The sequence below is a fragment of the Maricaulis sp. B-26 genome (assembly GCF_056857855.1).
This window is the reverse complement of sequence record NZ_JBSXNX010000020.1, coordinates 1-226,947: the sequence shown is the minus strand read 5'-3', so window position 1 is coordinate 226,947 and position 226,947 is coordinate 1. Positions and strand designations below refer to the sequence as shown.

Sequence of the window (226,947 nt, the reverse complement as noted above, 5' to 3'; positions counted from 1 at the left end):
CGCTTGACCTGGAATTCGGTCCCCGGTCCGAAAATTCCGTCCGCGAACTTGGCGGGATCGAGGTCGGGAAGCTTCTTCGCCAGGTGCCGCTGCATGCGGGTGACGGCTTCGCCGCTTGCGCCTCGGCGCAGCGTCGGATGGCGGTTCTTGGCGTAGGTGACGGTCATGGCGTTTCCTCCGGCTATGTCCTCCTCGCGCGTCCGCGGCCATGTCCGGGCTGTGGCGTAAAGTCCTCCAGCTCCGCCTTGAGGCCGTCTTCCACTTGGTCCAGCTCCGAAAGGTGTCGCCGGAGGGCGTCAAGCGTGTCGGCGGGTTTCTCCCGGTCGAGGGTGAGTTTCAGGTCGCAGCCGCCAGACAGGGCTGGTTTGCCGGCGAGCGGCACGGGCACCTCGAAGGTCCGGCTCGACTTTACCCAGAACGCAGTTGGCGAGAGTCAACTCATCCTCCCGGAGCGATTTCGCGGGAATATACCATTTAAGGTTAGTTTCATCCACAGCTCGCCTTCGAGGGGAAGGGCGAGCGTGGTGAATCGCGACCGCCCGTGCGGGTCCGGGCCTGTCCTGACAACTTGCCTGACCGGCGCGGACAGCAAACCCGGTTCCGGTCAGCGGGGACTCGTCCGTTTGAACCTGTCGGGTAGTTTTGAGCCGTCAGCCCTAGTTCGAGACGGTGTAGTTCATCGCCAGGCGGCCGCCATCGGCATAGATGGTCGTGCCGGTGATGTAGCTGGCATCCCTCGAGGCGAGGAAGGAAGCGACGGCGGCGATCTCGTCCGGATCGCCGATGCGCTGGAGCGGTGTGCGGGACATGATCTTGTCCATCGCCGCCTTGTCGTCGTTCACGGCCTTGAGCACGTCCGTATTGATACTGCCCGGCCCGATTGCATTGACGCGGATGCCGTAGCGCGCGAGTGAAAGCGACATGGACTTGGTGAGCTGGTTGATGGCGCCCTTCGTGGTGCAGTAGGCGAGCTGGTCGGGGATCGCCATGACACCGTTGACCGAGGACATGTTGATGATGGCGTAGCGGCGCCGGGCGTCCTCGATGCGTTCGCCGTTTTCCTCGATCTGGTCGACCATCTGCCGGGCGGCTTCGCGGGCGACCAGGAAAGCCCCTTTCAGATTGACGCCGACCACCTTGTCGAAATCGCTCTCGGAAAGATCGAGAATATCGCCCTTGGCGACGATACCGGCATTGTTGACGAGAATATCGAGCCGGTCGAAGGCGGAGCGCGTTTCGGCGAGGAGATTGTTTACCGAGAGCCGGTCGGAAACATTGCAGGAGACGAACAGTGCCTTGCCTTTTTCCGCGCCCAGCTCGTCGGCGAGCAGCTGGCCCGCCTCGCTGTCGATATCGGCGATGACGACATAGCATCCGTCTTCGCTCAGCCGGCGTGCACAGGCCTTGCCGATACCGTTGGCGCCGCCGGTGATGATCGCGACCCGATCGCCCATGATCTCACTATCCCTTGCAGGGCCACTCGACTGTGCGGCCGGTCATTCCCCTCGCACAGCTGCCGGCGGCTGGCAATGGCGCGTCGAAGACGGACCCGGATCAGGGGCGGTGGGTGCGCTCGTAATCGTCTGCGATTTCAGGATCGTCCGGGGAGAGTTCCCAGGCGCGTTCATAGAGCGGCAGGGCCTCGTCCAGTCGGCCCAGCGCCTCCAGTGCTGCAGCGTGGGAATGCACGATGGCACCGATTTCCGGCTCCGCGGCGACGGCCTGTTCGCACAGCGGAAGGGCGGTTTCGGGACGTCCGTCCTGGATCAGCGTCCAGCACAGCATGTTCAGCGTGGACCCGTTGTCCGGATCGAGTTCGACGGCGCGGCGTGCGTCCTCGACGGCAGCGGACGTCATGCCGGAGTCCAGCAGGGCGCTCGACCGGTTGATCCAGGCACCCATCCAGTCCGGCTCCAGACGCACCACGCGGTCATAGGCGACGACGGCGTCGACCGGCCGGTCCAGGTCCTGGTAGACGATCCCCATGGTCAGATGGGTCAGCGTGTCGTCGGGCATGCGCAGGGCCGCCTCGGTCAGATCCTCGAGGGCACCCTCGAGCTGGCCGAGCTCGGCCCGGGCCACGCCGCGATTGCGCCAGAGCGTCGGTTCGATCAGGCGCGCATCCTGGGTCTCCACGATGGCGAAGGCGAAATTATAGGCACCGAGGGCCTCCTCATAGCGCTCCTCGGTCATGTAGGCGCCGCCCAGTCCGGCATAGACCATGATCTCCTCTTCCGGGGTCAGGTCTTCCGTGTCGAGGCAGGCGGAAAGGTTTTCGATCGCGGCCGCGGAATCACCGGCCTCGAGATCGGCCCGCCCCTGGGCGCAGTCGGTGATATCCTTCTGCGCCAGCGAAGGCGGCGCAGCGAAGATGAACAGGGCGAGAAGGCAGGCGGAAAGGGAACGCATCGAAGTCTCCGGTCGGGATCGGGCCGGCGAGCCATCGCATGGCCCGCTATCCAACCATTCTAACAAGCAAAAAGGGCGGCCCGGAAGCCGCCCCTCGTATTCTTGATCGAGATTGGCCGGCTAACCGGCCAGCACCTCGTCTGTCATAGATCGAAGGTTCTCGATCTCCTCCTTGAGTTTTAGCTTTTCCTTCTTCAGTCGAGCCAGTTCGAGAGAGTCCGCCGACGGGTGCTTCTTGACCTCGTCGATTTCGGTATCCAGACGCGTATGGCGGGCGTCGAGCTCACGAATGCGGGCTTCGATGGACATGGATCGGTCTCCCATTTGCTGAAGTGGAATAGGTGATTCAAACAGGAATCCGCCCTATGTCTACTCACGAAACGTTTCGAGGTTAGAAGATGATGAAGTCCGGGCAGGGTTCAAACCGCCTGATCGTCGGCGTGTCGGGCGCATCGGGGATCGTCTATGGCATGCGAGCCCTGCAAGCCTTGCGGGAACTCGGGCTGGAGAGTCACCTCGTCGCCTCCAAGGCGGCGGAGATGACGCTGGGCTACGAGACGGACATCTCGATCCGCGATTTCCGCGCCATGGCCGATCATGTTTACAGGATGCCCGATGTCGGCGCGCCCATCGCCTCGGGCTCCTTCCGGACCCGTGGCATGCTGATCGCGCCCTGCTCGGTCCGCACCATGTCCGAGATCGCCAGCGGCGTGACGTCGAGCCTGCTTACGCGGGCCGCCGATGTGGTGCTCAAGGAGCGCGGGCGGCTGGTCCTGATGGTTCGCGAGACGCCTTTCCATCTCGGCCATCTGCGCACCATGGAGTCGCTGACCGAAATGGGTGCGGTGATTTGTCCACCGCTGCCGGCCTTCTATGCGAAGCCGAAGACGATCGACGATCTGGTCGACCAGTCGGTCGGGCGCGCCCTCGACCTTTTCGGCCTGGACTGGGATCCGACGCGCCGCTGGGGCGAGGATATCGAAGGCGGTCGCCGCTGAGCGAGGTAACGCCGGTTTCATTTGCCTTGGACCAGCGCGTGGGCTAAATCGACGCCGCGCCTTGATGCGTCCACCGGAAACCGAATGGCAACCAGTTTCGCCGAAGTGTGCCGGTCTGGCCGGGGTTTCCGGATAGTGTATTTCACAAGTCTGACGGATAGGGCAGCTCAGGTATGGACGGCGAATCCCTGGACCAAACCCAACTCCTGGAGCGCATCGAGACGCTTCGCGCCGAGCATGAGGCGCTCAATCATGAAGTCGATGCGCTGACCGAGAACGGCGTTGTCGACCAGCTCAAATATGCCCGTCTGAAAAAGAAGAAGCTCGCCATCAAGGACGAGATTTCGAATCTGGAAGACCAGATCACGCCCGACATCATCGCTTAGGGTAAGCCGCGCGCCAGGCTCAGGCCTGATGGCGGTCGTTCGCCGATTGCTGCATGCGCTGCGTCTGTTTGCGGGCATACATTGCTGCGTCGGCCTGTGCCATGGCGTGTTCCGGGTCGGTGCCGGCAACCAGTTCGTGACACCCCCAGGCCGCACCGATCTCGAGCGACTGGCCCTCATGCAGGAAGGGTGTGGTTTCCAGCAATCGAACGAGTTCCTGCGCTTTTGTCTCGGCCCCTTCGGCCGCGGTCAGCGTCAATACGATGCCGAATTCGTCGCCACCGAGGCGGCCGACCGCATCGGTTTCGCGCACATGGGCGGCGAGCAGGGTGGAGACGTGGTGCAGGGCGGCATCGCCGGCGGCGTGGCCGTGCGTGTCGTTGATCGCCTTGAACCCGTTGAGGTCGAGGAAGACCAGGGAGGACGGCGCCTTGTGGCGCTCGGCCAGGGCCAGCGCCTTGGACACTTCGCGCAGGAAGGCGCGGCGATTGAGCACCGGCAGGAGCGCATCGTGATCGGCCAGGGTCTCGAGCTCGCGAATCCGCCCGCGCAGCATTTCGGTCTCCCGGCGCAGCTGGTCGACTTCCCCCATCAGGGAGAGCAGGGCTCGTTGTACGTTCGGGGTCAGTTCCGCTTCGGGCACGCCCATGATCGAGGCGGCGTCCTGCGGTGCGGACGCAGGAGCGGAGGCCGAACCGGGCTTTGCCGTTTCCGTCCGTTTCGTGCGTGCAATCCCGCCCGAATTGTTCAGGGGTCCGATGCGCATGCTGGATCCAATCCGAATCTCTTCACTGTCAGGCTCGCCGCCGGTGGTTAAGAAAATCTCAAATCCGAAAAGAATCCCTTGTGATTGCTGGCCGATCTTGACCTCGCCCCGTTGAAAGGTAAGGTCCCGCGCTTCCTTTTCCCGCGCAGGAAGCGTCATGAGCGATCTTTCGCCGAATTCTCCCGACACTGCCGTCGATGTCGCCATCGTTATGGGGTCGCGTTCCGATTGGCCGACGATGAAGCACGCAGCCGATGCTCTGGACGCGCTTGGTGTCAGCTATGAGGCCCAGGTCGTTTCCGCGCACCGCACGCCGGATCGTCTGGTCGAGTTCTCCAAGGCGGCGCGCGGTCGCGGTATCAAGGTGATCATCGCCGGTGCCGGCGGTGCGGCGCATCTGCCGGGCATGGTGGCCTCCATGACTTCGCTTCCCGTACTCGGCGTACCGGTGAAATCCAAGGCCCTGAGCGGCCAGGACAGCCTGCTTTCCATCGTGCAGATGCCCGGCGGGGTGCCGGTCGGCACGCTGGCCATCGGCGATGCCGGCGCCAAGAATGCCGGCTTGCTGGCGGCGTCCATCCTGTCCGTGACGGATGCGGCCCTTGCCGAACGCCTCGATGCCTGGCGGCAGGCGCAGACGGACAGCGTCCCGGTCACGGTCGAGGACTGAGACATGAGCGGCAGCGCGCTTTCGCCCGGTTCGGTCATCGGCATTCTCGGCGGCGGCCAGCTCGGCCGCATGCTCGCCACGGCGGGCGCCCAGCTCGGTTTCGACGTCCACATCTTCGAGCCCCAGGCCGATTGTCCGGCTTCGCGCGTGGCGGCGCAGTCCTGGTCGGCCCCCTGGGACGATCTCGACGCTGTTCGCGCCTTCGCGCAAAGCTGCGATGCCGTCACCTATGAATTCGAGAATGTGCCGGTCGAGACCGTCGAGGCGGTCGCCGCCCTGGTGCCGCTGCGGCCGGGCGCACGCTCGCTCGAGCTGACCCAGGACCGGATGGTCGAGAAGACATTCATCAACGAGTCCGGGGCCCGCACGGTGCCCTTCGCGGCCGTCGACGACCTGACCTCGCTGCAAGAGGCCATCGAGGCGATCGGCCTGCCGGCCGTACTGAAGACCCGGCGTTTCGGCTATGACGGCAAGGGCCAGGCCTGGATCCGTACGCCGGACGACGCCGCGGGCGCCTGGGATGCGATCGGGCGCAAGCCGGCCATCCTCGAGGGCGCGGCCAACTTCACGCGTGAGCTGTCCGTCGTCGCGGCCCGTTCGCTCGCCGGCGAAGTGCGCGCCTGGCCGTTGAGCGAGAACGTGCATGGCGACGGTATCCTGAAGACCACCACGGCGCCGGCGCCCGGCATCGATACGGCGACACAGGCCAGTGCGCTCAAGATCGCACGGGCACTGGGCGACGGGCTGGATCATGTCGGCGTGTTCGCGGTGGAACTGTTCGACCTCGGTGCAGACGGCCTCGTGGTCAACGAGATCGCCCCGCGCGTCCACAATACCGGTCACTGGACCATGGATGCCTGCGGCTGCGGCCAGTTCGAACAGCATATGCGCGCTGTCGCCGGCTGGACGCTGGGCGATCCGGCACCGCATTCATCCTGCGTGATGACCAACCTCATCGGCCATGACGCCGACGACTGGGCGGCGCTCTCCGCCGATCCGCAAGTGCGTCTGCATCTTTACGGCAAGCACGAGACCCGTCCGGGCCGCAAGATGGGCCATGTGAACCGTCTGAAGCCTTGTTGAGGTGCCTGACGGTTCAGGGGAAGCCGGCCTTGCGAAACTTCGCCAGGGACGCGGTATGATAACAGCCGACGATTTCGAGATTTTCCTGACCGTCCCGCCGGGACTCGAGCCCGTGCTATGTGCCGAGCTCGCCGAGACGGGTTTCCGCGACCCGAAACCGGGTCCGGGCGGAGTGAGCATTCAGGGCGGCTGGCCGGATGTCTGGCGCGCCAATCTGGACGTCCGGGGCGCCGCGCGGGTGCTGGCCCGTATCGACAGTTTCCGCGTCGTGCACCTCTCCCAGCTCGACAAGCGGTCCCGCCGGGTGGACTGGGCCTCCGTGCTGCGGTCCGACGTGCCGGTGAAGGTCGATGCCAGCTGCCGCAAGTCGAAAATCTACCATGCCGGCGCCGCGACCGAGCGCGTGGCACGGGCCATCCACGAAAGCATCGGCGCGCCGCTTGCCGAAGGCGATGAGGACGCTGTCACCATCAAGGTCCGCATCGAGGACAATCTCTGCACGATCAGCGTCGACACCTCCGGCGAGCTGCTGCACCGGCGCGGTTTCAAGGAAGCCGTCGCCAAGGCGCCGATGCGCGAAAACCTGGCCGCGCTCTTTCTGCGGCAATGCGGCTATGACGGGCATGAGCCGGTTCTGGATCCGATGTGCGGCTCGGGCACTTTCGTGATCGAGGCAGCGGAAATGGCGGCGGGCCTGGCACCCGGGCGGGCGCGGTCATTTGCCTTCGAAAAACTGGCGACCTTTGATGCCGGGGCCTGGCAGGCCATGCGACCCGATACGCCTGAGCTGCCTTCGGACCCGCTGGGCTACGGGTCCGATCGTAATACCGGCGCGATCGAGGCCAGCGAAGCCAATGCAGCGCGGGCCGGCGTGGAGACGCTGACCCGCTTCCAGGTCTGCGACGTCGCCGATCTCCGTCCGCCGGAGGGCCCGCCTGGCCTGGTTATCGTCAATCCGCCCTATGGCGCCCGGATCGGCAACAAGAAGGCGCTCTATGCGCTTTACGGCACGCTCGGCGCGACGCTCCGGACGCATTTTACCGGCTGGCGCGTCGGCCTCGTCACGACGGATGCCGCCCTGGCACGCGGCACCCGCCTGCCCTTTGCCGCGCCCGGCCGGCCCGTCGATCATGGCGGGCTGAAAATCCGCCTGTTCCAGACGCAGGCCCTGCGCTGAGGACTGCTTGACACGGCGCGCGAGCTGGATTGCCATCTCGCCGCCAAACCCCGGGGAGCGCTTGCATGTCCGAAACCGTCGAACAGGTCTTCCGCGACCGGGTCGAGATCGTCCTGGCCGGCCATGTCGCCCAGGTCTTCCTGGCTCGTCCGGACAAGCTCAACGCGATCGATCCGGACATGTTCGACGCCATTATCGAGGCGGGTGAATGGCTCGCGGCGCGGACGGATGTCCGGGCGGTGGTCCTGGCGGGACGCGGCCGCATGTTCTGTGCGGGCCTCGACTTCGCGAGCTTCGCCGCGATGGCGTCCGGCGAGGACGCGGCCTCGGACCTGCCGCCGCTGGAAGAGCGCACGCACGGGCTGGCCAACCGTCCGCAGCATGCCTGCCTTCTCTGGCGCGACCTCCCCGTGCCGGTGATCGCGGCGATCGAGGGCGGGGCCCTGGGCGGCGGATTGCAGATCGCGCTCGGCGCCGATCTGCGCATCCTTCACCCGGACGCCCAGATGGCGATCGCGGAAATCCGCTGGGGGCTGGTGCCCGATATGGGCGGTATCGATCTCCTGCGAGGGCTCGTGCGCGACGATCATCTGCGTTCGCTGACCTATACCGGGCGATCCGTCGTCGGCGAGGACGCCGTGGCGCTCGGCCTGGCGACCGAAACCGCCGGCGATCCGCTGGCGCGGGCGCTCGAGCTGGCGCACGAGATCGCGGGCAGCAGCCCCACGGCCATGCGCGGTGCCAAGCGGCTCCTGAACCTGGCCGCGGACAGCGATCGGGCCCATATCCTGATGCAGGAATCAATCGAGCAGGCGCGCCTCATGGGCAGCGCCGACCAGGTCGAGGCCGTCATGGCCCGCATGGAAAAACGAGCGCCGGTCTTTTCCGGCTGAGAAAGGAAACAGCATGTCCAATCGAACCCTTGTGATCACCGGCGGCGGCGGCATTCTCGGCCAGGCCGTGGCGAAAGCCGCGAAAGCCTCCGGCGCGACCGTCGTGCTGGTGGACGTGGCCGATCTGGCCGGGCGCGACGACCTCCACGGCGACATCCTCAAGGGCGGCGTCGACCTGACCGATGCCGAGGCGACCCGGACCGCCTTCCAGGCGATCGCGGGCGAGACGGGCGGTATCGACGTCCTGCTCAATATCGCCGGCGGCTTCTGCTGGCAGACCGTCGAAGAGGGCGATCTGGACGAGTGGGATCGCATGTACAAGATGAATACCCGCACCGCCGCCACGGCGTGCAAGGCGGCACTCCCCTTCCTCAAGGCGAGCGCCAACGGGCGCATCGTCAATGTCGGCGCCGCCGGCGCGGTGAAAGCCGATGGCGGGATGGGCGCCTATGCCGCGTCCAAGGCGGGCGTGATGCGCCTGACCGAAAGCCTCGCCGAAGAGCTCAAGGACGGCACGGTCACCGTGAATGCCGTCCTCCCTTCCATCATCGACACGCCCACCAACCGCGAGGACATGCCCGACGCCGATTTCGACGCCTGGGTCTCCCCGGACGACCTCGCCGCCGTCATGCTCTTCCTCGCCAGCCCGGAAGCCCGCGCCGTAACCGGCGCGCTGGTCCCGGTAACCGGGAAGGTGTGAGGGAAGGTTTTTTGATCTCACGGCAGTCCGCTTTGCGGACGCGCTAGAGGGACCGGTGGTCCTGGGTGCCAGTGCGACTTTCGTCTTCCCCCGCCGGGGGAAGTGGGCCGATGCGCAGCATCGGGTCGATGGGGGTATTCGGCGCTTCATCCTGCACCAGCCCCCTCCGTCCCTTCGGGACACCTCCCCCGGCGGGGGAGGACGAAACACCGATAGCGCCACGGCGATTCCGCGTGGCGGTATGAGGGGTGCAGGATGCCGGCTGATGCCGGAGTGTTGCTGTAGGTGTGAGTGACATCAGGGACATCCTGCACACGGAGATTTGTCGGGCCCCTCGCGGCGCCCCTCTCGAAACCGGTCTGGACAGACAGTCAGCGCTTTTGCTGCCTCTCCTTACCGATGGCCTCACCGGATCCGGTCGTGGTCAACCCGACCGGAGCGGGCAAGCTCCGTCCTCCTCGCACCCCCGGCGAACCAGACCGGGCCTCGAGCGGTGCGAGAACGGGGAGGAGTCTAGGGGAGATTTCGAGGGTGGGGATAAGTCGCAAGCAAAACCCAGACCCAACACCCCCTCTCCCCTCCCGGGGAGAGGGATAAAGGGTGAGGGGCGCGCCGCCAAAGCGGCGCGAAGAGGACTCTTTCCGCAAATCCCGAAGGTTTTTCCCTGGCCCTTCGGGCCGCCCCTCATCCGGCCTTCGGCCACCTTCTCCCCGGCGGGGGAGAAGGGGTTTGCACTATCAGGTCAGGCCCATCCTCCCCCTGATGAGCCCCGGGGAAACGGGATCTGAGCGGCGCGCTCCGCGCCCGTTTCACCATTCATCTCCTGCCCGGATGTCGCCGCACGGGTCCAGCGCCGTCAAGGCGCATGCCCGCTGTGCGGCGCCGCAGCGAGGCCCGAAAAGTGGGAACCACTTTTTGGATAAAGCCGAGCGTCCAAGGCGGCGGCCTTGACGGCGCTGGACCCGTGCGGCCCGCTGGCTGACATGAGATGTATGGGAGGATTTGCGCGCAGCGCTTAATGGGCAGGACTGGCGTTCGGACGGTTGAGGCAATGGGAGGCGTGTTTTCAGTCCCTTAATTTCATCTGTTCCCATTCATCTCGCGGGAAATAGGTGCCTGTCACCATTTATTCTGTCGTTTTTCGAAATCACCATTTATTTCGGAGCTGATCGCTTACCTCCAAATAGAAAATCTCCGCCCGCCCCAAAAATACCCGCAAAAAAACCTGCCACAAATGCTAAATAATCAAGCTCGGTGTTGAAGTACGCCACAGCAATACCGAAGCTAAGAAGCCCGCAAAACCTCGAAATGAATTTTATTCTGCGTCTCGTCATATCCTGAAACCCATTTGGATTGATATATGTTCGACTATGATCTCTGCCTGACGGTGTACTAACATTACCACCGCCCCCCAGCGCCTACACCTATCTCAAACGCGGTAGGAAAAACGAAGCCACACACCATTTTCCGCACGCGCGGCTCCGTCAATCCGCCGCATCTTTCCTTGGCCGCCGCGTGCCGGGGTCAGGCGTCGCGCCGTTTTGGTTCCAAGTCCCTCAGCCCGCCCCGCTCCCCTGCGGCGCGCTGACCTATTCTGACATTCCGTGAGGGATGCTATTCCATAACCCGGTTGTGGAGGAAGCGGCTTGAGCGGACAGGTGGAGCGCCCGGCGCGGGGAGTGCCGTGTTTCGAGACGCGCGGGCTGACCAAGGTCTATGGCAGCGGGACTTCCGCCGTGCATGCGCTGCGGGGCGTTGATCTGTCCATTGCGGACGGGGAGATGGCGGTCCTGCTGGGGCCGTCCGGGTCGGGCAAGTCGACCCTGCTCAATATTCTCGGCGGGCTGGACCGCGGGAGCGAGGGTGACTTCCTGTTTCGCGGCGAGAGCCTGATGCATGCGAAGACGCGCCGGCTGACCCAGTACCGGCGCAAGCATGTCGGCTTCGTCTTCCAGTTCTACAATCTCATGCCCAGTCTGACCGCGCGCGAGAATGTCGAGCTCGTTACCGAGATTGCCGACGATCCGCTGGAGGCTGCCGAGGCGCTGGAAATGGTGGGACTGGGCGAACGGGCGGATCATTTTCCGGCCGAGATGTCCGGCGGCGAGCAGCAGCGCGTCGCCATCGCACGGGCCATCGCCAAACGGCCCGACGTCCTGCTCTGCGACGAGCCGACCGGGGCGCTGGACAGCGCAACCGGTATTCGCGTGCTCGAGGCGCTCAAACACGTCAACGACACGCTGGGCTCGACCACGCTGATCATCACGCACAATGCCGGCGTGGCCGGCATGGCGCACCAGGTGATTACCTTCTCCGACGGCCGCGTGGGCAGCGTGAAGACCAATACCGAGCGTATCGAGCCGGGATCGCTGACATGGTAGGCGGCTGGCATTTCCCCGATCTCGCGAAGCTTCTTCCGCGCATGCTCGACCGAAAGCTGGTGCGCGATCTGGGCGGGATGTGGGTTCAGGCCGTCGCCATCGCCCTGGTCATCGCCGGCGGCATTTCCGTGCATCTCGTCTCCGCCGGCATGCTCGATTCCCTGCAGGTGACGCGGCAGGCCTATTACGACCGCTACAAGTTCGCCGATGTCTGGGCGCCGGTCGTGCGGGCGCCGGAGACCCTGCTGGCCGATATTCGCGAACTGCCCGGCGTCGAGGCGGCGGAAAGCCGTATCCGGGCGGCGGCCGTGCTCGACATTCCGGGCATGGATGCGCCCGCGAGCGGTGAAATCCTGTCCCTGCCGGACGGGCGCGAGCCGCGGGTGAACCGCATCCATCTGACGGACGGGCGCATTCCGCGCACGGGCCATCGCAACGAGGCCGTGGTGCTGGAAAGCTTCGCCACGGCGCACGATCTGCAGGTCGGCGAGACGCTCAGCGCGACCATTCATGGCGGGCGGGCGGACCTTCGGATCGTAGGGCTCGCCCTCTCACCTGAGCATGTCTACTCCATCGCGCCGGGCCAGATCGTGCCCGATCCTCGCCTCTACGGCGTGATCTGGATGGGGCGGGACGCGCTCGGCCAGGCGGTGGAGCGGGACGGGGCCTTCAACGAGGCGGTGATCCTGTTGCGGCGCGGCGAGAGCGAGGACGCGCTGATCGACCGGCTCGACCGCCTGCTCGAACCCTATGGCGCGCCGGGTGCCTACGGGCGCGACAGCCAGATATCCGATGCCTTCGTCTCCAGCGAGATCGACCAGCTGGACATGATGGCCAAGCTCCTGCCGCCGATCTTCCTGGCGGTCGCCGCCTTCCTGGTGAATGTCGTGCTCTCGCGTCTCGTGGCCATGGAGCGCGAGGAGATCGGCCTGCTCAAGGCCTTCGGCTATTCCAACCGCGAGGTGATCTCTCACTACGTCAAACTGGCCGTGGTGATCGGCGCGCTGGGACTCGTGATCGGGATGGGGCTGGGCGTGTGGCTCGGACGGGCGCTGGCGCAGATGTACCAGGAATACTACCACTTCCCCTTCCTCGTTTTCCGTTTCGATCCGCGCGTCTTCGCCACAGAGCTGGTGGTGACGGTGGCGGCTGTCGGGGGCGGTGCCATTCTCGCCGCCTGGCGGGTGGCGGGGCTCGATCCGGCCCTGGCCATGCGCCCGCCGCCGCCGCCGGACTACTCCAAGGCCTTCGGCATCGGCCTGACGCGCTGGCGCGTGCTCGACCAGCAGACGCGCATGATCATCCGGCAGATCTTCCGCTGGCCGGCGCGGTCCGGCTTCACGCTGGGCGGGGTGGCCGTGTCCGGCGGGCTGCTGGTCGGGACGATGTTCTTCCTCGATTCCATGGACCGGATGATCGACGTCTATTTCAACATCTCGAACCGGCAGGACGTGGCGGTTTCCTTCGTCGAGCCGCGCTCCCACGCTGCCCTGCATTCGGTCGAGCGCCTGCCCGGCGTGCTGCGGGCGGAACCCGTTCGCACGGTCGCGGTTCGGTTGCGCCATGGGGCGGCGGAGGAGCGTGCGGCGATCACCGGCTATCCGCGCGACCCCGAGTTGGCCCGGCTCGTCGGCGAGGACGGGCTGGCGGTGGAGTCGCCGCCGGGCTCGCTCGTCCTCTCCCGCGATCTGGCCGACAAGCTGGGCGCCGAAGCGGGGCAGGTTCTGACCGTGGAGGTGACGGAAGGCGAGCGACCTGTGCTGGCTCTGCCCGTCGCGGCCGTCACCACGACGCTGATCGGTTCGGGCGTGCAGATGGAGATCCACGATCTCAACGCGCTCCTCGGAGAGGGGGCGGTGGTCTCCGGCGCATCCCTCCTGGTCGACAGCGACGCCGTCGCACAGCTCTATGCCCGCCTCAAATCATCCCCGGGCATTGCCGGCGTCTCGCTGCAGAGCGAGGCGGAGCGGACCTTCATCGAGTTGATGGATGAGGGGATCGGGGCCTCGATCGTGATCTATACGACCTTCGCCGGGCTGATCGCGATCGGCGTGGTGTACAACAGTGTCCGTATCTCCTTCTCCGAACGCCAGCACGAGCTGGCCGTGCTGCGCGTGCTCGGCTTCACGCGGGGCGAGGTCGCCTATGTCCTGCTCGGCGAAATCGCGCTGATCACCCTGCTGGCCCTGCCGGTCGGCGCGGCGCTGGGAGCGGCGCTCGCCTGGTTCTTCGCGACCTCGATGAGTTCGGACCTGTTCCGCCTGCCCTACGTGATCGAGGCGGGCACTTTCGGTTTTGCGGCTGTGCTGGTGCTGGCCACTTCGCTAATCTCGGCGCTCATGATCCGCTCCCGGCTGGACAAGCTGGACATGGTTGCCGTGCTCAAGACAGGTGAATAGGAGACAGGCATGACCCTGCGTTTCAGGACGGTCTTCTGGGCGGCGGCGGCGCTTCTGGTGCTGGTGCTGCTGGTCTTCGCATTCCGGCCGCAGGCGCGGCCGGTCGATCTCGATACGGTCGCGCGCGGCGACATGGCCGTCATGGTCAGCGACGAGGGCTATACCCGCGTGCGCGACGTCTATGCGGTTTCCGCGCCGGTCGGCGGCCGCATCCTGCGCGTCGATCCGGAACCGGGCGACCGCGTCGCCGCGGGCGATGTCATCGCGCGCCTCCTGCCCAGCGATCCGGCCTTCCTCGACGTGCGGGCGCAGGGCGAGGCGGAGGCCGCCGTTTCACTTGCCGAGGCGGGCCTGTCGGCCTCGCGGGCCGAGCATGGCCAGGCCGAGGCTGCCCTGGCCTTTGCCCGCAGCGAATACGAGCGGGTCCATTCCCTGTTCGAGCGGGACATCGCCTCGCAGGCGGCCATGGACACGGCCCAGCTGCAGCTGCGCGCTGCGGAGGCAGCCGAGAACAGCGCGCGGGCGGCGGTCCGCATGCGCACCGCCGAACTGGCCGTCGCGCGTAGCCGGCTGTTGACGCCGGGCAGTGCGGAAGAGGCGGGCGAGCAGGCCGTGCTGGATATTCGCGCACCGGCGGACGGTGTGGTGCTGCGCATCCTGCAGGAAAGCGAGACGCCCTTGCCGGCCGGGACCGTGATCATGGAAATCGGCGATACCGCCCAGCTGGAAGTCGTGGCGGAACTTCTGTCGACCGACGCCGTCCAGGTCGAGCCGGGCGCCGTAGCGGCCATCATCGACTGGGGCGACAGCGCGCCGGCGCTGCGCGGCCGCGTCCGCCGGGTCGAGCCCTACGGCTTCCTCAAGGTCTCCGCGCTGGGGGTCGAGGAGCAGCGGGTCAATGTGATCGTCGATATCGTCGAGCCGCACGAGCTCTGGCAACAGCTCGGCCATGGCTACCGCGTCGAGACCGAGATCACGGTCTGGTCGGAAACCGATGTGCTGCAGGTGCCTGTCGCGGCGCTGTTCCGTGAAGAGGGCGAATGGGCCGTGTTTCGCGCGGTCGAGGGCCGGGCCCGTCTGACGCCGGTGGAGATCGGCCGCGACAATGGCGAGACCGCCCAGGTCCTGAACGGTCTCGAGGCCGGTATGGACATCATTCTCTACCCGGGCGGCCAGATCGAGGACGGGGCGCGTATCATGCCCCGTAGCTGACGGGCGGCCCGGGTCGCTATTCCAGCTCGTCGGCGGCCGTGCAGAATTGCGCTTTGAGATGCTCCAGGATGCCGAAGCATCGCGTGTCCGCGATCGAGTAATAGACTTGCAGGCCGTCCTTGCGGCCCTGGACCAGCCCGTCGCTCCGCATTTTCGCGAGATGCTGGGACATGGCCGATTGCGACAGGTCTGCGACCTCGCACAGCTCGCTCACCGTCGCTTCGCCCATGGCGAGGCGGCAGAGGATGAGCAGGCGCTTCTCGTTCGCCAGCTGCTTCAGAAACCCGGCGGCTTCGCCCGCCTGGGACTGCAGTTCCGCGAAGGGCGGTGTGGCGCTCATCGACACTTTCACTCCATATTAGTTGACACTAAAATATAAAATGCTAAATTAGATGTCAATTATCTTATTGGCATTTCCTAAGAGGGTGAAATGAACATTCAGGAACTTGATCCGAAAGAGGTTTTCGACGCCGTGAAAGCGGGTGAGGCCATTCTGGTCGATGTGCGAGAGCCGCGTGAATTCGCGACAGAGCGCCTGCATGGCGCCAGCCTGCACCCGCTTTCGACCTTTGACGCCAAGGCCTTGCCGGTCGATGTGTCGCGCCGCATCGTCTTGCATTGCGGATCCGGAAAGCGCTCCATGGATGCGCTCCAGCGCTGCGCCGCCGCCGGCATTCCCATCAACGCGCACGTCAAGGGCGGACTGATGGCCTGGAAGGCTGCTGGCCTGCCGACCATCGCGATCGACCCGGCCACCGGTGCCGTAATCGATCCGCAGTGAGTGTGAGTCTGTAGAACCGAATTTGTGGAAACGAGGCAGGCCATGTCCTTTATCGCACTTATGACCGCAGCCATTGCCGCCGGCAGCGTCGCGGCACAGTCGCCGGAGACGTACGAGCTCCGCGAGCAGATGATCGCGGACGAAACTGCCGTATTCGGCACCGTCGAGAGCATCGATGTGGTCAATGCGCGGGCGCGCATCGGCGGCACGATCGGCGAATTGCGGGTCGATGAAGGCGACGCCGTCGAGGCCGGTGCGGTCCTGGCCGTGGTCGTGAACGCGCAGCTCGCGCCCCAGATCGGTGCGATCAATGCGCGCGCTGCGGCGCTGTCCGCCCAGCTCGACCAGGCGCGGATCGATCTGGAGCGCGCCCAGGACCTGTTCGATCGCGGCATTTTCCCGCAAGCCCGGCTCGACCAGGCGCAGACAGCGGTGGATGTGCTGGAAGGCCAGCTCGCCTCGGCCCGCCAGGAGCGGGCGGTCGTGGTCCAGCGGGCCCGCGAGGGCGATGTCCTCGCTCCGTCCGCCGGGCGGGTGCTGCAGGTTCCGGTGACCTCGGGCACGGTCGTCCTGCCGGGCGAACCGATCGCCGTTATCGCTTCCGAGCTCTACCTGCTTCGCCTGCGTCTGCCGGAACGGCATGCGCGCTCGATCGAGGTCGGCGATCCGGTGCGGCTCGGCGACTCCCTCGTTTCGGACGATGTCGCCCAGACCGGCCGGATCCGCCAAGTCTATCCGGAAATCCAGGACGGGCGCGTGGTGGCCGATGCGGTGGTCGAAGGCCTCGGCGATTATTTCGTGGGTGAGCGCGTCCGCGTCGTGGTCGCGGTCGACGAACGCCCCGGCATCGTCGTGCCCGACGATTATCTCGTGACCCGGTACGGCGTCGACTATGCGCGCGTCCGCCGGGACGACGGTTCGGTCATGGACGTGGTCGTGCAACGCGGCCGCGAGACCGATGCCGGTGTTGAAATCCTGGGCGGCCTCGCCGCCGGTGACGAATTGGTGCAGCCGTGAAACTGGGTATCTCCGGACATCTGACGAAGGCGTTCATCCGCTCGCCGCTGACGCCGCTCATCCTGCTGGCGTCGCTCGCCGTGGGCCTTCTGGCCCTGATGGTCATCCCGCGCGAGGAAGAGCCCCAGATCTCCGTACCCATGGTCGATGTCATGGTGCGAGCGGACGGTCTTCGCGCGCCGGATGCGGTCGAACTGGTCACCGAACCGCTGGAAACCATCATCCGCTCCATCGAGGCGGTCGAGCACGTCTATTCCCAGACGGAAGACGACCAGGTCATGGTCACGGCGCGCTTCGAAGTGGGCACGGATCCGGATGACGCGATCCTGCGCATCCATGAGCGTATCGCGGCCAATATGGATCGGATCCCGCACGGGATTTCCCAGCCGCTCATCGTGGGGCGCGGCATCGACGATGTGGCGATCGTCGCCATCACCCTCTCGCCGCAGCACGATGTGGCCGAGCGCTGGGACGACAACGCGCTCTACAATATCGCCGAAGAACTGCGCGCATCGCTGATGTCGGTCGATGATGTCGGCCTGACCTATATCGTCGGCGGCCGCGCCGACCAGATCCGCGTCGAGCCCGACCCGGAACGCCTGGCCCAGTACGGCGTCACCCTGCAGCAGCTGGCAGGCCGTCTCGCCGAGGCCAATCGCTCTTTCCCGACCGGTGCCGTGAGCGCGAACGACCGCACGCTGAATGTGGCCGCCGGCCAGACGCTGCAGGGCATCCCGGATATCGGCCTGCTGCTGCTGACAACGCGCGACGGGCGTCCGGTCTATGTGCGCGATGTGGCGGATGTCGTGTTCGGCGCCGAACCGTCCGATGCACGCGCCTGGACGCTCACCCGGGAGCATCATGACGAGGCCTGGACACGTGTCCCGGCCGTCACCCTGGCGGTGGCCAAGCGCGAAGGCGCGAATGCGGTCGTGGTATCCGAGCACATCCTGGAACGCCTGGAATTGCTCCGCGGAACGCTCATCCCGGACGGCCTGGACGTCGATATCACGCGGAATTACGGCGAGACCGCGAACGAGAAGGCCAATGAGCTTCTCTTCCACCTCGCCCTGGCGACCGTCTCCATCGTGCTGCTCGTCACTTTCGTGATCGGCTGGCGCGAGGGCGTGGTGGTCTTCGTCGTCATCCCGACGACCATCCTGCTCACCCTCTTCGCGTCCAATCTGATGGGTTACACGATCAACCGGGTCTCGCTGTTCGCGCTGATCTTCTCGATCGGCATCCTCGTCGACGACGCGATCGTGGTGATCGAGAACATCGCCCGGCACTGGGCCATGAATGACGGCCGAGACCGGATACGCGCCGCGATAGAGGCCGTGGCCGAAGTCGGCAATCCGACCATCGTCGCCACCCTGACCGTGGTTGCGGCGCTGCTGCCCATGCTCTTCGTCTCCGGCCTGATGGGGCCCTACATGGCGCCGATCCCGGTCAATGCCTCTGCCGCCATGATCTTCTCCTTCTTCGTCGCCATGGTGCTGACGCCCTGGCTGATGAAAATCATCGCCGGCCGCAAGGCGTCGCAGGGCGCCGATGGCGAGAGCCATGGCATCGCCCATGATCACGGGCATGGCGAAGGCATTCTCGGCAAGCTCTACCGCAAGGTCGCGGCACCCGTCGTCGCCAACCGCAAATCGGCCTGGACGCTGCTGTTGACGGTCGGCGTTCTGACGCTCGGTTCGATGATGCTCTTCTTCACCAAGACGGTGACGGTCAAGCTCCTGCCCTTCGACAACAAGTCCGAATTCCAGGTCGTGGTCGACCTGCCCGAGGGCGCGACGCTGGAGCGGACCGAGCGGGTCCTGATGGATGCTGCCGACCGTCTGGCGGCTTTGCCCGAGGCGACGTCGATCCAGCTCTATGGCGGTACGGCCGCGCCGTTCAACTTCAACGGCCTGGTGCGCCACTACTATCTGCGCAACCGCCCGGAACTGGGCGATCTCCAGGTCAATCTGGAAGCCAAGCACCATCGCGACCGCTCCTCCCACGAGATCGCCCTGGAGGCGCGTGCGCTTCTGGCGGATATCGACATGCCCGAGGGGACGGCTGTGCGCGTGGCCGAGATTCCGCCGGGTCCGCCCGTGCTGGCGACCCTGCTGGCCGAAATCTACGGTCCGGACGCCGAGACGCGCCGAGCTGTGGCGCGGGAAGTGCGCGCGGCCTTCGAGAGCGTCCCTTACATCGTCGATACCGACGACAGTTTCGGCACGCCGCGGCCGCGTCTCCGGATCTCGATCGACCAGGAGAGCCTGCAATATTTCCGGGTCCGGCAATCGGATGTCTATGACACGATCCATGCGCTGATAGGCGGCATGCCGGTGGGCTATTCCCATCGCGGCGAGGGCCGGAATCCGGTCGAGATCGCCGTCGCCCTGCCGCGCGCCGACCGCAGCTGGAGCGAGCGCCTGGCCTCGACGCCGGTGCCGGCCAATTCCCTGCCGGGCGATCGCGGCGTGGTCGAACTCGGCGATGTCATCACCGTGACCGAGGAGCCGGGCTCCTATCCGATCTTCCGCCGTGACGGCCGCTATGCCGAAATGGTAATGGCGGAACTCGCCGGCGAATACGAAGCGCCGATCTACGGCATGTTCGCCGTGGAGGAAGCCCTCGCCGAACGGCCCTGGAGCGAGGCGGTGCCGCAGCCGGTGATCCGGATGTACGGCCAGCCGCCGGGCGATGACGCGGTCACCCTGCTCTGGGACGGCGAATGGGAGATCACCTATGTGACCTTCCGCGACATGGGGGCCGCTTTCATGGTCGCCCTGCTCGGCATCTACGTTCTGGTCGTGGCCCAGTTCGGCTCCTTCCGGGTACCGCTGATCATCCTGACGCCGATCCCGCTGACCTTTATCGGCATCATTTTCGGCCACTGGCTGTTCGGCGCCGCCTTCACGGCGACCTCGATGATCGGCTTCATCGCCCTGGCCGGCATCATCGTGCGCAACTCGATCCTGCTGGTCGACTTCATCCGCCACGGGGCCAGTGCCGACGAGACCCTGCGCGAGACCCTGCTGCGGGCCGGAGCGATCCGCTTCAAGCCGATCCTGCTGACCGCCATCGCGGCGATGATCGGGGCCTCGGTGATCCTGGGCGACCCGATCTTCCAGGGCCTGGCCATTTCGCTCCTGTTCGGTCTGGCGTCCTCGACGCTGCTGACCGTGCTGGTGATCCCGGCCATCTACATCGTCTTCAAGGACCCGGACGCGGCCTATGTGCCGAGCGGATCGGTGGGCCTTGAGACAGAAACCCCGCAATCCGAGACGTAAAGGAGAACACCATGACGATCGGACGCGCAGTCATGCTTCTGGCAGGCACCATGGTCCTGCTGTCGGTTCTGTTGGCCTGGCAGGTTCATCCGATGTGGATCCTGCTGGCCGTGTTTGTCGGACTGAATCTGGTCCAGTCCTCTTTCACCGGCTTCTGTCCTGCCGCGAAGATCTTCAAGGCCATCGGGCTCGATCAGGGGCCGTCCTTCCGCTAGGGCCATCCGGACCCGTCCCTCTGCGCGGCCCTGTCCCCTCGCAGCCGCGCAGAAGAAAGGGCGACCCGGCCGGGTCGCCCTTTCGCTTTTCAGGCATGGCCCGCCCTGTCGGCGGGCGATGGCCCCGGTCAGGCGCTGCCGCGCTTGTGCGCGTCCAGCTGTTCCATCATGGCGTCGAAGTATTCCTTCGCCGGCCCTTCCGGGCTCGTGGTGATGCGGCTCACCAGCCAGGCCGTCACGAGGCAGGCCAGGAAGCCCGGGATCATCGCGTAGAGATGACCGTTCCAGCCCAGGCCGTAGACCCAGATCAGCACGGTCGCCGCACCGGCGATCATGCCGGCGCCGGCACCGGCACGGGTCATGTTGCGCCAGAACAGGCTGAGCAGAATGATCGGACCGAAGGCCGAGCCGAAGCCGGCCCAGGCGTTCGAGACCAGGCCGAGAATATTGCTGTCCGGGTCGAAGGCCAGTCCGATGGCGATCAAGGCCACGGCGAAGACCGAAATCCGGCCGACCAGGACCAGCTCCTTCTGGCTCGCGCTGCGCCGAAGGAAGATCTTGTAAAAGTCCTCCGTCAGCGAGGAAGACGAGACCAGGAGCTGCGACGAGATCGTACTCATGATCGCGGCCAGGATGGCGGCGAGCAGGAAGCCGGCGATATAGGGGTGGAAGATGACCTGCGAGAGCAGGATGAAGATGGTCTCCTCATCGCCCAGAACCGGGACGTCGCCATTGATCACATCGCCCTCGATGGTGTCGAGATCGGCCATCGTCGTGGCATCGGCCGCGACGTCGACGGCCTGCGCGACCTGGACGTTGTCGGCCACTTCGATGTTCTGGCTCTTCACATAGGCGAGGCCGGCCGCGCCCGTCAGGACGGCGCCGATCACCGTGATCAGCATCCAGCTCATGCCGATGCGGCGCATGATCCGGACGTCCTTGAGCGATTTGACCGCCATGAAACGCACGATGATGTGCGGCTGGCCGAAATAGCCCAGACCCCAGGCCATGGTCGAGATGATGCCGACCACGGCGAGCCCCAGGCTCTCCTGCGGGATCATGGACAGATAATCCTTGTCCCATCCTCCGACATCGACGCTCAGCGTGCCCAGCGCCTCGGTCGTCGGGCCGAAGCCGCCGAGCTGGATGATGGTCACGACCGGCACGAGGACGAGCGCCACGAACATGATCACGCCCTGCACGAAGTCGGTCAGACTGACGGCGAGAAAGCCGCCGAACAGGGTGTAGGCGACCACCACGCCCGCCGTCAGGAAGAGGCCGACCTGGTAGTTGAGGCCGAAGGAGGCCTCGAACAGCTTGCCGCCCGAGACGACGCCGGCCGAGGTGTAGATGGTGAAGAAGACCACGATCACCACGGCGGAGAGAACGCGCAGCAGGCGCGTCGTGTCGCCGAAGCGCTTCTCGAAGAAGTCCGGGATGGTGATCGCATCGTCCGCGACCTCCGTGTAGACCCGCAGGCGCGGCGCAACCAGCTTGTAGTTGAAATAGGCGCCGATCATCAGGCCGATCGCGATCCAGGCCTCGGAGAGGCCGGTCAGGAAGATCGCCCCGGGCAGGCCCATGAGCATCCAGCCGGACATGTCCGACGCGCCGGCGGAAAGCGCGGCGACGGCGGGGTTCAGCTGGCGGCCGCCAAGCATGTATCCGGACACGTCATCCGTGGATTTGCGATAGGCGTAATAGCCGATCGCCATCATCAGGATGAAGTAGAGCGCAAGGGAAATCAGCGCTTCGACATCGATAGCTGTACTTGTCATGAACTCGCCTTGGGTCAGGTTTCACGAAGAGATTGGGATTAGGCCCCGTCAGGTACGGGTCTGACCGGTACCATGCACCAGGTATTTGAAGGAAGTGAGCTGTTCGAGGCCGACCGGGCCGCGCGCGTGCATCTTGCCCGTCGCGATACCGATCTCCGCGCCCATGCCGAACTCGCCGCCATCGGAGAATTGCGTCGAGGCATTATGCATGACCACGGCGCTGTCGATGACGTTGAGGAAGCAGGCTGCCGCATCGGCGTCCTCGGTCACGATGGCATCGGTATGGCCGGAGGAATGGGCGGTCACCCAGTCGAGGGCCTCTTCCAGCGAGTCGAGAATCTTCACCGACAGGATGGCATCGAGATATTCGGTATCCCAGTCATCGTCCGAGGCCGGCTTGATGCGGTCGTCGATGGCCACGGCATCATTATCGCCGCGGAACTCGCAGTCCTGCATGCGTTCGAGCAGCTTGGGCAGGAAATCGGTGGCCACGGACCGGTCGACGACCAGGCTTTCCGTGGCACCGCAGATACCGGTGCGGCGAAGCTTGGCGTTGTAGACGATGTCCACGGCCTTCTCGATGTCGGCGCCGGAGTGAACGTAGACATGGCAATTGCCGTCCAGGTGCAGCAGCGTCGGTACGCGCGCCTGGTCGCGCACCAGCGTCACCAGGCCCTTGCCGCCGCGCGGAATGACGAGGTCGACGTATTCGGTGCACTGGAGCAGGTGCTGTACGGCCGCACGATTGGTCGTGTCGACCATCTGGATCGCATTTTCCGGAAGATCGGCTTCGCGCAGGCCTTCCTTCATGCAATCGACGATGATGCGGGTGGAGTTCAGGCTTTCCGAGCCGCCGCGCAGGATCACGGCATTACCCGATTTCAGGCAGAGCGCGCCGGCGTCCGCGCCGACATTCGGGCGCGACTCGTAGATCATGCCGATCACGCCCAGGGGCACGGCGACGCGTTCGATGTTCAGACCGTTCGGGCGCTGGAAATCAGCCAGCACGCGACCGACGGGGTCGGGCAGGGCGGCGATTTCCTCGACCGCTTTCGCGATCGCCTCGATACGGTCGCTGTCGAGCATCAGGCGATCGACGAAGGCATCCGGCTTGCCGGCTTCGCGAACGCTGTCGACGTCCTGGCGATTGGCTTCGAGCAGATCGTTGGCCCGCATCCGCAGGGCGGCTGCCGCCGCGACCAGCGCGGCGTTCTTGCGTTCGGTCGAGGCCGTGGCGAGTTCGCGGGCGGCGTCCTGTGCCTGGCGTCCGAGTTGTTCGATATAGGCTTGCATACGATCTGACATGTCGCTTTCTGAGTTGAATTGTTGGAAGAAAAAGCGGCGCGCGGCAACTAGCGAAGTTCGCAGGCCCGCGCGTACGCGGCTTCAGTGGTCTCGCGCAACAGCTGATCGAGCAGTCCGTCACGGCGAAGCGCGGCGATGCCGGCCTCCGTCGTGCCTTTCTTGCTCATGACCGAATTGCGCAGGTCTTCGAGCGAGAGTTCGGACTGCGCGGCCATGTCGATGGCGCCGCCCATCGTTTCCAGAACGAGGGTGCGCGCCGTTTCTCGGTCGAAGCCCATGGCTTCGGCTGCTGCAACGTAGCTGCGGGCAATTTCAAACACATAACCGGTTCCGCTGCCCGCGATGGCGGTGATCCGGTCAATCTGGTCTTCGGCCTCGACCCAGATGGCGGAGCCCGTGGCCCGCGCCAGCCGTTCGGCGATATCGCGGTGCTTCTCGGTGCAGCGCGCATTGGCAAAGAGGCCGTTCACGCTGCGGCCGATCAGGGCCGGCAGGTTCGGCATGAGGCGCAGGATCGGGCTGTCGCCCAGAACCCCGGCCAGGGAGTCGGTCGAGTAGCCGGCGGCGATCGAGAGCCAGCAGCCGTCCGCGGCCAGGTGCTCGATATAGGCCGGCATCGCGGTGTCGATCTGTTGCGGCTTGCAGGCGATGATAATGGCATCGAAGGTGCGGTCGCCCAGCGCGTCCACGCTCTCCGCATGGCCGGCGCCTTCGGGAACTTTCGACGCGTCGCGCGTCACCGCCGTGAAACGTGCAGCCGGCATGTCCGTGAGCCAGCGCCGTAACATGGCACCGCCCATTTTTCCGCATCCGACGAGCAAAATTTCCATAACCCACCTTGTCCCGCGGCCCGACCGTTCCCGGAAGAAGCCATTCACGCATACAACATGCTCGACGCACCCGGAGGGGCGCATCGAGCTCAGTTCGAGGGGGTACATAGCAAAAAATATTTCGAGTTCAAATGATATTTTCTGCAGTTTCCGGATCGGCCAGCGGCCACAATGGCTTGCTGGATTTCATAAAAAATAAAGGTGATATGGTGAGTTTGCGGGGGCTGGTTTGCAAATTTGGGGGTTGAAAAAATTTGAACCCGAAATAGTTTGCGCAGGAATTATTGCGCTGCGGCAATCCGCGGTGCGTCACTCTGGAGAGTATTAGTGAGCGTCCGCAAACGCATCGTCGTGAAGATCGGTTCGAGCCTTCTGGCCAATGACAGCCGTCTGACCCTGAAATACGCTTTCATGCACGGCTTGCTGGCCGATATCGCCCAGCTGCGCACGGAAGGCTATGACGTCGTGCTGGCGTCTTCCGGGGCAGTCGCGCTCGGTCTCAACGCGATCAACGCCTCTCCTGAGGAGGCGGGCGTGCTCGACAAGCAGGCCGCCGCCGCCTGCGGTCAGCCGCTTCTGCTGAATGCCTATAAACAGGTCGCGCACGAGCACGGTTTCGATATCGCGCAGATCCTCGTCACGCTCGAGGATCTTGAGGAGCGCCGTCGCTTCCTGAATACCAAGAACACGATCCAGCGCCTGTTCGAGCGCGACGTCATGCCGATCGTGAACGAGAACGACACGATCACCACCGAGGAAATCCGCGTGGGCGACAATGACCGCCTGGCGGCGTCGGTGGCGCAGATGATCCAGGCGGATCACCTGATCCTGCTGACCAGTATCGACGGTCTCTACGATCGCGATCCGTCGGACCCGGAGGCCGAATTCGTCGAGACGCTCGAGGATGTCAGCGAGTATCTCGAAGTGACGACCGGTACGAGTTCGCTGGGCAGCGGCGGCATGCTCACCAAGATGCATGCCGCGTCCCTGGCCCAGAATGCCGGGTGCACGACGCTGATCGGCGAAGGCATTATCGAACGCCCGGTCTCGACCCTGCTGAAGAATGAGCGCCGGCATACGACCTGCGTGGCCAAGGGTACGCCGGACTCTTCCTGGGCCGTCTGGCTCGCCAACCGCCTTCACCAGGCCGGTGGTCTGGTGCTCAAGCAGGAAGCAGCCTCCGCCCTGCGTGCGAGCGCGGTCGGCGTCCGCCACGAGGACATCGTCAAGATCCACGGCAGCTTCCAGAAGGGCGACGTGCTTCACGTCTATGGCGAGGATGGCGAGGAGGTCGCGCGCGGCCTGACCAATTTCTCCTCCGACGAGACCATGATCCTGGCGCGTCATGCCGATCAGAGCGTCAAGGAGCTGCTCGGCTACAATGCGCGTCCGGAGATCATCAATCGGGACAATATGGTGATGCTCGAAGACTATCACCTGCCCTGGGATGCCCCGACGCAGGAGCTCCGCCTCGTCGCCTCCTGATGCGATGGACGGCTGCGAACAAGGCCCGGCCGCTTCGGCGCGCCGGGCTTTTTCGTGCGCGCTGCATCGCGCCGTACCGGATGCTGGAATTTTGCCCGCAGCCGGGTCACAATTGGCGCAGTGCAGCAAAACGAAACGGGGCAGGCCGCGATGAGTGGGTCGGAAGGCGCTGAAAGCGCGACGGAAAAGAACCGGCGTCCTACGCCGGAAGAGCTGGCCGAAGGGCTGGTGAAACTGCTCGAGGTCGAGGAGCTCGATACCGATCTTTATCGCGGTCCGCGCAATCCGGGCGGCCGCGGCCGCGTCTTCGGAGGCCAGGTCATCGCCCAGGCCCTGATGTCGGCGATCGGCTCGACGGACCCGGACCGCACCGTGCATTCCCTGCATGCCTATTTCATGCGGCCGGGCGATGAGGATTTTCCGATCATCTACCGTGTCGAGCGCGACTATGACGGCGGCAGTTTCTCGAACCGCCGCATCATCGCCATGCAGCGCGGCAAGCCGATCCTCAACATGACGGCGTCTTTCCAGCGGCCGGAGAAGGGCTTCGAGCACCAGTGCGAAATGCCGGACGTGCCGGAACCGGAGGCGCTGCTCTCCGAGACCGATCTTGTCCGCCAGAACAAGGACAAGATGCCCGAGCGAATCTATCGCTGGATGACCCGTCCGCGCCCGATCGAGCTGCGCCCGGTCGAGCGCTGGTCGCCCTTCGATCCGGTCAAGCGCGACCCGGTCCGGCATATGTGGATCCGCACATCCGGACCGATCGGGGAAGATCCGGTCATGCATCGCGCCGTCCTCGCCTATGCGTCGGACATGGCGCTCCTGTCGACGGCCATGCAGCCGCACGGTGTGACCTGGATGACCGCCAATATGCAGACGGCCAGTCTCGACCATGCCGTCTGGTTCCACGACGATTTGCGCATGGACGACTGGCTGCTCTACGTCACTGACAGTCCCTGGTCGGGCGGCGGCCGGGGCTTTAACCGTGGCCAGCTGTTCACGCGGGACGGGCGCCTCGTGGCGAGCACGGCGCAGGAAGGCCTGATCCGGCTGCGCAAGGACTGAGGGCGGCTCGCCGCCGAACGGAAAAGGGCCGCGCAGATGATCTGCGCGCCCCTTTCTTGCCGGTGATGCCGGGAGGCTAGAGGACCTCGAACAGGCCGGCGGCACCCATGCCGCCGCCGACGCACATCGTGATGACGACGTATTTGGCACCGCGGCGCTTGCCCTCGATGAGGGCGTGGCCGACCATGCGGGCGCCGGACATGCCATAGGGGTGGCCGATCGAGATCGCGCCGCCATTGACGTTCAGCTTGTCGCCGTCGATGCCGAGCGTGTCCTGGCAGTAGAGAACCTGCACGGCGAAGGCCTCGTTCAGTTCCCACAGGCCGATATCGTCGACCGTCAGGCCGAAGCGCTTGAGCAGTTTCGGCACCGCGAAGACCGGTCCGATACCCATCTCGTCCGGCTCGGTGCCGGCGACGGCCATGCCCATATAGCGGCCCAGCGGTGCAAGGCCGCGCTTGGCTGCGAGCTCGGCTTCCATGACCACGACCGAGGAGGCGCCGTCGGACAGCTGGCTGGCATTGCCGGCCGTGATGCAGCCGCCTTCGATGACAGGGTTCAGGCCCTGCAGGCCGTCCAGCGTCGTGGACGGGCGGTTGCCTTCGTCCTTGGCCAGGGTGACCTCTTCCTTCGAGGTCTCGCCGGTTTCCTTGTTGACCACGATCTTGGTGGCGGTCACCGGGACGATCTCGTCGTCGAACTTGCCGGCTTCCTGCGCGGCGGCGGTGCGCATCTGCGACTGGTAGCCGTACGCGTCCTGGCGGTCGCGGCCGATATCGTACCGCTTGGCGACGACTTCGGCCGTCTGCAGCATCGGCATGTAGATATTCTTGTGCATGGCGACCAGGTCGGGGTCGGGCTGCACGCGCATCTCCTTGGTCTGCACCGTCGAGATCGACTCCACGCCGCCTGCGACGACGACGTCCATACGGTCGACGATGACCTGTTTGGCAGCGGTCGCGATCGACATCAGGCCGGAAGAGCACTGGCGGTCCATGGACATGCCGGCGACGGTGACCGGCAGTCCGGCACGCAGCGCCGCGGTGCGGCCGATCGTGTGCTGTCCGCCCTGCAGCAGCGCCGCGCCATAGACGACGTCGTCGACTTCGGCCGGATCGATTTTCGCGCGCTCCACGGCGGCGCGGATCGAATGGGCCGCCAGGGTCGGCGACAGGGTGGCATTGAAGGCGCCGCGATAGGCCTTGCCGATCGGGGTGCGGGCGGTGGAGACGATGACTGCGTCACGCATGATGTTTCTCTCGCTTCTGGGCTTTGACGGCTCTTGCCGGGTGTTTCTATCACGCTCGGCGGATCGCGCGATCCGGCCCGGCATTTCATTATCGAAAAACCGGTATTCGAATATTTGGATTGTTTTTCCCGCGACCTTCAAAAGGCGGGCCTGGGAGTGGGGTTTCGGGTCTCTTGCGGTTTTCTGAGATCGCAGTTTTAGTCGCCCCGGGCCATGCGGTGCAAGAGGGCGGCGAACCGAAACCTCGAAAAATGACGCTCAGCGCTGCTATTCCTGCGAATTTTTTGCCACGATATCCGAATCCGGCAGATCCTGGAGGTGCACTCGGGAGTGGTTCCGCTTCGACGGTGATTCCGGCGACCGATGTTTGCCGGCCGTGATCATTGTGCCCGGGCAGACGCGCCAGCCGCCGCTTGCCGCTTTTCCAAAAATAGGTATGCTTTCTCGGGTCGTTGAAAAAGATGTGCCGGAGCATGAAGCATGGCCTTTGATTTGGAGGCGGGTCCCGAGTTCGACGCAATGCCTGGCTCGCTGGCTGTTATCGGTCGCGATGCGGCTGACCCGCTTGCGCATCCCGGATTCCACCGGTCTGCCACGCAACATTCGACACGCGATGTGCGGGGGCGCCCGATGCGAGGCGCGGTGAAAGCAAAGGGCCTGTGGAGGGCAAATGACTGACACATCATCGCCGACGGCCGCGCCGCCGCTGAAATTCCGGACCAAGTTTATCTACGGGTTCGGTTCGATGGCGTACGGCATCAAGGACGTCGCCTTCCGGGTCTTTCTTCTCTGGTATTACAATTACGTGGTCGGGGCCCCGGCGGCGCTGGTCTCCGCCGCGATCATGGTGGCGCTGGTCATCGATGCGATCTCCGACCCGGTCGTCGGCCAGATATCTGACAGTCTGCGGACGAAATGGGGGCGCCGCCATCCGCTGATGTATCTGTCGGCGATCCCGGCCTCAGTCTCCTTCCTGTTTCTCTGGTTTCCGCCGCCGGGCCTCGAGGGGGCGGGCCTCTTCATCTATCTCGTCCTGCTCGCATCTGCGGTGCGGACTTTCATCACGCTCTACGAGATCCCGAGCTCAGCGCTCGCGCCCGAGCTGGCCACCGATTACGACGAGCGGACAACGATCGCGAGCTACCGGTACTTTTTCGGCTATATCGGCGGGATCGGACTCTATTTCATCGCTCTGCGCTATCTCCTGCCCCCGACCGAAGCGCATCCCTACGGCATCACCAATCCGGACGGCTACGTCGCGTTCGGCCTGATCGGTGCGCTGATCATGATCGGCTCCGTGCTGATCTCGACCATCGGCACCCATCACCGGATCAAATACCTCCGCCAGCTTCCGGCCCCGGAGGTCCGTAACCCGCTCCAGACGCTCATGCTGATGGGCCGGACCTTCTCCCATCGCGGATTTCTCGCCATCCTCTCATTCGGCGTGCTGAAATACACCGCGATCGGGATGAGCTCCGCGCTGACGCTCTATTTCGGATCGCTCTTCTGGGAACTCGACAGCCGCCAGCTTTCCATCCTCGCCCTCGATGCGGCCCTGGCCGCGACCCTGGCGCTGATGGTCGCGCCGCGCGTGTCGAAGATTCTGGGCAAGCGGACGGCGGCCTTCGTGCTGGCGGTCACGGCCATCCTGTTCGCGATCGCGCCGTATGTGCTGCGTCTTGTGGGCAGCTTCGTGCCCAATGGCAGCCCCTGGCTGCTGCCGATCCTGTTTGTGCTGGCCGCGATCTACGCCATGTGCGGGATTTCCTCGGCGATCCTGGTCCACGCCATGATCGGCGATGTGATCGACGACAGTTCGCTGAAGACCGGGCGCAGGGCCGAGGGGCTTTTCTATGCGGCCAATTCCTTCATGCAGAAATGCTCCTCGGGGCTGGGTGTTTTCGCGGCCGGCCTGCTGCTGACGGCGGTGGGGATGCCGGAAGGCGCGCGGACCGCGGGCGTGGAGCCGGAGGTGATCCGGAATCTCGTCTTCGCCTATATCCCGACCATTATCGTGCTTTATCTCGGTGGCGCCTGCTTCCTCTATTTCTACCGGATCGACCGGGCCAGCCACGAAGCCAATCTCGCATCCATCAAGGCGCGGGAAACCGCCCAGGTCACGGAAACCACAACATGATCCGACGTCTCGTCTCACTACGGAGTCCCCATGTCCCTGCGTAATGCCGCCTATATCGCCGGCGCTTTCGAACACCCCACGCGGCTGGCGCCGGACAAGTCGACGCCTCAGCTGCATGCCGAGTGCGCGGCGGGAGCCCTGGCCGATGCCGGGCTGAGCATCGAGGATGTCGACGGCTATTTCTGTGCCACCGATGCGCCCGGCTTCGGTCCGATCTCGATGATCGACTATCTCGGCCTCAAGGTGCGCCATGCCGACAGCACCGAGATGGGCGGCTGCACCTATATCCAGCATGTCGGTCATGCCGCCCAGGCGATCGCCATGGGCAAGTGCAAGGTGGCGCTGATCACGCTGGCCGGGCGGCCGCGCTCGGAGACTGTGATGCGCTTCCGGCCCGGCGCGCCGGAGGGGCAGTTCGAGAACTTCGTCGGCCTGACCAATCACACCAGCTACGGCATGTGCGCGACGCGCCATATGCACGAATACGGCACGACGTCGGAACAGCTGGCCTGGATCAAGGTCGCGGCGTCCCATCATGCCCAGCACAATCCGAACGCCATGCTGCCGAAGGTGGTGACCGTCGAGGAGGTGCTGGAAAGCCCGATGATCGCCGATCCGCTGCACCGGCTCGATTGCTGCGTGACGACGGATGGCGGCGGGGCGCTGGTCGTGGTGGCGCCGGAAATCGCAAAATCGCTGGACCGGCCGCTGGTTGCGGTCCGGGGCGCCGGCGAGGCGACGAAAGGGCCGTCCGGCGGCAAGGGTCTGGACCTGACCGCCTCGGCTGCCGCCCGCTCGGGTCCGGCCGCCTTCGAGGAGGCCGGCGTGACGCCGGCGGACATCAAATACGCCTCGATCTATGACAGCTTCACCATCACCGTCCTGATGCAGCTGGAAGATCTGGGCTTCTGCACCAAGGGCGAGGGCGGGAAATTCGTCGCCGACGGCAATCTCATCTCCGGCACCGGCAAGCTGCCCTTCAATACGGATGGCGGCGGTTTGTGCAGCAATCACCCCATGTTCCGGGGCGGCATCACCAAGGTCATCGAAGCCGTCCGGCAGTTGCGCGGCGAGGCGCATCCGGCCGTCCAGGTCCCCGATTGCGATCTGGCGGTCGCGACCGGGATCGGCGGTTCGCTGGGGGCTCGTCACGGCGCCGCCACGGTCATTCTGGAGCGACAGTCATGAGTCAGCAGAGCGAACGCAAACTCGCCGCGCCGGAGCCGAATCCGGAGACGGCGCCTTTCTGGGAAGCGGCTGCGGACGGGCGGCTCCTCCTGCGCAGCTGCAAGAGCTGCGGGGATGCGCACTATTATCCGCGAACGATCTGCCCCTATTGCGGATCGTCCGACACGGACTGGCTGGAGGCATCCGGCAAGGGCGAGATCTACAGCGTCTCGGTCATGCGGCGCGGTGCCGGGGCGCCTTATGCCGTGGCCTGGGTCGTCCTCGATGAAGGGCCGGCCATGCTGACCAATATCACCGATTGCGATCTCGACGGCCTGGCTATCGGCCAGCGCGTCGAGCTGGTTTTCAAGCCGACGGGCGAGGACAGCCCGCCGGTCCCGATGTTCACGCGAGGAGGGCAGTGAGATGGCAACCATAGACGCACCCGCACCGGCGGACGCGCTCGAGGCGTTCCGGGAAGAGGCGGCCGCCTGGCTGGCGGCGAATTTCCCGCAATCGCTCGTCGGCAAGGAGAATGTCCTGGCGACCGTCGAGGGCGAAAGCCGGGCCTCGCCGGAGGCCATGGCCTGGAAGAAGGCCATGGGCGAGAAGGGCTGGGGTACGCCGACCTGGCCGAAAGCCTATGGCGGCGGCGGGCTCTCCTTCCAGGAAGCGCGTGTCCTGCAGGAAGAAATGGGCAAGGCCGGGGCCTGGAACCCGATCGGCGGCCTGGGCGTGATGATGCTCGGGCCGACCCTGCTGGAATTCGCGTCCGAAGAGCAGAAGAAGCGCCACATCCCGCCCATCTGCCGGGGCGAGATCCGCTGGTGCCAGGGCTATTCCGAGCCGGGGGCCGGATCGGATCTGGCCAGCCTTCAGACCAGATGCGAGGACAAGGGCGATCACTGGCTGATCAACGGTCAGAAGACCTGGACCTCGGGCGGGCAATGGGCCGACTGGTGCTTTGCGCTCGTGCGCACGGACACGACGAAGAAGCATGAAGGCATTTCCTTCATCCTGCTCGACATGAAGTCGCCGGGCGTCGAGGTGAAGCCGATCCGGATGATTTCCGGTACCTCGCCTTTCTGCGAAACCTTTTTCACGGATGTGAAGGTTCCCAAGGAAAACCTGGTCGGCGAGCTCAACAACGGCTGGACGATCGGCAAGCGCCTGCTTCAGCACGAACGGACCAATCTGTCCGGCGGCGGCCGTATGTCCCGCCAGATGGGACCCTCCCTGTCCGACCTCGCCAAGCAATATGTCGGCGTCGACGAGCAGGGCCGGATTGCGGACAGCGATCTGCGCATGCGCATCGTGCGTCACGAGATGGAAGCGAAGAGCTTCCAGGCCACGGCGCGGCGGGTGATGCTGGAATCCAAGAGCGGGAACATCTCCCTAGGCAGTTCAATCCTGAAGAATGTCGGGGCGCGGATCACCCAGGAGCGGGCGGAGCTGACGCTCGAGATCATGGGGATGGCCGGCCTCGGCTGGGAGGGTGAGGGCTTCTCGCAGGCCGAGCTCGGCGCCACGCGCGGCTGGCTCTGGGGCAAGGCCGTCTCGATCTATGGCGGCACGACCGAGATCCAGAACAATGTCATCGCCAAGCGCATCCTCGGGATGCTGGACCACCAATAGGACCGGGAGAAAGACAATGGCTGTCCTCAATGAAGAGCAGACCATGCTGCGCGACATGGCGCGCGAATGGTCCCGCAACGAGTCTCCCGTCCCGGCCTTCCGCAAGGTCCGCGATGCGGGAGACGCCATCGGCTTCGATCCGAAGGCTTTCGCCGCGATGGCGGAGATGGGCTGGACGGGAGTCGTCATTCCGGAAGAATACGGCGGATCGGACTTCGGCTATCTCAGCCTTGGTCTCGTGCTCGAGGAGACCGGCCGTACGCTGACGGCCAGCCCTCTGGCGACCTCGTCCCTGGCCGCGACGAGCGCGCTCCTGCTGGGCGGGAGCGAAGACCAGAAATCGGCCTGGCTGCCGAAGATCGCCAGCGGAGAGCTGATCGCTGCCCTCGCCGTCGACGAGGGGCCGCGTCATGACCCGGCAAAAATCGAGGCGCGAGCGGAGGTGTCCGGCGATGGCTGGGCGCTGAGCGGAACGAAAGCCTTCGTCGCCGAAGGCGATGCGGCCGGCCTCTTCATCGTGGCCGCCCGCACCGAAGCCGGGATCGGCCTCTTTCTGGTGCCGGCCGATGCGAAGGGCGTGTCGCGCGCTTCCCGGAACATGGTCGATGCGCGCAGTCATGCGGAGGTGGGCTTCGATGCGGTCGAACTGCCAGGAGACGCCCTGCTGGGCGATGCGGACGGTGCGGCCCTGCTCGACCAGGTCCTCGATCGCGCCCGTGCCGGCGCGGCCGCCGAAATGTTGGGCCTCGCTGTCCAGGCCTTCGAGGACACGCTGGAATATCTGAAAACGCGCGAGCAGTTCGGCGAAATCCTGTCCCGCTTCCAGGCGCTTCAGCACCGCATGGCCCACCAGTTCACGCAGATCGAACTGATGCGCTCGGTCGTCGAAGGCGCGCTCGAGGCCATCGATGCGGGCCGGGACGACATCGCGGAAAAGGTCGCGCTCGCCAAGGCGGTCGCCGGCGATACGGTTCACCTGGTGAGCCGCGAGATGATCCAGCTGCATGGCGGGATCGGCATGACCGACGAGCATCATGCCGGCTTCTACATCAAGCGGGCCCGCATCCTCGAGACTGCCTGGGGCAATGCGGCCTTCCACCGGGAGCGTTTCGCGCAAATGGGCGGCTATTGAGCGAGCTGTCGGATAGGCCCGAACCGGCGGTTCCGACAGCGGAACCGCCGGTGACGGAGGCTGAGGGCGAAGCGGCCTACGAGGCCTTCGTCGAGGGCAATCTGCGGCGCAATTACATCGCCAATTTCGCCCACGGCATGCTGGGCATGACCGGGTTCCGCCTGATCATGGCGCCGACCTTCGTGCCGGCCTATCTCTATCTCCTGACCGGATCGCCCTTTCTGGTCGGGCTCGGACAGGCGCTCATGCAGGTCGGTGCGATCGCCTCTCCCGTACTTGGCGCGTCCCAGATCGAGCACCGGCGGCGGGTCATGCCGGCGGCTGTGAGCATCGGCACGATGATGCGTATCCAGATGCTCGGCATCGCGCTCGGAGGCTGGTTCCTGAACGGAACGCCGCTGGTCGTGGCGACCTTCTTCTTCCTCTTCATGCTGGGCTTCTTCCTGGGGTCCCAGCGGGTGGCCTTCCAGGTGCTCATGGCCAAGGTCATCCCGATCCGCATGCGCGGCCGGCTGCAGGCCTGGCGGAACCTGGCCGGCGGCGCGATCGCTGCGGCGCTGTCCTTCTGGGCGGGCATTCACCTGATCGAGAACAATGCCCTCGGAAACGGCTATGCCACCACCTTCATGGTGGCCTTCGTGCTGACCAGTCTCGGCCTGACCGCGCTCTACATCTTCATGCGCGAGCCGGAGAGCCCGACGGTGAAGATGCGAATGCGGGTCTTCGACCGGATCCGGCAGTTCCCGGAACTGCTGAGCGATCGCGACTACCGGAATTTCCTGATCGCCCAGCTTCTGGCCACGATGGGCCGTATCGCGATCCCCTTCTGCATCATCCACGCGGGCTCCGTGATGGAGGTCGGCGGTGCGGCGATCGGCTGGTTCTCGCTGGCCTTTCTCGGGGCGGACACGGTCACCAATCTGGTCTGGGGCACGCTGGGGGACCGATACGGTTTCCGGCTCACCTTCATCGGCACGCTGGCCGTCTGGGCCGCATCCATGGTGGTGCTCATCCTCGCCACCGAGCCCTGGCAATTCTTCATCGTCTTCATCGGACTGGGCACGGCAATGTCCGGATACATGCTTTCCGTGACGACACTCGTGCTCGAGTTCGGGCATCGCGACGATATTCCGATGCGTCTCGCGCTTTCGACGACGGCCGAGACCTCGATGGCGGCCCTTGGCCCGCTACTCGGCGGTCTCATCGCGCTCTTCTTCGGACTGGTGCCGGTATTCTGGCTCGCTCTTGTGAGTCTGCTCGCCGGTCTGGCTGTCATCCTGTTCGCAGTACGCGAACCGCGCCATCTGAATTGAGCGGCTTGCCCTCTAGGGAAAGCGAATAATTCTCAATAATAGTGTCTGAAAAGCCTTCAAGTTTCTTGACTTGATTTCAGGGCATTGTTCTAATCGAAGGTGCGGTATGGAAAAATATACGAAACAGCCGCGCCAGTCTGGGAGGAGATTATGACTGTTAAGGGTTTACTGTGCGCCTCAAGCGCGCTGACTGCCCTCGCATTGACTGCGGCGGGCGGTTCCGCTGCATGGGGGCAAGACGACGATGTGATCATCGTCACCGGCTCGGTGATTCGCGGCACGCCGGAAGATGCGGCGCTGCCGGTCGACGTGCTGTCGGGCGAAGAACTCGCCCGCCTCGGCAATCCGTCGCCGGTCGAATTGATCAAGGCGCTTCCGGTGTCGAGCGGTGTCATCGGCGACACCAACCAGTTCGACAGCCGGTCGCAAGCGACCGAGGGCATGTCCTCGGTGAACCTGCGGGGTCTGAGCCCGCAGCGCACGCTTGTCCTGCTGAACAATCGCCGTCTCGTGCAGGCCGGTACGGGGGTTCCCTTCGTGGACCTCAACCTGCTGCCGCAGGCCGCGATCGGACGCATCGAGGTGCTGAAGGACGGCGCGGCCGCCATTTACGGCTCCGACGCCATCGGCGGCGTGGTGAACTTCATCACCCGGTCCGACCAGGAAGGTTTCCGCTTCAGCGGCGACTACACCTTCGTCGACGGTAGCGACGGCGACTACAATCTGAACGGCAGCTGGGGCCATCAGGGCGACAATTTCAGCGTCATGCTGGCCGCCGGCTATCAGCACCGTTCCGAGCTTCTGGCGATCGACCGCGACTTCGCGGTCCAGCCTTTCGAGAACAATCCTGAAGGTGGCTGGACGGGCGGCGGCAACCCCGCGACCTTCCTGCCGCTCGGCATCATTCCGGGCTTCGGCTTCGGACCGATCGGCGGTCTGCGCGCCGACCCGGATTGTGACGTGCTCGGGGGCTATGTCACCTCGATCAACTGGTGCCGCACGCAGTACACGAGCTTCGACGCGCTCGTCGAGGAAGAGGACCGCTACCAGCTCTGGGGCGATTTCTCCCTCGATCTGACGGACAATATCGAGTGGCGCACCACCCTTCTGCTCGGCAATGACGAGGTTCCGCACTATCGCACCTCGCCGACCTATCTGCTGACCCAGTCGCCCTCGGCCATTGTGGGCGGGTCGCCGAGCGGCTTCATCGTTCCGGCGACGAATCCGGGCTTCCAGCAGCTGGTGACGGAAAATCCGGGCGCCGTGCCGGCCGGCACGCTTGCCGTTCTGTTCCCGACCCTGCTCTTCCGGCCCACGCTTGCGGGCGGCAATCCGGCCTTCGCCGGCAATCCGGACGATCTGGGATCGGCCGTGAGCCAGCGCGAGAATGACACCTTCCGTATCTCGACGGGGCTGAGCGGCGATCTCTCGGACACGATGCAGTTCGATCTGAACGTCACCTATCACCGGTTCGAGCGTTTCTTTAACGGCTATGATTCCTTCGGCGACCGGGTGCAGCTGGCACTGCACGGTCTGGGCGGCCCGAACTGCGACTTCATCACGGGGACGCCGGGTGCCGGGGGCTGTCTCTGGCTGAACCCGTTCGGCAATGCCGTGGCGGGCAATCCGTCGACCGGCGATGTTCGTCCGGGCGGCGCGGCCGTGCCGAACGCGGTCGAGCTGTACAACTGGTTCTTCGTGGAATCGACGACCAATCTCGATACCGAGCTGCTCGCGATCGAAGGCACGATCAGCGGCGAGACCGGCTGGGAGCTGGCCGGTGGTCCGGTCCTCTTCGGTGCCGGTGCGCAATACCGCGAAAACACGTTCGAGGCCCGCTACGGTCCGAACAATAATATCGCGGTCAATCCGTGCCGTGACACGCCGGTGACCGGCAATACCACGTGTAGCCCGCAGACCGGCGCCCTGGCCTTCCTCGGCTCCAATGCCGACGTGGACGCCACGAATGACGTCTACGCCATCTTCGGCGAACTCCAGCTGCCGGTGACCGAGGACTTCAATGTCCAGCTCGCAGCACGCTTCGAGGATTATGGCGGCCAGACCGGCTCGACCTTCGACCCGAAGGTCACGGCGCGCTGGCAGCTCAACGACACCTTCGCGCTCCGGGGTTCCGTGGCGACGACCTTCCGCGGGCCGCCGGCCCAGCAGCTGGTCGATCGCAATGTGACCTCGCTGCAGGTGATCGCCTCGAGCTTCCGTCCGGTGGACGTGTTCGGCAATCCGGCGCTCGAGCCGGAATCGGCCACGAACTACTCGGTCGGTCTGCTGGTCGATACGGGCCGTTTCTCGGCCAGCGTCGACTATTTCCGCTACGAGATCGAGGACACCATCACGGTGGAGCCGCTCTCCGGCATGGTCGCCACGCTGTTCGCCGATCCGGCGAACTGTACCGACCCGGCCTTCGACGGCCTGCGCGAGCGCTTCCAGTTCAATGATGGTGGCGGGGTCCCGGGTGCGGGTACCTGTGCCGCGGCGAACATTGCGCGCGTGCGGACGGAGACCGTCAATGGCGGTGATCTGACCAGTTCGGGTATCGACTTCATCATGAACTACGAGTTCGGCGAGTTCATGGGTGGCGAGCTCAATGGCGGCATCACCGCGACCTACATGATCGGCAATGAGCTCGGCGACGAAATCGTCGAGGGCGTGGTCGTTCAGGAAGGTTTCGACGGCGTCGGTTTCATGAACTTCCAGACCACCGCCTATCCGGTGCCGGAATGGAAGGGGCGCGGCTTCTTCGAATGGAACCGTGCCAATTTCGATGCCCGCGTCACCTTCAACTACATCGACAGCTATCGGGACCAGCGTGCTCTGGCGGGTACGGGGCCGTTTGCGCCGAGTGCCTACATCCCGGGCAATCCGGTCCTGACTCAAGGTTCGACCATCGACTCGCAATTCACGACCGATGTGAACCTTCGCTATCACGTCAACGACACGACGAGCCTGTCCTTCACGGCGATCAATATCACCGATGAGGATCCGAGCTTTGCGCGTCTGGACTACAACTACGATCCCTTCACGGGTAACCCGCTGGGACGTCTGATCCGGATCGGGTTCAACAGCGAATTCTGATCGGCGGAAGTAGTGCCAAAAATTAGGGCCCCGGTCGGAAGACCGGGGCCCTTATTCTTGTGGCGTCATCCGACAGCTCCGCCTGACATGCGGTCGTGATGTCAGCCGGCGCGGAAACGGGCCGGGTCGGCGAACAGGCCATAGGCGATGGTCGAGCCGTAATAGGCGAAGGCGGTCTGCGGCGAGACGCCCTGGATCCAGTCGCGCAGGTCATAGGCCGAGTTGAGCGTACCCATGAGCATCTGGCTGGCCACCAGGGGGTCGATGGCCTTGACCGATCCTTCGGTGATGCCGTCGATCATCATGCCGGCGAAGCGGCGGGCCATGCGGTTGGACCGGTCGAGCACGTCGTCGCGCAACTCGTTCGGCAGGGCCTGAAGGGCCGTCGTCCGCAGAAGCGGGAATTCGGAAAACATCTGCACGTTCAACAGGGTCGCGATCGAGGAGCAGAGCTGTTGCCAGTGATCGCCGCCGGCGTTTGTGGCGGCTCGCTGTACCAGGGAGACGCGCCCATAGCTTCGGCGGAAGCACTCCAGTACCAGCTCGTCCTTGGCCTCGAGGTGGTGATAGAAACTGCCCTTGGTGACATTCAGTTCCGAGGCGATCTGTTCGACCGAGGCGCCGCGATAGCCGCGCTCATTGATGAGGAAGGTCGCGGCGCGTGCGAAATTGCCCGGCATGCCTTCGATGCCGACCTTCAGCTCGGCCTCGTCGATCTCCAGCAGGTCCGGATGCCAGCGCGCCTTCTCCGGCGCGATACCGTTTTCGAAGATCTCGATGAGGCGATGGGAGACGCGGTCGTAATCCCCGGTCGAATACTGCGTCAGCCAGGCCGGCAGCCAGAACATGTTCTGGACCAGGACATGGGCGCGGATCGTGGCGAGAATCTTCTCTTCTGCCGTGCGCGGGACGTCGAAAAAGGTGCGCAGCTTGCGGAAGACGGAAATATAGCGCTGCGTCAGATCGGTATTATAGGGCTCGTTCAGGGCCCGGATGTCGGACAGGATCGCGATCGGACGTTCCTCGTCCGCATTGATGCGGGCCTGCAGGGCGAAATTCTCGCGGATATAATGGGAAACGCGCGCCTGCGGCGTGGGCTTCGCGGCGGACTCGGCGACCAGCGCCTCGATCCGCTCGAGCGAACGTTCGAGGACCGCCGCGGCCAGCAATTCCTTGCGCTTGAAGTAATAGGTAATGCTGGTTGTGTTGAGATCGACGAGCTGCGCGACGTCGACGAAGGTCATCCCCCGCACGCCGTGCCTGTTGATCAGGGTCGCGGCGGCGTCGAGGATCATTTCGCGTTTCTGTTCGAAACGTCGTGTTTTTGCGCTCACAGCGCTGTTTTCGGTGCCATTCATTCCATTCGCTTAGCAGAGTTCGTCAGAATCGTCACCTGACGTCATCGCTAGACTTTCTTTCTTTGCGCCTTTGCATCATAGCAGAAGCGGTATGTATTTTCTCGGGAAAAATGGCCTTCCCGTTTTCCTGTTATATAGCTTTACGTGCGCGTCAAAATTGGGAGTCGTGCAGGTCTCCGGGTTTGCAATTCCAGAACATCAGGTATGCTCGTTTTTCCGATGTATCGCGGGCAGGGACATGCAGGTCCGGCAGACGGTTGCGGGATCGCGGGACGGGTGGAGGAAATCCGGTTGCAGGACGATATCGATCTTCAGCGCCTGGAGGCGTGGCTTGCCTCCCGGATCGAGGGGTTTTCGGGTCCCGTTTCGCTCGAGAAATTTCCCGGCGGGCAGTCCAATCCGACCTATCGTGTCGAGGCGGGCGGGCAATCCTGGGTTTTGCGCCGCAAGCCCTTCGGTCCGACCCTGCCCTCCGCGCATGCCGTGGATCGCGAATACCGCCTGATCGCCGCGCTGCATCCCACCGGATTTCCCGTCGCGCGGCCTTGTGCGCTGTGCACGGACGAGAAGGTGATCGGCTCGATCTTCTACGTCATGGAGCTCGTGAACGGTCGCAGCCTGGCCGACGGCGCGCTGCCGGACGAGACCCCGGAGGCGCGCAATGCCATGTACCGGGAACTCGTCTCGACCCTGGCCCGTCTGCACAGCCTCGATCCGGAGGCGGTTGGTCTGGGCGATTACGGCAAGCCGGGCAATTATTTCGAGCGCCAGGTGGGGCGCTGGACCAAGCAGTACCGGGCGTCGCAGACCGACGACGTGCCCGAGGTGGAAAACCTGATCGCCTTCCTCGGCGAGACCGTGCCCGAACAGACACGCACATCGATCATCCATGGCGATTACCGCATCGACAATGCGCTGTTCGAGCCGGACGGAACCCGCATTCTTGCCGTGCTGGACTGGGAATTGTCGACGCTCGGCGATCCGCTGGCCGATTTCACCTATCTCGCCATGCAATGGGCCCTGCCGTCGGGCGAGGGCGGGGCGGGATTGCTGGGCGTTGATTTCGAGGCCACGGGCATACCGCCGCTAGAAGACATGGTCGGGCTTTATTGCGAGCTGACCGGCCGGAGCGGCCTGCCGGATATGGACTGGTACTTCGCCTATAACCTCTTCCGCCTGGTCGGCATCGTCCAGGGCATCAAGAAGCGCATCATCGACGGCAATGCCTCCAGCGACCGCGCCGAGGCCACGGCGGCGCGCCTGGTGCCGCTCGCCGAAGCGGCCTGGGATTTTGCGCGCAAGGCCGGTGCTCGTCCCGTCGTCTGACCCGTACCCATAGCGCCGGTGCGGCCGGCCCAGCCATGAAGGAAAACGCCCATGTCCCTGTTCAGCCTGGAAGGCAAGACCGCGATCATCACCGGTTCGTCGCGCGGGATCGGCAAGGCGATCGCCGAGGAAATGGCCGAACAGGGCGCCAGGGTGGTAATCTCCAGTCGCAAGGGGCCAGCCTGCGAGGCGGTCGCCGACGAGATCGATGCGAAACACCCCGGCGCGGCGATCGCCATTCCCGCAAGCATCTCCGAAAAGGCCGAGCTGGAAAATCTGGTCGCAAGGACCCGAGACGCTTTCGGCCAGATCGACATCGTCGTCTGCAATGCGGCGACGAACCCCTATTACGGGCCGATCGGCGGTATCTCGGACGAGCAGTTTCGCAAGATCCTCGACAACAACATCCTGTCCAATCACTGGCTGATGCAGATGGTCCTGCCGGAAATGAAGGCGCGCAAATCCGGCGCGCTGATCGTGGTCTCCTCGATCGGCGGGCTTCGCGGGTCGCCGTCCATCGGTGCCTACAACATTTCCAAGGCGGCCGACTTCCAGCTGGCGCGCAATTACGCCGTCGAATACGGCCAGTACAATATCCGCACGAACTGTATCGCGCCGGGCCTCATCCGCACCGATTTCGCCCGTGCCCTCTGGGAAAATCCGGAGGCCGAGAAGGCTTTCAATACCAGCCACCCCATGCGCCGCATGGGGGAGCCGAAGGATCTCGCCGGCGCCGCGGTCTTCCTGGCCTCGGAGGCAGGCGGCTACGTCAACGGCCAGATGATCGTCGTCGACGGCGGATCGACGATATGAGCCGCGATCTACTCTGTCTGGCCTCCGACGCGGTCAGCCATGTCACGGGTCAGGCGCTCGCCGTCGATGGCGGCCTGTCCTCTTCCCGCCCCGTCGCGCCGGCTGCCGTGCGCGCCGTTGAAACACCCCTGAACGAGGTTCGCTAGCCATGACCGTCTATGTTATCGCCCAGCTCGAATTCACCGACGAGGCGCGTTATCGCACCTACCAGGCGGCGGCGACCAAGCTCTTCATCGAGCGCGGCATCCGCGTGCTGGCCGCCGATGAAGCGCCGGTCGTCCTGGAAGGGACATGGCCGGGCGACAAGGTCGTCGTCATGGCCTTCGAGGACGAGGCCGCAGCCCGCGATTTTCTCGAAAGCCCGGAATACCAGGCCATTTCGGAAAACCGGCGGGCCGGCGCCAGATCCGTCGCACTGATGATAAAGGGGTTCTAGATCATGAAATACCGTCAACTCGGCAGCAGCGATCTCGAAGTCTCCGAGATCTCCCTGGGGACCTGGCTGACCTTCGGGGTCGGCATCGAGCACGACAAGGCCCGGGCCAGTCTCGACCGGGCCTTCGATCTCGGCATCAATTTCATCGACACGGCCAATGTCTACGGGCGCGGTGCGGCGGAAAGCGTGCTGGGCGAGATGCTCAAGGATCGCCAGCGCGACAGCTATATCCTCGGCACCAAGGTGTTCGGCGAGATGAGCGAGACCGACAAGGGGCTCTCCCGCGTCCAGATCGAGAAACAGCTCGATGCCTCGCTGAAACGTCTCGGCACCGATTATGTCGATCTCTACCAGTGTCACCGCTATGACGCGGACACCCCGCTCGAGGAGACGATGGAGGCGCTGAGCCGGGCGGTCGAGGCGGGCAAGGTCCGCTATATCGGCTTCTCTGAATGGTCGCCGAAGAATATCGAGGACGCGCTCGCGCTGAAGGGCGTGGAGAAATTCGTCTCCAGCCAGCCGCAATACTCCATCCTCTGGCGCCGCCCGGAAAAGGCGGTGATCCCGCTTTGCGCTGCCAATGGCATCTCCCAGATCGTCTGGTCGCCGCTGGCCCAGGGTGTGCTCTCGGGCAAGTACAAGGCGGGCGAAGCACCGCCGGCGGGTACGCGCGCGACCTCGGACGAGATGAGCGGCTTTATCGGCGGCTGGCTGCGGCCGGAAGTGATCGAGGCCGTCGACCGGATGAAGCCGCTCGCCGAGGAGGCCGGCTGCTCCATGGCGCAGTTCGCGCTTGCCTGGGTATTGCGCGAGCCGAATGTGGCGTCCGCCATCGTCGGTGTGAGCCGGCCGGAGCAGCTGGAAGCCAATGCGGCCGCGTCTGGTCTCGAGATTGACCCCGCGCTATTCGCGAAGGCCGAAGCCATTGCTGCGGAGATTCCCCGACCGTGACGCTCAACGACATCCTGACCGCGGCGCAGGCGAACGAAACCGGCCTGGCGCTCGCAATTCCGCCGACCTGGATGCAGGGCCGCACGGCCTATGGCGGGCTGACGGCCGCGATCGCGCTCGATGCCGCCCTGCGCAGCGAGGACGACCTGCCGCCGCTTCGCTCCGCCCAGATCGCCTTCGTCGGTCCGGTCGCGGGCGAGGTGACGGTCGAGACCCGTCTCCTGCGCCGCGGCCGTACGGCGGCCTTCATCGAGGCGAGCGTCTATTGCGACGGCAAGCTGGGGACGCGCGGACTTTTCGTCTTCATGACCAATCTGAAGTCCGGCATCGACATGGTCGATACCCTGCCGGCCACGTCGATCGCTCTGGACGAGGCGATCCCGGTCAGGCCGCACCCCGATCCAAGCTTCTTCACCAATAATTTCGAGTTCCGCTACGCCGCCCCGAAGCAGGACGAGCCGGCGCCGGAATTCCTGCGCTGGGCGAAGCTGGGCGACCGGACCGGCCTGCATCCGGCGGTCGAGCTGATGGCGATCGGCGATGCCATGCCGCCCGCCGCGATGATGCTGGCCAAGGAGTTCGGCCCGATCAGCTCCATGACATGGATGGTCAATGTCCTGTCCGACGCACCGGCCAGTGCGGACGGCTGGTGGCTGACGCGCTCGGTCGCGGACTATGCCCGCAACGGCTCGTCCAACCAGACCATGCAGGTCTGGAATTCCTCCGGCGATCTCATCCTTTCGGGAATGCAGAGCGTCGCGATCTTCGTCTGACGGCACGAAAAAGGGCGAGCCCGGAGGCTCGCCCTTCGGTCTTTACGAAGCCGGCAGGTTCAGTGCGCAGCCGCCTGGGTCTCGACCAGATCGATAAGGTCGCCCTGGACGATCCCGACATCGATCAGGTGCAGGCCCCAATCGGCGAGAACCTGGCCGTTGGCGACGACGTCGCCGACGATCTCGTCGGTGCGCGGATCGGCCGGGTCGCCATTCACGGTCACGGCGAAATAGCTGCCATGCCCGTTATCGACGCACTGACCGGTAAGCAGGCCGGGAACGCGCACGAAGCCGGTCTCGACCGGCGCGCCGCCCTCTACCCAGGGGCCGGCATCGGCCGATGAGGTGAAGGCGGCACCGGCATTGAGATAGGCGTCCAGTTCCACCGCCTGATTGCCGGAGAGGTCCGCCGGATTGGTGCAGGCGGCCTGATGGCCCTCGGCCTCGACGCGTCCGAAGCGGGAAGTCGGCGGCGGCGGGGCGTCGGCGCGGAAGCTGACATAGCTGACCACGCAGCCGGTCTGGTCCGCCGCGCGGCAGAGCGGCACGGACTGGAAGACACCGCCGCGATCCGCGCCCTCGGGCACTTCGACATTGAAGCCGATCAGAAGGGCGGAAATCATCTGCTCCTGGACGGGCTGGCCGTCGATGCGCCGCGCGATCAGCTGGGTCAGCATACGCGTCCCCTGCGAGTGCCCGATGAGCACGAAGGGGCGCCCGTCATTGTCGTGCTCGAGATAATGTTCGAAGGCGGCGGCTACGTCGCGATAGGCCATGACGCCGTCCGCGCCCATTGTCCCTTCGCCCGTCATCATGGAGCGCAGGGCCGCCAGCGTGACCTGGCGATACATGGGCGCAAAGGGGCGGCAGACCGAATTGAAGCGGGCGAACTGGGCCGCAATGACGCGGTGCTCGGCCGGGTCGGCGACCAGATCGCTGTTCGCCGTCATGTCGGTCGAGACCGTCGGATAGACGTAGAAGCAGTCATAGCCGGGATCCTCGGCCGCGACGTGCGGTTCGACAGTCATCGTGCCGTCGGCCGCGACGACGGTCGTATCGAGATCGATCGCGCAGGCGTCTTCGCGTCCGGGCCGGCACAGCCAGTTGCTGGCCTCGTCATAGTCCGGCGCCTCATAGGCCGGCTGGGTCAGCAGAGCCGTTCCGGCCACTGCAAGTGTCGTCAAAAGCATTGCATGTCTCCCCTAGGCCGCGCCGGCCGCGGCGTCCGCTTCGAAAAGCGGGCGCAGTTCGGCTTTCATGATCTTCCCGTTGGCATTGCGCGGCAGTGTGTCTTTTGCAAACAGGATGCGGACCGGAACCTTGAAGCCGGCGAGGTGCTGGCGCACCCAGTCCTGCAGCTCGGCCTCGGATACGATTAGCCCCGGCGCCAGATGGACCACCGCTGCCGGCTCTTCCCCGAGCGTGCGGTGCGGGATGCCGATCAGGGCGGCATCGGTCACGGCGGGATGATCGTAGAGAATGTTCTCGACCTCGGTCGAATAGATGTTCTCGCCGCCGCGAATGACGATGTCCTTGGCCCGGTCGACGATGTAGCAGAAGCCTTCCTCGTCGAGGCGGGCGAGATCGCCGGTGCGAACCCAGCCATCGGTGAAGGTCTCGGCCGAGGCTTCCGGATTGTTCCAGTATTCCTTCACGATCATCGGACCCTTGGCCCAAAGCTCGCCGACTGCGCCGACGGGCAGTTCGCGGCTGCCGTCCTCGCTCATGATCTTCAGCTCGGCGACCGGGACCGGCGGCCCGCAACTATCCGGCCGGTTGAGATAGTCCTCGGAGGAATGGCTGGTCACCGTGGCCGAGGTCTCCGTCATGCCCCAGCCGTTTCCGGGCAGGGCGCCGAATTCGCTCTTGATGCGGCGGACGAGATCGGGCGCCGCCGGCGCGCCGCCATAGGCGATCGCTTCCAGCGAGGACAGGTCGTACTTGTCCCGGTCGGGATGTTCGAGCAATTGCCAGGCAATGGTCGGCACGCCGCCGGTCACATTGACCTTCTCGCGCTCGATGATCCGGAAGGCCTTCACCGTGTCCCATTTATGCATGAAGACCATGGTATTTCCGGCGAAAATGGCGCCCATCATGCCGGCATTGCAGGCGGTGACGTGGAAGAGCGGGATCACCGTCAGCGTCACCTTGGGCGCCGGTTCCGGCGGGGCTTCGCCGCGTCTCAGGAAGGAGCGCGCCGCCGCATAGCCGGAGGACAGGATATTGGTGGTGATATTACGGTGGGTTCCGAGCGCGCCCTTGGGGTTTCCCGTCGTGCCGCTGGTATAGAAGATCGTCGCATTGTCTTCGGGATCGATCGCCACGCCGGGCAGGTCCTGATCGGGAAGGGACATCCAGCTCCCGGGCGCGCCGATCACCTCTTCCAGCCGGGCCGCGCCGCCTTCCGGATCGCCGTCGCAGCGGCTGACCAGGACGTGTTCCAGCGCGTCGAGACCGGTGGTCTCGGGGCCGATACGGTCCCAGCGTTCCATGTCGCAGACGAGCGCGCGGGCGCCCGAATGCCTCAGCCCGTAGGCGAGTTCGGCGCCGGTCCACCAGGCATTGAGCGGAACGACCACGGCACCGATCGCGGTAATGGCGAAAAAGGCGGCCGGCCATTCCGGCAGATTGCGCATGGCCAGAGCGACCCGGTCGCCCTTGCGGATGCCGAGGGATTGCAGGTGATGGGCAAGCGCGGCCGTCGCCCGGAACCAGGCTTCGTAACTGACCCGCTCGTCCTCATAGACCGTGAACAGCGCATCGCCGTGCATGCGACCGTGACGCGCGAGTGCGGCGAGGCTGGGCAGGGCATTCTTCCAGACGCGGGTCTCGACGCCGCGAATGGTCGCGGTCTCCATCTCGAAGCGCATGTCCGGCGCGCAGAGCATGGCCTGCGCCTGTTCCAGGCTGAGTGCGGGCCAGCCCTCCGGCAGTTCCGGCGCAGCGTCCGGCCCACTGCCTTCAGTGTCGTAATTCATCCCCGTAATCCTGTTTTCGGTTTGTTGTCTCGATTATCGATTAAAGAGGCATCTCGATCAATATGCACGAAAATGAAGGGGCGGCCAGACAGGGCAGTGATAGCTGTTGCATTCACTATCGAATGCAGGGTATGCGTCTTCCCGAAATTGAATGTGGCCGGCAAAACGGGCTCAATCAAGAGCTTCACGGCGTGCGCCGGCGCGCTACCCTGACGTCAGAACTGGGACGCCGGACCTTTGCGGCGTGACCCCGCCCATAGGAGGAATTCGCGATGTCCGTAATCACGACCCGCAAGGATGGCGAGGTGCTCGTCGTCACGTCCGACAATCCGCCCGTCAACGCCCTCGGCCAGGCCGTGCGCGCCGGTCTCGCCGATGCGATCGCGGAAGCGGCGGCGGACGATGCGATCAAGGCGGTCGTGATTACCTGCGAGGGCCGGACCTTCTTCGCAGGTGCCGACATCACCGAGTTCGGCAAGCCGCCGGTCGGCCCCTCCCTGCCAGACGTCATCGATGCCATCGAGGCGAGCGCCAAGCCCGTCGTCGCCGCCATTCACGGCACGGCGCTGGGCGGCGGTCTGGAAGTCGCGCTGGGCTGCCATTACCGCATCGCCGTGGCCTCGGCAAAACTCGGCCTGCCGGAAGTGAAGCTGGGTCTCCTTCCGGGGGCCGGCGGCACGCAGCGCCTGCCGCGCGTGGTCGGCGTGAAGGATGCCCTGCCGATGGTCGTCAAGGGCGATCCGATCAGCGCCGCCAAAGCCGAGGCGATCGGTCTGGTCGACAAGCTGGTAGCCGAGGACGGGCTCGCCGGGAGCGGTGTCGCCTTTGCCAGGTCCGTGATCGGCAAGGACAGCCATCCCGTGTCCAGCGCACGCACCGACAAGATCGGCGAGATCGCATCGGACGACGCCTTCTTCGACGAATTCCGCAAGACCCAGATGCGCCGTCTCAAAGGGTTCGAGGCGCCCGAGGCCTGTCTCGAGGCGGTCAAGGCGGCGATCGATCTACCCTTTGCGGAGGGTACGAAGAAAGAGCGCGAGCTTTTCGGCAAGCTGATGACGGGCACCCAGTCGAAAGCGCTGCGCCATGTCTTCTTCGCCGAGCGCGCGGCGGCCAAGATCGACGACATTCCGGCCGACACCCCGCTGATCGACGTCAAGAAGGTCGGCATTCTCGGCGCCGGCACGATGGGCGGCGGTATCGCCATGAACTTCCTGACCGCCGGCTATCCGGTCACGATTCTCGAGCGCGAGCAGGACGCGCTGGATCGCGGCGTCGGAATCATCCGCAAGAATTACGAGCGCTCGGCGGCCAGGGGCCGCTTCACGGACGCGCAGGTGAACAAGGCGATGGGGCTTCTCACGCCGACCCTCGAGATGACCGATCTCGCCGATTGCGATCTCGTCATCGAGGCGGTGTTCGAGAATATGGACGTGAAGAAGGACGTCTTCCGCAAGCTCGACGGTATCGTGAAGGAGGGTGCGATCCTGGCGTCCAATACCAGCTATCTCGATGTCGACGAGATGGCGGCAGAGACGAAACGTCCCGGTTCGGTGCTGGGGCTGCACTTCTTCTCGCCGGCCAATGTCATGCGCCTGCTGGAGATCGTCCGGGCGGCGAAGACCGAGCCGTCCGTGCTCAAGACCGCGATGGCGCTGTCCAGGAAGATCGGCAAGGTCGCCGTCGTTGCCGGCGTGTGCCACGGCTTTATCGGCAATCGCATGCTCAGCCCGCGCCAGCAGGCCGCCAACCAGCTCCTTCTGCAGGGTGCCAAGCCCTGGGACATCGACAAGGCGCTGACCGATTTCGGCATGCCGATGGGTCCCTTCCAGATGTCGGATCTCGCCGGTCTGGATCTGGGCTGGGACAAGGAAAAATCCTCCGGTTCGACCATCCGCGAAGTGCTCTGCGAGCGCGACCGCCGCGGCCAGAAGACCGGCAAGGGCTTCTATGATTACGACGAGAACCGCCGTTCGAGCCCGTCGAAGGAGGTCGAGGAGATCATTGCCGGCTTCGCCGAGAAGTCGGGTCTGCCGCAGCAGGACTTCACCGCGGACGAAATCCGCGCCCGCCTGCTCTTCCCGATGATCAATGAGGGCGCGAAAATCCTCGAGGAGGGCATGGCCCAGCGCGCCTCGGACATCGATACGGTCTGGATCAACGGCTATGGCTGGCCGGCCTATACCGGCGGTCCGATGTTCTGGGCCGACACGATCGGTCTGGAAGCGGTGGTCGAGGGGCTCAAGGCCGCCGGCAAGGGCGACGAGATCTGCAAGCTCCTCGCCGACAAGGCCGCGAAGGGAGAAACCTTCAACTGATCCTTGGAGAGAAGTGTCGACCCAGGGGGCTGGGGCGATATCGGAAGGGCGGGCCCGTCTAGCCGGGTTCGCCCTTTTTCGTGCCCGTTTCCGAAAGGCGGGCCGCCAGCTCGGCCCGGATTTCCTCGGAATGCTCGCCGATGCCCGGGGCGCGGCGGTCGTCGCCGATATCGGCACCGGACATGCGGATGGGTGTAGTCACGCCTGGAATACCGTCGCGCTCGACCTGCAGCCCGCGATGGACGGCCTGGGGGTCGGCAAAGGCTTCGGCGACCGAATTGATCGGACCGGCGGGAATCCCGTCGGCCTCGAATGCGGCGAGCCAGTGGGCGCGCGGCTGCGTACGGGTCGTCTCGGCAATTCGGGCGCACAGGGCATCGCGATTGCCGACGCGCTCGGCATTGGTCCGGTTGGCTTCGAAAACCGCCGACTCCAGATCGAGAATGGCGGCGAGCCGTTCGAACTGGGCATCATTCCCGCATGCGATGATGATGTGGCCGTCTGCGCACTCGAAATCGCCGTAGGGGACGATCGAGGGATGGGCATTGCCGATCCGCTTCGGCGATTTTCCGGTCGCCAGATAGTTGAGTGCCTGGTTGCCGAGCACGCCCATCATCGAGTCGAGCAGAGCGAGATCGATCCATTGCCCCTCGCCGGTGCGGTCCCGGTGAGCCAGCGCCGCCTGCACGGCGATCACGCCGTAAAGCCCGGTGAAGACGTCGGCGAAGGCGACGCCGAGGCGCTGGGGCGGGCCATCGGGCTCGCCGGTGATGTCCATCACGCCGCTCATGCCCTGTATGGCGAGGTCGTAACCGGCGCGATGTGCGTAGGGCCCGGTCTGGCCGAAGCCGGTAATGGAGCAGTAGACGAGTCGAGGGTTGCGGACTTTCACGCTCTCCCAGTCGAGCCCGAACTTCTTCAGTCCGTCGACCTTGAAGTTCTCGATCACGACGTCCGCCGTATCGACCAGCTGACGGGCGGTCTCCAGATCGTCCGGATCGCGGAAGTCCAGAGCGATCGAGCGTTTGCCGCGATTGCAGGAATGATAATAGGCCGCCGCGCGCCCGCTTTCATGCTCGATCCAGGGCGGACCCCAGGTGCGGGTGTCGTCGCCGGCCGGGCTCTCCACCTTGATCACGTCCGCGCCGAGATCGGCCAGGGTCTGCCCGACCCAGGGGCCGGCGAGGATGCGGGCGAGCTCGACCACCCGCAAACCGGCCAGCGGCTTGCCCGCGGTCCCGCGAGGCGAGTCGCTCACCGTGCGATCTCGCCCGTATCGAGGAAGGGCGAGGCGTCGAGATCCTCGGCGTCCATCAGTTCGGCGATGCGCTGCAGCGAGGCGATCAGCATGTTCTGTTCCCAGGGTTGCAGCTGCCGGAAGGAGCGCATGAAACCGGCCTGGAGCAGTTCCGGCGATTTTTCGCTCGCCGCTTCCCCCTTGGCGGTGAGGCGTGCCAGCACGACGCGCTTGTCCTTGTCGCTGCGTATGCGCTCAACGAGGCCGGCCTGGGTGAGCCGGTCGAGTATCGAGGTGATCGTGGCCTGGCTGAGCGAGACTTTCCGGGCGATCGCGCTGGGCGACATCTCACCGCCCTTGTGCAGCGTGTCGATGACCACGAGCTGAGGCGCGGTCAGACCGGTCGCCTTCACCAGGCGTTTGGACTGGAGGTCGATCGCGCGCGTGATGCGGCGCAACGCGACAAGGATTTCGTCGTGATCACTCATTCGGTGGACCGTTGTTGTCGTGCGGATCGGTGTACCCAAGAAGTTCGGGCTTTCCAATACGCCTTGCGCCGCAGCGTGCCTGGAAACTGCTTAGAGATCGAAAGAAAAAACTTCGAAAACGTAGAAACTCGCTGCACCGCAATGAATTTGCGCCGGTTTCGAGAAATCGCGTCGGGGTGTTGTTCCTATGTAACGCAGTCAGCAAAATTCTTTATGAACAACAAGTTGCGCCACGTGTCCTTCGTCGTACCGGGATTTTCGGCGGTCCGGTATGTGCTTTCAACTCAAAGAAGCTGTGGCCAATAATCCCGCAAGGCTCTAGACCCTTTAACCAATCTCGAAATTTCGGTCACTGGTTTACAAAAAAGGGGCTTTACCGCGTCATGCTGAAGCAACGTGCACTAACCACGACGATCCTTTCCGCAGCTGCCATTTCGGTCGCCGCCGCGGGTTCCGCTGCTGCGCAGGTCGATGTCATCACCGTCACCGCCAGCAAGCGTGAAACGACGACGCAGACCGTTCCGATCGCGGTCAACGCGATGAATGAAGAGACGCTCGAGGAACTCGGCGTCGACGTCTTTACCGATTACCTGCAGCAGCTCCCCGGCGTGACCGCGGGCGGTAGCGGCCCGGGTCAGTCCACCATCTATATCCGCGGCCTTGCCTCGACGACGCCGAACCTGACCACGGCGGGCGTGGCCGGCCTCGCACCGAACGTCGCCTTCTATCTCGACGAACAGCCGCTCGCACAGCCGGGCCGCAATCTGGACGTCTACGCTGCCGATATGGAGCGTATCGAGGTTCTCGCCGGTCCGCAGGGCACGCTCTACGGCGCCAGCTCGCAGGCCGGTACGGTCCGCATGATCACGAACAAGCCGGTGATCGGCGAGTTCCTGGCCAGCGCCCAGTTCGGCACCTCCTTCACCGAAGGCGGCGAGATGAGCAATAATGCCGAGGTGATGGTCAACTTCCCGGTCGCCGACAATTTCGCCCTGCGCGGCGTGGTCTATGTCGACAACCAGGGTGGCTATATCGACAATGTCGCGGGTACGCGCGATGCGTCCGAATCGGCCCGCTTCCGTCCGGTCGGCACGATGCGCTCCAATGGCGTCCCGGTTTCCGCCCAGCGCGCCGGCTTCCAGTCGACCGCCGACCTGACCGGTGTGACCTTCATCGAGGCGAACAATACCGGCCTCGTCGAAGAAGATTTCAACGACACGACCTATTCCGGTTTCCGCGTCAGCGGCCTGTGGGACATCAACGCCGACTGGAGCCTGACGGTCGCCCACGCCCAGCAGCAGCTGGACAGCGAAGGCGTCTTCTTCATGGACCCGGAGCTGGACGATCTGCAGATCCAGCGTTTCGAGGAAGACGATCTGGAAGACCGCTTCCATAACACCAGCTGGACCCTGGAAGGCCGCGTGGGCATGCTCGACATGGTCTATACCGGTGCCTTCACGGACCGCGAGACCAATCAGCGCGTCGACTATTCCGACTATCTCTTCGTCGGCCAGTATCTGCCCTATTACATCTGCGACGGCTCTGTGACCTATCCGGGCGCTCTGGACCCGGCCGGCACCTGCCAGGCCCCCAATCTGTTCGTGGATTCGCGTACGGAAACGGAAGTCTTCACGCAGGAGATTCGCTTCAATACGCCGGAAGAGCATCGCATCCGCGCGACTTTCGGCGCTTTCTATTCCGATCTGGAACTGCGTGAGCTGAACGACTTCACCTATCCGGGTTCGACCCAGGCCATCGCCTTCAACAGCGAAACCGGCTTCGGTCCGAACTACCCGCTGACCAATACGGCGGTAACGGGCGAGATCGGCAATGCCTCTCCGGGCTATTTCTCCGATCCGGGGCCTTTCCCGGAAGGCGTAATCTTCCGCAACGATATCCTGCGCACGGACGAGCAGCTCGGCGTCTTCGGTGAAGCGACCTTCGACATCACCGATCAGCTGGCCTTCACGCTGGGCGCGCGCTGGTACGATATCGAAGTCGACATGGAAGGCAGTGCTAACTCCTCCTTCTTCAACTTCGGCCAGACGACCGATGCGCAAGCTTTCGGTACCAATATCTCGGCGCTCTATGCGCCGGACAATCCGTTCGGAAATCCGGATGCGGCGGCGACCAGCGGCACCATCTTCAAGGGTACGCTCACCTGGACGCCGAACGACGATCTGCTCTTCTACGTCACGGCGTCGGAAGGCTTCCGTCCGGGTCTGCTCAACCGTCCCGGCGGCGCGGCCGGACCGGGCGGGTACACGGTGCCCTTCGCGCTCGATACGGACGAGGTGACCAATTACGAACTCGGCTGGAAAACGACGCTGTTCGACAACCAGCTGCGCTTCAACGGTAATGCCTTCATGGTCGATATCGAGCGTCTCCAGACGACGATCTTCGACCCGAGCATCACCAACCTCTTCTTCTCGGACAACGCGGCCAATGCCGAAATCCGCGGCCTCGAGGGTGACATCACCTGGGCGCCGGCGAGCATTGAAGGTCTCACCGTTTCCGGTGCCTTCTCGCTGCTCGACACCGAGATCACCGAGGTTCTGACGCCGACCAACGACGTCATCGTCGGTTCCGAGCTGGCCTTCGCGCCGAGCTACCAGGCCAATCTCCGGGCCCGCTACGAGTGGTTCCTGGAATCCGGTCTGACCGCTCACGTGATGCCGCAAATGGTCGTCTCGGACGGATCCGTCAGCGACGTGATCGAGATCAACAAGGTCGAGCTGGACAGCTATGCGACCTTCGCCCTCACGGCCGGCGTCAGCGACGAGCGCTGGTCCGTCGAGTTCTTCGCGAACAACCTGACCGACGAGCGTGCCGAGATCGCGAACAATTTCGTTTTCGACCGCGAGCGCGTCACGGTGGTCCGTCCGCGTACGCTCGGCGTGCGGGTCGCGATCGACTACTGATCCCGGTTGTCACGCGACAATCGACCACAATAATGGAAGCGCCCCGGACCCCCGGGGCGCTTTCTATCGTTGCCGAGCGGAGTCCTGCTTGTCCCAAGCCGCGGAAAGCCATGCCGACATGCTCAAACGCGCCCAGGCGCTGATGTATGAGGGCCAGTTCGACCAGGCCCTGGAAACGGTCTTGCCCGCTCTGGAAGCCGATCCGGACTATGTGGACGGCCTCTATATGGCCGCCGTCTGCGAGCGTTACCGCAAGCGGCCGGAGGCGGCGAAAGCCTATCTCGACCGGTTGCACCGGACCGCGCCGGAATTCGGGCGCGCCTACCAGGAAGAGGGACATCTGCTCAAGGCTATCGGCGACCGGGCCGGCGCGATCCAGGCCTATCGCCGCGCCTGCCAGTTCAATCCCGCGCTGGAAGCCAGCTGGCGGGCCCAGGCCGATTTGCTGGAAGACGCCGGATCGCCGGGCGAGGCCGCCCAGGCCCGGGCCCAGGCGGACCGGCTCGCCGCGCTTCCGCGCGAGCTGATGGCGGTGAGCCATCTCCTGCACGAAGGCAAGCTCCTCAAGGCGGAACAGCTCTGCCGCGCCTATCTCCAGAAGAACAAGCAGGACACGGAGGGCATGCGCCTTCTGGCGGAGATCGGCACTCGTTTCGGCGTGCTCGAGGATGCCGAATTCCTGCTCGAGAGTGCGATCGAGTTCGAGCCCGACAATACCCAGCTGCGCCTCGACTATATCCAGGTCCTGCGCAAGCGGCAGAAATTCGAGGACGCGCTGCGCGAGGCGAAACGTCTTTATGACGGCGATCCCCGCAACCCGATATTCCAGTCGCACTTTGCGATCGAGTCGATGCAGACCGGCGATTACGAAACCGCGCTCGGCATCTTCGACGACATTCTGGCGAAACTCCCGAACGACCCCGCGACGCTCACTTCGCGCGGACACGCGCTGAAGACCTTCGGCAAGACCGACGCGGCGATCGAGTCCTACCGGGCGGCCATCGCGGCCAAGCCCGATCACGGCGATGCCTGGTATGCGCTCGCCAATCTGAAGACCTATCGCTTCACCGACGACGAAATGGCCGAGATGACGGCGCTGGAGCGCCGTCCCGCACTCGGTTTCCAGGACCGCATCCACCTTTGTTTCGCGCTCGGCAAGGCGCATGAGGACCGGGCGGAATACGACCCGTCATTCGCCTTCTACGAGCGCGGCAACGACCTCAAGCGGGTCCAGACACGCTACACGTCCGACCAGATGGACGAGGAGCTGGAAGCCCAGGCGAGCGTCTGCACGCCCGAGCTATTCGAAATGCAGGGCGGCAAGGGCTGTCCCGATCCGGATCCGATCTTCATCGTCGGCCTGCCGCGCGCCGGTTCCACCCTGCTCGAACAGATCCTCGCCTCGCACAGTCAGGTCGACGGCACCCTGGAATTGCCCAATATTCTCGCCCTGTCGCACCGCCTGCGCGGGCGCAAGCGGGTCAGCGACCGCACGCGCTATCCGCGTATCCTGCACGAGCTGAGCGCCGAACAGCTCGAAGAGCTGGGCCGCGACTATATCGAGAACACCCGCATTCACCGGCAGGGCGCGCCCTTCTTCACCGACAAGATGCCGAACAATTTCCGGCATATCGGTCTGATCAAGCTGATCCTGCCCAATGCGAAGATCATCGATGCGCGCCGCCATCCGATGGCGTGCTGCTTCTCCGGCTTCAAGCAATTATTCGCCGAGGGCCAGGAATTCACCTACGGGCTCGAGGAAGTCGGCCGCTATTATCGCGGCTATGTCGAGCTGATGGCGCACTGGGACACGGTCCTGCCGGGCCAGATCCTGCGCGTCCAGTATGAGGATGTGGTGGCCGATCTGGAGACCCAGGTGCGGCGTATCCTCGATTTCTGCGGCCTGCCGTTCGAGCAGGCCTGCCTCGACTTTCACACCACGGACCGCGCCGTACGCACGGCGAGTTCCGAACAGGTCCGCCAGCCGATCTACGACACCGGCGTCGAACAATGGCGCCATTTCGAAGAGCATCTCCAGCCGCTGCGCGATGCGCTCGGCCCGGCGCTGGAAAACTACGCCGACTGAGCCCGAACACACGCGAGGACTGATCCCATGAAAAAGATCGAACCCGCCGTCTTCTTCCCTGCCGCGATACTGGTTTTTGTCGGTGTCGCCTATGCCATCCTGGCCGGGGACAGCGCGGAACAGCTTTTCACCCAGCTCCGCGTGGCGATCACCGAATCCACCGGCTGGCTCTATTCCGTCGGTGTCGGCGCCTTTCTGGTCGGCGCCCTGATCGTGGCCTTCTCCGACTGGGGGCGGATCAAGCTGGGGCCGGACGACAGCGAGCCGGAATACGGCTTCGCGCCCTGGTTCGCCATGCTCTTTTCGGCGGGCATGGGGATCGGCCTCATGTTCTTCGGCGTCGCCGAGCCGATCACGCACTATCTCTATCCGCCCGAGGGCGATCCGGCGACCGTCGAGGCGGCTCGCGAGGCGATCATACTGACCTATTTCCACTGGGGCATTCATGCCTGGGGGATTTATGTCGTGGTCGGACTGAGCCTGGCCTATTTCACCTATCGCCACGGCCTGCCGCTGACCATCCGATCGGCACTCTATCCGCTGATCGGCGACCGTATCTACGGCCCGATCGGCCATGCGGTCGACACGATCGCCGTGCTGGGAACCCTGTTCGGCGTCGCCACTTCGCTCGGTTTCGGCGTCACGCAGATCAATGCCGGCCTGAATACGCTGTTCGATATTCCGATCTCGACCGATATCCAGCTCATCCTCATCGCCGTCATCACGGCCATGGCGACGTTGTCGGTCGTGGCCGGCCTGGATGCCGGCATCCGCCGCCTGAGCGAATGGAATCTCTATCTTGCCATCGCGCTTCTGATCTTCGTCGTGCTCGCAGGGCCGACCCTCTTCCTGATCAGCGCCTTCGTTCAGAATATCGGCGATTATCTCGATCAGCTCGCGACCCTGACCTTCAATGTGGACGCCTATGGCGACGGAGTCTGGGTCAATGACTGGACGCTCTTCTACTGGGGCTGGTGGATTTCCTGGTCGCCCTTCGTCGGCATGTTCATCGCGCGCATCTCGCGCGGCCGCACGATCCGCGAATTCATTTTCGGCGTCTTGCTCGGCCCGACGCTTTTCACCTTCTTCTGGATGACAGTCTATGGCGACAGCGCCCTGCGTCTTGCTCTTGAAGGCACGGGCCAGGCCATCGTCGATGCGGTTTCGAACGGGCAGAGCGAGCTCGCGCTCTTCGCCTTCCTCGATACGCTCCCGCTGAGCTCCATCACTTCGGTGGCGGCCATCATCCTGGTCGCGACCTTCTTCGTGACCTCGTCGGACTCAGGCTCGCTGGTCAAATCGACGCTCGCATCCGGCGGGTCTCTCAATCCGCCGATTTTCCAGCGCCTGTTCTGGGCTATCCTGGAAGGTGTGGTTGCCGCGGTGCTGCTCGTCACCGGTGGCCTGGCTGCCCTGCAATCGGCGACGATCGCGGCGGCGTTGCCCTTCACGCTCGTGATCATCCTCGCCGGCGCCGGCCTTTTCCGCGCCTGGTCGAAGGAAACCGCGCGCCGGGCCGGGGTCAAGACGGCCGCCCAATTGCCGGTCGAGGGGTCTGCCGTGCCGTGGCGGACGCGGCTTGCGCTGATGTATACGCAACCGATCGGCAAGGACGTCGATGCCTTTATCGAAGAAAAGGTCGGGGAAGCCTTTGCGGAACTGAAAGCCGAATTCTCGGAACAGGGTTTCGAGGCTGAGATTTCCGCCGAAAAGGGTCGCGCCGTACTGACCGTGCCGCAGGGCGAGGGACCCGATTTCGTCTATGGCGTCGTGCGCAAGCTCTATGAGGAACCGCACTGGGAAGTGCCGGCGGCCGTCGACGAGAAGGAAGGCGAAGATGACAGCGAGCAGTATGCGCGCGCTGAGGTCTTCATTACCGCGGGCGGTCAGCACTATTGCATCTACGGCTATTCCAAGGTCCAGATCATCCGCGACGTGCTGCGCCACTACGAGCGGCACCTGCAATGGATGCATCATCTGGCCAGGAATATTTGACGTCCGGCCGGGGCCTCTTCAGCAAATATAAAGCTTGCCCAGCTAGATATTTCCCCAGTCGCCCTATGTCTTTCGGGGTGAGCGCATAGCGACTGGGGAAATCATGACATCGAAAACGACTGGCGCTGCGGCTCTGATCGGGTTCGCCGCCCTGTGCGCATCGCCTGCTTCGGCGCTGGATAACGAGATCGGCGGCAAACTCCTCCTCACGCGCGGCATCAGCACGATCGAGGGGAGCGGAGGCGGCGGTCTTGCCAGCTGGGCCCTGATCACCGGCAACGAGACCGATCGCGGCATTGGCGGCACGGCGCACGCGACGCTGGTCGATCTGCCTGATTTCCGGTTCGAGGCCTTCGGGATCGCGGCCGGCTTCTACGATCGCTTCGAGCTGTCCTATACGCGCCAGCGCTTCGACACGCAGGACGCCGGAGCCGCGCTCGGCCTGGGTGCGGGCTTCGCTTTCGAGCAGGATGTCTTCGGCGCGAAGCTGCGTCTGATGGGCGATGCGGTCTACGACCAGGACAGCTGGATGCCGCAGATCGCCGTCGGTGCCAACTACCGACGCAACGACCAGGGCGCGGTCATCGCGGCGGTCGGCGGCGAGGATGACGAAGGCTTCGATGTCTATCTCGCGGCGACGAAGCTTTTCCTCGAACACTCCCTGCTGGTGAATACGACCCTCCGCGCCACGCAAGCCAACCAGGCCGGCCTGCTGGGTTTTGGCGGCGATCGCGAAGACGGTCATACGCTGCAGGCGGAAGTCTCGGCGGGCGTCCTCGTCACGCGCCGCCTGCTTGTTGGCGGCGAATACCGCTTCAAACCCGACAATCTCGGTTTCGCGCGCGAGGACGACTGGTGGGATGTGTTCGCGGCCTATGCCGTGGGCGAGAACCTGACCTTGACGGCGGCCTGGACCGATCTCGGCTCGATCGCGAGCTTCGAGGACCAGCGCGGCTTCTATCTCTCCATCCAGGCCGGTTTCTAGGAGGCCGATCATGACGACCACACGCATTCTGGCCGCAGCTTTCGCGGCCGTCAGCCTGACCGCGGCGGGTCTGGCGCAGCCGGCGCATCAGCAGCCGGGCGAGCTGCCCGTAGACCCCTATACGGTCAGCAATGAAAATGCCGGCGCCGAACCCATCACCGATCCGGCTGTTCTGGCGGCTTTCAACGGAGAGGACGGGATCGCGCGGATCGTCGACCACCTGATCGCGGGTATCCAGGCAGACGAGCGTATCGAGGGTATCTTCCGCGCCAGCGACTGGCCGCGTCTGCGACGCACGCTGATCGAGCAGTTCTGCTACATCCTCGGCGGTCCCTGCGACTATACTGGGCGCTCCATGGCCGCGGTGCACGAGGATCACGGCATCACCACGCGCGAGTTCAATGCGCTGGTCGAGAACCTCCAGGACGCGATGGATGTCGAGGGCGTGCCTTTCCGCATGCAGAACCGTCTCCTGGCGCGGCTCGCCCCCATGCATGACGAGGTGGTGACGCGCTAGTGGGGCGGCTTCATCTCATCCTAACCAGATCGGGCCATGATGGCGGCATGTGGAGAGCCTGTCTCATCCTGCTCGCCGGCGCGATCCTGTCGGCACCGGCGCTGGCCGGCGATCTGACGGTCACCGTCCGCGCGGCGGACGGATCGCCCGTGGCCAACGCCGTGGTCACCGTGCCCGGGAGTTTTGACGGCGCGCCGCCAGCCCCAACGGACCTCGCCATGGCGCAGGAAAATCTCCAGTTCAATCCGTTCGTGCTGGTCGTGCCGGAAGGCGCCGACGTTACCTTCCCCAACCGGGACCGCGTGCGCCATCACGTCTATTCCTTCGCCCGCGGCAATCGCTTCGAGCTGGAACTCTACGGGCGCGAGGAGGAGCGCTCCGTGCGCTTCGAACGCACCGGCATCGTCCCGCTCGGCTGCAATATCCACGACGACATGCTGGCCTTCATCCGCGTCGTCGATACGCCGTATGCGGTGCGGACCGATGCCGACGGCCTGGCCGTGCTCGAGGGGCTACCGGACGGTGCCACCGAGCTGACCGTCTGGCACCCCTTCGGCGATGCACCGGACAACCAGATCACCCTTCCCGTGACCCTCGATGGCGCGGATGCGCCGCAAGTCGAGGTCACTCTGGATCTCGTAAACCGGCACTAGGGCGGTTCCACCATGATCCAGTTCCGGTCCCTGCGCACAAAGTTCGCAATCATCTATGCGACCCTCTTCGGCCTCGTCCTGGCCGCGGTGGCGGCGACGGCTTTCTTCACGGTCCAGCGGGCCGCGACCGGGATCGTGCGCGACGAGATGGCGACGACGGGTCTCGTCTTCGACCGCATTCTGGGCCTCTATTCGCAAAGGCTGGAAGACGCCACCGACCTGCTCGCGCGGGACTTCGGCTTCCGCGCGGCCGTGGCGACCAATGATGCGCCGACGGTCGAGTCCGCGCTCGCCAATCTCCAGGAACGCTATGAATTCGACCTGGCTTTCGTGCTCGACGAGCGGGCCGGCATCGTCGGCCTCGGCTCGGGCGATGTGCCGGTCGGGGTGCAGGGTTTCGACGCGGTTCTGGGCGACCGCGACAGCGCAGGCGGCATGATGCTGGTCGGCGGCGAGCCCTATTTCGCCGTCGTCCGCCCGGTCCGGGCTCCCATGCGGGTCGGCCGGGTGGTCTTCGCCTACCGGCTGGGCGCGCCCGCCTTGCGGGGCATGACGGAGCTGTCGGCCATCCCCCTGTCGACACAGCTCGCCTGGCATGAAGACGCCGAGGGCTGGCGCGGCGCACAGGGGACGATCGAACGCTATGAAGCCCTCTTGGGTGAGGACGGCATGGCGGACGGGCCCGCCGCGAACGGCACCAGCGCGGACGGTGAGGCGCTGATCAGCGTCATCCCCCTGCAGGCCTTGTCGGAGGGAGAGCGCTGGGCGCTCCTGCTCGAATATCCGCTCGCGCTCGCCATGGCACCCTATCGCGCCATCCTGGCTGCGATCGCGGTTGCCGGCGCGATCGGCATGCTGGTTCTCGTCGCGGGCACCTGGCTGCTTGCGCGCAGCCTGACGCGTCCGATCAAGGCGCTGGAAGAAGCTGCCGGGCGACTGGCCGAGGGCGGCACGACGGAAGTTGTGGTCGAAGGGCGGGACGAGATCGCGCGGCTGGCCGAAAGCTTCAACCTGATGGGCCAGCAGATTTCGGCGCGCGAACGCCGCATCACCCATCTTGCGCGACACGATGTCGAGACGGGCATTCCCAATCTGCATGCGCTCGAGCACACGCTCGAGGCGGTCGAAGCAGCGCGCGGCGAGGCCCATGTCGCGGCGATCGGGATCGATCGCTTCCACCAGGTGCGCGGCGCGATCGGTTACAGCGCTTCGGCCCGGATGATCGCCCAGCTCGCCGAGCGTCTTCGCGACGGCGTGCCCGGCGTCTTCGTGGGCCGGATTTCAACCGATACGCTGGGTGCGGTCTTCACGGCTCAGGACGAGCGCGAGGCGCAGCGTGTGACGGGACAACTGGGCGAGCTGGCCGAACAGCCGGTCCTGCTCGGCGCCGAGCGCGTGGATGTACATGCCACGATCGGGCTGGCTGAACGGCATGACGGCGACGGGACGGATCTGACCCTGATCGAATGCGCGGGCGTTGCGGTCGACCAGGCCCGCGAAGCCGGAACCCGGCTGGCGCGGTTCGATCGGGCCGCCTATGGCGACCCGACCGCCGGCCTCTCGCTGATGGGCGACCTCGTTGCCGCGCTCGAAACCGGCGAAATCTTCCTCGCCTACCAGCCCAAATTCGATATCGCCGCCGGTCGCGTCGCCGGTGCGGAAGCGCTGATACGCTGGCAGAGCGAGAGCCGCGGCTTCATCGGTCCGGACGATTTCATCCCGATGGCCGAGGAAACCGGCCATATCGCGCCGCTCACCGTCTGGGTGCTCGACCGGGCCATCCGCGACCAGGCGGCGCTGGCGAAGGTTGGCCATGACTGGCCGGTCGCCATCAATGTCTCCGGTCGGCTGATCTCGGACGCCGGCTTCATTCGCGACGCCGTCCGGCGGGTCCAGGCAGCGGGCGCGAAACTCGTCTTCGAGATCACCGAGACGGCGGTCATCGGAAATGCGGAGGCGGCTCTGGAAAACATCGCGATCCTGCGCGATGCGGGTATCGCGATCGCCATCGACGATTACGGCTCCGGACTGTCCTCGCTGGCATATCTGCAGGCAATCCCGGCGCAGGAGCTCAAGATCGACAAGGCTTTCGTGCTCGAACTCGACGCATCGGGGGACGACCGTCTCCTTGTGAAATCGACCATCGATCTGGCGCACAGCCTCGGCATGAAGGTGACCGCGGAGGGCGTGGAGAATGCGGCCGCTCTTGCGACGCTCGCGACGATGGGCGCGGATATCGCACAGGGCTACCACATCGCCCGACCGATGCCGCTCGCCGATCTTGCGGAGTTTCTGGCGTCAGGCTCGGGCGGTCTCGCCGACAGCGCCTAGATCCATTTCAGCCAGCGGAAGACGAGCGCCTGACCCACGCCGATACCGGCCATCAGGGCGACGACGATGGTGAAAGCCATGCCGGAATCCGTGCCGGGAATACCGCCGACATTGATCCCCAGCAGGCCCGTCAGGAAGCCCAGCGGCAGGAAGAGGGCCGCGATGACCGAGAGCACGTAGAGGTTCCGGTTCATCCGGTCGGCGAGGCCCGAGGCGAGTTCGTCCTTGATGATCTGACCCCGCTCGCGGATCGCGTCGAGGTCTTCGAGATAGCGTGTGATCCGGTCTAGATTTTCCTGCAATCGCCGCCGCGCCGGCGTTTCGAGCCAGGCAAACTCCGTGCTCCTCAGATAGCCGATCACATCCCGCTGGGGCGCGAGATAGCGCCGCAGGATGATGGCGCGCTTGCGAAGGCCGTTGATCGCTTGCCGCTCATTGACGGACGGATTGTCCATGACCGCTTCTTCCAGATCGTCCATCTGTTCGCCCAGCGCGGTCATGACGGGCTCCATGCGCTCGAAGAGACGGCCTGTCAGTGCCGCGACGAACTCGCCGGAATTGCGCGGCCCGGTGCCGTTGGCGAGCCGGTCCTGGATATCGCGGACCGCCTTCAGGCTGCGCAGCTGGACGCTGACGATGCGCGAGCGGTCCACCCAGAGGCGGACCGAGACCATGTCTTCGGGATCGGCGTCGGCATTGAGATTGACGCCGCGCAGGATGAGCAGTGCCCCCTGGTCGAACTCGACGATGCGGGGGCGTGTCTCCTCGGCGAGGAGGGCTTCGATGATGAGGGGGTCGAGATAGCTGATCTCGGTCTCGATCCAGTGCCGGGCTTCCGGATGCCGGCCGTCCAGGTGGACCCAGGCCAGCGTATCGGCCGCGATCGAATGCGTCGCTTCGTCCGAGGTCAGAAGCGCGCCGTGACCATCGCCGCGGACCTCCGCAGCGTAGAGAATGCCGTTCTGCTCAGACATCGGCATCTCCGGTCTGCGCGGCGCCGGAGCGGATATGCAGGTCGCGTTGCGGGAAGGGGATTTCGATGCCGTTTTCGCGGAATTTGCGCCAGATCGCGAACATCACATCGCTTTGCGGGGCCCAGCGTCCCTGCGCCACGTCCGCGACCCAGAACAGCAGGAGGAAATCGACCGAGCTGTCGCCGAAATTGCGCAGGAAGCATTGCGGCGCCGGGTCCTCGATACACATCGGATGTTCGCGCGCGGCCTCGAGGATCAGCGCATGCGCCCTGTCCAGGTCCGAGCCGTAGGAGACGCCGACCGGGATTTCCACCCGCCCGCGTGTATTCGACAGCGTCCAATTGGTCACCCGATTGGTGATGAAATCCTCGTTCGGGATCAGGATTTCCTTCCCGTCGAGCGTTTCGATCAGCGTGTAGCGCGCGCTCGCCCTGCGCACGAAGCCCGACGTGCCGTCCGGCAGCTCGACGAGATCGCCAGTCTCCATCGAGCGCTCGAAGAGCAGGATGAGGCCAGAGACGAAGTTCGAGGCGATCTTCTGCAGACCGAAGCCCAGACCGATACCGAGGGCGCCGCCGAGCACGGTCAACGTGGTCAGGTCGATCCCCATCAGTTCGAAGGCGATGAGAAAGGCGACGATATAGAGGGCGATCTGCACGATCTTGGTGACGAGCGTGCGCGTGGCAACCTGGACCTTGGACAGTTTCGCCACCCGGTTCTCGACGATGCTCGAGAGGATCGCCGTGCTCCAGAAGATCAGCGCCATGACGAGAAGGGCTCGCAGAACGGTGTAGGCACTGATGCGGGTATTGCCGACCTCGAAGGTGAGAAGCTCGGTGTCGAGATACTGGCGCAGGGTCTCGAACTGGCCGGTCACGCCTGCTGCGACGATGGCGGCGAGCAGGATGAAAACGAGCCAGCTGGCCCAGATCCCCTTGGGTTTCAGTATGGAAAGAAAGAGTTTTTTCATCCGGAATCCAAGTCTTCCAGGTCCTTGCGCCGTCTTTCAGTGCTACTCTGCGCCCTGAAGCGAGGCAAGGAATTGTGGGGCGTCGCGCATTCAGTAATCGCGTCGCCATCGCAGGGAGACGGACGCGTCCGTATCGGCCCGCAGTCGCGAGAGCAGGCTGAGATCCGGGGTCAGGGACCACTCCACCAGGGCTTCGTCGATCGCTGCCGTGCCCGCGGATCCGACCTCGACATAAATATCGTCGCCGATGCGGCGTCCGCCCGTCACCGACAGGCTGCCATCATCATTGGAGGACAGGTCCAGCCGGTCGATCCCGGTGAAATCGCGCAGCTGGCCGGCCACGTCGAGCACGTCCTGTCCGGAGAGCTGCGCGGCCAGTTGTGCGGCCTCCAGAGCTCCCAGCTGGCTGACGGACTGGTCGAAGAGGAGCCGCGACAGGATCTCGTCCTCCGGCAGAGACGGGTCGCTCGACAGGGTGACGGTCGGCGCATTGGCGCGTCCGGTCAGGCGGGCCGTAGCGGCAAATCCGGTTCGCCGGTGGACAGCCGTGAGATCAAGGCGGGCATCGTCGGGCGCGCCATCGAAAGTGACGCTGCCATCTTCCATCGTGAAGCGACGGGAGAAGACGAAGGCCGACCCGTTGAGCAGGTCGGCGGAACCATGAAGAGAGGGCTTCCCGGACGGCCCCGTGACCTGCAGGTCCAGGCCCCACTCGGTGGCAAAGGCACGCGAATTGACATGAATGCCGTCATCCGCGCGAACCCGGTAATCGAGCCGGATCGGCAGGGTTTCGCGGCGTTCGCTCTGCCGACCCTTGGGCAGGTTGATCTCTTCGACATCGAGATCCGGGATCGAGCTGGCGCCATTCAGGGCCGGGCGGATGCGCAATTGCACGAGATCGGTTTCTCCGCTGATGCCAAGGCCCTCCGCATCCAGGCGCAGATCGGCATGGCCGGTCGCCTGAAGGGTCAGGTCAGGGCGGTGGGCTGCGACGAAGCGGTCGAATTCCAGTCGCCCGCGGCCGTCGCGGCCGTTGCCGTCCAGCCGCCATTCGCCTTCGCCGCTGATCCGGCCGTCGCGATCATCCGTCGCTTCGAAACGCACCACGCTCAGGCTCTCTTCGTCCAGCTCGGCATCGATGGCGAGGCCGGCGATCACGCTGCCGGAGGTTTCCGCGACGACATGCCCGTCCCGGACGGAGAGATGACCCTCGATACTCGGCGATGCGCGTGTGCCGCCCACTAGAATACGGGACTCGACACGACCCGATTCCATGCGCGTTTCCACCGGCAGCAGGAGGCTGCCGAGCGAGGTGGCGTCTCCGTTCGCTGTGAAACGGCCTTCGATCGCGGCGCCTTCGGGACCGGCGATGGCAGTGAGGCTGCCGGTCGGTCCTGCGCGCCGGATATGGCCCTCCGCTTCGAGTCCGCCGCCGCTCGCGACAAGAGCGGCGACGGCCGCATCCGCATCGAGATCCAGCGTCAGGCCGAGCGTCAGCGTTTCCATATCCGGCCGGTCGATATCGGCCAGCCCGGTGCCGTCCATGCGTGCGCGTCCGGTCCAGTTTCCATCGGCCAGCTCGAAGCGGCCCTCGCCCGTCAGCGCGCCGCGCAGGAGGGGCAGACGGGCGATATCGGAGGCCAGGCTCGCCGGCAGGGCGCTGACCCGGAATTCGGCGCGGGGCGTTTCCGCGACGCTGTCGTACAGGACGTAAAACTCGCCGCCATCCATCGTCAGCGCGCCGGAGGCATGCACGCCGTCCGAACCGGCGCTGATTTCGACCGGCTCGCTCGAGCGCCAGTCGTGAATGCTCCACTTTCCCGCCGGGCTGAAGCGTGCCTCGACCCCGTCCCGCGCGACGGAGACATGGCCGCTACCCACCAGATCGACGCGGCTGGACAGGCGGCCCGCGGCCGATGCGTGCAGGGTCATGCCGGACAGGGGACCGTCCAGGTCCAGGCGGGCATTTTCCAGATAGGCATTGCCGCGCAGGCGGTCGGCGAGGCGAAGACGGGCGGTCAGCTCGCCGGCCATCAGGTCGGAGCGGGGCGCAGTAAAGCTGGCATCGAGGACCGGCCTGTCTCCGTCGGCAATGCCGATTTCGACATTCAGCGATCTGTCGTCCCGGACGAGACGGGCGTCGAGGCCGGAACGGCCGATACGGCCCTCGGGAACGGAGATTTCGAGCCTGCCGCCGCGGTGGTCGAGGCGTCCGTTGAGCCGGACGGCATCGCCCTCATGGAAGGCCTCGAGCGTCCAGTCGCTGCGGATTGCGCCCTCGTTGATCCGAGTGTCGGCATTGAGACGGGGGCGTGCGAGACCCACCGGACCGGCACCAAGGCGGTCCGTGGAGGTGGTTGTGCGCAGGCTGATGCCCTCGTCTCCGGCCTCGCTTTCGAAGGCGGTCGCCACGCCGCCGCCGATTTCCAGCGCGGTGACCGGCAGTGCGCCGAGCAGTGCGAGATTGCCGTTCAGCCGCCAGTCCGACGCGGTGACGAATTCGCCGTTCGCCTCGAGCCGGAGCCCCGTGGCGTCGGCGGCGAGCTCGCGGGCCCGCCAATGACCCTCGCCCCGCTCCAGGCTGGCCGTTGCGCTCAGTCCGGAGAGTGTCGAACCGAGCGGGCCGGACCAGACAGTCTCCTGCGCATCGAGACGGGCCTCGATACGGTCAGGGCCGTCGGTGCGGGCGGTCAGGCGGGCCGGTCCCTGCGCCATGTCGGTGACGAGCGCCAGATCCTGCAGTGCGAGCTCGCCGGTCAGAAGCGGAATGCCTGTGCGCATATCCCATTGCCCGCTGGCGTTCAGCGTGACGGCGTCCGCCTGCAGGTCCAGCCCGTCAATGCGCAGGGTCCGGGCCGCGGAAAGCCAGGCGAGGCGCGTGGTGAGCCGGGCCGTATCGCCGAGCAGGAGGTCCGTGTCCGCCTGTCCGGTCTGCGGAGCGGTGATGTCCAGTTCCGTCTCGACCGAATAACCGCCGGTGATGCGGGAGAGGGCGAAGGGGCCGGCAAGGCGCGGACTGGTCACTCCGCCCGCGGCCATATCCTCCAGCACGAGTGCGCCGGTCAGATCCAGTCCGGCATCGCGCCGGATCGTTCCGGACCAGCGGGCGGCGCCGAGCGCGATGAGTGCGCCGCTCAATTCCTCCAGGACGGCCGGATCGAGCTCAAGCTCGGCCTGCCAGCCGGGGGCGTTCTGCGCGCGCATTTCCAGGCGCCCGCCGCGGCTTTCGACCGAAAGCCGGGTCAGCTGCAGGCCTGTCCCGGTTCTTGTCCCTGACATCGCCCCGGTCTCGCCCCGGGCGTCGAGATGCCCAGCTTCCGCGAGGGGTTGCAGCGCGTCCGGCAGGAGGCGCCAGTGATTGATGTCCGCATCGGCGCGAAGCTGCCACTGGCCGTTCGACCATTCTCCCTCGCCGGCCGCCCGTTCCTGGCCCCCGCTGCGAAGCATGAACTGCCCGTTGCCCTCTGCGGGCGTGCCGGCAAGACCAGCTTCGATCTCCACGTCTTCATCAGGCAGCCGGACAAGACTGGCGAGCAGGCCCTGTGCGTCTCCGCTCGCAGTTATCCGGCCCGCCAGCTGACCGTCGCCATCGCTGAAGCGGGCGTCCAGGCGGTCGGAATCGCTGTCGGTGGAGACCAGGGTCATGGCGAGCGTGTTCCGGCCCGGAGCGAGCCAGCTGAGATGTCCCTCGAGGGCATATGTGCCGGCCGGGCCGATCACGCCTTCCGACACATCGATCGCGGCGATGGCGACATGCTCGATCGCCAGACCCGGAAGCCCGACGGCTTCGTCGCGAGCGCTTGACGGCGTGGTGTCCGGAACGTCCGTTCCGCCCGGCCGGCGCAGGATGGCGAGGCGTGCCGCCTGTGCGCGGTCGATCCTGAGGGGGCCGAAGAGCAATGTGCGGCCATGCCAGTCCAGCTCGACGTCGTCCGCCTCGAGCCAGAGCCCCTGAGCGTCGACGAGACGGAGCCGTTCGATTTGGAGGCCTGAGAGAAGATCGCCCCGCAGGCCCTCGATCTCGGCCTGACCGGCATTGCCGAATGTGCGCCCTTCCAGGATCGTGCGTGCCAGCCAGTGCCCGGGCGGGGTCATGGCGGCCAGGCGCGCGAAGAGCAGCAGGACGAGAAGTCCCGCGAATGCAAATCCCGCCCGGCGTGCCCAGCGCAGTATGTGCGTCCGCGCGATCATGGTCAGAAAGCCTGTCCGATACTGACATAGACCTGGACGGGGGCTTCGCCGTCGCGACGGTCCAGCGGCGTGGCGAGATCGATACGGACCGGTGCGAAGTCGAAATAATAGCGGGCCCCGAGGCCGAAGGCCGAGCGCATCTCCGACCAGTCGGGCGTACGTTCCGCCGAGGCCGTCGCGGAATCGACGAAGGCGACGGCGCCCCACCGACGGTTCACGCGCCAGCGCAGTTCCGTACTGATCTCCGCCACCGAAAGGCCGCCCAGCGGCGCACCGCTGGGGCCGAGCGGTCCGATGGACTGATATTCGAAACCCCGGGCCGATCCGCCGCCGCCCGCGAAGAAGCGTTCGTCGGCGGGCAGGTCGATGGCCGAGGCGCCGACGAGCGAGCCGGCGCGCACGCGCATGGCTGCGACCAGGTCGTCGCCAAGCGGCTGATAGGCGCTCGCGCTCACTTCGGCGCGGAGATACTGGCCGCTCTCATCGCCGAAAACGGCGGTCGGGCTCACCGTGGCCGAGGCGCGAATCCCGTCGGACGGGTCGAGCGGCGTGGTGCGGGAATCATAACTCGCGACGAGATCGAGCGCGGACGTCAGGAAGTCGCGTTCGCCACTGGCATCGCGCAACCGGGAAGCGTCGAGGCGCGTGCCGGCGCCATAGCGCCGCCGCTCGCCGACGCGGCGATTGATCTCGGCGGAGACGGCGATCTCGTCCTGCTCATAGGCGTCCGTATTCTCCTGGGCGATACCCGCCTGGACGAAAAGCGTCTGGTCGAAGCGGCGCCAGTGCGGCCGCGAGATCTGCGCGGACAGCGAGGTGTTCAGCGTGGCGAGGCGGGCATCGACGATGAGGGTCTCGTCGCTGCCGAAAAGATTGCGGCGCGTCCAGCTGATATCGGCGCCCGGGCCCTCGCTGGTCGAATAGTTCAGGCCTGTCTCGATGGTATGGCGCGCGGCGGGCTCCAGCTCCACCTCGACCGGCCGCTGACCGTCATCGCCGGGATCGCCGAGCGTCACGCGTGCGGTGCGCACGCTTTCCAGTGCATCCAGGCGGCGCTGGTATTCCAGCATGTCTTCCCGGCTGGCAGGTGTCCCGGTTTCCAGCGGCGAGATGCGGGCGATGAAGGGGGGATGCCAGTCCCCTGCCGCGACCCGGACCTGACCATAGGTCGTGAATGCGCCGGGCGCATAGCGGAACCGGACCGAGCCGGTGGTCGAGGCGTGATCGACAATGACGCGCCGCTCGCCGAGCGCGGCATCGGGCCAGCCGGAGGTCTGCAGGGCGTCGAGCCCCCGCGCCTCGGCATCGATGACGGCCTGGGCACGCAGGGGCGCACCGGGTGCGAGCGCAAGCGCGCTGCGTGCCGTCTCCAGCGAGTCCGCATCGGTCCCTGTATCGACGGCGATCTCCCCGATGGTGAAAACAGGTCCGGGCGATACCCGGATGATGGCGCCGGTGGCCGGATCGAGCAGCGGGTCGACCCGCAATCCGTAATAGCCGCGCGATCGCAAAAGGCGGCGCGCCCGGCTGGCGGCGGTCCGGGCGTCGCGCAGATCGCTGGAGGCGCCATTTCCCTCCGATGCCCGCTCGCCGATCACGGCTTCGATGGCGGCGCGCAATTCGGGGTCGTTCACCCCTTCCACGCGCGCCAGCGGCTGCGCCGCCACCGGTCCCGCGACCAGGCCGGAAGCGGCTAGCAGGCAAAGCCAAACTGGAAAAAGGACGGGTCTCACGCTGGTGCACCGATGCTCTGCAACCCCTTATAGGCGGGGCGGCGAGAGCTGTCCCGCACTATTATGGCCGTCCGATGGCGTTCAGACGGCCCGGCTGTGGCGCTGGGCAGCCGGTTCGAAAGCCGGGTCGATACGCGCGGCGATATTGCGCACATAGGGTTTTCCGGCATCGGTCACGATCAGACGGTCGCCCTCGATCCGCGCCAGGCCAGCCGCGATCACGTCCGCGAGCGGTCCGGCATGGCGGGCGGGGTCGATCTGGACGGCGAAGCGGCAGAGAAGGGCGTCGATCTGCGCACCGTCCGCCCGCGTTTCTGCGTCACGGCCGACGCCCCTGACCAGCGCTGTGTCCCCGGTCTCGATCGCCTCGGCATACCGGGCGGGGTCGGTGATGTTCTGGACGTAACCCTGGGCGCATTCCGAGATGGAGGAGGCGCCGAGACCGATGAGTACATCATAGGGGTCGTTGGTATAGCCCTGGAAATTGCGCCGGATCGTCCCGTCGCGCGCGGCTTGCGCCAGCGGGTCGTCGGGGCGGGCGAAATGGTCGAACCCGATACCCTCATAACCCAGCTCCGTCAGCAGGCGGGCCGCGGCGAGCATCTGCTCGAAGCGTTCCTGCGCGCCCGGCAACCGGTTCTCGGGAATGGCTTTCTGATGTTTCTTGAACCAGGGGACGTGGGCATAGCCGAAGACCGAGATGCGGTCGGCACCCATGTCCGCGACGGCGCGGGCCGTCGCCTCGACGCGCTCGATGGTCTGGGCGGGCAGGCCGTACATGATGTCCATATTGATCGCCGCGATCCCGGCCGCACGCAGTTCGGCCGCGGCGGCGGCGACCTGGTCGGCGGGCTGGATGCGGTGGATGAGCGTCTGCACCTCCTCGGACACGTCCTGCACGCCGAGGCTGACGCGGTTCACGCCGTTCGCGGACAGCGCAGCGGCCAGCTCCGGGGTGACGCCGCGCGGATCGAGTTCGACGGCGATCTCCGCGTCCTCTGCGAAGGGGAACCGCTTGCGCAGCTGGTCCATAATGGCGCCGAAACGGGCAGGGCTGAGCATGTCCGGCGAGCCGCCGCCGAAATGGACATGACGCACACCTCCGTCCGCAGGTGCTTCGGCCGCGCGTGCCTCGATCTCGCGGGCGAGGCCGTCGAGATAGCGCGCCACCCGGCTGTCGCGATTGGGGATGGTCGTGTTGCAGCCGCAATACCAGCACATCACGCGGCAGAAGGGGATATGGACATAGAGCGACAGGGCGGGGTTTGCGGGCTGCTGCGTCATCCAGCTCGCCCAGTCGGACCCGTCGACGGTATCGCTGAATGCGGTCGCGGGCGGATAGGAGGTGTATCGCGGCACCGCCTCTAGGGCGAAGCGGGAGAGAAAGCGGGGCTGGGCGGCAGCGTCTGGCATGGTCGGGGCAGTCCGGATTTCGAAGGTCTTCTGTCCCTAACGCGCCGTAGGCGGAAGGGCGATGCGCCGAAAGCGCGCAGGTCCCGGATTGCCATGGCGGACAGCCGGTCGCATGCTTTCCGCCAGCCAAGAGGTCTTCATGCGTTTCCGTTCGTTTGCCGTCATCCTGTGTTGCCTTCCGGTGCTGGCCGTGCTGCCGGCCCGGTCTGCGCAGGCGGATGAGGCCCCGCTCGATGCGGAACCTCGTGCGGGCGTCGAAGTGGAGGCGCGCTATGCGAGCTCCGTGCTGATCTTCCGCGTCGGAGAGATCGAGCTGGAGGCAGTCTTCGGGGCCGAGCGCTACGCAGCGCAGAGCCGCGTGACGGCGGTGGGGCTGGCGGCGCTCTTTACCGATTTCGATATCCGCTCTGAGGTGCGCGGCCGGCCCGGGGAGGGGCCGCTGCGCTACGCCCATGTCGAGCGTACCGGCGACAAGGTCCGCTCCGTATCGGTGGATTTCGGGACCGGCGTGGCGCAGGCTGTGGCGGAGCCGCCCTTCGGCTCCCTCGGTCAGCCGCCGGCGAGCGCGGAAGAACGCACCGGCGTGATCGACCCGATGACAGCCTTCTTCGAGCTCTCCCGCCTGGTCGCCGCCAATGGCGAGGCCGGATGCGTTGGCCGGTTATCGGTTTTCGACGGCAAGCAGCGATATGATCTGCGCCTGGAGGACGGAGGCGCCGAGCGTATACGCACGCGCGCCTGGCGCGGAGAGGCGCGGTTATGCCGGGCCTGGTACGAGCCCGTTTCCGGCTATGATCCGGAGGATTATCCGAGCGAAAGCGAGCTGCGTCATCCGCTCGAGGTCTGGCTGGCCGAATTCCCGGAGGCGGGCGTACACCTGCCCGTGCGGATTTTCACCCGCGCCGGCTTTGGCGGGATCACGATCGAGGCGTCGGAACTGGCTATTCGTTCGGCGCCGCCGGCTGTGGATCCTGATGGCGCCGATTAATCGCGGCCGGTGTGATCGCTGTCACGGTCTGTCCCGATCAGCTCTGATATCCCGGACTCACCATCCGATGGATGGCCCCAAACTCCTCCCGGATACCGGTCCCTCCGGCCCGGGGGCTCGGCGGGATGTGATGACTTGCCCAAGGTGGAGCCCCAACTCTACTTTCACATCCCGCCACTATTCTCTCCCAGACATTGCCCCGTCCTCGTCTCACGTTTTCGTCGCACGTCCTCGTCTCTGGCAGGCAATGCCGTATTAGCCGTTTGCGATCCCGTTGATTGGTTAGGGATATTCCGGGCGCTGCCTTGCGCCTTGCCGGCAATCGCCTGAAGATGCCGTCAAGGTGTGGGGAGGGAAGGATGGCGGCCAGTACTCGGTATCGCGCATTTATCAGCTACAGCCATGACGATGCGCGCGATGCGCACTGGCTGCATCGCGCCCTGGAAACCTATCGCCTGCCCGGGCGCCTGGTCGGCAAGGAGACGGCGAAGGGGCCGGTGCCCCGGCGCCTGACGCCGATTTTCCGCGACCGGGACGATCTGCCCGCATCGGGCGATCTGTCACAATCCGTCCGTACGGCGCTCGGCCAGAGCGATACGCTGATCGTGGTCTGTTCGCCCGCCGCCGCAGCTTCGCGCTGGGTCAACGAGGAAATCCGGGTCTTCCGCGAGGTCAATCCGGATGGCGATATCCTCGCTGCGATCGTGGACGGCGAGCCCGAAGCGGAAACAACCGGCTTGCCCCCGGAACAGGAATGCTTCCCGCCCGCCCTGCTCGAGCCGGGCGAAAGCGGTGCGGCGGTCGAGCCGGTGGCTGCGGACATGCGCCGTTCCGGAGACGGGCGCCGCATGGCTCTGCTCAAGCTGGTCGCGGGACTGCTCGGGCTGAGCCTGGACCAGCTCATCCAGCGCGATCTTCAAAGACGTCAGCGGCGCGTGACTGCCGTCACAGTCGTTTCGGTTCTGATCTCTGTATTCATGGCAGGACTGACGCTGTTCGCAGTTTCGGCGCAATCCGAAGCCGAACGGCGCAAGGCCGAGGCAGAGGATCTGATTGAATTCATGTTGAACGATCTGCGCACGCGACTTGAACCCGTTGGCCGCCTGGATGTGCTCGATGCCGTCGGCGAAAAGGTCATCGAATACTATGACAGCCAGAACCGCTCCCAGATGTCGGACGACGATCTGGGGCGCCGTGCCACGGCGTTTCATCTGCTCGGCGAGATCGATTCCGCGAGCGGCGATCTGGACGGGGCCTATCGGCACTTCACCACCGCCTATGAGGCGACCAGCCGGATTCTGGCGGTCGATCCGCAATCGCCGGCGCGCATCTACGAGCATTCGCAGAGCGCCTATTGGGTCGGCTATTTCGCCCTGACCCGCGAGGACCTCGACCTCGCCGAAGCGCGTTTCATCGAATATCGCGACCTGTCGCAGCGGCTCGTCGAGCTGGAACCCGACAATGTCGAATACCGGACCGAAGCCGCCTATGCGATGTCCAATCTGGGTACGCTTTATGCCGGTCAGCGCCGCTGGCAGGAAGCGCACGACTCCAAGAGCCGCTCCGTCGAGATGTTTCAGGCGCTGGCCGAGCGTGACGGCGCGCCGCCGCAGGCCTGGATCGATCTGGCGACCGGCTGGGCCTGGATGGTTCGCATCAATGAGTATATCGGCGACCGGGACGCCGCGATCGCGGCGGTGCGCGAGCAGATCCGGATTTATGATCTCGGGCTTGCCGGAGAAAACAACTGGCATGTCCGCCGCAGCGCCATGGCGGCCGAATACGCCCTCGCGCGTCTGCTCATTTCCGAAGGCGCGGACAGTTCCGCCGGGGACCTCCGCTCCGCGCTGGAAATCCTCGAAGTCGCATCCTACGAGGCCGATGCCCTGATCCAGCACGACGAGACCAATCTGAACTGGCGCGTCGTTGCGGTTCGTCAGCGGCTCTGGCTGGCGCAGGCGCAATTGCTTGCCGGAAATACGCAAGCGGCCCGTCAGGCTTATTTCGACGCAACGGCCTTCATGACGCACGAGTCCTGGCAGCGCGCGGAGGGGGCACGCTATGACGAGACCCGCATTCACGCCCTGCTGATCGAAGCTAGGCTCTTCGTCGCCATGGGCGATCTCGACTCGGCTCACACCGCGCTGGATCATCTGTTCGGCGCGCTGAACAATGTCGGGAACTGGCAGGACGACCTTGTGCGGGGACCCTATCTCTACGCCGCCGGGAGCACGACGCTGGCCGCCATCTATGACGAGCAGGGGGATGCCGCTGCGGCGGCCGAGGCCCGGCGCATGCTGGTCGAGACGCTGACGCCGATCGCCGACCGGCTGAGCGCCGGTGCGACGAGCGAGTACCTGCGGGCCCGGTCGCAAATTCAACAGGAAATGGCGGTGGCGGAATGATGCATCGTTAGGGTAGGGTGGAAGTCGGTCACGCGGCCGAGTTCGGGGCCGCCTTGTTCATCAAAATCCAAGGGGGGCAGCCATGCCTGGCGTAGATCGTGATTCCTTCGACGGTACGCTTGTACAGTCGGAGCTGACCAATCCGTGTGGTTTCGAGTATTCCTGTACGCAAGTCAGCCTGATCGCGGATGCGAGCGACGGGTTCGTCGTCGCCACCGGCAGCGATCTCGGGCGTGATCCGTTCACCGACGAGGACCTCTCCGACATTTTCGTGACGTTTGCGAGCGTCGTCGCCCAGTTTGCCGGCGAGGATGCCGCCACGATCCGGACGGCCGTGATGTCGGCATTGTCCGGATCCTGGACCGCCGCAGGCGACGTCATGCCGTCGCCCTTCGATCAGAAGGTCACCAAGCCGACCCGCATGGTCTTTCATGTTCACTCGCCGGGCTGGGGCTTTGAAGAGGCGCGTGTCAAGTTCAAGTCCAGCTTCCCGCCCGGGGCTTTCTGCGGCCTGCAATGGCTGACCCTCGACGGCGTGAGCAAGCAGCCCTACAGCTTCCAGCTTCTCGCCCAGGCGACGCCGGCCGTGAAGGGTGTCTATGACTTCGCGCTCTTTATCCGGGTTTCCCAGGAAGCCGGCCTGCAATCCACCCGGCTGATCATCGACCCCCAGGTGGATATCGATCCCTGATCGACGTCGTCCCGAGTGACACCTGCCTTGCCCCCCGGTTCCAGCGGGGGGCAAGCTGCGTACGGCCTGATCCGGAGTGCGTTGCGGTCTGCTGCTCTTTTCGGCTGCGAACAGGGATGCGCCCCGGCGGGCATTGTGGCAACACTTCTGAATGACCGCACGTGATGTCATTCTGGACCGCTTCAACCGTGGCGATCTCGCTCGTGCCTACGATCTTTGCCAGGTCGAGCTGTCACGGCGGCCGGACGATCTCTGGCTGCGCCACCGCTCCGTCCTCTGCCTGATCCGCTCGGGGGCCCTGGAGCGGGCCGAGCAGGAATACCGTGCTTTCCGCCTCGGCGAGGCCCGGCACGACGAGGATTGCCTCGCACTCGGCGCGCGCCTGCTCAAGGCGTTCGCGATGGAAGCCTCGCCGTCCGAATTCGCCGGCAAGGCCCGGAATGCGGCAAGCTGTTATGGCGAGGTCTTCGCTCAGACGCGCGGCCATTATACCGGAATCAATGCCGCCAGCATGTATCTGCTGGCCGGCGACGCGGCGCTCGCGGCCGATTATGCGCGCCAGGTCCTCGCCATCAGCGAGGCCGCGCCGCCGGAGGACGCAGAAGCGGCCTATTACCAGCTGGCTTCACGGGCGGAAGCCTACCTCCTGCTGGGAAATTCCGGTGCGGCGAACATGGCGTTGCGTGCGGCGATGGAGCGCGATCCGCAAAATCACCTCGCCCATGCGACCACGCTGCGCCAGCTGCGACTCGTGGCGTCTGCAAGAGGAGTCTCCGCGCCCTGGCTGGAAACGCGCGCCCCGCCGCGGCCGGCGCATTTCGCCGGTCATATCTTCCCTCTCGGCGACGGACCGGGCGCGCTCGACCCCGCGGCCGAAGCCTCCCTGGCGGACATGCTCGACCGCGTGATCGCCGAGGACAGGATCGGCTCGGTCTATGGTGCGGTCGCGGCCGGCGCGGATATCATGATCGCCGAGGCGGCCTTGCGGGCGGGCTGCGATCTCGCCGTCGTCCTGCCCGTTCCCGCGCAGGCTTTCATCGATACGTCGGTCCGGCCCTATGGCGACGACTGGCTGAGGCGCTGCGAGGCCTGTCTCGACGCGGCTTCGGACATCAAGGAAGCGACGACCGAGCGGCGGATCGTGTCGGAGCTCAATCTCAATCATGCGAGCGCTGTCGCCATGGGGCTGGCGCGGATGCGGGCCGAAGTCCTGGTAACCTCTCCGCGGCAGATACTTCTCTATGACGGGCAGGGCGATACGGCGACGTCGGGGACCGGTCATGACGCCCGGGCCTGGGCGGCCGCCGGGCTGGAACAGCGGATCATTCCCTTCTCCCGTCCCGACGCGACCGGACCGGCTGACACGCCGCCGCGCCCGGACGGGGACGGTTTCGAACCGGCCATGCGGGCCATGCTGTTTCTCGATGTTCGCGGGTCGTCCCGTGTGCCCGACGACCGGATCGCCAGCTTCGTGAACCATGTGCTCGGGGCGCTCGCCGCCTGCTGCGAGGCCCTTGAGGTCCCGGCGCTATATTCCGACAGCTGGGGGGACGGCATGTTCCTCGTTTTCGATCGCGTCGAGGCGGCGGCCGATGCGGCGACGGAATTGCGCAAGGTGTTCGAGGAGGTCGACATGGAAGCCCTGGCCCTGCCGGACACGCTGGGACTTCGGATCGCCGGTCATTACGGCCCGGTCCACATCGGCACCGACCCGCTCCAGAAGCGCCGCGCGCCTTTCGGCGGACAGGTTGCCATCGCGGCACGGATCGAGCAGGCCTCCCTGCCCGGTGCCGTCTGCGTCAGCGAGCCGTTCGCCGCGGTTCTCGCCATGTCGTCGGAAAGCCGTTTCCGGTGTGAGTATCTCGGCCGGATGGAGGTGGACCCGTTGATCCCCGAACTGCCGCTCTATGCCCTGCGCGCCGTGGCGCCGGGCTCGCAGATGGATAGTACGCCGGGCTCAGCTTGAGACCGCCATCCTTTGCAGCAGTTCGGGATCGACCAGTTCGAGCGCGCTTTCGCTTCGCCGCAACAGTCCCTGCCGTTCCAGGGCATTGACCGTCCGGGACGCGGTTTCCCGCGTCGTGTTCACGCGGCGGGCCAGCTCGATCATGGACGGGGCGGGGCGGACCTGCCGGGCGGGACCCAGCGAGCCGGCCGGAGCCGACATGCGCAGCAGCTCGGCATAGACGCGGCCGGTGGCCGACATGGCAGACAGTTCGAACATGCGCTGGGTGGTGTGATTGATGCGCCGGGCCAGGAGCCGGGCGACGGACAGGGCGATCGGTCCGTGCATATTCATCAGGGCCGTGAAGGTGGTCCCGTTATAGCAGGCGAGACGGCACTCGGTTTCGGCAATGATCTCGGTCGTGCGAGGCTGGCCCGTCAGCGTGGCGAGTTCGCCGAAGACGGCCCCGGCACCGAAAGCGTCGATCCAGATTTCCTGCCCGCTTTCCGAGAGAAGCACGACGCGCGCCGACCCTTCCAGCAGGAGGTAGACGAAATCGTCATTGTCATCCTGCGCGATGATCGTCGTATTCGGATCGAACAGGCGGACATCGGCGCTGGCGATCAGCCCGCGGCGGGACGCATCGTCGGGAATGTCCAGTTCGAGAAATGCGTGATTCCACGCTTCATCGAGGACCATGGCCGCTCCTGTCGGCAACACATTCGGGTCGCGATTGTCGGACATGGCGCGGGCGAAGGCCAGTGATATTGCATTGACAATGCAGGCCGGGCCGGTTGGGGCCTCTGCATGCTCGACCGGGCGGTCGTCAGCAGCTAGCGTGAAGTGAACGCTGTTCATGGGGGTCCTGATGCCGTTCGCCAGACTCGTCTTCATTCTGTCCGTTTCGCTGGTGTTTTATCTGGGGGCATGCGGAGAACAGCCGGAAACGGTCGCGCCGCCAGCTGTCGACGACGATGTCGACGCCAATGGCTTTCATGCGGCGACGCCCGGCACCGCCGCTGCCAATCGGGACATCGCGACCCGGCTCGACCTGGAGCAGAATTCCGGTGACCCGCTGGCGCGCCGCGGCTTCATCGCAACCACGCCCGGTCTGGATCTGCGCAACCGGGACGGCAGCCTGATCTGGCGCCCTTCGGATTACGCCTTTCTGGAGCGGGAGACGGCGCCGGACACAGTCAATCCGAGTCTGTGGCGTCAGGCGCAACTCAATGCGCAACACGGCCTGTTCGAGGTCCGGGAGGGCATCTACCAGGTGCGCGGCTTCGATCTGGCGAACATGTCGGTCATCGAGGGCGAAACGGGCCGGATCATCATCGATCCTCTGACGTCCGTGGAGACGGCGCAGGCCGCCATGGCACTGGTCGATCGCGAGCTGGGCGAGCGCCCGGTCTCCGCCATCATCCTCACCCACAGTCATATCGACCATTTCGGCGGTGTGGCGGCGATCGCGGGCGAGGATATTCCCGTCATCGCCCCGGCCGGCTTCCTCGAAGCTGCCGTCAGCGAGAACGTCATGGCCGGGATCGTGATGGGCCGCCGGGCCGGCTATATGTACGGCACCCGCCTGCCGCGCTCGGAACGCGGCCATGTCGGCTCGGGACTGGGCAAGCATCCCGCGCTCGGCGAGCACACGTTCGCGATCCCGGACATCGTCATCGACCGCTCGGGCCAGACGCTCGAGATCGACGGCGTCAGCATGGAATTCCAGTACGCGCCCGGCACGGAGGCGCCAGCCGAGCTGACGGTCTTTTTTCCCGAGCTGAACGCCTGGTGCGGCGCCGAGCTGGTCTCGCGCAATATGCACAATCTCTACACGCTGCGCGGAGCGCAGGTGCGCAACCCACTGGCCTGGTCCGCGGCGATCGACGACGCCATGCTGCGTTTCGGCGACCGCACCGAGGTGATCTTCAATTCGCATCACTGGCCGGTCTGGGGACGCGAGGAGTCCCGGGACTTCCTCACCGCACAGCGCGATACCTACAAATACATCCACGACCAGACCCTGCGCCTGGCCGCTTCCGGGATGACACCCGACGAGATCGCGGAGGCGATCGAACTGCCGGACCGGCTCGCCTCTCGGTTTGCCGTGCGCGGTTATTACGGCACGCTGAAGCATAACTCCCGGGCCGTCTATCAACGCTATTTCGGCTGGTATGACGCTGTCCCGGCCCACCTCGATCCGCTACCCCGGACCGAGGCGGCGCAGCGCTATGTCGAAGCCTTCGGCGGGCTGGAGACGACGCTCGGTCTGGTGGATGCGGCGCTCGCGGCGGACGAAATGCGCTGGGCGGCGGAACTCGCCCAGCATGCGGTCTTCGCCCGGCCGGACTCCGAGGCGGCACGCGACCGCCTTGCCCGCGCCTACGAGCAATTGGGATATCGGGCCGAATCCGCCCCCTGGCGGGATGTCTATCTGTCGGCCGCCTGGGAGCTTCGACATGGCGTGGATGCCGTCGATGCGACCCGGGCAGGTTCAGCCATTCTCGAGGCCATCCCGCTGGACATGTTCTTTTCGGCCATGGCGACCCGCCTGGACGGGCCTGCCGCAGCGGAGGCCGACCGCGTGTTCAACTTCCACTTCACCGATGTGGACGAGCGCTATGTCGTGGAGATCAGCAATGGCGTCATGCATCATCGCGCCGGGCCGCCGGCCGATAACGCCGATGCGACGGTGACGCTGACGCGTGCTTTCTGGATGCGTCTGCTGCAGCAGGAGGCGGGCCTGTTCGACATGGTCGCCTCGCGGGATTTTGCTGTCACGGGCGACCGCCGGGCCCTGCTCGGCTTCTTCGCCCTGCTGGAACAGCCGGAACCGGCCTTCGCTATCGTGACGCCGTAAGCATGCAGCGGAATGTGCCTTTTTGCGTGTGCGACAAAACCTGATTAAGTGCGATCCACACTTTTCGCCGAGGAAGACATGATCCGATCCATCCTGACCGCCGCTGCGCTTTTCACAGCCGCTTCTGCGTCCGGACTTGCCCAGACCGGGCCGTTCGACGCGACCTACGACACGCAGATCCCGTCCATGCGAGACGAGAAGGGCTACGGGTTCGGCGAGGAAATCACTCCGCCGGTCGAGGCGGTCGACTATCTCTATACGCTGGCGGAAGCCGCACCGGAGCGGATGCGCGTGTTCGAATATGCGCGCAGCTGGGAAGGCCGGCCGCTCGTCTATGCGGTGATCGGATCGCCGGAGAATATCGCCCGTCTCGATGCCATCCAGGCCAATCTGCGCCAGCTGGCCAATCCGTCCGGGCTCGACGAAGCTTCGCGCGAGGCGCTTATTGCCGATACGCCGGCCGTGGTCTGGTTGTCCTATGGCGTTCACGGTGACGAGATTTCCTCGACCGATGCGGGTTTGCGCACCGCCTATCATCTATTGGCCTCGCAGGACGATCCGGTCGTCGACACGATTTTCGAAAATACGCTCGTCATGGTCGATCCGACCCAGAATCCGGACGGACGCAATCGCTTCATCCAGAGCTTCACCGCGGCGCGCGGGCTGGAGCCGAGCGATGACCGCTATACGGCCGAGCACGACCAGCCCTGGCCGGGCGGTCGCTACAACCACTATCTGTTCGACCTCAATCGCGACTGGTTCGCCCGGACCCAGCCGGAAACGCGCGGCCGCGTGGACGCCATTCTCGACTGGCGGCCCGTCGTGGTCGTCGACGCCCACGAGATGGGCGGGGACAGCAGCTATTTCTTCGCGCCGTCGGCCGAGCCCTTCAATCCGAACATTTCGGCCAGCCAGCGCGAGGCGCAATCCCTTATCGGCCGCAATAATGGCCGCTGGTTCGACCGGTTCGGCTACGACTTCTACACGCGCGAAATTTTCGACGCGTTCTATCCGGGCTATGGCGATATGTGGCCGACCATGCAGGGCGCCGTCGCCATGACTTATGAGCAGGCGTCGGCGCGGGGCCTCGAATGGCGCCGCCGCGATGGCAGCCTCCTGACCTATGGCCTCGGCGTGGAGCAGCATTTCGTGGCCAGCGTTTCGACGGCGCAGGCCGTGGCCGAGAACCGCGAGCGTTTCCTGCGCGACTTCGTGGCCTTCAGGGCCGGAGGCGGCGGCGACGGCGATCAGGCCGTACTACTGGATCTGGCGTTCAATCGCTGGGGTGCCGAGCGCACCGCCCGCAATCTCGCGGCCCAGGACATCACCGTCACGCGCGTGGCGCCGGGCACCTCCGCCTGCGGTGCACGCTTCCCGGACGGGGCATTCCTGGTTCGCTTCGACCAGCCGTCGGGCCGGCTCGCGCGGACCCTGCTGGAAGCGACGACCGATCTGCCTGCGGATTTCATGCGCCAACAGGAACAGCGCCGGGCTGCAGGCCTCGGTCATGAACTCTACGACGTCACCGCCTGGTCCCTGCCGCTGATGAACAATGTCGCGGCGACCTATTGCCGCCGGGCGCCCTCGCTCGACGGGGAAGCGGTCAATGCGGACATGCCGATCGCTCGCGTAGCCGGCACCGGTTCGGCAGAGTGGGGCTATGCGATTCCGTGGACCGATGCGGGGCAGGCCCGCCTGGTTGCGGCTCTGGCCGCCGAGGGGGTTCCGCTGCGCACGAGCGACCTGTCCTTCCGGATCGGCGATCGGGAATTCCCGCGCGGCAGCGTCGTGGTGCCGCGGCACAGCGCGCCGGCCAGTCTGGACAGCCTGATCACGCGCCTCGCGGCCGAGATCGGTGCCCATTACGAGGGCATGGCCACGAGCTGGGTGGATGAAGGTCCGAACCCCGGCTCGGACAATTTCAGCCCGGTGCGTGCGCCGCGCGTGGCCATGCTCTGGGATGAGGGCACCTCGCCTCTGTCCGCCGGCGCGACGCGCTATGTCCTCGAACGCCGCTACGGCATCCCGGTCGCGGTGATCCGTACCGGCACGGTCAGCCGGGCCGATCTGACCCGCTATGACGTGATGATCATGCCCGAGGCCAGCTGGTCCGGTTACGGCGACGCACTCGGTGCGGGCGGTCGGTCTTCGTTACAGGAATTCGTCCGCGAGGGCGGCGTTCTGGTCGGACTGGGTTCGGCGACGCGCTGGCTGGCGGATGAAGAGGTCGGCCTCCTACCGGCACAGCGGGAACGCGCTGCCGACACGCCCCGTGAAGGCGGCGAGGACGGCGCTGTCGTCGACGGCAGCGTGCTGACCACGGTCGCCGAAGCCCGCGCGGCGGAAGCGGAAACCGGCGCCATGCCGGATTCCTCTCCGGGTGCGCTTGTGGCGGTCGATGCCAATCCCAATGCCTGGATGTCCGCGGGCTACGATCAGGGCGGCTATGCCCTCGTGACCGGGTCCGACATCTATGCGCCGGTGGCGATGGACGAGGCGGATACCGCCCTGCGCTTTGCGGCGCCGGACGAGCTTCTGGCCGGCGGTTATCTCTGGGAAGAGTATGGCGAGCAGCTGGCCTTCAAACCCTTCGTCCTGTCCTCTTCGGAAGGGGCGGGTCAGGTCGTGGCCTTTACCCAGTCGCCGACGACGCGGGCCTATCTGGAAGGGCTGGATCTTCTGCTGCTGAATGCGGTCATCCTCGGACCGTCGCATTCCAGAGCCTTCCGCGACGGCCAGTAAGCGGCCGGCAGATCAGCGGGGCGGCGGCGTCAGTCGCCGCCCTCGATCTCTTCGCGCAGCGCTTCCAGTTCCAGCCAGCGGTCTTCCTTCTCCGAGCGCGCCTGCATGGCGTCTGCGAGCGCCTGCGAGACAGCGGCGAAGCGCACGGAATCCTTGAAGAGCTCGGGGTCCTCGAGCTGTTTTTCGAGATCGGCGATGGTTTCGCTCAATGCGTCGATCTCGCCGGGCAGGAGTTTGAGCGCATACTTGTCCTTGTTGGCCATGCGCCGCCGCTCGGGCCTGGGTTTTGCGGGCTCCGCGGCGGAGGCGGTGCCGCCCGTCTTGCCGCTGTCCCGGCCGTCATCGCGCGACAGGCTTGTCACGCCCTGCCCGCGCTGGGCGAGCATGTCGCTGTATCCGCCCGGATATTCCCGCCAGATACCATCGCCCTCGGCGACGATCGCGCTGGTGCAGACGCGGTCGAGAAAATCACGGTCGTGCGAGACCAGGAAGACCGTCCCCTCATAGTCCGCGATCAGGCCCTGCAGCAGGTCGAGCGTTTCCAGATCGAGATCATTGGTCGGTTCGTCGAGCACCATGAGATTGGAGGGAAGGGCCAGGGCGCGGGCCAGCATGAGGCGCGCCTTCTCGCCGCCCGAGAGGACGTGGACCGGCGTGTTGGCCTGTTCCGGCGGGAACAGGAAGTCCTTCATATAGGCCATGACGTGCTTGGTCCGGCCGGCCACTTCGACCAGCTGTCCGCCGCCCTGGGTCAGCGCCTCGGACAGGGTCCAGTCGTCCTTAAGGGCGAGGCGCTTCTGGTCGAGGCTTGCGATTTCCAGCTTGGTCCCGAGGCGGACCGAGCCTTCGTCCGGCTCGAGCTGGCCGATCAGCATGTTGAGCAGGGTCGTCTTGCCGGCACCATTCGGGCCGACCAGGCCGATGCGCGCGCCGCGTGCGATCTTGGTGGAGAAGTCCTGCACGAGGGTTCGGTCGCCGTAGCGCTTGGAGACATGACGGGCCTCGACGATGAGCTTCCCGGACTCGTTCGCCTGGCTGGCCTCCATTTTCACCTGGCCCTGGGGACCGCGATGTTCTGTGCGCTGGCGCTTGAGGTCCTGCAGCTCGGCCATGCGGCGCACATTGCGCTTGCGCCGCGCGGTGACGCCGTAGCGGACCCAGTCCTCTTCCCGCACGATCTTTCGGTCGAGCTTGTGCATGTCTTCCTGCTCCTGTTCGAGCAGGGTGTCGCGCCAGGCTTCGAATTCGCCGAAACCCTTGTCGAGCAGCCGCGTGCGGCCGCGATCGAGCCAGAGCGTCTTGCGGCTGAGCGTTTCCAGGAAACGGCGGTCGTGGCTGATCAGGACGAGCGCGGAGCGGCAGGCCTTGAGCTCGCCTTCCAGCCATTCGATGGCCGGCAGGTCGAGATGGTTGGTCGGCTCGTCCAGCATCAGGATGTCCGGATCGGGCGCCATGGCGCGGGCCAGGGCGGCGCGCCGCGCCTCGCCGCCGGAGACTTTCGCCGGGTCTTCCTCGCCGGTCAGGCCCAGGCGCTCGAGCAGATAGTCGGCCCGGTAGTCCATATCGCCCGGCGCCAGGCCGGACACGACATAATCACGCAGATTGCCGAAACCGCCCAGGTCCGGCTCCTGTTCGAGATAGCGGACAGTGGCACCGGGATGGATGAAGCGCTCCCCGTCATCCGCCTCGACCAGGCCGGCGGCGACTTTCATCAGCGTCGACTTGCCCGATCCGTTTCGGCCCACGAGGCATAGGCGTTCGCTCTCGGCGATGCTCATATCGGCGCCGTCGAGCAGCGGCGTCACGCCGAATGTGAGGTGGATGTCCTGCAGGGTGAGAAGCGGTGGTGCCATGCGCTCCGGCATACAAGCCCGGACACGGCACGTCACCCATAGCTATCAGGTTCCCGCGGCAAGGTCCGCATCGGTGGGCTCGTCCGGGTCGCGATCGTCCCGCTGCAGGCTCTTGAGAAAGCCCGGCAACAATTCCATGGCGTCGCGCGCCGGCAGGCTCGTCTCCTTTTCGCGGCCCCGCCAGGAGTAATCCCAGAATGAGGTGATGTGCGTGACCGCTGCCAGGTCGCTGCCAAGATTGCCGAAATATTCCGGTGCCTTGAGCAGGAAGCGACGGATGGCGGCGGGGTCTTCGCCGCTGCAGAAACGGGCGAACTCGGTGCGGTATTCGGTGAGGATACCGGTCAGTGTTTTCCAGCGATCGCGGGTCTGGTCGAGGATGAGGCGCCGGCACTGATTGATCTCGCTGGCCTCCGAGGCTGTCGCACCGCGTATGACAAGATCGTTGAGCTCGATGATGAAGCGCCGGAGGTCTGCTTTCACCTCCTCGATTCGCCAGCTGTAATAGAGAATGCCCTTCCAGCCGAAGACGCCGGCAGTGAACTCCTGCGCACTCAGGCCGAGCGTGGCCCGCAGAGCGTCGAGCTGGCCCTCGCTGTCGCCGTCGAGGAGGTGTTCGGCAAAGCGCATGGCGCGTTCGTCGACCTGGCCTGAACCGGCTTCGCCGAAGGCCAGCGAAACGATTTCGGCGATCTGCGCGGCCACGAAACCGCGCATCGCCTTCTGATCCGACCTGGTGATGTTGAAATAGAGGCGCGCGACCGGGTTTTCGTCCTGGGCGAAACGGTCGGCGAGCAGGAAGGGGTCGAAGCTGGGGAGCCGCGCGAGGGCGCGGATCCGCGCCAGATCGTGGCGGTAGACATTGTTGTTCGGACCGACGCCGAGGAATTCCTTCAGACGCGCATCGAAGCGGCTCTCCTCGACGAAGAAGGTATGGCCACCGAGGGACAAATCCTCATGGCTGACCGGGACGATCAGCTTGGTGACGACCGGCCGGTCCGAGGCGATATAGCTCCGTTCCTGGGGGCGGACCGTATGCTTGATGATGAAGCTGGAATTGAGGCGCACGCTGCGGAAGAAGGGCTGGCTTTCATGCGCGACCGTATTCCCGTAGCGGCGTTTCACCGACCACAGGTCGAGAATCCGGGGCGTTGCGCCGCCCTGGACGATCCATCGCAATTGCGTGCGTTCCGATCCGCTCATGACCCAGACATTCGAAGCCCCGACCGGCACAATAGGACCGATAGGTTTCTGGCGGGATAACCGGACTGACAGCGCCGTGCGCCAGAAAAAAACGGGCTGCCGTCGGACCGAAGTCGACGGCAGCCCAGCCGGTGGAACCGGAAAGCGCCTAGGCGGCGCTCGGGGTGAAGAGCTGGGGGGCAGGAATGATCGACCGGTCGCGTCGATTCATGTCGGCACTGCGGGAATCGGAGTCGGCGCCGATGCGCGTGACGCTGCTGAGGAAGTCGGCGAACAGCATCATCGCTTCGCGCGCATTGAGGAAATTCTTGTTGTTCTGCTTGGCCCAGTAGGACCAGTAGCCGGGGACATGGCTGACGACCGACAGATCGCTGCCGACGTCGTAGAACAGGGTCGGGGCGCGCAGCAGGAAATTACGGAAGCCCGCGGCGCCTTCGCCGCGGCAGAACTCGCCGAACACGCGCTCGTATTCGTCCATGACGGAGGTCAGGCTGGACCAGCGATAGCGCGTCTCCTCGATGATGCCGCGGCGCATGTGCTGGATTTCCGAGCGCTCGTGCGCGCTCGCGCCGACCACGGTGACGTGCTTGATCTGGCTGATGAAGGCTTTCAGCGCAGCCAGGGCTTCGCTCATGCACCAGCGGTAATAGAGAATGCCCTTCCAGCCGAAAATGCCGGCCTTGAACTCGGTCGAGGTCATGTCGAGGGATTGCTGGAGCACGCGAAGCCGGCCCTCGACATCGTTCGCGAGAAGTTCGCGGGTAAAGCGCATGGCCCGGTCGCTGTCGCGCTCGTGAGCCTCGTTTCCGAAGGCGAGGGCGACCACTTTGACCACCTGTTCGGCGACGGATTCCTCCATCCGCTCTATCTCCTCGTCGGAGATGTTGAAATAGACCGGATCGACGGGCCTGGGATGTTCGCGATAGCGCTCGGCCAGGAGGAAGGGGTCGAAGGAGGGCAGTGCGGCCAGCTCGCGCAGCCGGATCAGGTCCGAATCGAGCAGGTCGGCGTCCTCGTGATTGCCGAACAGGGTGTGCATTTTCTGGGCGAAGCCGACTTCCTCGACGAAGACCGCATAGCCGCCCAGGGAGAGGTCGTCATGAGCCAGCGGAACCAGCACTTTCGTCACGACCGGCTGGGAAGACATCACATAGGGGCGCTCATGGGCCCGCACCGTGTGCTTGACCACGAAACAGCGATTGAGCCGGCGATGCCGGAAAAGCGGAGCCTCGGCATGCCCCTCTTCCTCGCCATGGCGCTTGGCGATGGAATAGAGATCGAGAATACGCGAAGTGGCGCCGCCTTTGACGATGTTCCTGAGGTCGGACCGGACTGTTTCGCGTATACGCGGCATGAAGGCGCTCTCCTTGTCCCCTAAGGCTCTAGAGGATTCGATTTAAGGAGAGGTCTGCCTCACCGGGCGAATTCAATGCTCAATTGATTAGAATTCGACCGATCGGTCGCTCGCATTCCGATTTCTTCAGGCAACCGGGAAAGTTAGCCTCGTGTCGGGCCGGGTGTGAGCGTCGCAAAAAGAAATCCGGCCGCTCCGCCGCCAAGCGACAGGGTCAGCAGCCCGGTCAGGGTCCGGCTCGAGGCGATGGGCGTGAAATGACCGTCCATGAACTGATGATAGAAGGCCGTGATGGCGAGCATCATGGCGATAACCGTCGCCCCGCCGGCGAGGGTGAAGCCGAGACGCCGCCAGCCCGGCCCGAGCCAGCGGGCGATCAGTCCGGCCACCGGAAAGGCGATCACGAAGCCGATGGCGAGCAGGAGGAGCAGGGTCGGACCGAAGCCGGCCAGGTCGCGCTGGATCGCCTCGATGCGCGTGGCGGTGGAAAAGTCTGCGCCGACCTCGGACAGCGCCGAGAGCACGACATGGGTGTTGGCGATCGACACCAGGACCGCACCGGTGACGCAGGCGACCAGATAAGCGAATACGGAGCGCGCTTCGGACATGGCCTTGCCTTTCTTCACCGGTGGCAACACGTTTCGGATGCAAGGCTAGTCCCTGCCATCTGCATCAGCAAACCCCGGGGGAGATATGCGAACAAGATTGACCGGCTGGATCGCTGCGGTCCTGCTCGCCGCAAGCCTGCCGCTGGCACCGGCATCGGCGCAATATACGAGCGAGACCGTCGCCGGAAGGCTCGAATACCCCTGGAGCATGGCCTTCCTGCCGGACGGGCGGATCCTGGTTACCGAGAAGCCGGGCCGTTTGCGCATCATCGAAAACGGGGTGCTCGATCCGGAGCCGGTCGAGGGCGTGCCCGACGTGCTCCATTCCGGCCAGGGCGGCCTGCTCGACGTGGCCCTGTCGCCGGATTTCGAAACGAGCCGGATGGTCTATCTGACCTGGACGGCCGGCCCGCGCCGCGACAATACGCTCCATCTCGGCCGCGGCCGCCTCGAGGGCGGAGCCCTGACCGGGTTCGAGACGATTTTCGAGGCGACGCCCCGGCGCCGGACGGACGTCCACTATGGCGGACGGATCGCCTTCCTGCCCGGCGAGATCACCGATCACCGGCCCGATGGTGGAGGGCTCGTGCCACCGACGCTCGTGCTGGGTATCGGTGACGGTTTCGACTTCCGCGAGGAGGCCCAGCGTCCGCAAACCCATTTCGGGAGTTTCGTGCGTCTGACGCTCGACGGCCGCCCCATGCCCTCTCCCTTCGACGATGCGAACTGGGGCGTGATGACGATCGGTCACCGCAATCCCCAGGCCGTCGTCTACGATGCCCGTTCGGGGACGCTCTTCTCAAACGAACACGGGCCGCGCGGCGGCGACGAGATCAATATCCTGATGGCGGGCGAGAATTACGGCTGGCCGATCGTGAGCGAGGGCGTCGATTATTCCGGCGCGCTGGTGACGCCGTTCGAGGATTATCCGGGCATGCGCGATCCCCTTCATGCCTGGACGCCGTCCATCGCGCCCTCGGGCATGTCCGTCTATCGCGGCAGCATGTTTCCGGAGTGGGACGGTGACCTTCTGGTCTCGGCCCTGATCCCCGGCGATGCATCCGTCCCTTCCGGCCATGTGCGGCGCGTCGACATGGAAGGCGGTCAGGTGGCCGGCGAGGAGATCCTCTTCGGCGAGTTCGAACGCCGTATCCGCGATGTCCGGGTCGCGCCCGACGGAGCGATCTGGCTGCTCACGGACGAACCCGACGGTGCCGCCATCCGCATCAGCCGCGACTAGGCCCGGAGCGGCTATTCGGCCGGATGCGGCCTGGCGTCGTCCGCCGGCGTCTCCGCTGCATCCCCGTCGAGGAAGGTGCGTCCGATCATGCGGCGGCGCCAATTGCCCAGCCGCGACGGTGCGCCGAGCAGGACGGGTGTGAGCACCAGGGTCAGCAGGGTAGAGAAGCCCAGACCCCACACGACGGCCGAGGAAAGCTGCACCCACCATTCGCTTGCCGGACCGCCAATGGACAGCGTGCCGTTCGAGAAATCGGCGTTGATCTGGAAGACCATCGGCAGCAGGCCGAAAATCGTCGTGATCGTGGTCAGCATGACCGGGCGCAGGCGCTGGGCTGCGGTTCGCACGATCGCCTCGTCTACCGCCATGCCCAGGCCGCGCAAGCGCTGGAAGGTGTCGATCAGGACGATATTGTTGTTCACCACGATCCCCGCCAGCGTGACCACCCCCGTTCCGAGGAAGAGGATGGAGATATAGGGGAAGGTCAGCATCACGCCGAGCAGGACGCCGATGACGGAAAGGACGACGGCGAGCAGGGTCAACACGACATGCCAGAAATTGTTGAACTGCCAGAGCAGGATCACCGCCATCATGAAGAGCGAGGCCGCCATCGCGCCGGCGAAGAAGGCACCGGCCTCGGCATTCTCCTCGTCGGCGCCGAGGAAATCGATATCGACCCGCGGGTCGATGGCGCCGCGCTCGACTTCCTCCGCGATCCAGTCGCGCAGCTCGGTCAGCAGGATATTGCCGGCATAGCCTTCCATCGCATTCGCCCGAACCATGAGCACGCGCTTGCCGTCGCGGCGATTGATCGAGTCGATGCGCTGGCGTGCTTCGCGGGACACGAAATTGGAGATCGGGATGGCGCCGTTCATCGTGTTCACGCGCAGGTCGTCGAGACGTGAAATATCGCGGTCGTCTTCGGGGAAACGCACGCGGATATCGACTTCCTCGTCGGCATCGTCGGGCCGGTAGCGTCCGACCAGCGTGCCCGTCGTCACCAGCTGGACGGCGGCGCCGACCTGCGTCACATCGGCCCCGTAGCGGCCGGCCTCCTCGCGATCGACATCGAGACGCCATTCCACGCCCGGCAAGGGCAGGGTGTCCTCGATATCGGTGACGCCCTCCATCTGGTCGATATAGGCGCGGACCCGGCGTGCGGCCTGTTCCAGGGCTGCGGCGTCGTTGGAGCGCAGCTGAACCTGGATGTCCTTGCCGACCGGCGGACCCTGCTGGAAGGGGCGCACCTCGATTATGACGCCGGGCAGTCCGGTCAGCGCGTCCCGGATGCGGCGTTCGATCAGCCGGCCGTTCGGGCGCTGGCCGAAGGGTTCGAACTCCACGAAAATCCGCGCCACGCTGTCGGCGGGCGGCGCGCCCATCCCGTCGAAGGGTGTCCGGCCCGGCGGCTGCCCGGCGACGGTATAATAGCCCTTGATGCCTTCGATGCCTTCAAGCCGGCGTTCCGCCTCGAGCGCCAGTTCATACTGCTCGCCCGGCGAGAGATTGCCGCGCGCACGCACGAAGACGTAGAGCTGTTCCGGCTCGGCATCGAGGAAGAATTCGGTCCGCATGCTGCCGGCCTGGACGATGAAATTGCCCAGGATGAAAACGACGACACCGAGGCCGGTCAGGACCACGGCGAGCGGGCGCTTCACGAGGCGTCCTACCGTGCGCGCATAGACGCCGGTCAGACCGGGCAGTTCGGCGGGGTCGCCTTCTTCCTGCGCATTGAGATAGGCGACTGCGGATGCCTTGTCGGCCACGCCGCCCTTGCGCCCGACGACCGATCCCAGCGTCGGCAGGAAGATCAGTGCCATTACCAGGGCCGAGCTGAGCACGAAGATCAGGGTGAGCGGCAGGAAGGCCATGTACTGGCCCGGAATGGAATCCCAGAACAGGAAGGGCACGAAGGCGGCGAGCGTTGTCGCGGTCGAGGACACGATCGGCCAGAACATGCGCTTGCCGGCGCTTGCATAGGCCTGTTTGCGGGTTTCGCCCTCGGCCAGTTTCCGGTCCGCGTACTCGACGACGACGATGGCGCCGTCGACCAGAAGACCGACGGCGAGGACCATGGCGAACATCACCATGAAGTTCACGGTCAGCCCGTAGACGTTCAGCAGCAGGAAGGAGAAGAGGAAGCTGGACGGGATGGCGATGCCGACCAGAAGCGCCGAGCGCAGGCCCAGGGCGGCCACGACCAGGATCAGCACCAGCACGATGGCCAGCATGATGGACGAGGTCAGGCTCTTCAGGGAGTCTCGCACATAGGTCGAGAGATCGAGGCTGAAATCATAGCGGATGGTTTCCGGCCAGGTCTGCGCGACCTCCGCGGTCAGCGCGCGCACCGCCTCGCTCGTGTCCATGATGTTCTGGCCGCTCCGGCGGACCACCTGGAGCGTGAAGGCCGGATGACCGTTATAGCGGGCGAAACTGTCCGCATCCTTGAAGGTGCGCCGCACCGTCGCGACGTCCTGGAGTGTGACGACCGTATCGCCCGAGGTGGCGATCGGCAGGCCGAGGGCATCATCGGCATTCTCGAACAGGCCGGGGACCTTGACCTGGAAGCGGGCCTCGCCGCTGTCGAGCGAGCCCGCCGCGATCAGCCGGTTGTTCGCCTGCACCGCCGTGAAAAGCTGATTATAGGTGACGCCGTAGGTTTCCAGCAGGGCCGGATCGATGACGACCTCCAGCACTTCCTCGCGCAGACCCTGAATGTCGACCTGGAGGATTTGCGGCAGGGCTTCGATCTCGTCCTCGAGTTCCCGCGCAATCCGGTAAAGCGCCCGTTCCGGCGCTTCGCCATAGATCTGCACCGCGATGGTCGGGGCCAGGGCGGAGTTGAACTCCTGGATCACCGGTTCGCGCACATCCTCGGGATATTCACGCCGGGCCATGTCGACCGCTTCGCGCACGTCGAGTACGGACTGGTCAGCGTCGAAGGGCACGTCGAATTCGGCGATCAGCGTGCCCGCGCCGAGCGAAGCCGTGCCGTCGAGCTCCGCGAGATTGTCGATCGCCCGGATCTCGGTTTCCGTCGGCCGAACGATGAGACGTTCGGCATCCTCCGGCGAGATGCCGTCCAGCGGCACCACGACGATGACGAAGGGAAAGGGAATGTCCGGATCGGCTTCGCGCGGCAGGGTGATGAAGGAAAACAGACCCGCGACCAGCGCGCACAGGAAGATCGCCAGGATCATGCGCGCGCGATTGATCGCGAAGTCGACGATAGCGGTCAAGGCTGGGCGTCCTCCTGCGCGACCCGGACTTCGATGCCGTCGGCGACGAAGTCCTGACCCAGAATGATGACGTCGGCCTGGTCGGGCAGGCCGGCGACCCAGACATGCTCGCCGTCATCGCTGAGCAGGCGGACCGGTACGAAACGGACGATATGGCTGCTGCCCTCGGTCTCGACGATGCGGACGCCGAGATCGCCCGCCGCATTGAGCGCCAGGATGGAGGCGGGCAGCTGGTGGGCGGGTTCCGGACCGAGATCGAGTCGCATTTCCGCCGTTACGCCGCTGCGGACGTCGCCGTCCGGATTGGGAACTTCCATTTCGACACGGAAGGTCCGCGTGGCGGGATCGGCCCGGCGCTCGACGAAGCGGATCGTGCCGCGCACGGTCTGGCCGGTGACGAGGCGGGCTTCCCCGCTCATGCCCGGCGCGATCTGTCCGACATTGCGTTCGGCCGCCTCGGCGACGACCAGCATCGGATCGAGTTGCACCACCGTGCCGCAGGCATCGCCCGGGCGCAGATAATCGCCGATCTCGGCCTGGCGTCCGTCGAAAATACCGTCGAACGGGACGCGGATATTGACGTTGGCGAGCTCTTCGCGCGCGGCGCGGAGACGGGCGCGGGCGGCATCGCGGGCGGCTTCAAGCGCCGCGACCTGATTGGCCGAGCGGTGGCCGCGATTCTGGAGTTCCGCGGCGGCGTCGTATTCGAGCTGGCGGGCGCGCAGATCGGCTTCGGCCTGTTCGAGCGCGGCCTGCCGCGCATCGACTTCGAGCCGGCACAGGACATCGCCTGCGCTGACCGTGGCGCCTTCGGGAACGCCGGCCTCCGCGACGCGGCCGCCGGTTTCGGCGCGAACGGTCACGACACGGAAGGCTTCCGTGCGGCCGCGCAACGACAGGTAGGCCGGCCGCTCCTGCGAGGCGACGGGCCGCGTCACGACTTCGAATAGCGGAATTTCGTCGCTGCCGGCGCGGTTATCGGTATGCGCATCGCCCTGAAACGCGGTGCCGATCGTGAAAAGGAGGACGACGGCCGCCAGTATCGCCAGCGCGGCGGTATAGGAGCTGTTGATCTTCATGGCCACACATTGCGGTTTGGCCGCGCGGGGCGAATCGACCCGTTACGAACACTGTTTACAGCCACGATCATTACCCCCCAGATAGTCGCATGGCGAGGACTTTCGAACCCGCCCGCAGGCATGCTGGCCGAATTTCGCCTGACGCTTCGTTAACCATGTCGGAAAAATCGCCGGAATCGACCTACACCGCCTGGCCGGCGCACCAGCCTGACGACCATGCCCACTGGAAGTTGTATCCGCCAAGCCAGCCGGTCACGTCAACAACTTCTCCGATGAAATGCAGGCCGGGCACGTCGCGCGCCTGCATGGTGCGGCTGTCGAGCGCGTGGGTATCGACGCCGCCGAGCGTGACCTCGGCGGTCCGGTAACCCTCCGAACCGGTCGGCGTGACGGACCAGTCGGCCAGGGTGTCAGCGAATTGACGCAGCGCGCGGTCGGAGCAATCCGCGAGATTGCCGGTCAGTCCGGCTTCGTCGGTCAGGAGCTGGGCCAGGCGTTTTGGCAGCAGGGCGGAAAGAGCGGTCGCGGGCGCCTGCCGGCCATTCCCGGACCGGGCCGATTTCAGCGCTGCGAAAATGTCGGCATCCGGCCGGAAGCCCAGCGACAGCGTGTCGCCTTCGCGCCAAAAGGATGAAATCTGAAGAATGGCCGGCCCGCTCAAGCCGCGATGCGTGAACAGCATCGCTTCTTCAAAGGCGGTGTTGCCGTGCCTTGCGGTAACGTCGACTGCCACCCCGGCCAGCGGCTTGAAACGGGCCATCGTGTCCGGATCGAAGGTCAGGGGAACCAGGGCCGGGCGGGTCTCGGTCACCGGCACGCCATAGGCCTTCGCGACCTCGTAGCCGAAGCCGGTCGCGCCCATTTTGGGGATCGACTTGCCGCCGCTGGCAATGACCAGTGAGGCGCAGTCGATCTCGCTGTCATCGTCGAGCGTGATCCTGAAACCGTCGGCATTCCGGGCATGGGCGGTCACCGATGTACCGAGGCGGAGTTCTGCACCGGCCTCGCGCAGATCGTCGAGCAGGCCGGCAATGATCTCCTTCGCCGACCCGTCGCAGAAGAGCTGGCCGAGCGTCTTTTCGTGCCAGGCGATGCCCTTGCGGTCGACCCAGTCGATGAAATCATACTGGGTGTAGCGCTTGAGCGCGGACTTCATGAAGTGGGGATTGCCCGAGATGTAGTTCTCCGGCCCGGCATGCAGATTGGTGAAATTGCACCGGCCACCGCCGGAGATGCGGATTTTCTCGCCCGGTGCCCGCGCATGCTCGATCAGCAGGACGGATCGTCCGCGCCGGCCGGCTTCGATGGCGCACATGAGCCCGGCCGCACCGGCTCCGACAATGACGACATCGCGGCGCGACATGGCTCAGCCGGCAGCCTTTCCGGTTACCCGGTCGAGCCAGTCCGCGAAGTCCTCCAGCGGCTTTTCGCGGTCGATCTCGTTCATCGTTTCGTGGCGGAAACCCTCGAGAATCTCGCAGCGCACATCGCCAAGGCCCGCTTTTTTCAGGCGTGCCGCCAGTTTCGCGACGGCCTTTCCGCCATCGGTTGCGGGATCCTCGGAGCCGCCGGTCAGGTGAAGCGGCAAGTCGCGCGGCAGGTTGGCCAGATGCGCATCCGTCTCCGCATAGGCGACGCCGTCGATGAAGTCGCGCCAGAGCGACACGCTCGATGGCCAGCCGCAGACCGGGTCGTCGTTATAGGCATCGACTTCCGCCTGGTCGCGCGAGAGCCAGTCGGCATCGCTGCGGCCTTCGGGGAAGCGCTTGTTCCAGGCCTTGAACGTCATCCGGTCGAGCGTGTGCGACGGCGTCCAGGGGCCGCCGGCCAGCGCCTCGCACCAGAGGATGAAGCGCATGACGGGTTTAAGCGGGCCGAGCGCCATGTTTCCGTTCCAGATCGCCGCGCCCTCGACGCTGCCGGGCTGGCGGAGAATATGGTTGAAGGCGATCACGGCACCCATCGAATGGCCGAATATGATCAGCGGCAGGCCAGGCCAGCGCGTGCGCAGCTCGGCTTCCACCGCGGCGACGTCCGCCATCAGCTTGTTCCAGCCGTCCGTGTCGGCGAAGCGCCGCGGCGCACCGTCCTCTGCCGTCGTGGCGCCGTGTCCGCGATGGTCGTGTGCGGCGACATGATAACCGCGCCCGGCGAGGAAGGCAGCGAAGCGGTCGTAGCGCGCACCATGTTCGGCGAGGCCGTGATTGATATGCACGATGCCGCGCGGCGTTCCTTCCGCCTTCATCGTGTGAAGGGCGATCTTCGCGCCGGTCGGACTGTCCAGCGTTTCGGTGTGGAACTGCGTCTGGGTCATGCTCGCTCCTGCGTTGCGCGCTGAACCTAGCGCGTTTTCTCCTGCCGCGTCATGGCTATAGTCAGGACAAGCCGAGGGGAGAGGCAGAATGAGCAGGACGCAGACGGCCTTGCTGGCCATCGATCAGGGCACGACCAGTTCGCGGGCCATCGTGTTCGGCGCGGACGGACAGGTGCATGCGGTGTCCCAGCGCGAGTTTCCCCAGATCTACCCGGCTTCCGGCTGGGTCGAGCACGATCCGGAAGTGATCTGGGCGACCGTGCTCACCACGCTTCGCGAAGCCGTGCGCGAGGCCGACAGCAAGGGGCTCGCCCTCACTGCTATCGGCATCACCAATCAGCGCGAAACCACGATCGTGTGGGACCGCAAGACCGGTCAGCCCGTTCACAACGCCATCGTCTGGCAGGACCGGCGCACCGCCGATCGCTGCGCCAGTCTGCGCAAGGCCGGTCACGAGCGCACGGTCGCTGCCAAGACGGGGCTGGTGCTCGACCCCTATTTTTCCGCCACCAAGATCGCCTGGATTCTCGACGAGGTGGAGGGTGCGCGTGCCCGGGCCGCCGCCGGAGAACTCGCCTTCGGGACGGTCGACAGCTGGCTGATCTGGCGCCTGACCGGCGGTGCGGTCCATGCCACCGACGCGACCAATGCCAGCCGGACCGCGCTCTACGACATTCGCGAAAACCGCTGGGATGACGAGCTGCTGCGGATTTTCGACGTGCCCGCTTCGGTGCTGCCGGAGGTGCGCGACAGTGCCGGCGATTTCGGGGTGGCGCGTGCCGATATTGCGGGCCGGGAACTGCCCGTGCGCGGCGTTGCCGGCGACCAGCAATCGGCCGCCATCGGCCAGGCCTGTTTCCGCCCGGGCGAAATGAAGGCGACCTATGGCACCGGTGCCTTCCTGCTGATGAATACGGGCGATGCGCCGATCGCCTCGACCAACAAGCTGCTCGCCACGACCGGTTATCGTGGCGGGGGCGAGACCCATTATGCGCTGGAAGGTTCGGTGCTGTCGGCAGGTGCGACGATCCAGTGGCTTCGCGACGGGCTCGGCCTGATCTCGAAAGCCTCAGAGATCGAGCAGCTGGCCGCCTCCGCCGATCCGGACAGCGGCGTCTATCTCGTGCCGGCCTTTACCGGGCTCGGCGCGCCCTATTGGGATCCGGATGCGCGTGGGGCGATCGTCGGTCTGTCGCGCGGAGCGGGCAAGGCTGAGATCGCCGCAGCCGCGCTGGACTCCACCGTGCACCAGACCTGCGACCTGCTCGACGCGATGGCGCGCGACGGGGCCGACGTAACCAGCCTGCGCGTCGATGGCGGCATGGCGGCCAATGACGCCTTCCTGCAGCGCCTGGCCGATCTGACCGGTGTCGAAGTGGTGCGGCCGGAGAATACCGAGACGACGGCCTGGGGCGCGGCCTTTCTGGCGGGGCTGGGCAGCGGGCTCTTCGACAGTCTGGAAGACGGGCGCAGCCTCTGGCGGCAGGACCGGGCCTTCACGCCGGCCTGTACAGACGCCGCACGTGCCGCCGCGCGCAGCGGCTGGGCCGAGGCCGTCGCCCGCGTGCGCTCCCGCTAGCCGGCCGGCCCGAGGGCTGCGTCGAGATCGGCGATCAGGTCCCCGGCATCCTCCAGCCCGACCGAAAGCCGGATCAGCGTGTCCGGAACGCCCGCTTCCGCACGCGCTTCCGGCGACATGGAGGCATGGGTCATCAGGGCCGGAATACAGACCAGGCTTTCCACGCCGCCCAGCGACTGGGCCAGGGTGAAAATCCCGAGCGAAGAGACGACATCGCGCGGATCGTCCGCTCCGGGAGCGAGCTGGATCGAGATGAGCTGGCCGAAACCGTCCTGCTGGGCAGCGGCAATCTCGTGGCCGGGATGGATTTCAAGACCCGGATAGTCCACGGCTTCGATACGGGGGTCGGCCGTCAGCCATCGAGCGATCTCGAGGGCGCTCTCGCACTGGGCTTTCGCCCGCAGCGGCAAGGTACGCAGGCCACGAAGGGCGAGATAGCTGTCGAAGGCGGCAGCGCCGACGCCGACGCAATTGGCCCACCAGGTCAGGATCTCGACCCGCTCGGGATCGGCGGCGCAGACCGCACCGCCGACCATGTCGGAATGACCGTTGAGGAGTTTGGTCACGGACTGAACTGAGTAGTCCGCACCGAGTTCGATAGGCCGCTGCAGCACCGGCGAGAGGACCGTATTGTCGACAGCGAGCTCGCTGCCGGCCGCGTGGACCAGCCGGGAGAGCGCTGCGATATCGGTGACGCGCAGGCGCGGATTGGAGGGCGTTTCGGCGAGCACGAGCGCGGCGCCGGGCGCGAGGGCGCGTTCGACGGCTTCCAGATCGGAGGTGTCGACATAGACCGGCTGCAGCCGGCCGCCCCGGCCGCGCGCGTCTAGAAGGCGCCGCGTCCCGCCATAGGCGTCGTGCGAACAGAGCACGCGGGCGCCGTGCGGCAGGTCGTGGAGCAAAAGGTCGATGGCCGACATGCCGGACCCGGTCACAACGGCACCGGCGGCATTCTCCAGATCGGCAATGGCATCGGCCAGAATGGCGCGGCCCGGATTGGCGGTCCGGGCATAGTCATAGGCCGGTTGCACCGCCGGGTCCTCGCGGCGGTAGGCGGTCGAAAGCGAGACGGGCGGGATGACCGCATTCCAGCTCCGGTCCGTGTTCAGACCGGCCCTTATGGCGCGGGTGCGGGGTTTGCCGGACATCTCAACGTCTCCCTTGCCGGTCGCGTTCGGTCAGCTCTTCCGTGAAACCCTGCAGGGCCGCCGCGATCGTGTCCGTCTCCTTGAGGAAGGCGTCATGGCCGTAGATCGAGTGAAAACTATTCAGGCGCCCGGCCGGCGTCGCCTCTGCCGCGGCCCTGATCTGATCGGCAGGGACCAGCCGGTCCTCGATCGCAGCCAGGTATGTGACGGGACAGACGATGCGGCATGGATCGATCAAGTGACTGTCCATCGAGCGCGACAGGGCGAGGAAGCGTTCCGGCGTCGTCGTTGCGGCATAGTCGGCGCCGCGCGCTGCGAGATAGGCGGCGATACCTCCGGCATCCCGGCTTCCCGGTTCGGCCGCGCCGAAACGGGTCTCGAACTCCTCGGGGGTGCGATAGGTCGTCATCGCGAGGCGGCGGGCGAGATCGAGGCCGGCCGCGCCGTCGCCGAGACGGATCGCCAGTTCCACCGTGTCGCGCTGGATGGAACGCCAGGCCTTTGCCATTTCCGAGGTCTTGTGCGCAGCGGATATGGCGATCACGCGCTCGACGCGCCTCGGCGCGAGTGCTGCGAGATGAAGCGCGATCATGCCGCCATAGGAAGAACCGGCGACTGAGAAGCGCGCGATGGCGGCCGTGTCGGCGAGGGCGAGAATGGCACGGGCCTGATCCTCGCAGCTGGGAAAGGGGCTGATTTCCTGCCCCAGGAAATCGAAGGAGAGCACGCGGATGCGGTCCGTATCGACCGCCTTGCCCGATCCGACGAAGTCGCGCCACCAGCCTTTTTCCCCGTCATGGTCCGCGACGGTGCGGCCGGAGGAGATGCCGCCGAGCACGATGACGGCCGGGCCCGTTTCCGGTCCGGTCAGTCGGCCGCTTACGGGTATGGGTGACCCTGTCGCGGTCAGGGCGATGGTGCGGATATCCCGGCTATGCCGGTGGGGCGGTTGTTGCAGCGTCACGGTCATCGACAGGCCCCTTCCAGCAGGGCGCGGACATCGCCGATCACGGCGCCGGCCGTCGGGGCCTGTCCGGCGCCTCTGCCGTGCAGACTGATGCGCAGTCCGCTCCGGCAACGGATCTCCACCGCATTTTCCTCGTTCTCGGTGCGGGCGAGCCCATGGTCCTCGCGCAAGGCTTCGAGGCGGACCTGGGCCGACAGGCGCCCGTCGTGCCAGGCCAGTTCGGCAACCTGCCGGTAGCGCAGCCCGTTCTCGCGGGCGCCGCGGACCTGTTCGCCGGAGAGACTGGAGAGCCGGTCTGTCGGGATGGTGTAGGCATCCGGAGCGACATCGAAAGCCTTGCGGGCTATCAGGGCGAGCTTTGCCGCGGCATCGAGGCCGTCAATATCGGCGCTGGGGTCGGCCTCGGCGAAGCCCGCGGCCTGGGCGGCAGCGATGGCGTCGTCGAAGCCGGTGCCGTTTTCCAGCAGGCCGAGGACGAAATTGGAGGTGCCGTTGAGGACGCCGCGAACCGTTTCCACGGTTTCGCCGGAGGCTCTCAGACGGCTGATGGTCTCGAGAACGGGCACGCCGCCGCCGACGGCCGCCGAGTAGATGAAGTCGGTACCGTTCCGGCGTGCGCGCGCTTCAAGATCCGGCCGGCGAGCGATCACGGCCTTGTTGGCGGAAATGACGTGAATGCCCCGTTCGACGGCGAGGTCGAGCAGTTTCTCGGCGGTCGCGCCATCCGGGAGGGCCTCGATCACGAGGTCGGGGCCGGTGTCGAAAGCAGCCTTGCCGTCGGTCAGCCAGGCATGACGCTCATCGCCGCCGCTGCGCGGCTTGCGCGTCACGATGGCGGCGACCTCGATGCGGTCTTCCATTTGTCCGAGCTGTTCCAGAACGCCTGCATTGACCGTTCCGCATCCCAGGAGGACGGCGCGAACGCGCTGACGGCCCTTCGGACGGGGCGCTGCGTGAACGGGGGTGTAATCGAGAGCCGCTACGATCGACATATCTGTTTCCAATAGGCGGAAACGTACAGGCGCCGATCCGGCGGAACCGCGAAGGCCATGAATGGACGGCATGACGCCCGGGAGGCCCCGATCGATCCGCTTTAGCCGTACTTATTCCGCGCCCGCAAGCTGAACATCAAATCGGCGCAAATTCACGTATAAAGATATGTTTATATGTCGTCAAGCGGCATGGCTGCAGCCTATTCGAGGGGCGAATCCGCGCTGTCTTGTCCGGTCGGAAGGCTTTCGGCGACTGCCCGGGCGGCCTGTCCCAGTGCCTCGCCCGTCGCGTCGCCGCGCATCACGGTACAGAAGCGCCCGTCGGCCGCGCGATGATAGATGACCGCATCCGTCGTGACGTCGTGACGCTCGCCGGCGGCGCGGTAGAAATCCGCGATCGCCGTATTGAGTTGCTCGCGGGCCTCCGGCGCCAGCTGCGCGACCGGGAAGACATAATCCTCGCGCGTGCCGGAGAGGGCGAACGAGACTCGATCCGTGCCGTCCGGTCCCCGTTCGACCAGGACCTGTCCGTCGTCCAGGAGGGTCGAGCGCCGCTCGGAGAAACAGGCGTCAGAACTGGCCAGGTTTTCGGCACCGTAAAGGGGCGTGACCGGTTCCGGCGCCTCCCCGCATGCAGGGATAAGGGCGAGCGCCGAGAGGGCGGCGGGCAGGAAAATACGGGTCGACATCGCATACCTCGTCAGTGTCGCGTCTGGCATGCGTCTTAAGGTCGGTTCGTGTCCGCGTGAAATGAAACTTCTGTGTCGGCCCGGACGGGCGGCGCGACATATTGAACCGGATGGTCCGGCGGGACTTGCCTGACGCCGGGTATCGGCGCCAATCTGGTTCCTTCACACAAGGAGGTTCCTCATGGGTACGCTGCAAGACCGTGAAACCTGGGTGGCCGCCTTCGATGGCGGAAAGGCGCTGATCTGGCGAAACGAAGCCTTCGACGACCAGCCCAATCTTCAGCTTCTCAAACAGTTCGAGCAGGACACGCCGCCCGCTTCCGAACTGGCTACCGATCGTCCGGGACGGTTCGCGGACGTCGGAGAGGGCAAATCGGCCGCAGAGCAGACGGATTTTCACGACCAGGCCAAGGCCCAGTTCATCGAAGGTGTGATTGACCATCTCAATCAGGCGGCCGCGAAGGGGGCGTTCGAGCGTCTGCTGATCCTCGCGCCCGCAAGCGCGCTGGGCGATGCGCGCGCGCATTATTCCGCCGATCTGAAGGCGCGCCTCGTCGAGAGAGAGCGCGATGTCGTGCACCAGCCGACTGACCGGATCGAGCCCCACGTTACCGAGGCGCTGACAGCCCCGGCCTGATCTGACAGGTCACGACTATTCCGCGGCGCGCAGATCGCCCTTCACACCGAAGAAGGTCCGCGCTTCCGCGATCAGGGCCTGTTTGGCGAAGGCGACGATTTCCGCGCCTTTCTCGGGTGTTGCCTGGGACGGATCGGAGCCGATGCGTCCGTCCGGGAAGCGGCGGCGGTAATCGGCGGCGTCCGTGAAAGGCCCGTTCGGCGCGATCTTCGGCGTCATTTCGACCGATTTGATGGCGTCCGGATGGGCATAGAAGGTCACCGACACTTCCGACGCCGTCGCGTGGGCGCCGTCGCCGGTCGGGAAGAGTTTGCGGCAGGTGTCCATGACGCCCGGCAATTCCCACCAGTTACGCTGCATCAGCTGGACCGGGCAAGCCGCGGCGTCGAGCGAGAAATTCGCGTAATACTCCGCGAAGGCCGCATTGATGGTGGTGATATTGCCGCCATGACCGTTGAAGAAATAGATGCGGTCGAAACCGTGGCGGGTCAGGCTCTCGATCCAGTCGTTCAGCGCCGCGATCATGGTCGAGGGGCGCAGCGTCATCGATCCGGGAAAGCCGAGATGGTGCTGGGCGATACCGACATTGAAGGTGGGCCCGACCAGAAGGCCGGCTTCGGCGCCGGCTTCAGCCGCAATGACTTCCGGACAGATCGCATCCGTACCCACGAGTCCGTTCGGGCCGTGCTGCTCGGTGGAGCCGATCGGGATGATAATGCCGCGGCAGGTCTTCAGATAGGCTTCGACTTCGGGCCAGGTGGCGTGGTGCAAGAGCATGCGGGAACTCCCGGGCGAAACAATGTGCCGGGGAGCTAAACCGTCCGTCGGGCTCCGCGCAAGAGCCCGGCGCCGTCATGGTGTTCAGGAGCGCCGGCTTTCGCGCCGGTAGATGAAGGCCGCGAAGGCGGGCAGGATGGCCGCGAAGGCGATGATGTACTGCATGGGCGCCTCCCCCCGAGGCGGTTGTGCTGAAAGCCTTTAACCATGCCAGGCTAGCCGCGGAAGTCCTTCGCAAGCGTAAACGTCACGGCTTCGTGATTTTGGTGTACTCGCGAAATCCGGCGATCATCGGTAGTACGAGACAGAGGCATTGAGGAGGGACACGATGCGCAATTATCTGACCGGGGCTGCCGCCCTGCTACTCGCGTGCGCACCGCAGGCGCTGGCCCAGGAGGATACGGGCGACAGCCCTGACGCCATGCCGGCCAGCATCGAGACGGCGATCGCGGACGAAACACGGACCGTGGATCACCGGCTCCAGGACGAGAACCGCCACCCGGCGGAAGTCCTCCTGTTCGCGGGCGTGGAGCCGGGATGGCGCGTGGCGGATCTCGCGGCCGGTTCGGGCTATTACAGCCAGGTCCTGTCCACGGCGGTCGGCGGAGACGGCCATGTCTATGCGCAGAATCCGAGCTGGGTCGCGGAGAACTATCCCGATCCGAACACGGCCCTGATGGCGATTGCAGCCGATCGCCCGAATCTGAGCCATTCCGTCGAGCCGATCGAGGATTTCGCTGCGTCGATCGAGCACCCGCTGGACGCGGTCTTCATGGTCCTCTTCTACCATGACACCGGCTATTCCGGGACGGATCGGGACGCCATGAACCGAGCGATCTTCGAGGCCCTGCGGCCAGGGGGCGTCTACATCGTCATCGACCATAATGCCCCGGCAGGCAGCGGGCTCGATCACGTGGACACCACGCACCGGATCGACGCGGCGCTGGTGCGCTCGGAAGTGGAAAGCGCGGGCTTCGTCCTCGACGCGGAGAGCGACATGCTCGCCAATCCGGACGACCCGCGCGATATCGGCGTGTTCGACCCGTCGATCCGCCGCATGACGGATCGCTTCGTCTACCGTTTCCGCAAGCCGGATACCATGGCCGACGAATAACGCTCCCGGATCAGGCGGCGTCCAGCGCCGCCTTGAACCGGTTCAGCTCCTCGTCGAGCTTCGTTGCCGAATGGCCGAGTTCCCCGGATGCGCCGGCGAACTCGGTCGCGGCTTCGGTCGTCCGGCCGGCCGCCAGGCTCACATTCTCCATGCTCGAATTGACGTCGGCGGTCGCGGAGGCGGCCTTTTCGGCCAGCTGGGCGATTTCGCGCGTGGCGCCGCTCTGCTGGTCGAAGGCGCCCTGAACGCCCTCGGTCGACTCGCGAAGCTCGTTGATGATCTCGGTGATGCGGCCGAGGGATGTCGCGGCGCCTCCCGAAGCGCCGCGCATGGCCTCGATCTTCTGGGCAATGTCGTTGGACGCGCTCGAGGTCTGCTCGGCCAGGGCCTTCACTTCCGAAGCCACGACGGCGAAGCCCTTGCCGGCCTCGCCTGCGCGTGCCGCTTCGATAGTGGCGTTGAGGGCGAGCAGATTGGTTTGCTCCGCGACGTCCGCGACGAGGCGCATGATGTCCTCGATCTCGCGAGCGGCGGTTTCCAGCTCGTCGATCGACCGGCCGGCGCCCTGGGCTTCGGCCGCGGCGCGTTCGGAGACCTCGCCCGTGCCTTCCAGGATACGCGCGACTTCCGTGATCGACGCCGAGAGCTCCTGGGCGGCGGCGGCCACTGACTGCACGTCGGAATTGGTCGCCGTGGCGTGGCGCGTCGCGGTTTCGGCGCCGGAGCGCGTCTCGTCGGCGTCGGAGGTCAGCTGCTGGGCCAGGCCGTCGATCTGGGAGGAGGCGCCGGAAATGCCGCTGGCGATGAGACGGAGTTCCTGCTCGAAGGCGGCTGAGAGATCGGCGATCGCCTTGCTGCGGGCCTCGGTATCCGCCTGCAGGGCCTTCTGGGCTTCGCTGGCGGAATTCACCTCGGCCTGGGCGGCCATGGCTTCATCATAGTTCTGCTGAGCTTCCAGGAAGGCTTTCGCCGTCTGCCAGGTCATCCAGATCAGCGCCGTTGCCTGGCCGACCACGACTACGGCATGGAAGAGCACGCGCAGGAAGTCCGAGCCTTCGGGGAAGACGGCCCAGGGCAGAAGGAAGTTGAGCGACAAGTGGTGGACGGCGGTCACGGCGGAGGCCGTGACGATGACGCGCCAGTCGATCATGGTCGCCGTGATGGCGAGACTGGCAAAGAAGACCATGTGCATGTCGATCTGCCAGGCCGCGCCGCTCATCATGTAGACGAGCGCGGCCGGGAAGGCGATCACCGCGGCGCCGGTGGTGCTGCGTGAGGTGACGGTGTTCGGAGCCATCTTCCAGGAGGCGAACGCAGCCGCAGCCACGCCGGCGAGCAGGATCGTACCAGGTACGAGACGGTCCGGTGCAAAGAGCAGCGCGAGCAGCGGGTAGAGGGCGGCGCCGGCCGCGATGAAGGCGATCAGGGCCGACTGGGCCTGGCCGCGAATTTTGTCGAGCTGGTTCATTACGCATCTCCTTGTCGCGAGGGGGCGCGACTGGCGTGAAGGCGGGTCGAGGGACGGGTCAGGCAGCCGCCGAGCGCACCCGGCGGAAGCAACAGCCAGGCACCGCTGTCGCGGAGGCGGCGGCGTGCTTCGTCATCGGTAAACTCGACGACCACGATATTGTCGAGGGCACCGAACCGGCTGATCCGGACATCAGCGTCCGCCGAGGCCTCCATGATGGCGGCGGGCGCCCAGGTCGGCGGAAAGACGGCCGCGATCTGCCCGTCGCGTGCGGGTTCGAAGACTGCAAGCAGGGGCGTGAAGATCACCGCGATCGCAATGGCTGCAAGTGGTGCCATTGAAAGCAGCGGCTTTCCGCCATCTGTTCTTTGTCGATTCGGAGTCATGACCGCAATTCATCACGAATAGGGTTACCGACTCGTAAGTGATCGAAACTCTATCTCTTTGATAGTTTTTCTCAAAAACTATCTCAGGGCGTTAATTGCGCGATGTTGCAACTTTGGCGAAAATCAGTGAGTCGCGCACACCGATATGAGTTTCCCACTCTGCCCGGAGCCGGCCTTCCTGCTGGAAACCCAGATTTTCGAGCAAACGGATGGACCCGGCATTGTCCGGGTCAGTATCGGCGGAGATACGTCGCAGTCCGAGCGTTTCAAATGCGAAGTGCAGAACCTGGGAGACAGCTTCGCGTGCGAAGCCCTGTCCACGGCTATCCGGCCGCAATATATAGCCGATTTCCGCGACTCCGGCGCGCCGGTCCATCAGGATCACCCAGCCCATGGCATCGTCCGGATCGGTGGCGCGGGCGAAGGCCCAGCACCGCACGCCTTCGCCGCCCGCATTCCAGCGCAGATACCGCCGGACCTCGGCGAGCGAACTCATCGGGCCGCTGGACCAGTAATACATCGTGTCCGGGTCGCTGAGGGCCGGAAAAAGCGCTTTTGCGTCGCTTTCCGCGATCCGACGCAGGACGAGGCGCTTCGTCGTCATCAGCGGCACGTCGTGCGTATCGCCGGGAAAATCGAGCTTATTATTTATGACCTCGAGCCGCGTCTCTTCGAAACGCTCCTCGATACAGTCCTGCATGGTCACGAAACAGTCCTGGGAGAACCAGTCGTTTTCCGAGAAGCAGCGCGTGCGTGCCGCTTCGGACGGCCAGAGCGCATAGGACCAGTAAATCCCGTCCTCGGCCTGATGCAGGCTGGCTCCGTAGGAGCCGCAGCTCTCATGAATGCGCCGCGTGCCTTCGGCCCACGCCTCGCGGAAGTCGTCGTCGCGCCCCGGCTTCAGGCGCCAGCGATAGAGAACGGCGGCGGCCACGCGATCACTCCCCCGCCAGACGCTGCTTCCTCAACACGCTGGCTTTGACCTTTTCGCTTTCAGAGCGCAGCTGGCCGCAGGCGGCGAAGATGTCGCGGCCGCGCGGGGTGCGGATCGGCGAGGCGTAGCCGGCTCGATTGACGACGTCGGCAAAGGCCTCGATCTGGTCCCAGTCCGAGCACTCGTACGGGCTGTTCGGCCAGGGATTGAACGGGATGAGATTGATCTTCGCAGGCACGCCCTTGAGCAGCTTCACCAATGCCTTAGCCTCGGCGAGGCTGTCGTTTACGCCCTTGAGCATGACGTATTCGAAGGTCACGCGCTTGGAATTGCCCAGGCCCGGATAGGCGCGGATCGCGTCCATCAGTTCGGCCAGCGGGTATTTCCTGTTCAGCGGCACGAGCTCATTGCGCAGATCGTCATTCGTCGCGTGCAGGGAGATGGCCAGCATCGTACCCGTACGCTCTCCCAGTTCCGGAATTTTCGGCACCACGCCCGAGGTCGATACCGTCGTGCGGCGGCGGCCGATGGCGATGCCGTCGCCGTCGGAGATGATGTCGATCGCGTCTGAGACATGGTCGAGATTGTAGAGCGGCTCGCCCATGCCCATGAAGACGATATTGGTGATCTTCCGGTTCTCGTTCGAGGTCGGCCATTCGGCGAGGTCGTCGCGGGCGATCATGACCTGGGCGACGATCTCGGCCGCGGTCAGATTGCGCACCAGTGCCTGGGTGCCGGTATGGCAGAAGGTACAGTTCAGCGTGCAGCCGACCTGGCTGGACACGCACAGCGCTCCCGATTTGGCGACGTCCGGAATGAAGACCGTCTCGCACTCCACGCCAGGCGCCAGCTCGATGAGGTATTTGCGCGTTCCGTCGACCGAGACCTGGCGGTCGATAAGCTTCGGGCGGTCCAGCGTGTAGTGCTGCGCGACGACGGCACGAAGATCCTTGGAGATATTCGTCATCGTGTCGAAATCGGTCGCGCCGTAATGATAGATCCAGCGCCAGAGCTGGTCGGCGCGCATCTTCGCTTTCTTCTCGTCGACGCCGCAGGCGATGGCCGCTTCGCGCAGCTGATCGCGCGTCAAACCGACCAGCGAAGGCAGGGCGGCCGTTTCGGCCGCAGCGGTGCCGTCCGCGTCGATACGCGTTGCGTTGGGGTTGCCGCCGGCGATGTTGAGCGCGTGGTTCATGGCTAGGGCTCGAGTGTCTCAGATGACGAAGCCGCGCGCCATATCACACTTGTGGGCGTGCGCCTAATCCGATCGGGCATGGCGGCTTGCCCGCGGAAGCCGTCCAGGACGGACTAGCGGCAGAGTGCCGAAACGCGCTGCAGCGCTGCCGTCACGCCGGACAGAGAGAATTCGTAAGAGGTCGCAACGCCTTGGGAGGTGGTGGCGGTGACGCGCATGACGGAGCCGCGGCGCATGGCGCGCACGAGGGAGGGTTCGTCCTCCAGGTCGTCGAGAAAACCTTCCTGACCGGCGGCATACATGTCGTAGCGGCTGGAACCCACGCGCACTTCGGGCGGGCTGGTCGGCAGGAGATCATAGCCGACCAGGAGGCTCGGCTGTTCCTCGACCACACCGGACTGCCAGGAGGAAACGAGGAAATAGACATTGCCGTGTTCATGGGCGCGCGGCGCGCTGTCGGTCGGGCGGCTCAGCGCGTAGCAGGCCGGCCCCTCGGCCGTGTCGCGCGAGAAGACGCGCCAGTCATTGTACTCGCCGCGGAATTCCGGCTCTTCCTGTGCGCTCGCGGTAGCGGGCAGAAGAGAGGCCGGCAGCAGGGCGGCGGTCGCTATCGCGGCGATGAGGTTCATACACGGTCGCTTGGTCACGTCAGGCATCCTCCAGGCGGATTCGGGTCTACCGAATTCAGGGTCGACAGTGTGCGCATCCGCATGGCGGTAAAATGGCGATGGTTAAGTCGGCGCTAATTTCGCCGAATTCGATCTCTCGCGAAACCGCTGCATCTACCGGTGGGCGCCGAATTTCCGGCCCGGTCCGGACGCGTCCGCATCCGGTCCGCCGGGCATGAGCGGACGTTCCGGATAACCGCCGAAACACAGGGTGCGGTCGTAGAGCGTCACCGCGCAGGCGACCGAGACGTTGACGCAGAACCTGGTCGGGATTTTCACGATGTGATCGCACTTGGCCTGCATGGCTTCGCTCAGCGAGCCACGCTCGCGGCCGAAGACATAGGCGGCGCACAGAGGATGACGGAAGGACGGTAGTTCGACCGCATCCTCGGTCAGCTCGATGCCGACGAGCTGGCAATTGTCGGGCAGGGCCATCGCATCGATGTCCGCCCATTCGTAATAGGGCATGTGTGTCGCCGATTTGGACGTGTCGGCCCGGTAGACGTCGCGGACCTTGTGGTGGGCCTCGACCGTGAAGGCGAAGCTCGCCCCGAAGGCGTGGCCCGTCCGGAGGATGGCGCCGAGATTCATCGGCTTGGAGATGCCCTCGGCACCGACGGCGAAATATCCGCGCATGCTGGCGTCCTGTCTCTTTGGTCTAGGCCTTGTGGATGTCGACGGTGATGCGTCCGTCGGCGTGCAGCACGGCGCGCTTCATTCCCGGCGAGTTGAAAGGCTGGGCGATATTGCCGTGGCGATCGACCGCTATCAGCCCGCCTTCGCCGCCCAGAGTGCCGACATCGGCGATCGCGGCGTCGCAGGCGTCCTGCAGGCTCGCGCCGGCATAGCGCATGCGGGCCGACACATCCTTGGCGGTTCCGCAGCGCAGGAAATATTCGCCCTGGCCGGTGCAGGACACGGCGACCATGTCGTCGGCCCAGCTGCCGGCGCCGAGGATGGGACTGTCGCCGACGCGGCCTTCCAGCTTGTTCAGCGTGCCGCCGGTCGAGGTCGCGGCCGCCAGCCGGCCCTCGCCGTCCAGCGCCACGCAGCCAACCGTCCCGGTCGCGATATCGCGATCGTCCGGCGCGGCGGCGGGCGTGTAGTAATCGTTCACGCTTTCGACCCGTTCCAGATCATCCTGCAAGCTGCAGAAGGCTTCTGCGCCGCGTCCGGCGAGCATGACATGCGGTGTCGTTTCCATGACGCGCCGTGCTGCATTGATCGGGCTGACAAAGCCCGTCAGCGCGGCGATCGCGCCGGCCTTGCGGGATGCGCCGTCCATGATCGAGGCGTCGAGCTCGTAGCGGCCCGCCTTGTTCGGCGAGGCGCCCTTTCCGGCCACGTAGAGACCGGACGCTTCCAGCTGCCGGACGATTTCGGTCACCGTGTCGAGAGCGCTTTCGCCGCGTGCCAGCATGGCTTTTCCGGTCTCGGCCAGCATGCGCATGTGGTCGAGTTCGGCATCATAGGGCCGGTCGGCGAGCACGCCGGCTCCGCCATGCAGAAGAAGTGCGTGGGGTCCGCTCATCCTGTGCTCCTTGAATAGCGCGCATCCCGAATTCGGAGACAGTGCTGTAGCACCCCGATCGGCTGCTGCGAAGTCGTGCAGGCAGGGGTGTGTGCGAAGTTGCCGCATGCAACCCGAGAAAATTTCCGGATATTCTGACGCGGTCATGACGCAACATGGAGACTGTTCCCATGAGTGAAGTTCTGACTCCGAAATCCTCGACAGAAACGACGCCAGCCACGCGCCGGGACGATCCTCTGGCTTCCCTCCGCCAGGACATGAACCGGATGCTGGAAGAGTTCTGGCGAGGTGCACCGCTGTCCGGGCTCGATTTTCCCCGTGCGGGGACGGTCGGCTTCGCGGCGCCGGCGGTGGATTTCCGGGAAACCGACAAGGCGTATCTGGTCACAGCCGAGTTGCCGGGACTGGAAAAAGCCGATGTCAGTGTCTCGATCGATGACGGCGTCCTGCTGATCGCCGGCGAGAAGCGTTCGGATCATGACGAGAAGACGGAACATCGTCACATCTCCGAGCGCCGCTTCGGCGAATTCCAGCGCGCCTTCTCCCTTCCCGGCGATGTCGACGAAACGGCCATCAAGGCGACGTTCGAAAAGGGCGTGCTATCCCTCACTTTGCCCCGGATCGAACGTGCGGCCACCGCCAAACGCATCGACATCAAATAGCCGGGAGTCCCCTCCGCACTCTGCGCGTCGCCGGTCAGGCGGCGCGTTTTCTTTTGCCGCGCGGCGGGGTATGTCGCTAATCACAAGAAACGTCATACCTTGAAGGGGATCCTCTCATGAAAATCGATTCGTCCATTGCCGCGATCGTCACCGGTGGTGCTTCCGGCCTCGGGGAAGGCACGGCCCGCCGTCTCGCCGCCGAGGGCGCCAAGGTCGCCATTTTCGACATGAATGCCGATCGCGGCGAAGCGGTCGCCAAGGAAATCGGCGGCGTCTTCTGCCAGGTCAATGTGGCTGACGAGGAAAGCGTCGATGCCGGTTTCGCCAAGGCGCGCGAGGCGCATGGCCAGGAGCGCGTTTTCGTGAACTGCGCCGGTATCGGCTGGGCCGAGAAGACGGCGCGCCGCTCTTCCTCCACGGGCGAGATTTCCGCTCACAGCGCCAAGGGCTTCCAGACCGTGATCGCGGTGAACCTGATCGGCTCCTTCCTGTGCGCGTCCAAGTCCGCTGCCGGAATGATGTCGCTCGACCCGATGGGCGATAGCGGCCGCGGTGTGATCGTCAATACGGCCTCCGTAGCGGCCCAGGACGGCCAGATCGGCCAGGTCGCCTATTCGGCGTCCAAGGGCGGGATCTACGGCATGACGCTGCCGATGGCGCGCGACCTCGCCAAGGAAGGCATTCGAGTCAACACCATCCTGCCGGGCTTCTTCGAGACGCCGATCTATCAGCAGATGCCGCCGGAGGTGAAAACCTCGCTCGCGTCGCATCTGCAATTCCCGCAGCGTTTCGGCACGCCGGAAGAATACGCCGATCTGGTCGCCTTCATGGTCACGAGCGACTATATCAACGCCGAGTGCGTCCGCCTCGACGCCGGCGCGCGCATGCCCCCGAAATAAGGGCGGCGAACGGCTCATGAAAAAGCCCCGGTCCAGCTGGACCGGGGCTTTTGCTTGTCTGGTTGCGGCGCAGGCCTAGAAGCTGTGACGCAGGGTCAGTCGGGCATTCAGCGGCTTGCCCGTCGAGATGTTGTCATTGCTGTGCGCGTCCGGGAAATAGTCCTCGTCCAGCACGTTCTCGACATTGAGCTGAAGCAGGGTCTGGTCGCTCAGCTCGTAATAGGCGGCCGCATCGACCCGCGTATAGGACGGGACCAGGACGTTATTGTCCTCGCGCACGAAGAACTCGTCCTGATAGGTCACGCCGAGGGCAAGGCCAAGCCGGTCGGTCGCCTGGTAGCGGTTCCAGACGGAGAACATGTGCTCCGGCGTCTGGCGGGTCGCATTGCCGTCATGGCTGCCGCCATCGACACTGCCGTCGAGATAGCTGTAGCCCGCATTGATCGTCCAGGCGTCGGTCAGCTCGCCGCTGAGCTGGGCCTCGAAGCCCTCGGTCGTGCTGCCCGGCACCGTGGTCACGATGGACGCATCGTCCGGATCGACCGAAGTGAAGAGGCCGCGCTCAAGCTGGAAGATCGCCGTCGTCAGGCTCAGGCCCGGGGTGATATCCCATTTCAGGCCGATCTCGCGGTTCTCGAAGGATTGCGGGCGAATGTCCTCGCTCGTCGTCGACAGGGTCAGGAACTGGTCGCCGGCGCTCGGCAGGAAGGTTTCCGAATAGCTGGCATAGATCGAGACGTGATCGGCCGGCTTCCAGACGAAACCGAGGCGCGGCGAGATTTCCTCGTCGACACGGCCGCGGCGGCCGTCATCGGACGCGGACACCGCCATGTGATCCATCACGCTGACGTCGAAACGGTCGAAGCGTGCGCCGAGGACCAGCTTGAAATTGTCGGCGATATCCACCTGATCCTGAATGTAGAGCGAGGTAAACTCGACCGAGGATTCCCGGTCGCGAGCCGGGGTGGAGAAGGCGAATTCCGGGATCACGAGCGGATTGGAGAAGTCGATCGTGATCCGGTCGTCGCTGCTGGCCGTGAAGAAGTTGTCGAAGCGGCGATTGTGCGTGTCCTGGTCGCCGTATTCGAAGCCTGCCAGCAGGGTGTGGCCGAACATGCCGGTGTCGAACTCGCCGATCAGATTGCCCTGAAGGATCAGGTTCTCACGCTGGGTCGGATCGCGATAGCCGTCGAGCGTGACCGTGTTCGGCGTCACCGAATTGTCGAAGCCGGCCGGGTAGAGGTTCTGGTAGAGCTTGTCGTAATCGGCGTACTGAACCGTCAGATTGCCGCGCAGCATGTCGTTGAAGCGATGATCGACGCGGGCGCGCAGGATGTTCGCCTCGAGCGTCGTCAGGTTCGCTTCCGGCGAGCCGAAGAAAGTGTCGCGCTGGCCTTCGAGCGGCACGTCCGGACCGCCCGCGACGGAGACCGACGGGACGCCGCGATCGACCGTGCGGTCATCGTTGAGATACTCGTAGAACAGTACAAGCGACGTGTTCTCGCCGAGTTCGAAATTCGCCGTCGGATTGATGCCGTAACGCGTGCCGTCGTAGAAATCGCGGTGATTGTCGATCTCCTCGACGAAGGCATTCAGGCGCAGGCCGGCTTCGTCGGAAATCTCGATATTGGTGTCGCCGGCGATCATGTAGGCGCCGAAGGTGTCGATGCTCGCGGTCACTTCGCTGAAGCTCTCGCCGAGAACCGGCTGCTTGGTCACGCGGTTGATGACGCCGCCGCCGCCGCCGCGGCCGAAGAGCAGGGCGTTGGAGCCGCGCAGGATCTCGATCTGCTCGAGATTGTAGAGCGGACGGAAATACTGGACGTCGTCGCGGATGCCGTTGAGGAAGAAGTCCGCCGTGGTCTGATTGCCACGAATGTTGATCGCGTCCCGGTGGCCTTCACCCTGGCTGATCGACAGACCCGGCGTGTAGCGCAGTACGTCGCCGATATTGGCGAAACCCTGCTCCATGATCTGGGTGTCGGTGACGATCGAGATGCTCTGCGGCACGTCGATGATCGGCGTGGGGGTCTTCACCGAGTCCAGCTGGTCGAGCGAAAGATAACGCCCCTCGACCACGATATAGTCCTCGGTTTCCTGGGCGGCGGCCATTCCGCTCACCGCGGTGCAGGCCAGGATGGTGGAGATAAAGAAGCTCGACTTGTTCCGCATGGTACTCGCTCGTTTGGGTGAGAATGACTTTCAAATGCGGATAACGTTTCTTGAGAATGTAAATCAACTACAAACTCCAGCTTGAGCGCAGCAAACGGGCGAATGTGTCGAATTTGTCGCAGGGGAGGCCGCGAATCCGGCGTGCGCGTCGTAAAAAAAAGACCGGGCGGAGATGCGCCTCCGCCCGGTCCTTTCATCGGAATGTGCCTGGATCAGCCGGGCTCGGGCCGGACGATCTGGTCGGCGAGATTGCTCAACACGTCGCGCGCATCGAAGGCGCTGGGGTCGTCTTCCGGCTTGGCGCCGCGGCCGAGCACGATCTCGGCACTCGCTTCATAACGTGTGCTCTCACGATAGTTGACATCGTCCCAGAACGGATCGTGCCATCCGCGCCAGCCCCAGCGGGGGTGGAAATAGGCATAGTCGACGTAAAATCGCGAATAAGGCGAGGGGTGAAGCCGTCTCGCCCGGAGCCTGGACTCCTCGTCCGTCGCGCGTTCGACTACGGTGAAATAGTCATAGCCTTCCTCGACGGTCAGTTCGGCGGACCGGTAGAGAAGATAATTCTCGACGGTCTCGCGATCTGTCAGGGAATTCCCGCCAAAGGACACGCGGAAGCGGTTCTGCTCGATCTGGTTTTCCGAATAGCCGGTGCGGGCACCGTCTGCCGCCTGGTAGGGCGTCGGCGTGGCGCACGCGCCGAGTACGGCCGCGCTCGCCAGGGTAATCAGGACTCGCCTCATCTGTGGCTCCTTGAACTCGTTTTTCCTCGCTTAATGGATTATGACTCCCCCAGCGGTGCTGAAAAGGGTCGAATCGGGAAGATGCGAATTTTTGCCACGCGGGAGTAGGCATGCTGGAGCGGAATCAGGGCTGGGTTCTGATGGCTTTTGCGGTCCTGCTCTGGGCGCCCGGACCTGCCTGGGCGAACGGTCCGCAGAAACGCGAAGAGACCGCGCTCGACCCGGTATTACAGGCTTGTCTCGACAGTCATGGTGCGCGCGGGGCATGCGAATGCGTGGCGCGCGAGGCGCGGTCGCGTTTCTCCAGCAAGCAGCGCGCGATTCTGGCCGCGGCCATGCCGGATATCGACCGCGTCGGGGAGCCTCAAGAGCTGGTCGACGAGCTCGGCCTGTCGCTGGACGAGATTCTCGATCTTCGCCGCCGGGTCTCGCGAGCCGACACGGTAATCCGCAATGCCTGCGGTATCGGTTTCGATGCCCAGGCTGGTGCCGCTCAGCCTCACAACCCCGAGCCGACGCCTAATTGAGACGGGCCTCGATGTCGGCGTGACGCCATTCGGCCGGCGAGACGATGCCGCGATGCGCGATGCGGACAGTGTGTATGACCGCGTCGATCTCGCGCCTCCAGAAATCGAGAAAACGGAGCAGGCGGGGATATTTCGGGGCCATATCCTGGGTCTGCCAGAGGAAGGTCTGCAGCAGAGCCGGATGGTCCGGCATGTAATAAAGCACCTCGGCCGTGGTCAGGCGCTGTCCGCCCAGCTGGGCCACGAAATCCCGGTCAACCTCCCGCATGGTCTCCTCCATCGTCACACGCGATCTCTGCGATCGCCACGGAACAATGTTATGAGAAACGGGTGAATGATTGCTGAGCGGCGCGTTTACGGAACGTCCATTTCCAGGATGACCGTTGCGGGCCGTTCGGTCTCTGGCTCGCTGCCGTCTTCCGGGAAGAGCGGCCAGGCCGCATTCGCGACGAGCCAGGCGCGCCCGTCCGCGAGGTCGATCAGGGTCGGCTCGGTATTTCCCGTCATCGCCGCGTGCCCGCGCAGCAGGACTTCGGTGCCCGCGACGCTGCGCCCGTCCGGGGCGAGATCGATGATCATGACCTGCTGCGGGCTGACGCCGTTGCGCACGGCAACGAGACGGCCGTCTCGCGTGTTCAGGAGGCCGTCGATCCCGATCAGGCTCTCCGAGCCGGCACGCAGGAGCGAGGCGGAACCGTCGCCCAGATCGATGCGCCAGATACCCATCGCGTAATCGGCCACATAGAGTGCACCCCGGCTGAGCGCGACGCCCTGCAGGTTGACGAAACGCGGGTCTTCGCTGAGGACTTCCAGTTCCGCTCCTGGATCGCGCAGGACATAGACGCGCGGGACGCGGCTGTCCGAGGCGTAGACCATGCCGTCGCGCACGACGAGGTCGGCGATCTGGCCGGCGCCTTCGATCATGTAGCTGTCATAGGGATCGCCGGTCATCAGGTCGAAGGCGAACAGGCCGGTCTGAGGTTCCTCGTCCTCGCCGAGCGGCGTTTGCGGCACATGGCCCGACGCCGCCCAGACGAGACGAAGCCGGTCGTCGACCGCCAGGCCGAACACCGATTGCAGCCCGTCCTCGCGGTCGGCGAACACTTCCGGACGGTTTCGCGCGAAGGGCTCGAGCATCAGGATTTCCCGGCCGGTCACCGACGACAGGAAGAGCCGGTCGGTCTCGATGTCGACGGCGACACCCTCGATCAGGGCGTCGGGGCGCGTCACACTGGCTGCGATGCGTGCGCTGCCGACGGGCTCGGCATTGGCGGCCAGGCGTGCCCTGACTTCAGCAAAGCGTGCCGCATCGCTCCGGTTCAGTAGTTCCGCGGCGTTCTCGGGGTCGAAGGCGATGCCGGCCGCGGCCATGCGTTCGAGCGCATGGAAGGCGTCGTCCGGCCGCTCGGCGCGCAGGGCGACGGTCAGCAGGCCGCGAAGAATGGCCGGATGGTCGGGCTTGAGATCGAGCGCGGCCTCAAGCAGGCGCCGGGCGGTCTCGTGATCGCCGGCCTGCATGGCCGTATTGGCCGCTCCGAACATTTCCACGGCAATCGATTGCGGTGTCGGGTCGGCGGGTGTCTCCGTCGCGGCATCCTGGGCGGACGCGGCCGCGGAAACGAGGAGGCCGGCGAGGCCTGAAATCAAAAGCTGACGCATGTTCATCTTGCCCATTCTCATCGCAACGGCGTCACCGTTGCGGCGCTGGCAGGGATAATATGGGAAAACACGAAGGCGAAAAGGTGGTGCATCCGTCAGGCGAATTCCGCCAGGCCTTCAATGCGGTCTCAAAGGTCGATATCGATCTCGCCTTCGTCCTCGACCGGACCGGTGAGGATCACATGGTCGTCGGTTTCGCGCCATTCCACGAAGAGCTCGCCGCCATCGGCCATGATGGAGGCCGCACGGTCGGCAAGGCCGCGCCGGTGTGCCGCGACCAGTGCTGCGCAGGCGCCCGTGCCGCAGGCGGCAGTGATGCCGGCGCCGCGTTCCCAGACGCGCAGCCGGATATGGCTGCGATCATAGACCTGGGCAAAGCCCGCATTCACGCGCTCGGGGAAGAGCGGATCCATCTCCACTTCGCGCCCGAGGGCTGCGACCGGCAGGTCCTCCAGCTCGCGCACGAAGAAGACGGCGTGCGGATTGCCCATACTCACGGCGCCCGGTTGGCCGACGACGATATCGCCGGCTGCGGCGGTGAATTCCATCGCGACCGTATCCATTTCTCGCGCCAGCGGAATGTCCTGCCAGTCCAGGCGCGGCGCGCCCATATCGACGCTGACGGTCATGTCGCCAGCCGCGACCGCATGCAGCAGTCCGCCGCCGGTCCCGATGGTCGCGCTGCCGGCGCCGGTCTTCTGCATGATCGCCCAGGCCGCGGCCCGGGTGCCGTTTCCGCAGGCGCCGACCTCGTCGCCATCGGCATTCCATATCCGCATGAAGGCGTCCGCGCTGTCACTGTCTTCGAGCACAAGCAGCTGATCGAAATGGTGAATATGGGCCCATTCGCGCACGGTTGCGATATCCAGGCTGACGGGAGCACCCCGGCGGCGCAGATCGGCAAGGATGAAGCGGTTGCCCGCACCATTCATCAGTCTAGCTTCCATGACGCCGGGATACCGCCCGTGCGGCTTTACGTCCAGCGCCGGTACGGGCTTAACTGCGCGCCAGTGGTTTTAAGGGGAGTGCGTGATGACGTTTCAACGCAATCTGTTGATTCTGGGTGTGAGTGCGGCGGCTCTGGCGGCCTGCGGTCAGCCCGCGAGTAATGAAGGTGATGACGTGGCGGATACAGTGGCCGGGCCCGAGAGCGAGCGCCAGATCGTCCAGATCGATCCGGACAACGATCCGCGCGTCTGGCTGGAAGAGGTCGAGGGCGAGGAGGCCCTGGCCTGGGTCGAGGGGCAGAACGAGCGCACTTTCGAGCGCCTGCAGGGCGATGCGCGCTATCAGGAGCTCTATGATCAGGCGCTGGCCATCTATGAGAGCGACGACCGTATTCCCTATGGCAGCTATTATGGCGGCTATGTCTGGAATTTCTGGCGCGATTCCGAGAACACACACGGCCTCTGGCGCCGCACGACGCTGGAAAGCTATCTGACGGACGCGCCGGAATGGGATGTCGTTCTCGATGTCGACGCGCTCGCCGAGGAAGAGGGCGTGAACTGGGTCTGGCAGGGTTCCAACTGTCTGGCGCCCGATTATGACCGGTGCATCCTGACCCTGTCCGACGGCGGTTCCGACGCCGCCGTGCGCCGTGAATTCTCGGTTTCCGACCGTGCCTTCGTGGATGGCGGCTTCGAGACGCCGGAGGCCAAGGGCGGCATCAGCTGGGTGGACGAGGACACGGTCCTCGTGGGGCTCGCCACAAGCGAAGCCGACACCACCGATTCCGGATATCCGGCCGTGTCCTATCGCTGGGAGCGGGGTACCGATCTGGCCGATGCGACCGAGGTCATCCGCGGCGACCGCGAGGATGTCGGCCTGTTCGCCTTCCGCGCCGAGGACAGCGACGGCACCGTCTACATGATCGCTTCCGAAGCCGACACATTCTACGACACGACCTGGTGGTATCTGCCGAATGAAGGCGCGCCGGTCGCACTCCCGCTGCCGAGCAAGTCCTCCATCCAGGATCTCTATCGGGGCGAGCTGGTCTTCACGGTCGAGGAAGACTGGACGCCGGTCGAGGGCGGTGAAACCTACCCGCAAGGCGCCCTGCTTTCCTTCACCATGGCCGATTTCGTGGCCAGCGGCGAATTGCCGGACGTGAAGACCGTCTATGTGCCGCGCGAGCGCCAGTCGCTCGGCAATATCGGTGCGACCCGGTCCGCGCTGCTCGTCGCGATCGACGAGAATGTCGTCGGCGGCCTGGAAGCCTTCCAGTACGAGAACGGCAGCTGGACCTCCGAGACCGTTCCGGTCCCGGACAACATGACCATCGCGCTGGGGTCCACGAACGCCCGCGAGGACATTGCCTTCATGAATGCCGAAGGCTTCCTGACGCCGGACACGCTCTACACGGTCAATGCCGCGACCCTCGAGGTCGAGCCGGTGAAATCCATTCCGGAGCAATTCGATGCCGAAGGTCTGGTCGTCGAGCAGCTCGAGGTCGCGTCGACCGACGGGACGATGATCCCCTATTTCGTGGTCCGTCACGAAGACACGGTCATGGACGGCACCACGCCGACCCTGCTTTACGCCTATGGCGGTTTCCAGGTCTCCATCCGTCCGAGCTATTCCGGTTCGCGCGGCCAGCTCTGGCTGGAAAACGGCGGGGCCTATGTTGTCGCGAACATCCGCGGCGGCGGCGAGTTCGGTCCGGCCTGGCACCAGGCGGGCCTGAAAATGAACCGCCAGCGTATCTATGACGACCTCATCTCGGTTGCCGAGGACCTCGCCGATCGCGGTCTGACCAGCCCGCGCCACCTGGCCGTCTATGGCGGCTCCAATGGCGGGCTGCTGACGGGCGTCATGTATACCCAGCGTCCGGACCTCTGGAATGCGGTCGTTTCGGCCGTGCCGCTGCTGGACATGCTGCGCTACAACCAGCTGCTGGCCGGTGCGTCCTGGATGGGCGAGTACGGCGATCCGGCCGATCCGGACGAAGGCGCTTTCCTGCGCTCGATCTCGCCCTATCACAATGTCGATGCGAACGGCGAGTATCCGGAAATCTACCTCTACACCTCGACGCGCGACGACCGCGTCCATCCGGGCCATGCCCGCAAGATGGCGCACCTGCTCGAGGAAGTCGGCCACGACTATCTCTATTACGAGAACACGGCCGGTGGTCACTCGGCCGCAGCGAACCTCCGCGAGACCGCGCGCCGCGACGCGCTCCTCTACACCTTCCTGATGCAGAAGCTGATGGATAGCGATGAGGGCGAAACGGACGCCGAAGCGGACATGGAAGAGGCCGGCGAAGAATAAGCCGGCCACCCGCCGAAACGAGAAACCCCCGGAGCCTGGCTCCGGGGGTTTTTTCTTTGCCGGGATGGGCCCCGTCTAGTCGAAAGCGCGCTCGACCGGCCAGTCCGCGTCGGCGCTGCGCCAGAGAATGGAGGCGATCTTCCACTCGCCGTCTATCTTAAAGAGGGTGATGAAATTGACCCCCGTGACGAATATCTCGCCGGTCGCGCTATTCATGCCTTCATAGGCCGAGCGCGCATAGGCGATCTCGCCGTACTGGGTGATGTCGGTGCGGGTCGGACGCTCGACGAAGCCGTTCTCCACCAGCCAGGGGCCGGACCGCTCGATATAATCGTCCAGGGTGATGACGCGTCCGCGTCCATTGCCTTCCGGACCAGGACCGACCGCGCCCATGGCGGCGCCGTCCATGAAGAGGGCGCGCATGGCGTCGAAATCTCGCGCTTCTCCGACCGGGCCGGAAATGACGTCGTAAACGGCATTGATGGTCGCGTCGATATCGGCCGTGTCATCGGCGAGTACCGGTGCCGCGACGACTGCGCTGGCCGCAAGGGCCGCAATCAGGGTGTGCTTCATGGTTATCCCCCAGATGTGTCTTCAGGGAAGAGCCTCGCCGTGAAGGCGCCGTCTGGCAAGTTACTGATCGGACAGGGGGGCGCAGCTGAAGCCCTGCCGTTCGGCATGGGCGGCCTCAAGATTCGTCTCGGCATCGATCACACGGCGGTAGAGGACGAGCCCGGTTGCCGTTGGTGCAAGCTCTAGCCTGTCGCTCTCGACATCGTACGCGACTGGCGTGATGGGAGTGGCGGCGTCTGCGTAGGAATGCTGCAGCAGAATCCGGCTGCTATCGGCGCCCTCTGCATCGCGATCGCTCATCACCGCGAAATTATTGGTCCGGCTGTCATAGAAGCTGACCGAGGCGTAATGGCCGTCCGCCGGCCAGGGCGCTTCGATGAGGAGCGGCTCTTTGCTGACGTCATAGACGCATATCGAATAGAGAATGTCCGGGCTGGCGCGAACGACGGTCTGGTTGTCTTCGCGCAGGCGCGGCGCATGGCGGACGCTTCCGGGCGAACCGCCGCTTCCGGCAATCCGGTCCATCGTCTTGCCCATGATGACAGCGGGAATGCGGTCCAGCGTAACCCAGGCGCCGGCGGCGAAACTGGTGAGAAATGCAAAGAGGGGAATGAGCCGGCGCATCAGGCATCCTCCCCGCAACCGACACGGTCGATGACCGGGAAGTCGATCGAGCCCGGGTCGTCCAGCACGATCGCGTCGGGGTGATAGAGGCGCAGCGTGATGGAGAAATTCCCGGCATTGGTTGTGGCCAGCCAGGCATCGTCCGGGCGCGGTCGCGGCCCGGCGGTCAGCTGCCAGTTGCCCGCGCCCAGATCGGTCATCGTGGCTGCATGCGCATCGGTGCCGTTGCGGGCCAGGAAGTCATCGTCCGCATAGAGGGTCAGGCTCCACCAGCGTGCGGGCAGCGGCCCGCCGCTGATCCGGTAATCGCAGGCCTCGTCCAGCCGGTCTCCGGAACTGTCTTCCCAGGCCGTGAAATAGACCGTCTCCGACCGGTTCAGCGCCAGCAGGCCGCGCCGGGCGACCACGGCGCGCAGGACCGGGCCGGCGTCGGCGTCGCCGATCAGTTCATTGCTTCGCCAGGGGCCGTTCTCGACGCCGCCGATCTCCACCGGACCGAAGACGAGAAAGACGGCACCGGCGGCACCGGCGACGAGGCCGAGAATGCTGGCTATGGCTGTACGAAGGACCATGCGGCGACCCTAGCCGCGGCGGCAAGGCTTGCAAAGTCAGGCTGTTTTCAGCTTGGCCTGATTGGTCGCGACCTGCTGGAGCATGGACTGGATGAGCTGGAGTTTCTCGCGGCCCTCCGGGACCTGGGCCTCGCTCAGACCCATACCGGATTTCAGCTGACGCAGCGCCCGGGCCTGGGCGTCGGCAGAGCAATGGCCCAGCGGCAGGGCGCCGCCCGTGACCAGCTTCAGCAGGCCCGTAGCCTTGTCCAGGGCCGGCCGGTCGCCGGCTTCGACGAGATTGAGGATCTTGCTCTCGTCGATGATTTTCATGCCGAGCTTGTCGAAACAGCTGGCCAGCTCGGCCTTGTCGTCCTTGGGATAGGTGCCCTTGAGTACGCGGCTCTGCAGCGCCGTGACCCCGGCGAGCCGTTCGAGCGGCTGGCCTACGCCTCGCACGAAGGCGCTTTCGACCTGCTGCGATGTGAGCATGGTGCGGATATAGCCGGCGAGCTTCTGCTTGTTGGTTTCACCGACGATATTTTCCTCGAGCGCCACCAGGCGTGAGAGTTCCTCGTCGGGTGACTTCGCGTCGCGCAGGAAGTCTTCGATCGTGTCCGGCCGCAGGAGGCGGGCCGAGCGGCTGGCGAAGGCCTTGGACAGCTTGTCGGCCGGCAAGGTCGAGTCCGCGCACATGATCAGCTTGCGCGCCAGATCTCGCGAAAGGCGGACCTCGGCCTTCACGCTGTTCGGGCGGAAGCGCTGGGGCCGTTCCAGCTCCTTGAGAATTTCGTCGGCGATGATGGCGCGACAGGCCTGAAATTCCTTGCTGCCGATCTTTTCGGCGAGGCGTTTCGCAGCTCGGGGCGCATAGACGATAGCGTCGGCGCCATAATCGCCATCGACCAGGCAAGCGAGTTTCTCCATCGTCTCGCCGAGATCCTTGCACTTGCCGAGCAGAGCCTCGCGGCCGGCATCGAAGCTGATCACCTCGGCCAGATAACTGTCGACCTCGCCGATGGCGAAGCTGCGCGCTTCGTCGCTTTCCGGCAGCTGGTCGGCCATGTCGAGCAGGGCTTCCAGCTTGCTTCCGTAATTCTTTTCGTGGCGCAGGCGATCGGCCATGGCAGCGCGCAGAGAATAGGCCCGGCGATCGGCCCGGTAGACCTTGTCGGCGATCTCGCTGAACGCTGCCTTTTTCGGAAACTCCGGCAGTTTATTGTCGCGTCCGTCCTTGTAGATGCGGTTGAGCGATTTCTGGACCAGCTCGTTGAGCTGTTTGACGAAGCCGTGAACGCTGGCATCGCTGTCGCTCGCACTTGCGACGGCAACCTTCTGGATGGCGTGCTGGAGCGTCGTCTCGGAAGATTCGAGATTCTCGACCAGATCGGGCCGGTGCAGCAATTCCATCGGCAGGGCCTGGACGCGTTCCAGCCAGCCGGACAGGACGCGGCGGATCGTCGAGCGCGCATGCGGTTTGGACAGGTCGTCAGGCGTGAGGCAGGGCAGGGTCGCTTCGCCGGTCTTCTCGGCCGGATCCTTGAAGGCTTCCGTTCCGCTTTCGAAGATCGTTATGGAGCGGAAGGTGCGCGCCTCGTCGTCGAAGCGTTCCTTGGTCACGCGGATGGAGGCATCCTTGTGCTTTGCCACGAGGTCGTGGGCGAGCTTCAACGCATCGTCGCGATCGTCCCGGGCCTCGTAGAGCGCCCATCCCGTCTTGCGGTTCTTCTTGAAGAAGACCTCGTAATGGATTGCGCCTGCCATCGGCCACTCCCCGGATAAGCGTACAATTTGAATCAACAGCCTTAAAACGAAGTGAACCTGCCGCATTTTTGCACAGCGCGCTTGGCGCTCCGGGGCAGGCGTGTCTATTGTCTGCCACAATTCAAGGCTACGGCGCCCTTGTATGGAGTTTATTGCGGAGACGGCATGGCCACGATTGCGCTCGTCGATGATGACGAAAACATCATCACTTCGGTTTCCATTTTCCTCGAGGGCGAGGGCTATAATGTCCGGACCTATAATGACGGGGCGTCCGCACTGCGAGCCCTGACCGAGGATCCGCCGGATCTTGGAATTTTCGACATCAAGATGCCGCGTATGGACGGTCTGGAACTGCTCCGACGTCTGCGCCAGTCCTCCAACATCCCGGTTATCTTCCTGACCTCGAAGGACGACGAGTTCGACGAGGCGCTGGGGCTCAATCTCGGCGCGGACGACTATATCTCCAAACCCTTCTCCCAGCGTCTTCTGGGCGAACGCGTGAAGGCCGTTCTGCGCCGGGCGCGCGGAGCGTCGGAACCGGTCGGAGCCGGTCCGCTCGAGCCAGGCGACAGCAAACCGCTGGAACGCGGCAGCCTGGTCCTCGACCCCAATCGCCACGCCTGCTCCTGGAATGGCGAACCAGTGCGCCTGACGGTGACGGAGTTTCTCATCCTGCAGGCGCTCGCGACGCGCCCGGGCTATGTGAAAAGCCGCGACAATCTGATGGACGCGGCCTATGACGACCAGGTCTATGTCGACGACCGGACCATCGACAGTCACATCAAGCGCATCCGCAAGAAATTCCGCGAAGTCGACAAGACCTTCGACGCCATCGAGACCCTCTACGGGGTGGGTTACCGCTATAAAGAAGACTGATCCGGAAACCGTGAGCGGCGGGCTGCGCCGGGCCGGGGTGTGGATCCGAAATCTCACGCCGCGGCCCTCTTCGCGTCTGGCCCAGCTCATCCTGATCGCCAATTTCGTCGCACTCGGCGTGCTCATCGTGGGCATGCTGGCGCTGACGGAAACGCGTCGCGGCCTGGTCACCGCCAAGCTGGATTCCCTGCGCTCCCAGGGCGAGCTGATCGCCAATGTGCTGGCCGAGGGCGCTTCGGACGGGGCTCCGGCGCCGGCGCTGCGCAATGACGATGCGCGCGCCATCCTGCGCCAGCTCTACGTGCCGGAGGAATCCCGGGTTCTGGTCTTCGACAAGAGCGGCACGATGGTCGCGGACAGTCATCTTCTCGCCGATGTGTTCGAGACCACGGTCCTGCCTCCGCCGGGCCAGCCCGGACCGGATTTTGCCGACACTGCGCGCAGCTTGCCCACGCAGGTCCTCGATTTCCTCGGCAACCTGCTCCGCTCGTCGGAAGAGCGGGCGGCGCTCGATCGCAATCTCGAGGACGAGGTGCTCGACGTGATTTCCGGCGATGTTGTCGCCGGAGTCCGGCGCGAGGCGGACGGGCGAAGGGTCGTGTCCGTGTCCATTCCTATCCAGCCCGTCCGTGCGGTGATCGGCGTGGTGACGATCGAGAGCTACGATCTCGACACGCTGATCGCGGCCGAACGCCGCGCGCTCCTGCCCTTCATGGTGATCGCGGCACTGGTATCGGGCATGTCCTCGCTGGCGCTGACGGTCTTCATTGCCCGGCCGATCCGCCGTCTTGCGCGGGCGGCGCATGAAGCGCGCCGGGCCGGCGGCCGCCGGGTGAAAATGCCCGATCTCGGCTCGCGCAATGACGAGATCGGCGATCTCGGCGTGGCGCTCTCGGAAATGACCGATGCGCTCTACGACCGCCTCGACGCGATCGAGAGCTTCGCGGCCGATGTGGCGCACGAGCTGAAAAACCCGCTGACCTCGATCCGCTCTGCGGTAGAGGTCCTTCCCATGGCGAAGGATGCGGAGCGCCGCGACCGGCTGTTGGCGGTCATCGTCGCGGATGTGAAGCGACTGGACCGTCTCATCACTGATATCTCGCGCGCCTCTCGCGTGGATGCCGAACTGACGCGCGAGGATGTGGAACGGTTCGACCTGGCGGCCATGCTCGCCGAGCTGGCCGAAACCTATAACGAGAATCCGCGGAACGGTGTGCGGGTGGTCATCGATCGCACGGTGCGCAACGGGTTCGTTCGCGGACGCGATGGTCCGCTGGGGCAGGTGTTCCGGAATCTGATCGACAATGCCATCACCTTCTCGCCCGAGGGCGGCACCATTCTCATCCGTCTGGTTCGCGGACACCGCAATGGCGGGGCGAGCCTCGTGGTCCATGTCGACGATAACGGTCCGGGCATTCCGGAGGACAATCTGGAAACCGTCTTCCAGCGTTTCTATACGGAGCGCCCCAAAGGTGCCGAATTCGGTACCCATTCCGGTCTAGGCCTCGCCATAGCGCGGCAGATCATCAAGGCGCATGGCGGGCAGATTATTGCTGCCAACCGGCTGGATGAGGACGGAAAAATTGCCGGCGCGCGCTTCAGCGTGGAACTGCCTGCCGCGCTACAGGACTGATAAATCGTCAGCTGCGTTGCAAAAAGACGCTTCCCCGCCGGTCAAAGGCACGGTTAGATAATCGTCATGATTGGAGTCGTCGTCGTCAGTCACGGTCGTTTGGCCGATGAATTCGTCGCCGCCACGGAACACGTGGTCGGCCCGATGGACGCGTTCCTGGCCGTGTGCATCGGCCCGGACGACGATATGGAAAAGCGGCGCTCCGATATCAAACAGGCCATTGCCGATGCCGATCGTGGCGAGGGTGTGCTGGTGCTGACCGACATGTTCGGCGGCACCCCGTCCAATCTTGCCATTTCCCTGCTCGAACCGGGCAAGGTCGAGGTGATCGCCGGCGTAAATCTTCCGATGCTGATCAAGCTCGCAGAGGCGCGCTCGCGTGCCGACCTGGACAGTCTGGCCCGCATGGGTGAGGACGCCGGCAAGCGCTATATCGCGATCGCCTCGGACGTGCTTGAAGGGGCAGGCAAGTGACGGTCACAGCGCGGCGGGTGAAGATCTGCAATACGCGGGGGCTGCATGCGCGCGCCGCTGCGAAATTCGTCGAGATGGCCCAGGGCTTCGATGCCACCATCCATGTCTCCCGTGACGGCGAGACGGTAAATGCGGATTCCATCATGGAATTGCTGATGCTCGCGGCCGCGAAGGGCTCCGAGATCGATATCGAAACCACCGGTCCCGACGCGGAACGGGCGGCCGACTGCCTGGTCGGGCTCGTCGAGGCCGGCTTTCACGAAACCGACTAGCCGTTTCTCTGCCTCGCACCACGCATGAAAAAGCCCGCATCGCTGCGGGCTTTTTGCTGTCCGTCGGTTGGCCTATTCGGCCGGGTCGGGCTCAAGCTCGATCTCCGGCGCGCCGGGGGCCAGATCGCTGTCCGATGCTTTCGGAACCATCGGGTCCTGCGTGTCGTCCATCAGCGGATCGTCGAGCCAGGACACGGCGCTGCCGTCCACCTCTGCAGTTTCGGCCGCTTCGCTCGCCGATGCGGAAGGCTCTTCGTCGCCGATTGCCGGCATGGGCGGCGGCGAAGCGACAGGCATGGTGCGATCGTCCTCGAGCGCAGACGCCATATTGGCTTCGACGAGGGCTGCGCCCCGATCGGTCTCGGTTTCGGGGCTTTCGCTCTCCGCGCCTTCCGTCTCGGTCAGTGCGGCTGCAGCCGCGACATCGTCCAGGCTGGGCAGGTCGTCATCGCTCTGTGCAGTCACGCTCGCAGTTTCGGTGTCGTCCATCGAAACGTCCTCCGGGGCCACTTCGGCCTCCGGTGTACTCTCCGGCGTCACGGCGGCTGCGGCCTCGACAACCGTGTCGTCTGCGGCCGGGTCGTCGTCTTCCGGCGTGTTTTCGGCGGCCGGTTGCTCGGGGTCGACCGTCGTCTCCTGCGGCGCCGTTTCCCCGTCATCATCAGACATGACGAGGGCGGCAGCCTCGACAGGCTCATCCGTTTCTTCGGACGTTTCGGCTTCGTCCTGTTCGGCGTTCGTTTCTTCGGCCGGTTCCGGCGCCGTTTCTTCCGTTTCGGTTTCGCTCGCGACCGGCGGGAGTTCGACGTCGGCGTCGTCACGCGCGGTCACCTCGCCGTTGGTGGCGGTTTCGGACGGATCGGCGGGATCGCCGGCGCCTGCATCGGCCGCGATAGCAGCCGCATCGTCATCGCTGGTGCCGGCGGCTTCGCCACCTTCCGCGACGGCAGCGGCCGTCGCGATCGCGGCAGCTGCGGCCGGAGCGGCAGCAGGCGTGGCATCGCCGGAGGATTTCTCGGAGGCGCGCACGCCTTCCTGCGGCGGGTTCCGCAGGACATGTTCGGACAGGCGGGCGACGCGGGCATTGAAGCGACCGGCGTCGCGCGTCCGGTTCACCATTCCACCCAGAGCGAACAGCGCCAGGCTGCCGCCGCAGATATAGAGCGTGGCCTCGGCGCCGCCCAGAATGCTGCCTGCGGCAAGCGCCAGAGCGGCGAGCGCGGGAATATAGACAAGCCGCCAGGAGCGCGCGGAGAAGGCCAGCAGGGCCAGCAGGGCGCCGCCCCCGAAGAGCAGGATTTCGGTCAGCTGGTCCATCGGCACGAAGCCGAGCGCGGCAAGGCCGTCGCTCAGGCCCGTCGAGAGAACCGGTTCCACCCGCCAGCCGGGCAGGGCCGGGGCGAGCGCGGCGATTTCGCCGAACACGTCATAGGCCGGAATACGGGCCATCGGATTGCCGATGATCTCTGCGAGGAAGGCATGCAGGGTCGGCCAGACCGATGCGATGCCGACAGCGGCGAGCAGCAGGAAGGAGAGCAGCCAGTTGAAACCGCGGGTCACGCCGGACCGCGCCAGCAGGCTGGTCGCTTCCGGCGCGGCACGCATCCATGTCTCGCGGGAGTGATTGACGATCGCGACGGGGCGCGAGCGACGGTTCGGGCCGGACTGCATTCGCAGCACGGTCGCATTGTCGCCTGGCGCGATGGCGCTGCTTTCTTCCATCAGCCGGACCGAATGGTCCATGCCGTCCGTATCCGTAACGTGACTGGACCCGTCCTCGGACGCGGTCACTTCTCCCGAAACAGTGAAAAAGTCGATGCGGCGAGCACCATAGGTTTGCCCGGCATGCGCGGTCGGCAACAAAGACATGAATCTACGCACCTCTAACAGCAGGATCCCCGGTCGTCTGTGTCCCAAATCGACCCGTCCCTCTCCCAATGGTCTGGGACCCTACAAGTTCGATGCCGGAAATTGAACGCTATTAATACATTCTTTACATTATGTTCATTTTCCGTTCCTCCTGCGTGTCCCGCCGCGGGCCGTGCTGATACGGGTCTTCCGCATTCTGCGGGGAGCGGATAACGTCCGCGCCATGATACGAGTTCTGCCCCTGTTTCTGCTCTTCCTGACCGCGTGCAGTGCCGCCGTTCCGGCGACCTTCCGGCCCGAGCGCGGCCCGTTCATCCCGCGCGACGAATTTCCGGTTCCTCCCAATGTGGAACGCCTGATCGGTCCGGAGGACTGCCGCGGCTCGACGCTGGCGGCGGTCGAGGCCGAGATGCCGGACTATCCGGCGCGGGCCTGGGCGCGCGGCCGGCAGGGCTGGGTCGTGGTTCGTTTCCATGTTTATGCCGACGGCAGCGTGCATCGTCCTCGCATCGCCCGGGCCGTGCCGGACGGACCCTTTAACCGGGAAGTTCGCCGCACCGTCTCCGACTGGCGCTTCCGACCGCTCGACAACGGTGTTCAGAGCCTCGAGAACTGTGTCGTGATGTTCGAATTCCGGGCCGGCGAGGTCCGTATTCGTTAACGCACCGGGGTGGATAACGGCTTTCCACAACTGATCGCGGCTGTTGGGCGTGACCGATGCGAGCGACCTGTTTTCCGCTGCTCTGACAGGAAATCTGCGGCTTTCGAGCCGGAAGCTCAGGTAAGAATCTCCACGATTTTCTGCCGGCCTCAGGCATCAGCGGCTATAACATATTAAGGAATTGACGGTGCGCGCGCTCGCCCGCGAGTCCCCGCATCGGTATCATGGTGATTCGTGAGGGCCGATTAGAAGGCGGGGCAGGTCCGCACCCGGGGCGAATTTCATGACTGGACAGACATTCCAGATCGTCACTCTGCTCGTCACCTTTGGCGCCGTGGCGTTTGCTTTTGCCGTGGGATTGTGGGCCTACCGGCTGACGGCCGGTGCGCGCGCCGTTCAGACGGTCTGGCGCCGCAAGGTCAGCGAACTGGAAGACAAGCTTTCGCGCGCCGACAGCGTGTTCGGCGCCCATCCCGGTCTTGTGCTGGTCTGGGACCAGCCCCCGTTCGACGAGTCCGAGACCGGTTGGGGACAGCCGCGCATTTTCGGGTCTTCCGTGGCGCTGGCCTCCTTGCTGAAATTCGCTGAAGCGACGGATGGTCCCAACCCGGCGGGCATCCTGATGGAAGGCCTCGCCGATTACGAAGCCCGCGCCGCCAGCGGCGAGGAGACGACGTTGCGTCGCCGTTTTCAGGAGCTGATGCAGCAGGGCCGGCCCTTCTCGCTCACCATTCTCGGTCCGAGCGGCCGTTTCCTGGAAGCCGATGGCCGGGCTGCCGGCACGCAGCTGGTTGTCTGGCTTTCCGATGCGACGACGCGCGGGCTCGAGGAATCCGGCGCGCGCGGCCGTATCGAGGAAGCGCGCCGCCTGGTATCCCAGGATCCGCTGGCCTTCCTCGACATGCTCGGTCGGGCACCTTTCCCGACCTGGCGCATGAATGCGTCCGGCCGGGTCGAATGGGCCAATGACGCCTATGTGCGGGCGGTGGAATGCGACAGCCTCGATCGCATGCTGCAGAAACAATACATGCTCGATACCGGCATGGCCGAACAGGCGCGCCGCGTGGCGGCCGATGGCGAAGCGGTCGCGGAAACGCGGACCGTGAATATCGAAGGCCGGCGCCGAGCCATGCAATTCCTCGTCTTCCCCGTCTCCGGCGGCGCGGCCGGCTTCGCCATAGACGCGACCGAGGGGCAGGAAGCCAAGGACGCACTCGAGCGTTTTCGCCGCGCCCATGACGATACGCTCAATCACATGGCCGAGGCCGTGGTCGTCTTCGACCGTTCCAAGCGGCTCGATTTCTACAACAAGGCCTTCACCAATCTCTTCAAGCTCGACGATGCCTGGCTCAATGAGCGGCCGGCGCATGCCCAATTCCTCGACCGCATGCGCGAGAAGCGTCTCCTGCCCGAGCAGGCGGATTTCGCCGGCTGGAAGAGTGAGGAGCTGGCACGCTACGATCAGCCGCCTGGCGACGAGACACCGGACGAGCTGTGGCCCTTGCCCGACGGTCGCACATTGCGCGTCGCCCGCCAGCGTCACCCGCTCGGCGGTCTCATGCTCATCTTCGAGGACAAGACCGACGAACTGGCGCTGACCGCGCGCTACAACACGCTGATCAAGGTGCAGCGTGCGACCCTCGACAAGCTGCACGAGGCGGTCGCCGTGTTCGGCGCCAATGGCCGCCTCCAGCTGCACAATAATGCTTTCGAGGACCTCTGGGGCTTCGAGCCGGAAGACCTCGACCGCTCGCCCGATTTCGACAGTGTCGCCGAGACCTGTGCCGCCCTGTTCGCCGACGACCGCGTCTGGACCGACATCAAGGGCCGCGTCACCGATCCAAGCCCGCAGGCGCGCAAGCAGGTGACCGGAGAGATGCGCCGGGCCGACGACCGCGTGCTGACCTATCTGACGCGCCCGCTGCCGGACGGGGCGACGCTGATCTGCTGGGACGATGTCACCGACAGCCGCCGCATCGAGGAAGCCCTGCGCGAACGCGCCGAGGCTCTGCAGGCGTCCGAGCGCATCAAGACCGAGTTCGTCGAGCATGTGAGCTATCAGCTGCGCACACCGCTCACCACGATCAACGGCTATGCCGACATGCTCGCGCAAGGCTTCGCCGGCGATCTGAGCGATCGTCAGAAGGAGCCTATGGCGGCGATCCAGACCGCGGCCGAGCATCTGGCGAAACTGGTGGACGACATTCTCGACGTGGCCGCGATCGATGCCGGTCAGCTGGAACTCGATCTCGGCGATGTCGATCTTGGCGATGTCGCGCGTGAGGCCGCCGATCTCGTTTCCGGACGGGCCGATCATCACAAGATCAAGGTGGAAGTCCGCGTAGATGACAATGTCGGCCTGCTGCGCGCCGACCGGAACCGCCTCAAACAGGTCTCCATGAACCTGCTCTCCAATGCGATCCGTCACGTTACCGAAGAGGGGCGCATCACCATCGGGGCAAGCCGTGAGGGCGAGGAACTCACGCTCTGGGTCAGCGATGACGGCGAGGGTATTTCACCGGAAAAGCAGGCGACGGTGTTCGACCGTTTCGCACGGGGCGAACGCGGCGGTGCCGGTCTGGGCCTGGCGCTTGTGAAAGAAATCGCCCAGCTGCACGGCGGTTGGGTGGAGCTTCAGTCCGAGCCGGGCAAGGGCACGATTGTGGCCTGTCATCTGCCCTCCGAGCCGCGCAGCGAGGCCGTGCCGCCGGAGCTCGAACTGACCCAGCCGGAAGCCGCAGCCGAACAGGCCTGACCATCGGCGCATGAGGGAATGAACAACGCCCCGTGGCCTGGCCGCGGGGCGTTTCGTGTTTGGATGCCGAACGGGCAGGGCCGTGACGGTCCGTGTCAGCCCTGCGTTTCGGGCATGCGCACGATCAGGCCGTCGAGATCCTCCGTAACCTTGATCTGGCACGACAGGCGCGAGGTCTCCTGAACCTCGTCGGCAAAGTCGAGCATCGACTCTTCCATGGCCTCGCGCGTGCCGGTCTTGTCGAACCAGGCGGGGTCGACATAGACATGGCAGGTCGCACAGGCGCAGGCGCCGCCGCAATCGGCGTCGATCCCGGGCACCATGTTGCGAACCGCGCCTTCCATGACGGTGAGGCCGGCGTCGACGTCGAGAACGTGTTCGTTTCCGTTGTGTTCGATATAAGTGATCTTCGGCATGCGTTACTCCATGGACCACCCGGAAATGAACAGCGTTCACGTCGGAGTCAAGATTCAGCCTCACCGCTTGCCGTGTCTGGCGGCCTTCGCTAAGCGCAGGATATGGGGTCCGTGATAACCATTACTCTGACCGACCCGTCCAGCACGCAGGCGCTCGGCAAGCGCCTGGCACGGGTGCTGGGCGCCGGCGACGTCGTGCTTCTGAGCGGTGATCTCGGAGCGGGAAAGACGACGCTTGCTCGCAGCATCATCGCGCAATTGTGTGGAGTCGAGGACGCGCCGAGCCCGACATATACCCTCGTCCAGACCTATCCTGCCGGTGATGCCGAGCTCTGGCACGCCGATCTCTACCGCATCGAGGATTCGGCCGAACTGGACGAACTCGGGCTGGAAGACGCATTCGAGGAGGCGATCTGTCTCGTCGAGTGGCCGGACCGCCTGGGGGACTGGCGGCCGGAGAACCGGCTGGAGATATCCATAAGAATGAAGTCCGACGCCTTGGACACGGCTCGCGAAGCGCGGCTTACTGGCATCGGTACGTGGGAGAGAAAACTTGAGCAGATCTGATCGTGAGGCCGAACGCGCGGCCTTTCTTGCCGGAGCCGGCTGGAGCGATGCCGAACTCGAGCCGCTGGCAGGGGATGCCTCCACGCGTCGCTATTTCCGCCTGTGCCGCGACAGCGGGACCGCCATGCTCATGGACGCGCCGGCAGCCTCCGAAGCGCCGGCCTGTCCGGTGAATGCCACGCCGGAGGAACGCAAGGTCCTCGGATACAATGCCGAGGCACGTCTCGCCGGCGCCAATCTTCCCGCCTTTGCCGGCCTGGCGCAGGCGCTGTGCGAGCGTGGTTTCTCTGCGCCTCGCATCCTCGCCGCCGACTTCGAAACCGGCTTCCTGCTGCTCGAAGATCTCGGCGATGATCTGATCGCGCGCCTTGTGCCGGGCAAGCGGCATGAGGGTACGCTCTATCGTCAGGCAGTCGACGTGCTGGCCGCACTCTATCGCAGCACGTTTCCGGCATCGGTCGGTCTCGATGGGCACGACTGGCCGATCCAGGCTTACGACTCAACCGCGCTTATGGCCGAGGCCGACCTCTTCCTCGAATGGTTCCTGGAAAAGCATGCCGGCGTCGAACTCGACGATGCAGCGCGCGCAGACTGGGCTGAGCTGTGGCAACAGGCCTTCAAGCGACTGGAAGGGTGTCCGCCCGGTCTGGTCCTGCGGGACTTTCATGCGGAGAACCTGATCTATCTTCCTGAGCGCGAAGGCGAAGGTGCGATCGGTCTGCTGGACTTCCAGGACGCCTTGTTCGGGCACCCTGCCTACGATCTGGTTTCCCTGCTCGAGGATGCGCGCCGCAATGTCGACCGCAAGTTGGCCGTGCCGCTCAAGGCCCGTTTCGTGGAGCAGGCCGGCATTGCCGATCCGGCAGGCTTCGATGCGGCCTATGCCGTGCTCGGTGCCCAGCGCAATGCGAAGATTCTCGGTATTTTCGTCCGGCTCGCCCTGCGTGACGGCAAGGAGCGCTATCTCGAACTGCTACCGCGCGTGGCCCGGCACTTCGTCGGCGATTTGCAGCATCCGGCCCTGATGCAGCTGCACATGTGGGTGAAGGACCATGCCGCCAGCGTTTTCCTGGAAGCTCACAAGTGACGGATATCCGGACAGGCATGGCACTGGCCGCGGGTCTGGGAACCCGCATGCGCCCGATCACCAACGACCGGCCCAAGGCCCTCGTCGAGGTCGGCGGCAGGACGCTGCTCGACTGGGCGCTCGACCGCTATGCGGTAGCGGGCGTGGAGCAGGCCGTCGTCAATATCCACCATTTCGCCGACCTTATGGAGGCGCATCTCGCCAGCCGGACGGAGGAGCCGCAGGTCTCCATTTCGGACGAGCGCGATCTCGTCCTGGAAACGGGTGGGGGTGTGGTGAAGGCGCTCCCCATGCTCGGTGAAGACCCTGTCTTCATCTCCAATATCGATGCCATCTGGGTCGACCCTGCGGGGCAGGAGCTTCAGCGTCTGAAAGAGGCCTGGAACCCGGAACGCATGGATGCGCTTCTCCTCCTGGCCCCGATGCAGCAGACGCTCGGTTTCGACGGACCGGGCGATGCCTTCCTCGATGAAGCGGGACGCGTGAGCTTCCGCGGCGGTGCGCCCTCGGCCCCCTATGCCTATGCCGGAGTCCAGATTTTGAATCCGTCCGTACTGGCCGGGCGCAAGGTGGAGCGATTTTCCATGATGGAAGTCTGGCGCGAGCTGCTCGTTGCCGGGCGTCTGCATGGCTGCGTGATGGAAAGCTTCTGGATGCATGTCGGTGATCCGGACGCGCTTGCAAAGGCGGAAGCCCGGCTCAAGGCGTGAGCGGCGGTCTGTTCGATACGCCGGCCCCGCGCCTCTACACCATGCCGCCCCAGGCGGATTTCCTGCGCGCGATCGTTACCCGTCTGCGCGAGGAGTTCCACGCTGCCGAGGATCCCGACGCGCTGACGCGCCTGCTCATCCTCACGCCGACGCGGCGTGCGGCGAAGGCGCTGGGCGACATGTTTGCCGAGGAGGCCGGCAGCGGTGTCGCCCTCCTGCCGCTGATCCGGCCGATCGGCGATGTCGATGTCGACGACCCGCCTTTCGAGCCAGGCGAACTGGCGGGCCTGGCGCCCCCCGCCGTCAGTGCTTCGCGGCGCCGGTTCGAGCTCGCGCGTCTCATTCTTGCCAAGGAAGCCGCCCTTGAGCGTCCGATAGGCGTCGGAGGCGCGCTCGCTCTCGCCGAGCCGCTGGCCGCACTGCTGGACGACCTGGCGACGGAGGAAGTCGAGGACCTTTCGAAGCTCGGCGACGAAATCGCGGCCTATCTGCCCGAGGACCGGCGCGAGGCTGTAGCCTTCCTCGATATCGTTCAGCAGGTCTGGCCCGCCCGCCTCGCCGAGCTTGGTCTCTCCGACGCCGCGGCCCGCCGTTCTAAAGTGCTGCGGGCGCTCGAGGCGCGCTGGACCGAGACGCCGCCCGATCATCCGGTTCTCGTCGTCGGGGCCACGGGGTCGATCCCGGCGGCCCGCGACCTCATGAAAATCGTCGCCGGCTTGCCCGAGGGCGCCATCGTCCTGCCGGGCTTCGACTGGGATGCGGACGAAAAGGCCTGGGACAGTATCGATGCTGCGCATCCGCAATGGGCCATGAAAGCCTTCGTCGCGGAGATGGGGCTTGAACCCGGCGAGGTGAATCAATGGCCCGGCGCCTCGGAGGAGGGGCCGGCGCGGATGCGCCGCCGCGTGATCGCCGAGGCCCTGCGCCCGGCCAGCTCGACCGATGAATGGCTCTCCCGGCTCGAGACCCTGTCTGGCGAGTATGGCGAGGACTTCTTCTCTGCCGGCCTTGAGGGTCTCTCCCTGATCGAGGCGCCCGACGAGATCTCCGAGGCACGCAGCTGTGCGCTCCTCCTGCGCGAAGTGCTCGAGGACGAAGACAGTACGGCGATCCTGGTGACGCCCGACCGGGCACTGGCGCGCCGGGTCTCGGCGGAAATGTCCCGGTTCGGCGTGCGGCTGGACGATTCCGGCGGAGCTTCCCTTGCTGAAACGCCGGCCGGCGCCTTCCTCACCCGTCTGCTCGACGTGGCCGAAGCGCCGGGAAGCGTGGTGGCGCTGAGTGCGTTGTGGAGTTCGCCGCTCTTCCGGGCCGGGGCAGAGCGCGGCATGGTCCATACCGTGCTCGCCAAGTTCGAGGCGGAGGCCCTTCGCGGTCCGCGCCCGGGCGATGAGCTGGCCGCGATCCGCGCGCGCCTAGACGGCGAGCGGGTCGATCTGTTCGAAGACGACCGGGCTCTGATCGAACAGGTTCTCGACCGGCTCGAGAACGCGCTGACGCCCTTTGCCGATCCGGCGCCGCGCAGCGCGGCGGACTGGGCGGAAGCCCATGCGCGCGCGGCCGAAGCCCTGGCCGCCGATGCCCGTACCGGAGGCGCCGATGCGCTCTGGTCGGGAGAAGGCGGCGAAGCGGCCGCCGGCCTGATGCGTTCGCTTCTGGAGGAAAGCGAAAGCCTCCCGCCCATGTCGCTGACCGACTATGCCGGCGCCGTGCGTGAACTGGTCGGGGCGCGCCGCGTCCCGCCGCGCCTGGGCGTTCATCCGCGCCTGCAGGTGCTCGGCCCGCTTGAAGCCCGCATGATCAGTGCCGACCGCGTCATCCTCGCCGGTCTGAACGAGGGCGTCTGGCCGGCGGGACTTGGCACCGATCCCTGGCTCTCCGCCGGCATGCGCAAGGTCGTGGGTCTCGGCGCGCCGGAGCAGCGCTACGGACTGGCAGCACATGATTTCGCGCAATTGGCGGCCGCGCGCGAAGTCTTCCTCACGCGGTCGGAAAAGTCCGAAGGGACGCCCGCCGTGGCCTCGCGCTGGATCTGGCGTATGAAGACACTGGCCGCCGGTGCGCTGGGCGAGGCGGCGGAGGCCGCGCTGGCGCCCGCGATCGATTATCCAGCCATCGCAGAGGCTCTCGATAGCTGCGGTCATGCTCCGGTCCCTGCGCCGCGTCCGGCGCCGCGACCGCCGGTCGAGGTCCGCCCTCGCCGGTTGTCCATCACGGAAATCACGACCTGGATCCGCGATCCCTACGCCATTTACGCCAAGCACGTTCTCGGTCTCAGACCGCTGGACGAAGCCGATATGCCGCCGCACGCCCGCGAGCGGGGGACGGCCCTGCACGGTGCCCTCGAGGATGTGGTTCCGTTCTGGGCCGATGCGGTCCCGGAGGATGCCGTCGAACAACTTGTCTCCGCCGCCGAGCGGAAGCTCGCAGCGGGTGGCTTCACGTCCGAGGATATGGTGGTCGAGCGAGCCCGGTTTGCTCGGGCGGCGCGCTGGTTCGTCGATTGGGAGAAGTCCCGGCGGGCGCGTGGTATTCGCCTGGACAAGGTCGAGATCAGGGGCGAACTGGAGCTGGACGGGCCAGCCGGGCGTTTCGTGCTGAGCGGCCGGGCCGACCGGTTCGACCGGCGCGAGGATGGCGGGCTCGACGTGATCGACTACAAGACCGGCTCGACCCCGTCCGCCAATGAAGTGAAAGCCGGTTTCGATCCGCAATTGCCGCTGACGGCCGCCATGGCGGCTCGCGAGGGTGTGTTCCCCGACCTGGCGCCGGGGCAGCCCTCCGGCCTGTTCTACGTCTCGCTGCCCGGCAATGCCGAGGGCGGCCGGGAGGTCCGGGTCGACAAGGCGAAGGATGCGGACCCGGTCGAGCTGGCGGAAAAGTCGATGGACGAACTCGTCCGCTGGATCGCCCGTTTCGACGATCCCGATACGCCCTATGAAAGCCAGCCGCGCGCCAAATACACCAATCGCTTCGGCGATTACGATCATCTCGCCCGGCGCAGCGAATGGGCCAGTGCGCCGACCGGCGAGGGGGAGGGCGAAACATGAGTCGTCCCGGCTTCGACCCCGATATCCTCGAAGCGGCGACCCGCGCGCAGACACTGGCCGCGCATCACGGGGCCAGCGTTTTCGTCGAGGCTAATGCCGGCTCCGGCAAGACGCGAGTCCTGGTCGATCGCGTCATCAATCTTCTGCTCGATGGCGTGCCGCCCGAACGCATTCTCTGCGTGACCTATACCAAGGCTGCCGCTGCCGAGATGAAGCAGCGCCTTTTCGACCGTCTGGGCGGCTGGTCGGTAGCGCCGGCCGAGGCCCTCAAGCGCGATCTGGCGCGCCTCGACAAGAAAAATCTCACCCGGGACGAGCTGGCGCAGGCCCGCAAGCTGTTTGCCCAGGCGCTGGAAACGCCCGGCGGTCTGCGCATCCAGACCATTCATGCCTTCTGCGAGAATCTGCTGCGGCGTTTTCCGATCGAGGCCGGCGCTCCGCCCGGCTTCAGGACCCTCGACGACGGCGACGCGCTCCGGCGGGTCGAGGCGGCTCGCCGGCGCGTGCTTCGCGATATCGATCCGGAGATGGTCCGGACCGCTCTCGCGACGGGCGGCCCGGACGCCTTCGCCAATATATTCGACTGGGCCCGGTTCAACCGTCATGACGTCTCCGATGCGCGCGTGCGGGCTGGGGGCGTGGACGGGCTGATCGACGAACTTTATGCCCTGCTCGAAGTGGAGCCGGGCATTACGCTTGCCCGGCTCAAGACCGCGGCCTGGGAGGTTGCACCGCATGCGCACCTCGCCGAGGCGGCGCATGCCATGGAGCATCACGGTTCCAAGACCGATGGCGATCGGGCAGCGGCAATCCGGCTGGCGCTCGGGGCGAGCGATCCGGAGATTGCCTTCGATGCCTATCTCGCTGTGCTCTTCACGAAGAACGGGCAAGGCACGCCGGCCAAGACATTGGTCACAACCAGGGCCGACAAGGCTGCGCCCTCCATCAAGCCGATGCTGGAGGCGGAAGCGCTGCGAATGGAGCGGGTCCGCGATCAGGCTCGCGGTGCCGCCATCGCCGAGGCCAGCACGGCGGCGATCCGGTTCGCGGCGGCTTTCATCGAGGCCTATGAGGACGAGCTGGCGCGCCACCGGGCGCTCGATTTCGATGATCTGGTCCGTTTGTCCGGCGACCTTCTCAAACCGGAAAACAGTTTTTCGGGATGGGTCGGCTACAAGCTGGACGGCACGCTGGCCCACGCGCTGATCGACGAGGCCCAGGATACGGCCCCGCGGCAGTGGGACATGATCGGCGGGCTGACGGAGGAGTTCTTCTCCGGCAAGGGGGCCCGCGAGGAAAACCGGACGCTTTTCATCGTCGGTGACGAGAAACAGTCGATCTACTCCTTCCAGGGCGCAGAACCGGCCCGCTTCATGGCGGAAGGCGACGCGCTCGGCGAGAAAGCCGGCGCCGCAGGGCTCGAATTTGAACGGCCGGGCCTGGACGTCTCCTTCCGCTCGGCGCCGGAAATCCTGGCGGCCGTCGATCAGGCCTTCGCGGAAGAAGACGCGGCGCCTGAAACCAAGTTCGTCGCCGGGCAGACGCGCCGCTCCTTTGCCCGATACCAGTCCCATGTGGCCGCCCGGCGCGACACGCCGGGCTGTGTCGAACTCTGGCCCGCCGTGCCCAAGCCGGAATCCATCGAGGAAACCTCCATTTTCGACCCGGTGGACAAGCGCGCGAGCGGGACGGCGCGCGATATCCTGGCCGAGACGATCGCATCGGAAATCGCCGCCATGCTCGAGCGCGGCGATGCAGTCTGGGAAGAGAAGGGCGGCGAGTTCAGCCGGCGCCCGGTCACGCCGCGCGATATCGCCATTCTGGTCTGGCGCAGGACGGGCGGCTTTTTCGAGGAGGTGATCCGCCAGCTCAAGCTGAAGGGCGTGCCCGTGGCCGGTGCCGACCGGATGGTGCTGCGCGACCAGACCGCCGTGAAGGACATGCTCGCCCTGGCGCGTTTTGCCGTCACTCCGGGCGACGACCTCGCGCTCGCGGAAGTCCTCAAATCGCCTTTCTTCGATCCGGTGGACGGTAAACCGCCCCTGATCGACGACGAGGCCCTCTACGATCTGGCACGCGCCCGCCGCTCCCGCCGGCGCGGCACGCTGTGGAATGCGTTGTTCACGACAGAGGATGCGCGCTTTGCAGAGGCCCGGGCCGTACTGACAGAACTGCGCGACAAGGCCGACAGCGAGCGGCTCTACGATGTCTTCGCCGGTTTCCTCAATGCGCGGACCGCAACCGGAGAGACGCGCTGGGCCCGGGTCTTCGCCCGGCTCGGCGAGGAGGCACGCGATCCGCTGCAGGAATTTCTCTCCCGCGCCCTCTCTCACGAGCGCGAGGCCGGCGGTGCGATGGCCAGCTTCATCGCCGTGATCGCGGCAGCGGACAGTCAGATCAAGCGCGAGATGAGCCATGACCGGGACGAGGTCCAGGTCATGACGGTGCATGCTTCAAAGGGGCTGGAAAGGCCCGTCATCATTCTGCCGGACACGACACGCTCCCCGGTATCGGGCCGCAGCGACAGTCTTCTCAAACATGCCGGTTGCGGTCTCGTCTGGTCGCCGCGCAAAGCCGACGACCCCGATGCGGTCTGTGCGATGCGCGAGATGAGCGCGAACCGGGCTCATGCCGAGCACGGACGCCTGCTCTATGTGGCCCTGACCCGGGCCCGGGACCGGCTGATCGTCTGTGGCTGGCATCACGGGAACGGCACCCCCGGACGGATCGCCGAGGACAGCTGGTATACGCGCCTGGCCGGGGCCTGGACCGGCGATGGCTGGAGCGAGTTCGAGACGCCTTTGGCCGAACGGGTAGAGGATTGTGCGCCTGGCCTGCGTTTCGGTCCGGCCCCGCTAGCCCTTGGAAGCGGTCCGGCCCGCCGTCTCGCCGGGGTGGACATTCCCCGCTGGGCGGGCGAGGCGGCGGTGGCGGAACAGGCCGCGATCCGCAGCGTGGCGCCGTCGAGCTTCCTGGCCGACGACAGCGTCGAACCGGCCGTTCTCTCGCCGCTGGCCGATCCGGGCGCCCACCGTTTCCGGCGCGGCGATGTGATCCACAAACTTCTCCAGACCCTGCCCGATCTGCCGGCCGAGCGCCGCCGCTCGGCTGCCGAGCGCTTCGTGGCCGCTCAGCCGGATTTCGACGACGCGGCGCGCCGGGGCATGGTCGAGGAGACGCTGGGCATTCTCGATCATGCCGAATTCGCGCCCCTCTTTGGGCCGGGCAGCCGGGCGGAAGTCTCGCTCGTAGGCCATGCGCCGGGTCTGCCGGAGGGCGTTTTCGTGCGCGGCCAGGTCGACCGGCTCGTGGTGACCGGTCACGAAGTTCTGATCATCGACTACAAGACCAATCGGCCGCCGCCGACGGAGATTGCTGCGGTGGCGAAAGTCTATATCGGCCAGATGGCGACCTATCGTGCGCTATTGCGGGCGGTTCATCCCGGGAAATCCGTACGTTGCGCCCTGCTCTGGACCGATGCGGCGCGCCTCATGGAGCTGCCCGACGCCGTGCTGGACTCGGTTTTCGGCGAGTCAACCGCTTGACGATCGCGGTCTGTCTCCTTACCTCACGCGCCATCAAGATATCTGCGAAAGCGGATTCGCCCCGAACAAAGGAGTGTCCCATGGCGACCAAAGCGGTCAGCGATGAATCCTTCGAAACCGACGTTCTCAACGCCTCCGGTCCGGTCCTCGTGGACTTCTGGGCCGAATGGTGCGGCCCGTGCAAGCAGATCGCGCCGGCCCTCGACGAGATCGCCGCAGAAATGTCGGGCGAGCTGACGGTTGCCAAGGTGAATATCGACGAGCACCCGATGACGCCGGGCAAGTACGGCGTGCGCGGCATCCCGACCATGATGATCTTCAAGGACGGCCAGGTCGTCTCCACCAAGATTGGCGCCATGGCCAAGGGCAAGATCACCGAATGGGTGAAAGAGAGCCTCTAGGTTCCTCGCTCATCGCGAAATGAAGAACGGGCGCCCTCGGGCGCCCGTTTTTTGTTGTCTGGATTTCGGAAGCCCTAACCCGGCGTTATGTGAGGCGGTTCGCCGCCCAGGGCCAGGGCTTCGCCGGCGAGGTAGAGGGAGCCGGCGATCAGGATGCGCGGCGCGGGGTGTTCCTTGGCCGCGTGTTTCACGGCGGGGATGAGGCCGGTGGCGGTCTCGGCCTGCAGGCCGGCGGCCTTGCTGGCGGCAACCACGTCGGCGGCGGGCTGGGAGCCGCCCCGGCCGGAGCGGAACTCGACCGCGATCAGGCGGCGGGCCAGCCCGGCGAACTGGGTGCACCAGGCCTTGGCGTCCTTGTTCGGCGAGAAGCCGGCGACGATGATGAGCGGGCGGTCGTCGCGCTCGTCCATGTCGGCCATGGCGAAGGAGAGCGCCTTGGCGGCGCTGACATTGTGTCCGCCGTCCAGCCAGAGCTCGGCGCCCGCCTTGTTGGCGATCTCGCCCAGCGGGCCGCGCGTGATGTTCTGCAGGCGGCCGGGCCAGCTCGCCTTTCCGATGCCGGTGGAAACCGAGCTTTCTTCCCAGTTCAGCACCGATGCGCAGGCCGCGGCCATGCCGGCATTCTGGATCTGGTGCGGTCCGATCAGGGACGGGGCAGGCAGGTCCCAGACGCGGTTCTCGTCTTCATAGACGAGGCGCCCGTGCTGCATATAGGCGTTGTAGTCGCGGCCCCAGACGAAGGCCGGCGCACCGGCGCGCTGGGCCTCGGCGAGCAGGGCCTCTTCGGCGGCGTCGTCCTGATTGCCGATCACGACGGGGACGCCGAACTTGCAGATGCCTGCCTTTTCGCGCGCGATGTCGGTGATGTTGTCGCCGAGAAATTCCTGGTGATCGAGGCTCACCGGCGTGATCACGCTCAGCGCAGGTTTGGCGATGACGTTCGTCGCGTCATAGCGCCCGCCCAGACCGACTTCGAGGATGAGACGATCCGCCGGGTGCTCGGAAAAGAGCAGGAAGGCGGCGGCGGTGGTGATTTCGAAGAAAGTGATGGGCTCGCCGAAATTGGCCGCCTCGCATCGCGCGAAGGCCTCGATCAGCATCTTGTCCGGAACCGGTCTGGAATCGAGCCGGATGCGCTCGTTGAAATTGACCAGATGGGGCGAGGTGTAGATATGCACCGTCTCGCCACGGGCGCGGGACATTTCGGACAGATAGGCGCAGGTCGAGCCCTTGCCGTTGGTTCCGGCGATATGGATCGTCGGCGGCAGGCTTTCCTGCGGGGAGCCGAGAGCGGTCAGCAGGCGCTGGAGCCGGCCCAGGGACAGGTCGATTTTTTTAGGGTGCAGACGAGCGAGGCGCGTCAGCGCGTCATCCAGAGCCTGACGGCGCGTGCTAATGGCTACCCCCGTCCGTCGCCACATGATCCGGTGGCGGCGGCGTGATGGCAGCGACAGTGTTGCCCGGGCGTTTCATCATGACCCTCAGCATGCGTGCCAGAGTACCCGGAATGTCCCGGCGATGCACCACTTTATCGACCATGCCTTTCTCAAGCAGATATTCGGCCCGCTGGAAGCCTTCCGGGAGCTTCTCGCGAATGGTCTGTTCGATGACGCGGCGGCCGGCAAAGCCGATGAGTGCGCCCGGCTCGGCGATATGGACATCGCCCAGCATGGCGTAGGAGGCGGTGACGCCGCCCGTGGTCGGGTCCGTCAGCACAACGATATAGGGCAGGGCCGCATCGCGAAGCATTTCCACGGCGATCGTGGTGCGCGGCATCTGCATCAGCGAGAGCGCGCCTTCCTGCATGCGGGCACCGCCAGCGGCCGTGAAGACGATCAGCGGCGCGCGCCGGGAAATGGCTTCCTCGGCCGCCTTGATGAAGCTCTCGCCGGCAGCCATGCCGAGCGAGCCGCCCATAAAGGCGAAATTCTGCACCAGGACGACACTCTCCACGCCGCCGATCTGGCCGACCGCAATGGCCATGGAATCGTCGCGCCCGGTCTTCTTGCGGGCTGCGGCGATGCGCGAGGTATAGGGCTTGTCGTCGCGGAATTTCAGCGGGTCCTTGGCCACTTCCGGCGTGTCGAGTTCGGTGTACTCGCCGTCGAAGGTGAACTGGAAACGCCAGGCCGGGCCGATGCGCATGTGGTGACCCGCCGGGGTCACGAACTGACCGGCTTCCAGGTCCTTGTGGAAGACCATCTCGCCGGAGACCGGGCATTTGACCCAGAGATTGTCCGGCGTGTCGCGCTTGGAAAAGATCTTCGACATGCCCGGCGGGGCAATCTTCGAAAGCCAGCTCATCCCGGAATTGCGGTCCGTATCCCGATCACTCATACGTTTTCGTCCCTAGCGGCGCGCCGTGTGCACGGCTGTAGCGAGGCGCTTTACCAAGTCTGTGGCCTGCGTAACACCACCCTCGTGCATGGCGTCCACAATGGCCGAGCCGACCACGACCGCATCGGCGCGTCCGGCAATGGCCCTGGCCTGGTCCGGCGATCTTACACCGAAACCGACCGCGACCGGCAGGCCGCTCGCCCGCTTCACGCGGTCCACGGCCTCCCCGACCTCGGTGACGGCCCCGGTCGCCGCGCCCGTCACCCCTGTCGTGGACACGTAATAAACGAAGCCCGACGTGTTGGCGACTACCGTCGCCAGACGCTTGTCGTCCGTCGTCGGCGTGGCCAGGCGGATCAGGGCGATGCCGTGCTTGTCCAGCGCGGCGCGAAGCTCGGTGTCTTCCTCGGGCGGAATGTCGACGCAGATCAGCCCGTCCACGCCTGCCTTGCCGGCGGCCTTGGCGAACTTGTCCCAGCCCATGTGATGGATCGGATTGGCATAGCCCATCAGCACGATCGGGGTGTCCTTGTCGCCCTTGCGGAAGATGGCTGCCTGGTCGAGCGTGCCTTTCAAGGTCATGCCTGCTTCGAGCGCCCGCAGCGCGGCGGCCTGGATGGACGCCCCGTCGGCCATCGGATCGGTAAAGGGCATGCCCAGCTCGATCACGTCGGCTCCGGCATCCGGCAGCGCATTCAACAGACCCTGACTGTCCCCGTCGCCGGCCATCAGATAGGCGACGAAACCGGGACGGTCATAGGCGGCCAGCTCGGCGAAACGGGTGGTGAGGCGGTTGGTCATCTAGAGCTCCACCCCCAGCATGCGGGCGACTTGCGGGACGTCCTTGTCGCCGCGGCCGCACATATTCATCAGGATGACACCCTCCGGGCCCAGCTCCTTCGCGAGGTCGCGGACGCGGGCGAGCGCGTGGGCGGGTTCCAGCGCCGGGATGATGCCTTCCAGCTTGGTGCAGAGCTGGAACATTTCCATCGCTTCCTCATCGGTCGCCGAGACGTACTCGGCGCGTCTGGCATCGTGCAGGAAGGCGTGCTCCGGGCCGATGCCGGGATAGTCGAGCCCGGCCGAGATGGAGTGGGCGTCGATGATCTGGCCGTCATCATCCTGCAGGAGATAGGTCTTGTTGCCGTGCAGGATGCCCGGCTCGCCGCCCTTGAGCGAGGCGGCATGCTTGCCCGTCTCGATACCCTTGCCGGCCGCCTCGACGCCGATCAGGCGCACGTTTTCGTCATCGATGAAGGGGTGGAAGAGGCCCATCGCATTCGAGCCGCCGCCGATGCAGGCCACGGCCGCATCGGGCAGGCGCCCGAGCCGTTCCATCATCTGCGCACGCGCCTCGCGGCCGATGATGGACTGGAAGTCGCGGACCATGGCCGGATAGGGGTGCGGGCCGGCGACCGTGCCGATGACGTAGAAAGTGTCCTTCACATTCGTCACCCAGTCGCGCAGCGCCTCGTTCATGGCGTCCTTCAGCGTACCCGTGCCCGAGGTGACCGGGACGACTTCCGCGCCCAGCAGTTTCATGCGGAAGACGTTCGGCGCCTGGCGCTCCACGTCCGTGGCGCCCATGAAGACGGTGCAGGGAATGCCGAAACGCGCCGCCACCGTGGCCGTCGCCACGCCGTGCTGGCCGGCGCCGGTCTCGGCGATGATCCGCGTCTTGCCCATGCGGCGTGCCAAGAGGACCTGGCCGAGGCAGTTATTGATCTTGTGCGAGCCCGTATGATTGAGCTCGTCGCGCTTGAACCAGACCTTCGCGCCGCCGAATTCCTCGGTCAGGCGTTCGGCGAAATAGATCGGGCTGGGCTTGCCGATATAATCCTTCAGGAAGAGATCCATCTCGGACTTGAAGTCCGGATCCGTCTTGGCGGCCTCGTAGGCCTCTTCAAGCTCGAGAATGTTCGGCATCAATGTTTCGGCGACGAAACGACCGCCGTAATCGCCGAAGCGGCCTTTGGAATCCGGCCAGGCCGAAAGCGCATTCGGTCGTGTGTCGGCTGACGCTTTATCGCTCATGGCACGCTCCTTCTGCGCTTGGAAGATCAGACCGCCGTCAGGGCGGCGGCGAAATCGGCGATGCGCTGCGCATCCTTGACGCCGGGCGCGCTCTCTATGCCCGAAGACACGTCGACAGCGCGGGCTCCCGACGCCTGCACAGCGGCGCAGACATTGGTGGCATCGAGCCCGCCCGACAAGAGCCAGGGTATGGAAATATGCAGGGATTTCAGCAGTGCGTAATCATAGCCATGGCCCCAGCCTCCGGGGCGGTCGGCGCCCTTGGGCGGTTTGGCGTCGAAGAGCAGCATGTCCGCGACGCGGTCATAGGCTTTCGCGGCATCCAGATCGGCGGCTTCGGCCACCGGCAAGGCCTTGATAATGCCCTGTTTTGCGTATGCCCGGGCCTGCACGACCCGCTGCGGGCTCTCCGAGCCGTGCAGTTGGATCCAGTCCGGACGCATGGCGTCCCGGATCTGCGCGAGCAGATCATCGTCCGGATTGACGGTCACGGCGACGGTCTCGCTCGTCTTCGCCAGATGGCCCAGCTCACCGGCCAAGGAAGGCGAAACATGGCGCGGGCTCTTTTCGAAGATCACATAGCCCGTCCAGCGCGCGCCAGCCGTCTCGGCCGCCGCGACGTCACGCCCCGTCTTCAATCCGCAGAATTTGATCTCGGTCATGTTGATCCGGTTACCGCCTTCCCGGCCTGAGGGAAAGCCGGTTCTGGCTGGTTGAGGCAGAATGCCATGGGCTGGAACAGCATCCACACGATGAAGGTGCGGATTTTCGGTTCCTGGGCACGTGCGGGATCGTAGACGAGAAAATGGCCCTTCCTGTGGTCGAGCTCCTGGCTGAAGGGTTGGACCAGGGCGCCGGCAGCAAGCTGTTCGGCAAAATAGATGGGGGTGACCATGACGGCCGCATCTCCGGCGGCAATCGCGGCCGAGATTTCCATGGTTTGCGTTTCCAGCTCCAACGCCGGACGTTCGGGCAGGCGCTCAGGGTCTGCGCCTGCGAGTTCGAACCATCTGCGCCACCAGTCGATCGGTCCGAACAGACGCAGTTTGAGCAGGTCATCGGGCGTCTCGAACGGGCCATGGGTTTCTATGGCGCGGCGGGGCAGGAGCGGCGCGGTCGTGTCAGGGAAAAGGTAGCGGGCTTCCAGCCCAGGCCACTGACCATTGCCGATGCGAATGCCGATATCGGCATCGCCCGCCTTGATGTCGATGAGATCGGAGCGGCTGTCGATCCGTACGGCCAGATCCGGATTCTCGAGCTGGAAGCTGCCGATGCGCGGTACGAGCCAGTTGGAGCAAAAGGTCGGCAGCGCCGTCACGCCCAGCACGCTGGCCCGATCCTCCCGCACATCCCGGAAGGTGCGCTCGAGCAGGCGAAAGGCTTCCGAGGTGCCGCGCGCCAGTTGTGCGCCGCGTGGCGTCAGTTCGACATGGCGCGGTTTGCGCTCGAACAGGGCAAAGCCCAGCCGGTCTTCCAGCAGCTTGATCTGGTAGCTCACCGCGGCCTGGGTCATGCCCAGCGCCTCGCCCGTGCGCGTGAAATTGCCCAGCCGTGCCGCCGTCTCGAAGACCCGGATGGCCTGAACAGGTGGCAGGTTGGATATTCCAGACATAAATAAAGCTTATGACAGACCATTGATAATGCATTGGTCAATGGCGTATTTGCGGAATTATATCAAGGTCAGACTTATGACGGAGAACGACATGACCTTGACCGAACTGATGATCGAACGCACTCCGCCCCGCGTTATGGACGGCCGGCCCCTGCGCGTGCGGGTGCGAGGAAACTGGATGGGATGGCTGGTGAAGCGCTATGGCTGGCTCGGCGATCATGCCGACTGGAATCGCAAGTTCTAGCGCGCCCACAGCGCCCGGTTTGCGGCCTCTGCCTGATGCCGATAGGCGGCGGTCGCATAGGCGGCGAGGTCCGGTTCGGTGGCTGCCGATGCATCGGAATTACCGGAAGGCCCGGCTTCGCGCATTTCCGCGAGAGACTGGGTCAGCGTGCCGTTCAGCTTCTCCCCAGTGGCTTGCGGTGCGCCCTCGCCGCTCTTTTCACGTTCGCGCAATTCGGATTGCGCCCGTGCTATCGCAGCGTCCGCCAGGGCTGCGACCCTGCGGTCCTGGCCCGAGGGCGCGGCAGGAGCCATGGCGGCCGTCTTCACCTGCTCCATCTTCTCGATGGTGGCTTCCGTATCGCCGGGAATGTCCGAGGCGTCGATCGGCACTTCGCCGTTCACGGCATATTGCTGGCCGTTCGGGCCGCGCTCGTACTCGTAGCGTGCCGCGCCGGCATAGGCGCCGCCGGCCGTCTGGTGGGCGGCTTCATGCGCCCGGACCTCGCGATCGCGGCGGGCCAGACGCTCGACCTGTTTGCGCTCGCTGTCGTCCAGACTCGCGTCCAGCTTCGCAGGCGCCGCCTTTCGCATCGTCGCGGGCGATGCGTGCAGGCCGGCATGGACCTGGAGTGACGGATAGTGCGGCGCAATGGTCATGACTCCGGATTATCCGGGCGCGCCTTTTAAGCGTGTATAAAACAAAAGCCCGGCATTTGCCGGGCTTTTGAATGAAGCTGTCGCTGAGTTGTCAGCTCAATTCCGGGACCGTTTCCCGGGAAGCATCCACCCGTTCGCGCAATTCCTTGCCGGTCTTGAAGAAGGGCACGTGCTTTTCCTTCACCGCGACGCTTTCGCCGGTACGCGGATTGCGGCCCACACGGGCCGGCCGGTGGCGAACGGAAAAGGCGCCGAAGCCGCGAAGCTCGACACGGTGTCCCTGGGCGAGGGCGTCGGTGACGCCGTCGAGAATGGTGTTGACCACGCGCTCGACATCACGGTGATAGAGGTGGGGATTGGCTTCAGCCAGTTTGTCGATCAACTCGGATTTGATCATGCTAACCCTCCGCGTGGGAAAGCCTAATCCTTACGTCTGGTGGGGCGGGCGTCAATGCGCACACCCCGAAAAGCACATAAAAAAACGGCCGGAGTGGTTAACTCCGGCCGTTTCTCATGCCTCAGACGATGGCGACTTGGAATTTACTCCTTGTCGTCGCCTTCGCTCTCGCGCAGTGCGGCGCCGAGAATGTCGCCGAGCGAAGCGCCGGCGTCGGACGAACCGTACTGCTCGACGGCTTCACGCTCTTCGGAGATCTCCAGGGCCTTGATGGACAGGGAGATGCGGCGCGTTGCCTTGTCGATGTTGGTGATGCGGGCATCGACCTTGTCACCGACCGCGAAGCGTTCCGGACGCTGCTCCGCACGATCGCGGGACAGGTCGGACTTGCGGATGAAGGACTTCATCGAGCTGTCGTCGCCGAAGGTGACTTCGATGCCGCCGGAGGTGACCTCGGTCACCGTGCAGGTGACGGTGTCGCCGCGGCCAACGCCGGAGGAGTCCATCGGATCGCCGGCCAGCTGCTTGATGCCGAGGGAGACGCGCTCTTTCTCGACGTCGACGTCCAGCACCTTGGCATCGACCATATCGCCCTTCTTGAAGGTCTCGATGGCCTGCTCGCCCGACTGATCCCAGGAGATGTCGGAGAGGTGCACCATGCCGTCGATATCGCCTTCGAGGCCGACGAACAGACCGAACTCGGTGATGTTCTTGATCTCGCCCTTGATGGCCGTACCGGACGGATGGGTCTCGGCGAAGACTTCCCACGGATTGCGCTGGGTCTGCTTGACGCCCAGCGAGATGCGGCGCTTGTCGGCGTCGACATCGAGGACCATGACCTGGACTTCCTGGGAGGTCGACAGGATCTTGCCCGGATGGACGTTCTTCTTGGTCCAGGACATTTCGGAGACGTGGACGAGGCCTTCAACGCCCTCTTCCAGCTCAACGAAGGCACCGTATTCGGCGATGTTGGTGACACGGCCTTCGAAGACGGCGCCAACCGGGTATTTCGCCGCAACGCCTTCCCACGGATCGGACATGAGCTGCTTCATGCCGAGCGAGATGCGCTGGGTTTCCTTGTTGATCTTGATGATCTGGACTTTGACCGTCTGGCCGACTTCGACAACCTCGGACGGGTGGCCGACGCGGCTCCAGGACATGTCGGTGACGTGGAGCAGGCCGTCAATGCCGCCCAGGTCAACGAACGCACCGTAATCGGTGATGTTCTTGACGACGCCATCGCGGGCTTCGCCCTCGGCCAGCTGGGCCACGAGCTCGGCACGCTGTTCGGCACGGCTTTCTTCCAGAACGGCGCGGCGCGAAACCACGATATTGCCGCGCGGACGGTCCATCTTGAGGATGGCGAACGGCTGTTCCTGGTTCATCAGCGGGCCGACATCGCGGACCGGACGGATATCCACCTGGGAGCCCGGCAGGAAGGCCGAGGCGCCGCCGAGGTCGACGGTGAAGCCGCCCTTGACGCGGCCGACGATGGCGCCGTTGACCGGCTCCTTCTTCTCGAAGGACTTCTCGAGACGATCCCAGCTTTCTTCGCGGCGGGCTTTGTCGCGCGACAGAATGGCATCGCCGAGCGCGTTTTCGATGCGCTCGAGGTAAACTTCGACTTCGTCACCCACTTTGGGGGCTTCGGAACCCGGGCCCGTGAACTCGCGCAGCGGGATGCGGCCTTCGGTCTTGAGGCCGACATCGACCGTCACGAAATCGTTTTCGATGGAGGTCACGGTGCCTTTGACGACTTGGCCTTCAGCCAGATCGCGTCCGGCGAGGCTTGCCTCCAGCATGGCGGCAAAATCATCAGTCGTCGGGGTGAGGGTTTCGGTAGACATGTTAAGGGGTTGCTCCAGTGCGAGGGATCATGTCGGGCCCGGACCGATCCGGGTGTCTTGGCAAAAAGGCGATCCGTCGCGTGGCCGTTTCCGGCCGGTTGGCTGTTGAACGTGTGAGCGGCCGACCCGGTACCGCGGTAGTGTCTCCGCGGTACATGATGTGCCGAACGCCCGGTTTATTGCCGCTCTAGCTTTGGAAGTGTCACGCCTTTTGGCGATTTTCCACAATACGGATAGCTGTTGCGACGGCCGCGTCTATACTCAAGGAAGACGTATCAAGCAAGGTCGCGTCGCTTGCCGGCTTCATCGGCGCATCGCTGCGGCTGGCATCGCGCTCGTCCCGTTCCCGGGTCTGGGCCAGCATCGTCTCGAAGCTGATCCTCTCTCCCTTGGCCAGCAATTCGGCATGACGCCGCTTCGCCCGGGTCTCCGCATCCGCCGTCACGAAGAGCTTCACGTCGGCATCCGGGCAGATCACCGTGCCGATATCCCGCCCGTCCAGAATGGCACCGCCCGGCCGGGTCGCGAAGGCGCGCTGGAGTTCGTAGAGCGCGTCCCGCACGGCGGGAATGGCCGCCACCCGCGAGGCCATGGCGCCGGCCTCGGCTGTACGGATACGGTCCTCGTCGATCGCGCCGACGTCGAGATTGCGGGCGATGCGGGCGCAGGCGTCCGTATCGGCCGTGTCGACACCCGCATCCATCACCGCGACCCCGGTCGCCCGGTAGAGCGAGCCCGTATCGAGATGCGGCAGGCCGAAATGCTTCGCCAGCGCCTTGGCGATGGTTCCCTTCCCCGAGGCGAGCGGTCCGTCGACGGCTATGATCATGCCTCGCAGGCCTCGATCTTCGCGCCGAGCGCGGCCATCTGGTCGAAGAAAGCCGGATAGCTGGTCGCGATCATGGCGACATCATCGACTTCCGCGGGCGCGCGCGAGGCGAGACCCAGAACCAGCCCGCTCATGGCGAGGCGGTGATCGTGCAGCGTCTCGGTGCGGCCGCCGCCCGGCACGCCGCCAATTCCCATGCCCTGGATCGTCAGGCTGTCCGTCCCGGCATCCACCTCGACGCCGTTCGCATCCAGCAGGGCTGCCGTGCCGGCGAGACGGTCGCTCTCCTTGGCCCGCAATTCGGCCAGGCCCGGCATGTGCGTGGTACCGGTCGCGAAGGCCGCGGCGACGGACAGGATGGGGTATTCGTCGATCATGGACGGTGCGCGCTCGGCCGGGACCGTGATGCCCAGCAGCGCGCTGTGCTTCACGCGCAGGGTCAGCGTCCTTTCGCCGGCCATGACAGGACCCGGTGTCATCTCGATGTCGCCGCCCATTTCGCGCAGCGTGTCGTAGAGGCCGGTACGTGCGGGATTGTTCATGACGCCTTCGATGGTCACGTCCGACCCCGGCACGATCAGTGCCGCGACGACGGCGAAAGCGGCGGAGGACGGGTCGCCGGGCACGTCGACATCGACGGCTTTCAGGGTTTGCGGACCGTCCAGCGTGATGGTGGTTCCCTCGCCATCGCGCTGCACCTCGATGGTGGCACCGAAGGCTTTCAGCATGGTCTCGGTATGATCGCGGGTCGCGCGCGGTTCGTGGACGCAGGTCCGGCCGCTGGCGCCGAGCCCGGCGAGCAGAACGGCGGACTTCACCTGGGCCGAGGCGACCGGCGGCGTATAGTCCGTCCCGTCCAGCTTGCTGGCGATGAGGCGGGCCGGAAGCCTTCCGTCCGTGGTCTCGAAATCCGCTCCCATATCGCCGAGCGGATCGGTGACGCGCCGCATCGGACGCGAGGACAGGCTCTCATCGCCCACGAATTCCGCGTTCACACCGGTGCCGGAGGCTGCGCCCATCACCAGGCGTACGCCCGTGCCGGAATTGCCGAAATCGAGGGGTGCGGCCGGGCTTGTGAGCTGGCCGCCCGTGCCGGTCACCTGCCAGCTGCCGTCTTCATTGCGTTTCACGCCGGCACCGAGGCGCTCCATGGCGCGCGCGGTGTTGAGCACGTCGCCGCTTTCCAGCAGGCCGCGAATCCGGGTCGTGCCAGCGGCCAGTCCGCCCAGAATCAGGGCCCGGTGGGAGACGGATTTGTCTCCCGGCGCGAGAAGCGTTCCGCGGAGTGGCGAGCCGGGGCAGGCCCGCATACTGCCCTGCATACGGATTTCGGTATTGTTCATGAACGGAATAGCAAGATTTGAGGTGACATGACGGCGATCAGGTTTTGACAGAGCGCGGTGATCGTGGCAACGGGGCTCGCCGAAATTCGAAACTGGTTGTGAAGGGAAGTCATGGCCAAGCCAGAACTGGGAACCAAGCGCGCCTGCCCGAGCTGCAGCGCGAAATTCTATGACCTGGGCCGGCGCCCTGCGCGCTGCCCGAAATGCGAGACCGAATTCGATCCGGAACTCGAGGATCCGCGCCTGAAGGCGAAGCCCGAAGTCGAGGACGAAGAGCCGGCCAAGAAGCCGGACGCCGAGGACGAGGATGACGGCTTCGGCGACGAGACCGACGACACGCCGGAAGTCGATGCCGAGGCCGAGAAGGTCCCGGACAGCGATGACGACGATGACGATGATGAGGACTCGTCCGGTCTGAGCGACGATCTTCCTGATGGATTCGAGGAAGATGACGTCGATAATGACGATGATGACGACAACACCGGCGTGCTGATCGACGACGATGAGGACGAGGATTTCGGTGACTTCAACATCGAGAAGGACGAAGACCTGTAAGGCGGCTGCATTGCCGCTGCATTTGGGCGCAGAAGAGGCTTGATCCCGGAAAGAACCGGGACTAGTTTCCGCGCCTCTCGCCGGACCCACTGACCCAACAGGGACCGGCGACCCGAGTTTCGGGGCCATAGCTCAGTTGGGAGAGCGCTTGAATGGCATTCAAGAGGTCGGCGGTTCGATTCCGCCTGGCTCCACCAAGTCAAAACCCCGCCGGTTTCCGGCGGGGTTTTTCGTGTCAGGGCCAAGTCTGGCCGCCATGCAGGTCGGTCAGAATACTGGCGAACACGAATGCCTCCCTCGTTCGCGGCCAGTTTCACGCGTCGCGGGCGTGAAGGTCAAACCTGATCGTTGCGGTTGTCCTCTTTTTCTTCTCCGGTGGTCTTGTCCGTGGCCGTCTCCTCGCGCAGCGCCTTGCGCTGGGCTTCGAGGCTTTCCGGGTAATCCTCGGTCTCTCCGTATTCGAGAAATTCCCCATAGCGCCGGTGCGTGCCCGGCAGGCGTTTCGCATGCTTGATCGGGCACCAGTACTGCTCCGTGCGCGAGGCGATCTCGTGGACATAGGCCAGAACGCCGTTGGCATAGCCGCAATAGAGGCAGTTCAGCTTCTGGATCGCGTTGAGATAGGGCAGGCGATGCCGGTCGAAGACGACATAGTCGCGCCGGCGCACCTGGTGCAGGCGGTAGACGGGAAAACAGACCGCCTGATAGAGGCTGGCGATCGCATCGAGCAGGCCGAGCGGAATGGCGACGATGTAGATGAAGGGCGCCGTGAGGATGGCCAGGGCGCCGCTGTCGACGAGATAGCGCCGTAGTCCGATGCGCAGCTTCGCCTTGCGGGCGCGCGCCGATCGGGAAAAGACGGCGCGTCCGCGGCGGATACGATAGCCGAGATCGCGACGGTGCGCGGCGAGCTTTGTTTCCAGCTCGTCCTCAAGCGTCCGGATTCGCGAGAGCAGGTCCTTGATGTCCGCCTTCATGGGAGGCCTCCACGGTCAGGAGGCCAGACTAGCGCGGATCAGGGCTGCGCGCGCCGGGACGCGATGACGCGCCGGCCGCGAGCCGAGGGCGGCAATTCGATCAGGCTGCGTCGGTCGCCGGCTCTCCGGCGAGCACCGCGTGTACCGCATCCGCATCCGGGGCGGCACGCAGGCGCTGGCGGACATCCTCGCGGCGCAGGAGGCGCGACACGCGTGCCAGCGCCTTGAGGTGTTCCGCACCGGCATCCTCCGGCGCGATGAGCATGAAGAGCAGGTCCGCCGGGCGGCCGTCGATGGACTCGAAGTCCACCGGCGTCCGCAGGCGTGCGAAGATGCCGATCACCTTGTCAACACCGGCCAGGCGGGCGTGGGGAATGGCCACGCCCTGGCCGACGCCGGTCGATCCCAGACGTTCTCTTTGCAGGACGGCGTCGAAAATCTCGCGTGCGGACAGGCCGGTTACCTGCGCTGCTATGTCGGACATCGACTGCAGAGCCTGCTTCCGGCTGGACGCACCAAGTTCGACGCTCACCCCGCCATCGGGGATCAGATCAGATAACGCCATGCTTCGCTACTCGCTGTCAGGCTGTTTTCGACTGCTCGACCCGGGACGGATCCACCCAGCCGATATTCCCGTCCGGGCGGCGATAGACGATGTTGAGATCGCCATTGGCCGCATTGCGGAACATCAGGAAGGGAGAATCGAGCGTATCCAGCTCGAGCGAGGCCATGCCGACGGTCAGGGTGCGGACTTCGCCGGGGCGTTCCGCAATCACGATCGGCTCGGGCGAGCCGTTGGCCGGCGGCAGGTCCTCGTCCTCGTCGGTCTCTTCGGCATAGCTGTCGCGCATGCCCTTGAGGACGACGAAAGGGAAGGCCTCGGCCGGCAGTTCGGCCTTGTTCCCGTTGTGGTGGTTCTTCAGTTTCCGCTTGTAGCGGCGCAGGCGCTTCTCCAGGCGCTCCACGGCAAATTCCGCTGCGATATAGGCGTCGTCGGCTTCGCCGTGCGCCTGCAGCATTACGCCCGAAGGAAGATGAAGCGAGCAGTCGACGCTGAAATTGATGCGTTCGCGACTGACCGACACATAGGCTTCGCCCGGACGGCTGAAATATTTGGACACGCCGTCTTCAACCCGCGCGAGAATCTTTTCCCGCAGCGCGTCGCTGACGTCGATACCTTTGCTGACCACCTGAATTTGCATGCGCTCCTTCCCGCTGGCCATACACCAGCACGTGAGGCGTTAACGAGCATTCCGCCGCGCCTCGGAAAGCGGGCGGAACCTAGTCGCGGGTCACGTGAAGAGTCAATGAGCGATCTTCCCAAAGCTGTGAGCCGCGACTTCGGCGGAACCTTGTCCGCCGGGGCGCCTTACACAGCTTCCCTAGCCAGCGCGTTTCAGCAATCTGCGGCGCTGGACCGAGGAAGGGATGTTGAGCGCCTCCCGGTATTTGGCCACAGTCCGGCGGGCGATTTCAATCCCTTCATCACGCAAATGTTCGACCAGCTTGTCGTCGGAGAGCACTCCGTCGGCCGTTTCCTGACCGATCATGGTCCTGATCCGGTGGCGGACAGCCTCGGCGGAGTGGGCCTCGCCGCCGCCTGCGGACGGGATTGCGGAGGTGAAGAAGTATTTCAGTTCGAACATGCCGCGCGGCGTCGAAACATACTTGTTGGAGGTCACCCGGCTGACCGTGGACTCGTGCATGCTGATCGCATCGGCGACGGTCTTCAGGTTGAGCGGCCGCAGATAGGCCACGCCGTGGGCGAGAAACATGTCCTGCTGGCGCACGATCTCGCTGGCCACCTTGAGAATGGTCCGGGCGCGCTGGTCGAGGCTCTTCACCAGCCAGCTGGCATTCTGGGAGCACTCGGTGATGAAGCTCTTGTCGGCCTCGGATTTGGCGACGGCGCTGATCTCGTTGAAATAGCGGTTATTGACCAGAACCCGCGGCAGGGTGTCGGAGTTCAGCTCGACCTGCCAGCTTCCGTCCGGGGACTGGCGGATGAAGACGTCGGGCTCGACCGCGCGCGTGGAATCGGACTCATAGGCCAGGCCTGGTTTCGGGGTAAGGGCGCGGAGCTCGGCGATCATGTCGTCGAGATCCTCGTCATCGACCCCGCAGAGTGATTTCAGCGCCGGATAGTCGTGGCGGGCCAGCCGGTCGAGATTGTCGACCAGGGCCGCCATGGCCGGGTCGAGGCGGTCCTTTTCCTTCAATTGCAGCGCCAGGCATTCCTGAAGATCGCGCGCCATCACGCCGGACGGTTCGAACGTCTGGGTCATGGCCAGCACCGTCTCGACGCGCTCGGGCCCGACGCCGAGACGCTCGGCGACATCGCCGATATCCGCGCGCATATAGCCGTCATCATCGGCGAGATCGATCAGGTGTGCGCCGATCAGCTTGTCGACCGGGTCCTTGGCCGCGGTGGAAAGCTGGTCGTGCAGGTGTTCGGCGAGGGAGAGATCGCGCGTCGAATTGGCGATCGCGTCATAATCTTCGCTGACCGGCCCGCTGCGGCTGCCGGTTCCGTACTGGTTCGAGCCCTGTCCGATGGCATCGCCGGTCTGGGTCCCTTCGACGCCGGCCAGGTCCGACTTGGAATCCTCGGAGTGCATGACGTCCGAATCGGCGTCGATCGACTCGCTGGCTTCGGTGGACGGGGCGTCCAGGGAGAGTTCGCGCGGCTCGCCTTCGCCCTCTTCGCGAAGTGATTCGGCCGATTCGGCGCGGTCGTCGCGTTCGAGCAGGGGATTGCGCTCCAGCTCGCCTTCGACGAACTCGGCGAGCTCGATATTCGAGAGCTGCAACAGCTTGATGGCTTGTTGGAGCTGGGGCGTCATCACCAGGGACTGGCCCTGGCGCATGTCCAGCTTTTGCATCAATCCAGCCATTTGAACCTCTGTTTGGTACGTTTCCTGCAGAGGTTAATCAGCCAAAACTTTCTCCGAGATAAACGCGGCGCACGTCAGGGTCCGCCCGGATCGCGTCCGGCGAGCCTTCGAACAGCACTTTACCCTCGTGAATGATCGTCGCTCGATCAGTGATTTCAAGGGTTTCGCGGACATTGTGGTCCGTGATCAGGATGCCGATCCCGCGCTCTTTCAGAAACCGGATCAGGTCCCGGATATCGGCGATGGCGAGCGGGTCGATGCCGGCAAAGGGCTCGTCGAGCAGCATGAAGGAGGGGCGAGTCGCCAGTGCGCGGGCGATTTCCACACGGCGTCTCTCACCGCCTGACAGTGACGGTGCCGGCGCGTCGCGCAGGTGGGAAATGCGCAATTCCTCGAGCAACTGGTCGACCAGTTCGTGCCGGGCCGTCCTGTCGCGCTCGACGACTTCGGCGACGGCCAGGATGTTCTGCTCCACCGTCATGCCGTGAAAGATCGATTTTTCCTGCGGCAGATAGCCGATACCCAGGCGGGCGCGCTGATACATGGGCAGGCGGGTGATGTCCTCGCCATCCAGAAGGATGCGGCCGTAATCCGCCTCCACCAGGCCGGTGATCATGTAGAAACAGGTCGTCTTGCCGGCGCCGTTCGGGCCGAGCAGACCGGCGACCTCGCCGCGCTGCAGCGAGACGGACACGCCGTTGACGACGGGACGCTTGCGATAGGCCTTGCCGATCTTTTCGACGACGAGGCCGTTGCGGGCGTGTTCTTCCGTCGCGATCGGAGCCTGCTCGGAGGCCTCGGCTTGGGTCATGACCATGGAAATCGTGCTTTCTCGAGGACTATCGGCCGCCGGCTTCGCTGTCGCCGTCACCGTTTCCGTCCTCTTCGGAATTGTTCTGCGGGAAGATCACCGCCCGGACGCGGTCGCCGCTGCCCGGTTCGCCGAAACTGGAATCATTGGTGGCCAGATTGCTGACGAAATGGGTGGTCGTGATGACGTTCTCGCCCTGGATGATCACCACTTCGCCGGTCAGTGTGATGGTCTCGGTCGCGAGCTCGTAGACGCCGCGGTCTCCTCTCGCATTCTGGGTCGGCGAGAAATAGCGGACATTGCCGGTCGCGATGACGCGTTCGATATCGCCACGTTCGCCGGCGGCGGTCTGGGTCCAGAGCAGTTCGACGCGGTCGGCCATCAGGCGGCGATCGCCCTGGGTGATGTCGACACTGCCGATCAGCACCGTCTTGCCTTCGCTGTCGCGGTTCTCGATGCGCTCCGCCGTAGTATCCAGCGGTTGCGAGGAATCGCCGATCTGGCCGTAGGCAGGCGCGAGCGGCGCGCACAGCAGGCAGAGGGGCGCAGCCAGGCGAGCAAGCATGGGCAGGCGGGCAAGATGGCGAATCATTCGTCGTCTCCGGGCGCTTCGGCGGTGCGGTCCTGCACGAGGACAGCGTGCACATTGCCTTCGAATATCACAAGATCACCGCCTTCGCGGATTTCATAGCTGTCGGCGCGGATTTCGCCGATCGGGCCAATCCCCTCGACCGGCATTTCGCCGACCACCCGCTCCTCGCGAAGGAAGATACGGGCGTGCTGCGAGGAGAAGCTGTAGCCCTCCTGCGTCGACAGGTTCACATCGGAATAAAGATCGAGAATGCGGTTGGGCAGGTCGTAGCGTCCGGCCTGGGCGAGCACGCGGGAGGTGCCGCCGTTCGCATTGAGAAAGTCGTAGTCCAGCCGCGGGCGCTCGAGCTCGGTAATGCCGGGCGCGGCATCGCGCCGGCGGATCGCGACATCGGCGGTCACCGCATAGGGCGTGAGGTTCTCGTCACGACCGGTGAAGCGTGGATTGATCATGCGCACATCGGCGCTCACCGCCTCGGTCTCGGTCGGACCCGCACCCTGATTGCCCATGGTCAGCTGGACGCCGAGCAGGATGACGATGCCGGCCGCGGCCGCCATAAAGAAGAAACGCAGGCCGCGCACGAAGGCCGTCCGCTTGCGCGCCACGCTCAGCGCAAGGGCCCGCCGGGGCTCCCAGCGAGCATGATGCGGCGGATGGAGAGCCTCGAGGCCCGGATTGGCGGTTGCGCTCATTACTCGGATCGATACTGGCGGCGCTTCGCGATGTACGAAGTGCTGTTGGACAAAGACCAGTCTTCGCGGGCCTTTTCAAGGCAAAGGCGGTCAGGAATGGGCAAATATGTCGGTTTCCGGCCAGCCAGCCAGGTCGAGGCGGGCCCGCGTCGGCAGGAAATCGAAGCAGGCTTTCGCCAGTTCGAACCGGCCCTCGCGCTCCAGCATCATGGTCAGCTTTTCGCGCAGCTTGTGCAGGTGCAGGACGTCGGAGGCGGCATAGTCCAGCTGCGCCGGGGTCAGTTCGTCGGCGCCCCAGTCCGAGCTTTGCTGCTGCTTGTTCATGTCCGCGCCGACGAGTTCGCGGGTCACGTCCTTGAGGCCGTGACGGTCCGTATAGGTACGGCAGAGCTTGGACGCGATCTTGGTGCAGAAGACCGGGGCGAGGGTGACGCCGAGATATTTCTCGATCATCGCCACATCGAAGCGGGCGAAATGCAGGATTTTCTCGACATCCGGGCTCGAGAGGAGCGCCTTCAGGTTCGGGCAGTCATAGCCGGACCGGTCCATCTGCACGACATGGGCGTCGCCGTCGCCGGCAGAGAGCTGCACCACGCACAGCGGATCGCGCGTCAGCGAGAGGCCCATGGTTTCGGTGTCGATGGCGACGAGCGGACCGAGGTCGAGATCGGCGGGCAGATCGCCCTTGTGGTAATGCACAGTCATCTGGCGCTCCTCGTTTGTCTGTCGCCTGCGTTCGAATGCCAGCGTCCTAGCGCCGCGACGCCGCGGGCGCAATGCGACCGAGCTTGTCGTCCAGGCTGCGGCGGTCGTCGCGATTGAGATATTGCCGCGTCTCGATCTCTGCCGTCGGGTCCGCCGCCTCGACGGCATCGAGAAGTGCGGTGGCGTCCTGTCCGTCCGGCGTGTCCAGCCAGGCGGCTCGCCGCGCGGCGATGGCCGCTGCGGTCGTTTCGACATTGCCGGGCGTCAGCAGGACCCCGCTGGCAGATGTGTCGGGCCCGGCCTCGCCCCGCATCACGGCCAGCATGTCGCGGCCGATATGGGGCAGATAGTGCGACGGCTCGTAGAAATTCGGGTGGGCGGCGGTCTGGTCTGCGGCGGGCGCGGGCACGGTGGCGAACGCGCGAAAGCCGGAGAAGTCCCAGAGCGCGGCGGCGCCGGCCTGGCCGCACGAATCGACCGGCGTTCGACCGGCATAGCGCGCGAATACTTCGGCCAGCTGGGCGCGGAAAGCGAGATAATCCTCGCCGCGCCCGGTGCGGAACAGGGCTTCCTCGCGCCAGGCGTGAAGGGGGTGGATGAAGCCCGTGACCTGGACGCCGTTGGCGGTCAGCGCATCGAGCGTGCGGTCGAACAGGGCGAGCCGGTCCGGGTCGAACTGATAGCCGAGATAATAGCGATAGATCCCGCTCGCGCCGTCCGTATAGCGCTGCCGCTGCCGACCCGCCGGATAGCTGTCCGCCCAGGGCACGCGTGGCTGCGAGCCGGTGACATTGTCCGCGATCAGCTGCACGGAGGCGCCGAACGTGTTTGGCGACAGCGAGACGCGCGCCAGCGAGAGATCGCGCCGCCCGTCGCGCAGAGCCGAGAGCCAGTAGGTCGCCTTGGCCTTTGAATGGGTGCCGAACTCGTCCAGATCGAGGCCGATGACGACGCAGTCGAGGCTGTCATTGCGGGCCGCCAGGGCCATGGCCTGGGTCAGTTCGAAAATATTCGTGCCGCGCATGCCGGCATTGATATAGCCCTCCGGTAGACCGGCCGGGTCCTGCGGGAAGCCGTCCACCGTACGCGAGGAGCCGAGGATGATGGCGCGGTCCCCGCCGCGTGCCAGCCGGTCGGCGACATGGACGCGGCCGCCATCCTCCAGCAGGCGCGTATCGCGCGCGGTCAGCCCCGGAATATCGGGCGCGCCGGTTATGCCGAACGGATCGACCAGCGCATTGAAGCCCGCAAACCCGGCGAGGGCCGCGAAGAGGGCGATCAGCAATGTCGAGGCGTAACGCTGCATGCGGGCCGGTCCGTCAGAAAGTGTAATAGATGAATTCGGAGGTCTTCCAGGCGTTCAGCACGGAGAGGAAGAGCAGGGCTGCTGCCGCCACTGCCGCGCCGCGGCCGAAGCGCCAGCGCGGGCCGGGCTTGGGCCTGATCTGGGCGTCCTCCATGCTCTGGTCGTCGATCACGTCGGAGAAGACTTCCGGCGTGTCCGGGAGCGACCAGACGATGCCGAGGCCGAAAATCAGCCAGGCGACGGCTTCGATGGTCACGCCTTCGAGGCCGAGGCCGGACATGCCGAACATGCCGGCCAGGATGCGGCCGGCGCCGGTCCAGCTTTCCGCCCGGAAAAAGACCCAAGCGATCGTGGTGAAGGCGAAGGTGAGGCCGACGGCAATGACGCGCCGCCGCCCGTCGAACCAGCCTTTCGGTCCCCATTTCGCCCAGTAATGGTTCACGGTCAGGCCGAGCCCGTGCAGGCCGCCCCATATCACGAAGGTCCAGGCTGCGCCGTGCCAGAGGCCGCCGAGCAGCATGGTCGCCATCAGATTGATGGAGCGCCGGGTCTCGCCTTTGCGATTGCCGCCGAGCGGGATGTAGAGGTGATCGCGCAGAAAATGCGACAGCGTGATGTGCCAGCGGCGCCAGAACTCGACCACCGAAGCCGATTTGTACGGCCCGTTGAAATTCACCGGAAGGCGATAGCCGAGGCAACGGGCGAGGCCGAGTGCCATGTCGGAATAGCCGGAGAAGTCGAAGAATATCTGCAGCGCATAGGCGATCGCGCCGACCCAGGCGGCGATCAGGCCGGGCTCGCCGCCGCGTTCGGCCATGGCGAAGAGCGAGGAGGCGAAAGGCTCGATATTCTCCGCGATCAGCACTTTCTTGGCGAGGCCGATCGAGAAAATCGTCAGGCCGATGCCGAGATTCTGCCAGATGTCGTCCTTGCGCTTGTCGTCCGCGAACTGGGCCGCGATCTGGTGGTGCTGGACCAGCGGGCCGGCGACGATGTGCGGGAAGAAGCTGACGAAGAGGGTGTGCGAGAAGATATGCCCCGGTGCCGTCCGTTTCTTGGCGATGTCGACCAGGAAGCTGATCTGCTGGAATGAGAAGAAGGATATGGCCAGTGGCAGGCCGACGCCCAGCAGGGGCACGTCCAGCGGCGTGAGCGCGTTGACGTTGCCGATCAGGAAGTCGGCGTATTTGAAGAAGCCGAGCAGGGACAGGTTGAAGATGATCCCGAGCGCGAGAAAGGGCTGGTTGCCCCATTTTGCCATGGCCCGCGCCACGAGGTGGTTCACCGCCACCGAGGCCAGCAGGAGAGGCAGGTTCCGCACGTCCCACCAGGCATAGAAAACCAGCGAAGCCAGATTCAGGATGAACAGCGCCGTGAGGTGCGAGAGATAGCGCCGCGCCAGATAATAGGCGAGCAGCACCCCCGGCAGGAAGAGAAACAGGAATTCGAACGAATTGAATAGCATTGACGCGCCGGCCCCCAAGACCGGGCGACGCTAGCGGGCGAGGCCTGTGGCGGCAAGATTGGGCCGCACGCCGGACGCGGTGGCTGTCCGCATCATGACAAAGGCATGACAGATGTGCCGTTTGGTGATTTTGATAATCGTCAAATATTCATTCCGGAGACGCTAAAGCGTGAAATAACAGTGTTGTGGCGATATTTCGCTAAATCACGTATAGTCCGTACACGGACTTTACAGCAGGCGTGCGAGCTGTACCATAAGCGTCATAGAAGTTGTCAGAGTCCCTCGGGAGGGAAAGTCATGAAGAAAACAATGCGCAATTTCGCAGCATCTCTGCTCGTCGCCGGCATGGCGTCGGTCCCGGCAGTGGCCCAGGCATCCGCCGCGCCGGAGGGTGAGGCTTTCTTGCTGGAGATGCTCGGCCAGCGCGGCTGGGAAGTGACATGCCGCGTGACCCAGGATGACGGCGATGCCGTGAACACGCGCGAGCGTGGCCGTGGTCTGAACGATAACGGCCGCTTCCTCGTCGCCGACGCCGTTGGCGGCCAGTGCAATTACGCCGTACCGGAAAACGGCGAGCTCCGCCTCACCCTGCATGTAGAGCACACGCGGTTCGAATGCCCCTTCACCATTACCGAAGCCGGATTCTGCCGGGCCTATGTCAATCCGGGCGATACGGGCAGCTTCGTTCTGCGCCAGCGGCCCGCTGCGGCGCCCGCCGGATCCTGAATTCCTCGACCCCCTGCGAAGCCTTCGAGGATAATGAAAACGCCCGGCTGGAAACCAGCCGGGCGTTTTTGCGTCTATTGCGGATCGTGTGAGGCGCTATTCGGCGTCCGGCATGTCGATCGAGCTCATGATCGCATCCACCTCGCCCGACAGCGTGTCGTAATAGTGAAGCTCCGGCGCCAGGAAGAGGACCAGGTCGAGACGCTCGTTGCGGGCGATCGCCGCCACGTCGCCGCGTACGCGCAGTCCGTTCTGCCAGGTCCCGGTCAGGCCGAAGCGCAGGCCGTCATGCCCGTCGAAACTCGCCGGACGGATATCGTCGGCTTCGACGCTGCTATAGCCGATCAGGGACAGGCTGCTTGTGACCAGTTCGACGACCTCGAACTCGGTCGAGCCCGAGGTGTAGAGCGGAATTTCAAAGTCCCGGCGGGCGCGAACGAGGCTGCCGCCGTCCTCGATGGACATGAAGTGGAGGCGGTTCAGCAGGACGCCGTCCCGGGTGAGGTACTCGCCTTGCGTGTCGTAATTGATCTGCGAGGGCCAGCGCGACCAGTCGCTCGGAAGCGTGACGGCATAGTCCGCCTCGGTCTGGAAGGCCCCGGCGGGGGCGGTTTCCGGTGTCACGGCGCAGGCCGCGAGGCTGAGGGCCGCAGCGGCCAGAATCAGGATCTTTTTCATTCGGACGTCCCCCGAAGTTCGGTGATCAGGCTTTGGATGAGATAGCGGTCACGCGCATCGGGCGCGTGATCCAGATAGGTGGCGAAGGCGTCGGCCGCTTCCTGGTCGAGGCCGTCGGCGCGATAGAGCTCGCCGAGACCGCGCCAGGCATCGGCCGGAGCATCGGCATACGTTACCGCGGCGAGATAGGCTTCCAGCGCGGCGTCGGCATCGCCGTCCTCGTCACGCAGGGCATATACTCGGCCGCGGGCATAGTTGAGCACGCCCAGATCGGTTTCCAGCGCGGTGAGCCGGTCCACCAGATGCAGGGTGGCGCCGTAGTCACGGCGGACGATCTGCATGTCCAGCCAGTCCTTGAGGAAGGGCCGGATCACGGCGCGATACTCGTGCGCGTCATGTTCCGCCTGGTCGTTTCCGGAAGCGTGCCCGCGCAAGGCTTCGATGCGGTCCTCGATGTCCGGATGGGTGCCGAGAAAGCCGCCGGACTGGCCTTCGCGGGTCACTTCCTCATGATCGGAGGCTTCCAGCTCGGCCAGCAGGTTTTCCCAGATATGCGCACCGGCGGTCGGTGCGAAGCCGGCCTGGGTCGCATAGTAGAGACCCTTGGAGTCGGCTTCTGCCTCCTGCTCGCGCGAGAAGGCGAAGGCCTCGCCATAAGCCATCAGCGCGCCGACGGAACCCAGCCCGCCGCCTCCGGCTGCGGAAATCGCGGAGGACAGCACGGTGGCCGTCACATTCGCATTGCGCAGGGCTGCATGGCGTTCGAGCGCATGGTTCTCCTCGAAATGCACGAATTCGTGCCCGAGCACGAAGCCGAGCTGGTCGGCGGTCTCCGCCCGCAAGAGCAGGCCGGTATTGACCACCGCCATGCCGTTCGGCGCCATGGAGGCGTTGAAGTTTGGCGTTTCCACCACATAGATGCGCAGATCCTGGCAGAATGCGCCGGACACTTCGCACACCATGTCCGAGACATAGGCGTTGAGGTCAGGATCGGAATTGAGACGGCCCGACGCCCGCAGCCGCCGCTCCGCCTCATTGGTCTGGTACCAGAAGCTGGCTTCGGTGGTGCTCAGATCCTCCGGGCGATCGCCTGCTGTGCGCACGCCCATATCGGTCGAGGCGCAAGCAGCCAGCATCGCCAGCCCGGCGACGGGCCAGAGGCGCAGAAAACTGGACATCGCCGCGACCCTATTCGAGCGGCAGATTGCGCAGGACCCGGCTGACGATGTTTGCCGACTCCGTCTCGTCGCGGGCATCGCCGAGGGCGGCGATGGCGCGTTCCTCGAGAGCGCCGGTCTCCAGATCGACGACCGTGCCGATCGTGGCGCGGAAATTCTGCGAGGGCGGCGTATAGCCGGTGGCGGCGGACACCAGGACCTGGGTCATGAAGACGCCGCTGCTCTCGATCTGCGAGTAATGGTCGATGAAAATGGCCCGGTCGGCGCCGTAGGCGTCGCGCAGCAGGGACGCATTGGCGCCGAGGGTGAGGCCTTCATTGCGCCCTTCAGGCTTGTGCGGCATGCGCGTTTCCGCGGAGGCGCTGACGACTTCGTAGAGGAAGAGCAGCTGCTGCAGCGCATCGTCCATCGCCACCGGTTCCTCGAACTCGGTGATCGAGTAGCTGGCCTCGCCGACCTGGTTCACGAAGCCGGCCTGGAGATTGACCTTGGCGGCTTCGGTCCAGTCGGCGCGCACTTCCGCGCCGCCGGTCGTGATGAAAACGATCTCGGCATTCGGTTCCATGATCAGATAGTCGGCGGTCTCCGCCTCCATCGGCATGGTCCCGGTCTCGACTGCCGCATCCATGGCCGGCATGGCTTCGGCGGCCGCAGTCCCGGCCGCGCCGTGGTCCTCGCCATGATCGTCGGCCAGGGCGAGTCCGCTCGCACACGAACACAGAACCGCCAGGCTGGCGGCGTAGGCTGCAAAATTCATGAAGTCCCCCAAGAAGTACTGCCGGCAGTGTTCAGAACCGGACCGCACCGGTCAATACGCCAGTGCAACTTTTTGTGGTTTTCCGACGCAACGCGCGCGATGCGCGTTCCATTCTGTCCGGACTGATCGGGGGAGAAGTATGGTGCCCAGGAGAAGACTCGAACTTCCACGGCCTTGCGGCCACTGGCACCTGAAGCCAGCGCGTCTACCAATTCCGCCACCTGGGCAGGTGTCAGAGGCGCGGTAGGTAAAAGAGCAGCCCGGTCGTGTCAACGTCCTCCTTGCATGAGATGCATCACCGGGCGCAGCATCGCGCTCCGCCCCGCAGGCAGGCGCATTGTCTCATGGACAGGCGCGCGGTTTTTTGGTCTATCCGGGCGCAACACATTCCACGTTGAGGATGACAGCGATGCTCCGTGACGAAATCATCACCGTATTCGGCGGCTCCGGCTTCGTAGGCCGCCATGTGGTCCGGGCCCTGGCGAAAGCCGGCTATCGTGTCCGTGTCGCCTCCCGGCGGCCGCACCTGGCCCAGGACGTTCGCGTGATGGGCGTCGTCGGACAGGTCCAGCTGGTCCAGGCCAATCTGCGGGTCCCGTCCTCTGTCGCACGCGCCGTCGAAGGCGCCAGCGGCGTCGTCAATCTGGTCGGCGTGCTCAATGAGAGCGGCCGTCAGACCTTCACCCGCCTGCATGCCCAGGGCGCCCGCATCGTGGCCGAGGCCGCCCGGGATGCCGGTATCGAGAAACTAGTTCAGATCTCGGCAATAGGCGCCGATGCCGAGAGTCCGTCGCGCTATGCCCGGACCAAGGCCGGCGGCGAGGCCGCGGTGCGCGAGACGCTGCCGAGCGCGACCATTCTGCGCCCGTCCATCGTGTTCGGGACGGAAGACAGCTTCTTCAACCGCTTCGCCGACATGGCGCGCTTCGTGCCGGCCCTGCCGCTCTTCGGCGGCGGCAAGACCCGCTTCCAGCCGGTCTTCGTGGGCGATGTGGCCAAGGCGGTGCTCGCCGCGATCGAGTCCCCGGACGCGGCCGGCGAGACCTATGAGCTCGGCGGGCCCGGCATCTACACCTTCGCCGAGCTGATGCGCTTCATTCTGGACGAGATCGATCGTCCGCGTCTGCTCCTGCCGCTGCCCTGGGCCATTGCCCGGGTCATCGCTATGCTCTCCGAGATGGCTGCGGTCTTGCCGTTGATCCAGCCGGTGATCACGCGCGATCAGCTCACCCAGCTGCAGCGCGACAATGTCGTGTCGGACGGCGCCAAAACGCTGGCCGATCTCGGTATCGAGGGCGAAACCGTCGATGCGGTGGTGCCGTCCTACCTTGTGCGCTACCGCCGCTACGGCCAGTTCCACGAAGAATCGCACATCTGATATCTGTCCGGCGCTGCGGCCCGGTCAGGACAGTGTGAGCAGCGCGATCAGCCCCAGCCCCAGCGCGATCCGGTAGACCACGAAGGGCAGGAAGCCGATCCGGTCGACCAGCTTCATCAGAACGGCGATGGCCGCCCAGGCGGCGAGGAATGACAGGCCGGCGACGATCAGCCCGTCGCCGAGGGCCGCGCCGGCCGTATCCGCCCGGGCCAGCTCGATCAGCGAGACCAGGGCGAAGCCGGCGATGACCGGGATCGCCATCAGCATGGAAAAGCGGGCGCTCTGCGAGCGCGTCAGGCCGAGCGCGCGGCCTGCGGTCATGGTCACGCCCGAGCGCGAGGCGCCGGGAATGAGCGCGAAAGCCTGCGCCACGCCGATCAGGGCGGCATCGCGAAAACCCATCGTCTCGACCGACTGCGTATTGCGGCCATAGCGGTCCGCCAGCCAGAGCGGCAGGGCGAAGACGAGCGTGGCAATGGCGATTACCCAGGGCGAGCGCAGGGCGTCGACCCAGCCCGTCGCATAGAGCGCGCCGCCGGCCAGCAGGACGGGCGGCAGCGAGACGGCGACGAGCAGGGCGATGCGTCCACCCGGCGTGATGCGCCCGCGCAGCAGGGCGAACTTGCCGATCGCAACGTCGCGGATATCCCGCCAGAAATAGACGAGGACGGCGAGCAGCGAGCCGCCATGGGCCATGACGTCGATCAGCGGACCCTGATCGGCCGTTCCCAGCACATCGGGCGCAAGGATGAGATGCGCGGAGGAGCTGATCGGAAGAAACTCCGTGATACCCTGAACGAGGGCGAGAACGACGAACTGGATCAGGGTCATGACACGATTGCGGCTGGTCGGTGGATCGGGGCATCCTCCTGCACTTCCGCCGGGATGGCCAGAGGGCAATGTCGGCGCCGGAGCGAAAGGCAGCACGGCTTGAAACTGTGGATCGACACGGATGGCGGGGTGGACGACGCGCTCGCCATTGCCTGCGCGCTGGCCGCGCCGGATGTGGAGCTGGTCGGGATATCGGCCGTGTTCGGCAATGTCGCGCCGCGCCGGGCCGCGCGCAATGCGGCGCTGGTCCAGTCCTTTTTCCCCGGCCCCGCATGCCCGGTCTGGGTCGGCGCGACCCGGCCGCTGGTCGGGACCTGGCGCGATGCCCGGACCGTGCATGGTCCGGACGGGCTGGGCGGTGCCACGGCCCAGCACGAATTGCCGTTCGAGGAACAGGTCGTGCTGGAGGCGCATCCCGAGGAGACCGCGCACCGGCTGGCCACGTTCGCACGGGAAGCCGGACCGGAGGGGCGCCTCGTCTGTATCGGGCCGCTGACCCATCTTGCAGTCGCGCTGTCGCGCCATCCAGGGGCCTTCGACCGCCTCGGCGGGATCGTCTGCATGGGCGGCACACTGAGTATCCCGCGTCCGCGACGCGGCGATGCGGAGTTCAATTTCTCCTCGGACCTCGAGGCCACGCGCGGCGTGCTGGCCCAGGCGCCCCGGCTTCTCATCCTGCCGCTGGATACTTGCCGCCGCGTCGTCCTGCGCCGGGCCCGGCTCGCCCGCATCGCGAAGGAGACGGGCTCCGGCCTGACCCGCTTCCTGCGCCGCGCGCATACGCATTACATGGACTTCTATCTCGAGCGCGAGGGCATTGACGGTTGTTACCCGCACGACGCCCTCGCTGTCGCGCTGGCGGTCGCGGGCGATGAGATATTTTCGGTCGCCCGGCATGATCTCGAGCTCGACACGCAACAGGGTTTCCCCGGCCTGTTGTCGCCCTCGCCTCAGGGACGGCCGCTGCAGGTGGCGACCGGGGTCGACCTTCGGGCGGCGCTGAACTGGATCGAAACCTGTCTCCGTGGTTCCAAGGCCGATTGACGGCCCTTCACGGAGCAACCTAAACCGGTCTGGCTCACACCGGGCGGGAAGGGATAAGCTGCCATGCCGCACGATCACGCAAGTCACGCCGGACCGGGACGTCTCTCCCCGGAGGAAGCCGCTCGCCATACGGGCCGGGCGACGCGCGCCTCCGTGGCGGTTGCGGTGATCCTGACTCTGACCAAGGCCATCGTCTGGTGGATGTCCGGCTCGGTCGCACTGCTCGCCTCCATGGCCGACAGCCTGCTCGATCTGACCGCATCGCTGACCGTGTACTTCTCGGTGCGCTATGCCGCCGAGCCGGCGGACGCCGAACACCGTTACGGGCACGGCAAGGCTGAGGCCTTCGCCGGGATCATGCAGGCCATTTTCGTGGCGGCCTCGGCCGCACTCCTGCTGCGCGAGGGCATTTCACACATCATCAATCCGGTGCCGATCCAGGCGGGCGGCTGGGCGCTGGGCGTGATGGCGCTGTCCATCGCCCTCACACTCGTCCTGGTCTGGGTTCAGACCCGCGCGCTGGAGAAGACCGGCTCGATCGCGGTCGAGGGCGACCGGGCCCACTATTTCTCCGATCTCGGCGCCAATGTGGCGGTGATGATCGGCATTGCCGGCGCCACCATGATGGGCTGGCTCTGGCTGGATGCAGCGGCGGCGCTGGCTGTGGCGGCCTGGCTGGGCTGGACCGCCTGGGGCGTGGCGCGCGGTGCGGCGGCGCAATTGATGGACCAGGAGCTCGACGATGCGGACCGGGAGCAGATCCGCGACATCGTCCTGTCCGATCCGCGCATTCTGGACATGCACGAGCTGCGGACGCGGGCCTCGGGACCACTGGTCCACATCCAGTTCCACATGGCGCTCGATCCGGATCTCAAGCTCCAGGATGCCCATCGTATTCTCGTCAAGTGCGAGCGGCGGCTTCTGGACGCTTTCCCGGCGGCTGACATTCTCATTCATGCCGATCCGCACGGCGTTGCCGAGCCGCACGGGACGGAATTCTTTTCTGCGGAAGAGAATCCGGCATGAACCGCAAATGCGCCGCAAAGCGAGGATAGCGTTCCGCCATGCGCACCCTGCATCATTGGCCACTCGACCCCTTCTCCCGCCAGGTGCGGCTGGTGCTCGACGAGAAGTCGCTGCGCCACAAGGAGGTGATCGAGGAGCCCTGGGAGCATCCCGATACGCTGCTGGCGCTGAACCCGTCCGGTGCGACGCCCGTCCTGGTCGATACCTCGGGCGGCGGCGAGCGCGTGATCGTGGAATGCCGCGCCATCCTGGAATATCTCGAGGAGACCACGCCCAGCCCCTGTCTGCTGCCGGGCGGTCCGGCGGAGCGGGCCGAGGCGCGCCGGCTGATGGACTGGTTCGACCGCAAGTATGACGGCGAGGTCAATGCCTATCTCCTGCACGAAAAGCTGGAAAAGCGCGTGCAGGGACTGGGGGCTCCCGATCCGGCCGCGATCCGTGCCGGCCGTGAGCATCTGCGCTGGCATCTCGATCACATGGCCTGGCTTCTGGAAAGCCGGGACGGGCTGGCTGGGCCGCGCTATACGCTGGCCGATATCGCGGCGGCCGCGCATCTCTCCTGTGCCGACTATCTCGGCGATGTGCCCTGGGACGAGTTCGAACCGGTGAAGCACTGGTATCAGCGCGTCAAATGCCGCCCGGCCTTCCGCGGCCTGCTCCTGGACAAATTGCCGGGCTCGCAACCGTCTGCGCATTATGCGGACCTGGATTTCTGACCGCTGGGGGGAATTATGCGGCGTATCTTTACTGTTTTTCTTCTGTTTTTCGTCCTGCCCTTCGGTGCGACTGCCCAGACCGAACTCGACGAGACCCGGGCCTTTCTCGGCTGGTCGATGGAGGTGAACCAGGTCACCCAGCGAGCGCTGGGCCTGCTGGATTCGGTCTTCGATGCCGATATCGTCGGCGTGCGCGTGCGGGATGGCGAAATCGATGTCGAAGCCGGCGAGGCGGAACTGGCCACCTGGCGCAATCTCATCGACGCGGAACTCCTGGCCATCGAGGCCGAGGTCGCGCGCCTGTCCTCCGGGCCGGCCGCCGTGCCCGAACGGCTCGCACCGGCTGTCGGGGCAATGGTGAGCTCCCTGCATGACACCGTCGCGGCCGTGAACGAACTGGTGGATCAGGCCGAAGCGGCCGCCCGCCGCGATTTCGCCGGAGAACCGGAGAATGACGACGCCATCTATGCGGCCCGCTATGCGGCCCTGCAGGAATATTATGCGGGCCAGGCCCGCTATCTGCGCCTGACCGCGGAACTGGCCGAGGCGGAACATCCGCAATACGGCCTGTCCCTGGCGACCGCGACCAATCTCGACTCGATCGTCATCGCACTCGAGCTGGGCCGCCAGGCCTTTGGAGACGAGCCCTCGGCCTTCGCCGTCTCCGACCCGGCTGTCACCTTTGCCGACAATGCGGCCAGCGTCGAGGCTCATCTGGACGAGAGCGAACGCCAGTACCGGACGATGCGCGCGCAGGTAATGCTCATGAGCACGGGGTCCAGCGAGGAGGAACGGATCCGGACCATCCTGCTGGACATGCTGGAAACCTATGTCGAAAGCTATGCAGCGGAACGGCGCGGCCTCGGCCTGCACCGCTCGCTTATCGGCGATATCGAGGCACGCGGTTCGGACGCGGTCTTCGATTGGGTCGAACACCTCATCGGCTACGAAGAGGAACGCGATGGCGTCCAGCAACGCCGCATGGCGATCGCCAGCCAGCTCTAGGAGGCATTCATGACGCCGGGCGAGCTTATCGCTCTCGCCGCCGAAATCGGCTTCACCACGCTGCGCGTCTGCCGGGCCGACGAGGCGTGGGCGGCGGGCGAGCGGCTGGCCGAATTCGTGTCGGCGGGCCGCCATGGCTCGATGGGGTGGATGGAAGACACGCTGGAACGGCGTCAGCACCCGACGGCGATGTGGCCGGAGGCGAAATCGGCGGTCGTGGTCGGGCTGAATTACGGGCCCGAGGCCGATCCCTTGCCGCTGCTGGAGCGCAAGTCCGAGGGCGTGATCTCCTGCTATGCACAGAACAATGACTATCACGACCTGATCAAGAAGCGCCTCAAGCGGCTGGCCCGGGCCTTCGTCGAGGCGACGGGCGAGGATGTGAAGGTCTTCGTCGATACCGCCCCGTTGATGGAAAAGCCGTTGGCGGCCAAGGCGGGTCTCGGCTGGCAGGGCAAACACACCAATCTGGTCAGCCGTGAGCACGGCTCCTGGCTCTTTCTCGGCGTCATGCTGACCACGGCCGAACTCGAGCCGGACGCGCCGGAGACCGATCATTGCGGCTCCTGCCGGGCCTGTCTGGACATTTGCCCGACCGATGCGTTTCCGGCGCCCTACCAGATCGATGCGCGGCGCTGCATTTCCTACCTCACCATTGAGCACAAGGGCGCCATTCCGCGCGAATTCCGCGCCGCGATGGGCAATCGCATCTATGGCTGCGACGACTGCCTCGCCGTGTGTCCGTGGAACAAGTTTGCCGAGACGAGTGCGGAAATGGCCTTCCATCCGCGCGTCGAGCTGAAGGGGCCGCTCCTGTCTGAACTCGCCGCCCTGGACGATGCGGGCTTCCGGCAAGTCTTCACAGCCTCACCGGTCAAGCGGATCGGGCGCGACCGTTTCGTGCGAAACGTGCTGATCGCGATCGGCAATTCCGGCGATGAGAGCCTGCTGGAGACGGTCCGCACGCGCCTCACGGACGGGGCGCCCCAGGTGCGTGCCATGGCGGTCTGGGCCCTGTCGCGTCTGGCGCCGGAGGAGGCTGCGGACATGGCGTCGAGCCGGGCGGAGGCCGAGCCGGACGCCGAGGTGCGCCGTGAATGGGTGCATCTCGCTGAAAACGCGCCGTGAGATTGATAGTATATTAGCGAATTTCTCCTATTAACGCGGCTTCGAACCGCGAGGTGGGGGAACTGACGTGGTGGTCGACGCAAGCGATACGGATCGGGTGTCCGTTCTGATCTGCGAAAGCAGCCAGGTGCAATTGCGCATTCTGAGCGAAGCCGTGCGCGAAGCCGGCTATATCGTGCAGACGGCCAGCAATGCGAAGGAGGCGCTCGCCATCCTCGATCTTGTCCCGGTCGATATTTTCGTGACCGGGATCGAGGTAGGCGAGATGAGCGGGCTGGAAGCCTGCTGGTCCCTGAAAGCGTCCGCGGGAACCGAGTCCATCTACACCATCGTCATCACGGCTTCCGGCGACGACCGGCGTCTCGAGGAATCCCTCGATGCCGGCGCCGATGATTTCATCCGCAAGCCGGTCAACATGACCGAGCTGCGGGCCCGTCTTCGCGCCGCGTCGCGCCTGGTGCGCATGCAGCAGCAATTCCGGCGTCTGGCCGAGACCGACGCGCTCACCGGCGCGGCCAACCGGCGCGCCTTCATGCAGTATCTCGACATGCAGGTGCAGCAGGTCCGCCGACAGGATGCGCGTCTCGGTGTGGTCATGGTCGATCTCGACCATTTCAAGCGCATCAACGACACGCACGGCCATGCGGCCGGCGACCGCGTGCTCGTCGACACCGTCCGTGCCATCCAGGCCTGCCTCGGCGAACGCGACATGCTCGGGCGGCTTGGCGGCGAGGAATTCGCAGTACTTTTGCCCGGCGTGGATGCGGCCGAACTGACGGCCGCGGCAGAGCGGTTGCGCGAGGCGGTCGCGGCCCTGTCCATCCACGCCGAAGACGGCCAGCCCATTCCTGTGACGGCCAGTCTCGGCTGCGCCCTGGCCGTGCCGGGCGGCGCGCTGGATATGGCGGACGATCTGCTTCAGAGCGCGGACGAGGCGCTCTACGAAGCCAAGAATGGCGGGCGCAATCGTGTGGTCCTGGCGCGACAGCCCGGCGAGGCGCCGGTCAAGCTTCGCGTGGTGGGCTAGTCGCGCAACCGGTCAGGGAAGCGGTTAGTCCGCGGCGGCTGCGAGCCGGCGGGCTTCATTGATCTTGCCGCGCAGGAGCAGGATGTCGATGCGCTGGGGCGCATGGCTGCGCGCGGTGCTCATATCGTCCCACGCACCGTCGTAATCGTCTTCCTGCAGGCGGTACTCGCCGCGATAATACCAGCCGTCAGCCCGCTCCGGTGCGATGGCGATGAGCTGGTTCGCATCCCGGGACAGTGCTGCCCATTCTTCTTCCTGCAGCGAAAGTGCGGCCCGGCCGGCAAGCGGCGCGGCCGCCCTGGGGTCGAGCGTAAGCGCATCGTCGAAGGCGTTGCGGGCGTCTTCACCCGCACCGAGCCCGGACCAGGTCTCGCCAGCCAGGGTCAGGAGTTCGACGCGTTCGGCGGCGACCATGCCCACCGGCGCCCGATTGGCGATCGCCGCGAGGGCGGATGCGCCCGCGCCGGATTCACCCAAGGCGATGAGCGCCCGCGCCTCGCAGACTTCCGCCGGCCATCCGCCGCCTTCGATCAGCCAGGTCTGGGCTTCGTCGAGCGCTGAGTCCGGATCGGACTCCGCCAGGCCGATACAGGCCTGATAGCGGGCGCTTTCCCGATACAGGGCCTCGGTCTGGCCGAGAGCCGGCGCGGCGGCTGCACCGGCGAGTACGGTGACGAGAAGGGCGGACAGGGTCTGACGCATGGAACACATCCGTTGGAACTGGAACGGGTGAAGGCTAGGACGCCGTGCGCGCCGCGTCCATCGCCAACACCCTGGCATCCTGCCTCAGCGCTTGCGAAAGTGCAGGATGCCCCAGTTGAGATAACCGCTGTCGGCGCCGTCCACCCAGTGCGAAAGCCCGGTCAGCATGCTGTCGACATAGTCCTGGCCGGCGAGCTTGACGATCTCCTCGCGGCGCTCCCGCAATACCTCGGCGACGCGATTGTAGTGCGCCCGGAGGTTTTGCGGCATGGGCCTGATATCGACCGGTTCGAAGCCGCGCTTTCCCAGCTCCTCCCGGTAGAAGGCGATCGAGCCGAAATCGGCGAGATGGATCCGCTTGAGGATGGTGTCGAGCACGCCCTCGGGGCAGTCATCGGCCTGCATCGGGTCGGTGAAGATCAGCTCGCCGCCCGGTTTGAGGATCCGCGCGATCTCGTCCAGCACGCGCGTGCGGGCACCGGAATGCAGAAAGGCGTCCTGGGACCAGACGATGTCGTAACTCCCGTCCTCGTCGGGCAAGGCCTCGAAATTGCCGTAGACCACGTCGATCCGGTGCTCCATGCCGGCTTTGGCAGTGAGTTCCCGGTTATGGGCGTTCTGGGTCTCGGACAGATTGTTGCAGGTGACATGGCAGCCGAAACGCTCGACGAGATATCGGGCCGAACCGCCGAACCCGGCGCCCAGATCGATCACGCGGCTGTCCGGACTGATGGTCTTGAGCATGCCGGCCATCGTCTCGACCGTGCGGCGGCTGGCCTCGGCGATATTGCCGTCGGGCGCCTCGTACATGCCGACATGGATGTCCTCGCCGCCCCAGACTGCCCGGTAGAAGGCGTCGGCCGGCGCGCTGTCGTAATAGGTTTCCGCCTCCTGCACCGCCTTCGGGCGGTCATCTCCAGGGCGATTTTCCGTGGTCACGCTCATGGCTGGATCTTCTCCGCTACATGGATGAAGAAGTCGGGATCATTCTCCTGGTAGGTTTCCTGGAAGTCCCCGAAAGTCTTTATTTTCTGGAAGCCGACATCGGTCAGGAGCTGGCGCGTATAGGCTTTGCGCAGCGGGAACATGTTGAGATAGTACTCGGCCCCGTCCGGGAAGCTGTAGCGGAAGCGTGCGAGCCCGTCGTCCATATAGTCCGGCTCGGCCACGACCTGGTCGCCGCAATAATAGTATTTGTGCTTGGAGCTGAAGCCGCCGTCGAGAATGGCGTCGTAATTCCGGTGATCGAGGATGAGTATCCCGTCCCATTTCAGCGCCGCATAGAACTCGGCCAGCGTGCGCCGGCGATCCTGCTCGTCGTGGAGGTGGGTGAAGGAGTTGCCCAGGCAGATAATGGCGTCGAACTTGCCGTGGACGTCCTTGTTCAGCCAGCGCCAGTCGGCATGCACCGTATTCAGCACGAGACCCTGCTGGCGGGCGTTTTCGAAGGCCTTGCCCAGCATTTCGGCACTGCCGTCCGCGCTGGTCACGTCGAACCCGGCCTTGAGCAGCTGGACGGAGTGGAAACCCGTGCCGGCGGCAACGTCCAGGACGGATGTCTTGCCGCGCGCCTTGAGGATGTCGATGAAGAAGCGGCCCTCGCTCTCCGCCCGGGCGTCCCAGTCGATCAGCTCGTCCCACTTGTCGACGAAACCTTCGATATATTCCTTCTGGTAGTGGTCCGTCTCGCGCTTGGCGATCGGATCTGACCCGAAATCCTGGGCTTCAGGATTGGGATCCAGTTCGGTTTTTGTCATTCCACGTTCACAGGAAACCGGACACGCGCCGCGGCCCGCATTCCTGCGTCCCTCTGGTTGCGCCTCCCGCCGGCGAAATAACACACGACAAGCGATAGCGTGCCGGCGAGACTGCTCATATTGGTTCATAGGGCGGCGGCGGGGGCGCGTTATCGTGCGAGCCTCTCCGCGAGTGCGATTGTATTGCTTGTATCCGCGCCCGACCGGCCAGGGCCGGGCTGCGGCGCACCGACCGCTCGGACTGGCACACTCCGGGATTGCATCGGAGCGCCTGCCACACCCGATGAGCTATCAAAATTGCGAGGGCCCCGCAACCGAAAGCCCGGCCGGCGGACCCTGAATGCGCCTGCCGGTTTGTCTTCTTCGGGGAGGTGTGAAAGAAGAGTCGCGCGAGGGGCGGGACAGGTAACCGACACAAATCCATGATTGTTCTGCAGGTCATTCCGGAGCTCGAGGCCGGCGGTGCCGAGCGGACCACGCTGGAAGTGGCCGAGGCGGTCGTCGCTGAGGGCGGTCGTGCGCTGGTCGCCAGTCAGGGCGGCCGCCTGGAAGACGAGCTGAAAGCCGTCGGCGGAGAGCTGGTCCGCATGCCCCTCAAGAGCAAGAACCCCGTCACCGTCTGGCGCAATGCCGGCCGGCTGGAAAAGCTGATCCGCGCGGAAGGCGTCGAACTGGTCCATGCCCGCTCTCGCGCGCCGGCCGTAAGTGCGTTGCTGGCCTGCCGGCGGACCGGCGCAGAATATGTGACCACCTATCACGGCACCTATAACGCCCGGTCCGGGCTCAAGCGCTGGTATAATTCCGTCATGGCGCGCGGCACCTGCGTGATCGCCAATTCCGAATTCATCCGGGACCATATCGCCCGTGAACACCCCTTCGCTGTATCGCGCATCCGCGTCATTCCGCGCGGTGTCGACCTCGACCGGTTCGACACGGCCGCGGTGGAAGCGGCGCGGATCGAGGCGCTCGCGCAGGCCTGGGGCGTGGACCGTTCGGACCCGGCGCCGATCCTGCTCCTGCCGGGCCGGCTGACGGCCTGGAAAGGGCAGCGGGAAACGATCGCGGCGCTCGCCATGATGAAAGCGCGCGGCGAGGGCGTTCCGCGACTGCTTCTGGCCGGCGACGCCCAGGGGCGCGACGCCTATGTGGCCGAACTCGAGGGCCTGATCGCGGCAGCCGGGCTGGAAGAGACGGTCAAGCTGGTCGGCCATTGCACAGACATGCCGGCGGCCATCGCGCTGAGCGATCTCGTGCTGACGCCGTCGGTCGAACCGGAAGCCTTCGGGCGCACGGCGGCCGAGGCCGGCGCGATGGGCAAGCCGGTCATCGCAGCCGATCACGGCGGTGCACGGGAAGTCGTCCTGCACAGCGAAACCGGCTGGCGCGTGGCGCCGGGCGACACCTCCGCCCTGGCCGCCGCGATCGCGGGCGCGCTGGCGATCTCGAAGGAAGGGCTTGCACAAATCGGCAATCGCGCCAAAGCTCATATCCGGGAAAATTTTTCGACGCGATCCCTGCAAGCTTCGACTTTGCGCGTTTATCACGAGGTTCTACACTCAGACCCATGAGCGATCTGCAGCGTGACATTACCTATATCGTGCACTGGGGCGATCTGGCCTCGACCGTGCGCATGCTGGCGACCGCGAAGACGCTGCGCGAGGTGCACAAGCGCGACCGCATCATCCTGCTGACGACGCCGGACTACGAGTCCTTCCTCAAGCATTGTCCCTATTTCAACGCCATCGAGATCGATGCGAAGCCGGATACGCGCCCGCTCATGGGACTGCGCGACAAGCGTCTGAAAGTGACCAAGCCGACGCGCGTCTACGATCTCGTGGGCGACACGGAATCGCGCAAGATGAAGCGGCTCTTCCGTTTCTCGCGCTGTCAGTGGACGGAGATCGCGGCGGACCCGGCCTCCGGCCAGCATCCGGTCGACGAGGTCGCGGGCAAGGTCAATGCGGTGCTCGGGACGGGGCCGACCTATTATCCGCTCGGCAGCGCGCCGGCGCCGGATGCGAGCTGGGTCGACTTCTTGGCCAAGAAGTCGCGCATGCTGGATCCGGAATATTTCGGCCTCAACGGCCCCTTCGCCCTGCTGGCGCCTGCTGGCGACACGGTGAAGCCGGCCCTGCGCTGGCCGCAGGAAAGATGGGCGGCCCTGGCCCATTCCCTGATCGAGGAAGGCATCACGCCGGCCGTCATCGGCGGCCCGGATACGCGCGATGTGGGACGTCATGTCTCGCATGTCGCGCCTGGCGCTCGCGACATCACCGGCAAGGCGAAACTGCCGCAATTGTCGGGACTTGCCCGCCATACGCGTTTCATTTTCGGCGAGGATACGCCGCTTCTTCACCTACTCGTCGCCTCCGGCGCGCCGGCGCTGGCGCTCTACGGCAATGTGGACGATCCGGCGCCGATCGCGCCGCGCGGCGAGTCCCCGGTCATCCTGATGCATGCGACGACGCTGGCCCAGGTCACGCCGGACGAGGCGCTGGCCGCGATGCGTTTCGCCGGCGGCTTCAACGCGGCCCCGGCAGCGGCGTGAACCGCTTCGCACGCTTGCTAAATGTGATCATTTCACCATAGTGCGCGCCTCTTGGCGGATCGGGCGCGGATTTTGCCCGCTTGGGACTTGATCCCGCGCGCCGCCGGGACGATTACTATATTTCAGCTTGGGGCCACAAAGGAGACAAGGCCATAGCCCGTAGACCGCACCACGCGCAGCCGCCGAAGAAAGAAGGTCCGCGCACCAACCGGGATATCCGCGTACCGCGGGTGCTCCTGATCGACGAACATGGCGAGAAGCAAGGCATCATGCCTGTTGAAGCGGCGCTCGAAGCAGCGTCCGAAGCGGGACTCGATCTTGTCGAGGTCTCACCGAATGCCGATCCGCCCGTCTGCAAGATCGTCGATTACGGCAAGCTGAAATACCAGGAACAGAAAAAGAAGGCCGAGGCCAAGAAGAAGCAGAAGACCGTCGAGATCAAGGAGATCAAGATGCGTCCGAACATCGACGTGCATGACTACCAGGTGAAAACCAAGGCCATGACGCGTTTCTTCGAAGCCGGCGACAAGGTGAAGGTCACGCTCCGCTTCCGCGGCCGCGAAATGGCGCACCAGGACCGCGGCATGGATATCATGAACCGGGTCAAGGAAGACTTCGCCGAAGTGGCCAAGGTCGAATTCGAGCCGAAGATGGAAGGCCGTCTCATGGTCATGGTGATGGCGCCGCGCTGATCGCGCCGCCCGCCGACGAGACGAAGCGAAGAACGGCGCCCCCCCCGGGTGCCGTTTTTTCTTGCCCGCCGTCTGGGCCCGGAGGCGCGGCGCGCTGTCCTCTAGAGGCTCGCGATCACGCCCTGCAGCATCTCCCGGACTTCGTTCGCAATACGGCCCAGCGCCTCGTTCTCGATGGCGGACATGGAGGCGACCGGATCGACGGCCGAGACCGTGGACACGCCCGGCTCGTATTCCTGCACGATCACATTGCAGGGCAGCATGACGCCGATATTGGGCTCGGCCTCGAGCGCCTGGTGGGCGAGTTTCGGATTGCAGGCGCCGAGGATGCGATAGGGCCGGAAATCGACATCGATCTTCTGCTTGAGCGTGGTACTCACATCGATCTCGGTAAGGATGCCGAATCCGGCCTCGGCCAGGGCCTCGGTGACCTTCTCGATGGCAGCATCCATCGGCATGTCGAGCGTTTTGGTGAAGGTGTAGCTCATCGTCCATTTTCCCATGGCTGATTGCGTCACACCATGCGCCTGTCCGCGGTGCGGGGAAAGCCGCGGTTTGACGCAGGTCAGCCCGGCTTGACGGGGCCGGCGGCCTCCGCCTGCGCGAGGGGGGCAGCCGGTTCGACTTCTTCCACCGCATCCAGCTCGTCGGTATGAGCCAGTTGCGGGAAAAGCTTGAACCAGGCGGCTGCGGTGACCAGCGCCATGCCGCCGCCCAGCAGGACCGCGCCGATCGGGCCGAGGAAACGGGCGGCGACGCCGCTTTCGAACTCGCCCAGCTCGTTGGAGGCGGAGATGAAGATGAACTCGACCGAGGAGACCCGTCCGCGCATCGACATGGGCGTGGCCAGCTGGATGATGGACTGGCGGATGAAGACCGAGATCATGTCCGCTGCGCCCGTGACCGCCAGCGCGACCATGGACAGGATCAGCACGGTGGAGAGGGCGAAGCCGATCATCGCCACGCCGTAGACGGCGATGGCGCCGAGCATCCAGGCGCCGATCCTGCGCGTCAGCGGCCGCGTGGCGAGCAGGAAGGCGACCAGCGCCGCGCCGACGGCCGGCGCGGTCCGCAGCAGGCCGAGGCCGACCGTGTCCGTGTGCAGCACATCGCGGGCGAAGACCGGGAGCAGGGCGGTCACGCCGCCGAACAGCACGACGACCAGATCGAGCGAGATGGCGCCGAGCACCACCTTGTTGTCTCGCACATAGCGCAGCCCCTCGATCACCATGGCCCAGCCGCGCGTGCCGTGGAGTTTCTCATGGCCCGGCGTGCGCGCCGTGGCGATGGCGACCGTCGCCAGGACGAGCATGGCGGCGCTGACCAGATAGACCGTGGTCGGCCCGAGAATATAGAGCAGCCCGCCCAGGGCCGGACCACCGATGGCGGCGGCCTGGAAACCGAGCGAATTCCAGGCGATGGCCTGGCGCATGTCGGCGCGCGGCACGATGCGCGGGAGGAGCGCGCTCGCGGCCGCGGGCGAAAAGGCGTGGGTGACGCCGAGCAGGGCGGCGGCGGAAAACACGATCCAGAGCGTGACCGGGCCGGAATAGAAGGGACTGACCGCCAGCGCGATCGCGCACAGGACACGAATGAGATTGGTGACGATCAGGATCAGCTTGCGATCGAGACGGTCGGCGGCCTGCCCGCCCAGCAGGGAGAGAAAGAAGACCGGCGCGAACTGGGCCAGGCCGACAAAGCCCAGCATCAGGGCGGATTCCTCGATCGAGCGCGTCTCGCGGGCGACGTCATAGACCTGCCAGCCGATCGCAACCGCCTGCATCTGGCGGGCCGCGGACAGCAATTGCCGCATGGTCCAGTAGTGCCGGTAGGGCTGGATGCGGAAGATATCGAGCGAGGGGGTCAGCACGGCGAAGACTGATACACAGCGTCGCGGCATCCTCAAAGCGGCGCGATCTGCCGCAGTTTACCTCGGGTTCCGATCTTGGCATGCAGTAGGTCGGGTGGGGCAGGCTGGAGGCCGGCATGTTCGGGCGACGGATTTTCGGAGGCGGGCCGGCGCGGCATGCGCTGAACCTGCGCGCCGTGCGCGGCCTGATCCGCAGCCGCCTCTGGGCGCAGATCCTCATTGCCATGATGCTGGGCCTCACGGCAGGCGCGCTGCTGGCGCCGACGGCGGGGTCGCCCTTCGCCCTGGAAATGGAGATGGCTGAGCTCGCCGGCGCCTGGCTGCGCCTGCCGGGGTCGATCTTTCTCAATCTCATCCAGATGGTGGTGATCGGCCTGATCTCGACCTCGATCGTGCTGGGCATCACCGCCACCGGAGATGCCCGGATGCTGGGCCGGGCCGCGGGCCGGATCGTGCCCTATTTCCTCGTCACGACGACGATCGCCGTGGCGATCGGCGCCACATTGGCAACGCTGGTCGGGCCGGGGCATTTCGTCGATCCGTCCGCCTTTCTCGATACGGAATCGGCCGATGCCCTGGCGGCTTCGGTCGCCGAGATGAGCGGCAATGGCGCTGCGCCGGCCATGGCCGTGGAGGCCATTCCGGAAGAGGTCGCATCCATCATTCCCGCCAACCTGTCCTCGGCAGTGCTGTCGCGGAACATGTTCCAGATCGTGATCGCCGCCACGCTGGGCGGCGTTGCGCTGGCGACGCTGGGGGCGGAGAAGGCCAAGCCTCTGATCACGCTGATCCAGCTTGTCCAGGAAGTCTCGCTGGTCATCGTCGGCTGGGCCATGCGCCTTGCGCCGGTGGCGGTGTTCGGCCTGATCTGCGATTTCGTCATGCGCACGGGCCTGTCGGCGCTGCTCGGCCTGTCTGTCTATATCGGCTGCGTGCTGGGAGGGCTGGTCGTTCTGCTCGGCGTCTATCTCGTCATCGTGGCGGTGCTCGGCCGTCGTAATCCGCTGACCTTTCTCGGCCAGGTCGCCGACGCCCAGCTGCTGGCCTTCTCCACCTCGAGTTCCGCCGCCACCATGCCGCTCTCCCTGCGCATCGCCGAAGAGCGGCTGGATGTGCGGCCGGCCGTGACCCGTTTCATCATCCCGCTCGGCGCGACGGTGAACATGGACGGTACCGCGCTCTACCAGACCGTCGCGGCGGTCTTCATGATCCAGCTATTCCAGGTCGATCTGGACACCCTGTCCTTCATTGTGCTCGCCGTGACCGTGATCGGCGCCTCGATCGGCAGTCCGAGTACGCCGGGCGTGGGCATTGTCATTCTGGCCAGCGTGCTCGCCTCGGTCGGCATTCCCGCGGAAGGCGTCGCCATTCTGCTCGGCGTCGACCGGATTCTCGACATGTGCCGGACTTCGGTGAACGTCACCGGGGACCTCGTGGCCTGCACCGTCATGGATCGCTGGCTGCCCGCACCGTCCGGGGAATAGGGGCGGAGACGGGGATGACGTCTTATCTTTGCCGCATCCGTGCCGAATTCGCGGCTGCGGCGTTCAGTCCGGGTTCAGCAGGTTTGTTTTGAGATGCAAATCTATGGAAAGCATGTTGAAGTAAGGCCGGATCGGAGGCGAGACAACGCTGCCATCCGGATCCGGGGAGGCTCAATGCCAGGACAGGTCGTCACGCTCATCCTGCTCGCTGCGCTGATGGCGCCGGCTGCGATCGCACCGGCTGTCCTGGCGCAGGACGTCACAGCGCCGGCCACCTATGGCGAAGCCTATCTGTCGGCCGGCTTCACGCCGGACCCGCACCGGGTCCCGCTGACGGCGGGCGGCGATATCGACGCTGCGGCGAGCATTGGCGGCGGCTGTATCGGCCATATCGCCCGGGCGCCCGATTTCGACCTCTATTACAATGCCGGCACGCTGCCGCTGATCATCTCGGTCGGCTCGGGCGCGGATACGACGCTCGCGGTCAATGCGCCGGACGGCAGCTGGTACTGCGACGATGACGGCGGCGACGGGCTCAACCCGTCCGTCCGCTTCAGTCCGCCGCAGACCGGCGTCTACGACATCTGGGTCGGGACGGTTCTCGAGGCGCAGCCCGCGCCCGCCGTGCTGACCATTTCCGAACTGCACAGTCAGTAATCATCGCTTACGGGGGAGAGAGACCATGAAGTTTTCATACATGACCGGCAGCGCTATCGCGGCGCTCTGCCTGACCGCCACGACCGGCGCCGTCGCCGGCGCGCAGGACGTCAATGCGCCGCCTGCCTACGGTTCGATCGAGCTCGATGCGGGCTTCATGCCGGATCCGGCCTCCATCGGTATACGTGCCGGCGGTGCGATCTATGCCGGGACGGCGTCTGGGGGCTGCACGGGCTATATCACCCACCAGCCTTCCTACAATCTCGATTATTCGGCCGGCGAGTTCGATCTTTTCATTTCCGCCGCCTCCGATGCCGACGCGACCCTGGTCGTGAATGCGCCGGACGGCAGCTGGCACTGCAATGACGACGCTCCGGCGCAGGGGCTTAATCCGGGGGTCGAGTTCACCAATCCCCAGTCCGGCCGCTACAATATCTGGGTCGGCACATTCAGCTCCGGCGGCGGCTACGAGCCGGCCATGCTGCATATTTCCGAAGTCGGCTTCTCCGCCGAGAACATCTATTCGCGTGCGCCCGACGCCGATCTTCAGCCTGCGCACGGCACGCTCGATGTGAATTCCGGCTTCGCCGACGATCCGCGCATTCTTTCGGTCGAGGCCGGCGGCGATCTCGACGCAGAGCGGACCACACCCGGACATTGCTGGGGCTATGTCCAGGAAGCGCCGGACGTCTGGGTGAATTACGAGGCGGGCAATGCCTTCGACCTCTATCTCTCGATGGAAGCCGAAGCCGACACGACGCTCATCGTGCAGGGGCCGGACGGCAGCTGGCACTGTGATGACGACGAGGCCGGCGACTTCAATCCGGGCGTTCGCGTCGAAAATCCGGTTGCCGGACGCTATGCCGTCTGGGCGGGTCGCTTCTCGGCCGGTCCGGCCGCTCCGGCGTCGCTTTTCGTCTCCGAGCTCGGTTTTCTCGGCGATGTCGACGAACCGGCCGAGCTGGATTACAGCCTGCCCTCCGGCTACGGCTCGACCAGCCTGACCGCCGGTTTCACGCCCGATCCGTTCAACGTACCGGTCCAGGCCGGCGGCGATGTCGATGTCTGGGAAGCGGTCGGCCAGAACTGCCGCGGCTTCGCCACAACCGCGCCGAGCTATGACGTCACCTATGAGGCGGGCAGCTTCGATCTCTACATCTCGGCCAGTTCGATGGGCGACGCCACCCTGGTGGTGAACGCGCCGGACGGCAGCTGGTGGTGCGATGACGACAGTGCCGGCAGCCTCAATCCGGGCCTGCGTTTCGACGACCCCATGTCCGGCCGCTACGACATCTGGGTCGGCACCTATAGCGAGGGCGATACCGGCCCGGCGACCCTGCATATCTCCGAGCTCGGCTTCGGCGAGAATTTCACCGAGAACACGGTGCTCGACTGGTCGCTCGAGTCCAATTACGGCGGCATCGATCTGGCCGGCGGTTTCCAGCCGGATCCCTATCTGGTCGACCTGGCTGCGGGCGGTACGCTGGAGGCGCGCTATGCGGCCGATCAGAGCTGCCGCGGTTTCGTCACGGAAGCGCCGGACTTCGAGCTGACTTTCGAGCCCGGGACGCTGGACCTCTTCATTTCGGCGGTTTCGGACTCCGATACCACGCTGGTCATCAATGATCCCAGTGGCAACTGGGTCTGCGATGATGACAGCGCCGGCAGTCTCAATCCGGGTATCCGGTTCGAGAACCCGGTTGGCGGTGTGTACGACATCTGGGTCGGTACCTATCGCAATGGCCCGGTTGCGGACGCACAGCTGGCGATCTCGGAGCTCGGCTTCCACGAATAGGCGGTCGCGTACCGGACGGAAAAGGCGGCCTACGGGCCGCCTTTTTTATGCTTGAAGCGCACATCCGGTCTTTTCAGACGGACAATGTTATACTATATCGTCCGCAGGTTCCGATTGGACATGCAATGCGCTTACCCCGATTCAAATCCGGCCGTCATATCGCGCTCGACGCGACGGGTATTTCCCTGTCCGCGCTGTGCGTGCTGCACTGTCTGGCCTTTCCGGCCGCGGCCGTCGCCGCGCCCATGCTGGCGCCCGAGGTAAGCGAGCTGTTCGGCGTCGGACATGACTGGCATCTCGTCCTGCTGGTTCTCGCCGCACCGGTTTCGCTGCTGGCCCTGGGCTGGAGCGTGCGCACAACGCGCGGCGGCTGGCCGGTCCTGCTGGTCGGTCTGCTTGGCCTGGGGCTGATGGCTGTCGGGGCGAGCCATGTCTTCGACCGGACCATAGAGACCGTGCTGACGCTGAGCGGGGTAACCGTTCTGGCCGGCGCGCATTTCGCCAACTGGGTGCGCCGCGGCCGGGCCGGTCATGTGCATGCCCGCGATTGCGGTCTCTGCGAGCACAGCACAGGTCACTGATACGGACGGGAGGCGAGACTCCCATCCGGTCTTGCAATCCCCGGCTTTCCACGTATAAACCCCCGCTTCCAACACCAGCTTGCCGGGCCCGTTCGACATGCCCGCTGGCTGCAACATCCATCGGACCGCCTCAAAGCAGTCCTGCAGAGGAGATGAAAATGTCGAAGATGAAGACCAAGAGCGGCGCCAAGAAGCGCTTCAAGCTCACCGCCACGGGCAAGGTGAAGGCCGGTCAAGCCGGCAAGCGCCACGGCATGATCAAGCGGACCAACAAGCAGATCCGCAACAAGCGCGGGACGACCACCCTGTCGCCCCAGGACGCTACGATCGTCAAGAAGTACATCCCGAACGGCCTGTAAGGCCGCTGGCACCGAGTTAGGAGCACTATCATGTCTCGAGTTACGTCCGGACCGGCGACCGCAAAGCGCCACAAGAAAGTCATCAAGAAGGCGAAAGGCTATTACGGCCGCCGCAAGAACACCTTCCGCACCGCCGTCCAGGCTGTGGAGAAGGCCGGCCAGTACGCCTATCGCGACCGCCGCGCCAAGAAGCGCAATTTCCGCTCGCTGTGGATCCAGCGCATCAATGCCGGTGCCCGCGAGCACGGCCTGACCTATTCGGCCTTCATGAACGGTCTGACCAAGGCCGGCATCGAAGTCGACCGCAAGGTCCTCTCCGACATCGCCGCGCGCGAGCCGGAAGCGTTCAAGGCCCTGGTCGACCAGGCGCGCGCCGCGCTGGCCTAGAGCCGAACGCAGAACAAGTTTGGAAGAGGCCCGCAGCGCACCGCTGACGGGCCTTTTTCTTGTCTCCATGCACGGCATCTTCCTTGCGGTGTCGACACTGCAGAATCCAGCCGCTAAACCGACCTCGACCGTGAGGGACGATATTCATGACCGACACATCCAATCTCGACGCGCTCGAAGCCGAGGTGCGCAGCCAGATCGACACCGCGGGCGACGAAGCCGCGCTGGACGCGGTGCGGGTTGCCGCACTGGGCAAGAAGGGCTCCGTCTCGCTGATGATGCGCGAGCTGGGCAGGATGAGCCCGGAAGAGCGCCAGGTGATGGGCCCGGCCCTCAACGGGCTGAAGACCCGGCTCAACGACGCCATCGAGGCGCGCAAGGCCGATCTGGAAGCCGCAGCGCTCGATGCGGCGCTGGCGTCGGAAGTGGTCGACGTTACCCTGCCGGTGCGTCCCGAGGCGAAGGGTTCGCTGCACCCGATCACCCAGGTGATGGAAGAGCTCGCCGTGATTTTCGCCGATATGGGCTTTGCCGTCGCGGAAGGGCCGGACGTGGAAGACGACTTCCACAATTTCACCGCCCTCAACTTCCCCGAAGGCCACCCCGCGCGCGACACGCAGGACACCTTCTTCATGAAGCCGGACGCCGAAGGCCTGCGCAAGGTCCTGCGCACGCACACCTCGCCGGTCCAGATCCGCACCATGCTGAAGGGCGAGACCCCGATCCGCATCATCGCGCCGGGCCGCGTCTATCGCTGCGACTGGGACCAGACCCACACGCCCATGTTTCACCAGGTCGAGGGCCTGGTGATCGACAGGGAAACCCATATGGGTCACCTCAAGGGCGTGCTGCTGGACTTCATCGCCGCCTTCTTCGAGACCGACCAGGTCGAGGCGCAATTCCGTCCGCACCACTTCCCCTTCACCGAGCCGAGCGCCGAGATGGACGTGCGCTATGAGCGGGTCGGCGATGCGGTGAAGGTCGGCTCCGGCGACAAGTGGATGGAAATCCTCGGCTGCGGCATGGTCCACCCGAACGTGATCCGCAATTGCGGTCTCGATCCGGACGAATACCAGGGCTTCGCCTTCGGCATGGGCGTGGACCGCCTCGCCATGCTCAAATACGGCGCCCCGGACCTGCGCGACTTCTTCAATTCCGACGTCCGCTGGCTGGCCCATTACGGCTTCAGCCCGCTGTTGCAGGCGAACCTCGCGACGGGGCTGAGCTGAGTCCGACATGTGGCGCTGGCTGACAAATAACCATCAGACCCTGACCGGGATCGGTGCGATGCTTGTGGGTATCGCGGCGCTGTTCGTGGCCTGGGACCAGGGCCGGGTGATGCGCGCGCAGCAGCATGGCGCGGTGGTACCGGTCATCCAGCTGGACGGCTTCATTACATCCACGCTCGAACAGCGTGAAATGGGTCTGCGCATCCAGAATAATGGCGTCGGACCGGCCATGATCGGGACGGTGGAGCTCCTGCGCGACGGTGAGCCGACGACTGATTTCGATCCGCTGCTGCTCCGTATGCCTGCCGGTTTCGACCGGTCCTGGTCGAGTGTCACCGGCCGGGCGCTGGCACCGAATGGCGTGGTCGAGCCGGTCGTTTTCCGCTGGGATCGCGACGCGCTGGACCAGCAGGGTCTGGATGACGTGCTGGCTGAATGGTCCCGCTGGGATATGCGTCTTTGCTATTGCTCGGTCTTCGACCGGTGCTGGGTGGCGACGGCATCGAATGCGCGACGGATTCCGGTGCGCCAGTGCACGGGCCCGACGGACGACATTTTTGAGATTTTCGGCAATGCGGAGACGCCCGACTCCGCTCGCCCGCAAGAAACCCTTGAAGACGGCAGGGACCAACCATGAAATTCCCGCTTTCCTGGCTGAAATATCACCTCGAGACCGAGGCCACGCTCGACGAGATCGCCGAGGCGATGACCATGGCCGGTCTCGAGATCGAGGATATCGACAATCCGCTGGAGAAATTTGCGGATTTCACGGTCTGCCATGTCACGGCGGCAGAAAAGCACCCGGATGCGGACAAGCTGAAAGTCTGCACGGTCGAGACCAAGGACGGCACCAAGACCATCGTCTGCGGCGCGCCCAATGCGCATGCCGGCATGTATGCCATCTACGCCCCGCTGGGGACGTATATTCCCGGCCTCGACTTCGCGCTCGACAAGAAGCCGCGCAAGATCCGCGGCGTGGAGAGCCACGGCATGATGTGCTCGGCCAGGGAGCTCGAGCTCGGCGAGGATCATGACGGCATTATCGACCTGCCCGAACCCTTCGAAGTCGGTACGCCGGCCGTCGTGGCGCTGGGCCAGGACGATCCGGTAATCGATTTCGAGGTGACGCCGAACCGTCCCGACTGGCTGGGCGTGCGCGGCATTGCCCGCGATCTCGCCGCCACCGGCATCGGGACGCTCAAATCCCATGAAATCGAGGCCATCCCCGGCAAGTTTCCGTGCCCGGTCACGGTCGAGCTGAACTGGCCGGAAGCCTGCCCGGTCTTCGCCGGCCGCGTCATCCGCGGCGTGAAGAATGTCGAAAGCCCGGCCTGGCTGAAAAAGGCGCTGACATCGATCGGCCTGCGTCCGATCAACTTCCTCGCCGATATCACCAATATGATCTCCTATGATCGCTGCCGTCCGCTGCACGTCTACGACCTGTCCAGATTGCAGGGCATCGTCCGCGCCCGCCGCGGCAAGGGCGAGGCGGACACTTTCGAGGCGCTGGACAATAAGGACTACGTGCCGGGCGAAGATCAGTGCGTCATCGCCGACGATGCCCGCTGCCTCGGTTTCGGCGGCATTATGGGCGGTACTTATTCCGGCGTGACCGAAGAGACGACGGACGTCTTCCTGGAAAGCGCCTGGTTCGATCCGCTGATCACCCGCGCCACCGCCAAGGCGACCGGTATCGACAGCGATGCGAAATACCGTTTCGAGCGCGGCGTCGATCCGGCCTCGGTCGTGGCTGGTATCGAGCAGGCGACCGAGCTGGTGCTGCGCTATTGCGGCGGCGAAGCCTCCGAGGTGATGGTCGCGGGTGAAATTCCGGCTGCGCCGGCCCCGATCGAGTTCCCGCTGTCCGAAGTGAAGCGCCTGACCGGTCTCGACCTGCCACGCGCGGAGGTCGTCCGCATTCTGGAAACGCTCGGCTTCGAGCCGAAGGGCGAGGGCGATGTGCTCACCGTCGGCGTGCCGAGCTGGCGCATGGACTGCACGCAGAAGGCCGACCTCGTCGAGGAAGTCGCGCGCATTCACGGCTATGACAAGCTGGATGCGGTCTCGCTCTCGCGTCCGCCGGTGCGCCGCGAGGCACCGGCCACGCCGATGCAGCTGCGCGCGCGTTATGCCCGCCGCGCCCTGGCCGGGCGGGGCTATTCGGAAGCCGTGACCTGGTCCTTCTGCGAGAAGAGCCAGGCGGCACTGTTCGGGGGCCATGGCGAAGGCCTCGAACTGGACAATCCGATTTCCTCCGAGCTGGACGTGATGCGACCGACGGCGCTGATCCATCTTCTCACCGCGCTTCAGGCCAATGCCGATCGCGGCCAGGAGGGCGCCTGCCTGTTCGAAGTCGGCCCGGTCTATGTCGACGACACGCCGAAGGGCCAGCGCCTGGTCGCGACCGGCGTTCGCCGCGTCGAGGCGGGCCGTCACTGGGCCGGCACGCGCCAGCCGGACGTGTTCGACGCCAAGGCCGACGCCATGGCGGCGCTCGAGGCCGCCGGCGCGCCGGTTGCCTCGCTGCAGGTGGCGCCGGAAGCGCGCGACTGGTGGCATCCGGGCCGCTCCGGCGTGATGCGCCTGGGGCCGAAGAACGTCCTGGCCGAGTTCGGCGAGATTCATCCGCGCATTCTCAAGGCGCTCGATATCGACGGCCGCGTCCTGGCCTTCGAGATCGTGCTCGACAAAATCCCGCAACCCAAGAAGGGCTCCGGCCTGAAGGCGCGCTCCCAGCTGGACCGTGCCGACCTGACGCCGGTGCGCCGCGACTTCGCCTTCCTGGTCGACAGGACCGTAGCGGCGGACGCTCTGGTGCGGGCCGCGAAAGGTGCGGACAAGCAGTTGGTTACGGATGTGAGCGTGTTCGACGTCTATGACGGCAAGGGCGTGCCCGACGGGCAGGTCTCGCTGGCACTGGAGGTCACGCTCCAGCCGCGCCAGAAGACGCTCACCGAGAAGGATATCGAGGCTGTCGCGGCCGCGATCGTCAACAAGGTGACCAAGGCGACCGGCGGTACGCTGCGGGGCTAGCGCGATGGGCGGCGGCAACGGGCTCCGTATCCCGCCGCCGGCCGGGCGCGAGGGCTTCGTCCTCGATGCACTCATGGCCGACCCGGTCGCGGTCGAAGTCCTGCGCCGTGCGCAAGGCATGGGGCTGCCGGATCATGCGCTGATGGCCGGTGCCGTCTACAAGGCGGTCTGGAATGCCATGACCGGCCGTTCGCCGGGCCATGGCGTCAATGATTACGACCTCGCCTATTTCGACCCGTCGGATCTCAGCTATGAGGCCGAGGACCGGGTGATCCGGGCGGCGCGGCCGGTCTTCGCCGATCTGCCGGTGCCGGTCGAGGTGTGCAACCAGGCTCGCGTGCACATCTGGTTCAACGAGAAATACGGGACCGACCGGGCGCCCCTGCGCGATACGGAAGATGCCTTGCGCCACTTCGCCTCCCGGGTCCATTCGGTCGCGGTGCGACTGGATGAGCGGGGGCGTCCGGAGCTTCTGGCGCCGTTCGGGCTTGAGGCGCTTTTCAGCGGCGAAGTGAGGCCGGTTCCGGGCCTGTCCGGGCGGGAGGGCTGGGCCGAAAAATGCCGGTCGCAGGCGAAAATCTGGCCGGAACTGCGCTTTGTCGCCGACACCGATCCCGTGTAGGGCGTATTAAATTCGCGTTATGCGAGAAAACTGTGTCTCCAGGACAACTTGTTGGAGAATAATGGGTTTTCCACCCCAAGTTGACGATTTTTTTCCAGAAACCCGCCCCGGGCGTATGGCCTGCACCGGTTCCGGACGCTAGTATGGTTAACGAGTAGTAAATCGCAACTCGCAGCCAATCGCATGCGGAAGGGGGATCGTCCGGACATGCTCGAACGCGTGACAGCCCTGCTGGCGCAAGCCGCCGCGACCCTCCTCGTGCTGGTGGGTCTGGTTGCGGTGCTGGGCTATTCCCACTCGCGTGCCTATCAGGCGGGTTATTGCGCCGGGCGCTACTGTCCCGAAGAGCAGACGAGCTGGTGGCCCTTCGGCGGCGGCAATTCGCCTGCACCTGCGAACGCGGCCTCGAATACCGGCGGCGCAGTCAATAATCCGGTCAATCCGGTGACGATGAACAATTCCGGCTGGACCGATTACCGCAATCCGGATCCGGCGCCGAATACCGGCGGGAATAGCGGCTATGGCGCGAATTACGGCTATCAGAACAGCTATCAGAACACGCCCTATCAGGGCGGTTCGGGCAGTTTCCCGAGCGTCGGTCTTCCGGTGACGGGCGGCATTGCCGGTCCCGGCGCGACGGTGCGGCCCGGCGGTTCGGGCACCATCCCCTTCTTCCGCACCGATCCCGGCGAGCGGATCTGCGAGAGCAACAGCTACAGTGTCGACGAATCCGCCGAGGCGCGGTGCTGGCTACGCATCGGCGACGCCTATCAGGCGATCGGCCGCATCGATGACGCCCGCGATGCCTGGGACCGTTCGCTCACGGTCGGCTCGCATGCCGGCGGCGCGCAGGCGGCGCTGGTCGCGCATCAGCGTCTGCAGGCCGCCGTGCTCGAACGCTCCTGCCCGACCACGACGCGGTCGCTGGCCCGCATCGCCTATGGCTTCAGCCAGACCGAGGATGACGGCGATATCATCGATCTCGACCTGCGCCAGCGGGCGCTGTCGGCGCTCGGCTATTATTCCGGCGATGTGGACGGCACCTACGGTCCGATGACCCGCCGCTCAGTGCGCGATTTCCAGGGCGATATGGGCTTCGACCAGACCGGCGCCCTGACGCCGTCCGAAACGGTCACGCTGATCTGCCATGCCGCCCTGACCGCCCGCGACAGTCACGCCCAGAACCTGCTCGGCATCATGTTCGCGACCGGGCTCGGCCTGGAGCAGAATATCGATACGGCGCTTGAATGGCTCGAGACGGCCGCCGATCGCGGCCATGGCGGCGCCAATTTCAATCTCGCCCTGATCTACGGCACCGGTACGGTGCAGGGCAGCTATCGCATGTGCGGCCTTGTCGAGAGCCCGGAGCGGGCGGACAGCTATCTGCGCCGTGCGGCGGATCTGGGCCATGAGCGCGCCCAGCGCCTGCGCGATTATGCCGGACGGCGGGGAACGCCCGCCGATCGCTGGTCGCGCATATCCAGCCAGCTGCTGGAGGAGGCCGAGGCCAATGGCGACCGCTTCTATCTCGCCTGGCAGAGACGGGTGGACGAAGTGCGCCGCCAATATGGCGAGGAACTGGAACAGCCGGGTTGTTACCAGGCCGCGTTCGACGACACGGACACGGCCCTGGCCGGCATCACGTCTGGTGCCGGGACGTCCGGCGCGACCGCGGAAGGGGCGGGGCAATGAGTGGGTACAAGAGAAGGAAATCGGCCATGAACAAGGCGGTGATCGTCCTGACGACGGCTATGGCTGTGACAGCCTGTGCAACGGATTCGCCACCGCCTCCGGTCGGTCCGCCACCGCCGCCTCCGCCCATGATGCGCGACACCGTCACCCCGGCGCACGATATGTGCGAGGTCGACACCCTGGCCGGCCAGCGCCTGGACATGCTCGCGGAGATTCACGGCTATCGGGAGGCGATCGGCGCCAATTCCGGCCGGTCCAGCGTTGCGGACACGGAGACGCAGGAACTCATTCTCGCCTTCGAGACCGATCTGGACGCGTCCTACCGATTCGCCACCGCCTCCTGCCGCACCTATAACCGGTGCCTCGAGGAAAACAGTTTCGACGAAAGCCTGTGTCAGGATTCCGCCGCGCTCTGGCACGACGGACAGGATCGTTTCCACGATCTCTCCGAGCGCCTCGCCCTCGTTCGCGAGCGCATCGCGTCGGATTGCCATGACTGCCGCAGCACGGCGTCCCACCCGGACCCGGACCGCCGCCATCATCATGACGATGACGGCGATGGCAGCCTGATGGGATCGGTCTTCTCGACGGGGCCGAACTAATTCAGACGACTACTCCGAGGCGGTTGCGGCCGCCTCGGCCATATGGCGGCGCTCGGCGAGCGCCTTGCCGAAAATCTGCACGGCCGAGCTGACGAAGAGACCCGCCATAAGAGCGGCAGTGATCACGTCCGGCCAGTGCGTGCCCCACCAGGCGACGAGGCCGGCCGAGACCAGGACGGCGATATTGCCGATCGCGTCATTGCGCGAGCACAGCCAGACCGAGCGGACATTTGAGTCTCCGTCGCGCCAGCGCATGAGGATGACCACGCTGGCCAGATTCGCCACCAGCGCCATGACGGCGATGCCGCCCATCAGCCCGGCTTCCGGCACGGTCGCGAAAAAGGCGCGGTAGAGGGCAAGGCCGAGAATGAGCACGCCCATGACCAGCAGGCTCGTCGCCTTGATCATCGCCGCATTGGCGCGCCAGTGCAGCGGTTTGCCGATCACGAAGAGCGACATGCCGTAAGTCGCGGCATCGGCGGCGAAATCGAGCGCATCGGCCTTGAGCGCCTGGGAGTGGGCGGCGGCGCCGGCGATCATCTCGACGAAGAACATGCCCGCATTGATGGCGATGACGGCCCAGAGCGCACGCCGGAAAGCGATGCTGCTCCCGTCGAAGCCATGATCATTTCCGCAACATCCCGACACGTGATTCTCCTTGATCGTGCGTTCGAAAAGGAGCCTAATTCCTATAGCGACTAGAGGTTCAAGCGGAAAATGTCAGATCTTTCCATCGGCAGGCTGTCGAAGCTGAGCGGGGTGAAAATCCCCACCATCCGCTATTACGAAAGCATCGGCATGCTCGCCGAACCGCCCCGTTCGCCGGGCGGACAGCGTCGCTATGACGACAATCATCTGGAACAATTGCGCTTCATCCGCCATGGCCGCGATCTCGGCTTCGGCCTCGACGCTCTGCGCGCCCTGCAGCAGCTGTCCGACACGCCCAACCAGTCCTGCGAAGCCGCCGATGCCATAGCCCGCGCCCAGCTCACCGAAGTTCGTCATCGCATCGCCGGGCTCAAGGCCGTGGAAGCCGAACTCGCCCGCATGGTGGAACGCTGCTCACACGGCGTGGTCGACGAATGCCGGGTGATCCACACCCTGTCCGACCATGGGTTGTGCGAGAGCGATCACGGCAAGGCGGGGGCGTGAGTGAAAAAGCGAAGCAGATTGACGTAGTTCTGCTCCCGGCAAATGGTGTGTATCCGTCTTCTTCGTGTCCCGATTGTTCTCTGAATGGCTGTGTCGATGCCTGTGTCTGATCCAAATCCGATCCGAATTGAAGTTGGGTTCCATACAAACCAAGAAAACGTGAATGAATTCAGAAAATTAGTAGAAATTGAACCGTCGAGGGTATGGGAGAAGCAAAGTGATAGGGCTTTTTCGACGTGGAAGTGGTCAGTGTCAGCGACTGACGAAACGGATGATTCAATAGATTCGGCGATCGCCCAATTTCAGGACGTCGTGGGTTTAATTGCGTCAAACGCGAGGGCGTACCTGGAGAGTCACGCAACTTCTGTATTTGTGATTATTAGGGTGGAGGGCAACGATGAGTTATATGCTTCTCTAACCTTTTCCTCGGAATTGATAGAGGCGGCTGCAAAAATTAAGGCTAGTGTGTCTTTTGTAGTGTGCTGATGGAGCAAAGCTAAGCGCGCACCCCGGTTTTGATCCCATAAAACGGGGGCAACATAAAACGGGGACATGTACCGCATAAAACGGGGACATGTACCGGTACTGAGGCAATCCTGACCCGACCGCCTCAGGTCCGGCCCATCCGGTTTTTCCAGTAGCCGACATCCTCGGCGTATTTGCCGACGATCTCTCCGAGCACGTTTTCCAGCAGCAGGCTGTCGAAACCGATCCATTCGTCCTGGTTGATCTCGTCGATGCTCATCATCGAGCGGCGCAGGAAGATGGCGTAGATGACCAGCAGGCTGATGAAGAGGATGACGAAGATCACGCCGAGATCGGCCAGCCGCGCGCCGGCATCGAAGCCGGTCAGCTCGGTCAGGGCCACGTTGAGCCCGGCCATCACCGCCAGGAAGAGCAGGGGTACGAAGACCAGGTAGTAGCCGGAATTGCGCAGCATCTGGAACATGATGTTCCGCACGAAGCTCTCGATGAAGAAGATGCGCAGGGCGATCCAGAGCACGTTGGTGTGCCATTGCCGCGCCGAATGGGCGAACTTGCTGGCATCGGTTTCCTGACCGACCGTGACCGACTTCGCCTGTCCCGCTGCGGTGCGGAAATGGTCGTTCAGACGGGCCAGATAGCGGGTCACGAAATTGGTCAGCTCGCGGAAGTTATTCCGCTGATACGGCACGTATTCGACGAAATAGATCAGCCACATCAGGAAGGCGGCGCCCAGCGTCGAGACGGCACCGAAAAAGGCCTGGTTGATGTCCGCCGCGCCCATGGTCAGCGGTCCGAGCCGCAGCCCGTCCGACAGGCCCAGCATGCCGTGGATCTCCAGTATGCTGCCGTCATTATAGAGCAGGTTGATGACCAGCACGGTCGCGATGATGGTCGAGAAGACGACGGTCAGCTTGCGTACATTCGCATTGATGATGCGGCGCATCTCGTTGAGCAGGTAGAGCGCACCGTGATCGACGGGGAAATAGCTGGCTATGACCGCGCCTTCCTCGTCCTCGTAGAGATTTTGCGGATTGGCGGAGATTTTCACCCGCCCGTTCAGGAAATCCGAGCCCTGCTTGTAATAATCCTCGGCGACTTCTTGCGTCAGTTCGCTGGGGACCTGGATATAACCCACCTTCACGGCCAGCCAGTGAAACAGCAGGCCGGACCGGTTCATGTGGCTGCGTTCGTGCTCGAAGCCGGAGCCCAGCACCGTCTCGGTCTCGGTCCTGTGACGCGTCGCACGCGACAGGGCCGCCCAGGCGCTCGGTCCCATATGAGCCGGGCGTACGGTACCCGGACTGGCGCGGGTCACGGCTTTCAGGCCGAATACTCGGCCGAGCGGTTTGAGGATGGGGCCGAAGAGACGCCCGAGCATCTGCAGCGGTATCTGCCGGGCCAGCAGCAGAACGAACAGTGCGCCGATGCTGACGAGTAGAATGATACCGCTCATGAAATCCCCCAGACACGGCGCCGGGCGCCGTTACTACCAACGCAAGAAGTATGGCATTTTCACGCGCATGCGTGGAAGGGGGAAGGTGGTTAATTGCGTCCCGTGAGGCAGGCTAAACGCCGTCGAAAGCGGGATGATAGTGCGCAACTGCAGGAGCGGGGAGCGAGGTTGTCTTACCTTGCAGTCCCTGGACCTGGAAGGCGTCGCCGGTCTTGCCCTCCGGATCGGCGGACCAGGTCCAGTCCGACCGGGCCGCCGGCTCGAAGCCGAAGCGGCCGTAATACGCCGGTTCGCCGAGCACGACGCAGAAGGGGGCACCGAGCGTTCTTACAAAATCGAGCCCGGCCTCGACGACAGCCTGGCCGATACCCTGACGCTGCCGGCCGGGCAGGACCGCAACCGGGGCGAGGCCGAGCCCGTAGAGCGGTTCGCTGCCTGCGATCTCGGCTTCGACCGGTGAAAACAGGGCCGTGGCGACGATCTGGCCATGGTCTTCCGCGACCAGTTCGAGCGTATCCGCCTCGGCAGCACGAAGCGCGGCGACGAGCCGCGCTTCGCTGGCCGTGGGAAAGGCGGATTTGAGGACCGCGTCTATGCCCGGATAATCATCCGGTTCGGCGGGCCTGACCTGCATCAGAAGGGCAGCCAGGCGCGGCGGCGCGAATAGGCCAGATAGCCGATATTGGCACCGGCGCGGAAGCCGACGCCGGATCGGATCGGCGCCAGGGTTATGTCGTCGGCGCGCTGATAGTTCACGCCCATCCCGGCCACGAAATAGGCGGAGCCCTCAACGCCCGGGAATCGCTGATAGAGGCGATCGACATCGTCGAGATTGTAGACCAGCACGAAGACCCGGCTGGCATTGCCGCCGGCATCGAAGCCGACGGACGGGCCGCGCCAGTAGACCTTGTGCCGTCCGCCGTCCTTCAGGGTGAGATAGCCTTCGCCATAGCGCAGGCCCACGCCGATCGCACCGGCGACTTCCTCGCCGGCGACATAGCCGACCGGACGTCCCAGATCGTCGAAGACGCGCTCGAGGACGCTGGCCGCAGCCTCGGCGGTGACGCCGAAAAAGTCGGATACGGCATCCACCATCTCGTCCTGGGAATAGGTGTCGACGGGTTCGGAGTACTCGCTGGGCTGGCCGTAATCGGTTTCCTGTGCGAGGCCGGGTGCGGCGATCCCGCCCGGCATGGCCAGGCCGAGTGCCAGCGTGGCACAGAGCGTAAAGAGGGGACGCATGGCAAGTCTCCTTCGAATGGCTTCAACGGCCGTGATGACGAACAAATAAGGCGACAGAGGGACGAAACGGTTATCGCTTCCTTAAGATGCCGTGACGAGGCTCGCACGCAAAGGCATTTCCGGGCCGGATTTCGCGACCCAGGATCAAGGGGGGCTTAATGGGGACGGTAAAATCGAGCGATATCATCGTGATCGGTGCGGGACTGTCCGGCCTGCGCGCGGCGCAGCTTCTGGCCGGGCGCCATGACGTCGTCGTGCTGGAAGCGCGCGACCGGGTCGGCGGACGGGCGATGGCGCACGGTTTCGACAATGGCGATACGGTCGATGTCGGCGGCCAGTGGGTCGGTCCGGGCCAGGACAGGCTCTATGCGCTGATCGAGGCGCTGGGGATGGAGACCTATCCGCTCTGGGATACCGGCGACCGCTTGATCCACAACCGAAACAAGCTGGGCCGCTATACCGGCACGATCCCCGGGCTCGCTCCGCACATTCTGCTCAATGTGCATCTGATGATGAGCCGGTTCGACGCCATGGCCGCGCAGATCGATCCTGCCGCCCCCTGGTCCCACCCGAAGGCCGGGCTCTGGGACCGGATGACGGTGGCGGAATGGATGCGCAAACAGTCCTTCTCCTCGCGCGCCTTCGACATTTTCGCCGTCGGGATCGGGGCGGTGTTCGCGGCCGAGCCGCATGAGGTCTCCCTCTTGCACGCGCTTTTCTACGCCCGCGCCGGAACCTCTCTGGACAATCTCGTCTCGACGACGGGCGGGGCGCAGCAGGACCGGGTACACGGCAATATGGCCGGTATCGCAGACCGTCTCGCCGCCGGGCTTGGCGACCGCGTCCGTCTGTCCGAGCCCGTAAAGCAGATCGCCTGGGGCGATGACGGCGTTGCCGTCACCACACAGGCTGGGCGCTACGCGGCCCGCCGCGCCATCCTCGCCCTGCCGCCCAACCAGGCCATGCGCATCGACTTCGATCCGGTCCTTCCGGCCGGGCGCGCGGGACTCTGGCTGCGCATGCCGCCGGGGGCCTGCATCAAATGCGTCGCGCAATACGAAACGCCCTTCTGGCGCGAGGAGGGGCTGGCCGGACAGGCTGTCGGGCCGGACCTCGAGGTCCGGGTCACCTTCGACAATACCGAAGCGGGCAAATCGGCAGGTCAGCTGCTCGGCTTCATCGAAGGCGATCATGCGCGCAAATGGTCGGCCCGGCCGACGGAAGAGCGCAAGGCCGCCGTGCTCGACGCGTTTGCGGCCTATTTCGGAGAGGCGGCGCGCCAGCCCATCGATTATGTCGATCAGGACTGGACCGCCGAACAATACTCGCGCGGCTGCTATGCTGCCCTGATGGGGCCGGGCGTCTGGACGACATACGGACATGATCTGCGCGAACCGCTGGGGCCGATACATATGGCCGGCACGGAGACGGCGCAGCATTATTTCGGCTATTTCGAAGGCGCCCTAGAGGCGGCCGAACGGGCCGTCCGCGAGGTCGACGCTGCCCTGGAGACAGGCTGATGTGCGATACGCTCGCCATAAAGCGGCCGGACGGGATCTGGCTGGCGAAGAATTCCGACCGGGAAGCCGCCGAGCCGCAACTGGTCGAGCGCCATGCCGCCGTGTGCGGCGATAGCGAGTCCCGGCTGGCCTGCACCCATATCGAGATCGAGCAGGTCCCGGACCGCCATGCCGTCATTATTTCCCGTCCGTCCTGGATGTGGGGCGCGGAAATGGGCGTCAACGAGCACGGCGTCGCCATCGGCAATGAGGCGATCTTCTCGAACCGCGTGATGAAAAAGGGCAAGGCCCTGCTCGGCATGGACCTCCTGCGGCTCGGCCTGGAGCGCGGCGCCACGGCCCAGGAAGCGGCCGGCGTCATCATCCGGCTGCTCGAACAGTACGGGCAGGGCGGTCCGGCGGGGTATCGCAACAAGTCGTTCCGTTACGACAATTCCTTCCTGATCGCCGATCCGTCTCAGGCGCTGGTACTGGAGACCTGCGGTCGCGACTGGGTGATCAAGATGGTGCGGGACCACTGGTCGATCTCGAACACCTATACCGTCGGGTCCGATATCGCGATGAAGTCGGAGCAGGCACCGTCCAATGGCTTCGCCGAGGGATGCGAGACCTGGCTCCTGCCGCGCTTCGGTCATGCCGGCGAGCGGCTGGCCTGTTCGCGGGCGGCTCTGGATGCGCTGCGCGGCGAGGCCGTGAGCTTCGAGGCGATCGCCGCCATCCTGCGCACGCACGATCGCGGAGACGGGTTCAGCCGGGGCTCCAATCGCGATCTCTGCATGCATGCGGGCGGGCCTTTCCGGCCCAGTCACTCGACTGCGTCCATGATGGTCAAGCTGGTGCCGGGCGAAGCGCCGCGCCTTCTCATGACCGGGAGCAAGACGCCCTGCATCTCGCTGTTCCGGCCAGTCGCGTTCGAGGGTGGTTTTTCCGTCCTCGATCCGCAGGTGTGGCCACGCTCTGCCGAGCGGCACGAGGCGATGGCCCGCGACCGGGAGGCGCGCGAGACGCTGCAGGCGCGCCTGGCCGTGGCCGAGGGGCGGATATTCCCGCTGGTCGAGGCCGGCGAAGCCGGAACGGCCGAGGCTTTCGTTCAAGCCTGGGACGAGCACGACCTGGCCGTGACGGACGCGGACTAGCGCGTCAGCGGCAGGACCGAGATCGACGCACCGGTCAGGTCGCCGTCGATGACGGCGCCGTCCTCGGTGACGAGAATATTGGCGCCGTCCGATCCGAGATCCCAGAGATTGCCCCGCAGGAAGGCGGTCGCTCCGAAGCGGGCACCGCTGTCAGGCATGCGCCCGGCCAGGGCGTGGGTCATCCAGGCTTCGCCTTCGGTGACGTCTTCGGCGGCCTCCGGCGCGACATCCTCCGGCCAGCCGGTCGTATAACCGTGCCAGGCCTCGTTCCAGATGTCCGAGGGCTGAAGGAAAGCGGGAACCGCGACGATCTCCGCACCGCCGCTTGCGAGGCTGGCATAGAGTTCCGGGTGCCAGCTGTCGGCGCAGATCAGCACGCCCAGACGTCCGGCGGGCGTCTCGAAAACGGGCAGGTTTTCGGCCGGCCAGCTGGCCGTGAAACCGGCCTCGGACGGGATGGGATTGGTCTTGCGGACCAGGGCGGGCGCGATCGTGCCGTCCGGATTGAATACCGCAGTCGTATTGTAGAGCGGACCCTGTCGAAGCCGGAGCGCTCCGTTCTCGATCGCCGGATCGGGCAGGACGATCGATCCGGCCACGACAGTCACGCCGTATTCCTCCGCCAGGCCTCCGAAGACGGTCTGGTAGTCGCGGGCCATGCGGGGCGCTCGCATGCGGAAGATCGCCGCTTCCACGCGGTCGGTTTCGTCCGAATTGATAAGGGCGCCGAGAAAGGGTAGCGGGCTGGCGATCAGCAGCGGCGCCATGGCGCCGGCCGTCGTCCCGGCCCCGAAGCTCGCGGCCGGAGCTCCGGAGGCGACCAGCCAGGTCCCGGCATGTTCGGGAAATACGACGATGCTGCCTTCCGTCAGTGCGCCGCCGTCGCGTGCGGCATCGAGATAGGCAGCAAGGCGCTCGCGCAGGTGCGCGGCGCTCTGGTAGTGGCCCTGTTCCAGCCATGGCTGGACGGCGACCAGATTGGGTTCGTCGCCATGGGCCTGCGGCAGGGTGGACAGATGGAGGTCCGTTTCCACGGGGCTATTGGCCGGCGTGCGGTAAATGCCCCAGAGCCCACCCAGGCAAAGCGCGACGAAGAGACACAGCAAGAGCATGCGCATGGCGGAACCGTCCTTGAACCCGTTGAGATCACCGCAGGATTGGCGTTTCGCGCGTCGCGATCAAGTCGCCATGGCTCTCGTCAGGTCCCCGGCTGCCGCAATATGGTGAATTCTTCATTTTGGCGAAGACCGGCCATTGGCTAGTGTGCAGGCAGTTTTTCCCTGGGGAGCGATTGAAATGCGCAAACTTATGATGATCTCCGCGAGCGCGGCCGCGATCTTTGCCGCGGCCTGCACGCCGGAGGCCACCGAGTCGACCGAAGCCGACAACGCCGAACAGCACGACACCATGACCGATGCGGCGGCGATCGAGAACCCGCTGCTGGCCGAATGGACGGGCCCTTATGGCGGCACGCCGGACTTCGACACGGCCAGCCTGGACGATCTGCGTCCGGCTCTGGAAGCCGCGATGGAGATGAACCTCGCCGAGATCGAGGCGATCGCGAACAATCCGGAAGCGCCGACCTTCGAGAATACAATCGTCGAGATGGAACGGGCCGGCGACGAGCTGGGCCGCGTCTTCAGCTATTGGGGTATCTGGTCGTCCAACATGTCGACTCCGGAATTCCGGTCCATCCAGGCCGAGATGGCGCCGCAGCTCTCCGCCTTCTTCTCGCAGATCACCCAGAACCAGGACCTCTTCGCCCGCGTCCGCGCGGTCTATGAAGGCGAGGAAATGGCCTCCCTGCGTCCGGACCAGCAGCGTCTCGTCCAGCTGACCTATGACGGTTTCGCCCGCAATGGCGCGACGCTGGAAGGCGTGGCCGCCGAGCGCTATGCGGCGATCAACCAGCGACTGGCCGAGCTGCACACCACCTTCTCGAACAATGTCCTCAATGACGAAGAATCCTATGTGACCTTCATCAGCGAGGACCAGCTCTCCGGCCTGCCGCAGAACGTGATCGACGCGGCTGCGGCGGCGGCCGAGTCGCGGGGCCGTGAGGGCGAGTACGCCATCACCAATACGCGGTCCTCGATGGACCCCTTCCTGACCTTCTCGGACGAGCGCGATCTGCGCGAGCAGGTTTGGCGGACCTATTACAATCGCGGCAATAACGGCGACGAGTTCGACAATAACGAACTCATCCTCGAAATCCTCGCCCTGCGCGACGAGCGTGTCGGTCTTCTGGGCTACGACAATTACGCCCAGTGGCGTCTGGAAGACCGCATGGCCGGCAATCCGGAAAACGCCATGGCGCTGATGGAAGGCGTCTGGGCGGCGGCCACGGCGCGCATCGACGAGGAAGTCGCCGACATGCAGGCCCTCGCCGACGAGCGCGGCGACGACATCACCATCGCCCCCTGGGATTATCGCTACTATGCCGAGAAAGTGCGCCAGGCGCGCTACGATCTCGATAGCGACGAGGTGAAGCAGTACCTCCAGCTTGAGAACCTGCGCGAAGGCATGTTCTACGTCGCCGGCGAACTCTTCGGCTTCGACTTCACCGAGCTCGAGGAAGGCACGGTTTCCGTCTGGCACCCGACCGTTCGCGTCTGGGAAGTCACCGATCGCGAGACCGGCGAGAATATCGGTCTGTGGTATCTCGATCCCTTCGCCCGCCAGGGCAAGCGTTCGGGCGCCTGGGCCAATTCCTTCCGCTCGCACACCACGTTCGACGGCGAGGACAATGTCCTGGCCACGAACAATTCCAACTTCGTCGAGCCGGCACCGGGCGAGCCCGTCCTGGTGTCCTGGGACGATGCGGAGACCTTCTTCCACGAATTCGGTCACGCCCTGCACTACCTGTCCTCGAACGTCGCCTATCCGACGCTCAATGGCGGCGTGCGCGACTATACCGAGTTCCAGTCCCAGCTCCTCGAGCGCTGGCTGCTGACCGATCCGGTGGTCGAGAACTATCTCGTCCATGTCGAGACCGGCGAGCCGATGCCGCAGGAACTGATCGACCGCATCCGTGCGGCGGCGAATTTCAACCAGGGCTTTGCCACCGGCGAATATCTGGCCTCGGCGCTGATGGACATGGTCTACCACACGACCGATCCGGCCGAGATCGAGGACGTCCAGGCCTTCGAGGCGGAAACGCTCGAGAATCTGGGCATGCCGGACGAGATCGTCATGCGTCACCGCTCGACGCAGTTCGGTCACATCTTCTCCGGTGAAGGCTATTCGGCCGGCTATTACGGCTATATGTGGGCCGACGTCCTGACCTCGGACGCCGCCCAGGCCTTCGAGGAAGCGGGCAGCTATTACGATCCGGTCGTCTCCGGCCGTCTGGTCGAATATCTCTTCGCCCCGCGCAACTCGATCGACCCGGCCGAGGCCTACCGCCTCTTCCGCGGCCGCGACGCCGAAGTCTCCGCCCTGATGCGCGACCGCGGCTTCCCGGTCACCGGCGAATAAGCCGGCGCATCATCGCAAATAAGAAGGGGGAGCCTCGCGGCTCCCCCTTTTTGTTTTCGGCGAATTGAACGGAAGACCAAATCGCGATCAGTCCGTCGCCACGAAGGCCTTTTCGACGACGAAATCGGCCGGGGCCGCGTTGGAGCCTTCGACGAAGCCGCGGTCGAGGCAGATCTGGCGGGTGTCCTTCAGCAGGCCTTCCGAGCCGCAGATCATCACGCGGTCACACTCCGGGTCGAAGGCGGGCACGCCGAGGCGGTCGAAGAGTTCGCCGGAATTGATCATGTCGGTGACGCGGCCCTTTACCGGTCCCTCTTCGCGGGTGACCGAGGTGAAGTGGACCAGTTTTTCGCGGGCGAATTCGCCGATCAGCTCGTCGGACTTCACCGCCTCGACCAGCTCGTTGCCATAGGCGAGCTCGGCGCTTTCGCGGCAGGTATGGGTGAGGATGACTTCCTCGAACTTCTCATAGGTCTCCGGGTCGCGGATCAGGCTGGCGAAAGGCGCGATGCCGGTGCCGGTGGAGATCATGTAGAGCCGCTTGCCCGGCTTGAGCGCGTCGAGCACGAGCGTGCCCGTGGGCTTGCGGCCGAGCAGGACTTCATCGCCTTCCTTGATGTGCTGGAGGCGCGAGGTAAGCGGGCCGTCCTGGACCTTGATCGAGAAGAAATCCAGCGCTTCGTCCCAGAAGGGGCTGGCGATGGAATAGGCGCGCAGCAGCGGTTTCCCGTCTTCCTTGGGCAGGCCGATCATGACGAATTCGCCCGAGCGGAAGCGGAAGGCATCCGGCCGCGAAATGCGGAAATGGAAAAGACGATCCGTATAATGCTTCACCTCGAGCACGGTCTCGATGGTGTAGGGACCCGGCTTGGCCGGGATGGCATTCGTCTTCGCTGCGGTAGCAGTCTGGGTCATGGCGTCATCAACTCGATTGTTTCAAGGAACGGCTCAGGCCGTTTCTCGCGGCGCTTCGGTATCCGTCCAGGGCGGAACGGGCAAGCCCCGGCTGGCGAGGAATTCCGGATTGAACAGCTTGCCGGCATAGCGGGCACCGCTGTCGCACAGCATGGTTACGATCGTCTTGCCCGGTCCCAGATCGCGGGCGAGCCGCATGGCCCCGGCGATATTGACGCCGGCCGAGCCGCCCAGGGAGAGGCCTTCCGTCTTCACCAGGTCGAACAGCACGGGCAACATGTCCGCATCCTCGATCCGGTAGGCATGGGTGACCTCGAGGCCTTCCAGATTTCCGGTGATGCGGCCGACGCCGATGCCTTCGGTGATGGAGGAGCCTTCGCCCTTCAGCTCGCCCTCGGTGAAATAGCTGTAGAGCGAGGCGCCCGCCGGATCGGCCACGCCGATGGCGATATCGGATTTGAATGCGCGCAGCCCGGCCGCTGTGCCGGCCAGCGTGCCGCCTGTGCCGGCTGCGCAGATGAAGCCGTCGACCTTGCCGCCGGTCTGTTCCCAGATTTCCGGTGCCGTCGTCTTTTCGTGGGCACGGCGATTGGCCGGATTGTCGAACTGGTCCGCCCAGATCGCGCCGGCCGGGTTGGTCTCGTTGAGCTCTTCGGCGAGACGGCGCGAATAGTGGACGAAGTGGTTGGGGCTGGAGAAGGGCGCCGCATCGACCTCGATCAGGCGCGCGCCGAAGGAGCGGATGACCTGTTTCTTCTCCTCCGACTGGGTGCGCGGCATGACGATGATCACGTCATAGCCCAGCGCCCCGCCGACCAGGGCGAGGCCGATCCCGGTATTGCCGGCCGTGCCTTCCACGATGGTGCCGCCGGGACGCAGCGCGCCGGAGGCTTCCGCCTCGCGGACGATATTGAGCGCGGCGCGGTCCTTTACCGAGCCGCCCGGATTGAGGAATTCGGCCTTGCCGAGAATCTCGCAGCCGGTCGCTTCGGACGGGCCGACGAGCCGGATCAGCGGCGTCTGGCCGATCAGGTCGAGTACAGGTCTGTCAGACACGGGGCGTGCCCTTTCACTTTCGGTCGAACGGGATGCGGATTATTCGGCGGCGATTTCCGCCGGAGTATGGATACCACATTCCGTCTTGTCCTGGCCGAACCAGCGGCCCGACCGCACATCGCTGTCATCGCGGGCCGGAGCCGTGCAGGTCCAGCATCCGATGGAGGCATATCCCATATCCGTCAGCGGGTGACGCGGCAAATCGAAGCGGTTGAAATATGCGTGAACACGCTCGCCGTCCCAGTCCACGAAGGGGTTCACGCGGACATGGCCGTTGAGCTGTTCGGCGACAGGCAGGGCGAGGCGCTCGCCGCCATGGAAGCGTTTACGGCCGGTGATGAGGGCATCGTAATCCCCGAGCACGCGATCGAGCGGACGCACCTTGCGCAGGGCGCAGCAGGCGTCGGCATCGCGGCGCCAGAGACGGTCGTCGCCGTCTTCCTCGGCGACTTCCCCGGCGTCCGGCTGGATGATGCGGATATTGGTCAGGCCGAGACGTTCTTCCAGCGTGCGCCGGTATTGCTCGGTCTGCGCGAAGAGGCGGCCCGTATCGAGGAAGATGACCGGCGTGGCGGGATCGATCTCGGCCACCATGTGCAGACCGACGGCGGCTTCCGCCCCGAAGGAGGACAGGATGGCGATGCGTCCGCGCCAGGTCCTGTTGATGGCGTCGTCGAGAATCTCCATCGCTTCGAGTTCGCGATAACGGGCATTGAGGGTTCTCAGGTCGGGCAGGGTCTTCGCCGCGCCGCCGCCGGCACGCGCGGCTTCCAGCCGGCGCAGATAGAGCGGCATACGGATATCGCTGGCAGGCTGGTAGGCGAGCGGGAAGCGTGAACGGGCCTTCAGCCAGTCGGCATCCCGGTCGCGCCGGTCCGGCAGGACCTCGTCGAAGCCGACCCGGCGCAGATGCGGCGCCTGGTCCGGGATGAGATTGCCGACGGCGCGCAGCTGCCCGGTATAGCCCAGCCGGGTGCGCAGCTGGCTCGCCAGGCTGAACCCGCGCCCGTCATTGAATTTGCCGAAGCGGATGTCGACGCGCACCGCGCCGGCGATTTCGCCGGCAGCCTCGTTCCAGTCGGCATCGCCGTCGAGCACGACGGCATGGCCGCCGCCGGCCTCGAGGCCGGCATCGGCGTGCGAATCGGTGGCGGGGCGGGGATCAAGCTTCAGCATAAACGGCCTCCTTGAAGGCATCGGCGCCAACGCGGCGCAATGTGTCGATGAAGCGTTCTTCACCGGTACGAATGTCGAGATAGGTTTTGAGAATGCGGGCGATCGCGCCGGGCACGTCCTCGCCGGCCAGTCCCTTGCCGGCGATGGCACCGATCGAAGCATCCGAGCCGAAGGCCCCGCCCAGCGTGATCTGGTAGAATTCCTCGCCGCGCTTGTCGACGCCGAGCACGCCGATATGGGCGACGTGATGGTGTCCGCAGGCATTGATGCAGCCGGAAATCTTGATCGTCACATCGCCAGCCGCTTCGCTCAGGCCTTCCGTCTCCAGGGTTTGCGAGATGGCCTGGGCGACGGGGATGGAGCGGGCATTGGCGAGATTGCAATAGTCGAGGCCCGGGCAGGCCACGATGTCGGTGGCGAGACCGGCATTGGGCGTCGCGAGACCGGCATCCTGCAGGCTGCGCCATACGGTTTCCAGGTGCTGGTTGCGGACATGGGGCAGGATGAGATTCTGCTCCGGCGTGACGCGCAGCTCGTCGAATCCGTAATGCGCGGCGAGGTCGGCGACGATGTCCATCTGGTCGGCCGTCGCATCGCCCGGCGTACCGCCGACCGGCTTGAGCGAGATCACCACGCTGGAAAGACCGGCGCGCCGGTGGTCGCGGCGATTGCGGGCGAGCCAGCGTGCGAAGCCGGGCTCCTGCGTCTCCGGAACCGGCGCCGGGTCGGGCACCGAAGGGGCGGAGAAGAAGCCGCGGATCCGCGCGATCTCGGCGTCTGGCAGTTCCAGTTCGCCATGGCGGATGTCGGCCCATTCCGCTTCGGTCTGGCGGGCAAACTCCTGAGCGCCGAGCGCCTCGACGAGGATCTTGATCCGTGCCTTGTAGAGATTGTCCCGGCGACCGTGCTGATTGTAGACGCGCAGGATGGCAGTCAGATAGGAGAGCAGATCCTTCGGCGCGAGGAAGTCGCGAATCTTCTGCGCCAGGCGCGGGGTGCGCCCTTGGCCGCCGCCGACCCAGACCTCGAACCCGGTCTCGCCGGTCTCGCCGCGCACGATCTGCAGGCCGATATCATGCACGCGAAGACCGGCACGGTCCTCGGCGGCGCCATTGACGGCGATCTTGAACTTGCGCGGCAGGAAGCTGAATTCCGGGTGGAAGGTGGACCATTGCCGGATGATCTCGGCCCAGGGGCGGCTGTCCTCGATCTCGTCCGAGGCCGCGCCTGCGAAGGGGTCGGCGGTCGTGTTGCGGATGCAGTTGCCCGACGTCTGGATGGCGTGCATCTCGACATCGGCGAGCGCGGTGAGAATGTCGGGGATATCGGTCAGGGCCGGCCAGTTGTACTGGATGTTCTGGCGCGTCGTGAAATGCCCGTAGCCGCGATCATAGCGGCGGGCGATTTCGGCCAGGGTGCGCATCTGGCGCGCATTGAGCGTGCCGTACGGGATAGCTACGCGCAGCATATAGGCATGCAGCTGGAGATAGACGCCGTTCATCAGGCGCAGCGGCTTGAACTCGTCCTCGCTCAGACGGCCGTCGAGGCGGCGCGCGACCTGGTCGCGGAATTCCTCGATCCGTTCGCGCACGAGGGCGTGATCGTATTCGTCGTACTGATACATCAGGAGGCCTTCAGGAGCTGGGTCGTGCCGGCGGACGGGCCGGCGAGGCGGATGCTTTCGCGGCGCCATTTCTGGCCCGCCGGTCCGCTCGCATCGAGATCGATCAGATAGGGGCCCACGGCGATGCCGCTCTCGGCTTCCGCGGCAATGAGGACGTCCTTCGCGGCCTCCTCATCGAGGCGTACGGCGTCGGTCAGTGCACTCGACCAGCCGCCCTCCGCCGTGCGGTAGATGACGCGGCCATCGGTGAGACGGTTTGCGGTGACGGTCTTCATGCCGACTGCTCCAGCTCGGTTTGCGGCTTTCCGGCATGGGCGGCGGCTGAAGCGAGGCTCTCGCCGACCATGATCACGGCGGGACCGGTCACGCGCTCGCGCTCGACCAGGGCGGCCAGTTCGCCGAGCGTGCCGAAGACGCGGCGTTCGCTGTCCAGCGTGCCGTTCTCGATGATGGCGAGCGGGGTCTGCGGGCTGCGCCCGGCACCGATCAGCTTGCGTTCGATCTCCGGCGCAGCGCCGACGCCCATATAGAAGACGGCGGTCGCATTGGCGGCGGACAGGGCTGTGTAGTCGGCATCCGGGCCGTCCTGCTTCACAACGCCCGAGGCGAAGGTGACGGACTGGGCATGATCGCGATGGGTCAGCGGAATGCCCGCCGAAGCGGCGCAGGCCATGGCTGCGGTAATGCCGGGCGTGACCTCGACGGCGATGCCGGCCGCGCGAACCTGGTCCAGTTCCTCGCCTCCGCGCCCGAAGATGAAGGGATCGCCGCCCTTGATGCGGACCACGCGCTGTCCCTTGCGGGCCTCGCGGATCAGGATGTCGCCGATCTCTTCCTGGGGAACCTTGTGGTGCCCCTTGGACTTGCCGACATCGATGCGCAGGGCATCGCGGCGGGCAAGATCGAGCACGCCCTCGCTGACCAGTCGGTCGTGCACGATCACGTCGGCTTCGCGCAGGAGGCGGGCGGCCTTGATCGTCAGAAGGTCGGGATCGCCCGGACCGGCACCGACGAGATGGACAATGCCGGTCCGTTCGGCGGTGTCGCCATTGAGCTCGCGCAGCATAGCACGCCGGGCGCCGGCCCGGTCGCCGGACAGGGCCAGATCCCGGGCTTCGCCGCGCAGGGCACGTTCCCAGAAGGCGCGCCGGTCGTCGAAGCGGCCGAGGACGGTCTTCACGGTGGTCCGCAATTCGCGGGCGAGATCGGCCAGCATGCCGATGCGGGCCGGCAATACCTGTTCGATGGCGGCGCGCAGATCGACCGAGAGCACCGGGGCAGCACCGCCGGAGGCGATGGAGACGACGATGCCGTCACGATCGACGATGGCGGGGGTCTGGAAATCGGACGCGGCGGGGCTGTCGACGATATTGACCGGAACGCCCAGGCGCCGCGCCGTACGGGCAAGCCGGTCGATCTGCCGGGGCTCGCCGCCGGCGATGAAAAGGAGAGTCGCGCCCCGCAGATCCCGCCGTGTCGGCATACGACGTTCGAGCTTCGCATACTGGGCAATATCCGAAGGGACAGGATCGTTCGTATTGCCGGTGAACCACTTCAACCGGGCTGGGGAAGCTACGAAGAGACGGGCTTTCGGCTCCGCCATCGGGCCTGAACCGACGACAATGATGGTCTTTCCATCCAGGGGTATCGAAGCGGGGAACGTTTGCATGTGTCTCTAACCGATCCTGCGCCTGCGTGGCGCGACGGCTTCAATATTTCTATCGGGTAGTGTGATTGCAAACGACGATAATTGGCTTTTCAGATTAGAAAAACTAAACTGATGGCATGGCCCGTACTTCCCGTCTTCCTCCGCTCAACGCCCTGCGTGCCTTCGAGGCCGCCGCGCGGCTCGAAAGCTTTGCCCGTGCGGCCGACGAGCTGGCGGTGACGCCGGGTGCGATCAGCCAGCAGATCCGTTCGCTGGAGGATCATGTCGGTGCGCCGCTTTTCGTGCGCGAGGGCCGCGGATTGAGGCTGACCGAAGCCGGCCGGGCCGCAGCCGGTGTGGCCAGCGATGCCTTCGAGACGCTGGAGCGCGCCGTCGCCCTGATGCGCCAGCCGGTGCAGCGGCGCAGCCTCACGGTCAGCGTCGCCCCCTCCTTCGCCGGAAAATGGCTGGCGCCCCGCCTGCACCGTTTCCAGGAAGTCGTGCCGGGCGTCGAGGTCTGGATCGCGGCGACCTCGGAACGGGTCGATCTTTCCGCCGGTGCGGCCGACCTGGCCATCCGCTACGGGCCGGGGGGCGACATGACTCTGTCCGAGGAGGTGCTGCTCGAGGAGGAGGTCCTGCCCGTCTGCTCCCCGGATCTTCTGCGTGACGGACCTCCCCTGAAAACGCCGCGCGATCTTGCCGGGCATATCCTGCTGCACGACGCTTCGCCGGAGAGCGAGGTCGACGGGGCGGACTGGGTCTCCTGGCTGAAGGCACGCTCCGTGCGGGGCGTGGACGGGGCGGGCGGCGTGCGCTTCAACCAGTCCGCCCTGGTCATCGACGCGGCCGTCGCCGGGCGCGGCGTGGCCCTAGCCAAGCGGGCCCTGGCACAGAGCGATCTCGCCTCCGGCCGCCTCGTCGCGCTGTTCGCCGACGGCGCCTCATCCGTGCGCTCGGCCTACCAGATCGTCACCGCCCGCAACCGGCCGCTCAGCCCGGACGCCCGCGCCTTCATCGCCTGGCTCAAGGACGAGGCCCGCCATCACGAACATTCGGTGGACGAGCTTTAAGCCGCTTTCACATTGCAACCGATCCGCGCTATCCTCCCGGTAACAGCGGGAGGAGGAGCATGCGCAGACTGTTCTTCACGATCGTGTTCGGCGTACTTCTCATCGGGGCGATCTATGTCTGGCCCCGTCCCAGCTATCTGCTGGCGATCAATACCTATGACGGCGAGGACTACAGGGTCGTCATGATGCGGCCCGGCCAGACGGCGGAGATTTTCCAGCCGGCCTGCGAGGCTGCCTGGACCTATGGCGCGCATGACGGGCGTATCTATGCCGTGGTGCGGGATGACGGGGTCACGCCCGATCTGTCCTACAGTCCGAGCTGGTGCGATCCCCTGCCGGAGGGCGAGGCGGTGCCCATCCCGCTGGCGGTCTATGACAGCTATGCCGGTTTCGGTCCGGACGGGCGTATCGTCTCGGCGGTGCGCGAGGGCGACCGGGGCAATCTCGTCCTGCTGGATGTCGAGCGCGGGTCTGCCGAGCGGCTGACCGATGACGACTTCCGCAATTCGGATCCGGACTGGTCGCCCGATGGCAGCACCATCCTCTTCCGGTCGACGCGGGGCGGCTCGTCCGACCTCTGGACGCTGGCGCTGGAAAGCGGGGAGATGACGCAGCTCACCGACGATCCCGACAATGACGGGGTGGGCGGCTATGGCGGCGAGGGCCCCGGGCGCTATTCGCCCGACGGGACCCGCATCGTCTGGAATTGCGTGGACGAGGCGGGGCGCTCGAATGTCTGCATCATGCGCGCCGACGGGACGCGCAAGCAGCAGCTCACGCCCGGCCGCCTGGCCGATGAGGGTCTCTACCCGTCCTGGCACCCGCTGGGGCAGCGCATCGTCTACGGCGCCACGGAAGGCGAGGGCTATGCGCTCTACGAGATATCCGTCCATGGCGGTGAGCCGGTGCGGATCGCCGGCCAGCCTGCCACCAGCAATCTGGGCGGCGTCTGGGTGGAGGAGTAGCGGCACGCGCTTCTTGCAAATCAGTATCAGGCGCAAACAAACCCATTCACGATCTGTGGTTTGGCAGGCGAAATCGCTTGACCCGCCGCAGCGATACCCTGTGAGATTGGAGGCAGTGGCGGCGGTCTTTGCGCCGTCTGACAGGACAACTGCCGACAGGCAGGGCTGAACGGGCGAAAGCCCGGGGTGAGGAGCATGAAGCCGACCGATACGCGCGATCCCGACTATTATCACAAGGTCGTGGATTGCCAGTGGGCGTGCCCGGCGCATACGCCGGTTCCCGAGTATATCCGTCTGATTGCCCAGGGCCGGTTTACCGACGCCTATCTGGTCAATCGCCGTTCCAACGTGTTTCCCGGCATTCTCGGCCGGGTCTGCGACCGTCCCTGCGAGCCGGCCTGCCGGCGCGGGCGGGTCGAGGAAGAGCCGGTGGCGATCTGCCGTCTCAAGCGGGTCGCCTCGGACCATCGCGACGAGGTCAAGCATCTCGTGCCGGGCAAGCCGGAGCGCATGAATGGCAAGAAGATCGCGCTGATCGGCGCCGGTCCGGCCTCGCTGACCGTGGCGAACGATCTCGCGCCGCTGGGCTATGAGTGCACGATTTTCGAGGCCATGCACCGTCCGGGCGGGCTGATGATCTCCAACATCCCCTCCTTCCGCCTGCCGGAAGAGGTGCTGGACGAGGAGATCGGCTACATCCTCGATCAGGGCGTCGAGCTGAAGACGAACAGCCGGGTGGAAAGCCTGAAAGCCCTGATGGAGGGCGGTTATGACGCGGTCTTCATCGGGTCCGGTGCGCCCAAGGGCAAGGATCTGAAGATCGACGGCCGCGAGGAAGCCGCGGACAATATCCATATCGGCATCGACTGGCTGGAAAGCGTCGCCTTCGAGCATATCGACAAGATCGGCGAGCGCGTTCTCATCATCGGCGTCGGCAATACGGCGATGGATTGCTGCCGGACCTCGCTGCGTCTCGGCGCCGCCGATGTGAAGGTGATGGCACGCAAGCCGCGCCAGTTCTTCAAGGCCTCGCCCTGGGAGCTGGAAGATGCCGAGGACGAGAATGTCGAAATCCTCGTCAATCATTCGCCCAAGCGTTTCGTGGTCGAGAACGGCAAGCTGACCGGCATGGAATTCGAGCTCATGGAGTACGAGCTCGACGATGACGGCACTATCACCGAGACGCGCTCCAAGGGCACGACCATCATTCCCTGCGACGACGTTATCCTCGCCATCGGGCAGGAGAACGCCTTCCCCTGGATCGAGCGCGATCTGGGCCTCGAGTTCGACAAGTGGGGCGTGCCCGTCGTCGACGAGACGACGCACGAATCCACCCTCAAGGGTGTCTTCTTCGGCGGCGACAGCGCCTTCGGTCCCAAGAACATCATCTGGGCCGTCGAGCACGGTCACCAGGCAGCGATCTCCATCCACAAGCATTGCCAAGGCAAGAGCCTGACCGAGCGCATGCCGCGCGGCGTCAACCTGGCCTCGGCCAAGATGGGCGTGAACGAGTGGATGTATTCCAACGCCTATACCGGCGAGCATCGCCGGGACATGCCGCTGGTCGAGCTGAAACAGCGCCTCTCCGATCGCAAGATCGAGGTGGAGATGGGCTATACGGCCGAGCAGATCGCGACCGAGGTGCAGCGCTGCCTCAATTGCGACGTGCAGACGGTGTTCGACGCGCCGCTCTGCAAGGAGTGCGACGCCTGCCTCGACATCTGTCCGGTCGACTGCCTCTCCATCCTGTCGAACGATGAGGAGGATGTGCTGCGCAGCCATATGAGGGTGCCGGCGAACAACAAGGACCAGGCCCTCTACGTGTCCGATCCGCTCAAGGATACCGGGCGCGTCATGGTCAAGGACGAGAATCTCTGCCTGCATTGCGGGCTGTGCGCGGAACGCTGCCCGACGGCAGCCTGGGACATGCAGGATGCGGACATCTTCATCCCCCACGTCCTCGAGGAAGCCAAGGGAGTGGCGGCGGAATGAAGGACGTCGCGGACATGAAAAGCGAAGTTCGGGTCAACGACTTCGTCATCAAGATCGGCAATGTGAACGGAACCGGCTCGGCCTCGGCCAACGGCCTGCTCATGAAGGCGATCTTCCGGATGGGCGTGCCGGTCGTCGGCAAGAACCTCTTCCCGTCCAATATCCAGGGCCTGCCGACCTGGTACGAGATCCGCCTGACCAAGGACGCCTATATGGCGCGCTCGGGTACGGCGGAATTCTTCGTCGCCATGAATGCCGAGACCTACAGGCAGGACCTCGCCGAGGTCACGCCGGGCGGTTTCCTGCTCTACGACGGCACCTGGCCGCGCCCGGACCTGCACGAACGCGACGACGTCACCGCCATCGGCGTGCCTCTGGCGCGGATGTGCAACGAGCATTTCGACAATGCCCGCACGCGGGTGCTGATGAAAAACATGGCCTATGTCGGCGCGGTCGCCGCGCTGACCGGGATCGATGTCGAGGTCATCCGCGAGCTCGTCACCGAGATGTTCGGCACCAAGAAACACCTGATCGACGCCAATATGACGGCGATCGAGCTGGGTCTGAATTATGTGCGCGAGCACTTCCCCGACCCGCTCCCGCTGCGCGTCGAGGCCATGGACAAGACCGCCGGCCACATCATGATCGACGGCAATACGGCCGCCGCGCTGGGCTGCGTCTATGCCGGCGCGACCTTCGGCGCCTGGTATCCGATCACGCCTTCGACCTCGTTGATGGACGGGTTCAAGAGTTTCTGCGAGAAATTCCGCGTCGATCCGGATACCGGCGAGAAGAATTTCTGCATCATCCAGGGCGAGGACGAACTGGCCTCGGTCGGCATGGCGATCGGCGCCGGCTGGAACGGCGCGCGCGCCTTCACGCCGACCTCCGGCCCCGGCATCTCCCTGATGAGCGAGTTCATCGGCTTTGCCTATTACAGCGAAGTGCCGGTGGTGCTGTTCGACGTCCAGCGCGCCGGTCCCTCGACCGGCCTGCCGACGCGAACCCAGCAGTGCGATCTGACCCTGGCGGCCTATGCCAGCCACGGTGACACCAAGCATATCCTGCTCTTCCCGGCCGATCCGAAGGAATGCTTCGAGATGGCGGTCCAGAGCTTCGATCTCGCCGAGCGGTTCCAGACGCCGGTCTTCTTCATGACCGATCTCGATATCGGCATGAATGACTGGATGATCCCGGAGCTGAGCTGGGACGAGAGCTATGTCCCCGATCGCGGCAAGGTCCTGACGGCGGAGGATCTCGAAGAACTCGAGAAATTCTACCGCTACGAGGATCGCGACGGCGACGCCATTCCCTATCGCACCCTGCCGGGCAGCTCGCCCAAGGGCGCTTATTTCACGCGCGGGTCCGGCCATAACTGGAAGGGCGGCTATACCGAGGATTCCGACGAGTACAAGGAGGTCCTCGACCGGCTGACGCAAAAGTGGAAGAACGCTGCCGCCGCCGTGCCGGCTCCGGTTGTGGTCGAATGCGAACAACCCGCCTCGCGCGCGATTATCTCGGTCGGCGGATGCGACGGTGCGGTTCTCGAAGCGCTCGACCGTCTTGCCGAGGAAGGCGTGCATCTCGACTATCTGCGGGTTCGCGGTTTCCCCTTCAATGACGAGGTCGATCGTTTCATCGAGGCGCACGAGGAAGTCTTCGTGGTCGAGCAGAACCGCGACGGCCAGTTGCGAACGCTCCTGATCAACGAGACCAGGGCCGACAAGACCCGCCTGATCCCCGTGCTCGACTATGCGGGCATGGCGGCGAATCCGAAATTCATCATCGAGGGCGTGCTCGCGCATCTCGATCCGGCCGTCCAGGCCAAGGAGGCGTGACATGACGTCCATGGCGAAACCCTTCATCGACAAGCACCTGCCCAAGAACAAGCTGGGTCTGTCGATCCGCAATTACGAAGGGGTGATGTCCACCCTCTGCGCCGGCTGCGGCCATGACTCGGTCACCGCGGCCCTGGTCCAGGCCTTCTGGGAACTCGATCTGGCGCCGGAGAGCGCGGCGAAGGTTTCCGGCATCGGCTGTTCGTCCAAGACGACCGCCTATTTCATGGGGCAGTCGCACGGCATCAATTGCGTGCATGGACGCATGCCGTCCGTCGCAACGGGCGCCAATGCGGTAAACGGCAATCTCCATTACATCGGGATTTCCGGCGACGGCGACAGTCTGTCGATCGGCTTCGGCCAGTTCGCCCACGCCATCCGCCGCAATCTCAACATGCTCTACATCATCGAGAATAACGGTGTGTACGGGCTGACGAAGGGCCAGTTCTCGGCTTCGGCGGATATCGGCTCGAAGTCCAAAAAGGGCGTTCCGAACGAGCAGACGCCGATCGATCCCTGCGTGCAGGCGCTCACCCTGGGCGCCGGGTTCGTCGGCCGGGCCTTCTCCGGCGACAAGTCCCAGCTCGTGCCGCTGATCAAGGCCGGACTGATGCACAAGGGTTTTGCGCTGATCGACGTCATCTCGCCCTGCGTGACCTTCAACGACCATGCCGGCTCGACCAAGAGCTACGCCCATACCTACAAGTACTATCACCCGCTCGTGCACACCGACTTCGTGGCGCATGCGGAGGAGATTACGGGCGAGTACGCCGAGGACGGCGCCATGCAGGTCGAGCTGCACGACGGCGGCCTGCTGCGGCTGCGCAAGACGGACACGGATTACGATCCACGCGACCGGGCCCAGGCCATCGACACGCTGATGCAGAAAACGGACGACGAGATCCGTACCGGTCTGCTTTATCTCAACGAAGACTTGCCGGACATGCACGCGGCGAACAGACTTCCGCCCACGCCGCTCAATGCCCTGTCCTATGACACGCTCAATCCGGGCGCCGATGCGCTGGCGAAGCTTCAGAAGCGCTATCGCTGAGGCGCGAAGGGTTCGATTTCGAGCGTCGGCCCGTCCGGGTCCGATCGTCCCGCTTCTTCCAGGGGACGCATGACGGCCAGGATGTGACAGACACCATCGTCGTCGCGGATGGGTGCGTAGAGCGTCCACCAGGCTCGGTCGCGTGCGCCGTCCTCGAACCAGTGCCCGGTGGCGCTGTTCACCTCGCCCTCGGCAAGGCCGGCCTGCATCAGGGCGTCGATCTGGCCGTTCAGCTGGTCCACGCCGTCGCCGTCGGATACGGCCTTCGCGTCGCCGAAGATATCCGAGACCGCCGGGCGGCTGATCGCGTGCAGGCGGTTGCCTTTCGCGGTGTGCGGTTCGATCAGGGCGCAGTGAAAGGGAATCCGCTCGACGGTCGCGACGAGATCGGCGAACAAGCCGCGCGTACGTGGGGCCCGGGTCAGGGCTTCGAGCGCTACCGCGACGTGCGGGGCGGGTCCGACCAAGCCGGCTTCCAGCCGTGAGACATAGGTCTGACTGACCCCTATCAAGTCTGCCAGGGCGCCCTGTTTGAGCCGCAACTTGCGTCGAAGCCCGCGTACGGTCTCAGCCCAGTCCATAGTGTTGTTTGTCCCTAACCCATCGAAATTTAAGTTTGTTTCTACGGGTTGTACGCTCTGATTATGGATTCATAAATAATGAAAGGGGCATCATGTTATTCGTTTCCATTAAAAACCAGATGTGATCGCCGCACCGGGGCCTTTGGCCGCACCATGTGGTTGCGTCGCAAGATTCTGAAGTGACGGCCTAAATTCACAACACGCTCGAAATGCAGCCGGGAAAGTCGCCCGTATGGCGATCGAGTCTGCCGCGGAGGCAGCGAGCAAGAAGCGGGCTCTGAGTCCAAGCGTCAATCGCCAGGGCCGGTGAATTTTTCTGAGCCGTCACATTCTGGTTCGTCATAGCGCAAGAGACGAGTTGCGTGTCGCAACAATCTTCACAAGCCATGCCAGAGAGGTTATTTCTTATGCGTCGGCCGATTGCCGGTCACGCCAATCGCGGAGCGTCGGAATGTCCGAACTCGTTTCGAGCGTGGCGACCGCCTCGATCCACTGGCCATCCGTGGTTCGCCACTATCGCCTTTCCAAAGGCCTGAAACAGGCCGCTCTCGCCCAGGACCTGGGCGTCACGCAGACCATGGTATCCCGCTGGGAAAGCGGGATTGCGATCCCGGGCGAGCGTATCCAGGAGCAGCTTTTCGACCTGTTCTGGCGCGAGCAGGGCGCGGTATCGCGTGCCGCCTGGCTAAGCCGCGTGGGTCGGCACCCCTCCGTCGTCGCGGTCGTCGCTGCCACCGGACGTATCGAGGCGGCCAGCCACGGTTTCTTTTCCGCGCTCGACTGCCGCACCCACGAACTCGAGGGGCGTTATATCCATGAGGCTTTCGACGGCGACTTCGTCGATCTGTTCGATGCGCTCGCCCTCAGCGGTTTTTTCGAAGGCCGCGTGGCGTCGGCCGAGAGCATGGACCGGATCGAGTTCCGGGCGCCGGACGGGAACCTGCGGCGCTTCTACAGTCACGGCCTGCACCGGCCCGGCTTCCTCCCCGGTCCCCAAGTGGTCTGGCTGGTCTCGGGAGCGGCGGTGACGCGGCAGGTACATGACGATGTCCGCGCGCGTCTCGGGGGGCAGATGCTGATCCGGAGGGCGCTCTGATTCATGGACCAGCGTCTCTCTCCACCCCGGAACGGACGGATGCGCCGCATCGACTGGCAGGCCCTGCTCAAGCAGTACCGCTTCAGCCATAATATCAAGCAGTCCGCCCTGGCCGACGATCTGGGCGTAACCCAGGCCATGGTGTCGCGCTGGGAGACCGGGCTGGCGACGCCGGGTGCGGACATGCGTGCGCGTATCCGCCGGCTGACCGAGCAGGACTCGATGTCGGCCCCCGTTTTTCACTGGCGTGATCATGTGGCGGCGCACCCCGCGATCGCGGCGGTCGTAGAACCGGACGGACGCATCGAAATCGCCAGCCATGGCTTGGCAAAACTCCTCGGTTCGAGCCGCCGGGCCTTGCAATCGAAAACCCTCGCTCACCTTTTCCGGGGCGATATTCCGCGCCTTCATTCGCACCTTCTCGATTCGGGATTCTTTGACGAAGCGCTTGAAAGTGTTGAAAGTGCAGATACGTACTGTTTCGTTAACCCGGAGGGTGAGCTGCAGCGCCGTCATGTACACGGTCTGCACTGGCCGGGCCGGGACCATGAGGGCAGGGTCCGCTGGATGCTCCGGGGTGCTCTCGTGGACGCGAATACGTTCGAGCGTCTGCGAAAGGAATTGGGGGGTCAGCTCAGGCTGACCGCCGCGAGCTGAAGCCCGGAGGGGGCGGTTTTGGTGCAGGACATCAATCTGTCGGTATCGTCTAACAAGGTGAATTGGCCATCTGTCATCCGGAATTTCCGGATGTCGAAACGCCTGAAACAGGCGGCGCTGGCAGCCGATCTCGGCGTGACGCAGGCCATGATCTCGCGCTGGGAGAACGGGGATTCCGATCCGCCCGAACGCATAAAGCGCCGCATGGCCGAACTCGTCCAGGACGCGTTCGTGATTGCGCCCGCGCCGACTTGGGTCGATCTGGTCACGCTCAATCCCACCGTCGAATTCGTCACGGACTCGATGGGGATGTTCAAGGCCATCTCCCGCGGTGCGCTCGACCTGTTCGGCGTGGCGCGGAACGAGATCGAGGGCCGCAATATGCGCGATTTCCTTGGCGGGGATTTCGAGTCCGCGCTGGAGACGATGCGCAAGGAGGGCATGTTCCAGAACAATCTGGCCTACGCCCAGAGCCTCGGATCGCTGGAGATCAACGTCGCCTCTGGCATGAAGACCGTCCTCTGCGACTTCATCCACTGGCCGCGTATATCGGAGGCGCGCACGGTCTATTGCGTGCACGCCGGTGCGGTGCTCGACGAGTCCCGCTATACCTCGCGCCTGGAAGAGCGCGGCGATCGCGTGGTGATGCGCCGGACTTTCTGATCCCTTTTTGGGCTCTCGACATTGCAGCCACAAAAAAGGCGGCCCGCAGGCCGCCTTTTCCGTGTCCTTAGCCGGACGGGTCTATTCGGCCCGCTGGGCGTCGCGCAGGGCGCGGAACTCGTTGCCCTCATACCAGTTCGGCCATGCGTCCGAATTGGCGAGGCGCGAACCGACATCGAAGAAGAGCGTCACGTCCTCGACCATGCCGTCCATGTTCCAGTCCTCGGAGTATTCGTCGGCCGGACCGTGATAGCGATTGTCGCGATAGTCCTCGCCCGCGGCCTGGCCGGCTTCCGTGCCGCCCTCGACCAGGTCGAAGCCGCCATCGGCGTAGAGCATCGGCACGCCGTGCTTGGCCAGCGAGATATGGTCGGACCGGTAGAAATAGCCGGCTTCCGGGTTGGGGTCCGGCACGATGTAGCGATCCTGTTCGGCGGCCGCTTCAGTCAGCACGTCCTCGAGCTGGGACGCACCGTGACCGACCACGACGACGTCGCGAGACCGGCCCATCGGCAGCATGGCGTCGATATTGATCCCGCCCACCGTCTGGCTGTAGGGCACGATCGGGTTTTCGCCGTAATAGGCCGAACCGAGCAGGCCGGATTCCTCGGCCGTCACCGCCAGCAGCATGACCGAACGCTCCGGCGGATTGGCGGCAAAGGCTTCGCCGATCTCGATGATCGCCGCGGTGCCGGTCGCATTGTCGACGGCGCCGTTATAGATGCCATCCTCGCCTTCGGGCACGTCGCGAACGCCGATATGGTCCCAGTGCGCGGTATAGATGACGTATTCGTCCGGGCGTTCCGTGCCCCGCACGACACCCACCACATTGCGCGAATCCATGGTCCGCGTGGCCGAGTGCAGAGTACCGCTGGCGGTCAGTCCGCTCATCGGCACCGCCTCGAAGCCCGGCTGGGCCGCGGCCGCGGTCAGGCTGTCGAAGTCGAGCCCGGCGAGATCGAACATCTGGCGGGCGCGGTCTTCGGTCACCCAGCTTTCCACTTCGGCGAAAGTGCCTTCGCCCGGCTCGCGGGCGAGGTCGAGCTGGGAGCCGGTCCAGGAGCCGGAGACCACGTTCCAGCCATAGGAGGCCGGAGCGGTCTGGTGGATCACGATGACGCCGGCCGCGCCCTGGCGGGCCGCTTCCTCGTATTTATAGGTCCAGCGGCCGTAATAGGTCATGGCATTGCCGTTGAAGAGGCCGCTCTCCGGGTTCGCATAGCCCGGATCATTGACCAGCATGACGACCGTCTTGCCCTCGACATCGACGCCGGCATAGTCGTTCCAGCCGTATTCCGGGGCGACCACGCCATAGCCGACGAAGACCAGCTCGCTGTCGGTGATCGAGACCTCGTCCGCGACCTGTTTGGTCCAGTAAACGACATCTTCGGACATGCTCAGTCCGAGCGGCTCGCCATTATGGGCGATGTCGAAGCTCGAAGCCTCGGTATCGAGCGTCACCTCGATCATCGGCACGGGCTGGAAATAGCTGTCGCCATAACCCGGCTCGAGGCCGACACGCGCCATTTCGTCGGCGATCCACTGGCTCGCGGCGATTCCGCCCGGTGTGGCCGGTGCGCGGCCCTCGAAACTGTCGTCGGCGAGGGTGGAGATGCGATGGCGCAGATCCGCTTCCGTGATGGCGGTGCTGGAGGCCGTTTCCATCGCGGCGTCGGCGCCGGCGCTCTCCGGTGTCGCGTTTTCGGTATTCTCGGCAGGCGTACAGGCCGCCAGCAGAGCGGCGCCGAGCGCGGCGCCAAATCCGGTGTGTTTCATGCTGCTCCCCATCTTCTGATTGGGCATTCGCCCAAACTGTGGCACATCCTGCACCGGCAGCGCTGTTGTACAAGGGGGTGTGGCAGGGACTGCGAGGTGGAAAACGGGTTTGACCAAACCTGAATGGCCATTCATGTTTGCGGTGAGGAGACGAAGCCGCACAGGCTCGAAAAACCGGTACGCCGGAGGGGAGAGATCATGGCGAATGAAAACGGGGGCGCCGCAACCGGCTCCCAACAGAAGGCAAGCGTCGGGTATCGCAGCGTGGTCATGCTGCTGCTCTTCCTAGTCTACGCGTTCAATTTTCTCGATCGTCAGATCATTTCCATCCTGGCCATTCCGATCAAGGAAGACCTCGGCCTGACCGACGAGCAGCTCGGCCTGCTCGGCGGCATCGCCTTCGCGCTTCTCTATTCGACCCTGGGCGTTCCGATCGCCTGGTTCGCCGACCGAATGAACCGTACCTGGATCATGACCGCGGCGCTGACCATCTGGAGCGGTTTCACCGCCATCAGCGGTTTCGCGCAGAACTTCACCCAGCTCTTCCTCGCCCGCGTCGGCGTGGGTGTCGGCGAGGCGGGCGGCGTTGCGCCGGCCTACACCATTATCGCTGACTATCACCCGCCGGCCGAGCGGGCCCGGGCCCTGGCGATCTATTCGCTCGGCATTCCGGTGGGCAGCGCTTTCGGCGTCATCGCCGGTTCGCAAATCGCCGGCGGCGGAATTTCCGATGCGCTGGACTGGCGCGCCGCTTTCTTCATCGTGGGCATTGCGGGCATCGTGCTTGCCCCGATCTTCAAGCTCGTCGTGAAAGAGCCGGCCCGCGGCCAGTTCGACGCCACGCCGCCCAAGGCGGCCCAGTCGAAACAGGAAGTCGGCGTTTATTCGGACGGCAAGATCCGCATGCTCTCCATTGCGGGTGCCGTTCTGTTCTCCCTGCCGAGCCTGCTGTCCATCTTCAATATCCTCGTCTTCGGCGCGACCTCGATCCAGTCCGTTCCGCTGCTCCTGGCCGCCGCCCTGGTGGGCGCCGTGTCCGGCTGGTTCGCGGGCAATTGGGTGGGCAAGACGACCAGCCCGGTCATGCTGATGCTCGGTCTCGGTATCCTGATGCCGCTCTCCGCCCTGGTCGCCTGGATCGTGCCGGCCTTCGGCGGCGCCGGCTTCGGTGGCGCGGCCCTGGGCTGGATCGTCGGGCATGCGTTTGCAGGCCTGTTGCTGGGCGGCTTCTTTGCAGCCTTCCGGGACTTCATGTCGCTGGCCCTCGAAAAGCCCAGCTTCTGGCTGATGATCCTCGGTGCCTCCGCCTCCTCCATGATGGGATACGGCGTCTTCTTCTGGCTGCCCTCCTTCTTCTCCCGCAGCTTCCAGCTTTCGCTGACCGAGACCGGCTGGCTGTTCGGCGGTGTGCTCTTCGTCGCGGGCAGCCTGGGTATCTTCCTCGGCGGCGTTCTCGGCGATCTGATGGGCAAGTCCAAGCGCTCGGCCTTCGCCAGCGTGCCGGCCTATGCCTTCCTGCTCAGCGCGCCGCTCTACTGGGCCGGGATCATGGCGCCCTCGCCCTGGATGGCGACGGTTATCCTCTTCATCCCGACCGCTCTGGGCCTCGCCTGGCTGGGGCCTGTCCTGTCCGCTTTCCAGCACCTGATGCCGCCCCATATGCGCACGAGTGCGTCCTCCGTCTTCCTGCTGATCAACAATCTGCTCGGCATTGGTGGCGGCGTGTATGTCCTCGGCCGTATCTCGACCGTGCTCGAGCCGACCTTCGGCGAGGGTTCGCTGCGCATTTCCATCGTGATCGGTGCCAGCCTCTACCTGGTCGCGGCGCTGTTCATGTTCTGGGCGGCCCGCTATCTCGCCAACGACTGGGAAGCGGACGGCGAGACCGTGCCGGTTCCCGAAGCCGAACCGCCGACGGAGGCCGAGCCCGCCCAATGACAGACGCGACTTTCACGGATCATTTCTTCACCACCGCGGACGGCCCGCGCATCCACTACCGGGATTATCCGGCCATCGGGCCGGAGCGGGGGCTTCCGGTGCTCTGCCTGCACGGGCTGACGCGCAATGTGAAGGATTTCGAGGAACTCGCACCGCGGATCGCGAAGGAAGGGCGGCGGGTCATCGTCGCCTCCCAGCGCGGCCGCGGCCTGTCCGAACCCGATCCGCAGCCGGAACGCTATCACCCGCCCGTCTACTCCGCGGACATGATTGGCCTGCTGGACGCGCTCGGCATCGACCGCGCCGTCTTCGTGGGCACGTCCATGGGCGGCCTGATGACTTTCATCATCGCCGGTCAGCAGCCGGAGCGCGTCGCGGCAGCGGTCATCAACGATATCGGCCCGGCGCTTGACCAGGCGGGGCTGGACCGGATCAAGGCGAATGTCTCCGAGCGCGGCGCCGTGAAGGACTGGGCCGAGGCGGAGGCGGCGACGCGTGCGTCCAATCTCGCAGCCTTCCCGGACCGGGCCGACGATGCCGAATTCTGGGCCGACTTCGCCCGCAAGACCTGGATCGAGAATACCGACGGAACGATCCGTCCGGGTTTCGACAAAGCGATCACGCGACAGGTGGTGGACGGACCCGTCCCGGAATTCTGGGATTTCTGGACCCCGTTCGCCGACATCCCGACCCTGCTCGTCCGCGGTGCCATCACGGACCTGCTGACCGAAGAAACCGTCGCTGAAATGAAGCGCCGCAAGCCGGACCTGGAACGCGTCGACGTCGCGGGCGTCGGCCACGCTCCCTTCATGACCGAGCCGGAAGCCTGGTCGGCGATCAGGGATTTCCTCGGGCGCGTGGACTAGGGCAAGGCGTCATCATCACGCCTTTCTTGCAACCCCATTGTCATCCCGGCCGGATAGCCCGCGCAGGCGGGCTGTAGTGCCGGGACCCATAATCGCGGGATTTGGACGAAAGCGGACTCGCTATCCACGCCGCGCCTGCTTCCGGCCAGCACCGGGCGTATGGGTCCCGGATCTCCGCCCGGCTCGGGGCCGGGCATGCGTCCGGGATGACGAGTCTGCGTGTTCTGAAACACCAACTTATCCCCGCCCTCCAAACCTGCCTCATACTCTTCCCCGTTCTCGCACCGCTCGAGGCCCGGCCTGGTTCGCCGGGGGTGTGGGGAGTACGGAGCCTGCCCGTCCCTGCTGACTGACCAAAGCAGGGCCCGGTGGTGGCCATCGGTAAGGAGAGGCAGCAAAAGCGCTGACTGT

198 protein-coding genes and 2 tRNA genes (1 of these 200 only partly in view) are annotated in these 226,947 nt (G+C 65.2%); 104 read left to right on the top strand and 96 right to left on the bottom strand.

All coding sequences use genetic code 11. The features are described 5' to 3' along the window. From AC13HB_RS07575 to AC13HB_RS07560, 4 genes are all read right to left on the bottom strand, one after another. On the bottom strand, positions 1-167 hold the 5' portion of the coding sequence (locus AC13HB_RS07575) for a peptidoglycan-binding domain-containing protein (protein ID WP_482949134.1). It extends 745 nt beyond the left edge of the window; the window shows 167 of its 912 coding nt (coding positions 1-167); the start codon lies at positions 165-167; its stop codon lies beyond the left edge, outside the window. 489 nt (positions 168-656) lie between these two features. Next, entirely contained in the window at positions 657-1,454 is a 798-nt protein-coding gene (locus AC13HB_RS07570; RefSeq protein ID WP_482949133.1) for an SDR family NAD(P)-dependent oxidoreductase, read from the bottom strand. A gap of 100 nt (positions 1,455-1,554) precedes the next feature. Then, on the bottom strand, positions 1,555-2,409 hold the full coding sequence (locus AC13HB_RS07565; RefSeq protein ID WP_482949132.1) for a tetratricopeptide repeat protein: 855 nt from the start codon (positions 2,407-2,409) through the stop codon (positions 1,555-1,557). A 120-nt stretch (positions 2,410-2,529) separates the two neighbouring features. Then, on the bottom strand, positions 2,530-2,718 hold the full coding sequence (locus tag AC13HB_RS07560) for a DUF465 domain-containing protein (protein ID WP_482949131.1): 189 nt from the start codon (positions 2,716-2,718) through the stop codon (positions 2,530-2,532). Between the two features lie 89 nt (positions 2,719-2,807). On the opposite strand from AC13HB_RS07560, the gene AC13HB_RS07555 reads away from it, so the two are divergent. Both AC13HB_RS07555 and AC13HB_RS07550 read left to right on the top strand, forming a co-directional pair. Further along, a complete protein-coding gene (locus AC13HB_RS07555; RefSeq protein ID WP_482949130.1) occupies positions 2,808-3,407 on the top strand; it encodes a UbiX family flavin prenyltransferase in 600 nt (199 codons plus the stop codon). Positions 3,408-3,580: 173 nt separating this feature from the next. Continuing rightward, positions 3,581-3,793 carry a YdcH family protein gene (locus tag AC13HB_RS07550; RefSeq protein WP_482949129.1) on the top strand — a complete coding sequence of 71 codons (213 nt, stop codon included), beginning with the start codon at positions 3,581-3,583 and terminating at the stop codon, positions 3,791-3,793. Between the two features lie 19 nt (positions 3,794-3,812). On the opposite strand, the gene AC13HB_RS07545 is transcribed toward AC13HB_RS07550, so the two are convergent. Continuing rightward, positions 3,813-4,559 (bottom strand): GGDEF domain-containing protein, encoded by a 747-nt coding sequence (locus AC13HB_RS07545; protein WP_482949128.1) that lies wholly within the window; start codon positions 4,557-4,559, stop codon positions 3,813-3,815. 157 nt (positions 4,560-4,716) lie between these two features. On the opposite strand from AC13HB_RS07545, the gene purE reads away from it, so the two are divergent. From purE to AC13HB_RS07505, 8 genes are all read left to right on the top strand, one after another. Then, a complete protein-coding gene (gene purE, locus AC13HB_RS07540; RefSeq protein ID WP_482949127.1) occupies positions 4,717-5,229 on the top strand; it encodes a 5-(carboxyamino)imidazole ribonucleotide mutase in 513 nt (170 codons plus the stop codon). 3 nt (positions 5,230-5,232) lie between these two features. After that, positions 5,233-6,312: a 5-(carboxyamino)imidazole ribonucleotide synthase gene (locus tag AC13HB_RS07535; RefSeq protein WP_482949126.1), complete on the top strand. Its 1,080-nt coding sequence runs from the start codon at positions 5,233-5,235 to the stop codon at positions 6,310-6,312. A 55-nt stretch (positions 6,313-6,367) separates the two neighbouring features. Then, positions 6,368-7,489, top strand: a complete 1,122-nt coding sequence (locus AC13HB_RS07530) for a THUMP domain-containing class I SAM-dependent RNA methyltransferase (protein WP_482949125.1) — start codon at positions 6,368-6,370, stop codon at positions 7,487-7,489. A 65-nt stretch (positions 7,490-7,554) separates the two neighbouring features. After that, positions 7,555-8,382, top strand: coding sequence for a crotonase/enoyl-CoA hydratase family protein (locus AC13HB_RS07525; RefSeq protein ID WP_482949124.1), 828 nt, complete (start codon positions 7,555-7,557; stop codon positions 8,380-8,382). Positions 8,383-8,395: 13 nt separating this feature from the next. Continuing rightward, positions 8,396-9,082: an SDR family NAD(P)-dependent oxidoreductase gene (locus AC13HB_RS07520; RefSeq protein WP_482949123.1), complete on the top strand. Its 687-nt coding sequence runs from the start codon at positions 8,396-8,398 to the stop codon at positions 9,080-9,082. Between the two features lie 1,646 nt (positions 9,083-10,728). Beyond that, positions 10,729-11,463: an ABC transporter ATP-binding protein gene (locus AC13HB_RS07515; protein ID WP_482949122.1), complete on the top strand. Its 735-nt coding sequence runs from the start codon at positions 10,729-10,731 to the stop codon at positions 11,461-11,463. Continuing rightward, positions 11,457-13,862, top strand: coding sequence for an ABC transporter permease (locus AC13HB_RS07510; protein ID WP_482949121.1), 2,406 nt, complete (start codon positions 11,457-11,459; stop codon positions 13,860-13,862). The genes AC13HB_RS07515 and AC13HB_RS07510 overlap by 7 nt, the downstream gene beginning before the upstream one ends. A 9-nt stretch (positions 13,863-13,871) precedes the next feature. Further along, the gene (locus AC13HB_RS07505) at positions 13,872-15,074 is read left to right on the top strand and encodes an efflux RND transporter periplasmic adaptor subunit (protein WP_482949120.1); all 1,203 of its coding nucleotides are present in this window, start codon (positions 13,872-13,874) and stop codon (positions 15,072-15,074) included. A 16-nt stretch (positions 15,075-15,090) separates the two neighbouring features. Here AC13HB_RS07505 and AC13HB_RS07500 read toward each other — a convergent pair whose 3' ends face one another. Continuing rightward, positions 15,091-15,414 (bottom strand): ArsR/SmtB family transcription factor, encoded by a 324-nt coding sequence (locus AC13HB_RS07500; protein ID WP_482949119.1) that lies wholly within the window; start codon positions 15,412-15,414, stop codon positions 15,091-15,093. A gap of 90 nt (positions 15,415-15,504) precedes the next feature. Here AC13HB_RS07500 and AC13HB_RS07495 point away from each other — a divergent pair, with 90 nt between their 5' ends. The 4 genes from AC13HB_RS07495 to AC13HB_RS07480 are packed head-to-tail and all read left to right on the top strand — an operon-like array spanning position 15,505 to position 20,371. Beyond that, positions 15,505-15,855 (top strand): rhodanese-like domain-containing protein, encoded by a 351-nt coding sequence (locus AC13HB_RS07495; protein WP_482949118.1) that lies wholly within the window; start codon positions 15,505-15,507, stop codon positions 15,853-15,855. A 42-nt stretch (positions 15,856-15,897) separates the two neighbouring features. After that, on the top strand, positions 15,898-16,872 hold the full coding sequence (locus AC13HB_RS07490; protein ID WP_482949117.1) for an efflux RND transporter periplasmic adaptor subunit: 975 nt from the start codon (positions 15,898-15,900) through the stop codon (positions 16,870-16,872). Beyond that, positions 16,869-20,156: an efflux RND transporter permease subunit gene (locus tag AC13HB_RS07485; protein ID WP_482949116.1), complete on the top strand. Its 3,288-nt coding sequence runs from the start codon at positions 16,869-16,871 to the stop codon at positions 20,154-20,156. Before AC13HB_RS07490 ends, AC13HB_RS07485 begins: the two co-directional genes overlap by 4 nt. 11 nt (positions 20,157-20,167) lie before the next feature. After that, on the top strand, positions 20,168-20,371 hold the full coding sequence (locus AC13HB_RS07480; protein ID WP_482949115.1) for a YgaP family membrane protein: 204 nt from the start codon (positions 20,168-20,170) through the stop codon (positions 20,369-20,371). Between the two features lie 128 nt (positions 20,372-20,499). Here AC13HB_RS07480 and AC13HB_RS07475 read toward each other — a convergent pair whose 3' ends face one another. From AC13HB_RS07475 to AC13HB_RS07465, 3 genes are read right to left on the bottom strand one after another with little or no spacing between them, the layout of a single operon-like run. Next, entirely contained in the window at positions 20,500-22,149 is a 1,650-nt protein-coding gene (locus AC13HB_RS07475) for a sodium:solute symporter family transporter (protein WP_482949114.1), read from the bottom strand. A gap of 48 nt (positions 22,150-22,197) precedes the next feature. Further along, positions 22,198-23,454 carry a glutamate-5-semialdehyde dehydrogenase gene (locus tag AC13HB_RS07470; protein WP_482949113.1) on the bottom strand — a complete coding sequence of 419 codons (1,257 nt, stop codon included), beginning with the start codon at positions 23,452-23,454 and terminating at the stop codon, positions 22,198-22,200. A gap of 47 nt (positions 23,455-23,501) precedes the next feature. After that, positions 23,502-24,242: a pyrroline-5-carboxylate reductase family protein gene (locus AC13HB_RS07465; protein WP_482949112.1), complete on the bottom strand. Its 741-nt coding sequence runs from the start codon at positions 24,240-24,242 to the stop codon at positions 23,502-23,504. A 369-nt stretch (positions 24,243-24,611) separates the two neighbouring features. On the opposite strand from AC13HB_RS07465, the gene proB reads away from it, so the two are divergent. Further along, positions 24,612-25,769, top strand: coding sequence for a glutamate 5-kinase (gene proB, locus AC13HB_RS07460; protein WP_482949111.1), 1,158 nt, complete (start codon positions 24,612-24,614; stop codon positions 25,767-25,769). Positions 25,770-25,919: 150 nt separating this feature from the next. Further along, positions 25,920-26,837 (top strand): acyl-CoA thioesterase, encoded by a 918-nt coding sequence (locus AC13HB_RS07455; RefSeq protein WP_482949110.1) that lies wholly within the window; start codon positions 25,920-25,922, stop codon positions 26,835-26,837. A gap of 76 nt (positions 26,838-26,913) precedes the next feature. Here AC13HB_RS07455 and AC13HB_RS07450 read toward each other — a convergent pair whose 3' ends face one another. Then, positions 26,914-28,086, bottom strand: a complete 1,173-nt coding sequence (locus AC13HB_RS07450; RefSeq protein ID WP_482949109.1) for an acetyl-CoA C-acyltransferase — start codon at positions 28,084-28,086, stop codon at positions 26,914-26,916. 670 nt (positions 28,087-28,756) lie between these two features. On the opposite strand from AC13HB_RS07450, the gene AC13HB_RS07445 reads away from it, so the two are divergent. The 7 genes from AC13HB_RS07445 (at position 28,757) to AC13HB_RS07415 (ending at position 38,563) form a co-directional block, all read left to right on the top strand. Then, a complete protein-coding gene (locus AC13HB_RS07445) occupies positions 28,757-30,223 on the top strand; it encodes an MFS transporter (protein WP_482949108.1) in 1,467 nt (488 codons plus the stop codon). A 30-nt stretch (positions 30,224-30,253) separates the two neighbouring features. Beyond that, the gene (locus AC13HB_RS07440; RefSeq protein WP_482949107.1) at positions 30,254-31,411 is read left to right on the top strand and encodes a thiolase domain-containing protein; all 1,158 of its coding nucleotides are present in this window, start codon (positions 30,254-30,256) and stop codon (positions 31,409-31,411) included. Then, entirely contained in the window at positions 31,408-31,815 is a 408-nt protein-coding gene (locus tag AC13HB_RS07435; protein WP_482949106.1) for a Zn-ribbon domain-containing OB-fold protein, read from the top strand. Before AC13HB_RS07440 ends, AC13HB_RS07435 begins: the two co-directional genes overlap by 4 nt. Before the next feature lies 1 nt (position 31,816). Next, positions 31,817-33,025 carry an acyl-CoA dehydrogenase family protein gene (locus AC13HB_RS07430; RefSeq protein ID WP_482949105.1) on the top strand — a complete coding sequence of 403 codons (1,209 nt, stop codon included), beginning with the start codon at positions 31,817-31,819 and terminating at the stop codon, positions 33,023-33,025. 16 nt (positions 33,026-33,041) lie between these two features. Beyond that, positions 33,042-34,157 (top strand): acyl-CoA dehydrogenase family protein, encoded by a 1,116-nt coding sequence (locus tag AC13HB_RS07425; RefSeq protein ID WP_482949104.1) that lies wholly within the window; start codon positions 33,042-33,044, stop codon positions 34,155-34,157. Positions 34,158-34,207: 50 nt separating this feature from the next. Continuing rightward, on the top strand, positions 34,208-35,470 hold the full coding sequence (locus AC13HB_RS07420) for an MFS transporter (RefSeq protein WP_482949103.1): 1,263 nt from the start codon (positions 34,208-34,210) through the stop codon (positions 35,468-35,470). A 150-nt stretch (positions 35,471-35,620) separates the two neighbouring features. After that, positions 35,621-38,563 carry a TonB-dependent receptor domain-containing protein gene (locus AC13HB_RS07415; RefSeq protein ID WP_482949102.1) on the top strand — a complete coding sequence of 981 codons (2,943 nt, stop codon included), beginning with the start codon at positions 35,621-35,623 and terminating at the stop codon, positions 38,561-38,563. Between the two features lie 101 nt (positions 38,564-38,664). Here the strand turns inward: AC13HB_RS07415 and AC13HB_RS07410 are convergent, their stop codons facing one another. Then, the gene (locus tag AC13HB_RS07410; protein WP_482949101.1) at positions 38,665-39,858 is read right to left on the bottom strand and encodes a TetR/AcrR family transcriptional regulator; all 1,194 of its coding nucleotides are present in this window, start codon (positions 39,856-39,858) and stop codon (positions 38,665-38,667) included. A gap of 267 nt (positions 39,859-40,125) precedes the next feature. Here AC13HB_RS07410 and AC13HB_RS07405 point away from each other — a divergent pair, with 267 nt between their 5' ends. The 6 genes from AC13HB_RS07405 to AC13HB_RS07380 are packed head-to-tail and all read left to right on the top strand — an operon-like array spanning position 40,126 to position 44,220. Then, positions 40,126-41,247 carry a phosphotransferase family protein gene (locus AC13HB_RS07405; protein WP_482949100.1) on the top strand — a complete coding sequence of 374 codons (1,122 nt, stop codon included), beginning with the start codon at positions 40,126-40,128 and terminating at the stop codon, positions 41,245-41,247. Positions 41,248-41,298: 51 nt separating this feature from the next. Beyond that, positions 41,299-42,060 carry an SDR family NAD(P)-dependent oxidoreductase gene (locus AC13HB_RS07400; protein ID WP_482949099.1) on the top strand — a complete coding sequence of 254 codons (762 nt, stop codon included), beginning with the start codon at positions 41,299-41,301 and terminating at the stop codon, positions 42,058-42,060. Continuing rightward, on the top strand, positions 42,057-42,206 hold the full coding sequence (locus tag AC13HB_RS07395; protein WP_482949098.1) for a hypothetical protein: 150 nt from the start codon (positions 42,057-42,059) through the stop codon (positions 42,204-42,206). Before AC13HB_RS07400 ends, AC13HB_RS07395 begins: the two co-directional genes overlap by 4 nt. Positions 42,207-42,208: 2 nt before the next feature. Then, positions 42,209-42,496, top strand: a complete 288-nt coding sequence (locus AC13HB_RS07390; RefSeq protein ID WP_482949097.1) for a DUF1330 domain-containing protein — start codon at positions 42,209-42,211, stop codon at positions 42,494-42,496. A gap of 3 nt (positions 42,497-42,499) precedes the next feature. After that, positions 42,500-43,447, top strand: a complete 948-nt coding sequence (locus AC13HB_RS07385) for an aldo/keto reductase family protein (RefSeq protein WP_482949096.1) — start codon at positions 42,500-42,502, stop codon at positions 43,445-43,447. Next, positions 43,444-44,220 carry a thioesterase family protein gene (locus AC13HB_RS07380; protein ID WP_482949095.1) on the top strand — a complete coding sequence of 259 codons (777 nt, stop codon included), beginning with the start codon at positions 43,444-43,446 and terminating at the stop codon, positions 44,218-44,220. Before AC13HB_RS07385 ends, AC13HB_RS07380 begins: the two co-directional genes overlap by 4 nt. 59 nt (positions 44,221-44,279) lie before the next feature. Here the strand turns inward: AC13HB_RS07380 and AC13HB_RS07375 are convergent, their stop codons facing one another. Together AC13HB_RS07375 and AC13HB_RS07370 are read right to left on the bottom strand one after the other, a co-directional pair. Continuing rightward, a complete protein-coding gene (locus tag AC13HB_RS07375; RefSeq protein ID WP_482949094.1) occupies positions 44,280-45,410 on the bottom strand; it encodes a DUF3089 domain-containing protein in 1,131 nt (376 codons plus the stop codon). 12 nt (positions 45,411-45,422) lie between these two features. Next, positions 45,423-47,198, bottom strand: coding sequence for a class I adenylate-forming enzyme family protein (locus AC13HB_RS07370; RefSeq protein ID WP_482949093.1), 1,776 nt, complete (start codon positions 47,196-47,198; stop codon positions 45,423-45,425). Positions 47,199-47,470: 272 nt separating this feature from the next. On the opposite strand from AC13HB_RS07370, the gene AC13HB_RS07365 reads away from it, so the two are divergent. Then, a complete protein-coding gene (locus AC13HB_RS07365; RefSeq protein ID WP_482949092.1) occupies positions 47,471-49,516 on the top strand; it encodes a 3-hydroxyacyl-CoA dehydrogenase NAD-binding domain-containing protein in 2,046 nt (681 codons plus the stop codon). A gap of 58 nt (positions 49,517-49,574) precedes the next feature. Here AC13HB_RS07365 and AC13HB_RS07360 read toward each other — a convergent pair whose 3' ends face one another. Both AC13HB_RS07360 and AC13HB_RS07355 read right to left on the bottom strand, forming a co-directional pair. Next, positions 49,575-50,774: a CaiB/BaiF CoA transferase family protein gene (locus AC13HB_RS07360; protein ID WP_482949091.1), complete on the bottom strand. Its 1,200-nt coding sequence runs from the start codon at positions 50,772-50,774 to the stop codon at positions 49,575-49,577. Beyond that, positions 50,771-51,241 carry a MarR family winged helix-turn-helix transcriptional regulator gene (locus AC13HB_RS07355; protein ID WP_482949090.1) on the bottom strand — a complete coding sequence of 157 codons (471 nt, stop codon included), beginning with the start codon at positions 51,239-51,241 and terminating at the stop codon, positions 50,771-50,773. Before AC13HB_RS07355 ends, AC13HB_RS07360 begins: the two co-directional genes overlap by 4 nt. A 383-nt stretch (positions 51,242-51,624) precedes the next feature. Here AC13HB_RS07355 and AC13HB_RS07350 point away from each other — a divergent pair, with 383 nt between their 5' ends. The 7 genes from AC13HB_RS07350 (at position 51,625) to AC13HB_RS07320 (ending at position 62,729) form a co-directional block, all read left to right on the top strand. Beyond that, positions 51,625-54,162: a TonB-dependent receptor gene (locus tag AC13HB_RS07350; RefSeq protein WP_482949089.1), complete on the top strand. Its 2,538-nt coding sequence runs from the start codon at positions 51,625-51,627 to the stop codon at positions 54,160-54,162. A 118-nt stretch (positions 54,163-54,280) separates the two neighbouring features. Further along, on the top strand, positions 54,281-56,248 hold the full coding sequence (locus AC13HB_RS07345; RefSeq protein ID WP_482949180.1) for a tetratricopeptide repeat-containing sulfotransferase family protein: 1,968 nt from the start codon (positions 54,281-54,283) through the stop codon (positions 56,246-56,248). Between the two features lie 27 nt (positions 56,249-56,275). After that, a complete protein-coding gene (locus AC13HB_RS07340) occupies positions 56,276-58,243 on the top strand; it encodes a BCCT family transporter (RefSeq protein ID WP_482949088.1) in 1,968 nt (655 codons plus the stop codon). A gap of 103 nt (positions 58,244-58,346) precedes the next feature. After that, a complete protein-coding gene (locus AC13HB_RS07335) occupies positions 58,347-59,228 on the top strand; it encodes a DUF3034 family protein (protein WP_482949087.1) in 882 nt (293 codons plus the stop codon). A gap of 10 nt (positions 59,229-59,238) precedes the next feature. Next, on the top strand, positions 59,239-59,745 hold the full coding sequence (locus AC13HB_RS07330) for a group I truncated hemoglobin (RefSeq protein ID WP_482949086.1): 507 nt from the start codon (positions 59,239-59,241) through the stop codon (positions 59,743-59,745). A 47-nt stretch (positions 59,746-59,792) separates the two neighbouring features. Beyond that, the gene (locus AC13HB_RS07325) at positions 59,793-60,398 is read left to right on the top strand and encodes a cupredoxin domain-containing protein (RefSeq protein WP_482949085.1); all 606 of its coding nucleotides are present in this window, start codon (positions 59,793-59,795) and stop codon (positions 60,396-60,398) included. 12 nt (positions 60,399-60,410) lie between these two features. Beyond that, on the top strand, positions 60,411-62,729 hold the full coding sequence (locus AC13HB_RS07320; protein WP_482949084.1) for a putative bifunctional diguanylate cyclase/phosphodiesterase: 2,319 nt from the start codon (positions 60,411-60,413) through the stop codon (positions 62,727-62,729). Here AC13HB_RS07320 and AC13HB_RS07315 read toward each other — a convergent pair. The 5 genes from AC13HB_RS07315 to hemN all read right to left on the bottom strand — a co-directional run bounded on the left by AC13HB_RS07315 (position 62,726) and on the right by hemN (position 72,010). Beyond that, positions 62,726-63,703, bottom strand: a complete 978-nt coding sequence (locus tag AC13HB_RS07315) for a zinc transporter ZntB (protein ID WP_482949083.1) — start codon at positions 63,701-63,703, stop codon at positions 62,726-62,728. The genes AC13HB_RS07320 and AC13HB_RS07315 overlap by 4 nt on opposite strands. Continuing rightward, positions 63,696-64,673, bottom strand: coding sequence for a mechanosensitive ion channel family protein (locus tag AC13HB_RS07310; protein ID WP_482949082.1), 978 nt, complete (start codon positions 64,671-64,673; stop codon positions 63,696-63,698). Before AC13HB_RS07310 ends, AC13HB_RS07315 begins: the two co-directional genes overlap by 8 nt. Positions 64,674-64,763: 90 nt before the next feature. After that, on the bottom strand, positions 64,764-68,864 hold the full coding sequence (locus AC13HB_RS07305; protein ID WP_482949081.1) for a translocation/assembly module TamB domain-containing protein: 4,101 nt from the start codon (positions 68,862-68,864) through the stop codon (positions 64,764-64,766). 2 nt (positions 68,865-68,866) lie between these two features. Then, positions 68,867-70,531 (bottom strand): autotransporter assembly complex protein TamA, encoded by a 1,665-nt coding sequence (locus AC13HB_RS07300; protein WP_482949080.1) that lies wholly within the window; start codon positions 70,529-70,531, stop codon positions 68,867-68,869. A 147-nt stretch (positions 70,532-70,678) separates the two neighbouring features. Next, complete coding sequence (gene hemN / locus AC13HB_RS07295; RefSeq protein ID WP_482949079.1) at positions 70,679-72,010, bottom strand: oxygen-independent coproporphyrinogen III oxidase; 1,332 nt, start codon at positions 72,008-72,010, stop codon at positions 70,679-70,681. A gap of 139 nt (positions 72,011-72,149) precedes the next feature. Between hemN and AC13HB_RS07290 the strand changes: the two genes are divergently transcribed. The 4 genes from AC13HB_RS07290 to AC13HB_RS07275 all read left to right on the top strand — a co-directional run bounded on the left by AC13HB_RS07290 (position 72,150) and on the right by AC13HB_RS07275 (position 78,060). Continuing rightward, on the top strand, positions 72,150-72,998 hold the full coding sequence (locus AC13HB_RS07290; protein WP_482949078.1) for a DUF3108 domain-containing protein: 849 nt from the start codon (positions 72,150-72,152) through the stop codon (positions 72,996-72,998). 359 nt (positions 72,999-73,357) lie between these two features. After that, on the top strand, positions 73,358-75,403 hold the full coding sequence (locus AC13HB_RS07285) for a TIR domain-containing protein (protein WP_482949077.1): 2,046 nt from the start codon (positions 73,358-73,360) through the stop codon (positions 75,401-75,403). A gap of 82 nt (positions 75,404-75,485) precedes the next feature. Further along, entirely contained in the window at positions 75,486-76,094 is a 609-nt protein-coding gene (locus AC13HB_RS07280) for a hypothetical protein (protein ID WP_482949076.1), read from the top strand. A 151-nt stretch (positions 76,095-76,245) separates the two neighbouring features. Then, on the top strand, positions 76,246-78,060 hold the full coding sequence (locus AC13HB_RS07275) for a tetratricopeptide repeat-containing protein (protein ID WP_482949075.1): 1,815 nt from the start codon (positions 76,246-76,248) through the stop codon (positions 78,058-78,060). On the opposite strand, the gene AC13HB_RS07270 is transcribed toward AC13HB_RS07275, so the two are convergent. After that, on the bottom strand, positions 78,052-78,897 hold the full coding sequence (locus AC13HB_RS07270; RefSeq protein ID WP_482949074.1) for a Crp/Fnr family transcriptional regulator: 846 nt from the start codon (positions 78,895-78,897) through the stop codon (positions 78,052-78,054). The two genes, AC13HB_RS07275 and AC13HB_RS07270, sit on opposite strands and share 9 nt — an antisense overlap. Positions 78,898-78,907: 10 nt before the next feature. On the opposite strand from AC13HB_RS07270, the gene AC13HB_RS07265 reads away from it, so the two are divergent. Further along, a complete protein-coding gene (locus AC13HB_RS07265; RefSeq protein ID WP_482949073.1) occupies positions 78,908-80,899 on the top strand; it encodes an alkyl/aryl-sulfatase in 1,992 nt (663 codons plus the stop codon). Between the two features lie 78 nt (positions 80,900-80,977). Continuing rightward, positions 80,978-83,641: a M14 family zinc carboxypeptidase gene (locus tag AC13HB_RS07260; RefSeq protein WP_482949072.1), complete on the top strand. Its 2,664-nt coding sequence runs from the start codon at positions 80,978-80,980 to the stop codon at positions 83,639-83,641. A gap of 29 nt (positions 83,642-83,670) precedes the next feature. On the opposite strand, the gene AC13HB_RS07255 is transcribed toward AC13HB_RS07260, so the two are convergent. The 4 genes from AC13HB_RS07255 to AC13HB_RS07240 all read right to left on the bottom strand — a co-directional run bounded on the left by AC13HB_RS07255 (position 83,671) and on the right by AC13HB_RS07240 (position 88,659). After that, positions 83,671-85,494, bottom strand: coding sequence for an ABC-F family ATP-binding cassette domain-containing protein (locus AC13HB_RS07255; protein WP_482949071.1), 1,824 nt, complete (start codon positions 85,492-85,494; stop codon positions 83,671-83,673). Positions 85,495-85,539: 45 nt separating this feature from the next. Continuing rightward, positions 85,540-86,697 carry a hypothetical protein gene (locus tag AC13HB_RS07250; RefSeq protein ID WP_482949070.1) on the bottom strand — a complete coding sequence of 386 codons (1,158 nt, stop codon included), beginning with the start codon at positions 86,695-86,697 and terminating at the stop codon, positions 85,540-85,542. A 148-nt stretch (positions 86,698-86,845) separates the two neighbouring features. Continuing rightward, complete coding sequence (locus AC13HB_RS07245) at positions 86,846-88,051, bottom strand: hypothetical protein (RefSeq protein WP_482949069.1); 1,206 nt, start codon at positions 88,049-88,051, stop codon at positions 86,846-86,848. A 143-nt stretch (positions 88,052-88,194) separates the two neighbouring features. Beyond that, positions 88,195-88,659 carry a hypothetical protein gene (locus AC13HB_RS07240; RefSeq protein WP_482949068.1) on the bottom strand — a complete coding sequence of 155 codons (465 nt, stop codon included), beginning with the start codon at positions 88,657-88,659 and terminating at the stop codon, positions 88,195-88,197. A gap of 85 nt (positions 88,660-88,744) precedes the next feature. Here AC13HB_RS07240 and AC13HB_RS07235 point away from each other — a divergent pair, with 85 nt between their 5' ends. Beyond that, positions 88,745-89,899 (top strand): PQQ-dependent sugar dehydrogenase, encoded by a 1,155-nt coding sequence (locus AC13HB_RS07235; RefSeq protein WP_482949067.1) that lies wholly within the window; start codon positions 88,745-88,747, stop codon positions 89,897-89,899. 11 nt (positions 89,900-89,910) lie between these two features. On the opposite strand, the gene AC13HB_RS07230 is transcribed toward AC13HB_RS07235, so the two are convergent. The 4 genes from AC13HB_RS07230 to AC13HB_RS07215 all read right to left on the bottom strand — a co-directional run bounded on the left by AC13HB_RS07230 (position 89,911) and on the right by AC13HB_RS07215 (position 96,531). After that, on the bottom strand, positions 89,911-93,138 hold the full coding sequence (locus AC13HB_RS07230) for an efflux RND transporter permease subunit (protein ID WP_482949066.1): 3,228 nt from the start codon (positions 93,136-93,138) through the stop codon (positions 89,911-89,913). Then, a complete protein-coding gene (locus AC13HB_RS07225) occupies positions 93,135-94,217 on the bottom strand; it encodes an efflux RND transporter periplasmic adaptor subunit (RefSeq protein ID WP_482949065.1) in 1,083 nt (360 codons plus the stop codon). Before AC13HB_RS07225 ends, AC13HB_RS07230 begins: the two co-directional genes overlap by 4 nt. 181 nt (positions 94,218-94,398) lie before the next feature. Beyond that, the gene (locus AC13HB_RS07220) at positions 94,399-95,580 is read right to left on the bottom strand and encodes a BaiN/RdsA family NAD(P)/FAD-dependent oxidoreductase (RefSeq protein ID WP_482949064.1); all 1,182 of its coding nucleotides are present in this window, start codon (positions 95,578-95,580) and stop codon (positions 94,399-94,401) included. A 3-nt stretch (positions 95,581-95,583) separates the two neighbouring features. Further along, positions 95,584-96,531: a lysophospholipase gene (locus AC13HB_RS07215; RefSeq protein ID WP_482949063.1), complete on the bottom strand. Its 948-nt coding sequence runs from the start codon at positions 96,529-96,531 to the stop codon at positions 95,584-95,586. Positions 96,532-96,619: 88 nt separating this feature from the next. On the opposite strand from AC13HB_RS07215, the gene glpK reads away from it, so the two are divergent. Continuing rightward, positions 96,620-98,110 (top strand): glycerol kinase GlpK, encoded by a 1,491-nt coding sequence (gene glpK, locus AC13HB_RS07210; protein WP_482949062.1) that lies wholly within the window; start codon positions 96,620-96,622, stop codon positions 98,108-98,110. On the opposite strand, the gene AC13HB_RS07205 is transcribed toward glpK, so the two are convergent. The 4 genes from AC13HB_RS07205 to AC13HB_RS07190 form a co-directional block, all read right to left on the bottom strand. After that, complete coding sequence (locus AC13HB_RS07205; protein WP_482949061.1) at positions 98,107-99,258, bottom strand: trans-sulfuration enzyme family protein; 1,152 nt, start codon at positions 99,256-99,258, stop codon at positions 98,107-98,109. The genes glpK and AC13HB_RS07205 overlap by 4 nt on opposite strands. Before the next feature lies 1 nt (position 99,259). Beyond that, the gene (gene metX, locus AC13HB_RS07200) at positions 99,260-100,228 is read right to left on the bottom strand and encodes a homoserine O-succinyltransferase MetX (protein ID WP_482949060.1); all 969 of its coding nucleotides are present in this window, start codon (positions 100,226-100,228) and stop codon (positions 99,260-99,262) included. After that, entirely contained in the window at positions 100,225-101,217 is a 993-nt protein-coding gene (locus tag AC13HB_RS07195; RefSeq protein ID WP_482949059.1) for a homoserine dehydrogenase, read from the bottom strand. Before AC13HB_RS07195 ends, metX begins: the two co-directional genes overlap by 4 nt. 200 nt (positions 101,218-101,417) lie before the next feature. Then, the gene (locus AC13HB_RS07190; protein ID WP_482949058.1) at positions 101,418-101,906 is read right to left on the bottom strand and encodes a hypothetical protein; all 489 of its coding nucleotides are present in this window, start codon (positions 101,904-101,906) and stop codon (positions 101,418-101,420) included. Between the two features lie 181 nt (positions 101,907-102,087). Here AC13HB_RS07190 and AC13HB_RS07185 point away from each other — a divergent pair, with 181 nt between their 5' ends. Next, complete coding sequence (locus tag AC13HB_RS07185) at positions 102,088-102,543, top strand: baeRF12 domain-containing protein (RefSeq protein ID WP_482949057.1); 456 nt, start codon at positions 102,088-102,090, stop codon at positions 102,541-102,543. A gap of 15 nt (positions 102,544-102,558) precedes the next feature. On the opposite strand, the gene AC13HB_RS07180 is transcribed toward AC13HB_RS07185, so the two are convergent. Then, positions 102,559-103,320, bottom strand: coding sequence for a creatininase family protein (locus AC13HB_RS07180; RefSeq protein WP_482949056.1), 762 nt, complete (start codon positions 103,318-103,320; stop codon positions 102,559-102,561). Between the two features lie 328 nt (positions 103,321-103,648). Between AC13HB_RS07180 and AC13HB_RS07175 the strand changes: the two genes are divergently transcribed. Continuing rightward, positions 103,649-104,434, top strand: coding sequence for a class I SAM-dependent methyltransferase (locus tag AC13HB_RS07175; RefSeq protein WP_482949055.1), 786 nt, complete (start codon positions 103,649-103,651; stop codon positions 104,432-104,434). A gap of 10 nt (positions 104,435-104,444) precedes the next feature. Here AC13HB_RS07175 and AC13HB_RS07170 read toward each other — a convergent pair whose 3' ends face one another. The 7 genes from AC13HB_RS07170 to AC13HB_RS07140 all read right to left on the bottom strand — a co-directional run bounded on the left by AC13HB_RS07170 (position 104,445) and on the right by AC13HB_RS07140 (position 110,616). Then, entirely contained in the window at positions 104,445-105,902 is a 1,458-nt protein-coding gene (locus AC13HB_RS07170) for a methyl-accepting chemotaxis protein (protein WP_482949054.1), read from the bottom strand. Beyond that, positions 105,902-106,240: a hypothetical protein gene (locus AC13HB_RS07165; RefSeq protein ID WP_482949053.1), complete on the bottom strand. Its 339-nt coding sequence runs from the start codon at positions 106,238-106,240 to the stop codon at positions 105,902-105,904. The genes AC13HB_RS07170 and AC13HB_RS07165 overlap by 1 nt, the downstream gene beginning before the upstream one ends. 139 nt (positions 106,241-106,379) lie before the next feature. Then, a complete protein-coding gene (locus AC13HB_RS07160; protein ID WP_482949052.1) occupies positions 106,380-107,222 on the bottom strand; it encodes a GNAT family N-acetyltransferase in 843 nt (280 codons plus the stop codon). 4 nt (positions 107,223-107,226) lie between these two features. Beyond that, positions 107,227-108,417, bottom strand: coding sequence for a dual-specificity RNA methyltransferase RlmN (gene rlmN, locus AC13HB_RS07155; protein ID WP_482949051.1), 1,191 nt, complete (start codon positions 108,415-108,417; stop codon positions 107,227-107,229). A 113-nt stretch (positions 108,418-108,530) separates the two neighbouring features. Next, positions 108,531-109,046 (bottom strand): invasion associated locus B family protein, encoded by a 516-nt coding sequence (locus AC13HB_RS07150; protein WP_482949050.1) that lies wholly within the window; start codon positions 109,044-109,046, stop codon positions 108,531-108,533. 153 nt (positions 109,047-109,199) lie between these two features. Then, a complete protein-coding gene (locus tag AC13HB_RS07145; protein ID WP_482949049.1) occupies positions 109,200-109,721 on the bottom strand; it encodes an RNA methyltransferase in 522 nt (173 codons plus the stop codon). 22 nt (positions 109,722-109,743) lie between these two features. Continuing rightward, positions 109,744-110,616 carry an isoaspartyl peptidase/L-asparaginase family protein gene (locus AC13HB_RS07140; protein ID WP_482949048.1) on the bottom strand — a complete coding sequence of 291 codons (873 nt, stop codon included), beginning with the start codon at positions 110,614-110,616 and terminating at the stop codon, positions 109,744-109,746. Between the two features lie 170 nt (positions 110,617-110,786). On the opposite strand from AC13HB_RS07140, the gene AC13HB_RS07135 reads away from it, so the two are divergent. Next, entirely contained in the window at positions 110,787-111,278 is a 492-nt protein-coding gene (locus AC13HB_RS07135) for an Hsp20/alpha crystallin family protein (protein WP_482949047.1), read from the top strand. Between the two features lie 116 nt (positions 111,279-111,394). Continuing rightward, entirely contained in the window at positions 111,395-112,177 is a 783-nt protein-coding gene (locus AC13HB_RS07130; protein ID WP_482949046.1) for an SDR family NAD(P)-dependent oxidoreductase, read from the top strand. Positions 112,178-112,252: 75 nt separating this feature from the next. On the opposite strand, the gene AC13HB_RS07125 is transcribed toward AC13HB_RS07130, so the two are convergent. Together AC13HB_RS07125 and AC13HB_RS07120 are read right to left on the bottom strand one after the other, a co-directional pair. Further along, a complete protein-coding gene (locus tag AC13HB_RS07125) occupies positions 112,253-114,349 on the bottom strand; it encodes a TonB-dependent receptor (protein WP_482949045.1) in 2,097 nt (698 codons plus the stop codon). A 212-nt stretch (positions 114,350-114,561) separates the two neighbouring features. Then, positions 114,562-115,092 carry a CC0125/CC1285 family lipoprotein gene (locus AC13HB_RS07120; protein ID WP_482949044.1) on the bottom strand — a complete coding sequence of 177 codons (531 nt, stop codon included), beginning with the start codon at positions 115,090-115,092 and terminating at the stop codon, positions 114,562-114,564. Positions 115,093-115,202: 110 nt separating this feature from the next. Between AC13HB_RS07120 and AC13HB_RS07115 the strand changes: the two genes are divergently transcribed. Then, a complete protein-coding gene (locus tag AC13HB_RS07115; RefSeq protein ID WP_482949043.1) occupies positions 115,203-115,619 on the top strand; it encodes a hypothetical protein in 417 nt (138 codons plus the stop codon). Here AC13HB_RS07115 and AC13HB_RS07110 read toward each other — a convergent pair. The 3 genes from AC13HB_RS07110 to dapF form a co-directional block, all read right to left on the bottom strand. Further along, on the bottom strand, positions 115,612-115,887 hold the full coding sequence (locus AC13HB_RS07110; protein ID WP_482949042.1) for an usg protein: 276 nt from the start codon (positions 115,885-115,887) through the stop codon (positions 115,612-115,614). The two genes, AC13HB_RS07115 and AC13HB_RS07110, sit on opposite strands and share 8 nt — an antisense overlap. An 86-nt stretch (positions 115,888-115,973) precedes the next feature. Further along, positions 115,974-117,284: a tetratricopeptide repeat protein gene (locus AC13HB_RS07105; protein WP_482949041.1), complete on the bottom strand. Its 1,311-nt coding sequence runs from the start codon at positions 117,282-117,284 to the stop codon at positions 115,974-115,976. 122 nt (positions 117,285-117,406) lie between these two features. Further along, positions 117,407-118,225 (bottom strand): diaminopimelate epimerase, encoded by an 819-nt coding sequence (gene dapF, locus AC13HB_RS07100; RefSeq protein ID WP_482949040.1) that lies wholly within the window; start codon positions 118,223-118,225, stop codon positions 117,407-117,409. An 85-nt stretch (positions 118,226-118,310) separates the two neighbouring features. Between dapF and AC13HB_RS07095 the strand changes: the two genes are divergently transcribed. Continuing rightward, positions 118,311-120,545, top strand: coding sequence for a prolyl oligopeptidase family serine peptidase (locus AC13HB_RS07095; protein ID WP_482949039.1), 2,235 nt, complete (start codon positions 118,311-118,313; stop codon positions 120,543-120,545). Positions 120,546-120,620: 75 nt separating this feature from the next. Here the strand turns inward: AC13HB_RS07095 and AC13HB_RS07090 are convergent, their stop codons facing one another. From AC13HB_RS07090 to AC13HB_RS07075, 4 genes are read right to left on the bottom strand one after another with little or no spacing between them, the layout of a single operon-like run. Next, positions 120,621-121,118: a nuclear transport factor 2 family protein gene (locus tag AC13HB_RS07090; RefSeq protein ID WP_482949038.1), complete on the bottom strand. Its 498-nt coding sequence runs from the start codon at positions 121,116-121,118 to the stop codon at positions 120,621-120,623. A gap of 60 nt (positions 121,119-121,178) precedes the next feature. Next, complete coding sequence (locus tag AC13HB_RS07085) at positions 121,179-121,742, bottom strand: DUF1254 domain-containing protein (protein ID WP_482949037.1); 564 nt, start codon at positions 121,740-121,742, stop codon at positions 121,179-121,181. Continuing rightward, positions 121,742-122,314 carry a DUF1214 domain-containing protein gene (locus tag AC13HB_RS07080; protein ID WP_482949036.1) on the bottom strand — a complete coding sequence of 191 codons (573 nt, stop codon included), beginning with the start codon at positions 122,312-122,314 and terminating at the stop codon, positions 121,742-121,744. Before AC13HB_RS07080 ends, AC13HB_RS07085 begins: the two co-directional genes overlap by 1 nt. Before the next feature lie 36 nt (positions 122,315-122,350). Next, a complete protein-coding gene (locus AC13HB_RS07075) occupies positions 122,351-124,057 on the bottom strand; it encodes a hypothetical protein (RefSeq protein WP_482949035.1) in 1,707 nt (568 codons plus the stop codon). Positions 124,058-124,222: 165 nt separating this feature from the next. On the opposite strand from AC13HB_RS07075, the gene AC13HB_RS07070 reads away from it, so the two are divergent. From AC13HB_RS07070 to AC13HB_RS07055, 4 genes are all read left to right on the top strand, one after another. Continuing rightward, complete coding sequence (locus tag AC13HB_RS07070) at positions 124,223-124,933, top strand: response regulator transcription factor (RefSeq protein WP_482949034.1); 711 nt, start codon at positions 124,223-124,225, stop codon at positions 124,931-124,933. A 10-nt stretch (positions 124,934-124,943) separates the two neighbouring features. Further along, a complete protein-coding gene (locus tag AC13HB_RS07065) occupies positions 124,944-126,566 on the top strand; it encodes a stimulus-sensing domain-containing protein (RefSeq protein WP_482949033.1) in 1,623 nt (540 codons plus the stop codon). A gap of 66 nt (positions 126,567-126,632) precedes the next feature. Further along, positions 126,633-127,040, top strand: coding sequence for a PTS sugar transporter subunit IIA (locus tag AC13HB_RS07060; RefSeq protein ID WP_482949032.1), 408 nt, complete (start codon positions 126,633-126,635; stop codon positions 127,038-127,040). Then, on the top strand, positions 127,037-127,312 hold the full coding sequence (locus tag AC13HB_RS07055) for an HPr family phosphocarrier protein (protein WP_482949031.1): 276 nt from the start codon (positions 127,037-127,039) through the stop codon (positions 127,310-127,312). Before AC13HB_RS07060 ends, AC13HB_RS07055 begins: the two co-directional genes overlap by 4 nt. Positions 127,313-127,384: 72 nt before the next feature. Here the strand turns inward: AC13HB_RS07055 and AC13HB_RS07050 are convergent, their stop codons facing one another. Beyond that, positions 127,385-129,181 (bottom strand): hypothetical protein, encoded by a 1,797-nt coding sequence (locus tag AC13HB_RS07050; RefSeq protein ID WP_482949030.1) that lies wholly within the window; start codon positions 129,179-129,181, stop codon positions 127,385-127,387. A 223-nt stretch (positions 129,182-129,404) separates the two neighbouring features. On the opposite strand from AC13HB_RS07050, the gene AC13HB_RS07045 reads away from it, so the two are divergent. Continuing rightward, on the top strand, positions 129,405-129,842 hold the full coding sequence (locus tag AC13HB_RS07045) for an energy transducer TonB (protein WP_482949029.1): 438 nt from the start codon (positions 129,405-129,407) through the stop codon (positions 129,840-129,842). Between the two features lie 283 nt (positions 129,843-130,125). Beyond that, positions 130,126-132,597 carry a sensor histidine kinase gene (locus tag AC13HB_RS07040; RefSeq protein ID WP_482949028.1) on the top strand — a complete coding sequence of 824 codons (2,472 nt, stop codon included), beginning with the start codon at positions 130,126-130,128 and terminating at the stop codon, positions 132,595-132,597. A 95-nt stretch (positions 132,598-132,692) separates the two neighbouring features. Here AC13HB_RS07040 and AC13HB_RS07035 read toward each other — a convergent pair whose 3' ends face one another. Beyond that, positions 132,693-133,013 carry a 2Fe-2S iron-sulfur cluster-binding protein gene (locus tag AC13HB_RS07035; RefSeq protein WP_482949027.1) on the bottom strand — a complete coding sequence of 107 codons (321 nt, stop codon included), beginning with the start codon at positions 133,011-133,013 and terminating at the stop codon, positions 132,693-132,695. Positions 133,014-133,115: 102 nt separating this feature from the next. On the opposite strand from AC13HB_RS07035, the gene tsaE reads away from it, so the two are divergent. The 6 genes from tsaE to trxA all read left to right on the top strand — a co-directional run bounded on the left by tsaE (position 133,116) and on the right by trxA (position 142,373). Continuing rightward, complete coding sequence (gene tsaE, locus AC13HB_RS07030; protein WP_482949026.1) at positions 133,116-133,580, top strand: tRNA (adenosine(37)-N6)-threonylcarbamoyltransferase complex ATPase subunit type 1 TsaE; 465 nt, start codon at positions 133,116-133,118, stop codon at positions 133,578-133,580. Continuing rightward, the gene (locus AC13HB_RS07025) at positions 133,567-134,667 is read left to right on the top strand and encodes an aminoglycoside phosphotransferase family protein (protein ID WP_482949025.1); all 1,101 of its coding nucleotides are present in this window, start codon (positions 133,567-133,569) and stop codon (positions 134,665-134,667) included. Before tsaE ends, AC13HB_RS07025 begins: the two co-directional genes overlap by 14 nt. Continuing rightward, positions 134,664-135,377, top strand: a complete 714-nt coding sequence (locus tag AC13HB_RS07020; RefSeq protein WP_482949024.1) for a nucleotidyltransferase family protein — start codon at positions 134,664-134,666, stop codon at positions 135,375-135,377. Before AC13HB_RS07025 ends, AC13HB_RS07020 begins: the two co-directional genes overlap by 4 nt. After that, positions 135,374-138,427: a double-strand break repair protein AddB gene (gene addB / locus AC13HB_RS07015; RefSeq protein ID WP_482949023.1), complete on the top strand. Its 3,054-nt coding sequence runs from the start codon at positions 135,374-135,376 to the stop codon at positions 138,425-138,427. Before AC13HB_RS07020 ends, addB begins: the two co-directional genes overlap by 4 nt. Then, the gene (gene addA / locus AC13HB_RS07010) at positions 138,424-141,972 is read left to right on the top strand and encodes a double-strand break repair helicase AddA (RefSeq protein ID WP_482949022.1); all 3,549 of its coding nucleotides are present in this window, start codon (positions 138,424-138,426) and stop codon (positions 141,970-141,972) included. Before addB ends, addA begins: the two co-directional genes overlap by 4 nt. 80 nt (positions 141,973-142,052) lie before the next feature. Continuing rightward, positions 142,053-142,373 carry a thioredoxin TrxA gene (gene trxA / locus AC13HB_RS07005; RefSeq protein WP_482949021.1) on the top strand — a complete coding sequence of 107 codons (321 nt, stop codon included), beginning with the start codon at positions 142,053-142,055 and terminating at the stop codon, positions 142,371-142,373. A gap of 74 nt (positions 142,374-142,447) precedes the next feature. On the opposite strand, the gene AC13HB_RS07000 is transcribed toward trxA, so the two are convergent. From AC13HB_RS07000 to AC13HB_RS06975, 6 genes are read right to left on the bottom strand one after another with little or no spacing between them, the layout of a single operon-like run. Continuing rightward, positions 142,448-143,794 carry a bifunctional folylpolyglutamate synthase/dihydrofolate synthase gene (locus AC13HB_RS07000; RefSeq protein WP_482949020.1) on the bottom strand — a complete coding sequence of 449 codons (1,347 nt, stop codon included), beginning with the start codon at positions 143,792-143,794 and terminating at the stop codon, positions 142,448-142,450. Continuing rightward, positions 143,766-144,677: an acetyl-CoA carboxylase, carboxyltransferase subunit beta gene (gene accD / locus AC13HB_RS06995; RefSeq protein ID WP_482949179.1), complete on the bottom strand. Its 912-nt coding sequence runs from the start codon at positions 144,675-144,677 to the stop codon at positions 143,766-143,768. The genes AC13HB_RS07000 and accD overlap by 29 nt, the downstream gene beginning before the upstream one ends. Positions 144,678-144,722: 45 nt before the next feature. After that, positions 144,723-145,511, bottom strand: coding sequence for a tryptophan synthase subunit alpha (trpA, locus tag AC13HB_RS06990; RefSeq protein WP_482949019.1), 789 nt, complete (start codon positions 145,509-145,511; stop codon positions 144,723-144,725). Further along, positions 145,512-146,744 carry a tryptophan synthase subunit beta gene (gene trpB, locus AC13HB_RS06985; RefSeq protein ID WP_482949018.1) on the bottom strand — a complete coding sequence of 411 codons (1,233 nt, stop codon included), beginning with the start codon at positions 146,742-146,744 and terminating at the stop codon, positions 145,512-145,514. Positions 146,745-146,770: 26 nt separating this feature from the next. After that, a complete protein-coding gene (locus AC13HB_RS06980) occupies positions 146,771-147,406 on the bottom strand; it encodes a phosphoribosylanthranilate isomerase (protein ID WP_482949017.1) in 636 nt (211 codons plus the stop codon). After that, entirely contained in the window at positions 147,403-148,356 is a 954-nt protein-coding gene (locus AC13HB_RS06975; protein WP_482949016.1) for a LysR substrate-binding domain-containing protein, read from the bottom strand. Before AC13HB_RS06975 ends, AC13HB_RS06980 begins: the two co-directional genes overlap by 4 nt. Positions 148,357-148,447: 91 nt before the next feature. Here AC13HB_RS06975 and AC13HB_RS06970 point away from each other — a divergent pair, with 91 nt between their 5' ends. Beyond that, on the top strand, positions 148,448-148,600 hold the full coding sequence (locus AC13HB_RS06970) for a hypothetical protein (RefSeq protein WP_482949015.1): 153 nt from the start codon (positions 148,448-148,450) through the stop codon (positions 148,598-148,600). On the opposite strand, the gene AC13HB_RS06965 is transcribed toward AC13HB_RS06970, so the two are convergent. From AC13HB_RS06965 to aroA, 5 genes are all read right to left on the bottom strand, one after another. Then, a complete protein-coding gene (locus tag AC13HB_RS06965; RefSeq protein WP_482949014.1) occupies positions 148,597-149,238 on the bottom strand; it encodes a putative metalloprotease CJM1_0395 family protein in 642 nt (213 codons plus the stop codon). The genes AC13HB_RS06970 and AC13HB_RS06965 overlap by 4 nt on opposite strands. 91 nt (positions 149,239-149,329) lie before the next feature. Continuing rightward, positions 149,330-149,635: an integration host factor subunit beta gene (locus tag AC13HB_RS06960; RefSeq protein ID WP_482949013.1), complete on the bottom strand. Its 306-nt coding sequence runs from the start codon at positions 149,633-149,635 to the stop codon at positions 149,330-149,332. Between the two features lie 143 nt (positions 149,636-149,778). Beyond that, positions 149,779-151,482 carry a 30S ribosomal protein S1 gene (gene rpsA, locus AC13HB_RS06955; protein ID WP_482949012.1) on the bottom strand — a complete coding sequence of 568 codons (1,704 nt, stop codon included), beginning with the start codon at positions 151,480-151,482 and terminating at the stop codon, positions 149,779-149,781. A gap of 202 nt (positions 151,483-151,684) precedes the next feature. After that, positions 151,685-152,311 carry a (d)CMP kinase gene (cmk, locus tag AC13HB_RS06950; protein WP_482949011.1) on the bottom strand — a complete coding sequence of 209 codons (627 nt, stop codon included), beginning with the start codon at positions 152,309-152,311 and terminating at the stop codon, positions 151,685-151,687. Next, positions 152,308-153,654, bottom strand: a complete 1,347-nt coding sequence (gene aroA, locus AC13HB_RS06945) for a 3-phosphoshikimate 1-carboxyvinyltransferase (RefSeq protein ID WP_482949010.1) — start codon at positions 153,652-153,654, stop codon at positions 152,308-152,310. Before aroA ends, cmk begins: the two co-directional genes overlap by 4 nt. Before the next feature lie 111 nt (positions 153,655-153,765). Here aroA and AC13HB_RS06940 point away from each other — a divergent pair, with 111 nt between their 5' ends. Both AC13HB_RS06940 and AC13HB_RS06935 read left to right on the top strand, forming a co-directional pair. Then, positions 153,766-154,209, top strand: a complete 444-nt coding sequence (locus AC13HB_RS06940) for a TIGR02300 family protein (RefSeq protein ID WP_482949009.1) — start codon at positions 153,766-153,768, stop codon at positions 154,207-154,209. 121 nt (positions 154,210-154,330) lie between these two features. Continuing rightward, positions 154,331-154,406, top strand: a tRNA-Ala gene (locus AC13HB_RS06935). A gap of 138 nt (positions 154,407-154,544) precedes the next feature. Here AC13HB_RS06935 and AC13HB_RS06930 read toward each other — a convergent pair. The 10 genes from AC13HB_RS06930 to AC13HB_RS06885 form a co-directional block, all read right to left on the bottom strand. Next, complete coding sequence (locus AC13HB_RS06930; protein ID WP_482949008.1) at positions 154,545-155,186, bottom strand: hypothetical protein; 642 nt, start codon at positions 155,184-155,186, stop codon at positions 154,545-154,547. 100 nt (positions 155,187-155,286) lie between these two features. Next, positions 155,287-155,751 carry a PTS IIA-like nitrogen regulatory protein PtsN gene (ptsN, locus tag AC13HB_RS06925; protein ID WP_482949007.1) on the bottom strand — a complete coding sequence of 155 codons (465 nt, stop codon included), beginning with the start codon at positions 155,749-155,751 and terminating at the stop codon, positions 155,287-155,289. Between the two features lie 16 nt (positions 155,752-155,767). Beyond that, positions 155,768-156,388 carry a ribosome hibernation-promoting factor, HPF/YfiA family gene (gene hpf / locus AC13HB_RS06920; protein WP_482949006.1) on the bottom strand — a complete coding sequence of 207 codons (621 nt, stop codon included), beginning with the start codon at positions 156,386-156,388 and terminating at the stop codon, positions 155,768-155,770. Positions 156,389-156,568: 180 nt separating this feature from the next. Next, complete coding sequence (rpoN, locus tag AC13HB_RS06915) at positions 156,569-158,080, bottom strand: RNA polymerase factor sigma-54 (RefSeq protein WP_482949005.1); 1,512 nt, start codon at positions 158,078-158,080, stop codon at positions 156,569-156,571. Between the two features lie 37 nt (positions 158,081-158,117). Then, positions 158,118-158,891, bottom strand: coding sequence for an LPS export ABC transporter ATP-binding protein (gene lptB / locus AC13HB_RS06910; RefSeq protein WP_482949178.1), 774 nt, complete (start codon positions 158,889-158,891; stop codon positions 158,118-158,120). Positions 158,892-158,919: 28 nt separating this feature from the next. After that, positions 158,920-159,483, bottom strand: coding sequence for an LptA/OstA family protein (locus AC13HB_RS06905; RefSeq protein WP_482949004.1), 564 nt, complete (start codon positions 159,481-159,483; stop codon positions 158,920-158,922). Then, positions 159,480-160,175, bottom strand: coding sequence for an LPS export ABC transporter periplasmic protein LptC (gene lptC, locus AC13HB_RS06900; RefSeq protein WP_482949003.1), 696 nt, complete (start codon positions 160,173-160,175; stop codon positions 159,480-159,482). Before lptC ends, AC13HB_RS06905 begins: the two co-directional genes overlap by 4 nt. A gap of 90 nt (positions 160,176-160,265) precedes the next feature. Next, a complete protein-coding gene (locus AC13HB_RS06895; protein WP_482949002.1) occupies positions 160,266-160,880 on the bottom strand; it encodes a ribonuclease D in 615 nt (204 codons plus the stop codon). 46 nt (positions 160,881-160,926) lie between these two features. After that, positions 160,927-162,186 (bottom strand): hypothetical protein, encoded by a 1,260-nt coding sequence (locus AC13HB_RS06890; RefSeq protein ID WP_482949001.1) that lies wholly within the window; start codon positions 162,184-162,186, stop codon positions 160,927-160,929. A 13-nt stretch (positions 162,187-162,199) separates the two neighbouring features. Beyond that, positions 162,200-163,651 (bottom strand): MBOAT family O-acyltransferase, encoded by a 1,452-nt coding sequence (locus AC13HB_RS06885; protein WP_482949000.1) that lies wholly within the window; start codon positions 163,649-163,651, stop codon positions 162,200-162,202. Between the two features lie 297 nt (positions 163,652-163,948). Between AC13HB_RS06885 and AC13HB_RS06880 the strand changes: the two genes are divergently transcribed. Then, entirely contained in the window at positions 163,949-164,377 is a 429-nt protein-coding gene (locus tag AC13HB_RS06880) for a hypothetical protein (protein ID WP_482948999.1), read from the top strand. Positions 164,378-164,473: 96 nt separating this feature from the next. Here AC13HB_RS06880 and AC13HB_RS06875 read toward each other — a convergent pair whose 3' ends face one another. The 4 genes from AC13HB_RS06875 to AC13HB_RS06860 all read right to left on the bottom strand — a co-directional run bounded on the left by AC13HB_RS06875 (position 164,474) and on the right by AC13HB_RS06860 (position 167,217). Further along, positions 164,474-165,055, bottom strand: coding sequence for a hypothetical protein (locus tag AC13HB_RS06875; protein ID WP_482948998.1), 582 nt, complete (start codon positions 165,053-165,055; stop codon positions 164,474-164,476). Further along, positions 165,052-166,233 carry a M48 family metallopeptidase gene (locus AC13HB_RS06870; protein ID WP_482948997.1) on the bottom strand — a complete coding sequence of 394 codons (1,182 nt, stop codon included), beginning with the start codon at positions 166,231-166,233 and terminating at the stop codon, positions 165,052-165,054. Before AC13HB_RS06870 ends, AC13HB_RS06875 begins: the two co-directional genes overlap by 4 nt. A 10-nt stretch (positions 166,234-166,243) precedes the next feature. Next, on the bottom strand, positions 166,244-166,990 hold the full coding sequence (locus AC13HB_RS06865; protein WP_482948996.1) for a hypothetical protein: 747 nt from the start codon (positions 166,988-166,990) through the stop codon (positions 166,244-166,246). Between the two features lie 140 nt (positions 166,991-167,130). After that, positions 167,131-167,217 (bottom strand) — tRNA-Leu (locus tag AC13HB_RS06860). Between the two features lie 182 nt (positions 167,218-167,399). On the opposite strand from AC13HB_RS06860, the gene AC13HB_RS06855 reads away from it, so the two are divergent. Then, positions 167,400-168,368 (top strand): complex I NDUFA9 subunit family protein, encoded by a 969-nt coding sequence (locus AC13HB_RS06855; RefSeq protein ID WP_482948995.1) that lies wholly within the window; start codon positions 167,400-167,402, stop codon positions 168,366-168,368. Between the two features lie 24 nt (positions 168,369-168,392). Here the strand turns inward: AC13HB_RS06855 and AC13HB_RS06850 are convergent, their stop codons facing one another. Beyond that, positions 168,393-169,199, bottom strand: a complete 807-nt coding sequence (locus AC13HB_RS06850; RefSeq protein ID WP_482948994.1) for an undecaprenyl-diphosphate phosphatase — start codon at positions 169,197-169,199, stop codon at positions 168,393-168,395. Positions 169,200-169,298: 99 nt separating this feature from the next. On the opposite strand from AC13HB_RS06850, the gene AC13HB_RS06845 reads away from it, so the two are divergent. From AC13HB_RS06845 to AC13HB_RS06820, 6 genes are all read left to right on the top strand, one after another. Continuing rightward, positions 169,299-170,243 (top strand): nucleoside hydrolase, encoded by a 945-nt coding sequence (locus AC13HB_RS06845; RefSeq protein ID WP_482948993.1) that lies wholly within the window; start codon positions 169,299-169,301, stop codon positions 170,241-170,243. 63 nt (positions 170,244-170,306) lie between these two features. Next, the gene (locus AC13HB_RS06840) at positions 170,307-171,269 is read left to right on the top strand and encodes a cation diffusion facilitator family transporter (protein WP_482948992.1); all 963 of its coding nucleotides are present in this window, start codon (positions 170,307-170,309) and stop codon (positions 171,267-171,269) included. A 38-nt stretch (positions 171,270-171,307) separates the two neighbouring features. Then, positions 171,308-171,985, top strand: coding sequence for an FtsZ-binding protein FzlA (gene fzlA / locus AC13HB_RS06835; protein WP_482948991.1), 678 nt, complete (start codon positions 171,308-171,310; stop codon positions 171,983-171,985). Between the two features lie 15 nt (positions 171,986-172,000). After that, positions 172,001-172,990 carry a hypothetical protein gene (locus AC13HB_RS06830; RefSeq protein ID WP_482948990.1) on the top strand — a complete coding sequence of 330 codons (990 nt, stop codon included), beginning with the start codon at positions 172,001-172,003 and terminating at the stop codon, positions 172,988-172,990. A gap of 9 nt (positions 172,991-172,999) precedes the next feature. Continuing rightward, a complete protein-coding gene (queG, locus tag AC13HB_RS06825; protein ID WP_482948989.1) occupies positions 173,000-174,118 on the top strand; it encodes a tRNA epoxyqueuosine(34) reductase QueG in 1,119 nt (372 codons plus the stop codon). Between the two features lie 67 nt (positions 174,119-174,185). Then, positions 174,186-175,145, top strand: coding sequence for a GGDEF domain-containing response regulator (locus AC13HB_RS06820; RefSeq protein WP_482948988.1), 960 nt, complete (start codon positions 174,186-174,188; stop codon positions 175,143-175,145). Positions 175,146-175,169: 24 nt separating this feature from the next. On the opposite strand, the gene AC13HB_RS06815 is transcribed toward AC13HB_RS06820, so the two are convergent. From AC13HB_RS06815 to AC13HB_RS06805, 3 genes are all read right to left on the bottom strand, one after another. Next, the gene (locus AC13HB_RS06815; protein WP_482948987.1) at positions 175,170-175,847 is read right to left on the bottom strand and encodes a hypothetical protein; all 678 of its coding nucleotides are present in this window, start codon (positions 175,845-175,847) and stop codon (positions 175,170-175,172) included. 84 nt (positions 175,848-175,931) lie between these two features. Continuing rightward, positions 175,932-176,792, bottom strand: a complete 861-nt coding sequence (locus AC13HB_RS06810; RefSeq protein WP_482948986.1) for an SAM-dependent methyltransferase — start codon at positions 176,790-176,792, stop codon at positions 175,932-175,934. Next, a complete protein-coding gene (locus AC13HB_RS06805) occupies positions 176,789-177,604 on the bottom strand; it encodes a glycine/sarcosine N-methyltransferase (protein ID WP_482948985.1) in 816 nt (271 codons plus the stop codon). Before AC13HB_RS06805 ends, AC13HB_RS06810 begins: the two co-directional genes overlap by 4 nt. A gap of 422 nt (positions 177,605-178,026) precedes the next feature. Between AC13HB_RS06805 and AC13HB_RS06800 the strand changes: the two genes are divergently transcribed. From AC13HB_RS06800 to infC, 3 genes are all read left to right on the top strand, one after another. Beyond that, complete coding sequence (locus AC13HB_RS06800; protein WP_482948984.1) at positions 178,027-179,172, top strand: glycosyltransferase family 4 protein; 1,146 nt, start codon at positions 178,027-178,029, stop codon at positions 179,170-179,172. After that, positions 179,169-180,152, top strand: coding sequence for a glycosyltransferase family 9 protein (locus AC13HB_RS06795; RefSeq protein WP_482948983.1), 984 nt, complete (start codon positions 179,169-179,171; stop codon positions 180,150-180,152). Before AC13HB_RS06800 ends, AC13HB_RS06795 begins: the two co-directional genes overlap by 4 nt. A gap of 152 nt (positions 180,153-180,304) precedes the next feature. Further along, the gene (gene infC, locus AC13HB_RS06790; protein ID WP_482949177.1) at positions 180,305-180,844 is read left to right on the top strand and encodes a translation initiation factor IF-3; all 540 of its coding nucleotides are present in this window, start codon (positions 180,305-180,307) and stop codon (positions 180,842-180,844) included. Positions 180,845-180,945: 101 nt separating this feature from the next. Here infC and AC13HB_RS06785 read toward each other — a convergent pair whose 3' ends face one another. Then, positions 180,946-181,332 carry a DUF302 domain-containing protein gene (locus AC13HB_RS06785; RefSeq protein ID WP_482948982.1) on the bottom strand — a complete coding sequence of 129 codons (387 nt, stop codon included), beginning with the start codon at positions 181,330-181,332 and terminating at the stop codon, positions 180,946-180,948. Positions 181,333-181,409: 77 nt separating this feature from the next. Next, complete coding sequence (locus AC13HB_RS06780) at positions 181,410-182,744, bottom strand: MFS transporter (protein WP_482948981.1); 1,335 nt, start codon at positions 182,742-182,744, stop codon at positions 181,410-181,412. 86 nt (positions 182,745-182,830) lie between these two features. Here AC13HB_RS06780 and AC13HB_RS06775 point away from each other — a divergent pair, with 86 nt between their 5' ends. The 12 genes from AC13HB_RS06775 to AC13HB_RS06720 all read left to right on the top strand — a co-directional run bounded on the left by AC13HB_RS06775 (position 182,831) and on the right by AC13HB_RS06720 (position 195,155). Next, entirely contained in the window at positions 182,831-184,198 is a 1,368-nt protein-coding gene (locus AC13HB_RS06775) for a dicarboxylate/amino acid:cation symporter (protein WP_482948980.1), read from the top strand. 174 nt (positions 184,199-184,372) lie between these two features. Beyond that, positions 184,373-184,855 (top strand): pre-peptidase C-terminal domain-containing protein, encoded by a 483-nt coding sequence (locus tag AC13HB_RS06770; RefSeq protein ID WP_482948979.1) that lies wholly within the window; start codon positions 184,373-184,375, stop codon positions 184,853-184,855. A gap of 25 nt (positions 184,856-184,880) precedes the next feature. Further along, positions 184,881-186,650, top strand: coding sequence for a hypothetical protein (locus AC13HB_RS06765; RefSeq protein WP_482948978.1), 1,770 nt, complete (start codon positions 184,881-184,883; stop codon positions 186,648-186,650). A gap of 125 nt (positions 186,651-186,775) precedes the next feature. Then, positions 186,776-187,231, top strand: coding sequence for a MerC domain-containing protein (locus AC13HB_RS06760; RefSeq protein WP_482948977.1), 456 nt, complete (start codon positions 186,776-186,778; stop codon positions 187,229-187,231). 158 nt (positions 187,232-187,389) lie between these two features. Next, positions 187,390-187,590, top strand: a complete 201-nt coding sequence (gene rpmI / locus AC13HB_RS06755) for a 50S ribosomal protein L35 (protein WP_482948976.1) — start codon at positions 187,390-187,392, stop codon at positions 187,588-187,590. 30 nt (positions 187,591-187,620) lie between these two features. Then, positions 187,621-187,977 carry a 50S ribosomal protein L20 gene (gene rplT, locus AC13HB_RS06750; protein WP_482948975.1) on the top strand — a complete coding sequence of 119 codons (357 nt, stop codon included), beginning with the start codon at positions 187,621-187,623 and terminating at the stop codon, positions 187,975-187,977. 146 nt (positions 187,978-188,123) lie between these two features. Further along, positions 188,124-189,206, top strand: coding sequence for a phenylalanine--tRNA ligase subunit alpha (gene pheS, locus AC13HB_RS06745; RefSeq protein ID WP_482948974.1), 1,083 nt, complete (start codon positions 188,124-188,126; stop codon positions 189,204-189,206). A 7-nt stretch (positions 189,207-189,213) separates the two neighbouring features. Continuing rightward, a complete protein-coding gene (locus AC13HB_RS06740; protein ID WP_482948973.1) occupies positions 189,214-189,843 on the top strand; it encodes a hypothetical protein in 630 nt (209 codons plus the stop codon). Then, on the top strand, positions 189,840-192,239 hold the full coding sequence (pheT, locus tag AC13HB_RS06735; protein WP_482948972.1) for a phenylalanine--tRNA ligase subunit beta: 2,400 nt from the start codon (positions 189,840-189,842) through the stop codon (positions 192,237-192,239). Before AC13HB_RS06740 ends, pheT begins: the two co-directional genes overlap by 4 nt. 4 nt (positions 192,240-192,243) lie before the next feature. After that, a complete protein-coding gene (locus tag AC13HB_RS06730; RefSeq protein WP_482948971.1) occupies positions 192,244-192,861 on the top strand; it encodes a nucleotidyltransferase family protein in 618 nt (205 codons plus the stop codon). Positions 192,862-193,044: 183 nt separating this feature from the next. Then, a complete protein-coding gene (locus AC13HB_RS06725; RefSeq protein WP_482948970.1) occupies positions 193,045-194,553 on the top strand; it encodes a peptidoglycan-binding protein in 1,509 nt (502 codons plus the stop codon). 26 nt (positions 194,554-194,579) lie between these two features. Continuing rightward, complete coding sequence (locus tag AC13HB_RS06720) at positions 194,580-195,155, top strand: hypothetical protein (protein WP_482948969.1); 576 nt, start codon at positions 194,580-194,582, stop codon at positions 195,153-195,155. 9 nt (positions 195,156-195,164) lie between these two features. Here the strand turns inward: AC13HB_RS06720 and AC13HB_RS06715 are convergent, their stop codons facing one another. Further along, positions 195,165-195,803 (bottom strand): cation efflux transmembrane domain-containing protein, encoded by a 639-nt coding sequence (locus AC13HB_RS06715; RefSeq protein WP_482948968.1) that lies wholly within the window; start codon positions 195,801-195,803, stop codon positions 195,165-195,167. 69 nt (positions 195,804-195,872) lie between these two features. Between AC13HB_RS06715 and AC13HB_RS06710 the strand changes: the two genes are divergently transcribed. Then, positions 195,873-196,307 carry a MerR family transcriptional regulator gene (locus AC13HB_RS06710; RefSeq protein ID WP_482948967.1) on the top strand — a complete coding sequence of 145 codons (435 nt, stop codon included), beginning with the start codon at positions 195,873-195,875 and terminating at the stop codon, positions 196,305-196,307. A gap of 84 nt (positions 196,308-196,391) precedes the next feature. After that, complete coding sequence (locus AC13HB_RS06705) at positions 196,392-196,793, top strand: DUF4279 domain-containing protein (RefSeq protein ID WP_482948966.1); 402 nt, start codon at positions 196,392-196,394, stop codon at positions 196,791-196,793. A 124-nt stretch (positions 196,794-196,917) separates the two neighbouring features. Here AC13HB_RS06705 and AC13HB_RS06700 read toward each other — a convergent pair whose 3' ends face one another. From AC13HB_RS06700 to AC13HB_RS06690, 3 genes are all read right to left on the bottom strand, one after another. After that, complete coding sequence (locus tag AC13HB_RS06700; protein WP_482948965.1) at positions 196,918-198,246, bottom strand: hypothetical protein; 1,329 nt, start codon at positions 198,244-198,246, stop codon at positions 196,918-196,920. A gap of 112 nt (positions 198,247-198,358) precedes the next feature. Further along, positions 198,359-198,880, bottom strand: a complete 522-nt coding sequence (locus AC13HB_RS06695; protein WP_482948964.1) for a GNAT family N-acetyltransferase — start codon at positions 198,878-198,880, stop codon at positions 198,359-198,361. Beyond that, a complete protein-coding gene (locus AC13HB_RS06690; RefSeq protein ID WP_482948963.1) occupies positions 198,880-199,488 on the bottom strand; it encodes a DUF1134 domain-containing protein in 609 nt (202 codons plus the stop codon). Before AC13HB_RS06690 ends, AC13HB_RS06695 begins: the two co-directional genes overlap by 1 nt. A 158-nt stretch (positions 199,489-199,646) precedes the next feature. Here AC13HB_RS06690 and AC13HB_RS06685 point away from each other — a divergent pair, with 158 nt between their 5' ends. Beyond that, positions 199,647-201,008, top strand: a complete 1,362-nt coding sequence (locus AC13HB_RS06685; protein WP_482948962.1) for a flavin monoamine oxidase family protein — start codon at positions 199,647-199,649, stop codon at positions 201,006-201,008. After that, a complete protein-coding gene (locus AC13HB_RS06680; protein ID WP_482948961.1) occupies positions 201,008-202,144 on the top strand; it encodes a C45 family peptidase in 1,137 nt (378 codons plus the stop codon). The genes AC13HB_RS06685 and AC13HB_RS06680 overlap by 1 nt, the downstream gene beginning before the upstream one ends. Here AC13HB_RS06680 and AC13HB_RS06675 read toward each other — a convergent pair. Further along, positions 202,141-203,262, bottom strand: coding sequence for a carbon-nitrogen hydrolase family protein (locus AC13HB_RS06675; protein WP_482948960.1), 1,122 nt, complete (start codon positions 203,260-203,262; stop codon positions 202,141-202,143). The two genes, AC13HB_RS06680 and AC13HB_RS06675, sit on opposite strands and share 4 nt — an antisense overlap. Positions 203,263-203,551: 289 nt before the next feature. On the opposite strand from AC13HB_RS06675, the gene AC13HB_RS06670 reads away from it, so the two are divergent. Continuing rightward, positions 203,552-205,621, top strand: a complete 2,070-nt coding sequence (locus AC13HB_RS06670; protein WP_482949176.1) for a M3 family metallopeptidase — start codon at positions 203,552-203,554, stop codon at positions 205,619-205,621. Between the two features lie 87 nt (positions 205,622-205,708). Here the strand turns inward: AC13HB_RS06670 and AC13HB_RS06665 are convergent, their stop codons facing one another. The 6 genes from AC13HB_RS06665 to cysG are packed head-to-tail and all read right to left on the bottom strand — an operon-like array spanning position 205,709 to position 212,061. Continuing rightward, positions 205,709-206,536, bottom strand: coding sequence for a ferredoxin--NADP reductase (locus tag AC13HB_RS06665; protein ID WP_482948959.1), 828 nt, complete (start codon positions 206,534-206,536; stop codon positions 205,709-205,711). Positions 206,537-206,569: 33 nt separating this feature from the next. After that, positions 206,570-207,592 carry a cysteine synthase A gene (locus AC13HB_RS06660; RefSeq protein ID WP_482948958.1) on the bottom strand — a complete coding sequence of 341 codons (1,023 nt, stop codon included), beginning with the start codon at positions 207,590-207,592 and terminating at the stop codon, positions 206,570-206,572. A gap of 39 nt (positions 207,593-207,631) precedes the next feature. After that, on the bottom strand, positions 207,632-208,768 hold the full coding sequence (locus tag AC13HB_RS06655) for a phosphoadenylyl-sulfate reductase (RefSeq protein ID WP_482948957.1): 1,137 nt from the start codon (positions 208,766-208,768) through the stop codon (positions 207,632-207,634). Then, a complete protein-coding gene (locus AC13HB_RS06650; RefSeq protein ID WP_482948956.1) occupies positions 208,755-210,392 on the bottom strand; it encodes a nitrite/sulfite reductase in 1,638 nt (545 codons plus the stop codon). The genes AC13HB_RS06655 and AC13HB_RS06650 overlap by 14 nt, the downstream gene beginning before the upstream one ends. Continuing rightward, on the bottom strand, positions 210,392-210,667 hold the full coding sequence (locus AC13HB_RS06645; RefSeq protein WP_482948955.1) for a DUF2849 domain-containing protein: 276 nt from the start codon (positions 210,665-210,667) through the stop codon (positions 210,392-210,394). The genes AC13HB_RS06650 and AC13HB_RS06645 overlap by 1 nt, the downstream gene beginning before the upstream one ends. Beyond that, complete coding sequence (gene cysG / locus AC13HB_RS06640; protein ID WP_482948954.1) at positions 210,664-212,061, bottom strand: siroheme synthase CysG; 1,398 nt, start codon at positions 212,059-212,061, stop codon at positions 210,664-210,666. Before cysG ends, AC13HB_RS06645 begins: the two co-directional genes overlap by 4 nt. 116 nt (positions 212,062-212,177) lie before the next feature. Here cysG and gcvA point away from each other — a divergent pair, with 116 nt between their 5' ends. The 5 genes from gcvA to AC13HB_RS06615 all read left to right on the top strand — a co-directional run bounded on the left by gcvA (position 212,178) and on the right by AC13HB_RS06615 (position 218,959). Next, the gene (gene gcvA, locus AC13HB_RS06635; RefSeq protein WP_482948953.1) at positions 212,178-213,113 is read left to right on the top strand and encodes a transcriptional regulator GcvA; all 936 of its coding nucleotides are present in this window, start codon (positions 212,178-212,180) and stop codon (positions 213,111-213,113) included. 59 nt (positions 213,114-213,172) lie between these two features. Continuing rightward, on the top strand, positions 213,173-214,078 hold the full coding sequence (locus AC13HB_RS06630; RefSeq protein WP_482948952.1) for a TolB family protein: 906 nt from the start codon (positions 213,173-213,175) through the stop codon (positions 214,076-214,078). A gap of 195 nt (positions 214,079-214,273) precedes the next feature. Further along, positions 214,274-216,070, top strand: a complete 1,797-nt coding sequence (locus AC13HB_RS06625) for an FAD-dependent oxidoreductase (RefSeq protein WP_482948951.1) — start codon at positions 214,274-214,276, stop codon at positions 216,068-216,070. Between the two features lie 14 nt (positions 216,071-216,084). Continuing rightward, entirely contained in the window at positions 216,085-217,908 is a 1,824-nt protein-coding gene (locus AC13HB_RS06620; RefSeq protein ID WP_482948950.1) for a 2-oxoacid:acceptor oxidoreductase subunit alpha, read from the top strand. A gap of 1 nt (position 217,909) precedes the next feature. Beyond that, a complete protein-coding gene (locus tag AC13HB_RS06615; protein ID WP_482948949.1) occupies positions 217,910-218,959 on the top strand; it encodes a 2-oxoacid:ferredoxin oxidoreductase subunit beta in 1,050 nt (349 codons plus the stop codon). Here AC13HB_RS06615 and AC13HB_RS06610 read toward each other — a convergent pair. Further along, positions 218,950-219,540 (bottom strand): helix-turn-helix domain-containing protein, encoded by a 591-nt coding sequence (locus AC13HB_RS06610; protein ID WP_482948948.1) that lies wholly within the window; start codon positions 219,538-219,540, stop codon positions 218,950-218,952. The genes AC13HB_RS06615 and AC13HB_RS06610 overlap by 10 nt on opposite strands. A gap of 451 nt (positions 219,541-219,991) precedes the next feature. On the opposite strand from AC13HB_RS06610, the gene AC13HB_RS06605 reads away from it, so the two are divergent. The 3 genes from AC13HB_RS06605 to AC13HB_RS06595 are packed head-to-tail and all read left to right on the top strand — an operon-like array spanning position 219,992 to position 221,956. Further along, a complete protein-coding gene (locus AC13HB_RS06605) occupies positions 219,992-220,636 on the top strand; it encodes a helix-turn-helix domain-containing protein (protein ID WP_482948947.1) in 645 nt (214 codons plus the stop codon). A 3-nt stretch (positions 220,637-220,639) separates the two neighbouring features. After that, complete coding sequence (locus AC13HB_RS06600; RefSeq protein ID WP_482948946.1) at positions 220,640-221,293, top strand: helix-turn-helix transcriptional regulator; 654 nt, start codon at positions 220,640-220,642, stop codon at positions 221,291-221,293. 21 nt (positions 221,294-221,314) lie between these two features. Next, a complete protein-coding gene (locus AC13HB_RS06595) occupies positions 221,315-221,956 on the top strand; it encodes a helix-turn-helix domain-containing protein (RefSeq protein ID WP_482949175.1) in 642 nt (213 codons plus the stop codon). Between the two features lie 81 nt (positions 221,957-222,037). Here the strand turns inward: AC13HB_RS06595 and AC13HB_RS06590 are convergent, their stop codons facing one another. Next, positions 222,038-223,732, bottom strand: a complete 1,695-nt coding sequence (locus AC13HB_RS06590; RefSeq protein ID WP_482948945.1) for a M28 family metallopeptidase — start codon at positions 223,730-223,732, stop codon at positions 222,038-222,040. A gap of 198 nt (positions 223,733-223,930) precedes the next feature. Between AC13HB_RS06590 and AC13HB_RS06585 the strand changes: the two genes are divergently transcribed. Then, on the top strand, positions 223,931-225,670 hold the full coding sequence (locus tag AC13HB_RS06585; protein WP_482948944.1) for a spinster family MFS transporter: 1,740 nt from the start codon (positions 223,931-223,933) through the stop codon (positions 225,668-225,670). Further along, on the top strand, positions 225,667-226,536 hold the full coding sequence (locus tag AC13HB_RS06580) for an alpha/beta fold hydrolase (RefSeq protein WP_482948943.1): 870 nt from the start codon (positions 225,667-225,669) through the stop codon (positions 226,534-226,536). The genes AC13HB_RS06585 and AC13HB_RS06580 overlap by 4 nt, the downstream gene beginning before the upstream one ends. Positions 226,537-226,947: the final 411 nt, after the last annotated feature.

What these genes read in the sequence shown, in the direction of transcription:
- AC13HB_RS07570 (WP_482949133.1), bottom strand. Translation starts at nt 1,454, where the DNA reads ATGGGCGATCGGGTCGCGATCATCACCGGCGGCGCCAACGGTATCGGC.
- AC13HB_RS07565 (WP_482949132.1), bottom strand. Translation starts at nt 2,409, where the DNA reads ATGCGTTCCCTTTCCGCCTGCCTTCTCGCCCTGTTCATCTTCGCTGCG.
- AC13HB_RS07560 (WP_482949131.1), bottom strand. Translation starts at nt 2,718, where the DNA reads ATGTCCATCGAAGCCCGCATTCGTGAGCTCGACGCCCGCCATACGCGT.
- AC13HB_RS07555 (WP_482949130.1), top strand. Translation starts at nt 2,808, where the DNA reads ATGATGAAGTCCGGGCAGGGTTCAAACCGCCTGATCGTCGGCGTGTCG.
- AC13HB_RS07550 (WP_482949129.1), top strand. Translation starts at nt 3,581, where the DNA reads ATGGACGGCGAATCCCTGGACCAAACCCAACTCCTGGAGCGCATCGAG.
- AC13HB_RS07545 (WP_482949128.1), bottom strand. Translation starts at nt 4,559, where the DNA reads ATGCGCATCGGACCCCTGAACAATTCGGGCGGGATTGCACGCACGAAA.
- purE (WP_482949127.1), top strand. Translation starts at nt 4,717, where the DNA reads ATGAGCGATCTTTCGCCGAATTCTCCCGACACTGCCGTCGATGTCGCC.
- AC13HB_RS07535 (WP_482949126.1), top strand. Translation starts at nt 5,233, where the DNA reads ATGAGCGGCAGCGCGCTTTCGCCCGGTTCGGTCATCGGCATTCTCGGC.
- AC13HB_RS07530 (WP_482949125.1), top strand. Translation starts at nt 6,368, where the DNA reads ATGATAACAGCCGACGATTTCGAGATTTTCCTGACCGTCCCGCCGGGA.
- AC13HB_RS07525 (WP_482949124.1), top strand. Translation starts at nt 7,555, where the DNA reads ATGTCCGAAACCGTCGAACAGGTCTTCCGCGACCGGGTCGAGATCGTC.
- AC13HB_RS07520 (WP_482949123.1), top strand. Translation starts at nt 8,396, where the DNA reads ATGTCCAATCGAACCCTTGTGATCACCGGCGGCGGCGGCATTCTCGGC.
- AC13HB_RS07510 (WP_482949121.1), top strand. Translation starts at nt 11,457, where the DNA reads ATGGTAGGCGGCTGGCATTTCCCCGATCTCGCGAAGCTTCTTCCGCGC.
- AC13HB_RS07505 (WP_482949120.1), top strand. Translation starts at nt 13,872, where the DNA reads ATGACCCTGCGTTTCAGGACGGTCTTCTGGGCGGCGGCGGCGCTTCTG.
- AC13HB_RS07500 (WP_482949119.1), bottom strand. Translation starts at nt 15,414, where the DNA reads ATGAGCGCCACACCGCCCTTCGCGGAACTGCAGTCCCAGGCGGGCGAA.
- AC13HB_RS07495 (WP_482949118.1), top strand. Translation starts at nt 15,505, where the DNA reads ATGAACATTCAGGAACTTGATCCGAAAGAGGTTTTCGACGCCGTGAAA.
- AC13HB_RS07490 (WP_482949117.1), top strand. Translation starts at nt 15,898, where the DNA reads ATGTCCTTTATCGCACTTATGACCGCAGCCATTGCCGCCGGCAGCGTC.
- AC13HB_RS07480 (WP_482949115.1), top strand. Translation starts at nt 20,168, where the DNA reads ATGACGATCGGACGCGCAGTCATGCTTCTGGCAGGCACCATGGTCCTG.
- AC13HB_RS07475 (WP_482949114.1), bottom strand. Translation starts at nt 22,149, where the DNA reads ATGACAAGTACAGCTATCGATGTCGAAGCGCTGATTTCCCTTGCGCTC.
- AC13HB_RS07470 (WP_482949113.1), bottom strand. Translation starts at nt 23,454, where the DNA reads ATGTCAGATCGTATGCAAGCCTATATCGAACAACTCGGACGCCAGGCA.
- AC13HB_RS07465 (WP_482949112.1), bottom strand. Translation starts at nt 24,242, where the DNA reads ATGTTACGGCGCTGGCTCACGGACATGCCGGCTGCACGTTTCACGGCG.
- AC13HB_RS07455 (WP_482949110.1), top strand. Translation starts at nt 25,920, where the DNA reads ATGAGTGGGTCGGAAGGCGCTGAAAGCGCGACGGAAAAGAACCGGCGT.
- AC13HB_RS07450 (WP_482949109.1), bottom strand. Translation starts at nt 28,086, where the DNA reads ATGCGTGACGCAGTCATCGTCTCCACCGCCCGCACCCCGATCGGCAAG.
- AC13HB_RS07445 (WP_482949108.1), top strand. Translation starts at nt 28,757, where the DNA reads ATGACTGACACATCATCGCCGACGGCCGCGCCGCCGCTGAAATTCCGG.
- AC13HB_RS07440 (WP_482949107.1), top strand. Translation starts at nt 30,254, where the DNA reads ATGTCCCTGCGTAATGCCGCCTATATCGCCGGCGCTTTCGAACACCCC.
- AC13HB_RS07435 (WP_482949106.1), top strand. Translation starts at nt 31,408, where the DNA reads ATGAGTCAGCAGAGCGAACGCAAACTCGCCGCGCCGGAGCCGAATCCG.
- AC13HB_RS07430 (WP_482949105.1), top strand. Translation starts at nt 31,817, where the DNA reads ATGGCAACCATAGACGCACCCGCACCGGCGGACGCGCTCGAGGCGTTC.
- AC13HB_RS07425 (WP_482949104.1), top strand. Translation starts at nt 33,042, where the DNA reads ATGGCTGTCCTCAATGAAGAGCAGACCATGCTGCGCGACATGGCGCGC.
- AC13HB_RS07415 (WP_482949102.1), top strand. Translation starts at nt 35,621, where the DNA reads ATGACTGTTAAGGGTTTACTGTGCGCCTCAAGCGCGCTGACTGCCCTC.
- AC13HB_RS07410 (WP_482949101.1), bottom strand. Translation starts at nt 39,858, where the DNA reads ATGATCCTCGACGCCGCCGCGACCCTGATCAACAGGCACGGCGTGCGG.
- AC13HB_RS07405 (WP_482949100.1), top strand. Translation starts at nt 40,126, where the DNA reads ATGCTCGTTTTTCCGATGTATCGCGGGCAGGGACATGCAGGTCCGGCA.
- AC13HB_RS07400 (WP_482949099.1), top strand. Translation starts at nt 41,299, where the DNA reads ATGTCCCTGTTCAGCCTGGAAGGCAAGACCGCGATCATCACCGGTTCG.
- AC13HB_RS07395 (WP_482949098.1), top strand. Translation starts at nt 42,057, where the DNA reads ATGAGCCGCGATCTACTCTGTCTGGCCTCCGACGCGGTCAGCCATGTC.
- AC13HB_RS07390 (WP_482949097.1), top strand. Translation starts at nt 42,209, where the DNA reads ATGACCGTCTATGTTATCGCCCAGCTCGAATTCACCGACGAGGCGCGT.
- AC13HB_RS07385 (WP_482949096.1), top strand. Translation starts at nt 42,500, where the DNA reads ATGAAATACCGTCAACTCGGCAGCAGCGATCTCGAAGTCTCCGAGATC.
- AC13HB_RS07375 (WP_482949094.1), bottom strand. Translation starts at nt 45,410, where the DNA reads ATGCTTTTGACGACACTTGCAGTGGCCGGAACGGCTCTGCTGACCCAG.
- AC13HB_RS07370 (WP_482949093.1), bottom strand. Translation starts at nt 47,198, where the DNA reads ATGAATTACGACACTGAAGGCAGTGGGCCGGACGCTGCGCCGGAACTG.
- AC13HB_RS07365 (WP_482949092.1), top strand. Translation starts at nt 47,471, where the DNA reads ATGTCCGTAATCACGACCCGCAAGGATGGCGAGGTGCTCGTCGTCACG.
- AC13HB_RS07355 (WP_482949090.1), bottom strand. Translation starts at nt 51,241, where the DNA reads ATGAGTGATCACGACGAAATCCTTGTCGCGTTGCGCCGCATCACGCGC.
- AC13HB_RS07350 (WP_482949089.1), top strand. Translation starts at nt 51,625, where the DNA reads ATGCTGAAGCAACGTGCACTAACCACGACGATCCTTTCCGCAGCTGCC.
- AC13HB_RS07345 (WP_482949180.1), top strand. Translation starts at nt 54,281, where the DNA reads ATGCTCAAACGCGCCCAGGCGCTGATGTATGAGGGCCAGTTCGACCAG.
- AC13HB_RS07340 (WP_482949088.1), top strand. Translation starts at nt 56,276, where the DNA reads ATGAAAAAGATCGAACCCGCCGTCTTCTTCCCTGCCGCGATACTGGTT.
- AC13HB_RS07335 (WP_482949087.1), top strand. Translation starts at nt 58,347, where the DNA reads ATGACATCGAAAACGACTGGCGCTGCGGCTCTGATCGGGTTCGCCGCC.
- AC13HB_RS07330 (WP_482949086.1), top strand. Translation starts at nt 59,239, where the DNA reads ATGACGACCACACGCATTCTGGCCGCAGCTTTCGCGGCCGTCAGCCTG.
- AC13HB_RS07325 (WP_482949085.1), top strand. Translation starts at nt 59,793, where the DNA reads ATGTGGAGAGCCTGTCTCATCCTGCTCGCCGGCGCGATCCTGTCGGCA.
- AC13HB_RS07320 (WP_482949084.1), top strand. Translation starts at nt 60,411, where the DNA reads ATGATCCAGTTCCGGTCCCTGCGCACAAAGTTCGCAATCATCTATGCG.
- AC13HB_RS07315 (WP_482949083.1), bottom strand. Translation starts at nt 63,703, where the DNA reads ATGTCTGAGCAGAACGGCATTCTCTACGCTGCGGAGGTCCGCGGCGAT.
- AC13HB_RS07310 (WP_482949082.1), bottom strand. Translation starts at nt 64,673, where the DNA reads ATGAAAAAACTCTTTCTTTCCATACTGAAACCCAAGGGGATCTGGGCC.
- AC13HB_RS07305 (WP_482949081.1), bottom strand. Translation starts at nt 68,864, where the DNA reads ATGATCGCGCGGACGCACATACTGCGCTGGGCACGCCGGGCGGGATTT.
- hemN (WP_482949079.1), bottom strand. Translation starts at nt 72,010, where the DNA reads ATGCCAGACGCTGCCGCCCAGCCCCGCTTTCTCTCCCGCTTCGCCCTA.
- AC13HB_RS07290 (WP_482949078.1), top strand. Translation starts at nt 72,150, where the DNA reads ATGCGTTTCCGTTCGTTTGCCGTCATCCTGTGTTGCCTTCCGGTGCTG.
- AC13HB_RS07285 (WP_482949077.1), top strand. Translation starts at nt 73,358, where the DNA reads ATGGCGGCCAGTACTCGGTATCGCGCATTTATCAGCTACAGCCATGAC.
- AC13HB_RS07280 (WP_482949076.1), top strand. Translation starts at nt 75,486, where the DNA reads ATGCCTGGCGTAGATCGTGATTCCTTCGACGGTACGCTTGTACAGTCG.
- AC13HB_RS07275 (WP_482949075.1), top strand. Translation starts at nt 76,246, where the DNA reads ATGACCGCACGTGATGTCATTCTGGACCGCTTCAACCGTGGCGATCTC.
- AC13HB_RS07270 (WP_482949074.1), bottom strand. Translation starts at nt 78,897, where the DNA reads ATGAACAGCGTTCACTTCACGCTAGCTGCTGACGACCGCCCGGTCGAG.
- AC13HB_RS07265 (WP_482949073.1), top strand. Translation starts at nt 78,908, where the DNA reads ATGCCGTTCGCCAGACTCGTCTTCATTCTGTCCGTTTCGCTGGTGTTT.
- AC13HB_RS07260 (WP_482949072.1), top strand. Translation starts at nt 80,978, where the DNA reads ATGATCCGATCCATCCTGACCGCCGCTGCGCTTTTCACAGCCGCTTCT.
- AC13HB_RS07255 (WP_482949071.1), bottom strand. Translation starts at nt 85,494, where the DNA reads ATGGCACCACCGCTTCTCACCCTGCAGGACATCCACCTCACATTCGGC.
- AC13HB_RS07250 (WP_482949070.1), bottom strand. Translation starts at nt 86,697, where the DNA reads ATGAGCGGATCGGAACGCACGCAATTGCGATGGATCGTCCAGGGCGGC.
- AC13HB_RS07245 (WP_482949069.1), bottom strand. Translation starts at nt 88,051, where the DNA reads ATGCCGCGTATACGCGAAACAGTCCGGTCCGACCTCAGGAACATCGTC.
- AC13HB_RS07240 (WP_482949068.1), bottom strand. Translation starts at nt 88,659, where the DNA reads ATGTCCGAAGCGCGCTCCGTATTCGCTTATCTGGTCGCCTGCGTCACC.
- AC13HB_RS07235 (WP_482949067.1), top strand. Translation starts at nt 88,745, where the DNA reads ATGCGAACAAGATTGACCGGCTGGATCGCTGCGGTCCTGCTCGCCGCA.
- AC13HB_RS07225 (WP_482949065.1), bottom strand. Translation starts at nt 94,217, where the DNA reads ATGAAGATCAACAGCTCCTATACCGCCGCGCTGGCGATACTGGCGGCC.
- AC13HB_RS07220 (WP_482949064.1), bottom strand. Translation starts at nt 95,580, where the DNA reads ATGTCGCGCCGCGATGTCGTCATTGTCGGAGCCGGTGCGGCCGGGCTC.
- AC13HB_RS07215 (WP_482949063.1), bottom strand. Translation starts at nt 96,531, where the DNA reads ATGACCCAGACGCAGTTCCACACCGAAACGCTGGACAGTCCGACCGGC.
- glpK (WP_482949062.1), top strand. Translation starts at nt 96,620, where the DNA reads ATGAGCAGGACGCAGACGGCCTTGCTGGCCATCGATCAGGGCACGACC.
- AC13HB_RS07205 (WP_482949061.1), bottom strand. Translation starts at nt 99,258, where the DNA reads ATGTCCGGCAAACCCCGCACCCGCGCCATAAGGGCCGGTCTGAACACG.
- metX (WP_482949060.1), bottom strand. Translation starts at nt 100,228, where the DNA reads ATGACCGTGACGCTGCAACAACCGCCCCACCGGCATAGCCGGGATATC.
- AC13HB_RS07195 (WP_482949059.1), bottom strand. Translation starts at nt 101,217, where the DNA reads ATGTCGATCGTAGCGGCTCTCGATTACACCCCCGTTCACGCAGCGCCC.
- AC13HB_RS07190 (WP_482949058.1), bottom strand. Translation starts at nt 101,906, where the DNA reads ATGTCGACCCGTATTTTCCTGCCCGCCGCCCTCTCGGCGCTCGCCCTT.
- AC13HB_RS07185 (WP_482949057.1), top strand. Translation starts at nt 102,088, where the DNA reads ATGGGTACGCTGCAAGACCGTGAAACCTGGGTGGCCGCCTTCGATGGC.
- AC13HB_RS07180 (WP_482949056.1), bottom strand. Translation starts at nt 103,320, where the DNA reads ATGCTCTTGCACCACGCCACCTGGCCCGAAGTCGAAGCCTATCTGAAG.
- AC13HB_RS07175 (WP_482949055.1), top strand. Translation starts at nt 103,649, where the DNA reads ATGCGCAATTATCTGACCGGGGCTGCCGCCCTGCTACTCGCGTGCGCA.
- AC13HB_RS07170 (WP_482949054.1), bottom strand. Translation starts at nt 105,902, where the DNA reads ATGAACCAGCTCGACAAAATTCGCGGCCAGGCCCAGTCGGCCCTGATC.
- AC13HB_RS07165 (WP_482949053.1), bottom strand. Translation starts at nt 106,240, where the DNA reads ATGGCACCACTTGCAGCCATTGCGATCGCGGTGATCTTCACGCCCCTG.
- rlmN (WP_482949051.1), bottom strand. Translation starts at nt 108,417, where the DNA reads ATGAACCACGCGCTCAACATCGCCGGCGGCAACCCCAACGCAACGCGT.
- AC13HB_RS07150 (WP_482949050.1), bottom strand. Translation starts at nt 109,046, where the DNA reads ATGAACCTCATCGCCGCGATAGCGACCGCCGCCCTGCTGCCGGCCTCT.
- AC13HB_RS07145 (WP_482949049.1), bottom strand. Translation starts at nt 109,721, where the DNA reads ATGCGCGGATATTTCGCCGTCGGTGCCGAGGGCATCTCCAAGCCGATG.
- AC13HB_RS07140 (WP_482949048.1), bottom strand. Translation starts at nt 110,616, where the DNA reads ATGAGCGGACCCCACGCACTTCTTCTGCATGGCGGAGCCGGCGTGCTC.
- AC13HB_RS07135 (WP_482949047.1), top strand. Translation starts at nt 110,787, where the DNA reads ATGAGTGAAGTTCTGACTCCGAAATCCTCGACAGAAACGACGCCAGCC.
- AC13HB_RS07130 (WP_482949046.1), top strand. Translation starts at nt 111,395, where the DNA reads ATGAAAATCGATTCGTCCATTGCCGCGATCGTCACCGGTGGTGCTTCC.
- AC13HB_RS07125 (WP_482949045.1), bottom strand. Translation starts at nt 114,349, where the DNA reads ATGCGGAACAAGTCGAGCTTCTTTATCTCCACCATCCTGGCCTGCACC.
- AC13HB_RS07120 (WP_482949044.1), bottom strand. Translation starts at nt 115,092, where the DNA reads ATGAGGCGAGTCCTGATTACCCTGGCGAGCGCGGCCGTACTCGGCGCG.
- AC13HB_RS07115 (WP_482949043.1), top strand. Translation starts at nt 115,203, where the DNA reads ATGCTGGAGCGGAATCAGGGCTGGGTTCTGATGGCTTTTGCGGTCCTG.
- AC13HB_RS07110 (WP_482949042.1), bottom strand. Translation starts at nt 115,887, where the DNA reads ATGCGGGAGGTTGACCGGGATTTCGTGGCCCAGCTGGGCGGACAGCGC.
- AC13HB_RS07105 (WP_482949041.1), bottom strand. Translation starts at nt 117,284, where the DNA reads ATGAACATGCGTCAGCTTTTGATTTCAGGCCTCGCCGGCCTCCTCGTT.
- dapF (WP_482949040.1), bottom strand. Translation starts at nt 118,225, where the DNA reads ATGGAAGCTAGACTGATGAATGGTGCGGGCAACCGCTTCATCCTTGCC.
- AC13HB_RS07095 (WP_482949039.1), top strand. Translation starts at nt 118,311, where the DNA reads ATGACGTTTCAACGCAATCTGTTGATTCTGGGTGTGAGTGCGGCGGCT.
- AC13HB_RS07090 (WP_482949038.1), bottom strand. Translation starts at nt 121,118, where the DNA reads ATGAAGCACACCCTGATTGCGGCCCTTGCGGCCAGCGCAGTCGTCGCG.
- AC13HB_RS07085 (WP_482949037.1), bottom strand. Translation starts at nt 121,742, where the DNA reads ATGCGCCGGCTCATTCCCCTCTTTGCATTTCTCACCAGTTTCGCCGCC.
- AC13HB_RS07080 (WP_482949036.1), bottom strand. Translation starts at nt 122,314, where the DNA reads ATGGTCCTTCGTACAGCCATAGCCAGCATTCTCGGCCTCGTCGCCGGT.
- AC13HB_RS07075 (WP_482949035.1), bottom strand. Translation starts at nt 124,057, where the DNA reads ATGGCAGGCGCAATCCATTACGAGGTCTTCTTCAAGAAGAACCGCAAG.
- AC13HB_RS07070 (WP_482949034.1), top strand. Translation starts at nt 124,223, where the DNA reads ATGGCCACGATTGCGCTCGTCGATGATGACGAAAACATCATCACTTCG.
- AC13HB_RS07060 (WP_482949032.1), top strand. Translation starts at nt 126,633, where the DNA reads ATGATTGGAGTCGTCGTCGTCAGTCACGGTCGTTTGGCCGATGAATTC.
- AC13HB_RS07050 (WP_482949030.1), bottom strand. Translation starts at nt 129,181, where the DNA reads ATGTCTTTGTTGCCGACCGCGCATGCCGGGCAAACCTATGGTGCTCGC.
- AC13HB_RS07045 (WP_482949029.1), top strand. Translation starts at nt 129,405, where the DNA reads ATGATACGAGTTCTGCCCCTGTTTCTGCTCTTCCTGACCGCGTGCAGT.
- AC13HB_RS07040 (WP_482949028.1), top strand. Translation starts at nt 130,126, where the DNA reads ATGACTGGACAGACATTCCAGATCGTCACTCTGCTCGTCACCTTTGGC.
- AC13HB_RS07035 (WP_482949027.1), bottom strand. Translation starts at nt 133,013, where the DNA reads ATGCCGAAGATCACTTATATCGAACACAACGGAAACGAACACGTTCTC.
- tsaE (WP_482949026.1), top strand. Translation starts at nt 133,116, where the DNA reads ATGGGGTCCGTGATAACCATTACTCTGACCGACCCGTCCAGCACGCAG.
- addA (WP_482949022.1), top strand. Translation starts at nt 138,424, where the DNA reads ATGAGTCGTCCCGGCTTCGACCCCGATATCCTCGAAGCGGCGACCCGC.
- trxA (WP_482949021.1), top strand. Translation starts at nt 142,053, where the DNA reads ATGGCGACCAAAGCGGTCAGCGATGAATCCTTCGAAACCGACGTTCTC.
- AC13HB_RS07000 (WP_482949020.1), bottom strand. Translation starts at nt 143,794, where the DNA reads ATGTGGCGACGGACGGGGGTAGCCATTAGCACGCGCCGTCAGGCTCTG.
- accD (WP_482949179.1), bottom strand. Translation starts at nt 144,677, where the DNA reads ATGAGCTGGCTTTCGAAGATTGCCCCGCCGGGCATGTCGAAGATCTTT.
- trpA (WP_482949019.1), bottom strand. Translation starts at nt 145,511, where the DNA reads ATGACCAACCGCCTCACCACCCGTTTCGCCGAGCTGGCCGCCTATGAC.
- trpB (WP_482949018.1), bottom strand. Translation starts at nt 146,744, where the DNA reads ATGAGCGATAAAGCGTCAGCCGACACACGACCGAATGCGCTTTCGGCC.
- AC13HB_RS06980 (WP_482949017.1), bottom strand. Translation starts at nt 147,406, where the DNA reads ATGACCGAGATCAAATTCTGCGGATTGAAGACGGGGCGTGACGTCGCG.
- AC13HB_RS06975 (WP_482949016.1), bottom strand. Translation starts at nt 148,356, where the DNA reads ATGTCTGGAATATCCAACCTGCCACCTGTTCAGGCCATCCGGGTCTTC.
- AC13HB_RS06970 (WP_482949015.1), top strand. Translation starts at nt 148,448, where the DNA reads ATGACCTTGACCGAACTGATGATCGAACGCACTCCGCCCCGCGTTATG.
- AC13HB_RS06965 (WP_482949014.1), bottom strand. Translation starts at nt 149,238, where the DNA reads ATGACCATTGCGCCGCACTATCCGTCACTCCAGGTCCATGCCGGCCTG.
- AC13HB_RS06960 (WP_482949013.1), bottom strand. Translation starts at nt 149,635, where the DNA reads ATGATCAAATCCGAGTTGATCGACAAACTGGCTGAAGCCAATCCCCAC.
- rpsA (WP_482949012.1), bottom strand. Translation starts at nt 151,482, where the DNA reads ATGTCTACCGAAACCCTCACCCCGACGACTGATGATTTTGCCGCCATG.
- cmk (WP_482949011.1), bottom strand. Translation starts at nt 152,311, where the DNA reads ATGATCATAGCCGTCGACGGACCGCTCGCCTCGGGGAAGGGAACCATC.
- aroA (WP_482949010.1), bottom strand. Translation starts at nt 153,654, where the DNA reads ATGAACAATACCGAAATCCGTATGCAGGGCAGTATGCGGGCCTGCCCC.
- AC13HB_RS06940 (WP_482949009.1), top strand. Translation starts at nt 153,766, where the DNA reads ATGGCCAAGCCAGAACTGGGAACCAAGCGCGCCTGCCCGAGCTGCAGC.
- AC13HB_RS06930 (WP_482949008.1), bottom strand. Translation starts at nt 155,186, where the DNA reads ATGAAGGCGGACATCAAGGACCTGCTCTCGCGAATCCGGACGCTTGAG.
- ptsN (WP_482949007.1), bottom strand. Translation starts at nt 155,751, where the DNA reads ATGGCGTTATCTGATCTGATCCCCGATGGCGGGGTGAGCGTCGAACTT.
- hpf (WP_482949006.1), bottom strand. Translation starts at nt 156,388, where the DNA reads ATGCAAATTCAGGTGGTCAGCAAAGGTATCGACGTCAGCGACGCGCTG.
- rpoN (WP_482949005.1), bottom strand. Translation starts at nt 158,080, where the DNA reads ATGGCTGGATTGATGCAAAAGCTGGACATGCGCCAGGGCCAGTCCCTG.
- lptB (WP_482949178.1), bottom strand. Translation starts at nt 158,891, where the DNA reads ATGACCCAAGCCGAGGCCTCCGAGCAGGCTCCGATCGCGACGGAAGAA.
- AC13HB_RS06905 (WP_482949004.1), bottom strand. Translation starts at nt 159,483, where the DNA reads ATGATTCGCCATCTTGCCCGCCTGCCCATGCTTGCTCGCCTGGCTGCG.
- lptC (WP_482949003.1), bottom strand. Translation starts at nt 160,175, where the DNA reads ATGAGCGCAACCGCCAATCCGGGCCTCGAGGCTCTCCATCCGCCGCAT.
- AC13HB_RS06895 (WP_482949002.1), bottom strand. Translation starts at nt 160,880, where the DNA reads ATGACTGTGCATTACCACAAGGGCGATCTGCCCGCCGATCTCGACCTC.
- AC13HB_RS06890 (WP_482949001.1), bottom strand. Translation starts at nt 162,186, where the DNA reads ATGCAGCGTTACGCCTCGACATTGCTGATCGCCCTCTTCGCGGCCCTC.
- AC13HB_RS06885 (WP_482949000.1), bottom strand. Translation starts at nt 163,651, where the DNA reads ATGCTATTCAATTCGTTCGAATTCCTGTTTCTCTTCCTGCCGGGGGTG.
- AC13HB_RS06880 (WP_482948999.1), top strand. Translation starts at nt 163,949, where the DNA reads ATGAAGAAAACAATGCGCAATTTCGCAGCATCTCTGCTCGTCGCCGGC.
- AC13HB_RS06875 (WP_482948998.1), bottom strand. Translation starts at nt 165,055, where the DNA reads ATGAAAAAGATCCTGATTCTGGCCGCTGCGGCCCTCAGCCTCGCGGCC.
- AC13HB_RS06870 (WP_482948997.1), bottom strand. Translation starts at nt 166,233, where the DNA reads ATGTCCAGTTTTCTGCGCCTCTGGCCCGTCGCCGGGCTGGCGATGCTG.
- AC13HB_RS06865 (WP_482948996.1), bottom strand. Translation starts at nt 166,990, where the DNA reads ATGAATTTTGCAGCCTACGCCGCCAGCCTGGCGGTTCTGTGTTCGTGT.
- AC13HB_RS06855 (WP_482948995.1), top strand. Translation starts at nt 167,400, where the DNA reads ATGCTCCGTGACGAAATCATCACCGTATTCGGCGGCTCCGGCTTCGTA.
- AC13HB_RS06850 (WP_482948994.1), bottom strand. Translation starts at nt 169,199, where the DNA reads ATGACCCTGATCCAGTTCGTCGTTCTCGCCCTCGTTCAGGGTATCACG.
- AC13HB_RS06840 (WP_482948992.1), top strand. Translation starts at nt 170,307, where the DNA reads ATGCCGCACGATCACGCAAGTCACGCCGGACCGGGACGTCTCTCCCCG.
- fzlA (WP_482948991.1), top strand. Translation starts at nt 171,308, where the DNA reads ATGCGCACCCTGCATCATTGGCCACTCGACCCCTTCTCCCGCCAGGTG.
- AC13HB_RS06830 (WP_482948990.1), top strand. Translation starts at nt 172,001, where the DNA reads ATGCGGCGTATCTTTACTGTTTTTCTTCTGTTTTTCGTCCTGCCCTTC.
- queG (WP_482948989.1), top strand. Translation starts at nt 173,000, where the DNA reads ATGACGCCGGGCGAGCTTATCGCTCTCGCCGCCGAAATCGGCTTCACC.
- AC13HB_RS06815 (WP_482948987.1), bottom strand. Translation starts at nt 175,847, where the DNA reads ATGCGTCAGACCCTGTCCGCCCTTCTCGTCACCGTACTCGCCGGTGCA.
- AC13HB_RS06810 (WP_482948986.1), bottom strand. Translation starts at nt 176,792, where the DNA reads ATGAGCGTGACCACGGAAAATCGCCCTGGAGATGACCGCCCGAAGGCG.
- AC13HB_RS06805 (WP_482948985.1), bottom strand. Translation starts at nt 177,604, where the DNA reads ATGACAAAAACCGAACTGGATCCCAATCCTGAAGCCCAGGATTTCGGG.
- AC13HB_RS06800 (WP_482948984.1), top strand. Translation starts at nt 178,027, where the DNA reads ATGATTGTTCTGCAGGTCATTCCGGAGCTCGAGGCCGGCGGTGCCGAG.
- AC13HB_RS06795 (WP_482948983.1), top strand. Translation starts at nt 179,169, where the DNA reads ATGAGCGATCTGCAGCGTGACATTACCTATATCGTGCACTGGGGCGAT.
- AC13HB_RS06785 (WP_482948982.1), bottom strand. Translation starts at nt 181,332, where the DNA reads ATGAGCTACACCTTCACCAAAACGCTCGACATGCCGATGGATGCTGCC.
- AC13HB_RS06780 (WP_482948981.1), bottom strand. Translation starts at nt 182,744, where the DNA reads ATGCCGCGACGCTGTGTATCAGTCTTCGCCGTGCTGACCCCCTCGCTC.
- AC13HB_RS06775 (WP_482948980.1), top strand. Translation starts at nt 182,831, where the DNA reads ATGTTCGGGCGACGGATTTTCGGAGGCGGGCCGGCGCGGCATGCGCTG.
- AC13HB_RS06770 (WP_482948979.1), top strand. Translation starts at nt 184,373, where the DNA reads ATGCCAGGACAGGTCGTCACGCTCATCCTGCTCGCTGCGCTGATGGCG.
- AC13HB_RS06765 (WP_482948978.1), top strand. Translation starts at nt 184,881, where the DNA reads ATGAAGTTTTCATACATGACCGGCAGCGCTATCGCGGCGCTCTGCCTG.
- AC13HB_RS06760 (WP_482948977.1), top strand. Translation starts at nt 186,776, where the DNA reads ATGCGCTTACCCCGATTCAAATCCGGCCGTCATATCGCGCTCGACGCG.
- rpmI (WP_482948976.1), top strand. Translation starts at nt 187,390, where the DNA reads ATGTCGAAGATGAAGACCAAGAGCGGCGCCAAGAAGCGCTTCAAGCTC.
- rplT (WP_482948975.1), top strand. Translation starts at nt 187,621, where the DNA reads ATGTCTCGAGTTACGTCCGGACCGGCGACCGCAAAGCGCCACAAGAAA.
- pheS (WP_482948974.1), top strand. Translation starts at nt 188,124, where the DNA reads ATGACCGACACATCCAATCTCGACGCGCTCGAAGCCGAGGTGCGCAGC.
- AC13HB_RS06740 (WP_482948973.1), top strand. Translation starts at nt 189,214, where the DNA reads ATGTGGCGCTGGCTGACAAATAACCATCAGACCCTGACCGGGATCGGT.
- pheT (WP_482948972.1), top strand. Translation starts at nt 189,840, where the DNA reads ATGAAATTCCCGCTTTCCTGGCTGAAATATCACCTCGAGACCGAGGCC.
- AC13HB_RS06730 (WP_482948971.1), top strand. Translation starts at nt 192,244, where the DNA reads ATGGGCGGCGGCAACGGGCTCCGTATCCCGCCGCCGGCCGGGCGCGAG.
- AC13HB_RS06725 (WP_482948970.1), top strand. Translation starts at nt 193,045, where the DNA reads ATGCGGAAGGGGGATCGTCCGGACATGCTCGAACGCGTGACAGCCCTG.
- AC13HB_RS06720 (WP_482948969.1), top strand. Translation starts at nt 194,580, where the DNA reads ATGAACAAGGCGGTGATCGTCCTGACGACGGCTATGGCTGTGACAGCC.
- AC13HB_RS06710 (WP_482948967.1), top strand. Translation starts at nt 195,873, where the DNA reads ATGTCAGATCTTTCCATCGGCAGGCTGTCGAAGCTGAGCGGGGTGAAA.
- AC13HB_RS06705 (WP_482948966.1), top strand. Translation starts at nt 196,392, where the DNA reads ATGGCTGTGTCGATGCCTGTGTCTGATCCAAATCCGATCCGAATTGAA.
- AC13HB_RS06700 (WP_482948965.1), bottom strand. Translation starts at nt 198,246, where the DNA reads ATGAGCGGTATCATTCTACTCGTCAGCATCGGCGCACTGTTCGTTCTG.
- AC13HB_RS06695 (WP_482948964.1), bottom strand. Translation starts at nt 198,880, where the DNA reads ATGCAGGTCAGGCCCGCCGAACCGGATGATTATCCGGGCATAGACGCG.
- AC13HB_RS06690 (WP_482948963.1), bottom strand. Translation starts at nt 199,488, where the DNA reads ATGCGTCCCCTCTTTACGCTCTGTGCCACGCTGGCACTCGGCCTGGCC.
- AC13HB_RS06685 (WP_482948962.1), top strand. Translation starts at nt 199,647, where the DNA reads ATGGGGACGGTAAAATCGAGCGATATCATCGTGATCGGTGCGGGACTG.
- AC13HB_RS06680 (WP_482948961.1), top strand. Translation starts at nt 201,008, where the DNA reads ATGTGCGATACGCTCGCCATAAAGCGGCCGGACGGGATCTGGCTGGCG.
- AC13HB_RS06675 (WP_482948960.1), bottom strand. Translation starts at nt 203,262, where the DNA reads ATGCGCATGCTCTTGCTGTGTCTCTTCGTCGCGCTTTGCCTGGGTGGG.
- AC13HB_RS06670 (WP_482949176.1), top strand. Translation starts at nt 203,552, where the DNA reads ATGACCGATGCGGCGGCGATCGAGAACCCGCTGCTGGCCGAATGGACG.
- AC13HB_RS06665 (WP_482948959.1), bottom strand. Translation starts at nt 206,536, where the DNA reads ATGACCCAGACTGCTACCGCAGCGAAGACGAATGCCATCCCGGCCAAG.
- AC13HB_RS06655 (WP_482948957.1), bottom strand. Translation starts at nt 208,768, where the DNA reads ATGCTGAAGCTTGATCCCCGCCCCGCCACCGATTCGCACGCCGATGCC.
- AC13HB_RS06650 (WP_482948956.1), bottom strand. Translation starts at nt 210,392, where the DNA reads ATGTATCAGTACGACGAATACGATCACGCCCTCGTGCGCGAACGGATC.
- AC13HB_RS06645 (WP_482948955.1), bottom strand. Translation starts at nt 210,667, where the DNA reads ATGAAGACCGTCACCGCAAACCGTCTCACCGATGGCCGCGTCATCTAC.
- cysG (WP_482948954.1), bottom strand. Translation starts at nt 212,061, where the DNA reads ATGCAAACGTTCCCCGCTTCGATACCCCTGGATGGAAAGACCATCATT.
- gcvA (WP_482948953.1), top strand. Translation starts at nt 212,178, where the DNA reads ATGGCCCGTACTTCCCGTCTTCCTCCGCTCAACGCCCTGCGTGCCTTC.
- AC13HB_RS06630 (WP_482948952.1), top strand. Translation starts at nt 213,173, where the DNA reads ATGCGCAGACTGTTCTTCACGATCGTGTTCGGCGTACTTCTCATCGGG.
- AC13HB_RS06625 (WP_482948951.1), top strand. Translation starts at nt 214,274, where the DNA reads ATGAAGCCGACCGATACGCGCGATCCCGACTATTATCACAAGGTCGTG.
- AC13HB_RS06620 (WP_482948950.1), top strand. Translation starts at nt 216,085, where the DNA reads ATGAAAAGCGAAGTTCGGGTCAACGACTTCGTCATCAAGATCGGCAAT.
- AC13HB_RS06615 (WP_482948949.1), top strand. Translation starts at nt 217,910, where the DNA reads ATGACGTCCATGGCGAAACCCTTCATCGACAAGCACCTGCCCAAGAAC.
- AC13HB_RS06610 (WP_482948948.1), bottom strand. Translation starts at nt 219,540, where the DNA reads ATGGACTGGGCTGAGACCGTACGCGGGCTTCGACGCAAGTTGCGGCTC.
- AC13HB_RS06605 (WP_482948947.1), top strand. Translation starts at nt 219,992, where the DNA reads ATGTCCGAACTCGTTTCGAGCGTGGCGACCGCCTCGATCCACTGGCCA.
- AC13HB_RS06600 (WP_482948946.1), top strand. Translation starts at nt 220,640, where the DNA reads ATGGACCAGCGTCTCTCTCCACCCCGGAACGGACGGATGCGCCGCATC.
- AC13HB_RS06590 (WP_482948945.1), bottom strand. Translation starts at nt 223,732, where the DNA reads ATGAAACACACCGGATTTGGCGCCGCGCTCGGCGCCGCTCTGCTGGCG.
- AC13HB_RS06585 (WP_482948944.1), top strand. Translation starts at nt 223,931, where the DNA reads ATGGCGAATGAAAACGGGGGCGCCGCAACCGGCTCCCAACAGAAGGCA.
- AC13HB_RS06580 (WP_482948943.1), top strand. Translation starts at nt 225,667, where the DNA reads ATGACAGACGCGACTTTCACGGATCATTTCTTCACCACCGCGGACGGC.